General features: G+C 41.6%; 241 protein-coding genes and 4 pseudogenes (2 of these 245 cut by a window edge). 162 read left to right on the top strand and 83 right to left on the bottom strand.

The annotated features are described in order from the left end of the window. Together NSQ64_RS19445 and NSQ64_RS19440 are read right to left on the bottom strand one after the other, a co-directional pair. Positions 1 to 277 carry the start of a CidB/LrgB family autolysis modulator gene (locus tag NSQ64_RS19445; RefSeq protein WP_007497850.1) on the bottom strand. The gene continues 404 nt to the left of window position 1, outside the view, so the window shows 277 of its 681 coding nt (coding positions 1–277); its start codon is at positions 275 to 277; the stop codon falls past the left edge of the window. Further along, a complete protein-coding gene (locus NSQ64_RS19440) occupies positions 271 to 654 on the bottom strand; it encodes a CidA/LrgA family holin-like protein (protein ID WP_268381990.1) in 384 nt (127 codons plus the stop codon). Before NSQ64_RS19440 ends, NSQ64_RS19445 begins: the two co-directional genes overlap by 7 nt. A 165-nt stretch (positions 655 to 819) precedes the next feature. Between NSQ64_RS19440 and cidR the strand changes: the two genes are divergently transcribed. From cidR to NSQ64_RS19420, 4 genes are all read left to right on the top strand, one after another. Continuing rightward, a complete protein-coding gene (gene cidR / locus NSQ64_RS19435; protein ID WP_008345526.1) occupies positions 820 to 1,707 on the top strand; it encodes a cidABC operon transcriptional activator CidR in 888 nt (295 codons plus the stop codon). A gap of 17 nt (positions 1,708 to 1,724) precedes the next feature. Further along, positions 1,725 to 2,549: a hydroxyethylthiazole kinase gene (gene thiM / locus NSQ64_RS19430; protein WP_035702492.1), complete on the top strand. Its 825-nt coding sequence runs from the start codon at positions 1,725 to 1,727 to the stop codon at positions 2,547 to 2,549. After that, on the top strand, positions 2,536 to 3,225 hold the full coding sequence (thiE, locus tag NSQ64_RS19425; RefSeq protein ID WP_138279143.1) for a thiamine phosphate synthase: 690 nt from the start codon (positions 2,536 to 2,538) through the stop codon (positions 3,223 to 3,225). Before thiM ends, thiE begins: the two co-directional genes overlap by 14 nt. Before the next feature lie 113 nt (positions 3,226 to 3,338). After that, the gene (locus NSQ64_RS19420) at positions 3,339 to 3,713 is read left to right on the top strand and encodes a nuclear transport factor 2 family protein (protein WP_008345523.1); all 375 of its coding nucleotides are present in this window, start codon (positions 3,339 to 3,341) and stop codon (positions 3,711 to 3,713) included. A 744-nt stretch (positions 3,714 to 4,457) separates the two neighbouring features. On the opposite strand, the gene NSQ64_RS19415 is transcribed toward NSQ64_RS19420, so the two are convergent. The 6 genes from NSQ64_RS19415 to NSQ64_RS19390 form a co-directional block, all read right to left on the bottom strand. Continuing rightward, a complete protein-coding gene (locus tag NSQ64_RS19415; RefSeq protein ID WP_319078293.1) occupies positions 4,458 to 4,796 on the bottom strand; it encodes a DUF4288 domain-containing protein in 339 nt (112 codons plus the stop codon). A gap of 303 nt (positions 4,797 to 5,099) precedes the next feature. Next, positions 5,100 to 6,638 (bottom strand): solute symporter family protein, encoded by a 1,539-nt coding sequence (locus NSQ64_RS19410; RefSeq protein WP_268413365.1) that lies wholly within the window; start codon positions 6,636 to 6,638, stop codon positions 5,100 to 5,102. Beyond that, positions 6,635 to 6,949: a DUF485 domain-containing protein gene (locus NSQ64_RS19405; RefSeq protein ID WP_024719499.1), complete on the bottom strand. Its 315-nt coding sequence runs from the start codon at positions 6,947 to 6,949 to the stop codon at positions 6,635 to 6,637. Before NSQ64_RS19405 ends, NSQ64_RS19410 begins: the two co-directional genes overlap by 4 nt. Before the next feature lie 107 nt (positions 6,950 to 7,056). Beyond that, positions 7,057 to 7,725: a glycosyltransferase family protein gene (locus tag NSQ64_RS19400; RefSeq protein WP_326112179.1), complete on the bottom strand. Its 669-nt coding sequence runs from the start codon at positions 7,723 to 7,725 to the stop codon at positions 7,057 to 7,059. After that, positions 7,718 to 8,407 (bottom strand): class I SAM-dependent methyltransferase, encoded by a 690-nt coding sequence (locus NSQ64_RS19395; protein WP_024719497.1) that lies wholly within the window; start codon positions 8,405 to 8,407, stop codon positions 7,718 to 7,720. The genes NSQ64_RS19400 and NSQ64_RS19395 overlap by 8 nt, the downstream gene beginning before the upstream one ends. 297 nt (positions 8,408 to 8,704) lie before the next feature. Beyond that, positions 8,705 to 8,845 (bottom strand): anti-repressor SinI family protein, encoded by a 141-nt coding sequence (locus NSQ64_RS19390; RefSeq protein WP_008345506.1) that lies wholly within the window; start codon positions 8,843 to 8,845, stop codon positions 8,705 to 8,707. A 458-nt stretch (positions 8,846 to 9,303) separates the two neighbouring features. Here NSQ64_RS19390 and NSQ64_RS19385 point away from each other — a divergent pair, with 458 nt between their 5' ends. Further along, positions 9,304 to 9,687 (top strand): GtrA family protein, encoded by a 384-nt coding sequence (locus NSQ64_RS19385; RefSeq protein WP_024719496.1) that lies wholly within the window; start codon positions 9,304 to 9,306, stop codon positions 9,685 to 9,687. Between the two features lie 26 nt (positions 9,688 to 9,713). Continuing rightward, positions 9,714 to 9,971 carry a hypothetical protein gene (locus tag NSQ64_RS19380; RefSeq protein ID WP_008345502.1) on the top strand — a complete coding sequence of 86 codons (258 nt, stop codon included), beginning with the start codon at positions 9,714 to 9,716 and terminating at the stop codon, positions 9,969 to 9,971. A gap of 34 nt (positions 9,972 to 10,005) precedes the next feature. On the opposite strand, the gene NSQ64_RS19375 is transcribed toward NSQ64_RS19380, so the two are convergent. After that, positions 10,006 to 10,851 (bottom strand): AraC family transcriptional regulator, encoded by an 846-nt coding sequence (locus NSQ64_RS19375; RefSeq protein WP_041507958.1) that lies wholly within the window; start codon positions 10,849 to 10,851, stop codon positions 10,006 to 10,008. Between the two features lie 181 nt (positions 10,852 to 11,032). On the opposite strand from NSQ64_RS19375, the gene NSQ64_RS19370 reads away from it, so the two are divergent. The 8 genes from NSQ64_RS19370 (at position 11,033) to qoxD (ending at position 20,300) form a co-directional block, all read left to right on the top strand. Beyond that, positions 11,033 to 12,211 (top strand): galactokinase, encoded by a 1,179-nt coding sequence (locus tag NSQ64_RS19370; RefSeq protein WP_440180108.1) that lies wholly within the window; start codon positions 11,033 to 11,035, stop codon positions 12,209 to 12,211. Continuing rightward, positions 12,211 to 13,203: a UDP-glucose 4-epimerase GalE gene (gene galE, locus NSQ64_RS19365; RefSeq protein ID WP_142153121.1), complete on the top strand. Its 993-nt coding sequence runs from the start codon at positions 12,211 to 12,213 to the stop codon at positions 13,201 to 13,203. The genes NSQ64_RS19370 and galE overlap by 1 nt, the downstream gene beginning before the upstream one ends. A gap of 31 nt (positions 13,204 to 13,234) precedes the next feature. After that, on the top strand, positions 13,235 to 14,755 hold the full coding sequence (gene galT, locus NSQ64_RS19360) for a UDP-glucose--hexose-1-phosphate uridylyltransferase (RefSeq protein ID WP_341017887.1): 1,521 nt from the start codon (positions 13,235 to 13,237) through the stop codon (positions 14,753 to 14,755). Positions 14,756 to 14,762: 7 nt separating this feature from the next. Further along, positions 14,763 to 15,845 (top strand): M24 family metallopeptidase, encoded by a 1,083-nt coding sequence (locus NSQ64_RS19355; RefSeq protein WP_341017885.1) that lies wholly within the window; start codon positions 14,763 to 14,765, stop codon positions 15,843 to 15,845. A gap of 513 nt (positions 15,846 to 16,358) precedes the next feature. Further along, positions 16,359 to 17,315 carry a cytochrome aa3 quinol oxidase subunit II gene (gene qoxA / locus NSQ64_RS19350; RefSeq protein ID WP_108611116.1) on the top strand — a complete coding sequence of 319 codons (957 nt, stop codon included), beginning with the start codon at positions 16,359 to 16,361 and terminating at the stop codon, positions 17,313 to 17,315. 27 nt (positions 17,316 to 17,342) lie between these two features. Next, positions 17,343 to 19,301 carry a cytochrome aa3 quinol oxidase subunit I gene (qoxB, locus tag NSQ64_RS19345; RefSeq protein WP_007497822.1) on the top strand — a complete coding sequence of 653 codons (1,959 nt, stop codon included), beginning with the start codon at positions 17,343 to 17,345 and terminating at the stop codon, positions 19,299 to 19,301. Beyond that, positions 19,301 to 19,918, top strand: coding sequence for a cytochrome aa3 quinol oxidase subunit III (qoxC, locus tag NSQ64_RS19340; RefSeq protein ID WP_007497820.1), 618 nt, complete (start codon positions 19,301 to 19,303; stop codon positions 19,916 to 19,918). The genes qoxB and qoxC overlap by 1 nt, the downstream gene beginning before the upstream one ends. Position 19,919: 1 nt before the next feature. Next, positions 19,920 to 20,300, top strand: a complete 381-nt coding sequence (qoxD, locus tag NSQ64_RS19335) for a cytochrome aa3 quinol oxidase subunit IV (protein WP_007497818.1) — start codon at positions 19,920 to 19,922, stop codon at positions 20,298 to 20,300. 77 nt (positions 20,301 to 20,377) lie between these two features. On the opposite strand, the gene NSQ64_RS19330 is transcribed toward qoxD, so the two are convergent. Beyond that, on the bottom strand, positions 20,378 to 20,641 hold the full coding sequence (locus NSQ64_RS19330) for a spore morphogenesis/germination protein YwcE (RefSeq protein ID WP_008345491.1): 264 nt from the start codon (positions 20,639 to 20,641) through the stop codon (positions 20,378 to 20,380). 475 nt (positions 20,642 to 21,116) lie between these two features. Between NSQ64_RS19330 and NSQ64_RS19325 the strand changes: the two genes are divergently transcribed. From NSQ64_RS19325 to NSQ64_RS19315, 3 genes are all read left to right on the top strand, one after another. Next, on the top strand, positions 21,117 to 22,328 hold the full coding sequence (locus tag NSQ64_RS19325; protein ID WP_008345489.1) for an FtsW/RodA/SpoVE family cell cycle protein: 1,212 nt from the start codon (positions 21,117 to 21,119) through the stop codon (positions 22,326 to 22,328). 110 nt (positions 22,329 to 22,438) lie between these two features. Then, positions 22,439 to 23,188 (top strand): oxygen-insensitive NADPH nitroreductase, encoded by a 750-nt coding sequence (gene nfsA, locus NSQ64_RS19320; RefSeq protein ID WP_341017882.1) that lies wholly within the window; start codon positions 22,439 to 22,441, stop codon positions 23,186 to 23,188. A 54-nt stretch (positions 23,189 to 23,242) separates the two neighbouring features. Next, positions 23,243 to 24,247 (top strand): LLM class flavin-dependent oxidoreductase, encoded by a 1,005-nt coding sequence (locus NSQ64_RS19315; protein ID WP_341018374.1) that lies wholly within the window; start codon positions 23,243 to 23,245, stop codon positions 24,245 to 24,247. Between the two features lie 11 nt (positions 24,248 to 24,258). Here NSQ64_RS19315 and NSQ64_RS19310 read toward each other — a convergent pair whose 3' ends face one another. Continuing rightward, a complete protein-coding gene (locus NSQ64_RS19310; protein ID WP_024719490.1) occupies positions 24,259 to 24,486 on the bottom strand; it encodes a hypothetical protein in 228 nt (75 codons plus the stop codon). An 81-nt stretch (positions 24,487 to 24,567) separates the two neighbouring features. After that, positions 24,568 to 26,991 (bottom strand): S8 family peptidase, encoded by a 2,424-nt coding sequence (locus tag NSQ64_RS19305; RefSeq protein WP_268363140.1) that lies wholly within the window; start codon positions 26,989 to 26,991, stop codon positions 24,568 to 24,570. Between the two features lie 501 nt (positions 26,992 to 27,492). On the opposite strand from NSQ64_RS19305, the gene NSQ64_RS19300 reads away from it, so the two are divergent. The 5 genes from NSQ64_RS19300 to NSQ64_RS19280 all read left to right on the top strand — a co-directional run bounded on the left by NSQ64_RS19300 (position 27,493) and on the right by NSQ64_RS19280 (position 32,219). Beyond that, on the top strand, positions 27,493 to 27,771 hold the full coding sequence (locus NSQ64_RS19300; protein WP_341017878.1) for a hypothetical protein: 279 nt from the start codon (positions 27,493 to 27,495) through the stop codon (positions 27,769 to 27,771). Between the two features lie 51 nt (positions 27,772 to 27,822). After that, positions 27,823 to 28,656, top strand: a complete 834-nt coding sequence (locus NSQ64_RS19295) for a PRD domain-containing protein (RefSeq protein ID WP_026050173.1) — start codon at positions 27,823 to 27,825, stop codon at positions 28,654 to 28,656. Between the two features lie 255 nt (positions 28,657 to 28,911). Then, complete coding sequence (locus NSQ64_RS19290; protein ID WP_008345474.1) at positions 28,912 to 30,300, top strand: sucrose-specific PTS transporter subunit IIBC; 1,389 nt, start codon at positions 28,912 to 28,914, stop codon at positions 30,298 to 30,300. 19 nt (positions 30,301 to 30,319) lie between these two features. Further along, positions 30,320 to 31,777, top strand: a complete 1,458-nt coding sequence (locus NSQ64_RS19285; protein WP_341017875.1) for a sucrose-6-phosphate hydrolase — start codon at positions 30,320 to 30,322, stop codon at positions 31,775 to 31,777. Positions 31,778 to 31,964: 187 nt separating this feature from the next. Further along, positions 31,965 to 32,219: a hypothetical protein gene (locus NSQ64_RS19280; protein WP_008359596.1), complete on the top strand. Its 255-nt coding sequence runs from the start codon at positions 31,965 to 31,967 to the stop codon at positions 32,217 to 32,219. A gap of 379 nt (positions 32,220 to 32,598) precedes the next feature. Here the strand turns inward: NSQ64_RS19280 and NSQ64_RS19275 are convergent, their stop codons facing one another. From NSQ64_RS19275 to NSQ64_RS19265, 3 genes are all read right to left on the bottom strand, one after another. Next, complete coding sequence (locus NSQ64_RS19275; protein WP_268381960.1) at positions 32,599 to 33,453, bottom strand: helix-turn-helix domain-containing protein; 855 nt, start codon at positions 33,451 to 33,453, stop codon at positions 32,599 to 32,601. An 867-nt stretch (positions 33,454 to 34,320) separates the two neighbouring features. Beyond that, positions 34,321 to 35,130: a bifunctional hydroxymethylpyrimidine kinase/phosphomethylpyrimidine kinase gene (locus NSQ64_RS19270; protein WP_008343648.1), complete on the bottom strand. Its 810-nt coding sequence runs from the start codon at positions 35,128 to 35,130 to the stop codon at positions 34,321 to 34,323. 125 nt (positions 35,131 to 35,255) lie between these two features. Next, positions 35,256 to 35,561: a general stress protein gene (locus NSQ64_RS19265; protein WP_341017871.1), complete on the bottom strand. Its 306-nt coding sequence runs from the start codon at positions 35,559 to 35,561 to the stop codon at positions 35,256 to 35,258. Positions 35,562 to 35,688: 127 nt separating this feature from the next. Here NSQ64_RS19265 and NSQ64_RS19260 point away from each other — a divergent pair, with 127 nt between their 5' ends. Beyond that, on the top strand, positions 35,689 to 36,516 hold the full coding sequence (locus tag NSQ64_RS19260) for a glycosyltransferase family 2 protein (RefSeq protein ID WP_024719483.1): 828 nt from the start codon (positions 35,689 to 35,691) through the stop codon (positions 36,514 to 36,516). Continuing rightward, complete coding sequence (locus NSQ64_RS19255) at positions 36,513 to 37,199, top strand: uracil-DNA glycosylase (protein ID WP_017360124.1); 687 nt, start codon at positions 36,513 to 36,515, stop codon at positions 37,197 to 37,199. The genes NSQ64_RS19260 and NSQ64_RS19255 overlap by 4 nt, the downstream gene beginning before the upstream one ends. A gap of 26 nt (positions 37,200 to 37,225) precedes the next feature. Here NSQ64_RS19255 and NSQ64_RS19250 read toward each other — a convergent pair whose 3' ends face one another. Continuing rightward, entirely contained in the window at positions 37,226 to 38,584 is a 1,359-nt protein-coding gene (locus NSQ64_RS19250) for an aldehyde dehydrogenase (RefSeq protein ID WP_341017869.1), read from the bottom strand. 172 nt (positions 38,585 to 38,756) lie between these two features. Between NSQ64_RS19250 and NSQ64_RS19245 the strand changes: the two genes are divergently transcribed. The 3 genes from NSQ64_RS19245 (at position 38,757) to NSQ64_RS19235 (ending at position 40,872) form a co-directional block, all read left to right on the top strand. Beyond that, positions 38,757 to 39,089: a YwdI family protein gene (locus NSQ64_RS19245; protein WP_341017867.1), complete on the top strand. Its 333-nt coding sequence runs from the start codon at positions 38,757 to 38,759 to the stop codon at positions 39,087 to 39,089. Positions 39,090 to 39,122: 33 nt separating this feature from the next. Beyond that, the gene (locus tag NSQ64_RS19240; protein WP_341017864.1) at positions 39,123 to 40,433 is read left to right on the top strand and encodes a purine/pyrimidine permease; all 1,311 of its coding nucleotides are present in this window, start codon (positions 39,123 to 39,125) and stop codon (positions 40,431 to 40,433) included. Between the two features lie 67 nt (positions 40,434 to 40,500). Then, positions 40,501 to 40,872 (top strand): DUF423 domain-containing protein, encoded by a 372-nt coding sequence (locus NSQ64_RS19235; RefSeq protein WP_003215282.1) that lies wholly within the window; start codon positions 40,501 to 40,503, stop codon positions 40,870 to 40,872. A 42-nt stretch (positions 40,873 to 40,914) separates the two neighbouring features. On the opposite strand, the gene NSQ64_RS19230 is transcribed toward NSQ64_RS19235, so the two are convergent. The 3 genes from NSQ64_RS19230 to NSQ64_RS19220 form a co-directional block, all read right to left on the bottom strand. Then, positions 40,915 to 41,532 (bottom strand): cupin domain-containing protein, encoded by a 618-nt coding sequence (locus NSQ64_RS19230; protein ID WP_019743221.1) that lies wholly within the window; start codon positions 41,530 to 41,532, stop codon positions 40,915 to 40,917. A 131-nt stretch (positions 41,533 to 41,663) separates the two neighbouring features. Next, positions 41,664 to 42,206 (bottom strand): spore coat protein GerQ, encoded by a 543-nt coding sequence (gene gerQ, locus NSQ64_RS19225; protein WP_007497781.1) that lies wholly within the window; start codon positions 42,204 to 42,206, stop codon positions 41,664 to 41,666. Positions 42,207 to 42,487: 281 nt separating this feature from the next. Beyond that, a complete protein-coding gene (locus NSQ64_RS19220; RefSeq protein WP_341018371.1) occupies positions 42,488 to 43,153 on the bottom strand; it encodes a hypothetical protein in 666 nt (221 codons plus the stop codon). Between the two features lie 184 nt (positions 43,154 to 43,337). Between NSQ64_RS19220 and NSQ64_RS19215 the strand changes: the two genes are divergently transcribed. The 11 genes from NSQ64_RS19215 to NSQ64_RS19165 are packed head-to-tail and all read left to right on the top strand — an operon-like array spanning position 43,338 to position 53,491. Further along, positions 43,338 to 44,108, top strand: a complete 771-nt coding sequence (locus tag NSQ64_RS19215; RefSeq protein WP_268381952.1) for a glycosyltransferase family 2 protein — start codon at positions 43,338 to 43,340, stop codon at positions 44,106 to 44,108. Between the two features lie 6 nt (positions 44,109 to 44,114). Beyond that, entirely contained in the window at positions 44,115 to 45,527 is a 1,413-nt protein-coding gene (locus NSQ64_RS19210) for a capsular polysaccharide export protein, LipB/KpsS family (protein ID WP_341017861.1), read from the top strand. 21 nt (positions 45,528 to 45,548) lie between these two features. Then, positions 45,549 to 46,727, top strand: coding sequence for a DegT/DnrJ/EryC1/StrS family aminotransferase (locus tag NSQ64_RS19205; RefSeq protein WP_341017859.1), 1,179 nt, complete (start codon positions 45,549 to 45,551; stop codon positions 46,725 to 46,727). Beyond that, positions 46,724 to 47,599 (top strand): GNAT family N-acetyltransferase, encoded by an 876-nt coding sequence (locus tag NSQ64_RS19200; protein WP_341017857.1) that lies wholly within the window; start codon positions 46,724 to 46,726, stop codon positions 47,597 to 47,599. Before NSQ64_RS19205 ends, NSQ64_RS19200 begins: the two co-directional genes overlap by 4 nt. 1 nt (position 47,600) lies before the next feature. After that, entirely contained in the window at positions 47,601 to 48,725 is a 1,125-nt protein-coding gene (locus tag NSQ64_RS19195) for an N-acetylneuraminate synthase family protein (protein ID WP_341017855.1), read from the top strand. Beyond that, entirely contained in the window at positions 48,715 to 49,455 is a 741-nt protein-coding gene (locus NSQ64_RS19190; protein ID WP_341017853.1) for a glycosyltransferase family protein, read from the top strand. The genes NSQ64_RS19195 and NSQ64_RS19190 overlap by 11 nt, the downstream gene beginning before the upstream one ends. After that, positions 49,452 to 50,480, top strand: coding sequence for a glycosyltransferase (locus NSQ64_RS19185; protein ID WP_341017852.1), 1,029 nt, complete (start codon positions 49,452 to 49,454; stop codon positions 50,478 to 50,480). Before NSQ64_RS19190 ends, NSQ64_RS19185 begins: the two co-directional genes overlap by 4 nt. 2 nt (positions 50,481 to 50,482) lie before the next feature. Beyond that, on the top strand, positions 50,483 to 51,223 hold the full coding sequence (locus NSQ64_RS19180) for a sugar phosphate nucleotidyltransferase (RefSeq protein ID WP_039165193.1): 741 nt from the start codon (positions 50,483 to 50,485) through the stop codon (positions 51,221 to 51,223). Further along, complete coding sequence (gene rfbB, locus NSQ64_RS19175) at positions 51,220 to 52,185, top strand: dTDP-glucose 4,6-dehydratase (RefSeq protein WP_341017850.1); 966 nt, start codon at positions 51,220 to 51,222, stop codon at positions 52,183 to 52,185. The genes NSQ64_RS19180 and rfbB overlap by 4 nt, the downstream gene beginning before the upstream one ends. A gap of 3 nt (positions 52,186 to 52,188) precedes the next feature. Continuing rightward, positions 52,189 to 53,043 carry a dTDP-4-dehydrorhamnose reductase gene (gene rfbD, locus NSQ64_RS19170; protein WP_341017846.1) on the top strand — a complete coding sequence of 285 codons (855 nt, stop codon included), beginning with the start codon at positions 52,189 to 52,191 and terminating at the stop codon, positions 53,041 to 53,043. Then, positions 53,036 to 53,491, top strand: a complete 456-nt coding sequence (locus tag NSQ64_RS19165; protein WP_008343612.1) for a dTDP-4-dehydrorhamnose 3,5-epimerase family protein — start codon at positions 53,036 to 53,038, stop codon at positions 53,489 to 53,491. The genes rfbD and NSQ64_RS19165 overlap by 8 nt, the downstream gene beginning before the upstream one ends. 59 nt (positions 53,492 to 53,550) lie before the next feature. Here NSQ64_RS19165 and NSQ64_RS19160 read toward each other — a convergent pair whose 3' ends face one another. Then, on the bottom strand, positions 53,551 to 54,771 hold the full coding sequence (locus NSQ64_RS19160; protein WP_341017843.1) for an MFS transporter: 1,221 nt from the start codon (positions 54,769 to 54,771) through the stop codon (positions 53,551 to 53,553). A 145-nt stretch (positions 54,772 to 54,916) separates the two neighbouring features. Here NSQ64_RS19160 and NSQ64_RS19155 point away from each other — a divergent pair, with 145 nt between their 5' ends. Continuing rightward, a complete protein-coding gene (locus tag NSQ64_RS19155) occupies positions 54,917 to 55,396 on the top strand; it encodes an Lrp/AsnC family transcriptional regulator (RefSeq protein WP_008343601.1) in 480 nt (159 codons plus the stop codon). 15 nt (positions 55,397 to 55,411) lie between these two features. On the opposite strand, the gene NSQ64_RS19150 is transcribed toward NSQ64_RS19155, so the two are convergent. Continuing rightward, positions 55,412 to 56,572 carry an MFS transporter gene (locus tag NSQ64_RS19150; protein WP_138279124.1) on the bottom strand — a complete coding sequence of 387 codons (1,161 nt, stop codon included), beginning with the start codon at positions 56,570 to 56,572 and terminating at the stop codon, positions 55,412 to 55,414. A 67-nt stretch (positions 56,573 to 56,639) separates the two neighbouring features. Then, positions 56,640 to 57,410, bottom strand: coding sequence for a hydrogen peroxide-dependent heme synthase (hemQ, locus tag NSQ64_RS19145; protein WP_024719459.1), 771 nt, complete (start codon positions 57,408 to 57,410; stop codon positions 56,640 to 56,642). A 239-nt stretch (positions 57,411 to 57,649) separates the two neighbouring features. Between hemQ and pta the strand changes: the two genes are divergently transcribed. The 22 genes and pseudogenes from pta to NSQ64_RS19035 all read left to right on the top strand — a co-directional run bounded on the left by pta (position 57,650) and on the right by NSQ64_RS19035 (position 71,232). After that, entirely contained in the window at positions 57,650 to 58,627 is a 978-nt protein-coding gene (pta, locus tag NSQ64_RS19140; RefSeq protein ID WP_341017840.1) for a phosphate acetyltransferase, read from the top strand. A gap of 181 nt (positions 58,628 to 58,808) precedes the next feature. Then, positions 58,809 to 59,207 (top strand): YwqH-like family protein, encoded by a 399-nt coding sequence (locus NSQ64_RS19135; protein WP_008343584.1) that lies wholly within the window; start codon positions 58,809 to 58,811, stop codon positions 59,205 to 59,207. Between the two features lie 4 nt (positions 59,208 to 59,211). After that, positions 59,212 to 59,490, top strand: coding sequence for a YwqI/YxiC family protein (locus NSQ64_RS19130; protein ID WP_008343583.1), 279 nt, complete (start codon positions 59,212 to 59,214; stop codon positions 59,488 to 59,490). 68 nt (positions 59,491 to 59,558) lie between these two features. Beyond that, positions 59,559 to 59,795, top strand: a pseudogene (locus NSQ64_RS19125) (T7SS effector LXG polymorphic toxin); the annotation flags it as partial. A gap of 11 nt (positions 59,796 to 59,806) precedes the next feature. Then, positions 59,807 to 60,202: a CDI toxin immunity protein gene (locus NSQ64_RS19120; protein ID WP_268381938.1), complete on the top strand. Its 396-nt coding sequence runs from the start codon at positions 59,807 to 59,809 to the stop codon at positions 60,200 to 60,202. Positions 60,203 to 60,214: 12 nt separating this feature from the next. Continuing rightward, a complete protein-coding gene (locus tag NSQ64_RS19115; protein WP_268381937.1) occupies positions 60,215 to 60,553 on the top strand; it encodes a CdiA family toxin C-terminal domain-containing protein in 339 nt (112 codons plus the stop codon). 15 nt (positions 60,554 to 60,568) lie between these two features. After that, a complete protein-coding gene (gene cdiI, locus NSQ64_RS19110) occupies positions 60,569 to 60,937 on the top strand; it encodes a ribonuclease toxin immunity protein CdiI (protein WP_008362291.1) in 369 nt (122 codons plus the stop codon). A 203-nt stretch (positions 60,938 to 61,140) separates the two neighbouring features. Further along, a pseudogene (locus NSQ64_RS19105) lies at positions 61,141 to 61,809 on the top strand (pre-toxin TG domain-containing protein); the annotation flags it as partial. Between the two features lie 8 nt (positions 61,810 to 61,817). Continuing rightward, positions 61,818 to 62,240 (top strand): SMI1/KNR4 family protein, encoded by a 423-nt coding sequence (locus NSQ64_RS19100; RefSeq protein WP_341017834.1) that lies wholly within the window; start codon positions 61,818 to 61,820, stop codon positions 62,238 to 62,240. Positions 62,241 to 62,491: 251 nt separating this feature from the next. Continuing rightward, positions 62,492 to 62,935: an SMI1/KNR4 family protein gene (locus NSQ64_RS19095; protein ID WP_341017832.1), complete on the top strand. Its 444-nt coding sequence runs from the start codon at positions 62,492 to 62,494 to the stop codon at positions 62,933 to 62,935. A 519-nt stretch (positions 62,936 to 63,454) separates the two neighbouring features. Further along, on the top strand, positions 63,455 to 63,694 hold the full coding sequence (locus NSQ64_RS19090) for an Imm50 family immunity protein (RefSeq protein WP_319078295.1): 240 nt from the start codon (positions 63,455 to 63,457) through the stop codon (positions 63,692 to 63,694). Between the two features lie 228 nt (positions 63,695 to 63,922). Next, positions 63,923 to 64,288: a hypothetical protein gene (locus NSQ64_RS19085; RefSeq protein ID WP_341017828.1), complete on the top strand. Its 366-nt coding sequence runs from the start codon at positions 63,923 to 63,925 to the stop codon at positions 64,286 to 64,288. Positions 64,289 to 64,341: 53 nt separating this feature from the next. After that, positions 64,342 to 64,833: a DUF2247 family protein gene (locus tag NSQ64_RS19080; protein WP_268358348.1), complete on the top strand. Its 492-nt coding sequence runs from the start codon at positions 64,342 to 64,344 to the stop codon at positions 64,831 to 64,833. After that, positions 64,833 to 65,162: a hypothetical protein gene (locus NSQ64_RS19075; RefSeq protein ID WP_171465878.1), complete on the top strand. Its 330-nt coding sequence runs from the start codon at positions 64,833 to 64,835 to the stop codon at positions 65,160 to 65,162. Before NSQ64_RS19080 ends, NSQ64_RS19075 begins: the two co-directional genes overlap by 1 nt. A 208-nt stretch (positions 65,163 to 65,370) precedes the next feature. Next, positions 65,371 to 65,589, top strand: a complete 219-nt coding sequence (locus NSQ64_RS19070; RefSeq protein ID WP_341017824.1) for a hypothetical protein — start codon at positions 65,371 to 65,373, stop codon at positions 65,587 to 65,589. Positions 65,590 to 65,812: 223 nt separating this feature from the next. Next, positions 65,813 to 66,142, top strand: a pseudogene (locus NSQ64_RS19065) (hypothetical protein). A 216-nt stretch (positions 66,143 to 66,358) separates the two neighbouring features. After that, positions 66,359 to 66,630, top strand: a pseudogene (locus NSQ64_RS19060) (hypothetical protein). A 72-nt stretch (positions 66,631 to 66,702) separates the two neighbouring features. Next, positions 66,703 to 67,095, top strand: a complete 393-nt coding sequence (locus NSQ64_RS19055; protein ID WP_341017823.1) for an SMI1/KNR4 family protein — start codon at positions 66,703 to 66,705, stop codon at positions 67,093 to 67,095. A gap of 160 nt (positions 67,096 to 67,255) precedes the next feature. Next, positions 67,256 to 68,101, top strand: a complete 846-nt coding sequence (locus NSQ64_RS19050; RefSeq protein ID WP_341017821.1) for a lipoate--protein ligase family protein — start codon at positions 67,256 to 67,258, stop codon at positions 68,099 to 68,101. Between the two features lie 35 nt (positions 68,102 to 68,136). Further along, positions 68,137 to 68,622 carry a tetratricopeptide repeat protein gene (locus NSQ64_RS19045; RefSeq protein ID WP_268381926.1) on the top strand — a complete coding sequence of 162 codons (486 nt, stop codon included), beginning with the start codon at positions 68,137 to 68,139 and terminating at the stop codon, positions 68,620 to 68,622. A gap of 103 nt (positions 68,623 to 68,725) precedes the next feature. After that, positions 68,726 to 71,002 (top strand): glycosyltransferase, encoded by a 2,277-nt coding sequence (locus tag NSQ64_RS19040; RefSeq protein WP_341017819.1) that lies wholly within the window; start codon positions 68,726 to 68,728, stop codon positions 71,000 to 71,002. After that, positions 70,999 to 71,232 (top strand): DUF5970 family protein, encoded by a 234-nt coding sequence (locus tag NSQ64_RS19035; RefSeq protein WP_008343557.1) that lies wholly within the window; start codon positions 70,999 to 71,001, stop codon positions 71,230 to 71,232. Before NSQ64_RS19040 ends, NSQ64_RS19035 begins: the two co-directional genes overlap by 4 nt. Before the next feature lie 35 nt (positions 71,233 to 71,267). Here NSQ64_RS19035 and NSQ64_RS19030 read toward each other — a convergent pair whose 3' ends face one another. Continuing rightward, on the bottom strand, positions 71,268 to 72,068 hold the full coding sequence (locus NSQ64_RS19030) for an RsfA family transcriptional regulator (RefSeq protein ID WP_341017816.1): 801 nt from the start codon (positions 72,066 to 72,068) through the stop codon (positions 71,268 to 71,270). Between the two features lie 242 nt (positions 72,069 to 72,310). On the opposite strand from NSQ64_RS19030, the gene NSQ64_RS19025 reads away from it, so the two are divergent. The 3 genes from NSQ64_RS19025 to NSQ64_RS19015 all read left to right on the top strand — a co-directional run bounded on the left by NSQ64_RS19025 (position 72,311) and on the right by NSQ64_RS19015 (position 74,535). Then, a complete protein-coding gene (locus tag NSQ64_RS19025) occupies positions 72,311 to 72,532 on the top strand; it encodes a DUF1450 domain-containing protein (protein ID WP_003215259.1) in 222 nt (73 codons plus the stop codon). Between the two features lie 170 nt (positions 72,533 to 72,702). Next, on the top strand, positions 72,703 to 74,004 hold the full coding sequence (locus NSQ64_RS19020; RefSeq protein WP_007497716.1) for an HD domain-containing protein: 1,302 nt from the start codon (positions 72,703 to 72,705) through the stop codon (positions 74,002 to 74,004). A gap of 30 nt (positions 74,005 to 74,034) precedes the next feature. Then, entirely contained in the window at positions 74,035 to 74,535 is a 501-nt protein-coding gene (locus tag NSQ64_RS19015) for a YwgA family protein (RefSeq protein ID WP_024719448.1), read from the top strand. A 104-nt stretch (positions 74,536 to 74,639) separates the two neighbouring features. Here the strand turns inward: NSQ64_RS19015 and NSQ64_RS19010 are convergent, their stop codons facing one another. The 8 genes from NSQ64_RS19010 to ssuE are packed head-to-tail and all read right to left on the bottom strand — an operon-like array spanning position 74,640 to position 80,148. Further along, complete coding sequence (locus NSQ64_RS19010; protein ID WP_341017814.1) at positions 74,640 to 75,383, bottom strand: amino acid ABC transporter ATP-binding protein; 744 nt, start codon at positions 75,381 to 75,383, stop codon at positions 74,640 to 74,642. Further along, positions 75,380 to 76,090 carry an ABC transporter permease subunit gene (locus NSQ64_RS19005; RefSeq protein ID WP_135009577.1) on the bottom strand — a complete coding sequence of 237 codons (711 nt, stop codon included), beginning with the start codon at positions 76,088 to 76,090 and terminating at the stop codon, positions 75,380 to 75,382. Before NSQ64_RS19005 ends, NSQ64_RS19010 begins: the two co-directional genes overlap by 4 nt. Before the next feature lie 16 nt (positions 76,091 to 76,106). Continuing rightward, positions 76,107 to 76,943, bottom strand: coding sequence for a transporter substrate-binding domain-containing protein (locus tag NSQ64_RS19000; RefSeq protein ID WP_341017811.1), 837 nt, complete (start codon positions 76,941 to 76,943; stop codon positions 76,107 to 76,109). Between the two features lie 17 nt (positions 76,944 to 76,960). Continuing rightward, positions 76,961 to 77,722: an amino acid ABC transporter permease gene (locus NSQ64_RS18995; protein ID WP_008343545.1), complete on the bottom strand. Its 762-nt coding sequence runs from the start codon at positions 77,720 to 77,722 to the stop codon at positions 76,961 to 76,963. 13 nt (positions 77,723 to 77,735) lie between these two features. After that, positions 77,736 to 78,299 carry a GNAT family N-acetyltransferase gene (locus NSQ64_RS18990; protein WP_008343543.1) on the bottom strand — a complete coding sequence of 188 codons (564 nt, stop codon included), beginning with the start codon at positions 78,297 to 78,299 and terminating at the stop codon, positions 77,736 to 77,738. A gap of 34 nt (positions 78,300 to 78,333) precedes the next feature. Next, the gene (locus tag NSQ64_RS18985; protein ID WP_249476688.1) at positions 78,334 to 78,588 is read right to left on the bottom strand and encodes a glutaredoxin family protein; all 255 of its coding nucleotides are present in this window, start codon (positions 78,586 to 78,588) and stop codon (positions 78,334 to 78,336) included. Then, complete coding sequence (locus tag NSQ64_RS18980; protein ID WP_341017808.1) at positions 78,588 to 79,613, bottom strand: LLM class flavin-dependent oxidoreductase; 1,026 nt, start codon at positions 79,611 to 79,613, stop codon at positions 78,588 to 78,590. The genes NSQ64_RS18985 and NSQ64_RS18980 overlap by 1 nt, the downstream gene beginning before the upstream one ends. Then, positions 79,597 to 80,148 carry an NADPH-dependent FMN reductase gene (gene ssuE / locus NSQ64_RS18975; RefSeq protein ID WP_341017807.1) on the bottom strand — a complete coding sequence of 184 codons (552 nt, stop codon included), beginning with the start codon at positions 80,146 to 80,148 and terminating at the stop codon, positions 79,597 to 79,599. The genes NSQ64_RS18980 and ssuE overlap by 17 nt, the downstream gene beginning before the upstream one ends. Before the next feature lie 150 nt (positions 80,149 to 80,298). Between ssuE and NSQ64_RS18970 the strand changes: the two genes are divergently transcribed. After that, positions 80,299 to 81,183: a LysR family transcriptional regulator gene (locus NSQ64_RS18970; RefSeq protein WP_008343536.1), complete on the top strand. Its 885-nt coding sequence runs from the start codon at positions 80,299 to 80,301 to the stop codon at positions 81,181 to 81,183. A gap of 38 nt (positions 81,184 to 81,221) precedes the next feature. Here the strand turns inward: NSQ64_RS18970 and NSQ64_RS18965 are convergent, their stop codons facing one another. After that, positions 81,222 to 82,550 carry an LLM class flavin-dependent oxidoreductase gene (locus NSQ64_RS18965; RefSeq protein WP_024719440.1) on the bottom strand — a complete coding sequence of 443 codons (1,329 nt, stop codon included), beginning with the start codon at positions 82,548 to 82,550 and terminating at the stop codon, positions 81,222 to 81,224. A 373-nt stretch (positions 82,551 to 82,923) separates the two neighbouring features. Between NSQ64_RS18965 and NSQ64_RS18960 the strand changes: the two genes are divergently transcribed. Both NSQ64_RS18960 and NSQ64_RS18955 read left to right on the top strand, forming a co-directional pair. Further along, on the top strand, positions 82,924 to 83,736 hold the full coding sequence (locus tag NSQ64_RS18960; protein ID WP_039165240.1) for a zinc-dependent metalloprotease: 813 nt from the start codon (positions 82,924 to 82,926) through the stop codon (positions 83,734 to 83,736). A gap of 278 nt (positions 83,737 to 84,014) precedes the next feature. Next, the gene (locus tag NSQ64_RS18955) at positions 84,015 to 84,209 is read left to right on the top strand and encodes a hypothetical protein (protein WP_217967733.1); all 195 of its coding nucleotides are present in this window, start codon (positions 84,015 to 84,017) and stop codon (positions 84,207 to 84,209) included. Between the two features lie 182 nt (positions 84,210 to 84,391). On the opposite strand, the gene NSQ64_RS18950 is transcribed toward NSQ64_RS18955, so the two are convergent. Next, entirely contained in the window at positions 84,392 to 84,577 is a 186-nt protein-coding gene (locus NSQ64_RS18950) for a 2-hydroxymuconate tautomerase (protein ID WP_008355048.1), read from the bottom strand. A 107-nt stretch (positions 84,578 to 84,684) separates the two neighbouring features. Here NSQ64_RS18950 and NSQ64_RS18945 point away from each other — a divergent pair, with 107 nt between their 5' ends. Next, positions 84,685 to 85,347: a site-2 protease family protein gene (locus tag NSQ64_RS18945; protein ID WP_047945771.1), complete on the top strand. Its 663-nt coding sequence runs from the start codon at positions 84,685 to 84,687 to the stop codon at positions 85,345 to 85,347. 12 nt (positions 85,348 to 85,359) lie between these two features. Beyond that, on the top strand, positions 85,360 to 85,878 hold the full coding sequence (locus NSQ64_RS18940; protein ID WP_012011599.1) for a YwhD family protein: 519 nt from the start codon (positions 85,360 to 85,362) through the stop codon (positions 85,876 to 85,878). A 125-nt stretch (positions 85,879 to 86,003) separates the two neighbouring features. On the opposite strand, the gene NSQ64_RS18935 is transcribed toward NSQ64_RS18940, so the two are convergent. Then, complete coding sequence (locus NSQ64_RS18935) at positions 86,004 to 88,073, bottom strand: transglycosylase domain-containing protein (protein ID WP_058337042.1); 2,070 nt, start codon at positions 88,071 to 88,073, stop codon at positions 86,004 to 86,006. A gap of 225 nt (positions 88,074 to 88,298) precedes the next feature. On the opposite strand from NSQ64_RS18935, the gene speE reads away from it, so the two are divergent. The 5 genes from speE (at position 88,299) to argS (ending at position 92,711) form a co-directional block, all read left to right on the top strand. Continuing rightward, a complete protein-coding gene (gene speE / locus NSQ64_RS18930; RefSeq protein ID WP_058337041.1) occupies positions 88,299 to 89,129 on the top strand; it encodes a spermidine synthase in 831 nt (276 codons plus the stop codon). 69 nt (positions 89,130 to 89,198) lie between these two features. After that, the gene (gene speB / locus NSQ64_RS18925) at positions 89,199 to 90,071 is read left to right on the top strand and encodes an agmatinase (protein WP_017360073.1); all 873 of its coding nucleotides are present in this window, start codon (positions 89,199 to 89,201) and stop codon (positions 90,069 to 90,071) included. 75 nt (positions 90,072 to 90,146) lie between these two features. Further along, a complete protein-coding gene (locus tag NSQ64_RS18920) occupies positions 90,147 to 90,494 on the top strand; it encodes a hypothetical protein (protein ID WP_326112233.1) in 348 nt (115 codons plus the stop codon). Between the two features lie 124 nt (positions 90,495 to 90,618). Further along, entirely contained in the window at positions 90,619 to 91,041 is a 423-nt protein-coding gene (locus NSQ64_RS18915; RefSeq protein ID WP_008343509.1) for a DUF1934 domain-containing protein, read from the top strand. Further along, complete coding sequence (argS, locus tag NSQ64_RS18910) at positions 91,038 to 92,711, top strand: arginine--tRNA ligase (protein ID WP_008343507.1); 1,674 nt, start codon at positions 91,038 to 91,040, stop codon at positions 92,709 to 92,711. The genes NSQ64_RS18915 and argS overlap by 4 nt, the downstream gene beginning before the upstream one ends. A gap of 528 nt (positions 92,712 to 93,239) precedes the next feature. On the opposite strand, the gene NSQ64_RS18905 is transcribed toward argS, so the two are convergent. Then, a complete protein-coding gene (locus NSQ64_RS18905) occupies positions 93,240 to 94,208 on the bottom strand; it encodes a S66 family peptidase (protein ID WP_341017797.1) in 969 nt (322 codons plus the stop codon). Between the two features lie 150 nt (positions 94,209 to 94,358). Between NSQ64_RS18905 and cls (NSQ64_RS18900) the strand changes: the two genes are divergently transcribed. The 4 genes from cls (NSQ64_RS18900) to NSQ64_RS18885 all read left to right on the top strand — a co-directional run bounded on the left by cls (NSQ64_RS18900) (position 94,359) and on the right by NSQ64_RS18885 (position 99,120). After that, positions 94,359 to 95,861 carry a cardiolipin synthase gene (gene cls / locus NSQ64_RS18900; protein WP_025208143.1) on the top strand — a complete coding sequence of 501 codons (1,503 nt, stop codon included), beginning with the start codon at positions 94,359 to 94,361 and terminating at the stop codon, positions 95,859 to 95,861. A gap of 105 nt (positions 95,862 to 95,966) precedes the next feature. Then, positions 95,967 to 97,682, top strand: a complete 1,716-nt coding sequence (locus NSQ64_RS18895) for an ABC transporter ATP-binding protein (protein ID WP_341017795.1) — start codon at positions 95,967 to 95,969, stop codon at positions 97,680 to 97,682. A gap of 125 nt (positions 97,683 to 97,807) precedes the next feature. Beyond that, positions 97,808 to 98,050 (top strand): hypothetical protein, encoded by a 243-nt coding sequence (locus NSQ64_RS18890; RefSeq protein WP_341017793.1) that lies wholly within the window; start codon positions 97,808 to 97,810, stop codon positions 98,048 to 98,050. Between the two features lie 71 nt (positions 98,051 to 98,121). Beyond that, complete coding sequence (locus NSQ64_RS18885) at positions 98,122 to 99,120, top strand: S66 family peptidase (protein WP_341017791.1); 999 nt, start codon at positions 98,122 to 98,124, stop codon at positions 99,118 to 99,120. Positions 99,121 to 99,331: 211 nt separating this feature from the next. Here NSQ64_RS18885 and NSQ64_RS18880 read toward each other — a convergent pair whose 3' ends face one another. The 3 genes from NSQ64_RS18880 to cls (NSQ64_RS18870) form a co-directional block, all read right to left on the bottom strand. Further along, entirely contained in the window at positions 99,332 to 99,586 is a 255-nt protein-coding gene (locus NSQ64_RS18880) for a hypothetical protein (RefSeq protein WP_008343494.1), read from the bottom strand. Positions 99,587 to 99,659: 73 nt separating this feature from the next. Beyond that, complete coding sequence (gene uvsE, locus NSQ64_RS18875; protein WP_341017789.1) at positions 99,660 to 100,622, bottom strand: UV DNA damage repair endonuclease UvsE; 963 nt, start codon at positions 100,620 to 100,622, stop codon at positions 99,660 to 99,662. 12 nt (positions 100,623 to 100,634) lie between these two features. Continuing rightward, positions 100,635 to 101,831, bottom strand: coding sequence for a cardiolipin synthase (gene cls / locus NSQ64_RS18870; protein WP_341017787.1), 1,197 nt, complete (start codon positions 101,829 to 101,831; stop codon positions 100,635 to 100,637). Between the two features lie 143 nt (positions 101,832 to 101,974). Between cls (NSQ64_RS18870) and NSQ64_RS18865 the strand changes: the two genes are divergently transcribed. The 7 genes from NSQ64_RS18865 (at position 101,975) to pyrG (ending at position 112,298) form a co-directional block, all read left to right on the top strand. Beyond that, the gene (locus NSQ64_RS18865) at positions 101,975 to 104,086 is read left to right on the top strand and encodes a (Fe-S)-binding protein (RefSeq protein ID WP_341017785.1); all 2,112 of its coding nucleotides are present in this window, start codon (positions 101,975 to 101,977) and stop codon (positions 104,084 to 104,086) included. A gap of 103 nt (positions 104,087 to 104,189) precedes the next feature. Next, entirely contained in the window at positions 104,190 to 105,365 is a 1,176-nt protein-coding gene (locus tag NSQ64_RS18860; protein ID WP_144679095.1) for an acetyl-CoA C-acetyltransferase, read from the top strand. A gap of 19 nt (positions 105,366 to 105,384) precedes the next feature. Further along, positions 105,385 to 106,248 (top strand): 3-hydroxybutyryl-CoA dehydrogenase, encoded by an 864-nt coding sequence (locus NSQ64_RS18855; protein WP_041507905.1) that lies wholly within the window; start codon positions 105,385 to 105,387, stop codon positions 106,246 to 106,248. Positions 106,249 to 106,259: 11 nt separating this feature from the next. Continuing rightward, positions 106,260 to 107,372 carry an acyl-CoA dehydrogenase family protein gene (locus NSQ64_RS18850; protein ID WP_341017780.1) on the top strand — a complete coding sequence of 371 codons (1,113 nt, stop codon included), beginning with the start codon at positions 106,260 to 106,262 and terminating at the stop codon, positions 107,370 to 107,372. A gap of 16 nt (positions 107,373 to 107,388) precedes the next feature. Then, the gene (locus NSQ64_RS18845) at positions 107,389 to 108,531 is read left to right on the top strand and encodes an acyl-CoA dehydrogenase (protein WP_047945753.1); all 1,143 of its coding nucleotides are present in this window, start codon (positions 107,389 to 107,391) and stop codon (positions 108,529 to 108,531) included. A gap of 1,384 nt (positions 108,532 to 109,915) precedes the next feature. After that, a complete protein-coding gene (rpoE, locus tag NSQ64_RS18840; protein WP_017360054.1) occupies positions 109,916 to 110,452 on the top strand; it encodes a DNA-directed RNA polymerase subunit delta in 537 nt (178 codons plus the stop codon). A gap of 238 nt (positions 110,453 to 110,690) precedes the next feature. Beyond that, entirely contained in the window at positions 110,691 to 112,298 is a 1,608-nt protein-coding gene (gene pyrG / locus NSQ64_RS18835) for a glutamine hydrolyzing CTP synthase (RefSeq protein WP_341017776.1), read from the top strand. A 41-nt stretch (positions 112,299 to 112,339) separates the two neighbouring features. Here the strand turns inward: pyrG and NSQ64_RS18830 are convergent, their stop codons facing one another. Then, on the bottom strand, positions 112,340 to 112,870 hold the full coding sequence (locus NSQ64_RS18830; protein WP_008343445.1) for a DUF2529 domain-containing protein: 531 nt from the start codon (positions 112,868 to 112,870) through the stop codon (positions 112,340 to 112,342). A gap of 180 nt (positions 112,871 to 113,050) precedes the next feature. On the opposite strand from NSQ64_RS18830, the gene NSQ64_RS18825 reads away from it, so the two are divergent. The 10 genes from NSQ64_RS18825 (at position 113,051) to NSQ64_RS18780 (ending at position 123,442) form a co-directional block, all read left to right on the top strand. After that, the gene (locus tag NSQ64_RS18825; protein WP_003214681.1) at positions 113,051 to 113,425 is read left to right on the top strand and encodes a response regulator; all 375 of its coding nucleotides are present in this window, start codon (positions 113,051 to 113,053) and stop codon (positions 113,423 to 113,425) included. A gap of 178 nt (positions 113,426 to 113,603) precedes the next feature. Beyond that, positions 113,604 to 114,461: a class II fructose-bisphosphate aldolase gene (locus NSQ64_RS18820; RefSeq protein ID WP_142152999.1), complete on the top strand. Its 858-nt coding sequence runs from the start codon at positions 113,604 to 113,606 to the stop codon at positions 114,459 to 114,461. A 111-nt stretch (positions 114,462 to 114,572) separates the two neighbouring features. Then, positions 114,573 to 115,211, top strand: coding sequence for a fructose-6-phosphate aldolase (gene fsa / locus NSQ64_RS18815; protein WP_003215343.1), 639 nt, complete (start codon positions 114,573 to 114,575; stop codon positions 115,209 to 115,211). Positions 115,212 to 115,457: 246 nt separating this feature from the next. Further along, positions 115,458 to 116,747, top strand: coding sequence for a UDP-N-acetylglucosamine 1-carboxyvinyltransferase (locus NSQ64_RS18810; RefSeq protein ID WP_341017772.1), 1,290 nt, complete (start codon positions 115,458 to 115,460; stop codon positions 116,745 to 116,747). A 32-nt stretch (positions 116,748 to 116,779) separates the two neighbouring features. Continuing rightward, complete coding sequence (gene glpX / locus NSQ64_RS18805) at positions 116,780 to 117,745, top strand: class II fructose-bisphosphatase (protein WP_007497670.1); 966 nt, start codon at positions 116,780 to 116,782, stop codon at positions 117,743 to 117,745. 364 nt (positions 117,746 to 118,109) lie between these two features. Continuing rightward, entirely contained in the window at positions 118,110 to 119,393 is a 1,284-nt protein-coding gene (gene rho / locus NSQ64_RS18800) for a transcription termination factor Rho (protein ID WP_007497667.1), read from the top strand. A 130-nt stretch (positions 119,394 to 119,523) separates the two neighbouring features. Continuing rightward, positions 119,524 to 119,724: a 50S ribosomal protein L31 gene (rpmE, locus tag NSQ64_RS18795; protein ID WP_003215407.1), complete on the top strand. Its 201-nt coding sequence runs from the start codon at positions 119,524 to 119,526 to the stop codon at positions 119,722 to 119,724. Between the two features lie 87 nt (positions 119,725 to 119,811). Then, positions 119,812 to 120,414 carry a thymidine kinase gene (locus tag NSQ64_RS18790; protein WP_007497666.1) on the top strand — a complete coding sequence of 201 codons (603 nt, stop codon included), beginning with the start codon at positions 119,812 to 119,814 and terminating at the stop codon, positions 120,412 to 120,414. Positions 120,415 to 120,693: 279 nt separating this feature from the next. Continuing rightward, a complete protein-coding gene (malS, locus tag NSQ64_RS18785) occupies positions 120,694 to 122,394 on the top strand; it encodes an oxaloacetate-decarboxylating malate dehydrogenase (RefSeq protein ID WP_024718762.1) in 1,701 nt (566 codons plus the stop codon). A gap of 91 nt (positions 122,395 to 122,485) precedes the next feature. Beyond that, complete coding sequence (locus tag NSQ64_RS18780; protein ID WP_007497662.1) at positions 122,486 to 123,442, top strand: AEC family transporter; 957 nt, start codon at positions 122,486 to 122,488, stop codon at positions 123,440 to 123,442. A 35-nt stretch (positions 123,443 to 123,477) separates the two neighbouring features. Here NSQ64_RS18780 and racA read toward each other — a convergent pair whose 3' ends face one another. Beyond that, complete coding sequence (gene racA / locus NSQ64_RS18775) at positions 123,478 to 124,029, bottom strand: chromosome-anchoring protein RacA (RefSeq protein ID WP_056704212.1); 552 nt, start codon at positions 124,027 to 124,029, stop codon at positions 123,478 to 123,480. Between the two features lie 210 nt (positions 124,030 to 124,239). Between racA and prfA the strand changes: the two genes are divergently transcribed. From prfA to NSQ64_RS18670, 21 genes are all read left to right on the top strand, one after another. Beyond that, complete coding sequence (gene prfA / locus NSQ64_RS18770) at positions 124,240 to 125,307, top strand: peptide chain release factor 1 (RefSeq protein ID WP_008343422.1); 1,068 nt, start codon at positions 124,240 to 124,242, stop codon at positions 125,305 to 125,307. After that, the gene (gene prmC / locus NSQ64_RS18765) at positions 125,297 to 126,184 is read left to right on the top strand and encodes a peptide chain release factor N(5)-glutamine methyltransferase (RefSeq protein WP_024718760.1); all 888 of its coding nucleotides are present in this window, start codon (positions 125,297 to 125,299) and stop codon (positions 126,182 to 126,184) included. The genes prfA and prmC overlap by 11 nt, the downstream gene beginning before the upstream one ends. 137 nt (positions 126,185 to 126,321) lie before the next feature. Beyond that, positions 126,322 to 126,801 carry a hypothetical protein gene (locus NSQ64_RS18760; protein WP_019743247.1) on the top strand — a complete coding sequence of 160 codons (480 nt, stop codon included), beginning with the start codon at positions 126,322 to 126,324 and terminating at the stop codon, positions 126,799 to 126,801. A 163-nt stretch (positions 126,802 to 126,964) separates the two neighbouring features. Further along, on the top strand, positions 126,965 to 127,615 hold the full coding sequence (gene spoIIR / locus NSQ64_RS18755; RefSeq protein WP_017360045.1) for a stage II sporulation protein R: 651 nt from the start codon (positions 126,965 to 126,967) through the stop codon (positions 127,613 to 127,615). 63 nt (positions 127,616 to 127,678) lie between these two features. Then, on the top strand, positions 127,679 to 128,122 hold the full coding sequence (locus NSQ64_RS18750; protein WP_007497650.1) for a GNAT family N-acetyltransferase: 444 nt from the start codon (positions 127,679 to 127,681) through the stop codon (positions 128,120 to 128,122). Between the two features lie 161 nt (positions 128,123 to 128,283). Then, positions 128,284 to 129,336, top strand: a complete 1,053-nt coding sequence (locus NSQ64_RS18745; RefSeq protein WP_080964928.1) for an L-threonylcarbamoyladenylate synthase — start codon at positions 128,284 to 128,286, stop codon at positions 129,334 to 129,336. A 60-nt stretch (positions 129,337 to 129,396) separates the two neighbouring features. Beyond that, positions 129,397 to 129,951 carry a manganese efflux pump MntP gene (locus NSQ64_RS18740; RefSeq protein WP_025208133.1) on the top strand — a complete coding sequence of 185 codons (555 nt, stop codon included), beginning with the start codon at positions 129,397 to 129,399 and terminating at the stop codon, positions 129,949 to 129,951. 63 nt (positions 129,952 to 130,014) lie between these two features. After that, positions 130,015 to 130,473: a low molecular weight protein arginine phosphatase gene (locus tag NSQ64_RS18735; protein WP_341017765.1), complete on the top strand. Its 459-nt coding sequence runs from the start codon at positions 130,015 to 130,017 to the stop codon at positions 130,471 to 130,473. Between the two features lie 141 nt (positions 130,474 to 130,614). Further along, on the top strand, positions 130,615 to 131,064 hold the full coding sequence (gene rpiB / locus NSQ64_RS18730) for a ribose 5-phosphate isomerase B (protein ID WP_025208132.1): 450 nt from the start codon (positions 130,615 to 130,617) through the stop codon (positions 131,062 to 131,064). Positions 131,065 to 131,076: 12 nt separating this feature from the next. Then, positions 131,077 to 131,616, top strand: coding sequence for a TIGR01440 family protein (locus tag NSQ64_RS18725; RefSeq protein WP_135009591.1), 540 nt, complete (start codon positions 131,077 to 131,079; stop codon positions 131,614 to 131,616). A gap of 177 nt (positions 131,617 to 131,793) precedes the next feature. Then, a complete protein-coding gene (gene glyA / locus NSQ64_RS18720; RefSeq protein ID WP_024718755.1) occupies positions 131,794 to 133,041 on the top strand; it encodes a serine hydroxymethyltransferase in 1,248 nt (415 codons plus the stop codon). A gap of 147 nt (positions 133,042 to 133,188) precedes the next feature. Then, entirely contained in the window at positions 133,189 to 133,818 is a 630-nt protein-coding gene (upp, locus tag NSQ64_RS18715) for a uracil phosphoribosyltransferase (protein WP_003214553.1), read from the top strand. A gap of 498 nt (positions 133,819 to 134,316) precedes the next feature. After that, complete coding sequence (locus tag NSQ64_RS18710) at positions 134,317 to 134,700, top strand: ATP synthase subunit I (protein WP_007497639.1); 384 nt, start codon at positions 134,317 to 134,319, stop codon at positions 134,698 to 134,700. Between the two features lie 7 nt (positions 134,701 to 134,707). Then, the gene (gene atpB, locus NSQ64_RS18705) at positions 134,708 to 135,442 is read left to right on the top strand and encodes a F0F1 ATP synthase subunit A (RefSeq protein ID WP_007497637.1); all 735 of its coding nucleotides are present in this window, start codon (positions 134,708 to 134,710) and stop codon (positions 135,440 to 135,442) included. A 48-nt stretch (positions 135,443 to 135,490) separates the two neighbouring features. Continuing rightward, positions 135,491 to 135,703, top strand: coding sequence for a F0F1 ATP synthase subunit C (gene atpE, locus NSQ64_RS18700; protein ID WP_003214968.1), 213 nt, complete (start codon positions 135,491 to 135,493; stop codon positions 135,701 to 135,703). Positions 135,704 to 135,823: 120 nt separating this feature from the next. Beyond that, positions 135,824 to 136,336 carry a F0F1 ATP synthase subunit B gene (gene atpF, locus NSQ64_RS18695; RefSeq protein ID WP_142152975.1) on the top strand — a complete coding sequence of 171 codons (513 nt, stop codon included), beginning with the start codon at positions 135,824 to 135,826 and terminating at the stop codon, positions 136,334 to 136,336. Further along, complete coding sequence (locus NSQ64_RS18690) at positions 136,333 to 136,878, top strand: F0F1 ATP synthase subunit delta (RefSeq protein ID WP_007497632.1); 546 nt, start codon at positions 136,333 to 136,335, stop codon at positions 136,876 to 136,878. Before atpF ends, NSQ64_RS18690 begins: the two co-directional genes overlap by 4 nt. A 16-nt stretch (positions 136,879 to 136,894) precedes the next feature. Beyond that, positions 136,895 to 138,403 (top strand): F0F1 ATP synthase subunit alpha, encoded by a 1,509-nt coding sequence (gene atpA / locus NSQ64_RS18685; RefSeq protein WP_341017753.1) that lies wholly within the window; start codon positions 136,895 to 136,897, stop codon positions 138,401 to 138,403. 88 nt (positions 138,404 to 138,491) lie between these two features. Beyond that, positions 138,492 to 139,358 (top strand): F0F1 ATP synthase subunit gamma, encoded by an 867-nt coding sequence (locus NSQ64_RS18680; RefSeq protein ID WP_007497628.1) that lies wholly within the window; start codon positions 138,492 to 138,494, stop codon positions 139,356 to 139,358. Positions 139,359 to 139,382: 24 nt separating this feature from the next. After that, the gene (gene atpD / locus NSQ64_RS18675) at positions 139,383 to 140,804 is read left to right on the top strand and encodes a F0F1 ATP synthase subunit beta (protein WP_008343395.1); all 1,422 of its coding nucleotides are present in this window, start codon (positions 139,383 to 139,385) and stop codon (positions 140,802 to 140,804) included. Positions 140,805 to 140,828: 24 nt separating this feature from the next. After that, a complete protein-coding gene (locus NSQ64_RS18670) occupies positions 140,829 to 141,224 on the top strand; it encodes a F0F1 ATP synthase subunit epsilon (protein WP_008343393.1) in 396 nt (131 codons plus the stop codon). A gap of 42 nt (positions 141,225 to 141,266) precedes the next feature. On the opposite strand, the gene NSQ64_RS18665 is transcribed toward NSQ64_RS18670, so the two are convergent. After that, positions 141,267 to 141,743 carry a hypothetical protein gene (locus NSQ64_RS18665; protein ID WP_268381907.1) on the bottom strand — a complete coding sequence of 159 codons (477 nt, stop codon included), beginning with the start codon at positions 141,741 to 141,743 and terminating at the stop codon, positions 141,267 to 141,269. Between the two features lie 170 nt (positions 141,744 to 141,913). On the opposite strand from NSQ64_RS18665, the gene NSQ64_RS18660 reads away from it, so the two are divergent. The 6 genes from NSQ64_RS18660 (at position 141,914) to NSQ64_RS18635 (ending at position 147,405) form a co-directional block, all read left to right on the top strand. Beyond that, positions 141,914 to 142,144, top strand: a complete 231-nt coding sequence (locus NSQ64_RS18660; RefSeq protein WP_025208130.1) for a DUF1146 family protein — start codon at positions 141,914 to 141,916, stop codon at positions 142,142 to 142,144. 128 nt (positions 142,145 to 142,272) lie between these two features. Next, positions 142,273 to 143,007 (top strand): YwmB family TATA-box binding protein, encoded by a 735-nt coding sequence (locus tag NSQ64_RS18655; protein WP_008343385.1) that lies wholly within the window; start codon positions 142,273 to 142,275, stop codon positions 143,005 to 143,007. Positions 143,008 to 143,039: 32 nt separating this feature from the next. Continuing rightward, positions 143,040 to 144,347 carry a UDP-N-acetylglucosamine 1-carboxyvinyltransferase gene (gene murA / locus NSQ64_RS18650; RefSeq protein WP_007497616.1) on the top strand — a complete coding sequence of 436 codons (1,308 nt, stop codon included), beginning with the start codon at positions 143,040 to 143,042 and terminating at the stop codon, positions 144,345 to 144,347. 256 nt (positions 144,348 to 144,603) lie between these two features. Continuing rightward, positions 144,604 to 145,626 carry a stage II sporulation protein D gene (gene spoIID / locus NSQ64_RS18645; protein ID WP_341017748.1) on the top strand — a complete coding sequence of 341 codons (1,023 nt, stop codon included), beginning with the start codon at positions 144,604 to 144,606 and terminating at the stop codon, positions 145,624 to 145,626. A gap of 325 nt (positions 145,627 to 145,951) precedes the next feature. Then, positions 145,952 to 146,650 carry a VWA domain-containing protein gene (locus NSQ64_RS18640; RefSeq protein ID WP_008343379.1) on the top strand — a complete coding sequence of 233 codons (699 nt, stop codon included), beginning with the start codon at positions 145,952 to 145,954 and terminating at the stop codon, positions 146,648 to 146,650. 80 nt (positions 146,651 to 146,730) lie between these two features. Continuing rightward, positions 146,731 to 147,405 carry a VWA domain-containing protein gene (locus NSQ64_RS18635; protein WP_045034059.1) on the top strand — a complete coding sequence of 225 codons (675 nt, stop codon included), beginning with the start codon at positions 146,731 to 146,733 and terminating at the stop codon, positions 147,403 to 147,405. 51 nt (positions 147,406 to 147,456) lie between these two features. Here the strand turns inward: NSQ64_RS18635 and NSQ64_RS18630 are convergent, their stop codons facing one another. Together NSQ64_RS18630 and NSQ64_RS18625 are read right to left on the bottom strand one after the other, a co-directional pair. Continuing rightward, positions 147,457 to 149,805 carry an FdhF/YdeP family oxidoreductase gene (locus tag NSQ64_RS18630; protein ID WP_341017746.1) on the bottom strand — a complete coding sequence of 783 codons (2,349 nt, stop codon included), beginning with the start codon at positions 149,803 to 149,805 and terminating at the stop codon, positions 147,457 to 147,459. Between the two features lie 82 nt (positions 149,806 to 149,887). Further along, complete coding sequence (locus NSQ64_RS18625; protein ID WP_341017744.1) at positions 149,888 to 151,153, bottom strand: L-lactate MFS transporter; 1,266 nt, start codon at positions 151,151 to 151,153, stop codon at positions 149,888 to 149,890. A gap of 134 nt (positions 151,154 to 151,287) precedes the next feature. Here NSQ64_RS18625 and fdhD point away from each other — a divergent pair, with 134 nt between their 5' ends. Both fdhD and moaA read left to right on the top strand, forming a co-directional pair. After that, entirely contained in the window at positions 151,288 to 152,076 is a 789-nt protein-coding gene (fdhD, locus tag NSQ64_RS18620; protein ID WP_024718748.1) for a formate dehydrogenase accessory sulfurtransferase FdhD, read from the top strand. Positions 152,077 to 152,086: 10 nt separating this feature from the next. After that, positions 152,087 to 153,094, top strand: a complete 1,008-nt coding sequence (gene moaA / locus NSQ64_RS18615) for a GTP 3',8-cyclase MoaA (RefSeq protein ID WP_017360030.1) — start codon at positions 152,087 to 152,089, stop codon at positions 153,092 to 153,094. Positions 153,095 to 153,347: 253 nt separating this feature from the next. Here moaA and rpsN read toward each other — a convergent pair whose 3' ends face one another. The 4 genes from rpsN to NSQ64_RS18595 form a co-directional block, all read right to left on the bottom strand. Further along, a complete protein-coding gene (gene rpsN / locus NSQ64_RS18610; RefSeq protein WP_327861712.1) occupies positions 153,348 to 153,617 on the bottom strand; it encodes a 30S ribosomal protein S14 in 270 nt (89 codons plus the stop codon). Between the two features lie 16 nt (positions 153,618 to 153,633). Next, positions 153,634 to 154,830: a GTP-binding protein gene (locus tag NSQ64_RS18605; RefSeq protein WP_041507895.1), complete on the bottom strand. Its 1,197-nt coding sequence runs from the start codon at positions 154,828 to 154,830 to the stop codon at positions 153,634 to 153,636. Positions 154,831 to 154,910: 80 nt separating this feature from the next. Next, positions 154,911 to 155,060 (bottom strand): 50S ribosomal protein L33, encoded by a 150-nt coding sequence (gene rpmG / locus NSQ64_RS18600; protein WP_003214771.1) that lies wholly within the window; start codon positions 155,058 to 155,060, stop codon positions 154,911 to 154,913. Positions 155,061 to 155,200: 140 nt separating this feature from the next. Continuing rightward, positions 155,201 to 155,623, bottom strand: a complete 423-nt coding sequence (locus NSQ64_RS18595; protein WP_007497598.1) for a DUF5362 family protein — start codon at positions 155,621 to 155,623, stop codon at positions 155,201 to 155,203. Positions 155,624 to 155,911: 288 nt separating this feature from the next. On the opposite strand from NSQ64_RS18595, the gene NSQ64_RS18590 reads away from it, so the two are divergent. Both NSQ64_RS18590 and NSQ64_RS18585 read left to right on the top strand, forming a co-directional pair. Next, positions 155,912 to 156,106 carry a hypothetical protein gene (locus NSQ64_RS18590; protein WP_072367358.1) on the top strand — a complete coding sequence of 65 codons (195 nt, stop codon included), beginning with the start codon at positions 155,912 to 155,914 and terminating at the stop codon, positions 156,104 to 156,106. A 33-nt stretch (positions 156,107 to 156,139) separates the two neighbouring features. Beyond that, the gene (locus NSQ64_RS18585) at positions 156,140 to 156,538 is read left to right on the top strand and encodes a hypothetical protein (RefSeq protein ID WP_341017738.1); all 399 of its coding nucleotides are present in this window, start codon (positions 156,140 to 156,142) and stop codon (positions 156,536 to 156,538) included. A gap of 48 nt (positions 156,539 to 156,586) precedes the next feature. On the opposite strand, the gene NSQ64_RS18580 is transcribed toward NSQ64_RS18585, so the two are convergent. Further along, positions 156,587 to 157,096, bottom strand: coding sequence for a hypothetical protein (locus tag NSQ64_RS18580; protein ID WP_056704223.1), 510 nt, complete (start codon positions 157,094 to 157,096; stop codon positions 156,587 to 156,589). A gap of 98 nt (positions 157,097 to 157,194) precedes the next feature. On the opposite strand from NSQ64_RS18580, the gene NSQ64_RS18575 reads away from it, so the two are divergent. The 3 genes from NSQ64_RS18575 to NSQ64_RS18565 are packed head-to-tail and all read left to right on the top strand — an operon-like array spanning position 157,195 to position 160,092. Then, positions 157,195 to 158,994, top strand: coding sequence for an ABC transporter ATP-binding protein (locus NSQ64_RS18575; protein WP_341017735.1), 1,800 nt, complete (start codon positions 157,195 to 157,197; stop codon positions 158,992 to 158,994). Between the two features lies 1 nt (position 158,995). Next, complete coding sequence (locus NSQ64_RS18570; protein ID WP_217967755.1) at positions 158,996 to 159,565, top strand: MauE/DoxX family redox-associated membrane protein; 570 nt, start codon at positions 158,996 to 158,998, stop codon at positions 159,563 to 159,565. After that, positions 159,562 to 160,092: a TlpA family protein disulfide reductase gene (locus NSQ64_RS18565; RefSeq protein WP_007497592.1), complete on the top strand. Its 531-nt coding sequence runs from the start codon at positions 159,562 to 159,564 to the stop codon at positions 160,090 to 160,092. Before NSQ64_RS18570 ends, NSQ64_RS18565 begins: the two co-directional genes overlap by 4 nt. Positions 160,093 to 160,326: 234 nt before the next feature. Here NSQ64_RS18565 and NSQ64_RS18560 read toward each other — a convergent pair whose 3' ends face one another. Then, positions 160,327 to 160,824 carry a GNAT family N-acetyltransferase gene (locus tag NSQ64_RS18560; protein ID WP_341017730.1) on the bottom strand — a complete coding sequence of 166 codons (498 nt, stop codon included), beginning with the start codon at positions 160,822 to 160,824 and terminating at the stop codon, positions 160,327 to 160,329. Between the two features lie 127 nt (positions 160,825 to 160,951). On the opposite strand from NSQ64_RS18560, the gene NSQ64_RS18555 reads away from it, so the two are divergent. Next, positions 160,952 to 161,848 carry a peptidoglycan DD-metalloendopeptidase family protein gene (locus tag NSQ64_RS18555; protein ID WP_039165313.1) on the top strand — a complete coding sequence of 299 codons (897 nt, stop codon included), beginning with the start codon at positions 160,952 to 160,954 and terminating at the stop codon, positions 161,846 to 161,848. Between the two features lie 81 nt (positions 161,849 to 161,929). Here NSQ64_RS18555 and NSQ64_RS18550 read toward each other — a convergent pair whose 3' ends face one another. The 5 genes from NSQ64_RS18550 to NSQ64_RS18530 all read right to left on the bottom strand — a co-directional run bounded on the left by NSQ64_RS18550 (position 161,930) and on the right by NSQ64_RS18530 (position 166,013). After that, on the bottom strand, positions 161,930 to 162,277 hold the full coding sequence (locus NSQ64_RS18550) for a P-II family nitrogen regulator (protein WP_007497589.1): 348 nt from the start codon (positions 162,275 to 162,277) through the stop codon (positions 161,930 to 161,932). A gap of 18 nt (positions 162,278 to 162,295) precedes the next feature. Beyond that, positions 162,296 to 163,504, bottom strand: coding sequence for an ammonium transporter (locus NSQ64_RS18545; RefSeq protein WP_041091425.1), 1,209 nt, complete (start codon positions 163,502 to 163,504; stop codon positions 162,296 to 162,298). 193 nt (positions 163,505 to 163,697) lie between these two features. Further along, entirely contained in the window at positions 163,698 to 164,438 is a 741-nt protein-coding gene (locus NSQ64_RS18540) for an amino acid ABC transporter ATP-binding protein (protein ID WP_045033939.1), read from the bottom strand. A 10-nt stretch (positions 164,439 to 164,448) separates the two neighbouring features. Then, complete coding sequence (locus NSQ64_RS18535; RefSeq protein ID WP_007497584.1) at positions 164,449 to 165,126, bottom strand: amino acid ABC transporter permease; 678 nt, start codon at positions 165,124 to 165,126, stop codon at positions 164,449 to 164,451. A gap of 41 nt (positions 165,127 to 165,167) precedes the next feature. After that, on the bottom strand, positions 165,168 to 166,013 hold the full coding sequence (locus NSQ64_RS18530; RefSeq protein WP_341018369.1) for a transporter substrate-binding domain-containing protein: 846 nt from the start codon (positions 166,011 to 166,013) through the stop codon (positions 165,168 to 165,170). Positions 166,014 to 166,231: 218 nt separating this feature from the next. Between NSQ64_RS18530 and NSQ64_RS18525 the strand changes: the two genes are divergently transcribed. After that, entirely contained in the window at positions 166,232 to 167,623 is a 1,392-nt protein-coding gene (locus NSQ64_RS18525; protein ID WP_035389771.1) for an MFS transporter, read from the top strand. A 33-nt stretch (positions 167,624 to 167,656) separates the two neighbouring features. Here the strand turns inward: NSQ64_RS18525 and NSQ64_RS18520 are convergent, their stop codons facing one another. The 3 genes from NSQ64_RS18520 to NSQ64_RS18510 all read right to left on the bottom strand — a co-directional run bounded on the left by NSQ64_RS18520 (position 167,657) and on the right by NSQ64_RS18510 (position 169,982). Continuing rightward, entirely contained in the window at positions 167,657 to 168,256 is a 600-nt protein-coding gene (locus NSQ64_RS18520; RefSeq protein WP_008343330.1) for an undecaprenyl-diphosphatase, read from the bottom strand. Positions 168,257 to 168,365: 109 nt separating this feature from the next. Beyond that, positions 168,366 to 169,553, bottom strand: coding sequence for an MFS transporter (locus NSQ64_RS18515; protein WP_341017724.1), 1,188 nt, complete (start codon positions 169,551 to 169,553; stop codon positions 168,366 to 168,368). 15 nt (positions 169,554 to 169,568) lie between these two features. Then, positions 169,569 to 169,982: a MarR family winged helix-turn-helix transcriptional regulator gene (locus NSQ64_RS18510; RefSeq protein WP_026050165.1), complete on the bottom strand. Its 414-nt coding sequence runs from the start codon at positions 169,980 to 169,982 to the stop codon at positions 169,569 to 169,571. A gap of 347 nt (positions 169,983 to 170,329) precedes the next feature. On the opposite strand from NSQ64_RS18510, the gene spoIIID reads away from it, so the two are divergent. The 4 genes from spoIIID (at position 170,330) to NSQ64_RS18490 (ending at position 173,617) form a co-directional block, all read left to right on the top strand. Next, positions 170,330 to 170,608: a sporulation transcriptional regulator SpoIIID gene (spoIIID, locus tag NSQ64_RS18505; protein WP_008343327.1), complete on the top strand. Its 279-nt coding sequence runs from the start codon at positions 170,330 to 170,332 to the stop codon at positions 170,606 to 170,608. Between the two features lie 185 nt (positions 170,609 to 170,793). After that, entirely contained in the window at positions 170,794 to 171,795 is a 1,002-nt protein-coding gene (gene mbl, locus NSQ64_RS18500; RefSeq protein ID WP_012011515.1) for a cell shape-determining protein Mbl, read from the top strand. A 134-nt stretch (positions 171,796 to 171,929) separates the two neighbouring features. Continuing rightward, entirely contained in the window at positions 171,930 to 172,769 is an 840-nt protein-coding gene (locus NSQ64_RS18495; protein ID WP_017360018.1) for a flagellar hook-basal body protein, read from the top strand. 29 nt (positions 172,770 to 172,798) lie between these two features. Beyond that, positions 172,799 to 173,617 carry a flagellar hook-basal body protein gene (locus NSQ64_RS18490; RefSeq protein ID WP_024718733.1) on the top strand — a complete coding sequence of 273 codons (819 nt, stop codon included), beginning with the start codon at positions 172,799 to 172,801 and terminating at the stop codon, positions 173,615 to 173,617. Between the two features lie 14 nt (positions 173,618 to 173,631). Here the strand turns inward: NSQ64_RS18490 and NSQ64_RS18485 are convergent, their stop codons facing one another. Continuing rightward, positions 173,632 to 174,687 carry a tetratricopeptide repeat protein gene (locus tag NSQ64_RS18485; protein WP_268381901.1) on the bottom strand — a complete coding sequence of 352 codons (1,056 nt, stop codon included), beginning with the start codon at positions 174,685 to 174,687 and terminating at the stop codon, positions 173,632 to 173,634. A 219-nt stretch (positions 174,688 to 174,906) separates the two neighbouring features. On the opposite strand from NSQ64_RS18485, the gene fabZ reads away from it, so the two are divergent. Continuing rightward, positions 174,907 to 175,341 (top strand): 3-hydroxyacyl-ACP dehydratase FabZ, encoded by a 435-nt coding sequence (gene fabZ / locus NSQ64_RS18480; protein ID WP_024718731.1) that lies wholly within the window; start codon positions 174,907 to 174,909, stop codon positions 175,339 to 175,341. Between the two features lie 126 nt (positions 175,342 to 175,467). Continuing rightward, a complete protein-coding gene (mscL, locus tag NSQ64_RS18475; protein WP_008343317.1) occupies positions 175,468 to 175,863 on the top strand; it encodes a large conductance mechanosensitive channel protein MscL in 396 nt (131 codons plus the stop codon). A gap of 192 nt (positions 175,864 to 176,055) precedes the next feature. On the opposite strand, the gene NSQ64_RS18470 is transcribed toward mscL, so the two are convergent. Next, entirely contained in the window at positions 176,056 to 176,466 is a 411-nt protein-coding gene (locus NSQ64_RS18470; protein ID WP_003215215.1) for a YwpF-like family protein, read from the bottom strand. A gap of 117 nt (positions 176,467 to 176,583) precedes the next feature. Between NSQ64_RS18470 and NSQ64_RS18465 the strand changes: the two genes are divergently transcribed. The 3 genes from NSQ64_RS18465 to NSQ64_RS18455 all read left to right on the top strand — a co-directional run bounded on the left by NSQ64_RS18465 (position 176,584) and on the right by NSQ64_RS18455 (position 179,134). After that, positions 176,584 to 176,940: a hypothetical protein gene (locus tag NSQ64_RS18465; RefSeq protein WP_008343305.1), complete on the top strand. Its 357-nt coding sequence runs from the start codon at positions 176,584 to 176,586 to the stop codon at positions 176,938 to 176,940. Positions 176,941 to 177,331: 391 nt separating this feature from the next. After that, positions 177,332 to 178,192 (top strand): Cof-type HAD-IIB family hydrolase, encoded by an 861-nt coding sequence (locus tag NSQ64_RS18460; RefSeq protein WP_211256834.1) that lies wholly within the window; start codon positions 177,332 to 177,334, stop codon positions 178,190 to 178,192. Between the two features lie 153 nt (positions 178,193 to 178,345). Continuing rightward, on the top strand, positions 178,346 to 179,134 hold the full coding sequence (locus NSQ64_RS18455; protein ID WP_251210523.1) for an STAS domain-containing protein: 789 nt from the start codon (positions 178,346 to 178,348) through the stop codon (positions 179,132 to 179,134). Between the two features lie 72 nt (positions 179,135 to 179,206). Here NSQ64_RS18455 and NSQ64_RS18450 read toward each other — a convergent pair whose 3' ends face one another. Together NSQ64_RS18450 and NSQ64_RS18445 are read right to left on the bottom strand one after the other, a co-directional pair. Beyond that, the gene (locus NSQ64_RS18450; RefSeq protein ID WP_017360014.1) at positions 179,207 to 181,984 is read right to left on the bottom strand and encodes a DEAD/DEAH box helicase; all 2,778 of its coding nucleotides are present in this window, start codon (positions 181,982 to 181,984) and stop codon (positions 179,207 to 179,209) included. Continuing rightward, positions 181,971 to 183,578: an SWIM zinc finger family protein gene (locus NSQ64_RS18445; protein WP_341017719.1), complete on the bottom strand. Its 1,608-nt coding sequence runs from the start codon at positions 183,576 to 183,578 to the stop codon at positions 181,971 to 181,973. Before NSQ64_RS18445 ends, NSQ64_RS18450 begins: the two co-directional genes overlap by 14 nt. A gap of 186 nt (positions 183,579 to 183,764) precedes the next feature. Here NSQ64_RS18445 and NSQ64_RS18440 point away from each other — a divergent pair, with 186 nt between their 5' ends. Next, complete coding sequence (locus NSQ64_RS18440; RefSeq protein ID WP_003214884.1) at positions 183,765 to 183,908, top strand: hypothetical protein; 144 nt, start codon at positions 183,765 to 183,767, stop codon at positions 183,906 to 183,908. Positions 183,909 to 184,022: 114 nt separating this feature from the next. Then, positions 184,023 to 185,342 (top strand): UDP-glucose dehydrogenase family protein, encoded by a 1,320-nt coding sequence (locus NSQ64_RS18435; protein WP_341017716.1) that lies wholly within the window; start codon positions 184,023 to 184,025, stop codon positions 185,340 to 185,342. Positions 185,343 to 185,382: 40 nt separating this feature from the next. Here NSQ64_RS18435 and NSQ64_RS18430 read toward each other — a convergent pair whose 3' ends face one another. The 5 genes from NSQ64_RS18430 to alsS all read right to left on the bottom strand — a co-directional run bounded on the left by NSQ64_RS18430 (position 185,383) and on the right by alsS (position 189,650). After that, entirely contained in the window at positions 185,383 to 185,916 is a 534-nt protein-coding gene (locus NSQ64_RS18430; RefSeq protein ID WP_007497548.1) for a chromate transporter, read from the bottom strand. Continuing rightward, complete coding sequence (locus NSQ64_RS18425; RefSeq protein WP_039963093.1) at positions 185,916 to 186,476, bottom strand: chromate transporter; 561 nt, start codon at positions 186,474 to 186,476, stop codon at positions 185,916 to 185,918. Before NSQ64_RS18425 ends, NSQ64_RS18430 begins: the two co-directional genes overlap by 1 nt. 37 nt (positions 186,477 to 186,513) lie before the next feature. Next, positions 186,514 to 186,990 carry an Lrp/AsnC family transcriptional regulator gene (locus tag NSQ64_RS18420; protein ID WP_017360010.1) on the bottom strand — a complete coding sequence of 159 codons (477 nt, stop codon included), beginning with the start codon at positions 186,988 to 186,990 and terminating at the stop codon, positions 186,514 to 186,516. A gap of 153 nt (positions 186,991 to 187,143) precedes the next feature. After that, positions 187,144 to 187,905 (bottom strand): acetolactate decarboxylase, encoded by a 762-nt coding sequence (gene budA / locus NSQ64_RS18415; RefSeq protein ID WP_370529243.1) that lies wholly within the window; start codon positions 187,903 to 187,905, stop codon positions 187,144 to 187,146. Between the two features lie 44 nt (positions 187,906 to 187,949). After that, on the bottom strand, positions 187,950 to 189,650 hold the full coding sequence (gene alsS, locus NSQ64_RS18410) for an acetolactate synthase AlsS (RefSeq protein WP_039165330.1): 1,701 nt from the start codon (positions 189,648 to 189,650) through the stop codon (positions 187,950 to 187,952). A 150-nt stretch (positions 189,651 to 189,800) separates the two neighbouring features. Here alsS and alsR point away from each other — a divergent pair, with 150 nt between their 5' ends. Beyond that, complete coding sequence (gene alsR / locus NSQ64_RS18405; protein ID WP_024718718.1) at positions 189,801 to 190,688, top strand: acetoin biosynthesis transcriptional regulator AlsR; 888 nt, start codon at positions 189,801 to 189,803, stop codon at positions 190,686 to 190,688. A gap of 50 nt (positions 190,689 to 190,738) precedes the next feature. Next, entirely contained in the window at positions 190,739 to 191,365 is a 627-nt protein-coding gene (locus tag NSQ64_RS18400; RefSeq protein ID WP_445684649.1) for a flavin reductase family protein, read from the top strand. Positions 191,366 to 191,598: 233 nt separating this feature from the next. Here NSQ64_RS18400 and rbsB read toward each other — a convergent pair whose 3' ends face one another. The 9 genes from rbsB to NSQ64_RS18355 form a co-directional block, all read right to left on the bottom strand. Next, the gene (rbsB, locus tag NSQ64_RS18395; RefSeq protein WP_024718716.1) at positions 191,599 to 192,516 is read right to left on the bottom strand and encodes a ribose ABC transporter substrate-binding protein RbsB; all 918 of its coding nucleotides are present in this window, start codon (positions 192,514 to 192,516) and stop codon (positions 191,599 to 191,601) included. Between the two features lie 13 nt (positions 192,517 to 192,529). Beyond that, positions 192,530 to 193,483, bottom strand: a complete 954-nt coding sequence (gene rbsC / locus NSQ64_RS18390; protein ID WP_007497532.1) for a ribose ABC transporter permease RbsC — start codon at positions 193,481 to 193,483, stop codon at positions 192,530 to 192,532. Position 193,484: 1 nt separating this feature from the next. Beyond that, positions 193,485 to 194,966 carry a sugar ABC transporter ATP-binding protein gene (locus tag NSQ64_RS18385; protein WP_216942902.1) on the bottom strand — a complete coding sequence of 494 codons (1,482 nt, stop codon included), beginning with the start codon at positions 194,964 to 194,966 and terminating at the stop codon, positions 193,485 to 193,487. A 15-nt stretch (positions 194,967 to 194,981) separates the two neighbouring features. Next, positions 194,982 to 195,374, bottom strand: coding sequence for a D-ribose pyranase (gene rbsD / locus NSQ64_RS18380; protein WP_017360008.1), 393 nt, complete (start codon positions 195,372 to 195,374; stop codon positions 194,982 to 194,984). Continuing rightward, on the bottom strand, positions 195,371 to 196,249 hold the full coding sequence (gene rbsK, locus NSQ64_RS18375) for a ribokinase (RefSeq protein WP_341017709.1): 879 nt from the start codon (positions 196,247 to 196,249) through the stop codon (positions 195,371 to 195,373). Before rbsK ends, rbsD begins: the two co-directional genes overlap by 4 nt. Next, on the bottom strand, positions 196,246 to 197,232 hold the full coding sequence (locus tag NSQ64_RS18370; protein WP_243824618.1) for a LacI family DNA-binding transcriptional regulator: 987 nt from the start codon (positions 197,230 to 197,232) through the stop codon (positions 196,246 to 196,248). Before NSQ64_RS18370 ends, rbsK begins: the two co-directional genes overlap by 4 nt. Before the next feature lie 119 nt (positions 197,233 to 197,351). After that, a complete protein-coding gene (locus tag NSQ64_RS18365; RefSeq protein WP_039165342.1) occupies positions 197,352 to 198,494 on the bottom strand; it encodes a Ger(x)C family spore germination protein in 1,143 nt (380 codons plus the stop codon). Continuing rightward, positions 198,484 to 199,581, bottom strand: coding sequence for a GerAB/ArcD/ProY family transporter (locus NSQ64_RS18360; protein ID WP_216895262.1), 1,098 nt, complete (start codon positions 199,579 to 199,581; stop codon positions 198,484 to 198,486). The genes NSQ64_RS18365 and NSQ64_RS18360 overlap by 11 nt, the downstream gene beginning before the upstream one ends. Beyond that, complete coding sequence (locus NSQ64_RS18355; RefSeq protein ID WP_341017705.1) at positions 199,571 to 201,052, bottom strand: spore germination protein; 1,482 nt, start codon at positions 201,050 to 201,052, stop codon at positions 199,571 to 199,573. The genes NSQ64_RS18360 and NSQ64_RS18355 overlap by 11 nt, the downstream gene beginning before the upstream one ends. 747 nt (positions 201,053 to 201,799) lie before the next feature. Between NSQ64_RS18355 and pgsB the strand changes: the two genes are divergently transcribed. From pgsB to NSQ64_RS18330, 5 genes are all read left to right on the top strand, one after another. Then, the gene (gene pgsB / locus NSQ64_RS18350) at positions 201,800 to 202,981 is read left to right on the top strand and encodes a poly-gamma-glutamate synthase PgsB (RefSeq protein WP_007497522.1); all 1,182 of its coding nucleotides are present in this window, start codon (positions 201,800 to 201,802) and stop codon (positions 202,979 to 202,981) included. Positions 202,982 to 202,996: 15 nt separating this feature from the next. Next, positions 202,997 to 203,446 carry a poly-gamma-glutamate biosynthesis protein PgsC gene (pgsC, locus tag NSQ64_RS18345; RefSeq protein ID WP_007497520.1) on the top strand — a complete coding sequence of 150 codons (450 nt, stop codon included), beginning with the start codon at positions 202,997 to 202,999 and terminating at the stop codon, positions 203,444 to 203,446. A gap of 18 nt (positions 203,447 to 203,464) precedes the next feature. Further along, positions 203,465 to 204,631, top strand: coding sequence for a CapA family protein (locus NSQ64_RS18340; RefSeq protein ID WP_024718710.1), 1,167 nt, complete (start codon positions 203,465 to 203,467; stop codon positions 204,629 to 204,631). Then, positions 204,628 to 204,798, top strand: coding sequence for a hypothetical protein (locus NSQ64_RS18335; protein ID WP_008343253.1), 171 nt, complete (start codon positions 204,628 to 204,630; stop codon positions 204,796 to 204,798). Before NSQ64_RS18340 ends, NSQ64_RS18335 begins: the two co-directional genes overlap by 4 nt. 106 nt (positions 204,799 to 204,904) lie before the next feature. Further along, entirely contained in the window at positions 204,905 to 206,128 is a 1,224-nt protein-coding gene (locus NSQ64_RS18330; protein WP_039165348.1) for a C40 family peptidase, read from the top strand. A 56-nt stretch (positions 206,129 to 206,184) separates the two neighbouring features. On the opposite strand, the gene NSQ64_RS18325 is transcribed toward NSQ64_RS18330, so the two are convergent. Both NSQ64_RS18325 and NSQ64_RS18320 read right to left on the bottom strand, forming a co-directional pair. Continuing rightward, a complete protein-coding gene (locus NSQ64_RS18325) occupies positions 206,185 to 207,066 on the bottom strand; it encodes a Cof-type HAD-IIB family hydrolase (RefSeq protein ID WP_173408353.1) in 882 nt (293 codons plus the stop codon). A gap of 316 nt (positions 207,067 to 207,382) precedes the next feature. Beyond that, positions 207,383 to 208,348, bottom strand: a complete 966-nt coding sequence (locus NSQ64_RS18320; RefSeq protein ID WP_017360001.1) for an LCP family protein — start codon at positions 208,346 to 208,348, stop codon at positions 207,383 to 207,385. A gap of 270 nt (positions 208,349 to 208,618) precedes the next feature. Between NSQ64_RS18320 and NSQ64_RS18315 the strand changes: the two genes are divergently transcribed. Beyond that, the gene (locus NSQ64_RS18315) at positions 208,619 to 209,983 is read left to right on the top strand and encodes a sugar porter family MFS transporter (RefSeq protein WP_089374136.1); all 1,365 of its coding nucleotides are present in this window, start codon (positions 208,619 to 208,621) and stop codon (positions 209,981 to 209,983) included. A 136-nt stretch (positions 209,984 to 210,119) separates the two neighbouring features. Then, positions 210,120 to 211,517 carry a bifunctional glycosyltransferase family 2 protein/class I SAM-dependent methyltransferase gene (locus tag NSQ64_RS18310; RefSeq protein ID WP_326377370.1) on the top strand — a complete coding sequence of 466 codons (1,398 nt, stop codon included), beginning with the start codon at positions 210,120 to 210,122 and terminating at the stop codon, positions 211,515 to 211,517. 204 nt (positions 211,518 to 211,721) lie between these two features. On the opposite strand, the gene NSQ64_RS18305 is transcribed toward NSQ64_RS18310, so the two are convergent. From NSQ64_RS18305 to kduI, 5 genes are all read right to left on the bottom strand, one after another. After that, on the bottom strand, positions 211,722 to 212,867 hold the full coding sequence (locus NSQ64_RS18305; RefSeq protein ID WP_341017698.1) for a Ger(x)C family spore germination protein: 1,146 nt from the start codon (positions 212,865 to 212,867) through the stop codon (positions 211,722 to 211,724). Then, positions 212,864 to 213,964, bottom strand: a complete 1,101-nt coding sequence (locus NSQ64_RS18300) for a GerAB/ArcD/ProY family transporter (RefSeq protein ID WP_024719278.1) — start codon at positions 213,962 to 213,964, stop codon at positions 212,864 to 212,866. The genes NSQ64_RS18305 and NSQ64_RS18300 overlap by 4 nt, the downstream gene beginning before the upstream one ends. Positions 213,965 to 213,967: 3 nt before the next feature. Beyond that, positions 213,968 to 215,434 (bottom strand): spore germination protein, encoded by a 1,467-nt coding sequence (locus NSQ64_RS18295; protein ID WP_035702242.1) that lies wholly within the window; start codon positions 215,432 to 215,434, stop codon positions 213,968 to 213,970. Between the two features lie 104 nt (positions 215,435 to 215,538). After that, positions 215,539 to 216,312 carry a 2-dehydro-3-deoxy-D-gluconate 5-dehydrogenase KduD gene (gene kduD / locus NSQ64_RS18290; RefSeq protein WP_039165356.1) on the bottom strand — a complete coding sequence of 258 codons (774 nt, stop codon included), beginning with the start codon at positions 216,310 to 216,312 and terminating at the stop codon, positions 215,539 to 215,541. A gap of 4 nt (positions 216,313 to 216,316) precedes the next feature. Continuing rightward, positions 216,317 to 217,144, bottom strand: a complete 828-nt coding sequence (kduI, locus tag NSQ64_RS18285) for a 5-dehydro-4-deoxy-D-glucuronate isomerase (protein ID WP_017368169.1) — start codon at positions 217,142 to 217,144, stop codon at positions 216,317 to 216,319. 257 nt (positions 217,145 to 217,401) lie between these two features. Here kduI and NSQ64_RS18280 point away from each other — a divergent pair, with 257 nt between their 5' ends. The 11 genes from NSQ64_RS18280 (at position 217,402) to manA (ending at position 228,899) form a co-directional block, all read left to right on the top strand. Beyond that, positions 217,402 to 218,412 (top strand): LacI family DNA-binding transcriptional regulator, encoded by a 1,011-nt coding sequence (locus NSQ64_RS18280; RefSeq protein ID WP_045033960.1) that lies wholly within the window; start codon positions 217,402 to 217,404, stop codon positions 218,410 to 218,412. Between the two features lie 86 nt (positions 218,413 to 218,498). Beyond that, positions 218,499 to 219,515 (top strand): sugar kinase, encoded by a 1,017-nt coding sequence (locus tag NSQ64_RS18275; RefSeq protein ID WP_125589462.1) that lies wholly within the window; start codon positions 218,499 to 218,501, stop codon positions 219,513 to 219,515. Further along, positions 219,487 to 220,095: a bifunctional 4-hydroxy-2-oxoglutarate aldolase/2-dehydro-3-deoxy-phosphogluconate aldolase gene (locus NSQ64_RS18270; protein WP_096881944.1), complete on the top strand. Its 609-nt coding sequence runs from the start codon at positions 219,487 to 219,489 to the stop codon at positions 220,093 to 220,095. The genes NSQ64_RS18275 and NSQ64_RS18270 overlap by 29 nt, the downstream gene beginning before the upstream one ends. Positions 220,096 to 220,204: 109 nt before the next feature. After that, a complete protein-coding gene (locus tag NSQ64_RS18265; protein WP_282900723.1) occupies positions 220,205 to 220,660 on the top strand; it encodes a GNAT family N-acetyltransferase in 456 nt (151 codons plus the stop codon). 70 nt (positions 220,661 to 220,730) lie between these two features. Further along, positions 220,731 to 221,732: a sugar-binding protein gene (locus tag NSQ64_RS18260; RefSeq protein WP_341017691.1), complete on the top strand. Its 1,002-nt coding sequence runs from the start codon at positions 220,731 to 220,733 to the stop codon at positions 221,730 to 221,732. Then, positions 221,729 to 223,171 carry a sensor histidine kinase gene (locus NSQ64_RS18255; protein WP_341017689.1) on the top strand — a complete coding sequence of 481 codons (1,443 nt, stop codon included), beginning with the start codon at positions 221,729 to 221,731 and terminating at the stop codon, positions 223,169 to 223,171. Before NSQ64_RS18260 ends, NSQ64_RS18255 begins: the two co-directional genes overlap by 4 nt. After that, entirely contained in the window at positions 223,165 to 224,586 is a 1,422-nt protein-coding gene (locus tag NSQ64_RS18250; RefSeq protein ID WP_341017688.1) for a response regulator transcription factor, read from the top strand. The genes NSQ64_RS18255 and NSQ64_RS18250 overlap by 7 nt, the downstream gene beginning before the upstream one ends. Before the next feature lie 99 nt (positions 224,587 to 224,685). Beyond that, positions 224,686 to 225,954, top strand: coding sequence for an ABC transporter substrate-binding protein (locus tag NSQ64_RS18245; protein ID WP_035389707.1), 1,269 nt, complete (start codon positions 224,686 to 224,688; stop codon positions 225,952 to 225,954). 57 nt (positions 225,955 to 226,011) lie between these two features. Next, entirely contained in the window at positions 226,012 to 226,983 is a 972-nt protein-coding gene (locus tag NSQ64_RS18240) for a carbohydrate ABC transporter permease (protein WP_024719268.1), read from the top strand. Further along, positions 226,980 to 227,801: a carbohydrate ABC transporter permease gene (locus NSQ64_RS18235; RefSeq protein ID WP_341017685.1), complete on the top strand. Its 822-nt coding sequence runs from the start codon at positions 226,980 to 226,982 to the stop codon at positions 227,799 to 227,801. Before NSQ64_RS18240 ends, NSQ64_RS18235 begins: the two co-directional genes overlap by 4 nt. A gap of 147 nt (positions 227,802 to 227,948) precedes the next feature. Continuing rightward, positions 227,949 to 228,899 (top strand): mannose-6-phosphate isomerase, class I, encoded by a 951-nt coding sequence (gene manA, locus NSQ64_RS18230; protein WP_041507862.1) that lies wholly within the window; start codon positions 227,949 to 227,951, stop codon positions 228,897 to 228,899. 49 nt (positions 228,900 to 228,948) lie between these two features. Here manA and NSQ64_RS18225 read toward each other — a convergent pair whose 3' ends face one another. Then, on the bottom strand, positions 228,949 to 230,686 hold the final stretch of the coding sequence (locus tag NSQ64_RS18225) for a CDP-glycerol glycerophosphotransferase family protein (protein WP_268357998.1). Its footprint extends 1,877 nt past the window's final position; 1,738 of the gene's 3,615 nt are visible here — the last part of the coding sequence; its start codon lies beyond the right edge, outside the window — the gene reads right to left on this strand; the stop codon is at positions 228,949 to 228,951.

Below are 230,686 nucleotides of genomic sequence, written 5' to 3'. Positions count from 1 at the left end.
TCAAAATAATTTCTACTGCATGCTTCTTCAGAATGTGAAAATACTTATATAAAGGAATGGCAAATGCCACAGTCGCAGGTTGAAGCATATTTGTCAGCCATTTTCCGCCTTGATTGTAAGCATCGTAAGGAATGTTCACGATTAACAGCAAGACCACAAGAACAACCGGTGTCACAAGTAAAGGGGAGACATAGACTTTCGGATGACGTTTATAAACCGCTTTTGATCCGAGATAGATCAGAATGGTTAGGATCAAGAATAGTCCGCCAACTAACATAGCTTTTTTCGCTCCTTTCTTTTCGCAATCATCTGCGTCATCATGCCAGTCGAGAGCATGACCACAAAGGTACTAAGTAAAACCACAAGGACAATACTTGTGCCAGATTGAGAAAGTAATGTGCCGTAATCAATCACACCTACTGCTGAAGGGATAAAGAAGAGCAGCAGTTCTCCGAGCAACCATACGGCGCCAAGTTCAATCCATTTTAATTTAATGATGTTAAAATGAAGTAATAAGAAAATGACAAGAATGCCTAAGATCGTGCCCGGAATTCTTAAATGCAAAAAGGCCGCCAGCACATTCATCAATTTCGCAAAAGCAAATAAAGCCATAATCTGAAGGGTAGTAATCAGCGACGTTTTGAGCAATTGCACTTTCTGTTCACTCCTTTTTCTATATAAATTGTTCACTGTTTCACAAAAACAACACAACGTTCTAATCGGTGAGCTTACTTTAAAGTGTACAGCACGTTCTATTATAGGTAAAATACATATATCGAATAGTTAGTATTCCTTTTGTCTATAGAAAGGGTGAACCATGTGGACATCAGACATTTAACATATTTCTTAGAAGTGGCACGGTTAAAGAGTTTTACGAAAGCATCGCAATCGCTCTATGTGTCGCAGCCGACCATTTCCAAGATGGTCAAAAACCTAGAGGATGAGCTAGGTGTGCAGTTGTTTTACCGTAATGGCAGACAGGTTGAAATGACAGATGCTGGACAAACCATGTATACACAGGCGAGTGAAATCACACAATCCTTTCAGAATTTAACGAGTGAATTAAATGATTTAATGAATGTGAAAAAAGGACATATCCGAATAGGGCTGCCGCCCATGATTGGATCAAGCTTTTTCCCAAATGTGATGGGGGAATTCCGCCAGCAGTATCCAGATGTCACCTTTCAATTGGTGGAGCATGGCTCCATTAAAGTAGAGGAAGGGGTAGAGGATGGATCATTAGATATTGGTGTCATTGTTCTGCCTGCAAATGATAAAATTTTTCATACATACACCATCATTAAAGAGAATATGAAGCTTGTCACCCATCCATCACATCCGATGGCAGGACGTGATGAGGTTCATTTGGCTGATTTAAAGGAAGAGTCTTTTATTTTCTTTCGAGAAGATTTCGTTCTGCACAGCCGAATCTTAAATGAATGTATGAATGCGGGATTCAGGCCGAACGTTATTTATGAAACGTCACAATGGGATTTCATCAGTGAAATGGTTGCTGAGAACCTTGGAATCGGGCTTCTGCCTGAACGGATTTGCCGTGATCTAGATCCTGATAAAGTGAGGATCATTTCCTTAAATCCGTCTATTCCGTGGCATTTGGGTGTCATTTGGCGAAAGGACCGCTACTTGTCCTTTGCTGCAAGAGAATGGTTAAAGCATACAAAATCCTATGTGTGGGATGCAGAGTAAAAGGGAGGACGATACAGATGAAATTAAGCTGCGTGTCTCATCTTTTGGAAAAGGTTCGAGCGGAAAATCCGCTTGTCCATAATATCACCAACCAAGTTGTGACGAACTTTACAGCGAATGGACTGCTTGCTTTAGGTGCTTCTCCAGTCATGGCAAATGCCAAAGAAGAAGTGGCAGAAATGGCGCAATTAGCGGATGCACTTGTGCTGAATATCGGCACACTAACAAAGGATACGGTGGAGGCGATGGTCATTGCTGGACAAGCGGCCAATGAAAAAGGTGTACCGGTTCTATTAGATCCTGTTGGTGTTGGTGCGACAACGTTTCGGACGAGTGCGGCGAAACAGCTGTTACAGCAAGTGGGCATCACTGTTGTCAGAGGGAATGCTGCTGAAATAGCTCATTTAATTGGAGTGAAAGGCTGGCAGTCAAAAGGGGTTGATGCAAAAGGGGCAAATGGAGATGTATCGTCTTTAGCAAAGCAGGCGGCAAAAGCCCTTCAAACCGTTGTGGCGATTACGGGAAAAGTGGATGTCGTGTCAGATGGAGAAGAGGTTCTATCTATTCATAATGGACACGAATGGTTAACCAAGGTGACGGGGACTGGCTGTTTACTCACCTCTGTCATAGGGGCATTTTGTGCAACAGGGGAACGGCCCATTCATGCGTCGGCATCAGCTCTGCTGTTTTATGGTGTCGCTGCAGAAAAGGCAGCTCAGCAGACAGAAGAGAAAGGGCCAGGCACCTTTCAAATCGAATTGTTAAATGCGCTATCCAATACAAATGGTCAAGATGTGATCACGTTAGGGAAAATAGGGGGAGTTTTGCATGACGAAGGTTGATCAGCAGCTAATCAAACAGCAATTATCGGTTTATTTTATTATGGGAACAGCGAATACAAGCCGGCATCCGCTTGATGTGGTGAAAGAGGCCATTCAAGGCGGGATCACGATGTTTCAGTTTCGTGAAAAGGGTGAAGGTGCTCTGCAAGGTGAAGAAAAGAAAAAAATCGCTCAGCAGATTCAAGCACTTTGCCAAGAAGCGAATATCCCCTTTATCGTAAATGATGATGTACAGCTTGCAATAGATCTTGATGCAGATGGTGTCCATGTTGGGCAGGAAGATACACTTGCACAAGATGTACGGCAAAGAATCGGGAATAAAATATTAGGCGTGTCCACGCACAATCTAGATGAAGTGAGGCAAGCGATGAAGGACGGGGCAGACTACGTTGGGATGGGTCCAGTCTATCCTACAGAAACAAAAAAGGATACACGCAGTGTCCAAGGTGTTTCTTTAATCAACGAAGTACGTCAACACGGTCTTCACATTCCTATTGTGGGCATCGGCGGGATCACGTATGAAAATGCGGCACCAGTCATCCAAGCGGGAGCCGATGGCATTAGCATCATCAGCGCCATTAGCCAAAGCGCTGATCCGAAAAAAGCTGCGGAAGAACTAACATCTCTTGTCGAGTCAGAGAAAGTAGCTCTTTCATCTGTAAAAGACATGGATTGACTCATCCATGTCTTTTCTTATCTGCGTGAAAAATAGACAGTAGAGATACAATTGTGTACAATCTAATTGTTCGATTGTTTTCGAAATGACAGGTAAATAAAGGAGAATGAATGATGGAAGTGCTCGATACGTATTTTCGCCGATATGATGAAGCGGGAAAAGGGCAAGAGCAAATGAACGAATTGCTGGCATTGTTTTCAGATGATGTCATGATTGTCTTAAATGGTGCTGAAAAGCCTGGCATCCAAGCGTTCACACAGTTTTTGAACACATTTTTCCACGTACATGAAGACATTAAGCATATGTGGGATGGCTGGGTGAAACGTGAAGATGGAAAGTATGAAACAAACTGGGCTGTTTGCGGAAAGTTAACAGACGGTCGTGTATATACAGCAGAAGGCATTGATATTGCGGAGCTGGATGATCAAGGAAAGATCGTTTATTTAGAAAACGTCCCGAAAAACCCAGAGTTATTCCAGCGATATTAAGAAGCCGGCAGAGCAGATATTTTCCCCTCTAATTAGACAGTATGAGATAATAAGCAAGCATGAGGCTTGCTTATTATTAGATTTATTTATCCGTAAATAGCTTATCAATCAAACTTATAGCAACAAAACAAAATGGAAATGCAATGAAAATGTACAGAACATTTTTAGGTACAAACATATTGTAATAATAGAAAAATACACTCATAAATAAAATCATCACTGCATACTTGATCATACTCTTCACAACATTCCTCCTAGTATATATCTACCAACCATTATTAGCGCGCTTATCCCTCTTATCTAACTGTTTAGCAATTTGAGTTCCGATATCCAAATCATTTAATGAAATTGCGACAGCAACACCAATAGAGATCGCTAATTTTTTAGCTTCCGCTTTACTTTTTTAATAATAAATGATTGTATAACACCTACACCACCCCTACAGCAAAACCAATCACTGCATTGAAAACTGCACCTGCAAACTTAACAGGCACACCGACCTTTATCTCTAATGATAGCAGCTTGAATTTCTTTCACTTCAAAAGAAGAAACAAATACATCTTTAGCAAATACAAAATCATCATTCTCTTCTAGTGTTGGCATCATTTATTCCCTCCACTATCTCTTTTTGTGCTGCTGTCAATTAATCATTCCATTCAATTCTATAATCACGATCGATTCCAGAAAAAATTAAACCAGTGTGCTCCGTAGAATACCGTCACACACTGGTAGCTTAGACTTCTTTTATTTGTCTAACGAATAAGCGTCAATCGCTTCTTTAGCAGATGTTTCTTGATCAAAAAGAAGATATCGGCTGTACACTTCGCTTAAATGCAGGGGACCTTCGTCTAAGTTTTCAACTAGCTCAAAAATATCTAGTACGGCTACTAGTTTTGTGGTTGTTTGTCCATGATCTCCATTTTCAAATGTCTCATCTGGAAAATGGTCTTTGACGATTTGTTTCACTTTTCGATTGTTTTTTGCTCTCACTAAAATGATTCGTTCCTCAAAGATTTTATCCGGTCTCACCTTTGGTGAGGAGCGAGATTCAAATAATAATTTTGCTGAGTACAATTTATGCATATGTTTCACTTCTTCCTTGTGGGGTGACTTTCCCAGTATATGTTTAAAATGATAACATAAGAATAACAAGAGAATTGAAGTCTATGGGGGGTAATAGGGTTGAAAAGAATCATTGATAACAGAGGAGAAGTTCATGAAATTCTGCTGATCATCATCACATGCTGTTCGTTGATCACGTTGAGGAAATGTGACAAGTTAGAAAGATATAAAGAGAGATTAAAAGGCCAATTTATCCCATATTGAGTACAGTTTTGAAATAGCAAGAACACTGAAAAAGCCGGCAGAGCAGCCGGCTTTTTCTCATCAATCTGTATCCATATGCATACCTGTGTGTGCTTTTACTTGAATTTCTGTAAAGGTGTCTTCATCTGCTTTTTCAGAGGAGAAAATGGTGCCTAAGTAAGCCGCAAGGAATCCGAGCGGGATCGAGATAATCCCAGGGTTCGATAGTGGGATAAGCGGCTCTCCTGTGAAAATGGCTGCCCCTGATGGGTCCCAGACGCTTGGGCTGAGTGACACGATCAGGAGTGCGCTCAGAAGACCTGTTAAGCTTCCTGCGATAGCCCCTGTTGAGTTAAATCGTTTCCAAAAGACAGTGAAGATAATCAACGGTAAATTCGCACTTGCTGCCACTGCAAAGGCAAGTGACACAAGAAAAGCGACGTTTAAAGATTGTGCAAATAATGCAAGAATGATGGAAAGGATAGCCACGCCGATAGAAGCAAAGCGTGCCGCCTTCACCTGTTCACGTTCACTCGCTTTTCCTTTGCGGATAATCTGGCTATAAAAGTCATGAGCAAAGGCAGACGCGGCGGATAAAACGAGACCGGTGACCACTGCCAGTATAGTCGCAAAGGCAATAGCGGAAACAAAGGCAAATAATAAATCTCCCCCTAGGGCCTGTGCAAGCAGTGGTGCTGCCATGTTTCCTGCTGCATCGGCTGCCGTAATTGCATCTGTTCCGACAAAAGCAGCGGCACCGAAGCCGAGGAAAACCGTCATTAAATAAAAAATCCCGATGATCCACGTAGCGGATAGAACAGATTTACGCGCAGAAATGGCATCCTTTACCGTATAAAAACGGATCAAAATATGCGGCAAACCTGCTGTTCCAAGCACAAGTGCAAGGTTCAGAGACAGGGTCTCTAAAGGCACATCATATTTATTTCCCGGGTGAAGAAAAGCTTCACCAAGCGGGGTCGCTGTTTTCATCTGTTCAAACATCTTCAGCAGACTAAAATCAAATTTGGCAAACACAAGCAGCGAAATAATCAGCGTGCCCAGCATGAGAAGCACAGCTTTAGTGATCTGTACCCAGCTTGTTGCGATCATGCCGCCAAACACGACATAAATAGTCATCAAGACACCTACGATCAGCACCGCAATCCAGTAATCAATGCCAAGAAGCAGTTTGATTAATGCACCTGCCCCAACAAGCTGTGCAATCATATAAAAAGTTGAGACTGTGATTGTGTTAAATGCGGCTACCCCTCGAATGGCAGGACGCTTAAATCGTGCAGCAATCATATCAGCCATCGTATATTTTCCTAGATTTCGCAGTGGTTCAGCCACGACATAAAGGACGACAAGATACGCTACAAGAAAGCCAATACTATAGAAAAAGCCGTCAAATCCATTTAAGGCGATCATGCCGGCGATCCCTAAAAATGAAGCAGCAGACATATAGTCCCCGGCAATGGCAAGGCCGTTCTGAAACCCAGTCAGACCGCCGCCTGCTGTGTAAAAATCACTCGCACTGCTTGTTTTTTTCGCAGCAAAATACGTGATGACCAATGTGAGCCCTACGATCGCTATGAATAAAATAAAAGCGGTCATACTCATTCGTCATCACCTCTTGATTCAACTTTTAAAGCGCTTACATATTTGTCGAACTGAGCTGCTTTTTTTGCATAAAGTCCACATAAAACCCATGTCATCACAAATTGCGTGAGGGCAAATAACCAAGCCCACGTGATCGCTCCAATTGCTGGCGTGTTCAAAAAGGTGAAGTAGGATGTAGCAACCGGAAGTGAAAAGTAAAAGAGAAAAAAGAAAATCGTCATCGGTACGATAAATCTGCGTTTTTCCTCAAGAAGTTTTCGAAAATCCTTTGAAGCGGCAACCTTCTTATAATGAACGTTTTTGTCTGCCATTGTTTCCTCCTTTGTACGAATTAGGGACAAGGTACTCCAATGCATATGAGACGATCTGGTTGTTTATGACAGTATATCATAAAAAAGGCACCCGAAAAGGGTGCTTTCTACCGATAATGTGCAAGAAATGTTTGTCTTGCTTTTTCATATGCTTCTGCATCAAAATGATCTCCACATTTGTGTAAACACCAGGGCTCTTCTTGCCTTGCAATCCCAACCTCATATCCCTGCTGTGCAAACTCAAAAGATTGTGACACATCATAAAAATGAAACCCGTCTAAGAGGTCCTCGCGCCACTTGATATCATATTGTGTTGCCATAAAAAGCCCGTCAATAGCAGAAGCTTTGATATAACCTTGGGGCTCTGTCTGTGGATGACCAGATTCAAACGTTAGCAGCTGATAGGTGTCGTGCCGATATTCAATGACTTTCCCTCTGCAATCATGGCTCTCCCACCAGATTCCATTGTCTGGAACACTTTCTGCACCTATTACCCCAAGCATGCCAAGTGACGGATTTTGCAAGAAAAGTGGAATTAGCTCGAGAAGCATATGCTGTTTGACGATGAGTGTATCTTGATGAAGATAAATTTTAAACTGTGCAGGATGAGTGAGAGCTTCATTGTATGCAGAGGTCATACTTGATGCATGTCTAATGGGCAAAACCTCTACATGATACCCGTGCGGAGCAGGAAGTGAAGCGAGCTGCCGGAAGCAAGCTTGAAACATCGACTCATCATTTACACATAAAACAAATAAGATGGTGGGGCTACTCATTGAGTTGAACCGCCTCAACCACGTATTGATAGGCTGTCGCAGCCTCGTTAAAATCAAAACGGATGCCATGTTTTACGAGTAATTCATGTAGATCATTCATGACGCCCGTATAGGAAGGGTGTTGTACACGAATGGTTTCAAGCTCACGAACATGAAACCCGGCTGACTGAAAGAGGGCATGAATTTCGTGAAGGGTAAAGAAGCGTAAATGTGTTTGATCCATTAACCCTGCATCTGTATAAGTAAATCTCCCGGCTAGTAATTCTAAAACCGTTGAAATATGACCAATATTCGGAATGGAAGACAAGATGGCCCCTTCCCTTTTTAGAAAGGGTTTGACCTTTTTTAAAACGGCCCAAGGGTCCAATAAATGTTCAAGAACATCTCCGAAAATGATACAGTCAAATTGTTCATGCTGATAAGGCAGCGCCATCTGTTCAATATTGCCGCATAAAACATGATCCAGCGCTTTCTCAGCCTGCTTTGCCGCATCTTCAAAAGATTCAATTCCATATATGGTACGGTCTTGCTGTTTTAGGACTTTGCCAAGCTGGCCTGTGCCGCATCCGATATCCAAGATAGACGTCCATTCCTTGCGAATACGATGGACAATCACAGGGTTCACACCGTGATAATATTGATCCTTCTTTTGATGATAATAAGATAGGGAATCTGAACTCACGCGCCACCCACCTTTCTTCTTTTTGTGTCTTATGCTTAATATATGGGTGGGGAGCTTGGTTTTATAACGAAAATGGGCAATTTTCATGAATGACAGCTAAAAAGGGGTCATATAAAGAACAGGGAACGGACTGTCCTCCTAAAAATAGAAAGACAGAACCCCATTGAGTGGAAGGGATTGGTATGATGAGGTGTTCAATTATTGTAGCGTATCGTCATGAAAGGATGTTTAAAAGGTCAATTGACAGGTTAGAACTTTAGCCAAAGCAATCTGAAAGACAAAGGATAACGGCGTTGATTACGGTTTGTTTATCATCTTCTGATCACCGTTGGATGTTAAAAAAGCTTGTATTTCCTCGATGCCTAGTCCAATTTTTTTCGCTTCTTGAATCAAATAAACCCACTCTTCGTCAACTCTTCTTTTCACTTGCGTATCCATAATATCCTCCAGTTCAATAAGACATATTCATCTGCAACCAATGACTTGAACAAACCGTCTAGTAACTGTACGTGTATGTGAATGGAGTACAAAAATAGATTTTTGTCGAAAAATGATGACATTTAACCTATTTTGTAAAATCTATCACCTACCACGTCCCTAAAAAAATGACTAAAAAACCCATAAATATTGAATTCTTACTTCTCATAATAAACAATTGTAAAGTCAGTTAAAAGATTATAAATTAAAATAATGATAAAGACCTAAATCATTTGACTCATATAAACCAATAAGGTTGACATATGCCATCAGCGTGAACAAATTTCATCTTTACAGGACGCACATATTGTTCGTTTGGGAAGTTCTTCTTAAGATGGTATTCTAAAAGAAACAGAATTCACCAAGAAGGAATGAAGAAAGACATGTATAGCCTTTTTCAAAAGTATCAAGAAGTTGTCATGTATCTGATCATGGGTGTGTGTACAACCATTGTCAACATAGTCAGCTTCTATTTATTCGTTGAGATGTTTTCTATGGATTACAAAACAGCAACGGTTGTTTCATGGGTATTTGCTGTGCTCTTTGCTTATATCACCAATAAGAAGTATGTCTTCAAGCAAAAGGCTCGTGACACAAAAAGCCTGATGCGTGAGCTTTCTTCATTTTTTAGTGTCCGTCTCATGTCTCTAGGTGTAGATCTGGGGCTGATGATTTTATTTGTGAGCCAAATGGCGCTCAACGAAACCGTCGCAAAAATTCTTGTTAACTTTGTGATTGTCGTGGTCAATTATGTCGCCAGTAAATGGTTCGTCTTCAAGAAAACAAAAGAAGATGCGATTTAACACATGAAAAAGATAGGTGATGTGAAATGAGCAGCAGGCCAGACGAATTATATGATGCCATATATCAACAAACAGAAAAGCAGCATGAACAAGTGTTGAGGCTAGTCAAAGAAATGACCGCACATCCAGAAGCATTTTCTGAACAAGAAAAGGAAAAGATCAACCGGATGGACATTGCGCTTCAAACAGCAACGGACATTTTAGAAAATTTAATGACCCCTGATACGCAAATGACCATTGTTTTAAGACAAGGGAGAATTCGTGTTGACCTAACGAAAGCGTAAAAGAAGCAGCCAATTGAAAAGCGGCTGCTTTTTATTATGCATCGCTTGTTTCCCGGAGTTGCTTTGGAGACATGCCGATTTTCTTTCGAAAGACTTTATTCAAGTAATTCGCATTTCGGTAGCCGCACTGTGTGGCGATTTCTTCAATCGAGTATTTCGTTGTTTTCAGTAACGTTTCCGCCTTTTCTAAACGAATATTGGTTAAATAATGAATCGGTGTGAAGCCAGTTGCCTTTTTGAATTCCCTCGTAAAATGACTTTTGGATAAACGTGCCGCAGCTGCCATATCGTCAGGCCCAATCTCCTCGTGAAAATGGTGGCTTGCAAATAAGGCCGCTTGGACGATGGGCTCAGGCCATTTCTCCATTTGTCCCTCAAGCTTTGGCAAATATGAATACAGTTCCATGACAAATTGATAAGCAAGGCTAGACCCCTCAAATGGATTGGTAATCCGTCTTTCACTGGCTTCATCATAAATCTTCTTTAGCAGGCGGATCGGTTTGGAATTCGGATGAAAACGCATGACCTGCTTTCCTTGATCGATAAATTGATCAAAGCAAAGGTCACAGGCTTCCCCATAAAGTGTTAAATAGAGAAATTCCCAATGTTCACTGTCTTCTGGAAAATAGTATTGATAAGCACTGGGGCTTTTCACCAGAAAGGCCTGTCCAGGCAATACTTTGAATCGTTTCTGTCCGATTTCAATCATGCCGTGTCCAGACAGTGTGAGCTGAAAGATGCACTTGCCCTGATCCTTCCGCTCTACGCCATTCCAGCAGTATAACGAAGATGATTGAACTTCCCAGCCAACAGACCAGATTTGGGCCGGCAATGTCACATCAGAATGGTGAAAACGAAATGCAAATGCTTCTTTCTTCAAATTGGAAACCCTCCTTCACAGCAAAAAACAACCTTTTTCTATTTTGAATCATGTTACACCTCATATCACATCGTACCATTCACAGCAAAAAAAGGGTATTTTTTAACGATTTTTTTACCATTGAACTTCAGCTGACGGGGCAACTAAAATAAGATTATCAGAAGAGAAAAGGGGAATGGATATGATCGACACATTACGAGCAGCATTTCACCAGCAATTTGGAGATCAGGAAGAACTCCGCTATTTTTTCGCCCCAGGCAGAGTCAATCTGATTGGTGAACACACAGATTATAATGGGGGCCATGTCTTTCCATGTGCACTCACCCTTGGTACATATGCTGCGGGAGCAAGACGATCAGATGGACGCGTCAGAATGTATTCCTTGAATTTTGAAGAAGAAGGTGTGAAAGAGTTCGATCTTTTTGAAATCGCTTTCTCGGAATCGGACGGCTGGGCGAACTATCCGAAGGGAGTATTCCAACAGTTTATCGAAGCAGGCATGGATGTGAAAGATGGCTTTGATATTGTGTATGCCGGCAATATCCCAAATGGCGCAGGCCTGTCATCCTCTGCCTCTATTGAGCTCGTCACGGCTGTCTTGATCAATGAATGGTCGTCATTCGATGTAACGCAAATCGACCTAGCCCTTCTTGCGCAGCGTGCTGAAAATGAGTTTATTGGCGTGAACTGCGGCATTATGGATCAATTTTCAATTAGTCTTGGAAAAGAAGGTCACGCTATTTTGCTCAATTGTGACACGCTTTCCTTTGAATACAGCCCATTTCGGCAAGAGGGTCTGGCACTTGTCATTGCCAATACAAATAAAAAACGAACACTTGCAGATTCAAAATACAATGAACGCCGTTCAGAATGTCAATCTGCTTTAAGCGATCTTAGAAAAGAATTAGATATCGCGCATTTATGTGAGCTCACGGAGGATGAATTCGCTAAGCATGACCATTTGATACAAGATGAAACGTGTAGAAGACGTGCAAGACATGCCATCACGGAAAACGAGAGGACCATGAAAGCAGTAAATTTTCTAAAAGATGATAAAATGGAAGAACTAGGTGCTCTCATGAAGGCGTCTCACCTTTCTTTAAAGAATGATTATGAAGTCACTGGGCTTGAGCTAGATGCACTGGCCGAAGCCGCATGGCAGCATCCAGGGGCGATTGGTTCCCGTATGACAGGTGCTGGATTTGGGGGCTGTACCGTCAGCATTGTGAAAGAAGAGCTGCTAGACTCATTTATAGAAGAAACAGGTGCGATTTATCAAGAAAAAACAGGCATTCAAGCCTCTTTTTACACAGCTGGAATTGGAGGCGGCGCTAGAGAATTAACGAAGGAGGAAATTTGATGACAATTTTAGTATGTGGAGGAGCAGGTTTTATTGGCAGTCATGCGGTAGCGGCTCTTTTGGCTAAAGGAGAACAAGTGGTGATTGTGGATAATTTGCAGACAGGTCATAAAGAGGCAGTCGTAAAGGGGGCCGTATTAGAAGAGGGAGATTTAAGGGATCACGCTTTTTTAAGACGTGTTTTTCAAACGCATGACATTGAAGCAGTCATGCACTTTGCGGCAGATTCACTTGTTGGAGAAAGTGTAACAGACCCACTGAAGTACTATGACAACAACGTCGGAGGGGCAACAGCTTTACTTCAGGTGATGAATGAATTTGATGTGAAACGCATTGTATTCTCCTCAACTGCTGCGACATATGGTGAACCAAAGCGTGTACCGATCGTTGAAACGGATGAGACGAACCCAACGAATCCTTATGGGGAAACAAAGCTCGCGATTGAAAAAATGCTGAAGTGGTCTGAGCAGGCATATGGTATCGAATACGTTGTGCTTCGCTATTTTAATGTAGCCGGTGCTCATACAGAAGGGATTGTCGGTGAAGATCATCAGCCAGAAACGCATTTAATCCCAATTATTCTGCAAGTGGCATTAGGAAAACGTGATCAAATCATGATTTACGGTGAGGATTATGAAACAGAGGATGGCACATGCATTAGAGACTACATTCATGTCATGGATTTAGTAGAGGCGCACATTCTAGCGGTTGAGCGTCTGCGTGAAGGAAAAGGAAGCGCGACGTACAACTTAGGGAACGGCACAGGCTTCTCTGTGAAGCAGGTCGTAGAAGCCGCAAGAGAAGTGACGGGCCATGCCATTCCAGCACAGGTGGCAGAAAGACGTGCGGGTGATCCAGCTAAGCTGATTGCTTCATCAGAAAAAGCGCTGAAAGAACTAGGATGGAAGCCTCAATATGCAGATCTCCACACCATCATTCAAAGTGCATGGGATTGGTTTCAGAAACATCCAGATGGCTATCAAAGTGAATAACGTGTAGCAGGCAGGGGAGGAGACAAAGGGAATGGCGATTGATATTTTTGAAAAGCTAGAACAGCTGATTCAATATGGGGTTAATAAAGAGCTGATCTCACCACTGGATATGGATTATACAAGGAACCGGTTGCTAGAGGTGCTTGGTCTCGATGATGCTGAGCCAAGAACAGTCTCAGGAGACAGCGACCTTGAAGACATCTTAATGCCGATGCTCGATTGGGCAGTTGAAACAGGTCTTATTCCTGACGGGACAGATACGTATCGTGATTTATTAGATGCCAAAATCATGGGCTGCTTGGTGGCGCCTCCGAGTGTCATCTATGCAAAGTTTGAAGAGAAACGCAAGCATTGCGGACCAAAGGCAGCGACAAGCTGGTTTTATGAAATGCAGCAGCATGCCCACTATATTCATACAGGCAGAATCGCCAAAAATGTGCAGTGGTTTACACCGACAGAAGATGGTGAGCTTGAGATCACGATTAATCTATCGAAACCGGAAAAGGACCCAAAAGCGATCGCTGAAGCCAAAAAGCTGAGTCAAAAGCAATATCCTCTTTGTCTCCTTTGTAAAGAAAACGTTGGGTTTGGGGGACGCATCAATCACCCAGCAAGACAGAATCACCGGATTATTCCGGTGACACTTACAAATGAGTCGTGGTTTATGCAATTCTCGCCGTATGTGTATTACAACGAACATTGTATTGTGTTCAAGGGCGAGCATGAACCAATGCAGATATCTAAAAAGACCTTCGAGCGTCTGCTTTCCTTCATATCTATATATCCGCACTATTTCATAGGATCAAATGCGGATCTTCCCATTGTTGGAGGTAGCATATTAAGTCATGACCACTTTCAAGGTGGTGCTCATGAATTTCCGATGGCGAAAGCAAAGATGGAAGAAGTGTTTTCTCTCGAAAAGTTTCCGAGGGTGAAGGCGGGTATTGTGAAATGGCCGATGTCAGTGATCAGGCTTCAAAGCAGCGACCAGCAGACGCTTGCGGAGGCAGCGGATTTTATATTACATGAGTGGAAAATGTATTCAGATCCAGAAGCGGGGCTGTTCTCTCATACAGGAGAGACCCCGCACAATACCATTACACCAATTGCACGCCGTCATGGGGATGAGTACGAATTAGATCTCGTGCTACGAAATAACCGTACAGATAAGCAGCACCCCGACGGAATCTTCCACCCGCACAAAGAAGTTCATCATATTAAAAAAGAGAATATCGGTTTAATTGAGGTCATGGGTCTCGCCGTCCTTCCTGGAAGATTAGCAGAGGAATTAAGCCAGCTAAAAGCGGCGTTGCTATCCAAAAACCCTCTTGAAGAAATCAAAGCCTGCCCGTCTATCATGAAGCACGAGTCATGGGCAGAGCGTCTGATCGAAGAGAATACCTTTACGAAAGACAACGTAGAAGCCATTTTACAAAAAGAAATCGGCCTCATTTTTTCTCGTATACTCGCGCAGGCGGGTGTGTTTAAAAGAACAGAGCAAGGGAAAACAGCATTTAAACGTTTCATTCAAACACTCCATACAGGCAGGTGATGAGTTGATGATTGAACAGGTAAGAACTTTAATGGAAGAAAAACAACTCGACGGTGTTCTGATTCAAAAGCGTAATAACTTTTCTTGGCTTACAGGAGGAAGAAGAAACCACATTGTGTTAAATACGCCAGAGGGCGTTTGTCAGCTACTTGTGTTGAAAGACGATATTGTCCTAGTTGTGAATCAAATGGAAGAAAAACGAATCATTGAAGAAGAAATGGCGTATTTTGACCATCCCTTTCAAGTCGTCACAATGGATTGGTTTGAGGATGAGACTCCTTACATTCAAACACTCATAAAAGACAAACGAATCGGTGCGGACATTCAAATGGAAGGAGTGGAATGGATCGAACCTGATTTGTCTCGTGTTCGATCGATCCTTTCAGCGCCTCAGCTCAGCCAATACGAAACCCTTTGTCATGACACAGCTGTTATTGTAGAAAGTGTTTGTCAAGAAATCGTTCCAGGGCAGACGGAGCATGAAATTGCTTCGCTTGTTGCTCAAAGAGCGATCGGGCAGGGGATGACGATAGAAGTGCTGCTTGTGGCAACAGATGACCGGATTCATCAATATCGCCACCCGATCCCAACAGAAAAAGCACTTCAAAAGCATGCACTGGTTGTCCTTTGTGCTGAACGGCATGGACTCGTGGCAAATGTCACAAGATCCGTTTACTTTGGACAGCTACCAAAGGAGCTTGAAGAAAACAAGGAAAGGCTTGCGCGAATTGACACGGTCATGAATGCGGCTACTCGTCCAGGGAACACCATTGGAGATGTATTGAAGGCCGGCATTGCTCAATATGAAAAAGAAGGATTTCCTGATAGCTGGAAAAAGCTTCACCAAGGAGGCAAGACTGGATTTGTGTCTAGAGAGATCATTGCAGTTCCTACATCGGTGGAAGAGATCCAGCTTCATCAAGTATTCACTTGGAATCCTTCCTTACCAGGATTGAAATCAGAAGATACGATGGTCGTCGAGAAAGAAGGAAATCGCTTTTTAACCTATACAGGCAAGTGGGCGTATATAGACATAGAACATGAAGGAAGCATCTATAGACGACCAGACATTTTGGTGAGAGACGAATAATGAGAAGCCGGCGATGAGCCGGTTTTTTGCTGGAAGTCTTTAGTGAGTTTCCACTCATTTATCACCATTACCAATCATTACAGCGCATAGGCGGAGGATCGATACTTTCTTTTCTTGTCGACTTGCGTTAAAATGAGTAAGGTTTTTGTTAAATATGGGGATACCTATTTTAGAATTGTTTACCTAGATAAAATTTCATTAAGTTAAATTGAAATTTGACCAAACTTTTTTATTGTGGTAAACCTAAATTTGACAAAGTTCTTGATTGTTTGTCCTTTGCCTTCAACTCTCAACTTTTCAAATTCCTAGAAATTTATTGTGTGTGCAATAATATAAATTTATGGCGAATTTATGACATTTCAATAGAAATCTGTTGAAAAATAAATGAACTTTTGAAAAAAGGGGAGCTAACTCCAACAGATTTTGATAGCATTACAAAGGGAAGAAAAGTTTTCGAAGGCAGATGGCTTTTCACAATTATTCAGCAATTTATACATTATTTAAGGAAGGATGGTGATCTTCTTGTTCAGAGCCATTAAACCTATGCTTTTATTAGCGATGCTCGTGAGTGTTTTTGTATTAGGAGGTTGCAGCAATATCGCTGTTTTAGATCCTAAAGGACCAGTCGCAGCACAACAAAAAGACTTAATCCTATTATCTATTGGATTCATGCTCTTTATCGTTGGTGCGGTATTTGTACTGTTTACCATCATTTTGGTTAAATACCGTGAGCGTAAGGACGTTGGAAACGCCTCTTATAACCCAGAACTACACGGGAATACGCTTCTAGAAGTTGTCTGGACAGTGATCCCAATATTAATCGTTGCTGCCCTTTCAGTTCCAACTGTAAAAACCATTTACTCTTTGGAAGAGGCGCCTCAAGCAACAAGTCATAAAGATCCACTTGTCGTTTATGCTACAGCAGTTGATTGGAAATGGATCTTCAGCTATCCAGAGGAAAATATTGAAACAGTGAACTACTTAAACATTCCAAAAGATCAGCCGGTTTTATTCAAAATCACTTCCGCTGATACAATGGCATCACTATGGATTCCTCAGCTAGGCGGGGAGAAGTATGCGATGGCTGGAATGGAAATGGAACAATATCTTCAAGCTGATGAAGTAGGCACATATGAAGGAAGAAACGCCAACTTCACAGGCGAAGGCTTTGCTCAGCAAAAATTCAAAGTCAATGCGATGACGCAGTCTGACTATGATAAATGGGTAAGCAAAACGAAAAAAGAAGCACCGAAGTTAACGAAGAAAACGTATGACTACTTGATGCTTCCTGATGCTGCAGATGTGCAGACATTCTCATCAACACATTTATCTTTTGCGAAGCACGGAGAGGATTCTGAATATGCACTCCAAGCACGCAAACGTTTAGGTTACCAATCAGTTTCTCCGCATTCCAAGACAGATCCTTTCGAGAATGTGAAGAACTATAAAAGAAAACTAGAAAACGAATAAACTGACTAAGGAAAGGAGGAGGCCGTTATGCATTTAAAATGGGATGAGTTTTTTGTAACTGGAGACCCATTAATTCTTGGTGCGCAAATTTCTATCGCTCTTACTTCCATTGCTATTGTGTTTGTTTTAACCTACTTCAAAAAGTGGAAATGGCTCTGGAAAGAATGGCTGACATCAGTTGATCATAAAAAGCTTGGAATCATGTATATCCTTGCTGCTGTGATTATGTTCTTCCGCGGTGGGGTAGACGGACTGATGATGCGCGCGCAGCTGGCGCTTCCTAATAATACGTTTTTAGATTCAAACCACTATAATGAAATTTTCACAACGCATGGTACGATCATGATTTTATTCATGGCGATGCCATTCTTAATTGGTTTAATCAACGTCGTGGTTCCTCTTCAAATTGGTGCACGTGACGTTGCATTCCCGTATTTGAACAACTTGAGCTTCTGGACATTTATGGTCGGAGCAATGCTGTTCAACATTTCCTTCGTTATTGGAGGATCACCAAGTGCAGGCTGGACGAGTTACATGCCGCTCGCCGGAAATGATTTCTCACCAGGACCTGGACAGAACTACTACTTGCTCGGGCTCCAAATTGCAGGTATTGGTACACTAATGACAGGTATTAACTTCATGGTGACCATCTTAAAAATGCGTACAAAAGGTATGACGCTTATGCGTATGCCGATGTTTACATGGACAACATTGATCACGTCTGTCATTATCGTTTTCGCATTCCCTGTTTTAACAGTTGCTTTAGCACTTATGACATTCGATCGTTTATTCGGTTCAGCATTCTTTACACTCGAAGCGGGCGGTATGCCAATGCTTTGGGCGAACCTTTTCTGGATTTGGGGACATCCTGAGGTATATATCGTTATCCTGCCGGCTTTCGGTATTTTCTCAGAAATCTTTGCGACGTTCTCAAGAAAGCAGTTGTTTGGTTACAAAGCGATGGTTGTATCGATTGTGGCAATCTCTGTTCTTAGTTTCCTTGTGTGGGTTCACCACTTCTTTACAATGGGGAACAGTGCAGCGGTTAACTCATTCTTCTCGATCACAACAATGGCGATTTCTGTACCAACAGGTGTGAAAATCTTTAACTGGCTCTTTACAATGTATCGAGGCCGTATCAGTTTTACATCCCCAATGCTTTGGGCACTTGGTTTCATCCCGAACTTCGTAATCGGTGGTGTGACTGGGGTTATGCTTGCGATGGCAGCTGCGGATTACCAGTACCATAATACGTACTTCCTTGTATCCCACTTCCACTATGTATTAATCGCAGGTACTGTCTTTGCATGTTTTGCTGGTCTTGTTTTCTGGTATCCAAAAATGTTTGGTTACAAGTTAAACGAAAGAATCGGCAAATGGTTCTTCTGGGTATTCATGATCGGATTTAACATCTGTTTCTTCCCGCAGTACTTCTTAGGACTGCAAGGAATGCCAAGACGTATTTATACGTATGGACCAGAAGATGGCTGGACTGCACTAAACTTTATTTCAACAATTGGTGCATTCATGATGGGTATCGGATTCATCATCCTTTGCTATAACATTTACTACAGCTGGAGACACGCGAAACGTGAAGTGTCTGGAGACAGCTGGGGAGAAGGACGTACACTTGACTGGGCGACATCTTCTGCAATTCCGCCGCATTATAACTTTGCAGCACTTCCAGAAGTGACGACACCAGATGCATTCCATCATTGGAAGCAAAACAATGTTGACGTTCATCCTGAAAAAGAATTCAAGAAAATTCACATGCCGCACAATTCAGGCAGACCGCTAATCATGTCTGCATTCTTCGGACTTGGTGCATTCGGTCTTGTATTTGAATGGTACTGGATTGGCGTTATCGGCTTAATCGGTGTATTCGCAACAATGATTTTACGTTCATTTGAATATGACGATGGCTACTATATTCCTGTTGAAGAAGTGATTGAAACAGAGAAAAAGAATAAGGAGGCGCAGAAGTAATGGGACATAATGATAGCAGCTATGCAAATGCACCGCTTGAATATCAGTCTGAAACAGGACGTTTAAACATCCTTGGTTTCTGGATATTCCTTGGCGCGGAAATCGTGTTATTCTCAACACTTTTTGCGACCTACTTTGTTCTTCATGGCAGAACAGCTGGCGGCGTTTTGCCAGCTGAGCTATTTGATATGAAGCTTGTATTGATCATGACATTCCTGCTATTGGTGAGTTCATTTACATGTGGGATTGCCGTTCATGAAATGCGCCGTGGAAGTACAAAAGGGGTTGTCATTTGGACGATTCTGACACTGCTTCTAGGTGCAGGCTTCGTTGGTTTTGAGATTTTCGAATTCTTCCATTATGTACATGAGGGTGCGAGCATCCATACAAGTGCATACTGGTCTGCATTCTTTGTTCTTTTAGGAACTCACGGATTACACGTATCCATCGGTATCTTCTGGATTACAGGTGTCTTGTTCCAAATTAAAAAACGTGGATTAACACCACAAACAGCAGCGAAGATCTTTATCTCAAGTCTATACTGGCATTTCCTTGATGTTGTATGGATTTTCATCTTCACAGCTGTGTACTTGATCGGATTAGGGGGGCTTTTGTGATATGGCTGGAAAAACACATTCCTCAGCAGAGCACGAACACTTCCCTTGGAAACACGTAGTCGGCTTCATTCTCTCCATTGTGCTAACCATCTTAGCATTCTGGATTGCTATCGGAGCTGAAATTGGCAGTTCCGCAAAACTATGGATTATCTTTGGTTTTGCCTTCATTCAAGCATTCTTGCAGCTGTTCATGTTCATGCATATGACAGAGAGTGAGAACGGGACTGTTCAAGTCGGAAATACTTTGTTTGGTCTGTTCTGTGCGATCATTTTCGTCATCGGGTCTGTTTGGATCTTCGCGGCTCACTACAGCCACGGAGAGAACAGCAAAGACGGTTATTCACCATCTGCGCCAAAGCAGTCTGAGCATTCAGAGAAATAATAAAAAACCACTCGTCTTTCATAGATGAGTGGTTTTTATGCTGATTGTGATAACGCTTCCAATTAATGATGCAATATCTATCTGCTGCTGAATCTTTTGCGAATGAATGGAAGTCCATAGATGAGGAATGCTGCAATGTGAGCCAGAATCACGTTAATGGCAAAGAATGCGATCATGAAGGTATGTCCTGCTGGAGATAAACTGCTTGTCATGTAAAGACCGAAGAAAATCCACATAATCATGATGGGTGGAATAGATGCTAATGCAATCTTTCTGTTTTCCAACCATAAAAACAGGGGTGTAGCTGTTGCAATACATAGGTACGCAAAGAACATATCCATCGTATCCAACTCCTTTGTAAGTTGATGTTCAATTCAAATGAGAGGTCAGGATGCAATTGTGTCTGTTTTTAGGAGATATTGTGAACATTTTGTTACAAATATTATACCACAATTGACTTTGAAGTAAACTCAATAATTGGAAAATGGGCCTTATTCCGCAGAAATTGTTTTTTTCTTATACCTCAGTTAAGCTTATGCTGGCAAGATGTTAACCTTTCATATCGCCACATAAGTCATTGAATTTTCCCCTTAAAATCTGTAAAATAATCTTTTTAAAGGACTTATGATCGGTTGTCATGATAGAGTAGAAAGGGATTTTTTCCTATTATTAGGATGAAAAGTATTTCATTTTTTGAAATTAGAATGGAACCTTTCAGGTGTCACTTCCGTCATATTTAAGGTGAGTTGCTTTTGTGAAAATTTCAATCTAATATAAATAAGGGCTTTTATGTTTTGTAATAAGGGTGGTTAGTTCATGAACAAGCAGAATACATCTCCTTACTATCAAGGAGATTTGATTTTTATATTTTTAGCCTTCTTTGCCATCAGTGTCATCGCTATTTATGCTGCGGGACAGTTTGGGCAATATGGATCTAATGCATGGACCAGACAGATCATTTACTACATGGTCGGGGTCATCTGTATTGTGGCTATTAATTACTTCGATCTGGAACAATTAGAAAAGTTAAGTCTATATATTTTTATAGGCGGCATTATGCTCTTAATTCTTTTGAAAATTGCCCCTGCACAAATTGCAGGTCATGATTTTGCTCCAATTAAAAATGGTGCAAAAAGTTGGTTCGTGTTACCGGGAATTGGAACATTTCAGCCTTCAGAGTTCATGAAAATTGGTTTGATTATGATGCTCGCCTCTGTCATTGGGAAGGCAACCCCAAGAGGAAAACGAACATTAGAAGATGATATTTTCCTACTATTAAAAATTGCCGGCGTGGCTGCTGTACCAGTCGGACTCATCTTTTTGCAAGATGCAGGTACGGCTGCGGTATGTATGTTTATTGTCGTTGTCATGGTCTTTTTATCAGGGGTCAACTGGAAATTGATCTCTCTCATCGGTTCAGTGGTTGTGCTCTTAGTTGCCGCTGTGTTAGCCGTGATTATTCTATTCCCTGATTTCGCACAAAAGATCGGGATTCAGCAGTATCAGATCAACCGGATTACCGCTTGGCTGCCTGATAGTTCTTCGACAGCTAACCAAGCCCAGACACAGGATGCATCTGGATCGGATAAATATCAAGTCGAGCAAGCCATTATGGCAATTGGGGCAGGACAAATTTTCGGGAACGGTGTTAAGAACTTAAAAGTATATGTTCCAGAAGCTCAGACAGATATGATTTTCTCTATCATAGGGGAAGCTTTTGGTTTTGTCGGCTGCGCATTTGTGGTCATCATGTTCTTCTTCCTGATTTATCGGCTTGTTGTACTGATCGACCGTATCCATCCTTATAGCCGGTTTGCGTCATTTTTCTGTGTAGGATATACAGCATTGATTGTCATCCATACATTCCAGAACATTGGTATGAACATAGGCGTCATGCCTGTAACGGGGATACCGCTCTTATTCATCAGCTTCGGGGGAAGCTCTGTTTTATCTGTTCTTATTGGATTTGGTATCGCCTATAATGCAAGTGTTCAATTAACGAAATATCAAAGTTATTTATTTAAATAAAACGGGTAAAGGGCAGTCTAAGCGTAGGCTGCCTTTTTGGCGTGAGTTCTAACTTTTGAAAAGTAATATTCATTTGACTTATGATAGTAGGAGTGAAGGAGGTCTTCGAATTGAATAAAACGATAGAAACCATCTTAAATCATCGGTCCATCCGTTCGTTTACAGATGAGCGTCTGACAATGGAAGAGGTGCTGACACTTATTAAAAGTGCACAGGCTGCTTCGACATCAAGCTATGTACAGGCGTATAGTATCATTGGTGTAACAGATCAGGAGAAGAAGGCGAAGCTTGCTGAACTGGCTGGAAATCAGCCATACGTTGAGAAGAATGGGCATTTTTTTGTTTTCTGTGCAGACTTGAAACGCCACGACTATATCGCAAAAAAAGCAGGAAAGAACCATCAAGAAGCGCTTGAGAATACTGAAGCCTTTCTTATCAGTGTGATTGATGCGGCGCTCGCTGCGCAAAATGTCAGTGTCGCCGCAGAATCTATGGGACTTGGCATCTGCTATATCGGCGGACTGCGTAATCAGCTGAAGGAAGTATCCGAGTTACTTGAAACGCCTTCCTATGTGCTGCCGCTATTCGGTCTGGCCATAGGACATCCTGCCAATCCATCATCTCAAAAGGAACGGCTGCCCGTTGAGCTGATCTATCATGAAAACACATATCAGCAAGACGAAGCTCATGTGGATCGTTATTTAAAAGAATACGATGATCGTATTTCATCATATTATGAAGAACGAACAAACGGTGAGAGAAAAGATACATGGTCTGAGCAAATGCTTCGAGGCTTTAGCCAGCCAAAACGTGCTTTCCTCGGAGATTTTGTGAAAGAGAAGGGCTTTAATCGAAAATAAATCAGGAAATCCCCCTTTCGAGTGAGAGAGGGGGATTTGTGTAAGAGGTGCGACATCATGAAATTAAGTATACTGGATCAATCTCCTTTGATTGGAGATGCGACGCCTGCTGAGGCGCTGAAGCAAACAGTCGAGCTGGCGAAGCAGGCAGAGAAATGGGGCTATCATCGTTTTTGGGTATCAGAGCATCACTTTTCAAACCGGCTCGCAGGATCGAGTCCAGAGGTGCTTCTCGGTCATTTATCAGCTGTGACGTCACATATCCGTATTGGCTCAGGCGGTGTCATGCTTCCTCACTACAGTGCCTATAAAGTAGCAGAGAACTTCAGAGTGCTCGAAGCCTTGGCTCCGGGCAGAATTGATCTTGGCATTGGACGTGCTCCTGGAGGTATGCCGATCTCCTCCATTGCCCTTCATCATGGAGAACGGAAGCGACTTGGTGATCAATACCCTGAGCAGGTAGAAGAATTAAGGGTGTATTTACATGATTTAGCCGATGAATTTTATCCGCTGCCTCACCTGACTGCTTCTCCGAAGGTAGAAACTGCCCCAGAGGTATGGATGTTAGGTTCTTCTGGAGGAAGTGCACGGCTTGCCGCAAAAGTAGGTGCAGGCTATACGTTTGCTCTTTTCATTAATGGAGAAGGCGGAGAAGACTCTGTGTCGCAGTATATCAGCCGATTTGAACCTTCAGAATTTGGTGATGAGCCGCGTGTCAGTCTTGCGGTCTTCGTTTTATGTGCAGAAACAGAGGAACAGGCAGAAAAATTGGCTGTCAGCTTAGATTTATCATTATTAGCTAACGAACAAGGACAGAACCTTGGTGGCTTTCCTTCATTTGAACAGGCAAAGGCCTATTCCTACAGTCCATATGAACAAAAACGAGTAGCAGCCAATCGACAGAGAATGGTTGTTGGCACGCCGTCCTCTGTGAAGCAGCAGCTGACAGCACTCGCAAAGGCGTATCGTACAGATGAAGTGATCGCTGTGACCATCACACATCACATGCAAGACCGTCTCACATCGTATCGTTTATTAAAAGAAGCTTTTGATGTATAACGTATGTCATTTTACCATTTGCGCAGCCAATAAAAGGGATAGAGGAGCATCATGGTGAGAATAAAGGCAGCTGTCACCGCCAAGCTAAGCGGATAAATGCAGGTGGTATAGACAGTCAGTTCACATGCTTGATGAAAAGGACGAGGCTGTTTTGCATGTAAAAAGGTAAAAAAATAAACCAAGGTGATCGTGAGAAAAAAAGCTGTCATAAAAGAAACGATCCATAGCCATATCAACATGAATTTCTCTTTCCTCCATACATGATAGAAAAGCCTTGTTGAGCTGATGGGCTCATACAAGGCTTTTTATGTGATTCTTGTTTATTCAGGATAAATATCGAATGGTTCTTTCGTTTGAACCGTATCTGATTTACCTTTCAGGCTCGCATACGCAAGCATTGTATACTCACCTGCTTCTAACTTCTGTCCTTTATTGATCGTGCCATTCCATTTCACACGATGCTCTCCTTTATCAACATGTTGATAAACTCCTGCTTCACCTAAATACTCTCCATCTGTCGAGTAGACGAGGAATGCAAGGTTCTCAGCACCACCTGGGAGATAGCTGCTAATAACATAGCTTCCAGCACGGTTATCCGGCTCTACAGAAACCGAAGTGACGCGCGGGTAATCAGGCTCTTTTACAATCAATAAAGTAGGGATTTCAGTGACCTTTCTGCCATTTTCGCGAATGGTGATACTGCCTTGGTACGTTCCTTTTTTCGTTTTTCCATAATTCACTTGTACTGCGGAAGTAAAGGACCCTGTGGAATTCCCTTTCACTGTGATTTTTTTCGTGCCGTTTGTGCTAATGCCGTTGCCATCGAACTTGTAATCAATGGTATAGGTTTTCGGTGCTTTTGACAGGTTTTCTACTTTGAACTTCTTCGTTTTGATTTGAACGCCCTTTTCTTTTAAGAAAGTGCCGTACGAATAGCTTGCATCAGACACAATAGAAGACGCTTGAAGTGATTCGATGATTCGAACGCTGCCTGTGCCCTGCGTATTGTGAGGGAACGGGTTAGCATTTGGATCATACAATGTTTCTGCTGTATTCATCATTAACGCTTTAATTTGTTCTGTAGAATAGGATGGTTTTGCTTGTTTAATAATCGCTGCTACTCCGGCTACATGAGGAGATGCCATGCTTGTTCCTTGCTTCGATCCATAGCCGTATGGCTGAGAAGGATCGTGTGTCGGAATGGTGCTGACAATACTCACGCCAGGTGCTGAAAGATCTGGTTTGATCATCCACGTATCGACAACAGGTCCGCGAGATGAGAAGTCAGCGACTTGTTCACTTAACTCTTTCACAAATTGAATCGAGAAAGTTGTTGTATTGTTACCAGCCTCAATGGCTTTAACAAGTGCTGTTCCTTCCGCTTTTGACAGCTTAATCGTCGGAAGGGCTAGACCTGGTACATCCACAGGGATTTCTCCATCGGTATTGTTGTACATGACAACGCCGATCGCACCAGCAGCTTTCGCATTGTCCACTTTATCAACAAAGGCAATGGCTCCACGTTCAATCACTGCTACCTTTCCTTTGACATCGATGTTTTCAAAAGCTTTTTCGTCACCGATGCCTGCTTGGACGAGTGTGACTTGTTTTTGGTCAAGTGCTTTTAAATCATTTTCTTGATAGTAGCCCATCACTTTTGCTGTTGAATAGTTCGGGAATTTCACGTTGTATAGACTGTACGGAAGCTGAGTGGCTCCGACAGAAATAGCATCTCTTGATGTCCCAGGAGATCCAACGGTCCAGCTGTTTGGCCCGCTGTTTCCGTTTGATGTCACAGCGACAACCCCTTCAGACATGGCCCAATCCAGTGCGATGCTTGTTGCATAATCAGGGTTATTCACACTGTTTCCAAGAGAAAGGTTCATGACATCGGCTCCGTCAGTGACAGCCCGGTCGATGCCTGCAAGGACATTTTCAGTTGTTCCTGATCCGCCTGGTCCAAGGACACGATAGGCGAGAAGGGTAGCATCTTTTGCGACACCTTTAATTTGTCCATTTGCCGCAATTGTTCCTGCGACATGTGTACCATGATCTGTCGATTCGCCTCTAGGATCTCCTTTTGGTGTTTCTTGTGGAGAATAGTCATTATCAACAAAGTCATAGCCTTTGTATAATCCGAAGTTTCCTTTTAAATCAGGGTGGGTATAATCTACTCCAGTATCAATGACAGCGACTTTTACTCCTTTTCCAGAGTAGCCGGCATCCCAAGCTTTTGGGGCACCGATAAATGGAGCACTTTTATCCATGAGTGGAGAGACATCCTCATGAGGAAGCTGGACGCTTTTCTTTTTCACTTCATCTGTTTGATATGTAACATCCGGATAAACGGCTTTTACTCCGTCAACTGCGAGCAGTTTCGGGATTTCGTTTGCAGGAAGTTTCATAGAGAAACCAGAGAAGACTTTTTCATATTCTTGACGAACACTCGCTTTATCTAACTTTTTGAGTGCTGCATTCTTTACTTTAGTTCGAGATTTTTTGAGGGAGGCTTTTGTTTGTGCTTCGCCTTCTTGCTTGGCTTCAACTAAGGATTTTTCCTTTAATTCAACAATGACAGTGGTGTGTTTTCTAGACTTAACATTGATTTCGCCGAAGATTTCTGCTTTTTCCAGTTCCACCTGTTTGTTCGATGGAGCGGCAGCAGCCTGACCTGAAAAGAATGTGGATAAGGTAAAAATAGTGGAGAACAATAGAACAGAAGAACGAGAGATTACTTTTTTCAATTAATTTTCCCCTTTCTAGCTGTGTATTTAGGGAGATAGCCTTTCTTTTTGTGGATAAATAGGAAAGATTCACTGCCCGTTATTAAGTATTCCATACGATGAAACCAATTCCTTTACTGAAATGGTCTTATTTTACATAGTCATAAAGAACTATTTTGTTTATAAAGTCACACTTATGCACAATAATCTGTTGATAACTCAATTATTCAGATATATATATGGAAAATAAAAAAATCTCATACACAAAATCTAGTAAGAGGGTGTTGATATGTGGATAAACCCTGTTGATAAGATGTGCTTATCTTTGGGATAGTGTGTGTATAAAATTTTCATAGAAACATTGTGGAACATGATCATCTTCTGCACTTTTCAACAAAACTTCTGAAAACTAGTTCGTTTTTTCACCCAGATTGTGACAAACCTCTCTTTTTTCTCGGGATATGATAGGAACAGTTAATTTGCTAGAACTGCTAGATTCTAAGGAAATCGGAGGGATGTTCAGTGAAGAAATGGAAGAACTGGTTGAGTGTATGGTTTGGTTTTGTGATGAATGTGCTTGTGAATCCTGGTGAGCTGCTGAAGAAGCAAGGGGTTAAAGTGGCAGCAGTGGATGGAGGATTCTTTCTTGCGGTGAATGAGAGAAAGCTAGAGAAACTGGCAGATGAAAAGAAGAAGAAGCGCAGGATAGAAAAGCCGTTTCAAGAAAGTCTGATGATGCTTTATGAAAAAACAACGAGGGAGGCGCGTGCCGGTCCGCTCTTATCTTTACAGAAAAGTTGAAACAGGGTAAAATCCCACATAAGACACGTTATCTGTGGGAGAGGATGCCCCTTGAAGATATATAAAATATTGAATAACAATGCAGTGGTTGTAAAGGAGGGTGATCAGGAGAAAATTGTGATGGGGCCCGGAATTGCTTTTCAGAAGGGGAAAAATGACGTCGTTCCCGTTCAAAAAATAGAGAAGATTTTTGTTGTGCGTGAAGAAAATGAGAAGTTTAAACAAATTCTTGCGACATTGCCAGAAGCGCATATTGAGGTGGCAGAGCATATTATTAGTTATGCAGAGGGTGAACTCATGATGCCGCTCAGTGATCATATCCACATTTCACTGACAGATCATTTATCCTTTGCCATTGAACGCGTTCAAAAAGGCATTGTGCTATATAATAAATTGCTTGGTGAGATCAAAGTCTTATATAAGCAGGAATATGATATTGGAAAGTATGCCATTCGTTATGTAAAGGAGCGGCTTGGGGTTGACCTGCCGGACGATGAGGCAGGGTATGTGGCACTTCATATTCATACGGCCAAAATGAATACGGAGTCCATGAAGAAGACGGTCAAATACACAACGATGATCAAAGAAATGATCGAGCATATCGAAAGCGTTTTTGAGCGCTCGATTGATGAGGATAGTATTTCATATCAGCGGCTTGTGACACATTTGAGGTATGCATTGGGCAGGTTGGAATCGAATGAAGCATTTCAAATCATGGACGATGACATGCTGACTTTTATCCAAACAAAGTATGATTCGGCTTACCGGTGTGCACTTGGACTGGCTGATTTGCTGAAAAAAGAATATGGACTTCATCTCCCTGAATCGGAGATCGGCTACATCACGCTGCATGTCCAGCGTCTGCAGGATGCCGAATTGGTGTAAAGGTTGTGCCTGTCCGCAGGCTTTTTTTTATGCACACTACTCTAATTAGTGTATATGGGTCATTTGATTCGAAAAAATAGGTTGACGCAGGTCGCGCTCTTATACTATGATGAAAGCGTAATCAAAAATCAATATCGTGGGATTGTGACTGTCAGGCAGGCAAGACCTAAAATTTGCGTAACGAGGGGACGTGTATGTCCTTTAATCGTTAGTGAATTTTAGGTCTTTTTTGTTTTAAAAAAAGGGGGAGACAACATGGATTATCAAAAAACAGCCAAAGAATTAACAACATTATTAGGCGGCAAAGAAAATGTCATTAGCGCAACACATTGTGCCACACGACTCCGATTGGTGATGAAAGATGAGGCGTTGATTGACAAAGATGCCATTGAAGAACTTGAGGGTGTGAAGGGTGCCTTCTCAAGCTCGGGTCAATTCCAGATCATATTTGGAACAGGTTCTGTCAACAAAGTATATGAGCCTTTTGCTCGTGAGGCGGGTCTTGAGGCAGACGACGAGAATCAAAAACCTGCCAGCCATGATGAAGCCGTGAAGCAAAAAATGAATCCACTTGCACGTTTTGCCAAGACGCTATCGAATATTTTTGTACCAATCATTCCAGCGATTGTAGCAAGCGGTTTATTAATGGGCCTATTAGGTATGATGAAAGCCTTCAAATGGGCTGATCCAAGCTCTGCCATCTTCCAAATGCTAGATATGTTCTCAAGTGCTGCCTTTATCATTTTACCGATTTTAATTGGGGTTAGTGCAGCCAAAGAGTTTGGTGGAAATCCATATTTAGGAGCTGTCATTGGGGGCATTATGATTCACCCGAGCTTGCTGAATCCATGGGGACTGACAGACGCAAAACCAGAATATATGCATCTATTCAATTTTGATATTGCGCTTCTTGGTTACCAAGGAACGGTCATTCCCGTGTTATTGACTGTGTATATCATGTGCGTGATTGAAAAGAATTTAAGAAAAGTTGTGCCGAACAGTATTGATTTACTTGTGACGCCGTTTGTGACGGTGATTGTGACTGGATTTGTGACGTTTATTGCTGTAGGACCGCTAGGGAGAATGCTTGGTACAGGAATCTCAAATGCACTCACTTATGTTTATGACCATGCAGGATTCTTAGCTGGACTTATTTTTGGAGGCGCTTATTCTTTAATTGTACTGACAGGTGTTCATCACAGCTTCCATGCGATTGAGGCAGGACTTCTAAATGATATTGGACGGAATTATTTGCTGCCGATCTGGGCCATGTCTAACGTCGCTCAAGGCGGAGCAGGGCTAGCGGTCTTTTTCTTAGCAAAGCGTGCAAAAACGAAAGAAATTGCATTACCAGCAGCATTTTCTGCTTTCTTAGGTATTACTGAGCCGGTCATATTCGGTGTGAATCTTCGTTATCGTAAGCCATTTATTGCTGCAATGATCGGAGGTGCATTAGGCGGGGCGTTTGTCGTCTTCACAAAGGTAGCCGCCAACGCTTATGGTTTAACAGGGATTCCGATGATTGCAATTGCAGCCCCATTTGGTTTACAAAATGTGGTAAATTATGTTATTGGTATGTTAATAGCTGTTGCTGTTTCATTTATTCTTACCATCATCTTTAAAGTCAAAGAAGTCGAAAAATAATCAAGGAGTGGTCACAGTGATGACAACAACGGACGCAGCACTTCGTCAAAAGGTAACAGATCGTATTCGAAACTATGAGCATTTGGTGAAAAAAGATGTGTACCGTCAGAACTTCCATTTAATGCCGCCAGTCGGTCTTTTAAATGACCCGAATGGATTGATTCAGTGGAAGGGAGTCTACCATGTGTTTTATCAATGGCAGCCATTTAAAACAGGACATGGGGCAAAATTCTGGGGTCACTACACATCAACCGATCTAGTGAATTGGCAGCATGAAGAGGCTGCCCTCACGCCAAGTGATTGGTTTGATCAAAATGGCTGTTATTCTGGCAGTGCAGTCATTGACGATGGTCGTATGTACGTGATGTATACCGGAAATGTCCGTGACGAGCAAGGGAACCGTGAGACATATCAATGTTTAGCTGTGTCAGAGGATGGGGTTCATTTTGAGAAAAAAGGTGTCGTGGCGACTTTGCCAGCGGGATTCACTGCACATTTTCGTGACCCGAAGGTGTGGAAGCGGAATGGAAAGTGGTACATGGTCCTTGGAGCACAAAGTGAAGATCTCAAAGGACATCTTGTCTTATTTACATCTGATACATTAGACAATTGGACGTTTCAAGGCATTATTGCAGGCAGTGGAAAGAATGGATTAGACCATTTCGGATACATGTGGGAATGTCCAGATCTGTTTGAATTAGACGGTCAGGATGTATTGATCGTGTCACCACAGGGGCTGAAGCCTGATGGATTCAAATACAACAATACACATCAATCTGGTTATTTTGTTGGTACATTGGATGATCGTACCTACCAATATACGCATGGAGCGTTTGAGGAGCTGGATCGTGGCTTTGACTTTTATGCACAGCAGACTTTCCAAGATGAATCGGGCAGACGCATTTTAATGGGATGGATGGGTGTACCAGATCAAGGGGAAGAGCATCACCCAACTGTCTCTTATCAATGGATCCATTGTTTGACGATTCCGAGACAGCTTCGTTTAGATGATGAAGGGCGTCTTATTCAACAGCCGGTAAGTGAACTTCGATCTATGCGGACAAATGAGCAGGAGCATGTTTTTCACGTTAAACGATCTGTTCACTCCATTCCTGTTGAAGATTTGACGAGCGCAGAGGTATTCATTGATCAAATTGAAACACAAAAAGGATTTGAATGCTGTATCCGTGCTGCTGCTCGTATCATTTATGATAAAGATGAAGGCAAACTAACGTTAGAGCGAGATCGATTTGAAGATCGAACAAAGGAAGTTCGTGAAGTAGAAATTGATGAATTACAGGATTTGCATATCTTTATTGATGCATCATCGATTGAGATTTTTGTCAACGGAGGCCGGGAAGTATTTACTGCACGTTACTTTCCTTCCCCGGGAAATAAATCAATCTCCATCAGTGGTAGAAATGAAACGAAGCTTAAATTGAAGACGTGGCATTTGCAAAAAGAAGCAGATCATTGATCTGCTTTTTCTAGTGAGATCAGCCTGTATCTTAAAGCCTATATCATGTATATACAAGGTTGGCCTGAAGCGGTTTGATGACGTTTTACATATATGATAACAGGTTCAATTATGGTATCATTTTAAAATATATACAGCTGAGGCTGACGTTTATCCAAATGCGGTAGGACAAAAAGGGGTTGTTTACTTGAATTCAAAACAGCAGCCGACGACTAGAAAACGCTTGGAGACAATGGCAGATCATGTTGAAGATAAACGTGAAGAATATAAAGAATTGCTGATTCAAGTCCAATCTATTCTCGGTGAACCTTCTCTAGAGCAGGAAGAATTAAAAGAGAAGCTGTCAGATACGTATAAACAAATGAAAGAATATGCCTTATTTGTTGAATCCATTGAAGCCTTTATTCGAAAAATGGCGAAAGAATCTGATCAGCAAAAGTAGGTAAAAAAGTATGGTGAAAGAGTGTACCTGGGTGCGGGTATGCTTTTTTTATTTAAAGATTATCTATGTCAGTTTTATTCTAAATCTTAATGTATGAAGATAAATAGAAATTTGTAGATAGAATATTTAATGTATATGAGTTATAAAAGTGCAAGAAACATTACAATGCGGAAGGATAACCATTCTTCTCAAAACAGAGAACTGATATCCATATTTTATTTAATATATGAGTAGATAGTAAAAATAATCCTAAGGTCTGTCTTAGGATTATTTTTTGAGATTCTTTTATGTATTTCTTGAACCCACTTTCAATCCAGTAAAGTGAGATCAATTATTGTATTTTGTATCTTATTGAATTGTGGAATTTATTTTTATGGCTTTAATAATAGTTTTTGATCTCCGTATATAACATCTCTTCTAGTTTTTTTTCCTCTAGTATACTAAGGACTGTTACAGCTTTTTCAGTATACTCTTCAGGTGAAGCCATGTTTAAGTTTTTTAGACATATCCCTTTACGACCATAGCAGATGGCCATCTCCCTGTATGCACCATGTCTTTTACAGAGAGGGATTGCTTCTTCTAATACAACTAATGCCGACTTAAATTTATTGTATTTTATTAAAAGAAGCGAAAAATTAACTCGAATATTAATTTCAATTTTATAAGTATCTTGAAAATTCTTATATTTATTAAGTCTTTTCAATGCATTCTTTGCTATATGTATAGCCGTTTCTATAGGAAATATAAAAAGTATAGAGTTTATCAGTCTAATATCAATCAGGTACCAATTTTCATGCTTAGAAAGACGTTCCCAAACAGTATCTACGTGATTGCGTGCTTGTTCAATACTACCCGTTTCATGGAGCACTATTAAAGCTGTACAAATACATTGAATATCACTGACCAATTGGTCCTCCGAATCTGATAGCAACCTTTCAGATTCTGTTATCAATTGTCTTAATTTGTTTGGATGATTGAAAGTCGTACGAAAAAAATCGTTAATAAACTTTTGCCTTCGAGTATATTGAAAATCGTTCATAATATAGTGAAACTCATCTAAAGAAACGTCTACTTTTTCCAGTAAAGCCATAAAAGATGACGCAAGTATGTCGATTCGATGTAGTTCAAACTTTGAATAAGCACTTTGTGATAGTAAACCACTAGAAACATAATGCTGAGTATATCCTTTGTTCTTTCTAATTGATCGCATAGTCCGTCCTATATTGTTAAGCAATTTTAATGTCCCCTTTCAGTCTTATTTGACTAAAATGTTATGAATGGTTCACACCATAATATAATAAATCCTGGAAAATGAAAAAAGCGTAGAGAACTATTTATAAACAGCATTACAAATATAGAGGAGGGTTGACTAAATGATAATTTGGGCTTTAATCACTACAATAGTATCTTTTATTTTAATTTTTAATTTTTGGAATGAAGATAGAAAAACATCATATGTATTCATAATGGCGACAATTTTTCTTATTTTCCTTGACCTTGGTTTAATATTTATTTGAGTATTAAAATTGTGTTTATTTTGCGGGTTGAAATATGAATATTTGTCGTGATGATGATTTCTCGCCTAATATTAATAACTGCTTCTATAAACTTTAAAGAATACTTAGGTAATAGAGAAGTAATCGTCGATGTTGTTGTACCGAAATAAAAAATTTCTTTTGAGATGAAATCAGGAGAAGTTCGACTTAAAGAGTACCAAAAATTGTCGCTTTATGTGAACTCTATGTTCCACGGAAGATGTGGAAAGGTATCTTTGGAAAAGATAGTATCAAAACGAATTAAGATTGATTAAATCAAATGAATGGAACATTCGGAGTTTATAAAAATAGGTGAATTCAGGAAATATCTAAGTGGAAGAACTCTTATAATGACTGAGCGGAAGGCTTGTAATACTGATATAAGTTGAACCCCCAAAATTTACTTATTACATATAGAATGCAACAAATATAAAAAGGGAGTTCAACTATTGATGAATTGTGCAATATTAAAGGGCTGACTAGTTTACACATCAATACGCTCTGTAAGTTTTATAAATTACTTTGAAATTTATTTATACATATGGTTTATTGCGATAATTTCCCCCTTATTTGTCCAAACGATGTGCGGAATGTTTCGTTGGTCCGATGTATTCGTTTAGTTGGAACGAGCCTTTAATGGCAGCTGTGATGAATTCTTTTGCTGCATAAATGGCTTCTTTCACGTCTGAGCCGTTGGCTAGTTCAGCTGTGACTGCGGCTGAGAATGTGCAGCCTGCGCCGTGTGTGTATTCTGTGTCGATCTTATCTGTTTCAAGGCGTTCGAAGGTTTGTCCATCATAAAGCAAGTCAATCGCTTTATCTGGGCTTAGCTTACCGCCGCCAGTGATGACCACATATTTTGCACCAAGTTCATGGATGCGTTTTGCGGCTTCTTCCATTTGTTCCATCGTTTTGATCTCGCCAATGCCGCTTAATTGACCTGCTTCGAAAAGGTTAGGTGTGATAACTGTTGCCAGTGGTGTGAGCTTTTCGCGCAATGCTTCAGCGTGCTCTGGATAAAGGACTTCGTTCGCACCTTTACATACCATAACAGGATCAATGACGACATTTTTCAGCTCATATGTTTTGATCGTTTCAGCTGCGAGTTCAATGACGTCAACTGTTGGCAGCATACCTGTTTTTAACGCATCTACACCGATGCCTTCCACGATCGTCGAGAGCTGCGCGCGGATTGTTGATGTATCGATTGGAAACACTTGATGATCCCAGTTGTTATGAGGATCCATTGCAACGACAACGGTTAAAGCTGTCATCCCGTAGACGTTTTTTTCTTGAAACGTTTTTAAATCTGCTTGGATACCTGCACCGCCGCTTGAATCCGAACCTGCGATGGTGAGTGCTTTATTCATAGACATAGTTGCTGAACCTCCAATGTGATGTGTAACAGTTACTGTTCTATCCCTTATTATAATCAGCTTTTCCATTTATCACAATGAAACGGCATAAAAAAGCGTTCCACTCTTCATGGAACGCTCATTCTTTATCTTTTACAAATCACCAATTTCCCTTTTTTCAGCTCCTCTAAAAGCGTTAAGGCTAATTCTTGATCGGCGCCGGTCGACATCATTTTGGCCATCAGTTCATCATCCCTGGTGCGAATGACATTGGCGATCTGATCTAAAATCCCTTGATCGACAGCTGTCATGCTCTTTGATTCCGTATACTCAGTAACGTTATCAGAGCGTTCGGGGTCATACGCAAAAACAAACACATCGTCCTTTGCTGACTGTATCTGTTCGATCGTCTGTTTGGCTTCTTTACTATTCTCAACTGTGAAAAATTCCATTATCATCACTCCTTTTCATCAAAAATTCCCATTTTCTCGATCAATCAAACCGTCTTTTATATCATGAGAAGAAAGCCGATTTATGTTTTAATGAAAAAGACGAATCTATTAAAGGAGTTAGGCCGATATGAAGATTTCTTTATTAATTGTGACACATAACCGGCTGAGCGCATTGTGTGAACTGCTTGAATCCATCTCGAGACAAAGCGTACAGCCTTTTGAAATTGTGGTCGTAAATGATGCAGGAGAGCGAGTGGACGTGATTCAGGAACTCTATCCAGAGCTGCCAATCCGCTTGATTCATTTAGATGAGAATGTCCAGCATGTGAACGCAAGAAATGTTGGGGTGCGGGAGCTGACAGGTGACGTCATTATGCTGAGTGATGACGATGATTATTTTACGCCTTGTCATATTGAACGTATGAGCAAGGCGCTGGAAGACGCTGATTTTGTCTTTTCGGATGCGGAAATTGTTTCGTTTGAAGAACGAGGTGCGACTCGTTTTCCAGTATCAAGACGTTTGTTTGCTTATACAGCGGACATTGAGGACATGCGTGTTTTTTCTACATATGTTCCTTCTGGTAGTATGTACAAACGCCGCATACACGATGAGATCGGCTATTTTGATCCAGCGATGCATCACTACTGGGACTGGGACTTTTTCCTGCGTGTTACGCAGCATGCACGAGCCAAACGAGTGCCGACTGCCAGTGTGATCTATGCGTTCTTTGATGGTGGGGGCAATCAGTCGAGTGATCTTGGTGAAACAAGGAAGAACTATTTAGATGATCTGAGTGAAAAGCATGGGCTGGGTGATTTGCCGACAGCAAACTTTGCTGTCCTATTAGAAGAACCAGCGATGAAAAAACGAGAATCAGAGAGTGAGATTGTATGGGATGGAAAACCGATGATCTCAAGATTGGCACAGCAGACAGAAGGAGGACAACCGCAATGAAGCCATTTTTAAATGATAGCTGGTGGGCTGTGATGAAAAGTGAATTTGAACAGCCATATTATCAGGAATTACGTGAGTGGGTAAAGGAAGAATATCGTACGCAGATCGTGTTTCCAAAGCCAGATGACATTTATCGTGCCCTCCATTTGACGTCGTATGAAGATGTGAAAGTCGTGATTTTGGGACAAGACCCTTATCATGGTCCAGGACAGGCACACGGATTAAGCTTTTCTGTTCAGCCTGGTGTCAAACATCCGCCATCTTTGAGAAATATTTTTCAGGAGCTAAAGGATGACCTGGGCTGTCCGGTCCCTAACCATGGCTCGCTTGTCAGCTGGGCAGAGCAGGGTGTTTTGCTGTTAAACACCGTGCTCACTGTAAGAAAAGGAGAAGCGAACTCGCATAAAGGCAAAGGCTGGGAACGTGTGACAGACCGCGTCATCGACGTCCTGAATGACCGAGATCAGCCAGTCGTTTTTGTGCTTTGGGGCAGACATGCGCAAAATAAAAAAGAACGAATTGATCAAAGCAAGCATTACATCATTGAGTCACCTCATCCAAGTCCTTTTTCTGCAAGAAACGGCTTTTTTGGCAGCCGTCCGTTCTCAAAAGTAAACGCCTATTTAAAGCAAATGGGGATCGATGAAATCAACTGGTGTATCAAGGACATCGAATCAAAATAGGACGAGGGAAAATCCCTTCGTCCTGTTTATTTTAAAAATTTGCGGACAATGTCGAGTCCGTTTTTCGCATTTGGATATCGGAAAGAAAAATCAAAGCGATTGGTCTGGCGCAGGACACTTTTTTCATGTGTAAAGGTGAAAAAGCTTTCTTTTCCATGATATCGTCCGATACCGCTTTCACCAACGCCTCCAAATGGTAAATATGGAGTGGCGACATGCATCAGTGTATCATTGATGCAGCCCCCGCCAAATGAGAGGTTGTCTAGAATATAGGATTCTGTTTCTTTATTTGTTGTAAATAAGTAAAGAGCGAGCGGCTTCGGTCTTGCCTTAATCATGTCAGCTGCCTCTTGAAGAGAGTCAAATGTGATGACAGGCAAAAGAGGTCCGAAAATTTCCTCCTGCATCACAGGATCTTCCCATGTAATGTGATCTAGAATGGTCGGTGCGATTTTGAGCTCTTGTTCATTACGCTGTCCACCTGTCACAATCGTGCCATTTGAGAGAAATTGTGAAAGTCGATCAAAATGACGCTGGCTGACATTTTTTCCGAAATGCGGATTTGTTTCAGGCTGGTCCCCGTAAAAGTCACGGATACAGGTCGTCATTTCACGCAATAGGTCCTCTTTGATCGATTCATGAACAAGTAAATAGTCTGGTGCAATGCATGTTTGACCAGCATTCGTGAATTTACCAAAGGTGATTCGCTTCGCAGCGAGTTTGATGTCTGCATCAGGCATGACAATGCATGGACTTTTTCCGCCGAGCTCAAGTGTGACAGGTGTGAGATGCTTTGCAGCCGCTTCCATGACAACTTTGCCGACGGCTACACTTCCAGTAAAGAAAATATAATCAAAAGGCAGTTTCAGAAGCTCTGTGCTGACATCCACACCGCCTTCAACGACCGCTGCAAGATCTTCTTGAAACACGCTTTCCACAATCGTGCCAATCACGTTTGAGACATGCGGCGTTAATTCTGACGGTTTTAAAGTAACGGCATTTCCGGCAGAAATGGCTCCAACTAATGGCGAAAGGGCCAATTGGAAAGGATAGTTCCAAGGGGCAATAATCAGAACACTTCCGTACGGTTCCTTAATGATCATACTTTTCGATCCGATATGGGTCAGAGGTGTTTTCGCGCGAGATGGTTTGGCCCATTTGTGAAGATGTTTGACGGTATGATTGATCTCTTCATATACCATGCCAATTTCTGTTGTATAGGCTTCCTGTTCGGATTTATGTAAATCATGGGCTAAGGCTTGTAATATGTCCTTTTCATGATGTTTAATGGCTTTTTTCAAATCGTTAAGAAGGCGGATTCGTTCTTGAACAGCTGGTGTTTGCACGTTTTTTTGTTTGTGAATGAGTTCAGTGAGTTTGCTCATCTTTCAGTCCTTTCAAAGACGATATTGTTTCTTTTTTATTATGTGTGAATCTTGGGTAAGGGTCAAATAAGAGGATCAGAAGCACACAGCTTTGAAAAAATGAACCCATTCGGTTTGTTCATTTGGTAAAATAATGTTGGAAAACGAATTTTTTAGATTGGAGGGTCTACCCTTGAATATTCATATATCAAGTCTGCTTCAAAAAATGGAGGAAGCCATTCAAAAAGCAAAACAAAGTGGAAATGATGAAGAGGTGAAACGTCAAGCGGCGGTCATCTCTTCACTATGTGATGTCATTCTCGACACATCATCACAGGTGCAAATGCCGCAGTCTTCGGTCATTTCACCACCTCCATCTATACAGACACCATCTGCACCGGCTGTGTCTACGGATCAAGCCATGCTAGAGAAATTGATGGGCACTAGCGGTGCAAAGAAATTTCAGCATAAAGAAGAGGGTCAACAAGAGAAAGATGGCAACGGTGACTCTATTCTTGATTTTTAATGGTCTTGTCACGACAAAGGGAAGGTGATCGGGTTGAAACTATTTTTGGGCGCCATTCAGTGGATGGCATTTTTTATCGCAGCTTCTATTGCTGTGCCGATTGCGATTGCACAAGCATTTGAATTAAATCAAGTGCAGTCGGCGGAACTGATTCAGAGTACATTCTTTTCACTTGGACTTGTGGCGATGGTGCAGTGTTTATGCGGTCATATGTTGCCGATCAATGAAAGTCCAGCAGGGCTGTGGTGGGGGGTATATACCCTTTATGCAGGCATGACAGGGACGATTTTTGCCACATATCCTGAAACCTTGCAAGCATTACAAGGGGCTTTAATTTTTAGTGCTGCGTTCTTTTTTATTTTTAGTCTCTTTAAAATCATTAATTGGCTTGCGTCTTTATTTACGCCAGTTGTCACAGGTATTTATTTGCTGCTACTTGTTGTGCAGTTAAGTCAGCCAATCATGAAAGGGCTGATGGGGATCGGCTATCGGGGAAATCAGGTAGATGGGCTTGTCTTTTGTCTATCGATCTTGATTATTGTCATCACCTTCATGATCAGCCGCTCAAAATGGCATTATTTAAGACAGTTTTCTGTGTTATTCGCACTTGCAGGCGGCTGGCTGTTATTTGCTTTACTCGGACTAGCGAAGCCAGTTCGCATTCCTGAGCAGATCATTGAGTTTCCAAAACTGTTTCCGTTTGGCATGCCAGTCTTTGACAGTGGACTGCTTGTCACGTCCTTTTTTATTACGATCTTACTCATTGTGAATATGCTGGCAAGTATTCGAATTGTGGAAAGTTCCGTGAAGGCATTTGGTGAACTGCGTGAGCGAAAACGAGCCAGACCGGCTGGTTTTGTCGCCGCATTTGGTCATTTGCTAAGCGGACTGATTGGTGCGATTGCGCCTGTCCCTATTTCGGGGGCAGCGGGCTTTATACAAACAACCAAAATTCCATCGAGAAAGCCATTTTTTATTGGCAGTCTGCTCATTGTCCTCATTAGTTTATTTCCATTAATGATGAGCTTTTTCTCTGCATTGCCTTCTCCTGTGGGGCTGGCTGTGAACTTTGTGGTGTTCTCTTCTATGATTGGGATTGCTATGTCTGAATTCGATCAGTATGAAAAAGAAGACATCCCGCGCATTCGATTTGTGCTTGGCATCGCTGTTTTAGCAGGCGTGGGCGCAATGTTTGTGCCACAAGGGGCATTGAAAGGCATGCATCCTGTGCTGATTTCTTTATTGAGCAATGGTCTTGTTCTTGGCACGCTGATTGCAATTGTGGTCGATCAAGTGTTGCTGCGAAAGAAGAAGAAATCCGACAATCTCGTGTCAGCATCATAGGAAAGTTGAATGTTGGATAAGACCCGCGCTATGATAAACATAATTGATGAGATAAGGAGAATGACGAATGAAACTATTTTTCATATTAGGTGCCATTAACGCCATGCTTGCGGTTGGTCTTGGAGCCTTCGGTGCACATGGACTGGAAGGGAAAATTCCTGAAAAGTATATTGAGATATGGAATAAAGGGGTTCAATATCAGATGTTCCATGCCATTGGCCTATTTATTGTCGCTTTTCTGGCAGATAAGCTGTCAGGTGTTTCCCTAGTGCCGACCGCTGGCTGGGTGATGCTGGCAGGCATTCTTTTCTTCTCAGGAAGCCTTTATGTGCTTGCCTTGACTCAGGTGAAGATTCTAGGTGCCATTACACCAATTGGCGGAGTGGCATTTATCGCTTCTTGGATCATGCTAGTGATTGCAGCAGCAAAAAATTTATAAGATAAAAAAACCGATGCTCTCATAGGGGCATCGGTTTTTTTCTTAACTCCAATAAGGAGAATAGTTCGGAGGTGCTTGATAATAAGGTACATAGTGGGAAGGGGGGACAGGGTGCGTTTGTGTCTCTTCCTCCCGGTGGCAGAAAGGTCCGATAAACACACCAGGTTTCACAGGCTGCGTCGCCTGCTTCCACTGCGTTTCGTTCATGCAATAAGTATGTGCCATGATGTGTGAAGGCGTGAGGGTTAGAAGGTCTGAACCTAAGATGACTTCTGGCGTCGATGCGTTAAAAATGGCTAACAAATGGGTTTTGTCCTGCAAGGCGACTTCATAATGCCACCAGCCTTGTGGCACATTGGCTACCTGCCCAGGGGTAATGGTGTAGGTGGACAGCTTTTTTGTAAAAGGGTTCAACATGGATACAGCAGCAGAGCCGGCGATACAATAAACAAGCTCGGCAGCATTTTGATGATAATGAGGCTCTACTACTTTGCTTTTACTCAAATATATATCCAGCAGAGATACTTGATCGAGCGAATTTAATTGTTTTTTTCCTAAAACATTAATCAGGTTGTGTTGATCATATTTCACAAGGGGGCTTTGGTTCAGATCAAATGAATATTTGACATTCGGCGATGTATAATCCAGCTCAACAGTCATTGATGTCACCTCTAGGCGTTTAATAAAAACTACTAGGCATCTTATGAGCCTTCCCCCGAAGGTGTGTCAAAAACCTAGACAAAAGAAAAAAGCAAGGGCGTCTGCACCTTGCTGCTGATAGGACCTTGAGGTTATCTCGGAGAATACGTAGACATCGAGTATGGATAGTCATATTGAATTTCCCCATCAAACGTAATGTAATCAAGGTAGATTGTTAACAATAAGTATCGTGTCCCAGTTTTGTTATCACTAATGATAATGTGATCACGTCCTGCGGCCTCAATGACCCCTCTAAAAATCTTAGAGTTCCATTCTTTACTTGCCTCAAACGTCATATAGATCGTGGCTACTTTGCCGCGGTTTAATCGTAAAATATTTTCAATATAGGACTGCTCAAGCGGCAGCTGACCGGTGACGTTCTGCTGATAAATCGGTCCCGAAGGAATTTGATAGGGCTGCCCGCCACTTTGCCCACCTTGGCCTCCTTGTGAAGTACCAGTAGACGGCATTGGCGAATACCCCTGCTGCATTTGACCTTGCATTTGACCCTGCGTTTGGGGAGGGACTGAATAACCCATCTGCTGCGCAGGATACGGATTTGCTCCATATTGTTGCTGGCGAAAATCTTGACCTTCGAAACCCGAACCTTGCCCAAATTGATTTTTCAATTTCATAACGTTCCTCCTCTTTCCTCATGGTGTTCTAAACAGAAGGCAGAAAAGCGCCTGTTGTTTCCATAGCATTCTTTTTCTCTTTCACACTATGAGACAGGAAGAGAGAATATGTACATTGAACGAAAAAAAGGAACTGCCATGCAGTCCCGCAGATTGTTGACAAAGGGCTAAAATAGCCCTTTGTTTTCTTTTCAGCGTTATAGAAAACCCACCCGCGTTCTTCGTTAGGTCTGTGATTCAGTGCACAAGATACGAAATTCATTTCGATCAGGTGATCAATCTTACATTATCCAATTTATAGCTCGCTGGAGATCAGATGAAAGTGTCACGATGAGAAAAGATGCCGCAAGCGGTGTGATCACAACGAGAAAGGCTTGCCATAATTTTAGCTTCATCACAGCGGCAATGCTTAAAATAGCCATTCCTAATATCCACGTCTTTGCATAAGTGTCAATAACAGTAAAAAGATCAAGATAATACCAAATTTCATAATGCTGATCTAAATAGGGTGAGATTTTGACAAACGTATACGGACCGAGCATGCCAATCGTGAAAATCCAACTGAGTGCAAATAAAGCAGAAGGGAAAAAGATCGACAGCGAGCAGGCTTTCAGTACATCTCGATACGCGGTTTGACTGCCGAAAAAAAGGCGTCCTAACAACTTTAGGATGAGTACACCGAAAAATAGACCGAGATTGCCTGCTAAAATACCATATCCTGCACCTTGTAACAGAATAAAAGGAAATGGAATATGATTGCCCATATATTCGCTAAAATACCCTTCGTAGACCCAGCCCGTACCAGCGATACTTGCAAGGAGCATCATCAGCCAAATTGGAATAGAGGAATGTTGATATGAGCGAATAATTGTTTTAGTCGCGACGAAAATTTTTAAAAACCGAAAAAATCCTTTTGCTTCCTCTTCTTTGGGGAGATCATTCTTCATAACTTCCAATGTTCTTTACTCCTTTAATACACATAAATGATTACTAATATTACCAAAGTGTTCACGTTTTTCAAAGATAGATCGATAAAAAAATCCAATTTTATAAAAAATAGGTCACTCTACAGTCTCTTTAAGAGGAAACACATATGATAACCATAGTTTGAAAGAGACTGAGGTGAAAATTTTGACAAAAGTAACTGTCATTATGACGAGCTACAACAAGTCGGCTTACGTCGGTAGATCAATTGAAGCGATCCTGCAGCAGACGCTGTCAGACTTTGAGCTATTCATCATGGACGATGGTTCAAACGAAAAAACCCTTGCTGCTATTGAGCCTTTCCGTAAAGATTCACGCGTTCATTTTATCCAAAGCGGTGTCAAAACGCTGGAGGAGAGAACAGCGAAAACCCGATACGCCGTCCTGATTAATCAAGCGTTAGAACTGGCAAAGGGCGAGTATATTTCCTATGCCACAGATGACAATGTCTATGCTCTGGATCGTTTAGAGAAGCTCACTCGTTACCTAGATGCCCGCCCATGTGAAGATATTGTCTATTCTGGATCGAAAGTAATCTATTTAAATAGCAAAAAAGAGCCAATAAAGGAAACCATTCGACCTGCGCAAACAGTGCAATGGAATGCACCTTGCGCTATAGATCATTGTTCGGTTGTTCATCGTGCTTCTATTTTAACAAAAATTCATGCTGAATTTGGGTCTTACTGGGATGAGAGTCCACATTTTTATCGAATAGGGGACGCCCGGTTCTTTTTTCGATTGAATCATTTTTATCCGTTCTATCCCTTTGATGAAGTATTAGATATCAATTACATCACGGAACAGTCGATTCACTATCAGCTGGCAGAAGAAGAGAAAAGTGCCTTTATTCAAGCACTTCCTCCGCAGTCTACCTGCAGGGAGCTCCGCCATATATTAAAACAAAGACATGGGAGGTGACCTTAAGTGTCGCATTATATTCATCATTATTGGCAGGTGTACTTTGAGTATGTGAATCTGATGAAAGACTTATCCTATCGCCACATCCCCCTTGGATTAATCAGTAATTTTTATCAATACATCAGCCCTGAAGTGAGGGAACGTATGGAAGATGAGGCGTTTGGTGAAGAGCTGACAACGACTTGTCCGAAGCCGCAAGACATTCAGCCATTTTTTGATCAGCATAAACAGCAGATCAAGCGTACCCCTTATCATCCGAGTCATGGAAAGGTGTTGCTTCACTTTGAACACTTGCGTTTTACTGAACAAAATTACACGCGGTTCCATCCGAACCAAACAGTGGTGCTCGCACGCTGGAAGAAGGCTGATTATTTCGGATTACCGGTGATCAGCAAGCCGGAATTAGCCGGAGAGGTTAATAAAGAAGCCCATGTTGAATATATTGAAAAAGCAAATGCTCTATTGAAACCTTACGCCCAGCATCCTGTCTTTGGCAATGTCTTTTTTAGAGAAAAGCTTCGGAAGGACATTGTGCAATTTATTGATGTGATTGACCAAATAGAAATGCTATTTGAGATGCAGCCGATCACAGCTGTCGTGGTTGGTACGACGGAGGATGCATATAGCCGTGTGCTCGCCTTGCAAACCGTGAAGCGCCATCTCACAAGTATTTGTCTTCAGCACGGTGCGCTCATGGGAGACGAAGCCTTTTTGCCGATTTTCACCACCTGCCACGGGGTGTTTGGAAAATATGAAAAGGACTGGTATGTAGACAAAGGCTGTCAGCCTGAACAGGTGGAGATCACAGGTCACCCGAGATTTGATTTGGTGCAGGAGCGAACACCGCTTCAACAGGAAATGGTCTTTCGTAAATTGAACTTCAATCCTGACAAAAAGACTGTGCTCGTGGCAACACAGCCGTTTTCAGAAGCCTTTTACGGTGATGTTCTTAAAACAATTGCAAAACGGAAAGACATTCAGCTGATTATGAAGCCGCATCCGTGGGAGATCGCTCGAAATCGATTAAATGACTACACAGCGATTGAAAGTGCGGGGAACCATGTGAGATTAATTAAAAAAGAGATCGACTTGTATGACCTCCTGCCGTATATGGATATGGTCATTACGCTCACATCAACAGTTGGTCTGGAAGCAATGCTCTTTAAAAAGAGTGTACTGATTGGAAAAATGACAGAAGGCAGAAGATACCCTTATTACGAGTCGCTTGGCAGCTGCCACATGGAAAACCCTATTGAGTTGGCCGAGAAAGCGATCCGTATTTTATCGGATGAACAAGAAATGAAGCTGGCGAAACAGCAAGGAGCTCGTTTCATTCAAGAACATTATCCGCATGCACAATCGACCGATGTTCTGCTTTCTCTGCTCAAAACAAAAACAGGTGTGGATTTTCAGAGATGAAGATAGGGGTGTGCAAGCGATATGGGACAAAAGAGAGCACAATTTCTTCCTTATGCACTGCCTTTTATTGAACAGGAAGAAATTGATGAAGTCATTGGAACATTAAAGTCCGGCTGGTTGTCCACCGGACCAAAAGTTAGACAGTTTGAAGAAGAGTTTAGGCAGCTGACTGGAGCGAAGCACGCAATAGCAGTCAATTCATGTACAGCTGCTCTATTTTTAGCGTTAAAGGCGAGAGGCATTGGAGCTGGTGATGAGGTCATCACAACGCCTCTGACGTTCTGCGCAACAGCCAATACGATCATCCATACGGGGGCAGCCCCTATTTTCGTGGATATTGATCCGGCAACACTCAATCTAGATGCGAAAAAATTAGAATCGGCCATTACACCACATACGAAAGCGGTTGTCCCTGTACATTTTGCTGGTCAATCGTGTGATATGGACCAAATTTTAGCGATTGCCAAAAAATATGATTTGTTCGTGTTGGAGGATGCCGCTCATGCCCTCTATACGACCTATCATGATCAACCGATTGGATCAATTGGTGATGCGACCGCTTTTAGCTTCTATGCAACGAAAAACATAGCGACTGGTGAAGGCGGCATGCTGACGACAAATGATGATGCACTTGCGGCTAGAATCAGAAGGCTGGCGCTTCACGGGATGAGTAAGGGAGCGTGGAATCGTTATGGAGAAAAGGGAACATGGTATTACGAGGTCGAGGAACCGGGCTATAAAATGAACATGTTTGACGTGCAAGCATCGTTAGGGCTCGTTCAGCTAAGCCGATTGAAGGAGATGCAGACACGCAGAGAACAGATTGCGAAGACATACAATCAGGCATTTCAACATGAAGCTGGTCTCATCTTGCCGCCTGTACATGATGAGGGAAGACATGCGTGGCATTTATATGTGTTGCAAGTTGAGCCAAAAGAAGCAATGATCACACGCGATGACATGATTGATCAGCTGCAAAAGGAATATAAAATCGGCACGAGTGTTCATTTTATTCCCGTTCACTTGCATCCATATTATCAAGAGACCTACAACCATTCACCAGAGGATTTCCCTGAGGCACTCACTTATTACAAACGAACGCTTTCGCTCCCGCTCTATCCAAGTATGACAGATGAAGATGTGCAGGATGTCATCACCGCAGTCGTGTCAATTTTAAAAGACAAGAAGGCCTCTTCATGAAAGTCGTTCATGCAATAGACGATCAGGTGCTGGCAGCTTGGCTGGAAACATATGGTCATGAAGCGGAACGCATGACAGGATTCAAGCAGTTTGCTCTTGTCAGCGGCGCTAAGCTCAAAGCAGTGCTGTTATACGAATGGTCCAACTGGGAGAGCGGCATTTTTGATAAGCATATTTTTCATGTGAAGTTTGTGGAAGCTGAATCAGCGCTGCTCTTTAAAGAATTGATGGAGAGATTCATCAATTGGATGAGAACAGAAAAATGTGATTTTTTCTTTTTACGTCTTGAGGCGGCTGATCTTGAAAAAAACCGCATTGTTCAAAAACTATCTCATGTGTATTATGTCGGTGGTCTCACTAGGCTTGAGGCACCGCCTGCCCTGATGGAGATGCCATCATCAGATCAAGATGTGGTGATGGGTGTGCCAGATGAAAAGGATTACGATGAGGCGGTCTTACTAGGTGATCAGGCTTTTGTGAAAAGCCGTTATGCCCTTGATCCATATTTAGACCAGCGTGTTGTTCAGCATTTTTATCAGGAGTGGATGAGAAACAACTTACTCGGACGCGCAGATATCAACCTCGTTGCCAAGGTAAATGATGAAGTGGTTGGCTTGATTCAAGGTATGACAAAGGGGCATGAGATGGGGCTTGAGCTTTTTGCGATTAGACCGGATGTTCAAGGAAAAGGGATCGGAAAAAAGCTGTTTATTGAGATGATGAAAGTGTCTCATCACAGAGGGCATCACTTCATTTCTGCGGGGACACAGCTTCATAATACGACAGCCATCCAGCTGTACGAAAAGATGGGGTTTAGGACAATGAATACTTTTCTGTATTACCATGTGTGGCCGAAAAAAGGAGAGAGGTAAGATGGCGCATTTCTATATCGGAGATCGCAAAGTGGGAGATGGTTCGCCTGTCTTTATCATTGCAGAGGCAGGCATTAACCATGATGGAAAGCTGGATCAGGCACTTGCTTTAATTGATGTGGCAAAAGAAGCAGGGGCTGATGCGGTGAAGTTTCAAATGTTTCAAGCGGATCGGATGTATCAAAAGGAACCGGGGTTATACGAAACGGCCAAAGGAGAAGAAGTGTCTATTTTTTCTTTAGTGGAACAAATGGAGCTGCCGCCAGAATGGCTGCCTGTCTTATTGAGACGTTGTAAGGAAAAAGGACTGATGTTTTTAAGCACCGTGTGTGATGAAGAATCGGCTGATTTATTGAATCAAACGAATCCGCCTGCTTTTAAACTGGCATCCTATGAAATCAACCATTTGCCTCTTTTGCGTCATACGGCTTCTTTTCACAAGCCGATCATTTTTTCAACAGCTGGGGCCACCATTGCTGATGTTCATGAAGCATACGAAACGATTACGAGCCAGCAAAATAAACAAGTCGCCATCATGCATTGTGTGGCAAAGTATCCAGCGCCTAGAGCATATACGAACCTGCGGGTGATTCAAACCTTAAGATCCGCTTTCCCTGAAGCAGTCATTGGCTTTTCAGATCATAGTGAACACCCGACGGAAGCGCCAGTAGCCGCTGTGAAGCTCGGGGCAGCAATGATTGAAAAACATTTTACAATAGATAAAACATTACCCGGAGCGGATCATTCATTTGCTCTTAATCCTGAAGAATTAAAGGAAATGGTTCAGCACATTCGAGCAGCAGAAAAGCAGCGGAATCAAGCGGAAATAGACGTTCATTCATTACCAGAGGAGCTTCTTGGCAGTTCTTATAAAACGACAACAGCCATTGAAGGGCAGATTCGAGAATTTGCGTATCGAGGAATTTTTACGACCAAAGGCATTGCAAAGGGAGAGACCCTCACGTCAGAAAATGTAGCTGTGTTGCGCCCTGGACAAAAAAATCAGGGGTTGCATCCGCGATATATGCCGATTTTACTTGGCACAAAGGCTGTGAGAGACATCCCAGCTCATACAGGCGTTTCGTGGAAAGACGTACTCATGCAGGAGTCTCGAGATGATGCATGATGTACTTTTTGTCATTCAGGCTAGGATGGGATCAACAAGACTGCCCAAAAAAGTGATGAAACCGATCGGCGGCATGGCGCTGATTGATTTGATTGTGGAGCGGGTGAAGCAATCAGATGATTACTATCACAAAATGCAAAACCTTATGATTGCCACAACGGTCGAGCCAGAGGATGACTATTTGGCTCAATACTGTATGTCAAAGGGCTATAAGGTGTTTCGAGGCAGTGAGGCAGATGTGCTTGAGCGGTTTGCGCAGATTGTCCGCCAATTTGAACCTAAAACGGTTGTACGTTTAACGGGAGACAATCCATTTATAGATCCTTCGCTTTTGTCGAAAATGCTTGAAAAACATAGACAGGAAAAGGCTGATTACACATATACGAACGGAACACCACTCGGTATTTCCGGGGAAATGATTGAGGCATCTATTTTATGTGAAATCGACAAATTCCCCCTCACTTATTCAGAACGTGAGCATGTCACGCTGTATATCAGAAAGCATCCCGAGCAATTTCACCTTCAATTATTCACACCGCCCAAAGAACTTGCATATCCTGCTTATCGATTCACGATTGATACAGAAGAAGATTATGTGTTTGCTACCTGTTTATTAGAGAAAGCTGGTGGTTCTATTGCTGTGCCGACAGCTGAGCTCATTTCCATCTGTGAACAACATCCAGACATTGTTCGTTTGAATCAATCTGTGAGACAGAAGGATGCTGAATGAACAAAAAAATCATGATTGTTGTTTATGGGGGTTTTTTAAGAGGAATGGGTCATGTCGTCAGAATGAAACGTTTGGCAAAAGAACTGCTTCAGGAAGGGAACGACCTATATTTCTATACAAATGATCAGATTTGTGTAGAAATGCTTTCGCACCCAGAGTGGCACGTTCAGATGGTGCATGAGTCGAATGCGCTTCTCCAGGTCCAACAAGACATCAAAAAGCTAAAGCCTGACCTTTTAGTCATAGATGTCCTTGATTGTGATCTTCAGTTTCTTCAAATGATTAAAGACTCCTGTGGCAGTGCGAGGCTGGTCTTATTTGAGGAAAAAAGAGAGGAAGCCTGTCAGCTTGCAGACACGGTCATAAACGGCATTTATGGCGGTCTGGACGGGAAGCACGAGCAGGTTAATGGCACGGCTTATTATCATGGAACGCCCTATTTATTGTTAGATCACGAGATTAATCGATTCAAAGACACATATGAGGTTCGGAAAGAATGTAAAAAGGTGGTCATCAGCCTTGGCGGCAGTGATCCGTGCGGCCTGTTATCAAAGGCTATATCGGCGCTTCTTCAAACAAATCACCTAGACATTTTAGCGGTCGCAGGAAAAGCCTCTCACATCAAAGAGCAAGTAGAGGCGGAACATATCCAATTCATTCAACATACAGATCAACTACCGGTTCTTTTATCAGAAGCTGATGTGGCTATCGTAGCAGGCGGTATGACGTTATATGAGGTAATTTGTATCGGGGTGCCCAGCATTGTCCTATCGCAAGTAGACCACCAAGCAGTGACAGCGAGCATGTTTGCACAAAAGGGCGCTTGTTTTCACCTTGGATTAGGTGACCTTGTGGAAGAAAAAGACCTGGTGCAAGCTGTTCAAAAACTGTCTGACAGCTATTTTCTCCGCAGAAGCATTCATCTTAATGGACGTTCACTCATTGATGGAAAAGGAATCGAACGAGTGAAAAACATTCTTATACACCTCATGAAATCACACCAAAAAGAACATAAGGATGTGTAGATGTGAAGGGAGTTATTTTAGCAGGAGGAAAAGGATCACGGCTGGCACCATTAACGAAGATTTTCAACAAACACTTGCTGCCGGTTGGTCCATACCCGATGATTTATTGGTCATTATTCAAACTGAAAGAAGCAGGAATTGTAGATGTGATGCTGATTTCACAGGAAGAACAAATTCCGTTGTTTCAAAAGTTACTGGAAGATGATCGTGAACTTGGGATGAACATTGTGTATCAAGTACAGCCAGAAGCGTCTGGTATTTCCGATGGTTTATCCTATGCAAAGCCCTTTGTTAAAGGGGAAAAATTTGTGCTGATGCTTGGTGATAATGTATTTGAAGATTCATTACGCCCTTTTGTCGACGCCTTTAGGCAACAAGAAAGCGGAGCCAAGGTTTTATTGAAAGAGGTGGCAGATCCAAAACGGTTTGGCATTGCAGAAATTGATCCTGCTCATCACCGAATTTTATCAATAGAAGAAAAGCCAGAGCACCCGAGGTCATCTTACTGCGTCACGGGCATCTATTTTTATGATCAAGACGTCTTTCAATATATCGAGGAAATCTCGCCGTCAGATCGAGGTGAACTAGAGATTACTGATGTGAACAATCTCTACATCTCAAATAGCCAGCTGACCTATGATATGTTAAAAGGGTGGTGGATTGATGCAGGAACACATGAATCTCTCCACGAAGCATCTATAAAAATGTTTGAAACGATGAAGGAAAAAGAGGGATACGAATGACGAAGTCTTATTTAATTACAGGTGGAGCAGGGTTTATTGGACTGAATTTTGTGAAGCTGCTGCTTCAAGAATCCGATGTCCGGCTTACCGTATTTGATAAATTAACATATGCCAGTCATCCAGAGGAGATGGAATATTTATCAAAGCTACCTCATTTCCGTTTTGTTCAGGGAGATATTACGCTGCAAGACGAACTAGATCAAGTATTTGATGAAGCCTATGATGCCAGCATTCATTTCGCAGCAGAATCACATGTCGATCGCAGTATTCAGTCAGCAGAACCCTTTATCCAAACAAATGTCCTTGGTACCTATCGTATGCTTGAAGCTGTTTTAAAGGGAAAGGCGAAAAAACTTATTCATATTTCGACAGATGAAGTATATGGAGATTTAGAGCCGGATGATCCTGCTTTCACAGAACAAACACCACTTTCACCGAATAATCCTTATTCAGCAAGCAAGGCAAGTTCAGACTTGCTTGTGAAATCTTATATCCACACCCACCAATTACCCGCAATGATCACAAGATGCAGCAACAACTACGGACCTTATCAGCATGAAGAAAAATTAATCCCAACCATTATTAGAAAAGCGGTCAATGGTGAAAAGATTCCGATATACGGAGACGGCCAGCAGATCCGCGATTGGCTGTATGTAGAGGATCATGCGAGAGCCGTAAAACAAGTAGTAGAAAACGGAACAGCCGGTCAGGTGTACAATATTGGCGGTGGCAACGAGAAAACAAATCTTGATTTAACCAAAACCATTCTCACACATCTAGGCATCTCTCATGACCAAATCGCGTTTATTCAAGACCGGAAAGGGCATGACAGGCGGTATGCCATTGATGCCAGTAAGCTAAAAGAAGAGCTTGGCTGGGTGCAGGCAACTTCATTCGAAAAAGGTATCGAAAAAACGATCGATTGGTATCGTGCCAAATATGATCAAAGTGAAGAAGGGTGACCGATGAAAGTTTTAATCACCGGTGCAGGCGGCCAATTAGGGAAAGAATTGACGAAACAGCTGAAAGAAAAAGACATCACAGTCATTGCTTTAACAAGGAGTATGCTGAATATCACAGATCAACAGGCAGTCAGACATGCAATGAGACATTTCCGTCCGAATATTGTTGTCAGTGCGGCTGCTTATACGTCTGTGGATCAATGCGAAACAGAAACGGAAAAAGCCTATCTTGTGAATGGGATTGGCGCCTACTATACAGCGCTTGAGGCTAAGAACGTAGGGGCTGATGTATTACATGTCAGCACAGATTATGTGTTTGATGGGCAAGCGGATACCCCTTACCAAGTTGATGCACAAGCAGATCCGCAAACCATTTATGGAAAGAGTAAAAAACTTGGAGAAGAATTGATTCATCTTGTGTCAGATGAAGTGAAGATCATTCGGACATCGTGGCTTTATGGACATGAGGGACATAACTTTGTGAATACCATTCTTCGGCTGGCTGAAACGAAGGATCATTTGCGCATCGTCAATGATCAGTTAGGGTCTCCTACTTATACAAAGGATGCCGCAGAAGCTTTGATTCACTTGTTTGACCAGAAAGCAGGTATTTATCATGTCAGTAACCGAGCAAGCTGTTCATGGTTTGACTTTGCGGCAGAAATTGTGGCAGCAAGCGGTCTGTCTACGACAATTGAGCCCATTTCCACTGAAGAGTATGGCTTCCAAACACCTCGGCCCGCCTACTCTGTTTTAGACCTGCAAGCGATTGAAGCGACAGGCTGGAAGCCAAGACATTGGAAGGATGCACTTCACGAATACTTGCAGAAAGAAGGGAGATTCGAGCAGCATGATTGATGGTGTACAAACGAAAAAACTCATGAAACATTGTGATGATCGCGGCTTTTTCGCAGAGCTTATTCGAGATGACGAACCGATGCTAAAGCGATTTGGGCAGGCGTCGTGGTCGAAAAGTTTCCCAGGAGTGATCAAAGCCTTTCATTATCATGAAAAACAAGACGATGTTTGGTTTTTCCCAGCAGGTCATGCACAGGTCGTTTTATACGATTTGAGAGAAGATTCCCCGACAAAGGGTCAAACCGATGTGTATTATATGGGAGAAGATAATCCGATGCTGCTCCTCATCCCAAAGGGAGTTGCCCATGGCTACCGCGTATTAGGGGAGACGCCGCTGCAGATTGTGTATTTTACAACAGAATCGTACGACCCAAAAAACCCAGATGAGAAGAGAATTGCGTGGAATGATGAGGCGATCGGATTTAATTGGGAAACGACATTTAAATAGAGAAGAGAGGCCTTTCGCAGGAGAAAGGTCTTTTTTATTTTCATCCAGGGGAAATGGAACTAGACAGCCTTACATTTCTGAATAGAACGTTCTCGTTTATAGCTGCCGAAGCTGATGATAAAACCAACAAGCGTAATGAGTGCACAGACAAGACCTACCGTATGATATCCGAAATGGACATAAACGGGTCCCATCAGTGCGGAACCGAGCATAACAGCAAGGTTGGAGGCCAGGCTGTAAAAAGCCATCACTTTCCCGCGATGGGTTTGAGAGCAGTCGCTTAGAACGGTGCTTAGAAGCGTGACAGATAAGCTTTGCATAGCACCCCAAATAAATAGAGCGAAAATCAGCAACATCCACGAGAATGGCGCATAAGGAAGCAAGGCTAGAACAAGCGCAATTCCACCCAGCACAAAGACAAGGGAACGGGTTTTACCGAACCAGTCTGCTAATTTTCCAGTAAACATACTCATAGAAAAGCCGACGCCATAAGCCATAATAAGAAGTCCAGCTGTTGATTGTCCGCCATCAAACAGACTTTGCAGATAAGCACCTAAAAACGAGTACATGCCGTAAAATCCAAGCATATTGCAAAACGTCACAGTCAAATAGGCAGGCACACGATCAATTTTCAAAGCCCCCCATAAAGAGCCTGTTTTCTCTCTAGCTTGAGGTGCCTTCGAATCAGCTGCTCTGACTTGTTTTCTTGATTCAAGGATGACGAGCAGCAGGACAACGAGACTCATCATAGCGAAGATCCAAAACGTCCAGCGCCAGTTTAAACTCTGGCCGATAAAGGCGCCAATGGGCACACCAAGGACAAGAGAAAGAGACCAGCTCGATACAATGAGTCCCATCACTTTGCCGCGATATTCGTATGGAACCCGGTCGCCCACAAGAGCATAGGCTGTTGGCACAAATACACCAGTTGCCAGCCCAGAAATAGCACGGCCTGCAAAAAACACGGCCAAATTTGGAGCAGCAGCACACATCACTGTTCCAATCAAAAAGAAAGACAGCCCAATCATCAAACACAGCTCTCTTGAATATCGATCCCCTAAAGGAACGAGCAGCGGAGCTCCAACCAGCACAGCTAACCCATAAATACTGATGGAAAGAGCGAGAACATCAAGAGAGTGCTGAAAGGAATTTGATAAATCAGGCAGCAGTGGTGAAATCACCAGTTCCTCCGATCCCGCCGCAAAAACGCCAAGTGTGAGTGCAATGGCAAGTGTGATGGGAAATGTTTTAGAAGCCTGGCTGTCTAAAGATTCTTTCATCAAGTGATCCCTCCATACTTGCTTTTTCATTCAATTCCGTTAAAATAAATTCTACCATTATTTAGTTTTATTTTACATTTCGTATCATAAGTATCATCATAAAATACTTTTCAAATGGAACGATTTTGGGATAGGAGCGTAACGAATGAAAATCACCGATGTGGATGTGCATATTTTAAACGAATTGAGAGAAGATGCCCGCTTATCAATGAGGGAATTGTCCAAACGAGTGAATTTATCAGCACCTGCGGTAGCAGAAAGAGTGCGAAAACTAGAGGATGCAGGGATTATCGAAGGGTATTCTGTTCAAGTCAATTATAAAAAGCTGGGTCTGATGATAGACTGTTTACTGGAAGTCACCGTATTAAATGGGGAGTATCAGCGTTTTGTGACATTTATGAACCAGCATCCACGTGCGTTCTTTGCTTATCGAGTGGCAGGACAGTCCTGTTTTTTCATTAAGCTGTCTGTTTCTTCTCTTGAAGAAATTGAAGCGTTTATTCAAGATGTGTCTGGCTTTACAAAAACGGTCTCCCATATTGTCTTGTCAGAGCATTCCTTTACCCATCCCATTCAGGAACGTGTGAAACAAATAGAAGAGCCAGAAATGACCGTGGTGAAATAGAAAAAGGACCTGCCCTCAGGTCCTTTTGATTCGTTTATCTGACTGATAGCTCATGATCGTAATGATCAATCCAATGAATGTTACACTTGCCGCAAAGAGCGGGACAAGCTGTAAATGTGTGATTTCGATAGCAAGACCGCCAAGCGCTGCACCGCCTGCATTTCCAATATTAAAGGCAGAATGACTGAGCGTTGATGCGAGTGTCGGGGCTTCATGTGCCATGTTCATCGTGCGGTATTGCAAGGTAGGAACGAGAATAAATGAAATAATTCCCCAAACAAAAATCGTCAGCACGGCAGGCACTTTAAAGACAGATGTATATGTGAATAACAACAGAACAGCCATCAGCAAGATCAATGTGACGATAATACTCGGCATCAGCTTCCAGTCTGCAAGTTTTCCACCGACTAAATTCCCAATGGTGACCCCAAGCCCAAAGAGGACAAGAATGAGGGTGACCCCGTTTTCCTGAAAGCCAGTCACTTGCAGCAGGATCGGGCTGATATACGTAAAGGCGGTAAACACACCCGCAAAACCGAATATCGTCATCGCAAAGGAGACGAGGACCTGCGGCTTTTTCAACACCGATATTTCATTTCGAATATCTAATACTTCTTCTTTCGATTGATTGGGTACTAAACTGATAATACCGATTAAGGAAATGAGACCAATGACAGCAATAACGAGAAATGACATGCGCCAGCCGAATTGATTTCCGATAAAGGTGCCAAATGGCACACCCAGTACATTGGCTACTGTCAGTCCTGTAAACATGAAGCTGATCGCACTTGCGCTTCGCTCCTTAGGAACAAGCCGTGCAGCCATAATGGCGCCGACACCAAAGAAGGTACCATGGGCAAATGACGTTAAAATACGTGCAGCCATCAAGAGACCATAAGAAGACGATACAGCTGCGACAGCATTTCCTGCTACGAAAAGAATCATTAATAGAATGAGGAGACGTTTTCTCGACATTTTTCCAGTTGATAACGTTAAAATAGGGCCGCCAACTGCGACACCGAGTGCATATCCGGTAATCAGCTGACCTGAAGCAGAAATAGATACATGAAGATCATTTGCGACATTTGGCAAAAGTCCCATGATCACAAATTCAGTCATGCCAATCGAAAACGCACCGAGCGTTAACGCAAAAATAGCGATGGGGAAGTTTTTCATGATGAGATCACCTTTCTAAACAAATACATAAAAAGGCTTCGGAGAGATCCGAAGCCTTAAGAGTTTATCATACATGGAAATAAGACGCTAGTTGCTCGTTTGCTAATCGGTTTCCAACAAAGAAGGAACCAAATTCGCCGTAACGTGCACTCACTTCATCAAATCGCATTTCGTAAACCAATTTTTTAAATTGAAGCACATCATCAGAGAAAAGAGTGACGCCCCACTCATAATCATCAAAGCCAACAGAACCTGTAATGATCTGTTTTACTTTCCCAGCATAGCTTCTGCCAATTAAACCATGGCTTCTCATAAGGGATTTACGTTCATCCATTGAAAGCATGTACCAGTTGTCATTGCCAGAACGTCTTTTATCCATTGGATAGAAACAGACATATTGAGAAGAAGGAAGCTCTGGATAGAGGCGCGCACGTACATGCGGGTTCTCGTAAGGGTCTCCGCCATCTCCGCCTCCTGCCAAGTAGTTGCTGAGTTCAACAACTGACACGTAAGAATAAGCTGGAATCGTAAACTCTGCTAGTCGTGTCTTGTTGAATTCAAGTTCAATTTCACCCAGTTCTTCCATGGTCGGACGTAAAATCATGAGCATAATATCTGCTTTTTGGCCGACAATACTATAGATTGTTTGGCTTCCAGCCTGATTGTGCTCAGCTGTTTTCCATTTTTCTAATAGACCTGTGAACTCATGAATGATAGCTTGACGCTCATCGCTTGTCAGCAGCTTCCAAGCTGTCCAGTCGATCGTTCTAAAATCATGCAGTGCATACCAGCCATCTAGTGTTTGAGCTGCTTCATTTGTTGTATGTTGTTCGCTCATTTCTTTCACTCCTATTTACAGTTTTCCATCTGTTCCAACTATAACATAGTTTGTCCAAATGAAGATGTGATCAAAACTTGAACGACGAAAACGCTTTTCTAGAAATTGATTTAATTAGTTTGAAAAATAAGAATTTAAATTGTAAGCGCTATAATGTAAGTTGGTAGTTTGAATTTATGTAGAAGAAGAGTATGCTTAAAAGAGAACGCTTTTTTTGTAAAATCAAGGAGGGTATTGAAGTGGCAGATATTTTTTCAACAGTTCAGGAAAAGGTTGCAGGTAAAGGAGTTAAGATCGTTTTTCCTGAGGGAATGGACGAACGCATTCTAACAGCCGTTCAAAAACTAGCAGATGGCAAAGTATTGCAGCCAATTGTTGTAGGTAAGAAGGAAGAAGTAGAAGCAAAAGCAAAAGCAAAAGAATTAGGTCTTACACTTGATGGTGTTGACGTGTATGATCCTCATACATATGAAGGTTTTGAAGATCTTGTACAAGCTTTCGTCGAAAGACGTAAAGGCAAAGCGACAGAAGAGCAAGCGAGAAAAGCATTACTGGATGAAAACTACTTCGGTACAATGCTTGTGTATAAAGGTCTTGCAGACGGCCTTGTAAGCGGAGCAGCACACTCAACTGCTGACACAGTGCGCCCAGCACTTCAAATCATTAAAACAAAAGAAGGCGTAAAGAAAACTTCTGGCGTCTTCATTATGGCTCGCGGCGAAGAGCAATATGTGTTTGCTGATTGTGCGATCAACATCGCACCAGACAGCCAAGATCTTGCTGAAATTGCGATCGAAAGTGCAAACACAGCAAAAATGTTTGACATCGAACCACGTGTAGCAATGCTTAGCTTCTCTACAAAAGGTTCAGCAAAATCAGACGAAACAGATAAAGTATCTGAAGCGGTTCGCATTGCAAAAGAAAAAGCACCTGAGCTTGTTCTTGATGGAGAGTTCCAATTCGATGCAGCTTTCGTTCCTTCAGTGGCAGCGAAAAAAGCACCAGATTCCGTCATCAAAGGCGATGCTAGTGTATTTGTTTTCCCTAGCCTTGAAGCTGGAAACATTGGCTACAAAATTGCCCAGCGCTTAGGTAACTTTGAAGCTGTAGGTCCAATCCTACAAGGTCTAAATCAGCCAGTAAACGATCTTTCAAGAGGCTGTAATGCCGAAGACGTTTACAATCTTGCGCTTATCACAGCAGCTCAAGCACTATAATATAATCATCCAAGAAGCTAGCTTCGTGTCAAAACGAAGCTAGCTTTTTTTATGTGAATTAGGTATAAAAACCCAATACATACGATTCATTTTTAAGCGAATCCGTTTTCAATCATATGCCTCTTGTGCTAGTAAATGGTAACATAACGGAGGACTATTTGAGGAATAGAGGTGTTTGACGATGTCTGGAGCTATCATCGGTTATACAACAGCCTTGTATTCGTTAAAGGCAGACATATCCATAAAAAAAGAACAAATCATAGAACTGAACATGTGTCGAAAAGAAATCAAAGAAGCAAAGTCTGCTCTGGCAGATGCTAACAAGAAAATGACTCATCCAGATCTGACATCACATACATGGTTTGGCCATCTCGCAGATACATTTGATGACATTCGAGACGAGATGGCATCCGCCAGTCAAGAGATAAAAAGTGTACAGCTGACCAATCTAGTGAATCGAATTGATGAGAAAATCAGCGACTTAAAATCAGAGATCCATTCATTAGAACATGAAATTCATTCGGTTGAAAGAAAAATAGAGAAAGAAAAGCAGAAACAACTGGAAGAAAAAAGAGGGTAGTCACATGAGCAGAGAAATTAAAATAGATGCCAGTCAGGTCAAACGAGTATTACAGCATGCAAAACAATCAGGCGCTCAAATGAATGCAACACTTCCAACAACCATCAAAGGAAGAAATCAGCTCCTGACGGCAGACACATTAGAAAAAATCAATCAGCAGCTGAACGAATTAAGTACATCCTATATAGACATTCTTCAGAAACAACTTGTACAAACAGAACAAGCGGTGAACACCATGATCGAAACGGACAAGGCGCTTGCTTCCAGCAGTAAAAGAAAATAAAGGAGAAACGATCCATACCTGCGACTTTATCATCTGTTATTGGATCTCTTCCTGTAATAACCCGACCCAATGCACAACCATATACAGGTACGCTTAAGTCGAGTGCTGGGTATGGTAAAGTTGTTGGTAGGCAGTCTGCTGACGGAAAAGTAAGATGGAGATTAGATTATGATCCTAATAAGGGACCACATATAAATATTGAAGATTTTCGTAATGGTAAAGGAGCTAATGCAAAGAAAATCGCTATACCGTTTGAAGGTAACGAAGGTACTTTTAAATCTTTATTAAAACATCTGAATAGATAAGGAGATTTTATATGAGTTTATTTGAAGAATGTAGTGAGGCACTTGGTGAGAATGTACACGTTTTATATGATAATAGTAGGGATAAAATATTAAGCCATTTTGAAAGTTCATTTCCATTTTCTGATTGGGGGCAAATTGAATGGAAGAATTTATCTTCTTATGCTGAAGTGAATACGTTTGATGAGATACAATCCTTTTTAAATCAAAAAATGGATGAGTATAATGATGTTGTTTATGTAATTTGGGATGAAGGGACGTTACCAATTATTCAATCTACTTTAGATAAAGTTTTTGAAGCTATAGATGATGTTACTGCAGTCAGTTTTGATACATGGATTTTTTCACCATCTTCTGGTTATGTTATTGAAATATTTCATGATGGTGAAGTGAAAGTAGGATCAAAGTAGGGATGTAATAGAATGATGAATAATGATTGGATATCTGTTCTGGAAATTGAAGATGATACTCAAATTTGGAGCGGAACCGTAGTTAGAGTTTTTACGGAGGAATTAAATAAGGATAACCTAGAAGGTAATATTATCCCTGGTGAACTAAAAAAAGTTCGTACCCCAAAGACAGTTTATGATCCAAGGTTGATTTCAGATAAGAAAATGTTACAGTGGGGCGAAGAAGCGATGAAGAATGGAAAGATTGAAGGTAGGAAAATTACTGGAACTTCTAAGAACGGACTGAAGTTTGAAGGTTATATTGATGAAGCTACAGGAGAAATTACAAACTTCTTCCCAACATTGAGCTAATGGAGAGTGAAAACATTGAAAAATAAAAATAAAGAGCTTGTAAAATACTTCTTTCAAGTAATGGGGGACGAAAGGTTCCTAACAATTATGGATAAATTTTCAAAAAAAGAGGGGTATGGTATCGAACATGTATGGTGTGTTTTTGCAGACGATTATGAAGAATGGGAAGAAGATTATTTCGGTGAAGAAGGAATAGCTTTTTATTTCGATTATCCTGCCGTACAAGAAGACGAGGAAGTAATATTAGATTATGAAACTTTATATGAATATCTAGATGAAATTGTAGAATTCTATTTAGTTAGACATCCAGAAAATAAGTTAGAAATAGATAACTATATGAAGAAAATTAAACTGAAATATAATATAAAACAATCAAGAAAATGAATTGAATTCCCTAAAAAGCAAAAGAGCTACTCTATATAATCTTTGTTCATGAGAAATTAAAAGTAACATATTTTATTTTGAGGTACTTTGATGCTATTGAGTATCAAAGTACCTTTTATTATGTATTACGATTGAACAAAATAAAATGAGTTTATGTGCAGGTATTTGGAAGCGTGAAAACGTCAAACCCATAATTACACTGCGAAGTTGTCTCAACCGCCGAAAACATCATCCTAGAATACAGCGGAATCTACGACGGCTACCGAGCAGTTACTGGTAAAGACCCAGAAACCAGCAAAAATATTAGCAGCACCGACCAAGCCCTATCCGCAGCCTCTATTATCCCATTTATGAAAATCATTAAAGGCGGGAAATATGCCATTAAGATTGATCAAGGGAAGAATGTGGTGAAGAGAGTTGAGAAGACGGGTAAAGGTGCGGGTGAACTTAATATAGATTTAGCAAAAGCTTATCTTAGGGATATAGAGGCTAAAACTGGACGAAAGGTTAATAAAGATCAAATTCATCTGATTAAAGAGGCCTTAAGAAACAAAAACTATGAAAAATTGACACCAAAAGAGATTGCTAAGCATAGAAGCAAATTTACATCAAACTTGAAATATAAATTAATTGCAGAGTGGGAAGAAAAAACCAAACAAAAGTGGCCATGATTTACAGAAGAAGTACTTGATAAGAATGGAGAGGTTGCTCGGAGGGTTAGTCAACCGTATGATGCTCATCATATCATAGAGAATAACTTTGGTGGCGCTCATGAGTGGTGGAATAATCATCCGGCTAAATATCCTAACGAACATCAATCAGGGATACATGGAAAGGGAGCTCCATCAGGTAAACTATTTCCAAGGAGGTAAAATAGAATATGGCTAATTTTAAATTTATTAATGAACTAGAAAATAAAACTTATAAGGTATCTGAAGATGATATTTTAAAAGCTGAACAAAGAATGGATATAAGTTTTCCAAATGATTTAAGACAGTTATATTTAGAAATTGGCTATGGTTTTATTAAAGGTCAAAGTGCTAACTCAATAAATAGAATTATGGGACCAGGGACAGTAGCAGATATTAGATTAAGAGAAGGTGTTTTTGAATTTGATCCAGATTTAGACGAACTTTTTGATGATGAAAATAAACTTATTTTTTTTGAAGTAAACGAAGGTGTGTATATTTCATTAGATTTAAAATTAGTTAATAACCCAGTATATTATTTTGATACTCAAATAGCTGAATCGGTAGAGGATTTTTTCAAAAAGTTTCTCAATAATAATGAATATTATCTTTAATTGAAGATTAGGCACAATTAGGCGGGAGAATAAAAAAACTTTTTTGACTATGCAATGCTTTTCAAGTTTTTAAATCAACTACTTAAGAGAGGGAAATAACGAATTTACAAAACGATTCAGAAGAGGGTGTAAAATATAGGGTATTAAAAGATTTTTTAACAAGTGAGGGTATGATTTCCTTCTCTGAATAATAATAGTAGCAACTGAAATGAACAGGAGATTTAATACATCATGTAGAGGAGTTTAAAATATTGAGATATGAACAAATTAAGAGCAACAAAGAAAATAGCTTTTTCCCAGTAATTGAAAAAGAAATAATGAATGTAGAGAAAGAACTTGATTTAAAGTTACCTAAGGAATTAATTCATTTTTATCTAGAAGTAGGTTATGGATTTATATATGGTTCGGAATATAATATTAATCGTATGATGGACCCGTATTCTGTAAGAGACTTTCGGTTAAGAGTTAATGATTTTGAATTCTATCCTGATATTGAAATCTTTGATAAATATGAAAATAATAAGTTAATATTTTTTGAAGCAAATGAAACAGCTTTAATGTCAATTGAATTGAATGAGATCGATAGAAGCGCAGTTTTCTATTATGATGTCAAAATTGCTGATTCTTTGGAAGAATTTTTAATTAAAATCCAAGAGAATGATAAATATTATCTGAATTTGCTGATAGATGAATAAAAAACGTTAAAATATGATACCCTCTAACAATCAAAAAGGATGTAAGTGAATGGGTTATGACTCTCTAATAGGTACATTAATAAAATGTGAAAAAGATAATATGGAAATGGACTAAAAAATATTGCTAAGTTAGACACAGTCTTTGAGACAGATAATGGTCTAGAAATTCATGATATCAACTTTATAGAATATGTTGCAGCTATAGTTAAAGTTCAACTTATTATTAATCTTCCTAGCAAAAATGAATACGACAGTTTATATTATTGTATAGTTGAAGAAAAAACATTGTTCGAATTATCACTCTATGAATATACAACAAGTAAAATCTCAGTAGATGGTAAAATCATATGGATATTTGGCAATGAGTAGTAAACAAAGTGATAGTTTGTTTAGGTTATAGCTTTCTCCATATCTGTAGAAATGTAAACGATCCTATTGGTAACCCACATGAAGTAATCTTTACTAAACAAGGCGCAATATTTTACATGATTGATTCAAATTAATAGGAGTTGTTACGATGTGGTACGAAAACTTAGAAGGAAACTTTTAAAAAAAATTCTATATAAAGAATTGTCGAAATTGGAGAATATACGTATAGAGGGTATTTTTATTAAAGAAGAAGGTAGAAAGGCAACATTGAAATTTGATATGCCATTTTATGCGGATTCTCAACCTGTAAAATGGGCTGATTCAGGGTACAATTCAATTTCTCTTGAAATAGATATTTTTGATATCCATTATTTAGAAATAAAAACATAGTCAGATACATATAGAAGAAATATCGAAATAATAAAGATTAATCAAGAGTTAATTGAGATCGATATTATCGGAGAGATTACTGCAAAAATAAAAGCAGAAACTAGTCTCATTCAAACTATTAACGGTTATATGAATCGTTTATAAAAGATATGAAGAAAGAGTATGCGATTGGTTGAGTTAAAATAACGACAAGTTCACTTTTTACCTAATAAGGAAAAGGGGTATAGAATGAAAGTAAAAAGAGTCAATTGGATTTCACAAGAAGCTTTAGAAGCAGAAGTAGTTGTAACAGATGGAGAATTTGACATAAGTTGTTTTGCACAACCATTCAAGCAATTAGGAGAGGATGAGTTTATAGAAACAATATTTTGTTTAAATGTCCAAAATATTGTGAAAGTTGATCAACGAGATTATCATATTGAAAAGTCAGTTGGTCATTTTAGTTATCGTTTAGTTGGTGAATGTATTGATAAACACGACGGAAAAGTACAATTAGGTAACCTGTTATTTGAATTAGATAACAGGTTAATAGCTGGAGATATAATAGATGGTGATTTTATCAGTTTTTGTTGTGAAAGATTAGATATTTATTAGTATAGTGATTGTTAAGTATTTACTTTAGATCAAACCGGCGGGGAAAAGATAAAATGTATAAAACTGAAATGTTGAAAAGAAATCAGTTAGATTGTAACTGGAATACATTGTTAATAGGAAGACAATACAAATTAATTTCTCCCGAAGAAGTTACAAATTATGCCGTAGAATATTTGGAGTGTAATCCTCATCTAAACCATAAATTCATCCTTGATTTAGCATGGGATATAACAGAAGACGAAGTGGATGATTTACTTGAAAAAGTAGTGTCTGATCATTCTCCTGAAGCCTTAGCAAAAGAGTATCACAAGTGGTTATATAGTATTTTAAGAGAGGTCTATCATGGCACTCCTGATGAAAATGCCTTTCAAGAAATTGAAAATGTCTTTTTCATGTTTCATACACCTACCATCATGCAGGAAGTTTTTAGAAGGATATCAAATATATATTATTATCCCTCCCATTCAAAAAAAACGATAAAAGAACTTCTTAAAGAATTTTTAGAGGATGAGAAAAAACGGATTAATGGTGAGGGGGAAGTATAATGATGATCAAGTATGACGAATTTGACCTTTTAGAACTCTTTCAAAGTGAACCGGAGAGTATAACTGGTAATATCGATGATGGAGAGTTAATTTATATATATAAAGACAACACAAATTTTCAAGTGGTTTTCTGTTTGGATGTATATCAACAAACGATCACTCTAAGTCTAACCTGGAATGATTCAGTCGTGTTTACAGGTGATTTTTATCATGTAACAAATTTAAAAAAAGAAGATAATAGTTTGATTATCTATGTAGAAGGAGTAAAGAGACTGAAAGTGAATTTTTATAAACAACTAGGGGTGGAAATCCTTGATTCGTACTTATAATTGAGGAAGCCTTCAAAGGTAATGAATTCGCCTCAAAACCTTTGCATGGCGTTTAGTGACATAATATCCTCTCGAAAAAATCTGTGGTGAGCTAATCAAGACTATCAAGCAAATATTTTTTGCTGAGACATTCTAGTGAATTCTACATTTGACGATAAAGTATCTTGAAGATCTGAAAGTGGGATAATCTAAACTAGGAATCCATTAGGTGGAAGTGAGGGTATATTGTGATATACGAATGTCTTATAAAAAACTCAATCCTCTGATTGAGGAAGAAGCAACTATTGAGATAAACGGTGTAGAATTAACAGGTTTTATTTCTATTTGTCCGTATGAAATTAAAGTGGGGAAAAGTTATCAAGTAGCCATCGGGTTTACTATATTAGATGAATTGATAATCCATGAAATTCTAAAAAGAAAGAAATAGAACGCATTGGTTCAGCGTATGATTATTATTTAAGCGGTCTGTTACACGCAGGTAAAATTGACGCAGGTTTAGTTTTCACTGACGATGATGAGTGTTTTGCCAATTTTTTTAAATTGAAAGATAAACCGGTTGAAATAAAAGTTGATAGAATTAGTCTGGAATTTATAAGCACAAAATAGACGATGTTGTGGTGATTAATGTAAATGATGAAAGGGATAAATAAGTGTATGATTATTTAATTTGGACATTAATAAAGTATGAAAAAAGGGATGAGATATTGGAATGGAAAAGTGGATTAAAGATTCTAGGGAGACTAGATACAGTATTTGAAACAAACAATATGTAAGATGAAGATGATATTCATTTTACAGAATATATTGCTGCCGCTTTCCAAGTATATGATATACTATCTCAGCCCGATGAAAACAGTGGAAGTGTATACGATTGGTTAATCCAGGGGAAAAGCTCTTTAGTTGAGATATCTCTTTATGATGATCCACCAAATAAAATGTTGGTGGATGGTCAAATCGTATGGGAATTGACCGATGAGTAACAATTGACGAATTATAAATCCAAGCCCTCGTGTAAGAGGGTCTTTTTATTGATGAGTTAGTGAAATGCTCAAAGTTGACCGTTGGTAAAATAATTTCTGAAGGTTCGTAACTGGGTCAGTTTAAGCTGAAATATGGTAACGTATATGTATCAAAACGCCCTATTCATATGAATCAAAGTAAAGTACCATTGATCGATCTGAAAAGCAGGGGATTTTATGAACAAAAAAGCAGAGCTAAAAAATCAAATCCAAACTGTAATAAACATTCTAGAAAAAGATTATTCGCAAGAGATCAATCAAGGTATTCTCCAATTAATATACAAAAGATATGAGGAGGCACAACGGATCATTCAAAACAATGAAGATATCCAAAAATCATAATCACTGGCGGGGTAAGAGCCTATTTGGATAGTTACAATGACTATTTAAATCCCTTTCTAGATGAACTACATAAAGCGGAGAGTTTACTAAAAGAAATGCTGTATTAGTTTGGACTGCTTGTCTATAGTTCAAGATAATCGAATGTATAAAAGAACTATGAGTATAGGAGGCTCTCAAACATGATCAATTTCCCTCAAAACCCAAACAATCACCTGAACAAACCAGCAAGTGATCTGTACATCAAAGAGGCAGAATCCCAATTAAATATGGTGCTGCCTCATGCCTATAAGACCTTACTCAAACAGACAAATGGGTGTTCTATTGGCGGTGGGGTGCTTCTATACGGCACTGAGGACCTTGCAGAGCGCAATGCAACGAGGGAAGTCTATCAGTATGCAAGCGGCTATGTGGCGATCGGTGACGACGGCGGCGGACAAATATTTCTCATGCGTCTGGCTGAAGAGGAAGAAAAGGTGTGGATTGTGGATGCTGGTGTGATGGACCCTAAGTATGCAGAGTTGGTGACCGACAATTTGCTGAAGTGGGTGCGTAGGGGATGTATCGATGAATGATCACGCTGTCTTGAATGCAAGAATCACTGAAAAGTAAAAACTAAACTTCCAGTTAAAACTCTCTGTGACACCAAATGTCATGGGGCTTTTTTGATGATCTCTCTCATGCTCCCTCCATGTTATAATAAACACAGTTTATGAACGAGAGGATATGCAGGACATGAAAAATGAACCTATTGAGTTATTGACACAGCCGACATGGCGAATCATAGATCAATCGAGCCTTGGTCTCTATGTGGACCCGAAGCAATCTTTTGCGATGGATGATACGCTTTGTGCGTCGGTCGGGAAAGGACTCTCACCAGCGACAGCGCGTTCTTGGGTGCACCACCATACGATCGTTCTTGGGATTCAGGATACAAGACTTCCATTTCTCCAAGATGGTGTAAAGCTTCTTGAGGAAGAGGGATATCGCGTCATTGTGCGCAATTCAGGCGGTCTTGCTGTTGTGCTGGATGAAGGCGTACTAAATGTGTCTTTAATCTTTGCGGAACAAAAGAAGGGCATTGATATTGACCGTGGATATGATGCGATGGTGGAATTGATCCGCCGGATGCTGTCGATGTATGAGGTGGACATTGAAGCCTATGAAATTGTCGGCTCTTACTGTCCAGGTAGCTACGATTTGAGCATCAATGGAAAGAAATTTGCCGGCATTTCTCAGCGTAGATTACGCGGAGGAGTCGCTGTGCAAATCTATTTGTGTGCAGATGGAAGCGGTCGAAAACGAGCTGATTTGATTCGCCGTTTTTATGAGGCGGCCTTAAAGGATAGAAGGCATGAGGTGAAAGCGGTATTCCCTGATATACAGCCTGATACGATGGCATCCCTATCAGAATTAACTGGAGAATCCATTGATTGTGCGCTTCTCATGCGTCTTTTACTAGAAGAACTTCAAAATCTGAGCGAGCAACTGACTGCTTCAGGGTTGACCACCGAGGAACAACTGGAGTTTGAGAAAAACATGACGCGGATGATTGAGCGGAATGAGAAAGTGTTCTCGTAAACATATCGTCCCATCTTAAAAATAGGGGTGATGTAATGGAAACGAAACTTCTGAAAGCTATTGAACTTCGAGAAAGTGGACATCTTCAAGAATCCAATGACATGCTCATCCGTCTTGTAGAAGAGTATCCAGATCATGCCTCCATTCACTATCAATGTGCATGGAGCTATGATGTGTTAGGGAAGGAAAAACAAGCTGTCTTTTTTTATGAGAGGGCCCTTGAACTAGGTTTGTCTTCAGAAGAAAGAGAAGATGCTTTCTTAGGATTAGGAAGTACATACAGAACCTTAGGGGAATATGAAAAGTCAAAACAGATATTCCTCCATGCGATGGAAGCTTATCCGCATAATAAAGCCATTCAAACGTTTTATGCCATGACTTTGTATAATTTAAATGCACATAGCAAAGCCATGGAAATATTACTGAACTGTTTAACTGAGACGACAAATGATCCTGCTATTTTGGGTTATCGAAGGGCCATTGATTTTTATTCAAATCAGTTAGATCGATTGTGGAAATGATTTATATAGAAATGGAGGGGCAATCTAATGGAAGAATCCCCTCCTTTGTTATGACATTTTATATGTGATAGTCCTTTATGACATAAGAAAGAAGGAAAATGTATTGTCATTCATCACCACGTATTACCCGCTGTTTATGCTTTGTATTTTGTCTCTGTTGTATATGATATATCGTATCCAGCCAATGGCCTCTACTGTGAAAAAAGTCATCATTGTGCTATGTGTGTTAACAAATGCTGCCTATATTTGCTGGCGTCTCTTCTTTACATTGCCGCATGAAGGTACTTTTAATATTGTCATGGGTATTTTGCTTGTTGTCTGTGAATGCATTGGGTTTATCCAGTTGCTTGTGTTTTATACACTTGTTTGGAAGCCTTCAAATCGGAAACAAGTCATGATCAGTGATCTTGAAAGGCTGCCAACAGTTGATATTTTCATAGCTACATATAATGAACCAATTGAGGTGCTGAAACGCACTGTTGCAGGTTGTTTGAATCTCTCTTATCCGAAGGAAAGCGTTCAAATTTATTTATGTGATGATGGCAATAGGGAAGCAGTAGAGCAGCTTGCTTCTGCGTTTGGTGTTCATTATCTGACAAGAACAGATAACAGATTTGCTAAGGCAGGTAATTTAAATCATGCGATGTCTCAAACGGATGGAGAGCTGATTCTGACACTTGATGCAGATATGGTCCCTCTTCCTTCCTTTTTAGAAAAAACAGTGCCCTATTTTCATGATGGAGCAACTGCGTTTGTTCAAGTTCCACAGGCGTTTTATAACGAAGATCCTTTCCAATATAATATGTTCTCGAAAGATCGAATTCCAAATGAGCAGGACTTTTTCATGCAAACTCTCCAAGCTGGTAAGGATCGGTTTAATGCCGTCATGTATGTTGGGAGTAATACGGTATTTAGAAGAACGGCATTAGATGAAATTGGCGGATTTGCTACTGGAGTGATTACAGAAGACATGGCAACAGGAATGCTTCTCCAAGGGAAATTCAAATCTGTGTCTGTCGGAGAAGTATTAGCCGTCGGTCTGGCACCTGAAAGCTGGCTTGATCTGTTAAAGCAAAGAGATCGCTGGTCGAGAGGGAACATTCAGTGTGCCCGTAAGTTTAATCCTTTGAAGATGCGCGGCTTAACGCTTATGCAGCGTGTTCTTTATTTAGATGGCATTGTGTATTGGTTTAACGGTTTGTTTAAAATGATTTATATTCTCACACCGATTTTGTTTTTATTGTTTGGTATTCAAAGTTTCTGGGCAGATTTCCAGTCCGTTTTCATGTTTTGGCTACCGGCATTCTTTAGTTCCTATTTAGCATTTAAACTTGTGTCGAATCAAAAGAGAAGCATGTTCTGGAGTCACATTTATGAAAGCTCTATGGCGTTCCACCTAGCTGGTGTTGCTTTAAGTGAGCTGTTTTTCAAAAAGAGAGTTGAATTTCTTGTCACACCGAAGGGAATTCAAACGGACAAAAGACATTTTCATTTGAAAACGATGATTCCCCATCTGATCTTCTTGCTGCTCTCATTGCTTGCCCTTGTGAAAATAGGTTACGATGTGAAGGTAAATGGGACGATGAACGCTGATCTCATGTTGATTAATATTTTTTGGGTGCTTTATAACGGTGCAGGCTTATTCATGGCACTGCTTGTGGCATTTGATCGACCGCGTTATCGGAAATCAGAGCGGTTTGTCATTGAAAAAGAGGGGCATCTTCGTTCTGATCATCAAGATCAGTCTATTGCTTGTTTTCTACTAGATATGAGTGATTCAGGTGCACGTCTATCCATTCCATTGGACCAAGCGTCTTCTCTTTATCAAGGACAAACGCAATTGTTTTTTTCAGAGAATGAAAGCGTGTCGTGTGACGTGGTTTGGAGCTATCCAGAGGGAGACAAGCTGATGGTTGGTGTTGCTTTTACTGACACAAAAAAATCAGAGTATTTATCACTGATCCGTTTCTTATTCACACGAGAGCATGTAGCAATGACGGATCGTGAGAAAAAATCGTATGCCGTTCGGACGTTTCTCCGCTTTTTAAGAGAAACGGAGAAGGTACCAAAGGCTCTACGGCGCAAATGGATGAGAAGGCCATTGCAAGGTGTGACAGGCACGATCGCCTATGAGGACCGACTAGAAGAGAAGGTGCCGGTGATCATACATGATATCAGTTTATCTGGGTGCAAAATTGAGTTTGAAGATTCAATTGAATTAAATGGGAAAGTGCTGATCACCATTGACACAGAGTCTTTAACGGATCAGCCGGCGATTGCGGTTTGGACATCACAAAAACGCAGACGTACAATGGCCGGACTCAAGTTTGTTCAGCCTGAAATCAAGCAGATAGAAGAAAGAGAGGGAGTGGTTTCTTGAAATCTAAAAATGGCGGTTACCTCTATTTACTATGGCTTCCTGTCATCATAGGAGCCGGCTACGGCATTTCGCTTTTCGTGCCGTTCCTTCAGCCTGTACTGACGCTTGGTATCGCAGGGCTTTATATTTTTATATTTGGTGATTTTCAGGTGAGGCAAGTCAGGTACATTTTTATGTTCGTCTTCTTGATCAATGTCCTTTTTAGCGTGATGCTATTTTTGGATATTTAAAAAAGTGCTTCCCGCAGGTGGGGAGCACTTTTTGGTTATTCAGCCATTTTTTCAAGGTTGCCGTTACGATCCATTTTAAAGGTTGGTGCGGCACTGTCGTCCTCTTCAAACAAAACTAGTTTTCTTGCACGGTTCATGATTTTGACGAGTGTTTCATAATCTTCTTGAATCGTGTGCTGATCCTTTTCAAGCTTTTTCACTTCAGCTTCTAGCTGCGACACTTTATGTGAAAGTTCATTGTTTTCTTGTTTTAATCGGCTGTTTTCCATCCGTAAGGCAGATGATTGCTGTCCATCGCCTTCATAGCGGCGTAAGAAATCAATGATATCTTCAATGGTTAGCTCTTGGCGCTGCCCAAATGGATTGGCTTCTGGCTTTTTCTCTGTCACTTGAGAAGCCTGTGACAATAAATGTGATAAACTAGCTAACTCTTCATTGTAGCTTTGATCCACAAACTGAAGCTGTTCGGCTGTTTCGGCTGCAGGTGCAAACGTTTCTTCTTGCGCAGGTTCCAGTTCTTGAGAGAACTCTTCCTGTGTGATCGTTTCTTCAACTTGCGGCTGATAGAGCAAACGTTTTTTCGCAGGCTGCCCATTGCCGAGTGCACGCATACGTTGTTTACGCTGTTTTTTGGCAAGTGCCAATGCTTTTTCATATTGATGCCTCACGACAGCATTCCATCTAAATCCGCATGCCGCTGAGGTACGGTTTAGCTTGTCTCCCACTTCTTCAAATGCGTTCAGCTGTGTACTGCCTTCTCTGACGTGACGTAAGACGGTTTCTGCCAGAAGGAGATCATTTTCCTCTGACCAAGCATCTTGTCTTTGTTTTGACATGTGTTTAAACCCCCATAAGATTTGATGGTATTAGATTAGCCAAGTTGAAGAAGGTTTATACAAGTTTGCTAAAAGGATAGTGGAAAATACTAGCTTTTATGTGAATACGTCTCTGTGCTGACAAAGCTTCTTGCAACTCCAGTCGCTTCGATGTACAATGTTGGGTGGTATATTATTCACTCTTAGTTGTCCAACTGTTTCATATAGAATGAAGTTTCATCATTGAAAGGAAGCGTAAGAACATGGCTAATGAGTTTCGCGTATGTGACGATTGTGATGCGACGAACCTAAAAACGTTATTGCCTCGACTTAAATCGGTTGACCCTGATGCAAAAATTGAGATTGGCTGTCAATCGTATTGCGGTCCAGGACGAAAAAAGGCTTTTGCGTTTGTGAACAATCGCCCATTATCCGCACCAACAGAAGATGAGTTACTCGAAAAGGTTCAAAAAAAAGTCAAATAAATGTCACTGAATGTGTTCAGTCGACCTAAAAAGAGGTCCGTCCCTGTCAGGTCGGGCTTTTTACGTCCGTTCAATCTATGAGAACACATTCGCCAGCAAATTCAAGGATGTTTTCGGGAAAAGTTACCCGATATAATAGAAACACGTCTTAAAAAAAGAGGGACGAAACGATGGCGTATCCAAAAGGGAAATTATCCGAAGAAAAGGTATTTAAAGATCCTGTGCACCGCTATGTTCACGTACGGGATGCATTGATATGGGATTTAATCGGAACGAGAGAGTTCCAGCGCCTTAGACGAATTAAACAGCTAGGCACCACTTATTTAACGTTTCATGGGGCAGAACACAGCCGATTTAATCATTCACTCGGTGTATACGAGATTGTCAGACGAATTGTGGATGATGTGTTTAAAGGAAGACCCGAATGGGATGAAGGGGAGCGTGAGCTTGTACTGAGTGCTGCCCTGCTTCATGACCTTGGACATGGTCCGTTTTCTCATTCCTTTGAAAAGGTCTTTCATTTAGATCATGAATCGTTTACAAGAGATATCATTTTAGGGCAGACGGAAGTAAATGAAGTGCTGCGCCGGGTCAGTGACGATTTTCCAAAGCATGTAGCAGAAGTCATTGCCAAAACGTATCAAAACAAACAGGTGGTCAGTTTGATTTCAAGTCAAATTGATGCCGACCGAATGGATTACTTGCAGCGTGATGCTTACTATACAGGCGTCAGCTATGGTCACTTTGATATGGAACGTATTTTACGCGTAATGCGTCCAAGAGAAGATCAGATTGTGATGAAACAGAGCGGGATGCATGCCGTAGAGGATTATATTATGAGCCGCTATCAAATGTATTGGCAAGTCTATTTCCACCCAGTGACACGCAGTGCGGAAGTCATTTTAACGAAAATTCTCCATCGTGCAAAAGAGCTGCATGAAACGGGATATATTTTCACACATGCCCCTGTGCATTTTTATTCGATTTTTGAAGGGAATGTCACCACAGAGGACTATATTAAGCTGGATGAATCCATTGTCTTATTTTATTTTCAGGCGTGGGAAGATGAAGAAGATCACGTGTTGGCTGATTTGTGCCGCCGTTTTATGAACCGCCGTTTATTCCAATATACAGAGTTTAATCCAAACGAAGAAATGACGAAATATTTCAAGCTGACGGCTTTGTTCAAAGAAGCAGGAATTGATCCTGACTATTATTTAGTGGTCGACTCTTCCTCTGATTTGCCTTATGACTTCTATAGACCGGGCGAAGAAGAAGAACGGCTGCCGATCCATCTCTTGACGCAAAGTGGTCATATTAAAGAACTGTCGAGACAGTCAGATATTGTTGACGCCATTTCCGGTAAACGAAGAACCGATCATAAACTTTATTTCCCGATGGACTTAATTGTAGATATGTCGGAAAAAGCTGAAGAAAAGAAGGCGATCATGAAGCTGCTTGGATTGGGATAAGGAAGTACTGAAAAAGGAGATGTCGGGAATTTGTTGAAAGAGCATGCAAAGTTGATGAAGGTGTTCTCTGAATCTGGGGAAATCGTTGGACGGAAGAAGCTGCAAAAAATGATTTACATAGCAAAAAAGCTAGATTTGCCTTTTTACGAGAAATACGATTTTCATTTTTATGGCCCCTATTCAGAGGAGTTGACGCTCAGAATTGAAGAGCTGTGCAACCTTGGATTCTTGGACGAAATGAAGGAAAAAAAGGGCGGATACTTTCAATATCGCTATTCGCTGACGGACAATGGAAAAGAGTTTCTCGATCAGTGTGAAGTGGACATGCCTGACCTCAAAGTGCTGACGCAGCAGATGAATGAGCAATCGTCTCGTTTTCTAGAGCTTGTCTCAACGATTTTATACTTTGATGATCTGCCAAAAGATGAGGTAAAGGAAAAGGTCTTCACCATTAAAAGCAAGCAGCGCTATACGGACGAAGAATTTGAGGCAGCCCTTGCGTATATTGATCAGTTGAAGGAATTGAACTAACGATAAGAACCAGTATGTAATAGCCAATGGCTAGAACAGACTGGTTTTTATTTTGCACGCATATAGAAACAGAAACAAGTCGACCTCATGGATCGACTTGTTTTTTAGGAATGATGATAAGAAAATCTCGCTAAAAATTGTTTTGTCCGTTCTTCCTTCGTCTGTTCAAAGACTTCTACTGGGGTGCCTGATTCAACAATGACCCCATCCTCCATGAAAATGACCCTGTCGGCAATATCATAGGCAAAGCTCATCTCGTGGGTGACGATGATCATGGTGACCCCGGTTTGTGCCACTTGTTTAATGACGTCAAGTGTTTCACCTACAAGCTCGGGATCTAAAGCGGAGGTCGGCTCATCAAACAAAATGACTTCCGGATTCAATGCAAGTGCTCTTGCAATGCCTACTCGCTGCTGCTGTCCGCCAGATAATTGATGCGGATAGGCATCTTTTTTCTCTAGTAACCCTACTTTTGTGAGCAAATGGAGGGCTGTGTCATAGGCTTGGTCTTTCGGTTGTTTACGGGCAATGACTAAGCCTTCCATGACATTCTCAAGTGCTGTCTTATGAATAAACAGGTCGTATTGCTGAAAGACCATGGCTGTTTTTCGGCGAATTGCCAGAATGTCTTTCGGTTTTGCTTGATTGAATGTGACACTGGTGTGATCAATGCTGATCTCGCCTTGATCCGCACGCTCCAGAAAATTTAAGCATCTGAGAAATGTTGATTTTCCAGAGCCGCTCGGACCTAAAATGACAACGACTTCGCCTTTTTCTACCGTTAAATCAATTCCCTTTAGAATCTGGTTTTGACCGAATGCTTTATGCACTTGTTTGATGTGAATCATGCCAATCGTCTCCTTTTGTTTTTGTGCCCATATTTCTCATATCCGGCTGTAATGGCTTCAATAGAGGCACACAGCGCCCAGTAAATAAGGGCAACAGCAATGTATGCTTCAAGATAACGATAGTTCACATTGGCTTTGATTAAAGCGCCGTTTAAAATATCGACCACAGATACCATAGAGACGAGAGAAGAGGCTTTGATTAAACTGATGAGCATGTTGTTCAGTAAAGGAAGAGAGATGGGAAAGACTTGTGGAATGATCACTCTTCGCAACACCTGTCTACCTGTGAAACCAACGGATAGAGCGGCATCAAATTGGCCCTTTGGGATGGACGCAAGAGAGCTTCGAAATATCTCTGATAACCCGCTGACGGCATATAAAGAAAGGGCGAAAATGGCAATCCATCGTCTATCTAAATCGCTAAAACGGATTGGCAGCGAAAGAGATGCAGCCAATTGATCGAGCGAATCGGAAAAAATAAGATAAGATACGAGCAAGATTAATACAACAGGAATGGCTTTAAAAATCGCCACAAACCATTTGAACAAAGGAGACAATATAGGCACTTGATAAAAACGAATAAGGGCAATGCCAAAGCCAAAGATGGAGCCGAATAATAGCGGGAGAAAACCTAATAGCAGCGTCGTTGGCAAATAATGAAGTGCGGCTAGAAAGGCCTGAAACATAAAAGCAACGTCAAAATCCACTCAGATCGCTCCTTTCTTATGATGTAGTAAAGTCTCCGCCCAATATTTTTTTAGACAATTCAGCGAGCTTCCCGTTATCGATCAGTTTTTGCAGGGCTTGATCAATGTCTTTTTGAAGTTTTGTATTGTTTTTTTGATATAGATAATACGTTTTAGATACGTTTACAGGCTTTCCGGATGTCACAAGATTGGCATTGAACTGTTTGTTTAGCTTATTGACGTCATACTTTGTGAGTAAGGCAGCATCGACCGTGCCATTCTGCAGGTTTTTGACTAAAATTTCGTTCCCGCCATCTCCGTAGACAATGTCAATTTTCCGATCATGCTTTGCGTTATATTGCTCTAGAAGATAAGCGAAATTACTTCCTGTAGAGGTGTGCACTTTGTGTCCAGCTAAATCGTCCAGGCTTTGAAAGTCATGACCGGATGCTTTATTCACCACCACATAGCTTGTATAATCTGTGTAGCCAACTTTTCCAAATAGATATTTCTTCTGACGCTCGTCATTGATTTCATATTGGTGGGCAGCGAGATCAACTTTACCGGCATCTAAAGCAGGCAGAATATTTTTAAACTCAAAGGATTCATATTTAAACTTATATTGTGGAAGCAGCTGATCCACTTCATCTAATACAGCCTTCTCGTAGCCTGTTAATTTGCCGTTTTCATCTAAGTAAACGAAAGGCTGATAGGCGTTCCCTGTCCCAATGACGATTTCTTTTGCATCTGGGTCATTATTGTTTGCTTCTGCTTTGACTTCATCCGATTGATTTCCGCAGGCGGCAAGCAGCAATGAACCAAGTAGAAGCAGACCGATGATGTAATGATTTCTGAATATTCTGTTATTTTTCATGTAAATTCCTCCCCAGTTTATTTTGCACGTTTTTCTACAGTGAAGGCCGCTTCGGCTCTTTTTAAGGGAAGCAATGCCGTCTGTCGCTGTTTTTTTGTTTTCGGTGTATTGATCCGTTTTTCCAATAGGTCAAATGATTTTTCTAACACCATACTTAAAATGATAAATATAACGGCAGCAATAAAGTATCCTTCTAATACGCGATAGTATAAAGCCCCTAATGTTTGAACCTTTCCGATCATGTCCATCACACCTAATGTAAAGGCGAGGGAGGTATTTTGTAATAAGTTGACAATGGCCACGCCGATATTAGGAAGGGCGATTCTCCCTGCTTGAGGAATAAGCGTTCTTCTATAAATCTGCCATTTCGTCAGTCCAATCGAGGCGGCCGCTTCATATTGAGATGCTGGGACACTCGATAGGGCAGATCGGAATATTTCTGAAAAATACCCAGCTGTATTGAGTCCATATGTAATATACAGAAAGATCAATTTGTTCCACATGGAGATATCAAGCCCAATTGTTGCAAGCACACCAGGCAGGCCATAAAACACAATAAACATTTGCACAAGGATAGGTGTTCCACGAATAAATGAGACATAAATTGCACTGAGCTGATGCAGGATGGGAATACGCTCAATTCGGAAATAAGCAAGAATGAATCCAAGAAAACTGCCAATCAAAGTGGCAAATAAAACGATCAGTAAGGTTGTTGGAAGGGCTGACAATACTTTAGGGAAGAGTGTGACGACATACTCCCATTTGAAAAACTCCCCCATGTTGAATCACCTCCTATGTTGAAGTCGTTTGGACTTTTTCTTCTGAGGGCGGTGCGCCTAATATGGCGGCATCAAACCGTTCAGGGATGAGGACTTTATACATTAATACACCTAAGTCGCCATTATCGGCTTCACGTTCAATATATGCTGTATAGCCTTTTCGTTCGTACATCTCTAGAAGCCAGGGGTGCTTTCGGCCAGAAGTGCCCAGTGTGTATGCTGGTGCTTTAAATGTCTGCCGGAGCAAGGTGTTTTCTACATAATCGAGCAGCTTATTTCCGATCCCTTGACCGGCTAAATCAGGAGCTGTGGCAAACCACCAAACAAATGGATAGCCTGAGACCGGTTGAGTACTCTCCCACGGAAAACGTATGGTGATGGTTGATATGAGCCGCCCGTCTCGTTCTAACACAACAGCAACGGATTGTTTGATGTTTTCTGTGACCATTTCAAGTGTGGCGTTCGTGGATGGCCAATCAATGCCCATTTCTCCAAGCGGTTTAAATGCACTGGACAGCAATTCTAGAAAAGCCGGTGCATCTTCTTCGGTAGCGATGCGAAAAATATCTCGACTCATGACAAACCTCCAATCAAAAGGGTAGTGTGTAATGTCAGCTCAACGCTTTTCGTAAAGTATCGATATCTGGATTCAGCAATGCTTGATACACGTGGGTATCACGGCTGATTTCTACTACTGGCACATAACGGACGCCATATTTTTCTTCTAAAATATTTCTGTAATGATCATGCTCTGTTACATCAATGGTTGAATAAGTAATGTGCTGTTCGTTGAAATAGGACTGAATGTCCTGACAATAGCTGCATCCATTTTTGCTCCATAAAATGACTTTTTGATTATTTGACATTAGACGCTCACCTCTTGGTTTATTTGGTTTTTGGCTGTTAGTTCATGATCAAATGCTTCTTTTAATAATGTGATAGACGCTATTCTTGCCTCAATGTCTACAATCGGAGATAGCACAATGAACTCGTTGATATCATATGTCTCGGCTAGTTCAGTCAGCCGGCGATGAACGGTTTCTTTTGTGCCAGCGGTATAACCGGTTTTTTGAACGTGAATGTTGTAGTGTTCTTTTTTTGTTCCTTTCACCAGCTTTTCTGCATCTTCTAGTGACGTCACATTCAGCTTTCTTCCATCGGAAAAGGAGACCTTTACTGTTTCCTTTTGCTTGATGTACGAGAGGGCTTGTTTGTGGTCTTCCGCTACAGATACGGTGATGGCGAGAAGAAATTGCTGGTGCGTGTTCCCTGTCTGGAATTTTTGAAAAGTCTCTCTTGCTTCTTTTAATAATGCGTCATCGCCGTTAATAAAATAGGCAAACACAAAGGATATCCCAAGTTTTGCTGCAAATTCCGCGCTCTCAATACTGCCGCCTAGAAGGAACATGTCGGGTGATACGCTAGGAATTGGCTGAGCATTTAATTCATTTGCTTGTTCAGTTAGATACGTTTTGAGATCCACTAATTTTTGAGAAAAGTCTTTCCGTGACGCTTGATAATCTTCCTGAAGCGCTTGTGTCGAGAGGTTCAACCCTCCCGGTGCTTTCCCAACGCCTAAATCGACTCTGCCAGGCGCTAGAGATGCCAGTACATGAAATGTTTCAGCCACCTTAAACGGGCTGTAATGCTGAAGCATGACACCGCCAGACCCAATTCGCAAATGGTTTGTTTTTGCTAAAAGATAACCAGCGAGGGCTTCAGGGGATGATCCTGCCACTTGAGAATTATTGTGATGTTCAGACACCCAAAACCTGTGATAACCAAGCTGATCTGCTGCTTCAGCCAATCTGACAGTATGCTGAATACCCGTCTCTGCTTTCTCGTTTTCACTGACGAGGCTTTGATCAAGAATACTAAGGGTGAGCGACATTGGCTGTTCCTCCTATTAGACTTTGATATTGAGATAGTGCGAGGTTTAATCTGTCTGTGGCATCTGGATCAAGCACATAGCTATTTGAATCCTGCTTTGTGACCTGTTGATCCACAACATACACGCCAGATTGAACGACAGTTGCACCGAGTTGATGAATGATCGGTTTAAGTGCATATTCAATGACGAGCAAATGTCCGTAAGTTCCTCCTAAAACACAAGGAAGGACGGGTTTATCTTGTAATGCTTTCTGGGGAAGTAGATCTAAAAAAGTTTTTAAAATACCGGAAAAAGACGCTTTGTAGACAGGTGTTAACACAATGACACCGTCGCTCTCATTCACAAGCTCAATGGCTTTCACAATGTCCTCGTTTGAAAAATCTGCTCCTATTAAGGCGTCGCTAGGAAGCTGGTGGACTTGAATGACATGAACATCAATCCCATGGAACGCCAAACGATGATGGATCTGCTGCAGGACACCGGTTAACCGAGATTGGACAGAATGCCCGCCTGCTATAATCGTTACTTTTGCCAATTCGTCTCCTCCATTTCTGATAATTCCTTCTAAACAACTTGGAATAGTTGATAATATAAATTATAATAAGGCAAACCAATAGAAAAGTATAATTAGTAATCATAAATACACGATTCAGATATTTAAAATACAGGGAGAAGAGGGGTTTTCATGGAGATTCGAGCGATACGCACCTTTGCCACGATCGTGAAATACGGAAATTTTTTAAAAGCAGCAGAAGCGCTGAATTATTCTCAGCCAACCATCACTTTGCACATCAAACATTTAGAAGAGGAAATTGGAGAGAAGCTTCTAGAAAGAGGGAAGACCTTAAAGTTAACAGCATCAGGACAGCTTTTTTATGAAAGAGCCAATTCTTTACTCAATGAATATGAGAAATTGACGAAAACACTCCAAGATTTAGAAGTGGGCATTGCGGGGTTCATTCGCATCGGTGTTTCTGAGCCCACTGCCAGCTTAGAATTTCCTGCCCTTATTGCAGAATTCAAGGAAAGGTTTCCGAATGTAGAATTTTCTGTGCAAGTAGCGGATGCGAATACGTTGAGTTCCTTACTTTCACATGATGAGATTGATTTTGCGATTTGCGGAGCACCAGAAGCTTCGATGGAGAATAGCTATAAGCCTCTTTTTCAAGATGATATCGTGCTGCTCGTCCCGTCTTCCCATCGATTAGCGGAAAAAGGGGTAGTGGAGGTGACCGATTTAAAGGATGAGACCATTTTATTCACGCCACACAATTGCCCCATCCGTATTCAAATCGAACAACAAATCGTCGATGTCATTGGGACCAATTACAATAAGTTAGAGATTACGAGCAGCATGTCCCATAAACATTATGTTCAGGCTGGATTAGGTGTCTCTCTTTTTACACGAACTGCTCATTCCTTTACTCTTCCAGGCACCAAGGTATTAGAAATAAAGGGCATTCATGTTTCCCCGCCAGTTGGTCTATTGAGGAAAACAAATGATTCGCCAGGAAGAGCCGTACTTCAATTCATTGATCTCATCGAAAATCGACTGCATCAACCAACATGAAAAGAGGGGTAGCCTTTGAGCTAACCCCTCTTTCATGTTTATTTCACTGTTTGTTTAAGAAACTGATTCTTCTTGATAGGCAGACCCAAATTTTCACGAAGGGTATGAGCTGGATAATTCGGGTCGTAATATCCTCTTTCTACTAATATCGGGATGACATGCTCCGTCCATTCAGATAAACCGCTTGCTAGAATAGGCGCGCCAAAAATAAATCCATCTGCGGCATCTTCTTCGATCCATTGGATCAGCTGGTCTGCCACTTGTTCATAAGTTCCGAAAAAAGCACTTTTGGGAGTGGTTACTCGTAGAGCGACTTCTCTTAAGGTCAAGCTTTGTTCTTTCGCCATTTTTTTAATCGATTCAGTTGTGGATTGAAAGCTGTTTGAACCGGCATCACCGATATCAGGAAATGGCTCATCAAGTGGAAATTGACTGAAGTCCAAGTGATCAAAGAACCTGCCCAGGTAATGAAGGGCTTCTTCAATAGAGACCAGATGTTGAATGGCTTCATATTTTTCTTCTGCTTCTTCGACTGTTCTCCCTGTAATCGGGTGGATACCGGGGAAAATTTTGATGTCAGATGGATTTCTGCCCAGCGCTGCGGCTCTATTTTTCACGTCGCGGTAATATGCTTTCGCTTTCTCAAGTGAGTCTGCATTCGTAAATACTGCGTCCGCTTCTTTTGCGGCTAGATCCTTTCCTGCCTCTGACGCACCTGCCTGGAAAATCACCGGTTGCCCTTGTTCAGATCGTTCGATATTCAAAGGACCTTTGACAGAAAAGTGTTTGCCATGATGGTTTAATGTGTGCAGTTTATCCCGATCGAAGAAAACCCCTGTTGATCGATCCCTTAAAAAAGCATCTTCTTCCCATGAGCTCCAAAGGCCGTTCACTACTTTTAGGTATTCTTCTGCAATTTCATACCGAAGTGAATGGCTAGGATGCGGACGAATGATGTGGTTTTCAGCAGAGCCTTCAAGTGGAGAAGTCACAACATTCCATCCGGCCCGCCCTTTACTTAATTTATCTAGGGATGCAAATTGCCGGGCAATGGTAAAGGGCTCACTGTAGGAAGTGGATACAGTGCCCACAAGTCCAATCTGTTTGGTGACCGCAGCAAGAGCGGATAAGATGGTTAATGGTTCAAATCGGTTCAAGAAATGAGGAATTGAATGTTCATGAATATATAAGCCATCTGCGACAAAGACAAAACGGAAACCCGCTGCTTCAGCCTTTTTTGTCATTGCTTGATAATAATCAATGTTCACACTTGCATCTGCTGGAACGGATTCATCCTTCCATGCATTCATATGACCTCCTGGACCATGTAACATCAATCCAAATTGTATGTGCTTGTTTTCAGACATGTGGATCGTCCCTTCTGTTTTGAAATAGCATTGTTTTATGTTCTTCATCATAAGGGAGAATCGCAAAGAAGTATAATTCGTATCAGTAAAGTCTGAATTTATCTTTTCTAATATCAATTTTTGCTTCTTTATATGGTGTGGCTGGGTCTATAACAGCACTTTAGAAAAAGATGGATGTTTACTAAGCGAATGTCCCAGATCAAAAGTTCTGCTTTTTGATAAAATGTGTGCCAAAATATCCGAAAAATTAGTGAAAATGACATGTTTCGACTTTCTTCCTGTATATCCAATTCCCTGTTTTTGACTGAATAGAAGGAAAATGGTGAATTTTCAGTGAATATATAACCTTGTGAAAAACAAAGGAGGGATAGGAATGAAAAAGCGTTCAGTCTTTTTGTCATTTTTATTGGTAGGTAGTTTGTTACCGGGGGTAAGTTCAGCTTCAGCACCAGTTGCAAGTGCAGGTCATGGGCATGATCATGGTCATGCGCCGTTTGAAACACATATTAGTGAAGGGTTGCCAAAGGCAAACGATTTTAAAGATTTGACGAAGGCACCTCCTATTGAAAGAGATGTGACAACAAAGATTTTAGATGAGTCTGGTAAACAGGTAGGGTCTAGAACCTTTAAAGCAAATACAGGAGATTCGATTTCAACAAAAGCTAGTACAGGCAGTCAGAAAGTGACCGTCTATGCAGTAGCTGATGCGCAGTATCGTGCGAAATATAGTGATTGGCAGACGCGCATTGTCAGCATCATTGAGCAAGCGGATGTGACATTTAACCGTGATCATGATGTGGACTTTGTCGTACAAGCCGTAGGGTCTTGGACGTCTTCAGGATCAAATGCATCACAAATTTTGTCTAACCTTCAGCGCAGCTTTGATGGCAGAGGATACGATTTTGTCACAGGATTTACAGCAAATCCAAACTTTGATGCTGGCGGAATCGCTTATGTTTACAATAGTGCACCGAGCGGAAGTGCATTCAGTGTCAACCTTGATCAAGGAACAGCGAATACAGCAAAAGCGGCTACGCATGAATACGGCCATAACTTTGGTTTGCCGCATGATCCTCAAGGCAGCGGCATTGTCTGCCTAATGAATTATGATTATTCCTACACAGTCGATTTCTTCGATGCGGCTCATAAAAATCAGGTGAACCGTAATAAAGCGTGGTACAGATAAGGTAAGAAATAAAAAGAGTGACTCGCAGGAACCGATTGAAGAAAATAATTGTATTTTAAATTATTTGCAAAGGGCTAGAAAAGCGTTTATTCTGGCCCTTTGTTTTGTAGTTAATAGAAATTAAAAAATAAAGATGTCTTCTATCGATGTAAAATTTATACAAAAACGTGTGAATACTAACTGTATATAAAATAGTTAATTTTTTCTTGAAATTCCAAGTGAGCTATGATTAGATTTTATTATGTTTCAAAATACTAATAAAAGGAAGGAGTGAAGAAATGACAGCTAGAGTTAATGCAGGGGTAATAAAAATGAAGAAATTATTTATCATATTATTAATGATATCAATCGCTCTCATAATAGTTGTCGTATCTACAGGTAGTCATCAAATTGTTGTAGGCAAGTTAATTATTATTTTTTGTTCGACTTTGGCTACAACAAGTGTTTTGAAAATAATTGGCACAAGAAAATAATTTTTAGCCTCACAATCTTTACGTGAATACGAACGAATTTAATCATGATCTATTCTAAACAAAACAGATTGAGTTTATATAGAGAGGGCTAATAACTGGATACAACTCTAATTTTGTTTGAATTCATTTAGCAAGCAATATAAAAGACGTCCCTTTAGAAAAAGAGACGTCTTTTATATTGCTTACAGATCGCTGATGCGCTTTCCTGCTACGGCAAAATGTTCTTTTTTCATTTCTTCAATAATGATAGAGACTTTTTCTGCTTCTGCGCCTGTTGTTTCAATAACGGCGTCTGTGACTTTCTCTACAAGTGCTTTTTTCTGTTCGTCTGTTCTTCCTTCAAGCATTTGAACGGTGATAATCGGCATGATGGCAACCTCCTTTTTCCTGTAGTGCTACGCTTCCCTTTAGTTTAAGGGACTTCTTATAGTATACTGAATGAAGTAAATCATTGTATAGAAAGAAAGAGGGATTCATGCCTTTGGACCAATTTCTTGTTTATCCATTAGAACTGATTCCATATGTCGCCATTACGCTTGTTGTGGCTTTTACGATGCACGAGCTGGCGCATGCATATGTTGCGTATCGTTTTGGAGATCCGACAGCTAAAAATCAAGGCAGACTGACGCTCAATCCATTGAAGCACCTTGATATTTTCGGGACGATCTTGATCTTTGTAGCTGGGTTTGGCTGGGCGAGGCCTGTACCTGTGAATCGGTACCATTTTAAAAACCCACGTCTCGCAGGGATATGTGTGTCGATCGCAGGACCTTTAAGTAATTTGGTTTTGGCATTTTTGGGCTTTTGTGTGTATGCGCTTCTTCAGAAATTTGGCGGGGAGTCGCTCATGCGCTTTGAGCCGGGGATCGATTATTTCTTCCAAATCTTTATTAACTTGAACGTGATTTTGTTCCTATTTAACTTATTACCGATTCCGCCGCTGGACGGATATCGTATTATTGAGGATGTTGTCAGTCCCGGCATCCGTGCAAAGATGACGCAATTTGAACAGTATGGGATCATCATTTTCCTCATCTTCGTCATCACACCGCTAGGTCAGTTTGTTTTTGTTCCATTGATCGGAATGCGGGATCAAATCATATACTGGTTTAATCTTATTTTGAAGCCGCTGCTTTAGGAGGTCTAATGAATGGAAGGTAAAAAGAAGAAACCAATTGGTTTTAATATCATTAAAAAAACAGATGCAACGGATGGGCATGGAGGTTTTGGGGCAGGTGCCCTCAGCCTTGATAATATCTCGCCGGTGATCATTGATGTGGAGGAAAAGGAAGCCGTCATTGATATTGGTGCGATGCATGCAAGAAGTGCCGTCGAAAAAGGAATTAAATTTTTAAAAACCAAAGAAGAGGTACCTAACGGAAAACCGTATTGGCTCGTATGGGTGACGATTGACCGCAGAGAAGAGGGGCCATATTATGCAGGAGTCACAGCTTGTGAAATGACAGTTGACCGCTCGATCCGCAGAGGATATAAGTCACTTCCTGAGCATGTAAATTTAATGGATAAATCCATGAAGCGTAAAATCGTTGTCAGTCATATGGATGATGTATCGAAAAAGGTGCTCGCTGATTTCTTGAAGAGTCACAATGAAGCGTTATGGGAAGCATCCACAGATGAATTAAAAGAAGGATTGGCTGTTCCTGAGTAATTGTGAAATTTTTGTGAAGAATGATGAATGGATACCAATTCCAAGCGTTTTTTCAGTAAACTGGTGTTAAAGCTAGGACATGGAGAATCCCGAGATGCAGATCTCGGGGTTTTTCATGTCCATTTTTAACGTTTCAGCCACTTTTCCCACCATTTCTTAGGCTGTTGATCTTGAGCTTTGTCTTGCTCAGAAGCTTTGTTCTCGGCACCATAGCAGACACCGGTCGGCTCCGTTCCTTCTATAAAATAGGTAAATACCTTTGATTCGCATCCTGGGCCTGCGAGATCACCGGTTTTTGGATTGATATATACGCCTTTTACACCGTCTGGCGGCATGAAGGAGGAGGCTGGCTGGTTTGAGAGGGCTGATTCCATAAAGGAAGCCCATATTTTTTTCGCATAGGCGGTTTCTTTGACCGAGTCAATGGTGCGTCCTTTATCATAGCCGGTCCACACACCTGTGACGAGCTGGGGAGAGAAGCCGATCATCCAGCTGTCAGCACCTGTCGTCCCCGATTTCCCTCCATACGTTCTGGTAAGATCTTTTGAAATGGTACGACCTGTGACACTTGTATAGCCATTTAATTGATGATTGAACATCCCTGACATCATGTCAGTGGTGACAAATGCTGCTTTTTCATCTAGTACTTGCTCTCGTTTTTGTTTCTCCTCAAAGAGTACGTTGCCCTTTGCGTCCGTTACTTTCGTAATAAAGGTTGGCTTGACACGTTTTCCTCCATTGACCAGCATCGCGTAAGCATTGGTCATTTCAATTGGTTTGACAGGTGAAGTACCTAGCGCAAGTGAAGGCACTTGATCTAGTTTTTCGTGAATCCCAAACGTCTTGCCTGCACGTACAAGCTGTTCCATTCCTAAAAATAGATGGGTTTTGACCGCATAAATGTTATCAGATAGAGCCAAAGCCTGAAGCATCGTAATACCGTCATTGGCATAATAGCCGTGATAGTTGCTTGGTGAATAAGCGGCGCCGCTTCCTTGCTCATCGAGTTCAAAAACAGTTTCTTCACTGCGCATCACGGTTGCTGGTGTAAACCCATTTTGTAAGGCCATGTAATAGAGAAGCGGTTTCATTGTTGAACCCGGCTGTCTTTTCGCTTGTGTGACCCGATTGAATGGGCTTTTCTCGTAATCTCTTCCCCCGATGAGGGCAAGCACATGACCTGTCTGGGGATGAATGGCGGTAAAGCCAATTTGGATACCTGATTCAGAATCCATGATGTTGGTTAAAGTCTTTTCAGCGATTTTTTGTAATTCAGGTTGTAAGGTCGTTTCGATATGAAGACCATACGTTTCAATTTGTTCCTCGGTTAAGCCCAGCGTTTGTTTCAGTTCGCGAATCACATCATCATAAAAATACGGGGCCTGCTTTGCTTGCAGCTGCTTTTGTTTGAGCGGGCGATAGGACAGCTTTTCCTTGCTGGCATCAGCAGCCGCTTTTTTCGTAATCATGCCATCCTCTTGCATTTGCCTCAGAATCATATTCTTTCTTGCGCTGGCTTTCTCCTCATTCACATAAGGGGAGTAGAGAGAAGGACCCTTTGGAATACCGGCAAGCAAGGCAGATTCAGCTAAAGTTAAGTTCTTCGCTTTTTTCCCAAAGTAAAGGCGGGATGCCGCTTCCACACCGTATGCGCCGTGGCCATAATAAATGGTGTTCAAGTATCCTTCCAATATCTCATCTTTTGTATAGTTTTGTTCTAAGCGGATGGTGTAAAAGGCTTCATTCCACTTCCGCTTCCATGTTTTATCATGATCTAAATATAAATTTCGTGCGTATTGCTGGGTGATCGTGCTGGCGCCTTGTACCTTTGCCATTGCACGAATATCTGCCACCGCAGCACCCGCCATTCGTTTCACGTCAAAGCCGTGATGCTGATAAAAGGTTTTATCCTCAACCGCGACCACTGCCTGCTGTATATGAGGGGACATGTCCTTTAACGGAACCCAGTATCTCTTTTCTCCAAAGCTCGATTCGCCAAGTTTAGACCCATCGGCTGCATAAATGGTCGTGGATTGGGGAACTTGAACAGAGGGAGCGCCTTGCCACTTAGCTAGTAAAAGAATCGTCAAAAAGACTGTGCCAGCAAATAGAAAAGCGAGCAAGCCGATAAAAAAACAGGCCCGAATCGTTTTCACGGTCATGCGGATTTTTTTATTACTCATGATTGTGTCCATGCAAAGCCCCCATTTTGACGGTTTTTTATCAGTATGGGACAAAGAAAACCGTTTTAAACAGGCGACTGCAAGGGTGTGCTTTAAAAATGAAGTTATCTCATGCGGTTCTTTACAATTTGATATGAATCCACTATACTTTTTTCTTGGACAATCGATATAGTCATAGCCGATAAAAGGCGCTAACAATAGATGTTTGTTTATTATTGGATGAGAGGAAGATGAACGATGAGCGAACTTTGGTATACAGAGAAGCAAACGAAGAATTTTGGCATTACATTGAAGGTGAACAAAACCCTTCACACAGAACAAACAGATTTTCAGCATTTAGAAATGGTGGAAACAGAAGAGTTTGGTAATATGCTGTTTTTAGACGGTATGGTGATGACATCAGAGAAAGATGAGTTTGTATACCACGAAATGGTGGCACATGTTCCTCTTTTCACTCATCCAAACCCGGAAAATGTTCTTGTCGTAGGCGGAGGAGACGGTGGTGTCATTCGTGAAATCCTGAAGCATCCAAGTGTGAAAAAAGCGACACTTGTTGATATTGATGGCAAGGTCATTGAATACTCGAAAAAGTTCCTTCCTTCAATTGCTGGGAAACTAGACGATCCTCGTGTAGAGGTGAAAGTCGGAGACGGCTTTATGCACATTGCGGAAGCCGAAAACGAATATGACGTGATCATGGTTGACTCAACTGAGCCAGTTGGACCAGCTGTAAACCTGTTCTCTAAAGGTTTCTATGCAGGAATCTCAAAAGCACTCAAAGAAGACGGTATTTTCGTTGCACAAACGGACAACCCTTGGTTCACACCTGAGTTAATTACAAACGTACAGCGTGATGTAAAAGAAATTTTCCCGATTACCAAGCTATACACAGCGAATATCCCAACATATCCAAGCGGTCTTTGGACATTTACTATCGGTTCTAAGAAGTATGATCCACTTGCTGTAGAAGACAGCCGCTTCTTTGATATCGATACGAAATATTACACAAAAGAATTGCACAAAGCGGCATTCGTTCTGCCGAAATTTGTGAGCGACTTAATCAAATAAATCAAGCGAAGTGGAAATGCGCAAATGACCGTTTGCGCATTTTTTGAAGCGTAAAAGGAGGAATCTTGTATGAGATTCGACGAGGCTTACTCAGGAAAAGTGTTTATTGGAAGTCATCCGACATGGGAAGATGCGAAAGTCATTTTATACGGGATGCCGATGGATTGGACCGTCAGTTACCGTCCCGGCTCACGTTTTGGCCCGAACCGTATTCGTGAAGTATCCATTGGATTAGAGGAATACAGTCCTTATTTAGATCGTGAACTGCACGAGGTGCCATTCTTTGATGCTGGCGACATCCCGCTTCCATTTGGCAATGCACAGAAAAGCTTAGATTTAATTGAAGAGTATGTCGACAGCATTTTAGAAAAAGGGAAGTTTCCATTAGGAATGGGCGGCGAGCATCTTGTGTCTTGGCCGGTTTTCCGTGCGATGTATAAGAAATACCCTGATTTGGCAATCATCCATATGGACGCACATACCGATCTTCGTGAGGAATATGAGGGTGAGCCGCTTTCACATTCGACACCGATTCGTAAAGTTGCAGGACTTATTGGACCTGAAAATGTATACTCTTTCGGCATCCGTTCAGGGATGAAAGAAGAATTTGAATGGGCAAAAGAAGCAGGCATGCACATTTCTAAATTTGAAGTGCTGGAGCCATTGAAGCAAGTATTGCCAAAGCTGAAAGGCCGTCCAGTTTATGTGACAATTGACATCGATGTACTCGACCCAGCTCATGCACCTGGTACAGGAACGGTAGATGCTGGCGGTATTACGTCAAAAGAACTGCTGGCATCTATTCATGCCATTGCTGGTTCTGATGTGCATGTCGTTGGTGCAGACCTTGTAGAGGTAGCGCCTGTATATGATCATTCCGATCAAACGGCGAATACAGCAAGCAAACTTTTACGTGAAATGCTGCTTGGTTTTGTGAAATAACATTGATAGAGGAGCTTGTCATCTCATATGGGCAAGCTCTTTTTTACATTGGTGACATGATAAAGGAGGCAGGTCGTGTTTTCTTCTGTATTGATGGTATTACTCGCTTTATGTGTATTAGCGGCAGGCTTTCTTACGCTGAAAAGAGAGCTTGCAGCGAGTCCGCCCACGTTCACCTCGAAAAAAGAGGCAAAAGATGAGATGGTTCATCTGTTTCAGGATCGAGGCTTTTTCTATCTTACTGGCATAGCGCTGTTGATGAAGTTTGTTTATAAGCAAGGGCATCTTCTCCCATTTGATTTCTTTCAGGCATTTTTGGCAAGTTCAGGCATCCAAGCACTGTTTTATCTCATCAATCGAAAAAGCGCAGGGCTCAAGACTGGACTCGTGATAGGCGTGAGCTTCATTTTTCTTTTTTTCTAAAGAGACATGTGAAGATCAAAAAGGGGGTTTCATCCACACGAAGATGAGAAATGATGGGATGATAGGCAATCGGGATTATGGTATACTATTTTAGTTAAACGGGTCTTAGCAAAGGAAGTGCAAAATGACACAAAACCAAATTTCAATTCATGTAAAGTCAGTGATGAAACCAGAGACGGAACCGGCTGAAACGATCGAATTCCGAACAACTGGAACGTATCAAGAGAAGAATGACAAAACGTATCTCACTTACCATGAAGAACATGAAATGGGTCAAGTAAAAACTGTTGTCAAAATAAGTGAAAAAGAAATTTTTGTCATGAGATCAGGTGCGATTCAAATGAAGCAGCGCTTTCTCACTGGAGAAACGACCGTGACACATTACACGATGCCATTTGGCACACTTCAACTCGATGTGCACACACATGGTATTGATCTTGATGTAGACAATGGGCTTCTACACATTACGTACGATATGCTAACAGGTGAAGATCAAAAGCATTTACATACATTATCGATTTCATATAAGGAGGATTTACGTTCATGAATATCGCAGAACAGGTCAAAGATGCGTTAAAAGAAGAAATCATTGCGGCAGTCGTCAAAGCAGGACTTGCAGATGAAAGCCAGGTGCCGGATGTTCTTTTGGAAGTGCCAAAAGACAAAACTCACGGTGATTATTCCACCAATATGGCGATGCAGCTTGCCCGCATTGCGAAAAAAGCACCACGTCAAATCGCCGAGGACATTGTGAATGCATTTGATAAAGGCAAAGCGTCAATTGAAAAACTGGATATTGCAGGTCCAGGATTCATCAACTTTTATATGAACAATCAATATTTAACAAAACTGATTCCAGCTGTTCTTGAGGCAAAAGAGGCTTATGGCGAAACGAATACAGGCGGCGGTCAAAAAGTTCAGGTTGAGTTCGTATCGGCAAACCCAACAGGGGATCTACACCTTGGACATGCCCGCGGCGCAGCTGTAGGAGATTCTCTTTGCAACATCCTTGATAAAGCAGGCTTCGACGTGAGCCGTGAATACTATATCAACGATGCAGGCAATCAGATCAATAACCTTGCTCTATCTGTAGAAGTACGCTACTTTGAGGCGCTCGGTCTTGAAAAAGAAATGCCAGAGGACGGTTACAGAGGAGAAGACATCAAAGGCATCGGGCAGAAACTTGCGGATGAATTTGGTGACCGTTTCGTGCATGAATCAGAAGAAGAGCGTATGAAATTTTTCCGTGAGTACGGTTTAAAATATGAACTAGAAAAACTACGTGTCGACCTAGAGAATTTCCGTGTCCCATTTGATGTGTGGTATTCTGAAACGTCTTTATATGAAAACGGAAAAATCGAACCAGCGCTAGAAACACTTCGCGCTAAAGGCTATGTCTTTGAAGAAGACGGCGCAACATGGTTACGTTCAACTGATTTTGGTGATGACAAGGACCGTGTCCTGATTAAAAAAGACGGCAGCTTTACGTACTTGCTTCCAGATATCGCATATCACAAGGACAAATTGGATAGAGGTTTTGACCAGCTCATTAACATTTGGGGAGCGGATCATCACGGCTACATTCCTCGAATGAAAGCGGCAATCCAAGCACTCGGATATCCAGCGGACAAACTGGAAGTCGAAATCATTCAGCTCGTTCACCTTTACAAAAACGGTGAAAAGATGAAGATGAGTAAACGTACAGGTAAAGCCGTCACAATGCGTGACTTGATTGAAGAAGTAGGCTTAGACGCTACTCGTTATTTCTTTGCGATGAGAAGTGCGGCGACACATATGGACTTTGACCTAGACTTAGCGATTTCTACGTCTAACGAAAACCCTGTGTACTATGCACAATATGCACATGCGAGAATTTGCAGCATGCTCCGTCAAGGGGAAGAAAAAGGCTACGAGCCAAACCTTGAAAAAGCAGATTTCTCTCACATTCAGTCCGATAAAGAATACGATCTTCTGAAAATCATCGGTAGCTTCCCAGAGGTTGTAGCAGAAGCAGCAGAAAAACGTATTCCGCACCGCGTCACAAACTATATCTATGATCTAGCATCAGCCCTTCACAGCTTCTACAATGCCGAAAAGGTCATTGATGTTGAAAATGAAACAAAAACAACAGCACGTTTATCGCTCATGAAAGCAACACAAATCACGCTTGCGAATGCATTAAAACTTATCGGCGTATCTGCGCCAGAGAAGATGTAGTGGAATGAAGGAAAGCCCCGCTCTATTTTATGAGCGGGGCTTCTTTATATAAAAAACCCGCTATTCTCGAGAGATAGCGGGTTTTGAAAATTAACCAAGCGTATTAATAATGTTAGAAATAGAATCGAATAATTGGCTAAGTACATCAGAGAACATGAGCGTATCCTCCTTTCAGAAAGCATGTAGTATGTGCGTGTCATAGGAATTACCCAAGTGTGTTAATAATGTTAGAAATAGAATCAAATAATTGGCTAAGTACATCAGAAAACATAGTTTGTATCCTCCCTTCGGCAAGCATGTAGTATGTGTGCGTTAATGGGATTATCCAAGTGTATTAATAATGTTAGAGATAGAATCGAATAATTGGCTAAGTACATCAGAGAACATGTTTTTGCCTCCTCTCTTTTCTTTTTACATCTACTTAACGAAGGGGATGAAGGGTTGGATCACTTTTTTTAAAAAAATTTTAAAAAGAAATGATGGCATAGAAAAAGCACCCGCATATGAGGGTGCTTTTTAGGTTTTTATTTATGCATGAACACGCCATTGGATTTGTCCGCCGTCGCAGGAGAGCTCGGCACTCCCGCCAATCGGCAAGGTGAAGACCGGCTGTGTATGTCCGATATCGACATCGTAAATCACTGGAATGTGTTGAAGCATTGGGTGCTTATCTAGGATGAACCTCAAATGTTCCTCTGTCATTTTGGATTTCTTTTGAAAACGTCCGATGATTAACCCTTTAATGGATTCGGCATGCTGCAAGAGCGAGGCAAGGTCTCTGGCGAATGTTTCAGGAAAGACCAAGTCATCATCTTCTACAAATAAGATGGCATCCTTGATGCGAGGCATAAAGGGTGTCCCTTGCAGTAAGTTCAGTGTACAAAGATTTCCGCCATACAAGGTGCCTTCAGCTGTTCCTTCCTGATAAATCCCCCATGTTGTCGGATGAAACTGCCTATTTACTTGATCAAGATACCACGCATCATCACTCCACTTTGTAGAAGGGGTGAAATCAAATGGCTCGCTACTCATCACGCACGCTTGAAACATGGCTGTCTGCTCCTCTTGTCCTTGTTCCATTTGGAAACTGGAGAAATGAGGGCCTGAGTACGTCACCATGTCACATTTGGCGGTAATGGCGTTTGCAAGTGCGGTAATATCACTGTAGCCGCAAAGAACTTTTGGGTGCTGACGAATCAAATCATAATCTATATAAGGCAAAAGCTCATTGCAGTTAAAGCCGCCGATTGCTGTCAAAATGCCGTCGACTTCATCATTTGAGAATGCCTCATGTAGATCAGATAAACGGTGTTCAATAGAAGAAGAGGAATGCAGATCACATTCAAACACGTGTTGTCCAAAAGAAACAGTGAACCCTAATGCCTCTAAACGTTTTTTCGCCTGAGCCATTCCTTCTTTTGATAAAATGCTGGCACTTCGACTTGGAGCAATTACCCGAATGTGGCTTCCCTTTTTTAAAGCAGATGGTGTACGCATAAATCATTCATCCTTTCCTTCACATATTTTCCATTATATCGGATCAAAACGCTCCAGTCTGTAAAAGCTAAAAGAAAGCAGCAGACCGTGCGTTTCAGACGAGCTGTGCAAAGGGTATGGAAAAGAAAAAGACAGAATGAGGCGGAGAATGTGAAAAAGAGGAGACTGGAATTTCTATTTTTATATTTCATGATATTTGGGGCATATGTGGTGTTTTGGTGGCCAGTGCCGGCGTGGGGTTTTCAGCTTTACGCAGCTAGTTACATCGCCATCATTTTATTTAGTATTATTTCGCTTATGCTAGAGAACCGGACATCACAGCACACGCTGTTATGGATGTATGTACTGATCTTTTTCCCGATCATCGGCTATATGTTTTATTTGTTCTCGGGGCAGCTTTATGTCAAAGGACATTTGTTTAAATCAAAGAGAATGTATAACCGAGAAAAATTACGCAGAATATCAGAGCTTGAGAGTAAGCCGGATGAGACGCGTTTAACCGATAATCAGCGTGCTTTTTTTCATTACACAGAAAAAGCGACAGGGATGCATGTAAATACAAATAGTGATATGGAGATTTTAAAGAATGGAGAGGAAACCTTTCCACGTATTTTTGAAGAATTAAAAAAGGCAAAAACGTTCATCCATATAGAATATTACATGTTCAAATCTGATTTCCTCGGACACCGGATGATGGAGATCCTGATTGAAAAAGTGAAAGAAGGAGTAGAGGTTCGATTCATCTATGATGCGGCTGGCAGCATTCGCTTCTCACGAAAAGATATTAAACGATTGAAGCAGGCAGGGATAAAGGTCGCTCCTTTTCTACCATTAAAATACGGATTCTTTAATCAAAAATTCAATTTCCGAAATCACCGGAAAATCGTGATTATTGATGGAGAAACAGGATTTGTTGGCGGGCTCAATGTCGGGAAGGAATATGTAGGACGCGATGAAAACATCGGCTTTTGGCGTGACACGCATACAATGTTAAAGGGTGAAGCCGTTCAGACACTTCACTCCATATTTATGCTGGACTGGGAGTATGTATCAGATGAAGTGTTAATTGATGATCCGAAGTATCACACCCCGCATCCTGTGACAGGAGAAGATGTCATTCAGGTCGTGCCGACTGGACCTGATATGAAGGAAAGTATGAGTGATTTATACGATGCGCTCATTTCGAATGCACAGCAATTTGTTTGGATTGCGACGCCTTATTTTGTCCCAAATGAATCCATTCGCACAGCGTTAAAAATTGCGGCGACAAGAGGGGTGGATGTGCGTGTGATGGTGCCTGAGATTAATGATGGATTTCTCACGCAATACGCCACACGATCTTATTTTTCTGAGCTTTTGAAAGAGGGCATCAAGGTGTATCACTATCAAAAAGGGTTCATGCATCAAAAGGTCATGATTGCAGATGGAGAACTTGCCTCTGTCGGAACGGCCAATGTTGATATGAGAAGCTTCCAACTCAATTTTGAGGTCAATGTCTTTACAGCGGCAAAGAAACCGATCGAGCAATTGATGGCTCATTATGAGGAAGATATGAAAGAATGTGAGCAAATGGGGCCAGTTCATTTTTATAAAAGGGGCTTAAAGGAACGTTTAAAGGAATCGTTTGCGCGATTGTTTTCAGGTGTATTGTGAGGGTTTCCAGGGAAAGAAATCATTTCCTGATCTAGTATTTCGATAATGATTCCTCTATAATTGAAAATGATTATCAATTATAGAGGAAGTGAGGTTCTTTTACATATGCTAAAACGCTTTTTTGCCTATTACAGGCCCTATCGTGGTCTGTTCTTTTTTGATTTCTTTTGTGCTGTGGCCGTCGGACTCATGGAACTAGGTTTCCCGCTGATCGTGAACTACTTCATTGATACATTATTACCAACAGGGAACTGGACGGTCATTGTCTGGACCGCACTTGCGCTGTTTGTCATTTACGCACTCAGCTCAGTGATGCAATTTATCGTGTCGTATTGGGGACACATGCTTGGCATTAACATTGAGACCGATATGAGAAAAAAGCTATTTGATCATTTTCAGCGTCTCTCATTTAAGTTCTTTGATAACAACAAAACGGGTAAGCTTATGTCTCGAATGACCAATGACCTCATGTACATTGGTGAGGTGGCTCATCACGGACCTGAGGATTTGTTTATTGCGATTATGACCATTCTTGGCGCCTTTGCCGTCATGCTCATGATTAACTGGCAGCTTGCCATTTTAACCTTCTTGATTATGCCAGTCATCATCTGGTTAGCCCTTCATTTTAATAAAAAAATGACACAGGCGATTACACAACTCAACAATGACATTGGAGATTTTCATGCAAGGGTTGAAAACAATATTGGTGGTATTCGTCTTGTTCAAGCCTTTGCGAACGAACATTTCGAGAAAAAGCGCTTTGCTGAAAATAACAACCGCTTTCGAAAAGCGAAACTTCTTTCCTATAAAATTATGTCAGTTAACGGATCAATCAGCTATATTCTCACAAGGCTTGTGACGCTGTTTGTCCTTCTGGCAGGTACATGGTTTGTCCTTCAAGGTCAATTAACGGCAGGCGGATTTATCGCCTTTGTCTTGATCACAAATGTGTTATTCAGACCCATTGATAAGATCAACACGGTGATTGAAATGTATCCAAAAGGCATTGCCGGTTTTAAAAGCTATGTCGATTTGCTTGAAACAGAGCCAGATGTGAAGGATACAGAAGGAGCACGTGATCTTTACGGCTTGAAAGGTGAAATTGAGTATCGAAACGTGACATTTGGCTACGATGAGCACAGTCATGTATTGAAGGATATCAACTTGAAGATTAAACAAGGGGAAACTGTTGCGTTTGTCGGGCCATCAGGAGCGGGGAAATCGACCATTTGTAGTCTGCTGCCTCGTTTTTATGATGTGGACGAAGGAGACATCACCATTGATGGTGTGAGCACAAAATCGATGACCTTGTCCTCTTTAAGACAGCAGATTGGCATTGTGCAGCAGGATGTCTTTTTATTCTCAGGCACCATTCGTGAAAACATTGCGTACGGCAACCTGGAAGCGAGTGATGCAGACATTTGGGAGGCGGTGCGACGTGCCCATTTAGAGGAGCTCGTTCAGCGTTTCCCAGAAGGGTTGAATACGGTCATTGGTGAACGCGGCGTTAAGCTATCCGGCGGTCAAAAGCAACGCCTGTCAATTGCACGGATGTTTTTGAAAAACCCGTCTATTCTTATTTTGGATGAAGCGACGTCAGCACTTGATACAGAAACAGAAAAAGCAATCCAAGACGCACTAAGCGAACTGGCAGTCGGCCGGACGACACTCGTCATTGCTCACCGCCTTGCGACAATTAAACATGCAGACCGAATCATCGTCGTGACAGGGGAAGGCATTGAAGAACAAGGCCGTCACCAAGATTTAATTCGAATGGGCGGTGTTTATAGCAGACTGCATGAAGCGCAGTTTGGTCATTGAAGAGAAGTGATTGAATGAGTCCAGTTATTAAGCTGGGCTCTTTTTGATAGGATAAAATCTTCTTTTCCATTTAAATGGAATGTTGATATACTATAAGGCAATTGGATTCAAAAGGAGAGGATGGCTTGAGTGAAACGGCAAAAACAGTCATGATCAAAAGCATTCACTATGTGACGCTCGTTGCCTTATTTATCTTAATCATTCCCGCTGGACTCAATCCAGTCTTTTTTTATGTGGGAATGATTTTGTTTGGCATCAATACTGGAGTGAACATCATAGATAGTTCTCTGAGCAGAAAAAAGATATTTGTGATGCTTGCCATCAGTTTTGCTGTCATATTGTTTGGGCTGTTTAAGCTCTTATATTAAATCTGAGCCCTTTTGAAAAAGGGCTTTTTTTGCTAGGATAGTAAAAACTCGTGTAGGAAGGATCTGATGGAATGAAGGGGCTTCGGCATTTACAGAAAGGCGATAAAATTGGTATTTATTCTCCCTCAAGTCCAGCATCTTCCACCTCGCCTCTTAGGTATGAGCGGGCGAAGGAATGGCTTGAACAAAAAGGATTCATTGTGGTACCAGGATCATTAACAGGGAAAGGGGATCACTATCGTTCGGGAACGATTCAAGAACGAGCAGCTGAGCTGAATGAGCTGATGGCGAGAGAAGATTTGTCCTGTATCATGTCGATGATTGGGGGGACGAACTCGAATAGTTTGCTGCCTTATCTTGATTTTGAGCTGCTGAAGAAGCATCCGAAAATCATGATTGGTTATTCAGATGCGACGGCGATTCTTTTAGCGGCTTATGAAAAAACGAGTCTGCCTGTTTTTTACGGGCCTGCACTTGTGCCGTCTTTTGGAGAATTTGAACCATTTGTCAATCATACATATCAATCTTTCGAGGATATTCTCATTCATCCGCAGCCCATCCCATATCAGGTGAAAAAGCCGCCCTTCTGGACGGACGAACGGATCAACTGGGAAGAGAAAATACGAGAAAAAGAAAAACGTCCAAACGATTGGATGTGCGTTATTGAAGGGCAGGCAGAAGGCAGACTGATCGGCGGGAACCTAAATGCCATGTATGGCATATGGGGAAGTGAATTCATGCCTCAAATCCAAAAAGGCGATATCCTTCTCATTGAAGATTGTATGAAAACCGCCTCCATCGTCGAAAAGAACTTCTCTCTGTTAAAGATAAATGGTGTGTTTGAACGGGTATCTGGTATCCTCTTAGGGAAACATGAGCTGTTTGATGATGAAGGAACGGGCAAAAGGCCGCACGATCTTTTACTTGAAGTACTGGGAGATACAAAGAGGCCGCTCATCACGGAATTTGACAGTGCCCATACGCATCCGATGCTCACGATGCCAATCGGTACACAAGTAAAAATGAATGCAACGTCACGCGAGGTTTGGCTGACAGAAGCATGGATATAAGAAAAAGAGCAGCCCTAAGGCTGCCCCAGCGTGTAGACAAACCCTCGCATTCGGTGTCAGTCCTGCGTGCCGGTGCTCACGAATGTGACATTCGCTCCGCGCCGGTACTCGTCCTTCCTAGACTGCAAAGGTTTTCAACTACGCTGAAAAGAAGACAAAGGGATAAAATAAGGTTCATTTTATCCCTTTGTCAGCCTAAGGCTGCCTTTCTTTATGAAGCATTCTCTTTTTCAAATGGCTGAAGAAGGTCTTGTGCCTCTTTTCCTTCTACCACGATTAAATAGTCTGATTCTAAATGAGTAAGCCTAAAGGTTTCTAGCTCTACGATGTTCTTAATGTTGCACATTGTTTTTTTAGAATATACATATAAACGATGCTGAGCGTGTTGGCACTTTTCGTATAGAGAAATAAGCTTATGTAAATTCAATGCTTTCGCAGCAATTCGGATTGAATAGATTTGTGACATCTTCATATCCTCCTGTTAAATACTTTCTCACAATAGCTTTGTTACCCCCGTTGTGATAGAGGTAAACCTTTCTCTACGATTTCCACTCAATGGTGCCTCCGCTCGTCCGCCGATTGCCTCTGATCGCTGACAGCTCCTCAACAAGACGGAGCAAAGCCTGATCCTTTTTCTTTGCCTCAATCATAAAATCCACATCAAGACCATACGACTTTAAAGCTTGAAAAAGTGGCAATACAAAGGACCTCTCCACTCCATCCGCATGGCTTCGTATCGCCTTTTCTGATTTTGGTGAGGATAAGTGGATTTTAGGCGGTATGCCAGTGTTTGCCCACGTGTCAAACACTCTTGGCAAAATGTCATCAAGTGCCGCATCATCATCTTTGTTTGCAATGTGATGGTGGTAATCAAATACAAACGGGATGCCATGCTTTTCACAAACATCAAGCGTTTCCAATGACGTATAGGTTTTGTCATCATTTTCAAGCGTCATTCTCGCCTTGATATGTGCAGGAAGCTGCTTTATATTTTCATCAAAACGCTGTAAAGCAGATGCCTTGTCGCCATATGCACCTCCGACATGAATGTTCATATAGCCTTCCTTTTCAAGCTTCATGGCCTCAAGCATTTCATAATGATAGGTCATATCAATGACGGCGTTTTCTGTAATGGATGGCTTTGGACTTGTGAACAAAGTAAATTGATTGGGGTGAAAGCTCACTCGTAATCCGTGCCGCTTTACGAGTTGACCAATCTCTAGAAATTCTTTGCGAAAGGGTGTCACAAAGTCCCACCGCACCTCAGGATGGGTGGCGAGCGGGACAATCGAGCTTGAAAAACGGTAAAGCGGAATATCATGGGCAATCGCAAAATAAAGCGTTCTTAATGTATTGACGAGGTTGGCTTTCGTCGTTCGCAATAGAGCTTCTGTCCTCTCTTCCTTTGAGAGCTTACTGTATCTTGCAAAGGTCAGCGACTTGGCAGGTGAAGCTTCCCATAAAGTCACGGCGTTGGATACATAACCAAATCGATAACGCATAGGTCAACTCCTTTATAAAAAATACGAGAACAGGGCGCCTATCCACTCAATTGGACGCGTGAGAAGTGGGCGTTGTTTGTATTTTTCTTCAGTCATCAGTTCTGACACTTCCATGTGTTCACGAATCTTTTCCTCTACATGTGCGGTGAAGGCGGGATCATCAATGGCCACATCCACTTCTTCGTTGAAAAACAAACTTCGTTTATCAAAGTTCGCTGTACTGATCATACAACGGCTATGATCGATGAGAATGGCTTTCGCATGATAAAACCCTTTATAAAAACGATACACAAGACATCCAGCAGCAATCAGATCTTTCAAATAATGAAATCCAGCTTCTTTCACAAGCGGGTGATCTGCCTTCATTGGGATGATGATGTCGACAGTCACGCCTCGCTTCCGTGCGTCAAGAAGGGCGCTTAGAAGAGGAGCAGATGGAATAAAATAGGGCGTGCAGATGGTGATTTGCTTTTTCGCTTGTTGAATATCGTGAAGAAATAAGGCTTCTAAAGAAAAACCTGCCGTCGCACGTGTAGTGCACTGTAATGTTCCCGGTTCCAGTTTAGGAAAAACCTCGTATTGCAGCTGGTGAATACCAGATGACCGGTACAAATCATTCAGAAACACGTGCTGGAGGTCTGCGACAACCTGTCCTGTCATGCGCAGGTGATAGTCTTTCCAAATGCCAAACCTGCCGTTTTTCCCTACATATTCATCGCCGATATTAAACCCGCCAATGTAGCCGATCTTCCCATCGATCACCGTGATCTTGCGGTGATTTCTCATGTTCAAGCGATAAATGAAAAAAGGAAAACGTGGTTTGTTTAAAAAGTAAAATTGAATGCCACTTTTTTCGAGCATCTGAATGGATGTTTGATCAAATGGATAGGAGCCTAACCGATCAGTGAGCAAAAAAACCGAAACACCTTGCTCTGCTTTCGCTTTAAGTGCTTGCAGAATCCTTTGCCCAATCTTGTCGTTCTTTACAATAAAGAACATCATATGAATAGAAGAAGAGGCTTGCTGTATATCCGTAAGCAGCTGATCAAACAGTGGTTCGCCATCATGATAAAAAACTGCATCGCCGCTTGTTTGGTCAAAAGACCGTTCAAAAGCATGGGTAGAAAAATATTTTCTCCCTATATAAAGATCTAGCCTGACGAGTAGAACAATGACGAAGACGACGAGTAGAATGATCCATGCGATCATGAAGGTTCCTCCTTTTTTACATATGACGATAGTGTACCCAAATGGGCAAAAAATATTGACTGAATACTCATTCATTATTTATGATAGAGGTACAACATGGAAACGGAACAAAGTGGGTCTTGGGGAATGAAAGGGGGAGCAAGATGAATAGCCTTTTAATTGTTAACTTGATTGCATTTGCGGCAGTGACCGCTTACGCTGTGTATTTGTTTATTTATCTCATTCGAACACGAGCCGCGTATATTCGTCTTGGCAAAAAAGAAGAATTTCAGAAAGACATGAAAAAACGCTTAGAACGTGTTTGGGTGAATGTGTTTGGTCAAAAGAAACTGCTGAAGGACAAGAAGAGCGGCATCATTCATGTGCTGTTTTTCTATGGATTTATTTTAGTGCAGTTCGGAGCCCTTGATTTTATTATGAAGGGACTTGTTCCAGACAGCGGGCTACCATTAGGTCCGCTTTACGGTGTCTTTACGTTCTTCCAAGAGGTAGTCACACTTCTCATTTTAGTGGCGGTGGTTTGGGCGTTCCATAGAAGATATGTCGAGAAGTTAGTCCGTTTAAAAAGGGGCTTTAAGTCAGGGCTTGTCCTTTTGTTTATTGGCGGATTGATGCTGACCGTATTACTAGGTAACGGAATGAACATCATTTGGCATGGGCACTCACTATCAGCAACTGAGCCAATTGCTTCCGGCATTGCTTTCTTGCTGGGCTGGCTTTCACCACTTGCGGCAACAATTGTGTTCTATGTCGCATGGTGGGTGCATCTTCTTATTTTACTGACGTTCTTAGTGTACGTCCCGCAGTCTAAGCACGCCCATCTCATCGCTGGTCCGGTCAACGTATTTGTCAGCAGATTGGACCCGCCAGGCAAACTGAAAAAAATTGATTTTGAAGATGAGACACAAGAAACGTTCGGCGTTGGGAAAATTGAAGATTTTCGTCAATCTCAGCTGATTGATCTTTACGCTTGTGTGGAATGTGGGCGCTGTACGAATATGTGTCCGGCGACAGGGACGGGGAAAATGCTGTCTCCAATGGATTTGATTTTACGATTAAGAGATCATTTAACAAATAAAGGGGCTGCCATTACTTCAAAGACACCGTGGGTTCCGCAGCTTGCTTTCAAACAGACGACAGGAAATCAACTGGCATTACAGGCAAGGGGAGCTGGAGCGGAAGAATCTGCGGCGAGCGCAATGTATCATCCTTCTCTCATTGGTGAGGTCATTACAGAAGAAGAAATCTGGGCATGCACGACATGCCGAAACTGTGAAGATCAGTGTCCTGTCATGAACGAACACGTCGACAAAATCATTGATATGCGCAGATACTTAGTACTGACAGAAGGAAAAATGGATGCAGATGCACAGCGTGCGATGACAAGCATCGAGCGACAAGGGAACCCATGGGGATTGAATCGAAAAGAAAGAGAAAACTGGCGTGATCTAAGAGAAGATGTGCACGTACCGACAGTGAAAGAACTGAAAAAAGCAGATCAGACCTTCGACTATTTATTCTGGGTTGGATCGATGGGTGCATATGACAATAGAAGCCAAAAGATTGCTCTTGCCTTTGCAAAACTGCTCAATGAAGCAGGGGTTTCTTTTGCCATCCTAGGCAATAAAGAGAAAAACTCAGGTGATACACCGAGAAGACTTGGGAATGAATTTTTGTTCCAAGAGCTTGCTGCAAAAAACATCGAAGAATTCCAAAAAAATGACGTAACCAAAATCGTCACGATCGATCCGCATGCTTACAATTTATTTAAAAATGAATACCCAGACTTTGGACTTGAGGCAGAGGTGTATCATCATACAGAATTGCTGGCAGAGCTAGTAAAAGAGGGGAAATTAACGCCTATTCATGAAGTGAACGAAGTCATTACTTTCCACGATTCTTGCTACCTAGGCAGATATAACGAGGTCTATGATCCGCCAAGAGATATTTTAAAAGCCATTCCTGGTGTGACACTGAAAGAAATGGAACGGAATCGTGAATCGGGGATGTGCTGTGGTGCCGGCGGTGGCTTAATGTGGATGGAAGAAGAGACAGGTACTCGAATTAACACAGCGAGGACGGAGCAGGCCTTACAGGTACAGCCGTCCATCATCAGCTCAGGGTGCCCATATTGTTTAACCATGCTTGGGGATGGGACGAAAGCGAAGGAAGTAGAAGAGCAGGTCGGCACATTTGATGTCGCAGAACTTCTTGAAAAATCAGTGTTTGGCGAAACGAGAACGCAGGCTTCATAAAGGTGTCAGGCCGATGGATCGACTGTTCATCGGCCAGTGGACACCGATATTTTATGAACTGTCTAGCATTTATGTAAGCGGTAACAAATAGGAGGGGAAAGAAATGAGCACGACGGTCATTGTATCTGGGGCGAGAACACCATTTGGAAAACTAGGTGGAACTTTAAGTCGTTTGACTGCTGCAGAATTAGGCGGGATGACGATAAAAGCTGCGCTGGAAAGAGCCTCAAATGTTCATGAAGTGGATGAAGTCATCATGGGCAGTGTCCTTCAAGGAGGACAAGGTCAAATTCCTTCAAGACAGGCAGCTAGACATGCAGATCTCCCTTGGTCGGTTCCGACGCAAACCATCAACAAAGTCTGTGCTTCAGGAATGCGCAGTGTCACGACAGCCGATCAAATCATTCGAGCGGGAGATGCCAATGTGATCGTGGCAGGCGGCATGGAATCCATGTCTCATGCTCCTTATCTTCTGAAAAAAGCACGATGGGGTTACAAAATGGGAGATGGTGCTGTACAAGATGCCATGATTTTAGATGGATTAACCTGTTCGTTTACAGGTGTTCATATGGGTGAGTATGGAAGCATGGCGGCGAAAGAGCTTGGCATTACACGAGAAGAACAAGACCTTTGGGCGTTAAGAAGTCATGAACGAGCCATTGAGGCGCAAAAAAGCGGCTTTTTTAAAAATGAGATCATCCCCGTTACCGTCAAGAATAAAAAAGGAGATCAGCTGATTTCAGAAGATGAGGCCCCGCGGCGTGATACGTCATATGAACGTTTGTCAAAACTGATGCCCGTTTTCGATCAGGCAGGTACGATTACCGCTGGCAATGCACCGGGTGTCAATGATGGTGCAAGTGCGCTTCTATTAATGAAAGACACATACGCCATGCAGCAAGGTGAAAAACCTCTGGCAGTTGTGCTTGGGCATGCGCAAGTAGCAGTAGAGGCAAAGGATTTTCCGAAAACACCAGCCTATGCCATCGAAAAAGTGTTAAAGAAAACAGGGAAGCAAGTAGAGGATATCGATTTGTTTGAAATCAATGAGGCTTTTTCAGCGGTTGCATTGGCATGCGAAAAAATTCTTGGACTGGATCGGCGGAAAATGAATGTGAACGGAGGGGCAGTCGCGATTGGTCACCCGATTGGAGCAAGCGGAACACGTATTATATTGACCTTGATCCATGCACTCAGACAAAGAGGCGGCGGGATCGGCATTGCGGCGATTTGCAGCGGCGGGGGTCAAGGTGATGCGATCATGATCAAGGTGGATTAAAAGGGAGGCGTTCATTGTCATGAGTATAGAAGAAACCGTCATGGTCGTTGGGGCTGGTCAAATGGGCTCGGGTATTGCCCAAGTATTTGCACAGTCAGGTTATACCGTCCTGCTCCATGATACGGCAGAGGAGCAGATTCATCGAGCCATTTCCTCTATGACCAAACAACTGACGAAACGAGCAGAAAAAGGAAAGCTGGCACATCAGGCAGTCCGTGATATTACACAGCGATTGGCTGTTTCAACAGATTTAAAGGATGTACAGCAGACGCATTTAGTGATTGAAGCCGCATCTGAACAAATGAAGATCAAAAAACAAATCTTTGAAACCCTCGATCAATTTGCACCTGATGACACGATATTTGCGACAAATACGTCTTCCTTGTCGATTACAGAATTAGCAGCCGTGACGAAGCGGCCTGAGAAAGTGATCGGCATGCATTTTATGAATCCAGTTCCCGTGATGAAACTTGTGGAAGTAATCCGTGCGCTACAAACGGATGATGCCACGTACCAATTTGTTTTTGACACCGCGAAGACATTAGACAAAACCCCAATAGAAGTGGAAGACTTCCCTGGGTTTGTGTCAAACCGTATTTTGATGCCGATGATCAATGAAGCCATTTATACCCTTTATGAAGGCGTGGCAGATGTAGAAAGTATTGACGGCATCATGACGCTTGGAATGAACCATCCAATGGGCCCGCTTCGTCTCGCCGACCTCATCGGGCTCGATACTTGTTTATTTATTATGAATACCCTTCACGAGGGTCTTGGAGATAGCAAATATCGACCTTGTCCTCTTTTGAAAAAATACGTGAACGCAGGCTGGCTGGGCAAAAAGACAAAGAGAGGTTTTTACACTTACCACGACCACTCATAGGGGGAGTCAAGATGGATGTGTTGCTGACAGAAAAACAACGTCTTTGGAGAAAACGAGTAGCAGAATTTGCACGCCAGCATGTATTCCCTGAAATAGAAGCGATGGAACAGGGCGTGTTCCCGAAAACGCTTTTAGCTGAAATGGGTCGGCAAGGCTTTTTAGGCATTCCGATCCCAGATAAGTATCACGGATTAGGGGCAGATTTCACAACCTATATCATGGCGATTCATGAATTTTCCAAAGTAAGTGCAACCATCGGTGTCATTGTATCCGTTCATACATCCGTTGTGACGATGCCGATTTTGGCGTTTGGAACGACTGAACAAAAAGAATCCTACGTTCCCAAGCTTGCGTCCGGGCAGAAGCTGGGCGCCTTTTGTCTAACTGAACCGAAGGCAGGATCAGATGCCTCTAGTATTCAGTTGAAAGCAGAGCGGGCAGACGATCACTATGTGTTAAATGGAACGAAAATTTTTATCACAAGCGGCGGTGAAGCGGAAGTCTATCTTGTATTTGCCGTGACAGACCCTGCTTCTGCTAAGAAAAATATATCAGCGTTCATTGTGGAGAAGGGGACACCAGGATTTACGATCGGAAAAAATGAGAAGAAAATGGGCCTGCATGGATCAAAAACAGTCACACTTCATTTTGACGGTGTTCGAATTCCAAAAAAACAGCTGCTCGGCGCAGAAGGAGAAGGCTTTCGGATTGCCATGTCTAGCTTAAATGCGGGGAGAATTGGCATTGCGGCTCAAAGCCTTGGTATTGCAGAAGCCGCATTAGCTGAGGCGGTCACGTATTTAAAGCAGCATCCAGCTGGCCTTGAAACGACCATTCGGTTGGGCGATCTGGGCACCAAGCTGGAAGCGGCAAAACTTCTTGTCTATCAAGCGGCTTCTTATAAAGAGGCCAATCGCCCTGTCACGAAGGAAGCGTCGATGGCGAAGTTATTTGCATCTAAAACAGCGGTTGATATTAGTACAGAAGTCATCCATTTGCTTGGTCTAGTCGGTTACACGAAGCAATACCGAGCAGAGCAGTACTTTCGTGATGCGAAAATTTGTGAGATTTATGAAGGAACAAGTGAAATACAAAGGCTGGTTATTTGTAAACAGCTAATATGAAGTGAGGTGGCTCATGATGCAGTTCCAATTAAGTGACGAACACGAAATGATACAAAAAATGGTGAGAGACTTTGCGAAAAATGAAGTGGAGCCAACAGCAGCAGAGCGAGATGAAACAGAATCGTATGATCCCGCTATTTTTCGTCAAATGGCGGAGCTTGGTTTAACGGGAATCCCTTGGCCAGAAGAAAATGGGGGGATTGGTAGTGATTATTTGGCCTATGTCATAGCGGTTGAAGAGCTCTCACGAGTGTGCGCCTCAACAGGCGTCACCCTATCTGCTCACACATCACTCGCCTCATGGCCAATCTATACATTCGGAACAGATGAGCAAAAGGAGACGTATTTAAAGCCGCTTGCAGAAGGACAGAAGATCGGCGCATACGCACTGACCGAGAGCGGCTCGGGCTCAGATGCCGGCGGAATGAAAACAACAGCAGTAAAAGCAGGGAATGAATACGTCTTGAACGGGGCAAAGATTTTTATTACCAATGGAGGCATTGCGGATTATTATATTGTGTTTGCCGTTACCGACCAAGATCCTTCATCCCGTAATACAACCGCTTTTATAGTAGAAAAAGAGACGCAAGGCTTCTCAATCGGCAAAAAAGAAAGCAAACTGGGCATCCGCTCATCGCCAACGACAGAAATCATCTTTGAAGACTGTCGTATACCCGAAAGGAACCGGCTTGGTCAAGAAGGCGAAGGTTTTAAGATAGCGATGATGACACTTGACGGCGGCAGAAACGGTATTGCCGCACAAGCTGTTGGCATTGCTCAAGGTGCTCTGGATGCAGCAGTCAATTACGCAAAGGAGCGCAAACAATTCGGCAAACCAATCATTCAGCAGCAAGGCATTGCTTTTAAGTTAGCGGATATGGCAACGGCAATTGAGGCCTCAAGACTGCTCACCTATCAGGCAGCATGGCTTGAAACGAAAGGGCTTCCGTATGGGAAAGAATCAGCTATGTCCAAGCTCTTTGCCGGTGATACAGCCATGAAGGTGACGACAGAAGCCGTACAAATCTTCGGCGGATACGGCTATACAAAGGATTACCCAGTCGAACGATACATGCGTGATGCGAAAATCACTCAAATCTATGAAGGTACACAAGAAATCCAGCGGCTAGTCATCTCACGGAAACTGCTAGATATGTAGAAACCAAGTAAAGACCACCTGATATGAGGTGGTCTGTTTTGGTACGGTTCAATTAGTTTTAAAATTTTAAAACAGTAACAAAATCTAAAGGTTTTTTAGGGTGGAAAAGGATTGTATAGTAATATAACAGCTTTAACTTAAGAGTGATCTGTCACTGATGATGTAGAGAGTATTGATTCATATGAACTGGCAACAAACCTACTAAAGTATTAGACACTAAATAAAGGATTAACTAAATCTGCACAAAAGGTAATAGCTTTTTTTTCCTTAATTTAAGATAACTTCCAGTATCGACCCATTTTATCATGGGGTTATGTTAAAATTGAAGAAATATAAATATTTGGAGGTTATTATGACCACTACTACCATCTTAGGAATCGTAACAATGGTTATATGGATTCTGGTTTCGACAGAACTTTCTAAGAATTCAAAAAAAGACAGTGATCAAAAAGAAAACAGTCGTAGAAAATTAATTGTACTAATGTTTGCAGGAATTGTATTGACCATAGCTGTAGTAATTTCATTATTTCAAAAACTTTAGATTAAGATAAATAAAAGTGTATAGCTATAAAGTTTAACAACAATAAGCCTTTTAGTGCAGTATCTAATTGGTAAATTCTTATTGATGATCTTTGCTCCTGAAGTTAAGAGTAAGTTGTTTTATGCTCTGATTCCTAAGATTCTCATTATGTTTATCAATGTAATATGCATGGGGATTTTGCAGATAGATAACTTATTGTTGTACATGTTGACAGCGCTTATAGGGTCTGTTCTCATTTTGCTCTTTTTCCAGTACAAAAAAGAGAACTGGAAAGCATCAATTCTCTTTGCTGCACCGTTTATCATTGATGCATTAATCTCCTTAGGGAAAGAAATTGTCTCTATACTGTGATGTATGATAAGTAGAGCATGAACTTGCATTTATAGGTAGTTTATAAACAAGGTCTGTGAAAAAGGGGAACCATATTAATGCAAGTTAAGAAAAGATGCATTTAAAAAAATGTACAAGAAGTTTTATAAAAAGGTACACGTAGACTTAAACCCGTTTATGTGTACCTTTTTATAAAATGGATAATCGCTTCGTTCAATCGATAGCCGATCAGGTGCATTGTCTTTATTGTATTCATTCCTAACATTGCCTTTCATAGAAGGGACACTTGCGAAAAGTATATCACACACAGGAATCACGCCAATTTAACGCAAATGACTGGATTTTAACGCTCCTCATACGAAAAAATCAAAAATTAACATCAATAAAGGTGGCATAAACTCCCCTAATTTGTTTATAATGAGAGGTATGGTTTGTCGTAAGAATAAGGTATAAATACTTATTATTTCACTGATAAATGGATACATACATGTAATAGAAAGGGAGTGTCTGACCTTGAGTTTGAAAGAATACTCACAGGAACAGCTCAAACAAATGTCTTTAGTTGAACTTGCTTATGAAATTTTCAGAGACAGCAAAACGCCGATTACGTTTTCCGAGTTAATAGATGAAATGGTCCGTTTGCAAGGGATACAAAAATCTGATCTTGATGATCGACTTGCTCAATTTTATACAGACTTAAATATAGATGGCCGCTTTATTTCGTTAGGTGATCAGAGATGGGGACTTCGCAGCTGGTATCCAGTTGATCAAATCGAAGAAGAAGTTCAGCCAGCTGTGAAAACAAAAGCGAAAAAGAAAAAAACAAAAGCTGCTGTCGTTGAAGAAGACTTCGATGATATTGAAGAGGAAGAAGAAATCGACGAGCTTGAAGAAGATCTTGATCTTGTTGAAGACGACGAGGACCTTGACCTAGACGATGAAGAAATCGATGAAGAGATAGAAGAGTTCGACGAAGATGATGATGAAGATGATGACGGCTTAACGGAAATTGATGAAGACGATTTAGACGATGATGAGGAAGACAAATAACCCTCACAAACCGGTCCTGAAAACAGGACAAAACCGTCTTGACTTTCCAGAGCGAACTATGTAGTATGTATTTTGGGCTCTCTAAAAAAGAGTACGTAAAGATACGTTCATTTACGCTCCCTTTCATTTATTTGAAAGGGAGCTTTCTTATTTTTCAAGAGATTTAGGGATACACTCTAAAAGGATGAAGCTGTGCATGTCTAGTCATGCAAGGGTAAAAAAGAGAGGAGCATACGAAATGACAAAGTATATTTTTGTAACAGGAGGAGTTGTTTCCTCACTTGGAAAAGGGATCACGGCTGCATCGTTAGGCCGCCTTCTGAAAAATAGAGGGATGGATGTCACCATTCAAAAATTTGATCCATATATCAACGTAGACCCAGGGACAATGAGTCCATACCAGCACGGTGAGGTATTTGTCACAGATGACGGTGCTGAAACTGACCTTGACTTAGGTCACTACGAGCGCTTCATTGATATTAACTTGAATAAATACAGCAACGTCACAACTGGTAAAATCTATTCTACAGTCCTGAAAAAAGAGCGCCGCGGCGACTATTTAGGTGGAACCGTACAGGTCATTCCCCATATTACAAATGAAATCAAAGACCGTGTGTACCGTGCAGGGAAAGAAACGGGTGCAGATGTGGTCATTACAGAAATCGGTGGAACAGTTGGAGATATCGAATCCCTTCCATTCCTAGAAGCGATTCGTCAAATGAAGAGTGACATCGGCCGTGAAAACGTGATGTACATTCATTGTACCCTTGTTCCTTACATCCGTGCTGCAGGCGAACTGAAAACAAAACCAACACAGCATAGTGTAAAAGAACTTCGTAGTCTAGGTATTCAGCCAAACGTCATTGTGGTCAGAACTGAAATGCCATTGGCACAAGACATGAAGGACAAAATTGCGCTATTCTGTGATATTGATACGAAAGCAGTCATCGAATGTCAGGATGCGGATACCCTTTATTCGATTCCGCTTGATTTACAAAAACAAGGATTAGACAAGCTTGTATGTGAGCACATGAAGCTTGACTGTCAAGATGCGGACATGACGGAGTGGACGGCGCTTGTTGATAAAGTGCAAAACCTTTCAAAACAAGTCACAATTGGTCTTGTAGGGAAATATGTTGAGCTGCAAGATGCATACATTTCTGTCGTTGAATCACTTCGTCATGCGGGCTATGCATTTGATGCGGATGTTCAAATCAAATGGATCAACGCAGAAGAAGTCACAGCAGAAAATATGGCTGATTTCGCTCAAGATGTAGACGGAATTATTGTTCCTGGAGGCTTCGGAGACCGCGGAGTAGAAGGGAAAATCATTGCAACACAATATGCGCGCGAATACAAAGTGCCATTCTTCGGAATTTGTTTAGGTATGCAAGTCGCATCTATCGAATATGCGAGAAACGTACTAGGTTTAGAGGGAGCACATTCCGCTGAAATTGATCCAGAAACAGCATTCCCAATCATCGACCTTCTTCCAGAACAGAAGGATGTTGATGACTTAGGTGGAACACTTCGCCTCGGCCTATACCCTTGTAAATTAAACGAAGACTCAAAAGCATTTGCTGCATACAATGACGAAGTCGTGTACGAACGCCACCGTCATCGCTATGAGTTTAATAACGAATTCAGACAGCAAATGGAAGCAGCAGGTTTTGTCTTCTCTGGTACAAGCCCAGACGGACGCCTTGTTGAAATCATTGAACTGAAGGATCACCCATGGTTCCTTGCTTCTCAGTTCCATCCAGAATTCATTTCAAGACCGACAAGACCACAGCCGTTATTTAGAGATTTCGTTGGTGCTTCACTACAGGCATCTGAATCAAAATAAAACAAAAAACTGCCGAGAATATCATCTTCTCGGCAGTTTTTTTATTCATATTCCTCAACGATTTCTTTCACAGTAAACGATAGAGCATGGTAGACATATAAGCAGGTCATCAATGCAGGATAGCCGAACCTTGTTCCATCTTCAGCAGGCACAAGTGGTTTTTTGAGCTGAAAATCAATGTGGACATCACAATGCTCTTCAATGAATGATGTCTCCTTTTGTGCAGGACCGACCCCAACAATAGGTGTACCTTGTTCGTGAAGCTCTTTGACAAGGGATTGAATCTCTTGATCTTCTGGATCTGAATAAAATAAAAGCACCCTGTCACTTGGATGAAGTAAGCTGCGCTCCTTTTGATCCAGCGGCAGAACCTTCGCACCCGGAAACGGCTCCTTGCTCTCAGATGCCTCTAAGGCTACAGCCGCCAGTTCATTCTTGCCATGAAAATACACGGCATGTCCACTGACAACGGCCTGAGCAAGAAGGCGTGCACCGTCTTCGATCGCTTCGGCCTGCTTATCTCCAATACGTGAAAAAATACCTGATAATTGGGTAGTGAAAATTTTTAACAAGACTCATTTCCTCCTTCTGTCAGATCATTTTATAATAGAATATAAAGAGAATATTAGGAAAAATGCTCAGAAAATGTCGTAAAGTAAACTATTATAATTAAAGGAAATGTGAAAATCAAACAGAATTATTTAACAACAGCTCTTTTTATGGCGAAAAATGAAAGCAATGGGGTGTAACAGATGAATGAGAAAATTTTAATTGTCGATGATCAGTACGGTATTAGAATATTGCTGAATGAAGTGTTTCATAAAGAAGGCTATCAAACCTTTCAAGCCGCTAACGGACTACAGGCATTAGATATTGTGAAAAACCATAGACCAAACCTCGTCCTGCTTGATATGAAGATTCCCGGAATGGATGGCATTGAGATTTTAAAACGCATGAAATTAATTGATGAAGACATCCGCGTGATCATTATGACAGCTTATGGCGAACTAGATATGATTCAAGAGTCTAAAGAGCTCGGTGCATTAACGCATTTTGCTAAACCATTTGATATTGATGAAATCCGTGATGCGGTCAAAGAATACTTGCCGCTCGAAACAAATGGCTAGATGGAAATGATTGAATCAAGTCATTCTGTTGCCGATTTGTCGAATAATTGGTATTCTAGATAAGAAGAAGAAAGCGATCTGACTTTGAAAGTTTACATATGGCGAGAAATTCTGGTCATGCTAGGGTGGAGAGCTTTTTTTAGTAAGCAAATTAGCTACATAGGGAGGATTTTTCATCATGCCTTTAGTTTCAATGACAGAAATGTTGAAAGACGCAAAGGAAAAAGGTTACGCTGTTGGACAGTTTAACTTAAATAACTTAGAATTCACGCAAGCGATTTTACAAGCTGCTGAAGAAGAGAAATCTCCAGTTATTTTAGGAGTATCTGAAGGAGCAGGACGCTACATGGGCGGCTTCAAAACAGTTGTCGCAATGGTAAAAGCGTTAATCGAAGAATATAATGTAACAGTTCCTGTTGCGATTCATTTAGATCACGGTTCAAGCTTTGAATCTTGTGCAAAAGCCATTCATGCAGGATTTACTTCTGTGATGATTGATGCTTCTCACCATCCATTTGATGAGAACGTAGCGACAACTGCAAAAGTAGTTGAGCTTGCACATTTCCACGGTGTATCTGTAGAAGCTGAGCTTGGAACTGTTGGTGGACAAGAAGACGACGTCATCGCTGAGGGCGTTATTTATGCTGATCCAAAAGAGTGCCAAGAGCTTGTAGAACGTACTGGTATTGACTGCCTTGCGCCTGCACTAGGTTCAGTTCATGGTCCATACAAAGGTGAACCAAACCTTGGTTTCACTGAAATGGAAGAAATTGGTAAAACAACTGGACTTCCACTTGTTCTTCACGGCGGAACAGGTATCCCGACTGCTGACATCAAGCGTGCGATTTCACTTGGTACAGCAAAAATCAATGTAAACACTGAAAACCAAATTGCTTCTGCGAAAGCAGTTCGCGAAACACTTGCTGCAAAAACAGAAGAGTATGATCCACGTAAATATCTTGGACCAGCTCGTGACGCAATTAAAGCGACTGTTATCGGCAAAATGCGTGAATTTGGTTCTTCTAACCAAGCATAATTTGATGAGAACCGAAAGCCGCCTGAGTCACAGGCGGTTTTCTCCATATCTTGAGAAAGCGCAATCAAATTTACATTTCAGACAATTTATTGATAGGAGAGTGGCACAGTTATGTTATTTTTCGTAGACACAGCGAATATCGCAGACATCAAAGAGGCACACGAGCTTGGCATTTTAGCAGGCGTGACAACAAACCCTAGTTTAGTAGCGAAAGAAAAGGACGTATCGTTCCACGACCGCCTTCGTGAAATCACTGATGTGGTATCAGGTTCAGTTAGTGCGGAAGTCATTTCTCTCAAAGCAGAAGAAATGATCGAAGAAGGAAAAGAGCTGGCTGCTATTGCACCAAATATCACAGTGAAAATTCCAATGACAACAGACGGTCTTAAAGCGGTCAAAGCGTTAACTGACCTTGGAATTAAAACAAACGTCACGTTGATTTTTAGTGCAAACCAGGCACTTCTTGCAGCTAGAGCTGGTGCGACGTATGTCTCTCCATTCCTCGGCCGCTTAGATGACATTGGCCAAAATGGTCTTGATCTCATTAGTGAAGTGAAAACCATTTTTGATGTTCATGGATTAGATACACAAATCATTGCTGCATCCATTCGTCACCCGCAGCATGTGACAGAAGCTGCGCTTAGAGGTGCTCATATCGGCACAATGCCGCTGAAAGTCATCAAGCAGCTGACAAAACACCCATTAACGGATGCAGGCATTGAGCAATTTTTAGCAGACTGGAATAAATAAGTGATTGTGGCAGACGGATACGCATCCGTTTGCCGCAGTTTTCCTTAAATACGCTAAGAAATGTTTTGTGCAAAGAAGAGAACATCACAGCCTCGCAAAGCTTCGATTATTTTTCTTCCGACAAATTTCGTTTAACCTGTATTCTTTCTCTTGATATTGGCTAAATTTTGGACAAGACCTTTTAAAGCGCGACATCCACAAACAGTATAACTCCAACAGTGATCTTCTTTAAGAAGGGAGACAAATATGGAAAAGTTAAACATTGCCGGCGGTGACCCCTTGCGCGGGACCGTACATATTAGTGGTGCGAAAAATAGTGCTGTGGCACTGATTCCTGCCACGATTCTCGCTGATTCTCCAGTAACCATTGAAGGCCTTCCGCATATTTCAGATATTGACACATTACGAGATCTGTTAGAAGAGATTGGCGGAAAGGTCACGTTTGAAAAAGGTGAGATGGTTGTCAATCCTGCCTCCATGATCAGTATGCCGCTTCCTAATGGGAAAGTGAAGAAACTACGAGCATCCTATTATTTAATGGGTGCTATGCTCGGTAGATTCAAGCAGGCTGTCATTGGATTGCCAGGGGGATGTCACTTAGGACCTAGACCGATCGATCAGCATATCAAAGGCTTTGAAGCACTTGGAGCCGAGGTGACAAACGAACAGGGTGCGATTTATTTGCGCGCTGAAAAATTAGTCGGAGCCCGTATTTATCTTGATGTTGTCAGTGTAGGTGCGACCATCAACATCATGCTGGCAGCCGTGCTGGCTGAAGGGAAAACAGTGATAGAAAATGCCGCAAAAGAACCCGAAATTATTGATGTAGCGACACTGCTTGCAAGCATGGGAGCTAAAATCAAAGGTGCGGGGACGGATGTGATTCGGATCGAAGGTGTGGAATCTCTTCATGGCTGCAGGCATTCCATCATCCCTGACCGCATAGAAGCAGGTACATTTTTAATTGCAGGTGCAGCGATGGGTGATGAAGTTGTGCTTGATAATGTGATCCCAACTCATTTAGAATCAATTACGGCGAAACTTAGAGAGATGGGATTCACAATTGAAACAAGCAACGATCAAATGCTGATCGTTGGCAAGAATGAAGGACTCAAGCCTGTCGATATCAAAACCCTTGTGTATCCGGGCTTTCCGACCGATCTTCAACAGCCGATGACGGCTTTGTTAACAAAGGCGAAAGGCACGAGTGTCGTGACAGATACCATTTACTCTGCCCGCTTTAAACACATTGACGAATTGCGTCGAATGGGTGCTAATATGAAGGTGGAAGGAAGATCTGCCATTATTACAGGTCAAACGCAGCTTCAAGGTGCAAAGGTCAAAGCAAGTGATCTGCGAGCAGGTGCTTGTCTCGTTGTTGCAGGGTTAATGGCAGACGGTGTGACTGAAATCACAGGGCTTGAACATATAGACAGAGGATATAGTATGCTTGAGGAGAAGCTTGAAGGCTTGGGTGCAACCATCTGGCGTGAAAAGCTGAGTGACCAAGAAATAGAAGAACTTCAAAATTCATAAGGCTTTGACTGTGAGAGGAGATTTGGACAAAAATGGAAAGAAGTTTATCGATGGAACTAGTACGGGTGACAGAAGCAGCTGCATTAAAATCTGCTCGTTGGATGGGTAGAGGTTTAAAAGACGAAGCGGATGATGCTGCAACAAGTGCCATGCGTGATGTATTTGATACGATTCCGATGAAGGGAACTGTGGTCATCGGCGAGGGAGAAATGGACGAAGCGCCAATGCTTTATATTGGGGAAAAGCTTGGAAACGGATATGGACCTCGCGTGGATGTCGCTGTTGATCCATTGGAAGGAACAAATATTGTGGCAAGCGGCGGCTGGAATGCTTTAGCTGTTATTGCTGTTGCAGATCATGGCAACTTGCTGAATGCACCTGATATGTACATGGATAAGATCGCAGTAGGTCCAGAAGCGGTAGGCTGCATCGACATTGAAGCGCCTGTCATTGACAATCTTCGTGCTGTTGCAAAAGCGAAAAACAAAGATATTGAAGATGTTGTTGCGACAATTTTAAACAGAGAGCGACATGAAAAGATCATTGCTGAGCTGAGAGAAGCTGGAGCAAGAATCAAGCTGATCGATGATGGTGACGTTGCAGGAGCCATTAATACAGCATTTGATCACACAGGTGTTGATATTCTATTTGGTTCAGGTGGAGCGCCTGAAGGTGTCCTTTCTGCTGTTGCGTTAAAAGCACTTGGTGGAGAAATCCACGGTAAGCTTCTTCCACAAAGTGAAGAAGAGCTGAGACGCTGTGAGAAAATGGGACTGGATGTTGGAAAAGTCCTCAGAATGGAAGACCTCGTGAAAGGCGATGACGCCATTTTTGCAGCGACAGGTGTAACAGATGGCGAGTTATTAAAAGGTGTTCAATTTAAAGGCTCTGTTGGAACAACACATAGTGTTGTCATGCGTGCGAAATCAGGTACTGTTCGATTCGTCGATGGCAGACACAGTTTAAAGAAAAAACCGAATCTTGTCATTCGTCCGTAATCTGAAAGCGGGTATTCTTTACCCGCTTTTCATATAGGTGTCAAATATATATCATTTTCTTTTTAAAGTTGAATATTCCCTGCAAATGAGGTAAAACTAAAGAGTGCTGCGAAATTTTCTGCGAATTTACTTCTTTTAAGCTTCAACAAGTTTAAATACTGCCGCATCATGACGATATACTCATTATCCTTCTCTATGTTGACAAAGCTCAATTTCACATTGTTCCTATCTTTACGATAAAACGAGTGGGAGCGTTACCATGAGAGCGAGGTCATTCCAACAAAAACGGAATTAAAAGCTAATCAAATACAATGGTCATGCATTTGTAATGAAATACATTGACTAGAAAAGTGTGGTGTCCATATTGAAAGATGTTTCGATTTCATCTTTGGAAAATATGAAATTAAAAGAGCTGTATGAGTTAGCAAAAAAGTACAAAATCTCTTATTACAGCAAACTAACAAAAAAAGAATTAATTTTTGCCATCTTAAAGGCGAATGCTGAGCAAGAGGATCTCTTATTTATGGAAGGGGTTCTAGAAATTATTCAGTCAGAGGGATTTGGTTTCTTAAGACCAATTAACTACTCCCCAAGTTCTGAAGACATTTATATTTCAGCTTCACAAATCAGACGCTTTGATTTAAGAAATGGTGATAAGGTGTCTGGAAAGGTACGACCTCCAAAAGAGAATGAACGCTACTATGGCCTCCTTCATGTCGAAGCGGTAAATGGGGACGACCCAGAATCAGCTAAGGAACGTGTTCACTTTCCTGCACTCACGCCGCTATTCCCTGATCGTCAAATGATTCTTGAAACACAGCCTAATCACCTGTCTACTAGAATTATGGATATGATGGCGCCAGTTGGGTTTGGGCAACGTGGTTTAATTGTTGCACCGCCTAAGGCTGGGAAAACCATTTTGCTCAAAGAAATTGCCAACAGCATCTCTGAAAATCATCCAGAGGCAGAACTGATTGTTCTTCTTATTGACGAACGTCCAGAGGAAGTAACAGATATCGAACGTTCTGTTGCAGGGGATGTCGTTAGCTCAACCTTTGACGAAGTACCGGAAAACCACATTAAAGTAGCAGAGCTTGTATTAGAGCGTGCGATGCGTCTAGTTGAACATAAAAAAGATGTCATCATCTTAATGGACAGCATCACAAGGCTTGCTCGGGCATACAACCTTGTCATCCCGCCAAGCGGCCGAACGCTTTCCGGCGGTATTGATCCAGCGGCTTTCCACCGTCCAAAACGCTTCTTTGGTGCTGCGCGTAACATCGAAGAAGGTGGGAGCTTGACCATTTTAGCTACTGCACTTGTTGATACGGGGTCGCGTATGGATGATGTGATTTATGAAGAGTTTAAAGGAACAGGAAACATGGAGCTCCATTTAGATCGTTCTCTTGCAGAAAGAAGAATTTTCCCAGCCATCGACATTCGTCGTTCCGGTACAAGAAAAGAAGAACTGCTTGTGCCTAAAGAACATCTTGATCGTCTATGGGCGATGAGAAAATCAATGTCAGATACACCTGATTTCGCTGAGAAATTCATGCGCAAAATGAGAAAAACAAAGACAAACCAAGAATTTTTCGATATTTTAACGCAAGAGTGGAAACAAGCAAATATGTCTGCATCAAGAAGATAGCTTCCTGAAAAAATACATTTGCAATCATAGACTCACACTGTTATAATTTTATCATGTGCGTTTCAGAATTTATTCTGAGATATTAACTCTGTTTCCGAATTGGATTCAGGGCGGAAGGAGATGACAGTAGATGAAAACAGGAATTCATCCTAACTACAAAAAAGCTACAGTCAAATGCGCTTGTGGAAATGAGTTTGAAACTGGATCAGTAAAAGAAGAGGTACGCATCGAGATTTGCTCTGAGTGCCATCCTTTCTATACAGGCCGTCAAAAATTCGCTTCTGCTGATGGACGTGTTGACCGCTTTAACAAAAAATACGGTCTTAAGTAATAATAGATACAATAAACAGGCAGGAATCCGTTCTTGCCTGTTTTTTTACGTGGATTGATGGAACTTTAAAACGGGGGAGAAGACCTTATGTATGTGATGAAACAAAGCGGTTGGCTTGAAGTCATCTGCGGAAGTATGTTTTCTGGAAAGTCGGAAGAATTGATTCGGAGAGCCAAAAGAGCCACCTTTGCCAAACAAGAAGTAAAAATATTCAAACCAGCGATTGATAACCGGTATAGCACAAGCTCAGTTGTGTCACATAACGGTTCATCCGTCGATGGGATTGCAGTAACCTCACCAAAAGACATAATAACGCACATATCAGAACGAACCGATGTCATTGGCATTGATGAGGTGCAATTTTTTGATGAGACAATCATTGATATTGTCACTCAATTGGCTGATAAAGGCTACCGAGTCATTGTTGCAGGCCTTGATCAAGACTTCAGAGGAGAGCCATTTGGTGTTGTTCCACATTTAATGGCATGTGCAGAGCTTGTAACAAAACTTCAAGCAGTTTGTTCGGTATGCGGCTCCCCAGCGAGTAGAACACAACGCTTGATCGACGGTAAACCCGCATCCTATGATGATCCCATTATTTTAGTAGGTGCGCAGGAATCATACGAAGCACGATGCAGACATCACCATGAAGTACCAAAACTAGATGTTGGTACAACACTTGACAATTAAAAAAATAGCAAATGCCGCTGTGTTTCGTTTTTCGAGTTTTTGGCTGAACACCCATCATTTGTACTTAAATAAATTAAATAACGCTACGAAAAAATTATCTAATTTTCAACGCTTGCGTTTTGGTATAAGCAGGCATAAAATGACTAACTGTAGTGTAAAGCATTTAAACGAAAAGTTCGATTTCTTGTCATAATTTTTTTGATTAAGGATTTTTCTCCTTGATCGTTCTTTGTATTAATAGTTCACTTTATTTATATTTTAGAAAGAGGGTAGTTTTTGATGAACAACGTGAAGAAAACAAAAGAAGGGTACCTCGAAACCACTTTGACAGGTAAAGATGTATTATCGATTCCAACGTTGAACAAAGGCGTTGCTTTCTCTGAAGAAGAAAGACAAGAGCTTGGACTAGAAGGATTACTTCCTCCAACTGTTCTGACTTTAGAACAGCAAGCAGAGAGAGCATACAAGCAATTTCTAGCTCAGCCAGATCGTCTTCGTCAAAACGTATACTTAAGTGATTTGCAAAACCGTAACGAAGTATTATTCTATAAGCTTCTAACGGACAAGCTTCGTGAAATGCTTCCTGTTGTTTACACACCAACTGTTGGTGAAGCGATTCAAGAATACAGCCATGAATACAGAAGACCTCATGGTGTCTACCTTTCAATCGACAACATTGACGGCATTGAGAAAGCATTTGAAAACTTACATGCAACAGCAGGCGACATCGACCTCATCGTAGCAACTGACTCTGAGAGTATTCTTGGAATTGGTGACTGGGGTGTTGGTGGTATCAACATCGCAATCGGTAAACTAGCTGTTTACACGGCTGCAGCAGGGATTGATCCAAGCCGCGTGATTCCAGTTGTATTAGATGTTGGAACTAACAATGAGAAATTATTAAATGATCCATTGTACATCGGGAACCACCACAAACGTGTACAAGGTGAAAAATACGAAGAGTTCATTGATGCGTATGTAAAAGCAGCACTTAAATTCTTCCCGAAAGCATTGCTTCACTGGGAAGACCTTGGAAACAAAAATGCGCGTAACATCATGAAAAAATACAACGACAACATCTTAACATTTAATGATGATATCCAAGGTACTGGTGCCATTACTTTAGCGGGTGTTCTTGCAGCTGTCAAGAAAACTGGTACTCAATTGAAAGATCACCGTGTGATGATTTTCGGAGCTGGATCAGCTGGAATCGGAATCGCCGATCAAATGCGTGACACAATGGTTCTTGAAGGTCTAAGTGAAGAAGAAGCAAACAATGCATTCTGGACGTTAGACTACAGAGGGTTGCTAACAGATCAGTTTGAAGATGAAGTGCTTGATTTCCAAAAACCATACCTTCGTTCTTCTGATGAAGTAGAAGGCTGGGCTCGTGATGAAAAAGGACAAATCTCATTTGCTGAAGCTGTTCGCAAGGTGAAGCCAACCATTCTTATTGGTACATCAGGTCAAGGTGGCGCATTCACTGAAGAAATTATTAAAGAAATCGCAGCTCATACAGAGCGTCCAGTGATCATGCCGATGTCTAACCCAACTCCACTTGCTGAAGCAGTACCGGAAGATCTATTCAAATGGACAGACGGTCGTGCGCTTGTTGCAACTGGAAGCCCATTCGAAAATGTCGAGTATAACGGAATTGAACATGAAATCGGACAATCAAACAATGCGTTCGTTTTCCCTGGACTTGGTCTTGGTTCAATCGTAACGGAATCAAAAATTATCACAAAAGGCATGTTCGTTGCTTCTGCAAATGCGATCGCTGAAATGGTTGATCATGAAAAACCAGGAGCTGGACTGCTTCCAAGCATTGATAAATTGCAAGAAGTATCAATCAAGGTAGCTGTTGAAGTAGCAAAAGCAGCAATTAAAGATGGTGTCGCAAGAAGAACACCTGACAACATCGAACAAGCTGTGAAAGATGCTATGTGGATTCCTGAATATAAAAAAATTGTAAGAGCATAATAAAATGTGTAACGCGGCATTGTTTCGGGTAATGTAAGCAATGCCGCTATAAAATAAGAAACATGTAAAGGATTCAAGGAGGAATAGTAAGATGGACTTTTTAAATATTTTGATCCTCCTAGCACCGATTTTTTTCGTTATCGCGCTGGGTTGGTTCGCAGGGAACTTCGGCAGCTATGACGCTAAATCTGCAAAAGGTGTAAGTACACTTGTTACAAAGTATGCTTTGCCAGCGCACTTTATCGCCAGCATTCTGTCAACACCAAAAGATAAATTCTATAGTCAAATTCCATTTTTCGTTGCATTGATTCTCGGAATCGTAGGCTTTTATATCATTATCCTTTTAGTTACGAAATTTGCTTTTAAATATGATTTAACAGATTCATCTGTTTTCTCATTAAACTCAGCACAACCGACCTTTGCATTTATGGGGATTCCGGTCTTGGGCAGTTTATTTGGGGCTCAAGAAGTTGCAATTCCGATTGCTATTACCGGAATAGTTGTAAATGCATTGCTTGATCCAATTGCTATTATTGTGTCAACTGTCGGTGAAAAAACAAAAGGAAAAGCCAAAGACGGCGAAAGTTTCCTAAAAATGACGACGAAAGCGATTTTGCACGGTTTATCAGAGCCGCTTGCGCTTGCACCGTTAGCAAGTATCATTCTTGTTCTTTTAGGATTTAAACTTCCTGAAATCGGACATGAAATGCTAGAGGAAATTGGAAGTGTGACATCAGGGGTTGCGCTCTTTGCAGTCGGTGTCACAGTCGGTATCCGCAAAATTAAACTGAGCTTACCAGCTTTCAGTATCGCATTGCTCAAAGTAGCTGTACAACCGTTACTTATGTATTTTATCGCCATTCTTATGGGACTTTCGGCTGATGAAATTACAAAAGCTGTATTGCTTGTTGCCTTCCCAGGTTCAGCTGTTGCGGCCATGATCGCCACTCGATTTGAGAAACAGGAAGCAGAAACAGCATCGGCATTTGTGATCAGTGCAATCATGTCACTCATTACATTACCGATCATTATTGCACTTACCGTATAATATAGTAGAAAGGCTGCCTCGTTAGGCAGCCTTTCTTAGCGAAATGAATGAAACAGAGGGAAGAGCACACGCTTTTTTTTCATGTCGGGGTGTGCCTTTTCCTTTTCTTCTTCTTTTGATGGTTTTGGTTTTGTCAATGTGGCTGTGAGGCGTTCTAATTTTGCAGTTAATTCTTCAATTTCTCTTCTGTGCTGGAGGAGCTGGTAGGAAACGCCTTCATCTGCTTTCTTAGCGAGTTTCCGTTCTATTTCTTGGAAACGGGCTTCAATATGACTGACATGTGATTGCTCTTGAAGGAGCTGTTTCACTTGTTCTTCTAAGGCTTCTATCCGTTTTGATGAGTCAGAAGTTTCTACAGTAGGTGATAATTGCTGGGCGGTTTCTTCATGGATCGGCAGTCTAATGTCATGGAGAATCACACCTTCGTTCATTTGGTGTTGGACCTCTTTGAGCAGCTGGACAATGTCATCATGAAATTCGTAATGTCCAAGTTCATTCCGGGCGACAGGGATGTTGAGCTGTTTGACCCAGCGCTGAATGGTTTTTGAAGATACACCAATTTCCTTTGCAACCTCATTTGTATTCAAACCAAATGCCCTCCCTTTTTTCAATTACAAGTACCATTCTCTTTCGTGAGCATCCGTTCCTTCACGTTAGACAAAACAAGTAACCAATCGCCAAAGATCGTGTTTTCTAGTGAAAAATTGCAGAAAATCAATTGTTTTGGAAATTTTTTTGACTGTCATACCCCGCTATACTATAATTAGACTGTTACGCACAAAACAGAGGTGAAGACCATGTTAGACCGTTTAAAATCAATTGAAGAACGCTATGAAAAGCTAAATGAATATTTAAGTGACCCTGAAGTGGTGAACGACCCTAAGAAGCTTCGTGAATATTCGAAGGAACAATCTGATATTCAAGAAACTGTTGAGGTATATAGACAATATCGTGCGGCATATGATCAGCTAAGTGATGCGAAAGCCATGCTGGAAGATAAGCTCGATGCCGATATGCGCGACATGGTCAAAGAAGAAATTTCAGAGCTCACAGAGGAAACAGAACGTTTAGAAGACGAGCTGAAAATCTTGCTCATCCCGAAAGATCCGAATGACGATAAAAACGTTATTGTGGAGGTTCGTGGTGCAGCGGGCGGAGAAGAGGCTGCGCTGTTTGCAGGAAACCTGTACCGTATGTACAGCCGTTATGCTGAAATGCAAGGCTGGAAAACGGAAGTCATGGAAGCGAGTGTCACTGGAACTGGCGGTTATAAGGAGATCATCTTTATGATTAGCGGTAAAGGTGCATATTCTAAACTAAAGTTTGAAAACGGTGCACACCGCGTGCAGCGTGTTCCTGAAACTGAGTCAGGCGGCCGTATTCATACATCAACAGCGACAGTTGCTGTATTACCAGAGGCTGAGGAAGTTGAAATTGATATCCACGAAAAAGATATTCGTGTGGATACATTCGCATCAAGCGGACCAGGGGGACAAAGTGTTAATACCACAATGTCTGCTGTTCGTTTGACTCACCTTCCAACCGGTGTAGTGGTTTCCTGTCAGGATGAGAAATCACAAATCAAAAACAAAGAAAAAGCGATGAAAGTTTTGCGTGCGAGAATTTATGATAAATTCCAGCGTGAAGCACAAGCTGAATATGATCAAACCCGTAAATCTGCTGTTGGAACAGGGGATCGTTCAGAGCGTATCCGTACGTACAATTTCCCGCAAAACCGCGTGACGGACCACCGTATCGGATTGACGATTCAAAAGCTTGATCAAATTTTAGAAGGAAAACTTGACGAGGTCATTGATGCATTAATTATGGAAGACCAAGCAAGAAAACTTCAAAATGCAAAATAAAGAGCGAACGATCTTTGAAGCCCTTAAATGGGCTTCTTCTTTGTTAACGGAAGCGGGCAGAGACCAAAACGCAGCAGAGTTAATGTTGATGCATGTGCTTGGATGGAGCAGAAGTGAACTTCTTGCCCGTTTTCATGATCCACTGCCAGAGGAGCAAGATTCACAATTCAGCAAATTCGTCGCACAGCACAAGCGTGGAGTGCCTGTGCAGCATTTAACGGGTGTTGAATTTTTTTATGGGCGTCCTTTTGAGGTAAACAAACACGTTCTGATTCCTCGTCCTGAAACGGAGGAAGTGGTGCTGGCGGCATTAAACATGATGAATCGTGTGTTTCCTGATGATCAGCCGCTCAAAGCTGTTGATGTAGGAACAGGTAGCGGTGCAATTGCGATTACGTTAGCTCTTGAAAAAGAATCTCTCACTGTGACAGCGACGGATATTTCACATGAAGCACTTGAAGTAGCAAAGCGAAATCAAGAAGCGCTTGGTGCAGACGTTCATTTTGTCCAAGGGGATTTACTTGAACCGATTATGGCTCAAGGCATCAAAGTCGATGTGTTTATTTCCAATCCGCCTTATATTGCGGCAGAAGAAATGGATGGTTTATCAGAGGTTGTCACAAAGCATGAACCTGTCAATGCGCTGACAGATGGGCGTGATGGCCTGTGGTTTTATGAGCGTATCGCCTGTGATCTCCACAAAGTACTTCATCAGCAAGCAGTGGTTGTCCTTGAAATAGGACATACACAAGCACAAGATGTAAAAGCGCTTCTTTTGCAGGCGTTCCCTTCAGCTGATGTTCATATCATCAAGGACATCAATGGAAAGGATCGAGCGGTTTGCGCACACATTCAAAACGGAAGTCCGGCTGAATAAAGTCGGACTATTTTATTATGTAAAGATGAAACTTATGGTAAAAGGGAAACGTATATATAGAAGAATGAACATTCTGATCATGATTTTTTACATAAATTTGTTTTGAAGGAGCGAATGGTGTGAACAGAAGGTATGCGATGGTGTTGGTCATCGTCAGTGTACTATTGATTGTGAGTGCTTGCGGTAAACCGAGCTTTAAAAAAGAAGCAGCAGCATTTGGGGAAAACTATAAAAAAGCACAATACACAGTGAATCGGACGGATGACCTATCTGACATGAAGGAGAAGTTGAAGGATTATTTAACCGAGCATGAATATCAAGAATATACAGAAGACAGTATGTTTCCAAGTGTATTAGAAGCAGCAAAAGATCAAGATTGTCAAATTAAACTGAAAAAAATTACGTTTACACCTTCAGATGAAAGCGATGACAGGATTGAATTTGACTATGAAATGATCATTCAATTTATTGACCATAAAGGAAAGGTCAAAAAGGAAATTGAGAAAAAAGGTGCAATGACAGTTATCAAAACAGATTCGGGATTAAAAATCAGCCGAGATTGGGATGGAAGACTGTACCCTTCCGATTACCAATCCTCACTAAAAAGCCGTTCATAAGTTGTTGAATGGCTTTTTTGCATGCAGAAAAAACATTGATTCGCTCACCTCATGTAGTTGTTTTTTACTCATAATCTATTAAAAAAATCATTTTTGCTGTTTACGAGATGCGTTTCCTGGACACAATGTTTGTAGCGAAGAGAAAAAGTGGGGGGAACACATCATGTTCAAAAGTAAAATGATGATTTGTCTTTATATGTTTCTATTATTATGTGGTGCTTTTGCAAACCTTGGAAAAGAGGAGACGGCGGCTGCTTCTGCCAATCAGCCTGTTGTGATTCCAGATGAAGCCATTCGTTTACGCATTTTAGCCAACAGTGACCAGTCGGCAGATCAAGATGTGAAACGAAGTATTCGAGATGAGGTCAATGCCAATATAACGGAGTGGGTGAAAGACCTCACATCCATTGAAGAAGCTAGACGTGTGATTCGTTCAAAGCTTCCAGACATCAATCGTATTGCCAAAGCAAAATTAAAGGAACAACACATTGATCAATCCGTATCGGTCAGCTTTCAAAAAGCCTCATTTCCAACAAAGCTATATGGTAACTTTGTTTATCCTGCTGGGAAATATGAAGCCATTTTGATTACGTTAGGGGAAGGAGACGGAGCCAATTGGTGGTGTGTGTTATTCCCACCGCTCTGCTTTATCGATTTTTCAAACGGAGAAGCGATCGCCTCACCAGAAGGAGATGATAAAGAGCAGGTAGCTGCAGAGCCATCAAATGAATCTGTCAATGAAGTGGTAAAAGAAGAAGAGACGGGTGAAGTGAAATTCTTTCTGTTCGAATGGGTCTCTAGTCTTTTCTCTTAAAAAAGGTCTAAATCTGTTTTTGCCTCATAGAGTTGAAGTAAGAGAACAAAAAGAGGTGAAAGCATGTATTATCAATTAAGAATAGCGACAGAAGAAGATGCCCCGGCCATTAATGCTTTTCTTGAAAAAGGCCAAGCAAAAGGCGGGGTGACGATTGCAGAGCGTACGTCATTTGTAGTCATGGAAGATGCAGACGGTGAGCTTGCAGGCTGTTTAGGTCTTGAACGACTAAATGAACAAGAAGGATTGCTAAGATCACTTGTGATATCAGATAAACTTGGTCAGGGGCATATCGTTTCTCTGTTCCAAAGTGTTCAAACGCTAGGGGAAAAACAAGGTGTGGACACCTTTTATGTTGTAGCCAATCACTCCTCTTCGCATGATTTTTTAGCGCTGATGGGCTTTACGCCTATAGAGGAAATCCCAGAAAGTGTGTGGGTATCTGCGCATGCAAAAGAGTCGTTGGGAAAAGAGCAGGCGGTTGTGCTGCAAAAAACAGCGAGTTAATCACAAAACACCGGACTTATTCACATACTTATCCACTGTAAAACAAGCGTTATCCACAAATTGTGGACAACGCTTGTTTTATTTAGTAGCATCTTTTATACTTTCAAAAGGATAATTGAGATATATCAACAGTTTTATCTTTTTTAAAAGGAGTTTGTATGATGTTAAATACAAAAAGGTGGTCTGTGGATTTAAAAAAGGATTTATCCACATACTATCCACAAATTGAACAAGCAGCTCTGTTGTTGCGGCAGAATGAAGTGGTCGCTTTTCCGACAGAAACGGTTTATGGACTAGGGGCAAATGCAAAAGAGACAGAGGCTGTGAAGAAAATTTATGAAGCGAAAGGACGCCCAAGTGATAATCCGTTGATTGTTCACATTGCGGATGTTCAACAGCTTCATGAATTTGCGCAAATAGAAAATGAAAAAGTAACAGCGCTGATGGATGCCTTTTGGCCAGGCGCTCTCACCATTGTTCTACCTTGTAAGCCGGGAACATTATCAAAGCAGGTGACGGCAGGTTTAACGACAGTAGGCGTAAGAATGCCTGATCATCCTGTTGCGCTTGAACTCATCCGAGCAGCTGGTCTGCCAATTGCCGCGCCTAGTGCCAACCGTTCGGGAAAACCGTCGCCGACACTTGCGGATCATGTCGCGAGTGATCTTGATGGGAAAATTGCTGGCATTGTCGATGGTGGTTCAACAGGTATTGGCGTGGAGTCAACGGTTGTATCCTGTATAGAGGAGATTCCAGTGATCTTAAGGCCGGGCGGTATTACAAAAGAAGCGTTAGAAGAGGTCGTAGGAACGGTCAACATGGATCCAGGGTTGACGAAAAAGGATGAGGCGCCAGTATCGCCGGGAATGAAATACACACATTATGCACCTGAAGCACAAATGTATATATTTCATGGAAGTGATGAAGACATGCAGCTGCACATTCAGAAGTACCGAGCTGAAGGGCTAAAAGTAGGTGTGCTGACAACAGAAGAAAAGAAGGAATGGTTTGCGGCAGATGTTATCTTTAGCTGTGGATGGAGAGAAAAGCCTGAAACGGTTGCGGCAAACTTATATCGTGTGCTGAGACAATTTGATGAAACGGATGTAGACTTGATCATTTCAGAAGCCTTCTCAGAGCAGGGAGTTGGTTCTGCGATCATGAACCGTCTGCAAAAAGCGGCAGGAGGGCGCACTCTCTCTTCATTCAAATAGTTCTAACCTCTCTTGGACAAACATAGGTTAAAGGAGAATGCGTGTCCAAGGGGGATTTATATGAATGAACTAGCTGGCGAATTGCTGACACTCAGTATCATGGCTTTTGCACTTGGAATGGATGCCTTTTCGGTTGGACTCGGCATGGGGATGATTCAGCTGAGATTCCGCCAGATCCTATATATTGGACTTGTCATTGGTATATTTCATATGTTTATGCCGCTTTTTGGTATGCTAACAGGTCAGCTTCTATCAGGCTGGCTCGGTCTCCTTGCTACCTATATAGGCGGGGCGCTGCTTTTGGTGCTGGGTCTGCAAATGATCATCGCTTCTATCCGAAAAGAAGATAAGCCATTTATCGCACCTGTTGGGGCCGGTCTCGTTCTTTTTGCAACAAGTGTGAGTTTAGATAGTTTTTCCGTTGGCTTAAGCCTGGGGATTTACGGTTCTCGGGTGTTGATGACCATTTTATTGTTTGGCTTTTTTAGTATGATGCTCACATGGCTTGGATTATTACTCGGTAAACAGGTTCGGTCATGGGTAGGTTCATACAGCGGGGCGCTTGGCGGATTGATTTTACTAGCCTTTGGAATCAAATTATTATTTCCGCTCTAGCCAGTCTCCTTACATAACATGTAGAATGAAATGCTATATAATAGAAGAAAAGGAGGTCGAAAGATGAATATCTTATTTGTTTGTACGGGAAATACTTGCAGAAGTCCGATGGCTCAAGCCCTTTTTTCCTCCATTGCAGATGAAAAAGGCTTACAGGTCACTGTAAAATCAGCGGGCATCTTCGCCTCTGATGCAGGGAAGGCTTCTCCTCAAGCAGTCGAAGCATTATTTGAGAAAAGCATTCCACTGAATCACTCGTCGTCTAAACTAACAGAAGAACTTCTTCATGAAGCAGATTATGTCTTCACCATGACGATTCAGCATAAACAGTTGATTGTGGAGCAATATGCTCATGTGAAAGACAAGGTCTTCACTCTAAAAGAATTTGCGACAGGATCAGAAGGTGACGTGTCGGATCCATTTGGAGGGAGTCTCTCCATTTATCAGGAGACACGAGATGAACTAGAAACGCTATTGTATCAACTTGCTAAAAAGCTTAAACAGGGTCACAAATCCTCATAAATGGACAACCTGTAAAACCGTTGCGCAAACGGTTTTTCTGCTTTTGTTTGCAAATGACTAGGCAGAGGTTAAAATATAACTGTAAATAAAGAATGAATGTAAGACATGACAGATTAACTCACCCTTAGGAGGAATTGCCCGATGAAAGTAGCCATTGCATCCGATCACGGCGGAACGAATATTCGTGAAGAAATCAAACAACTAATGGATGAATTAAAGATTGAATACATTGATATGGGTTGTGAATGTGGATCAGGTTCTGTAGACTACCCTGACTATGCTTTTCCTGTAGCCAATATGGTGGCAAACGGGGAAGTCGATCGCGGCATTTTGATTTGCGGGACAGGTATCGGTATGAGCATTTCAGCAAACAAAGTGAAAGGCATCCGCTGTGCACTGGCGCATGATACATTCAGTGCAAAGGCGACGAGAGAACATAACGATACAAATGTTCTTGCGATGGGAGAACGAGTCATTGGACCAGGATTGGCAAGAGAGATTGCTCACATTTGGCTGACAACAGATTTTACTGCAGGACGTCATGCTGTGCGGATTGGTAAAATCGCTGATTACGAAGAAAAGCACCTGTAAGGAGCGCTTAACATGAACATTGGTCAAGATTGGCTTGAAATGTTAAAAGAGTTTCATCAAACAGTTGAACTGCGAGCCGGCCACATTTTAGTGATTGGCTGCAGTACGTCAGAAGTGGCTGGCGAGCACATTGGGACAGCGGGAAGTGAGCAAATTGCTGAAGCTATTTATCAAGAGCTCGATCAACTGAGACGCGAGACAGGAATTGAATTGGCCTTCCAATGCTGCGAGCATTTGAATCGTGCCCTCGTTGTGGAAGAAGAGGTGGCGTACCGGCTTAACTTAGAAATTGTAGCGGCAGTACCTGTCCGTAAGGCGGGTGGTTCTATGGCGGCGCATGCGTATCAGCAAATGGAACACCCTGTGCTGGTTGAATCCATTTCAGCGCATGCAGGGATTGATATCGGTGATACATTAATCGGCATGCACTTAAAGCGGGTAGCTGTACCGGTCCGTCTCAGCCGTCATCAATTAGGACAAGCACATGTGACGTTTGCAAAAACTCGTCCAAAGCTGATTGGCGGAGAACGAGCCGTTTATACAAGATCATAGTTCGGATATATTTCTAATATAATGTTGAATGATGAAGACGCTCCACCCCTTGAATATTCGGGTTTTCATAAAAAAGAAGTCGATTTTCCAAAAAAAACTTTTACATTTTACTCAAAAACCGTGTACAATGAGATGGTGAAAACATCGAATGGAAATAGATTGGAGAGGATTTCGCTGATGAAACATTTACCTGAGCAAGACGCACAAGTATTCAAAGCAATTCAACTAGAGCGGAAACGCCAGCAGGACAAAATCGAATTAATTGCATCAGAAAACTTCGTAAGCGAAGCAGTCATGGAAGCGCAGGGCTCTGTCTTAACAAACAAATATGCAGAAGGTTACCCTGGTAAACGCTACTATGGCGGCTGTGAACATGTAGACGTTGTAGAAGATATCGCACGTGACCGCGCAAAAGAAATTTTTGGCGCTGAGTATGTGAACGTACAGCCTCACTCAGGAGCTCAAGCGAATATGGCCGTATACTTTACAATCCTTGAGCATGGCGATACAGTGCTAGGCATGAACTTATCACATGGCGGGCATTTAACACATGGAAGCCCTGTAAACTTTAGCGGCGTACAGTACAACTTTGTAGAATACGGTGTAGATAAAGAAACACAACATATCGACTACCAAGATGTACTTGAAAAGGCACGTGAGCATAAGCCGAAACTCATCGTAGCGGGGGCAAGTGCTTACCCACGTCAAATTGATTTCAAAAAGTTCCGTGAAATTGCCGATGAAGTCGGTGCTTACTTTATGGTGGACATGGCTCACATCGCGGGTCTTGTTGCAGCAGGTCTTCATCCAAATCCAGTTCCTTACGCTGATTTTGTGACAACGACAACTCACAAAACATTGCGCGGACCTCGCGGCGGAATGATTCTATGCCGTGAAGAGTTTGGTAAAAAGATCGACAAATCGATCTTCCCTGGTATTCAAGGTGGACCACTCATGCATGTGATCTCTGCAAAAGCTGTTTCTTTCGGTGAAGTATTGAACGGAGATTTCAAAACATATGCACAAAACGTGATTGATAACGCAAAACAACTAGCTGAAACCCTTTTATCTGAGGATATTCAGCTTGTATCTGGTGGAACAGATAACCATCTTGTTCTCATCGACTTGCGCTCTCTTGGCATTACAGGAAAAATTGCAGAAAACGTTCTTGATGAAATTGGTATCACGGTGAACAAAAATGCAATTCCATATGATCCAGAGAAACCATTTGTTACAAGTGGTGTACGTGTAGGTACAGCAGCAGTGACAAGCCGTGGCTTCGATCAAGAAGCGATGAAAGAAGTCGGTTCCATTATTGCGCTTGCTCTGAAACATCATGAAGATGAAGCGAAATTAGAAGAGGCGAAAAAGCGTGTATCTGATCTGACAGCTCGTTTCCCTCTATATCAAGAATTAGATTATTAAGATGCAGACCCATTTGCCTATTTTTGGCATGTGGGTTTTTTTTGTAGGATTTGCGAATCATATTGAAAGATGATGTCTTTTTATGTAGAATTGTAGGAAGTGTGCAAAGTTCACCGGAAGATGACAGAAAAGGAGTTGTAGCAAGCAATGGCAAAGGTTTATGTATTTGATCACCCGCTTATTCAGCACAAACTTACATATATTCGTGACGTTCATACAGGAACAAAAGAATTTAGAGAGCTAGTGGATGAAGTCGCAACATTAATGGCATTTGAAATTACAAGAGACTTACCGCTTGAAGAGGTAGATGTAGAAACACCTGTACAAGTCGCTAAATCAAACGTGATCTCAGGTAAAAAACTCGGAGTTGTGCCGATTTTAAGAGCAGGTCTTGGAATGGTAGACGGGATTTTGAAGCTCATTCCAGCTGCCAAAGTGGGACATGTCGGTTTATACCGTGATCCGAAGACATTAAAGCCTGTTGAATATTATGTGAAGCTTCCATCTGATGTGGAAGAGCGTGAATTTATCGTAGTAGACCCAATGCTTGCAACGGGCGGATCAGCTGTAGAAGCATTAAACAGCTTGAAAAAACGCGGTGCGAAAAACATCCGCTTCATGTGTCTGATTGCTGCACCAGAAGGTGTAGAAGAAATGCAAAAACATCATCCAGATGTTGATATCTACATTGCGGCATTAGATGAGAAGTTAAACGAAAAAGGTTACATCATCCCAGGTCTTGGTGATGCTGGTGACCGTATGTATGGAACAAAATAAGAATGATTCATGAAAAGCCCACATGCAAACGTGCATGTGGGCTTTTTTGAAAAATATGACAAACGGTTGATATCGTTCTTAGAAAAATCAATGTATACTGAACATTAGCAGTTTTTTTGCATGAATGTCACAACTCTCCTAAAGTTTGATGAAATTGTGAACATTTTGTGTGCTCTCTCATTATAGAAAAGTTTTTTAACTTTCAACGGATTGACACATCATAGACGCTATTGTATGCTAAACGAGGGTATTATGGTAAGGTTTTCATAGCCTATAGCACTCTACTAATCCTCATTGTGAACCCTTTAATAATCAGGGTTTGTATCAGCGAATGAAGCAGAATCCCATAGATCTAAAGATTTCAAGTCTGATTGCACAATTAGACCGATGGGTGATTGATTTTTTTCAAATAGGACGGCTTATCATAAGCGTCTTCTACGCAGTTTTCATCACCATTTATCACCTTTTTTACAATATTTTTCATCGGGAGTCAGATGAATGAACGATCCAAACGTCATTTTCCGCAGACAGAGTAAATATATGTTCTATTTATTGGCAATTTTTGTGTTTGGCTATGCCATGCCTGGTTTTAAACCACTGTTTCTTGGTTTCATTATCGGCACAATTTTTGCTTTCTTTAATTTATTCCTGCTTATTCGGAGAATGCATGCTTTTGATCGAGCAGTTAAAAAAGGAAAATCTATTCGTTCAATGGGAAGTACAGCCAGGTGGGCCAACGCAATTCTCGCAGTAGCGATTGCTTGGCGTTACCCTAACGAAGTTCATCTGGCAGGTGTTGTTATAGGATTAATGACAATATATCCTGTCATTATGATAGATTCCTTCATTCAACTTAAACGTTCTACTATGGAAGAGAGGTGAATACTCTTTGGGTCACAGTTCAAAAACTACAGAATTTTTAGGGTTAACGTTCAACTTATCCAATGTTCTCATGATTACGATTGCTAGTATCATCGTTCTTCTCATAGCGGTGCTGACTACTCGTGTTCTGGCTATTCGTCCGACAAAGGCGCAGAACTTCATGGAATGGATTGTTGATTTTGTTCGAAATATCATAGGTAGTTCGATGGACATGAAAACAGGAGCCCCATTTCTAGCGCTTGGCGTTACATTACTCATGTACATATTTGTTTCAAACATGCTTGGACTGCCATTCTCGATTACGGTCGATCACAATTTATGGTGGAAATCACCAACTGCTGATCCTGCAATCACAATGACACTAGCGGTTATGGTCATGGGATTGACACACTACTATGGTGTTAAAGCAAAAGGAGTCAAGGAATATACAAAAGACTACTTTAGACCAATCCCACTTTTAGTACCGCTGAAAATTATTGAAGAATTTGCAAACACATTAACACTTGGTTTGCGTCTTTATGGAAATATTTTCGCTGGAGAGATTCTTCTTGGTTTACTTGCAGGACTTGCGACTAATTTCTATTCGCAAAACCTTGCACTAGGTATCATTGGTACATTAGGTGCCATCGTGCCGATGATTGTATGGCAGGCATTCAGTTTGTTTGTCGGAACCATCCAGGCATTTATCTTCACCATGCTGACAATGGTGTATATCTCCCATAAAGTCAGCGACGAACACTAAAAAATTGAGAGTCCAAAAAGGACGTTATTTTAAAGGAGGAGCTTTTTAATGAATTTAATAGCAGCAGCAATTGCAATCGGTTTAGGAGCACTAGGAGCAGGTATTGGTAACGGTCTAATCGTATCTAAAACAGTTGAAGGAATCGCTCGTCAGCCAGAAGCTGGTAGAGAACTAAGAACTCTTATGTTCATCGGGGTAGCTTTAGTTGAGGCACTTCCAATTATCGCTGTCGTTATCGCATTCTTGGCATTCTTTGGTTAATATGTGAGAAGCGTTCTAATATGAATTTTAATGGCGAAGATCAGATTAGTTCGAAACTTCGCCATTCCTTTATGTTTTGTTTCTTAACATATTATTTAAAGAAGGGAGTTGCCGTACTAAATGTCTCAGTTACCAGTAGTTTTAGGAGCAGGTCTAAACACCGGAGATATCATATTCCAGCTGATCGCTATGCTCATCCTGCTTGCACTTTTAAAGAAATTTGCGCTTAAGCCTTTATTAGGGATTATGAAACAGCGTGAAGATTATATAGGAAATGAAATTTCAAGTGCTGAAGAAAAGCACGTTCAAGCTGAAAAGCTTCTTGAAGAACAACGTGCCTTATTGAAAGAAGCACGCGAAGAATCACATACACTCATCGAAAATGCGAAAAAGATTGGTGAGAAACAAAAAGAAGACATCATTCAAGCAGCGCGTCAAGAATCAGAGCGCTTGAAAGAGTCTGCTAGAACTGAAATCGTGAAAGAAAAAGAACAAGCTGTGGCTGCACTGCGCGAGCAAGTTGCATCACTTTCTGTATTAATTGCTTCTAAAGTGATTGAAAAAGAACTTGATGAGCAAGCACAAGAGAAATTGATCCAAGAGTATCTTAAAGAGGCAGGCGAAAGCCGATGAGCGTGACTATTGTCTCTAAGCGTTACGCTTCTGCTCTTTTTGACATCGTTCTTGCTTCTTCGGCAGTAGACGAAACTGAAAAAGAGCTGAATGAGATCAAAAAAGTTCTCAAGGCTGACCAAGAATTAAATGACTTTCTTGTTCATCCGAAGATTACGGCAGACAAAAAGAAACATCTGATTGCAGAAGCTTTCAAAGGTGTTTCGACATATGTTTTGCACACAATGTATTTACTGATTGACCGTGGACGCACGAATATTTTTCCTGAAATGGCGTCTGAGTTTGTGAAACTTGCAAACCGTACGAAACAAATAGACGATGCGATCGTGTATTCAGTTAAACCGCTCAGCGGAGCTGAAATTCAATCTTTATCTGAAGTATTTGCCAAAAAAGCCGGAGTCACATCACTGCGTGTAGAAAACGTGATTGACAAGGATCTAATAGGCGGAGTGAAAATCCGTATCGGAAACCGCATTTATGACGGCAGTGTCAGCGGAAAGCTTTCCCGCATTGAACGTCAGCTTGCAGGCGAAAATCGTTAGAAGGGGTGAAACCTTAGTGAGTATCAAAGCTGAAGAGATTAGCGCGCTGATAAAGCAGCAAATCCAAAACTATCAATCTGAAATTGAAGTAAAAGATGTCGGTACAGTCATTCAAGTAGGGGACGGTATCGCGCGTGTACATGGCCTTGACAACATTATGGCAGGAGAGCTTGTTGAGTTCTCTAACGGTGTAATGGGTATGGCTCAAAACCTTGAGGAGTCTAACGTAGGTATCGTAATCTTAGGACCTTACAAAGATATCCGTGAAGGTGACGACGTAAAACGTACAGGTCGTATTATGGAGGTTCCAGTAGGAGAAGAGTTAATCGGACGTATTGTGAACCCACTTGGTCAGCCTGTTGATGGACTAGGTCCAATTTTAACAAGCAAAACACGTCCAATCGAAAGTGAAGCACCAGGCGTTATGGATCGTAAATCGGTACATGAGCCGCTACAAACGGGAATTAAAGCAATTGATGCCTTGATTCCAATTGGACGCGGACAGCGTGAATTGATCATTGGGGACCGTCAAACAGGTAAAACATCTGTTGCAATCGATACGATCCTGAACCAAAAAGATCAAGGCATGATCTGTATCTATGTAGCGATCGGACAAAAAGAATCAACTGTTCGTGGTGTTGTTGAAACACTTCGTAAGCATGGTGCGCTTGACTACACAATCGTTGTCACAGCTTCTGCATCACAGCCAGCTCCACTTCTTTACCTTGCTCCTTATGCAGGTGTAACGATGGGTGAGGAATTCATGTATAACGGCAAGCATGTGCTTGTTGTGTATGATGACCTTTCTAAACAAGCGGCAGCTTACCGTGAGCTTTCATTATTGCTTCGTCGTCCTCCAGGCCGTGAAGCATTCCCTGGTGATGTTTTCTACCTTCACTCTCGTTTATTAGAGCGTGCAGCGAAGCTTAGTGATGAAAAGGGTGGCGGTTCTATCACAGCATTGCCTTTCGTAGAAACGCAAGCTGGTGATATCTCTGCATATATCCCAACAAACGTTATCTCAATCACAGATGGACAGATCTTCTTACAATCTGACCTCTTCTTCTCAGGCGTACGTCCAGCGGTAAACGCAGGATTGTCTGTATCTCGTGTAGGTGGTTCTGCACAAATCAAAGCGATGAAAAAGGTAGCAGGTACACTTCGTCTGGATCTTGCTTCTTATCGTGAGCTTGAAGCATTCGCTCAGTTTGGATCTGATCTAGACCAAGCGACTCAAGCCAAATTAAACCGTGGTGCTAGAACAGTTGAAGTCTTAAAACAAGACTTGAACAAGCCGCTGAAAGTTGAAAAACAAGTAGCGATTCTTTATGCACTGACAAGAGGATACTTAGATGATGTAGCGATTGCTGATGTCAAACGCTTTGAAGCTGAGTTATTCATGTACATTGAAGAAAACCATAAAGACTTGTTTGACACAATCTCTCAAACAGGAAACATGCCTGCTGATGAAGAGTGGAAAGCAGCGATCGAAGGCTTTAAACGTACGTTTGCACCAAGCAACTAATTAGTAATCTTTCCGAGAGAAAAAGATTCTCTTTTTCTCTCTTTTCACGTAAATGAACACGGATTCCTGAAAAAAGGTGGTGAAATCTTTGGCCTCATTACGCGATATTAAGTCAAGGATCACGTCAACAAAAAAATCGAGTCAGATCACAAAAGCGATGCAAATGGTATCAGCTGCGAAACTGAATCGTGCTGAAAATAATGCGAAGTCCTTTGTTCCTTACATGGAGAAAATCCAAGAAGTCGTTGCGGCAATCGCAACTGGAACAAGTGCTAAGCACCCAATGCTTCTTTCAAGACCTGTTAAGAAAACAGGGTATCTCGTCATTACATCTGATCGAGGACTTGCAGGACCTTTTAACAGCTCGATTTTACGTGCCGCTTACCAAGCCATTCAATCTCGTCATCAATCTGCTGATGAATATGCGGTGATTGTGATTGGTAAAATCGGACGCGACTTCTTCAAAAAGCGTGGTATTCCAGTTATTTCTGAAGTCACAGGGCTTGGAGACGAAGTAGCGTTTGCTGATATTAAAGAATTAGCAAGCAGTACAGTACAAATGTTCTCTGATGAAGCGTTTGATGAGCTTTACATGTTCTATAACCATTTCGTCAGTGCCATTTCACAAGAAGTAACAGAGAAAAAATTATTGCCGCTAACGGACCTTTCGGCCGCAGCGACACCAAATAAACGTTCCGCATCTTATGAGTTTGAGCCTTCTGAAGAAGAAATTCTTGAAGTTCTCCTTCCTCAATATGCAGAGAGTTTGATTTTCGGTGCGCTTCTTGACAGCAAAGCAAGTGAACATGCTGCAAGGATGACAGCAATGAAGAGTGCAACAGACAACGCAAAAGAATTGATCGACAGCCTGACACTCTCTTACAACCGTGCTCGTCAAGCAGCGATTACACAAGAGATTACAGAAATTGTCGGCGGAGCAGCTGCCTTAGAATAGAAATAATTGTCAGGAGGGAATGCAATGAAAACAGGACGCATCAGTCAGATCATGGGACCAGTCGTAGACGTTCGTTTTGAAGACGGTCACTTGCCTGAGATTTATAATGCGATCAAAGTTTCGCATAAAGCGGAAAGCGAAAGTGAAGTTGATATCGACTTAACTTTAGAAGTAGCACTACATTTAGGTGATGATACAGTGAGAACCATCGCAATGGCATCAACAGACGGTGTGAAGCGCGGTATGGAAGCTGTAGACCTTGGAAAACCAATTTCAGTACCAGTTGGTAACGTAACACTTGGACGTGTATTCAACGTACTGGGAGATAACATTGACTTAGATGAGCCACTTGGTGTGGAAGCGCAAAGAGACCCAATCCACAGACAAGCGCCTTCTTTCGATCAACTTTCTACAGAAGTTGAAATTCTTGAAACAGGTATCAAAGTTGTTGACCTTCTTGCTCCTTACATCAAAGGTGGAAAGATCGGTCTATTCGGTGGAGCCGGTGTTGGTAAAACCGTTCTGATTCAAGAATTGATCAACAACATCGCACAAGAACACGGCGGTATTTCTGTATTCGCTGGTGTTGGAGAGCGTACACGTGAAGGAAATGACCTTTACTACGAAATGAAAGATTCTGGCGTTATCGAAAAAACAGCGATGGTCTTCGGCCAAATGAACGAGCCACCAGGTGCACGTATGCGTGTAGCTCTAACTGGTTTGACAATGGCAGAGCATTTCCGTGATGAACAAGGTCAAGACGTATTGTTCTTCATCGATAACATCTATCGTTTTACACAAGCAGGTTCTGAAGTATCAGCCCTTCTTGGACGTATGCCTTCAGCGGTAGGTTATCAGCCAACTCTTGCAACAGAAATGGGTCAGCTTCAAGAGCGTATCACGTCTACAAACGTAGGATCGGTTACATCGATTCAAGCGATCTATGTACCTGCGGATGACTATACAGATCCAGCTCCAGCTACAACGTTCGCTCACCTTGATGCAACGACAAACCTTGAGCGTAAGTTGACAGAGATGGGGATTTACCCAGCGGTAGATCCACTTGCTTCAACATCTCGTGCCCTTGCACCTGAGATTGTTGGCGAAGAGCATTATGCGATCGCGCGTGAAGTTCAGCAAACATTGCAACGTTATAAAGAATTGCAAGATATCATTGCCATTTTAGGTATGGATGAATTATCTGAGGACGATAAGCTTGTGGTACACAGAGCTCGTCGTGTTCAATTCTTCCTATCTCAAAACTTCCACGTAGCAGAACAGTTCACTGGCCAAAAAGGTTCTTATGTGCCATTACAAGAAACTGTTAAAGGCTTCAAGGAAATCTTATCTGGTAAATACGATCACCTTCCAGAAGATGCATTCCGCTTAGTCGGCCGCATTGAAGAAGTGGTTGAAAAAGCCAAAGAGATGGGTGTAGAGGCCTAATCTGGTCCTTAGGAGGGTAAAAGCATGAAGACCGTTCAAGTCAATATCGTTACTCCCGACGGCCCAGTGTATGAAGCGGATGTGGAAATGGTCAGTGTAAGAGCAGAAAGCGGTGAGCTTGGGATTTTAGCTGGCCACGTTCCAATGGTTGCTCCGCTAAAAATCGGTGCAGTTCGCTTAAAACATAGTGGATCAACTGAATTGGTTGCAGTAAGCGGTGGATTTGTTGAAGTTCGCCCCGAAAAAGTAACCATTCTTGCTCAGGCTGCTGAAACATCAGACAAAGTTGATGTAGATCGTGCAAAATCAGCGAAACAGCGTGCTGAAGAGCATTTGAACCACCCGAATGAAAGTGATGTACGCAGGGCGGAACTCGCATTAAAACGGGCATTAAACCGTTTAAATGTAGCAGGGAAATAAAACAGAAAATCCTTCTTATCATTGCGATAAGAAGGATTTTTTTTAGGATGACATGAGAGATTGATACATCGACACATAAGGATGAGATGCTTGCTTTTCTAGATATAACTGCTCGCAAAATTGCGTACTGCAATGCCATGTTTTATTATTTCTGCGTAAGCCAAGGGTATATTGGTGCGGAGAGTCCATATAAGGCCGCACGACCCAATCAGCATCTGAATGATGCTTGATGACAACCTCTCCCATGTACACACTCAACATCGCTTCCAATGCATCAATAGGCATTTTCCACTCAGCAAAAAGCTGCTGACGGAAGGCATCGAAGTATAATGACTCTAACTGATAAAGGCTTTCCTCTGAGTAATCCAAAGAAATGTTATGAAAATGACACAATTGTGCTAATTCTTCTAGCTGTGTCTGTCTATAATCAAAGTAGAAAGCAATGGCTTCCCATTCATGTTCAAATGAGGGAACCAGTTCTCCGTACAAATCAACAAAGTCAGGAAAAGAATCTTTCAAATATGATCAGCTCCTTCCACCGCAGTATATCATCTCCTTCGCATCAGAATAAGAGGGGATTCACTCTAAATGTAGCTCTTTTTTCCAAATGATTCATCTTTCCGATTTTGGAGGATATAATGAAAGGGAGTTTTCCTTTACAGAAATCAATAAAAGGAGGATTCAAGTGTATGGAAGACGTAGGACAACAAGCAATTGTCAGTATTGTGATCCACCTATTTTTTATTGCCATTACGTGGTGGGCATTGCTTGCGGTGAATATCGATCCACTGATTAAAAAAGGAAAAATTATTCAAGCTAGATTGCTCATGATGCTGATCACGATTGCTATTGCATCGGCAGTCAGCAATTTCTTCCTTGATTATTTAAATTTCTCCAGACAAATCCCTTATATGTTTTAACATAAAAGGTTTGGTCACTGCCTTCTGCGGGAACGTAAAAAGAAGTGTCAAAAATATGGCCTTTGATGACTTTTCCACGTATGCATTGATCTCCTTGCGGCAACACTTGTAGCAAGGGGGAATGACAAGTGAGAAAGTATTTAAAAGGTTGGCCATTATTTGCATTTATTCTTTTTTTTGTTCTGATGATTCAAGGTGTTCGGGCGGAAGAAACATCCACGCTCGCTCAAATAGCAGAAGGTATGAAAAACCAGCAAATCGAAGTAAGTGGATGGACGCTTCATGCCAAAACAAATATAGACATTTCATCCGAACAATTTTCAAAAAAAGTGAAACGTTTGAAAGACGAACTACGACAGTATGAGTGGACCGAAAAAAAAGAGAAACATGTCACCAAAGTCACAGGAATTTACAAAGATGAAAAAAATGATACATTATCGAAAATTTTACTCGTGAAGACCGACACAAAATCAAACCAAAAGTCGTATTTATTATATGAGCAAAAAGGTGCTCGCCCACTGAATACCTGGGAGCATACATATGATCAGTTCGTACGTCATGCAAAAAGCATATTACAAGAAAAATTTGTGATTTTTACTTGTCTCGATGGTCATGTAAATGGTATGATGGATGTTGTTTTGCAAAAAAAAGCTGAAATGATAGCAAATGAATTTCAAGCAAAACCTGTTGAGTATCTCGTTGAGTCTAATTTTGTGTCGCTTTCCGCTTACACAGAGAAGTGGGAACAGTTCATTATGACTTCAAATGATAAAATGAATGTTCAAATTGCCATCAGAAGTTCGGAAATGAACGAAAATCATACGATTACGGTTGGCACACCAATCGTAACGACTGAATATTAATATAGAGAATTTGGGACGCGGAGGGGAAGACCTTGGAAAAAATCATCGTCCGCGGCGGTCAAAAGTTAAACGGCACAGTTAAAGTAGAAGGCGCAAAAAATGCCGTTTTACCAGTTATCGCTGCATCTTTGTTAGCAAGTACAGAAAAAAGCGTAATTTGTGATGTACCTACGCTCTCCGATGTATATACAATCAATGAAGTGTTACGTCATTTAGGAGCAGAAGTACATTTTGAAAATAACGAAGTATCAGTAGATGCATCTCATGCACTAGAAACTGAGGCTCCGTTTGAGTACGTCCGTAAAATGAGAGCATCTGTGCTCGTCATGGGACCACTTTTAGCTAGAACAGGTCATGCAAGAGTTGCATTACCTGGTGGTTGTGCGATTGGTTCAAGACCAATTGATCAGCATTTAAAAGGCTTTGAAGCAATGGGAGCTAAAATTCAAGTAGGTAATGGTTTCATCGAGGCTGAAGTAAATGGCCGTTTAAAAGGTGCAAAAATCTATTTGGATTTCCCAAGTGTAGGGGCAACTGAAAACATCATCATGGCAGCAGCATTGGCTGAAGGAACGACGATTTTAGAAAACGTAGCAAAAGAACCTGAAATTGTTGATTTGGCAAACTACATCAATGCCATGGGCGGTAAGGTTCGCGGTGCTGGAACTGGTACAATTAAAATCGAAGGTGTAGAAACACTTCACGGTGCAAAACACAACATCATCCCTGACCGAATTGAAGCTGGTACGTTTATGGTGGCAGCAGCCATTACTGAAGGAAATGTTCTTGTAAAAGGCGCTGTGCCTGAGCACATGACTTCACTTGTGGCGAAAATGGAAGAAATGGGTATTCAGATCATTGAAGAAGAAGAAGGTTTAAGAGTCATTGGACCATCTGAGCTCAAGCCAATCGATCTAAAAACAATGCCGCATCCTGGTTTCCCAACGGATATGCAATCTCAGATGATGGCGCTATTGCTTCGTGCGAACGGAACAAGCATGATCACAGAAACTGTGTTTGAAAATCGTTTTATGCATGCTGAAGAATTCCGCCGCATGAATGGCGATATTAAAATTGAGGGTCGCTCTGTGATAATCAATGGACCTGTTCAACTTCAAGGTGCTGAAGTGGCAGCGACTGATTTAAGAGCAGGAGCAGCACTTGTACTTGCTGGATTAGTGGCAGAAGGTCATACACGTGTCACTGAATTGAAGCATATTGACCGTGGATATGTGAACTTCCACCAAAAACTAGCAGCAATCGGTGCAGACATTGAAAGAGTAAATGATGAATCAGCAGATGTGACACAAGAACAAGTTGTATCAGATCTAAACGCATAATCATAAAAGAAATCAGTGTGTCCATTTGGGCATGCTGATTTTTTTTAGAATCATAGACTGGTTGCATTTTCAAAAGCTTATCATTAGTGTATCCAATCATTTTAAATTTTATTCATAAAGACGAACAGTAAATCAAACGATGAAGAGCACAAACATATCAGCAAAAGACTTGTCCAATGAATGAAAGAAGCTGTCATATTAGCTTGTCCTTGCCCATAGGATAAAAGAGATTCAATGACAAATGGGGGCAGCCAATATGAAACCAATGATATGGACAATCGCAGGAATTTGCATCATCATTTTAATGATTCCAACCTTACTCGTGTTGCCGACGTTCCAAGGAAAACCAGCAGCCAGCCAACACGTAGCAGCAGAACCATCGGTTAAAAAAGAAGTGAAAGGTTCAGTCAAATTGAAACAATCACCCGTCTCCATTCCCGTCTACCGTTCAGCACATCAGCAGGTAGAAAACATCCCCTTAGAAGAGTATGTGATCGGTGTCGTCGCTTCTGAAATGCCAGCCGATTTTGAAATAGAGGCGCTCAAGGCACAGGCACTCGCCGCTAGAACGTATATCGTCAGACAAATGATCATTGATAAAACCGTCAAATCTCCACAGGGTTCTCTTGTAGATGACACCCAAATGTTCCAAGTGTACAAAAATAAACAGGAACTGAAGAAAATTTGGGGAAAAGCGTACAATTGGAAATTAAAAAAGGTCACAGAAGCGGTCGCCAGTACACAAGGGAAAGTACTGACGTATGACGAAAAACCAATTGATGCTTCCTTCTTTTCAACAAGTAATGGGAAAACCGAAAATGCAGAAGCTTATTGGAAAAATGAAATCCCTTATTTGAAAAGCGTCTCAAGCAAATGGGACGAAAAATCACCCAAATTCCAAAACAAGAAAACCATCACAGTGAGCGAATTTCAGCAAAAACTGGGTGTGACCCTTGGCCAGCAGCAGGTGGGAGAAATTGTAGAACGAACACCAGGCAATCAAGTAGCCAAAGCCGTCATTAACGGAAAAACATTGTCGGGCAGAGACATTCGCGAATCACTAGGATTGCACTCTGCAGACTTTACATGGGAACGAAGGGGTCAGCAAATCGTGATTACGACAAAAGGGTATGGCCATGGTGTGGGCATGAGTCAGTATGGTGCACATTATATGGCACAGTCAGGCAAAAAAGTAGAGGCGATCGTGAAACATTATTATCAAGGGATAAAAATTGAATCAGCTGATCGCTTTCTGAACACATATATGGCTAAGAAATAAAAGCAAAGGTGCCTCAAAATGGGGGCATCTTTTTTTTATGTGTGAAGAGGTTTGAACAGAATGTGACAAATTGCGACTTAAGGCGCACCTCAGGAAATCTTAAACATTTACATCCCGACAAGAACCGATGGCCGATACAAAGCCCCTCGAAAGAATGAGAAAACGAGGGTGACAAAAGAGTCGTTAGGTGAATATATCTAGACATCTGACAGAATTTTAGTGATTTTGATGAAAGAGAAAAAGGGATCGAGTCCTATACCATTCCAAGACAGAATATTTTACGATTAAGATGTTTCAATCAAATACATAAGGAGGAAGGAAAAGCATGTTGAAAAAAGTATTTACACTCGTAACCTTAGCTGTATTGACATTATCAATGTCAATCTCTTCACCAGTATTTGCAGAAGCAGCATCAGCCAAAAAACATAAGAAAGATGTAAGAGTGACGATCTTACTTGATGCAAGTGGAAGTATGGCAAGAAAAGTGGATGGAGAGCGCAAATTCGATTTAGCAAAACAAGAGGTATTTAAATTTGCTCAGTCTCTTCCGAAAGATGCTAAAATCCGTATGAGTTTGTTTGGGTCTGAAGGAAACAACAAAAACTCAGGTAAAGCCCAATCATGTGAAGTCATTAGAGGCGTTTATGGCGTTCAGCCTTATGAAAAGGATAGTTTCGAAAACTCTCTAAACGGTCTTGGACCAAATGGCTGGACACCGATTGCACGTGCTCTTGAAAGTGCAAAGCAAGCGGATAAGCAGCTTCATAAGGGAACAAAACACATTGTGTACTTAATTACTGATGGTGAAGAAACTTGTGGTGGAGATCCAGTAAAAGTAGCGAAAGAGCTTCATAACTCAAAGGGATCTACTGTAGTCAATGTGATTGGATTAGACTTTAACGATGGCTATGAAGGTCAATTGAAGCAAGTAGCTAAAGCTGGTAAAGGTCATTACTACCAAGCAAGCACTGGGAAAGAAATGGGTTCTATCCTTACAGCAGAATCATTAAAACTACACGAATAACTTGCTGAAGAAAAGGGAAACGATTGATTGATGCTTTCGTTTCTCTTTTTCTGTACAAATGAAAAAAGGGAGATTTTTTAATGAAAAGAAATATTATATTAACCATTTTAGCGAGTCTTGTTCTGCTTCTTTCTTCACCAGCTCATGCTGTAACGAAAAAGGAGCCTGCTCATGTGGTGATTTTACTTGATTTAAGCGGAAGCATGGCACAATCGGTTGAAGGCGAAAAGAAAATCGATATCGCAAAACGCTCGATCCAAAGTTTCGCAAGTATTTTATCAGAAGATACACAAGTCTTGCTTCGTGTTTTTGGTCATGAAGGAACGAATAAAAATGCAGGAAAAGCCGTTTCTTGTGCAAGTTCCGAAGCAGTTTATGGATTTGGAACATATGAGCAAGCAACCTTTCAACAAGCGCTAAATGTGTATGGTCCAACAGGCTGGACACCACTTGCCAAAGCATTAACTGATACGAAACAAGATTTTGAAGATCACCAAGCTAAAGGAAAAAATATTGTATATGTTGTCAGCGATGGTGAGGAAACATGTGGCGGAAGCCCATCACAAGCAGCAAAGCAATTACATGAAGAAGGTATTGACACAATCGTCAATATCATTGGCTTCGATGTAAATGAAAAAGAAGCAAAAAGTCTAAAATCTGTTGCCCAAGCTGGTGGTGGACAATATCAACCAGCAGCAAATGCAGAAGAATTGAATCATATTCTTCAAAAAGAAGCGAACTCTTTTGGTCAATAGGATGTGAATAGACAGCTGGGGAGAAACCCCCAGCTGTTTTTTCATAAAGGATCAATTTAAAGTCGTTTCCAATTCATCAATCCGTTTCTCCACGTAGTGCTGATCTTTTCTTGCATGAAAGGTTTCGGCTTTTTCTAATATCGCGGTGGTATTGTATTCTGGAATCTGGGAATAGCTTTCGTAAACTCCTTTTGGTATTAACACGTTTCCTTCAGGCCAATAAACTGCGATATTTCCACGTTTCAGCTCTCCGAATTGAGCAACTCCTTGGTAGGATCCATATTGATTAAAAAGGACAACGGGATCGCCTTCTTGGACGTAAAGCTCTTTCGCATCTTCTTCATTCATCAAGATAGAATGCCGCTTTCCACCATTAAAGGCATCCTTTTCACTGTAAATCATAGAGTTGAATTGCTTGCCTCGTCTTGTCGTGATATTGAAATGCCCCTCAGTTTTTCGGTATTGAGGCAGCTGTGCCGGGAGTAGGTGTCCTTTTCCATCCGGTGTTGGACACACCCCATCTTCGCAAAGCCATGCGCCACCCCATTGAAAGACATCCCCTTTATGACGCAAATGCTGGATCCCATCATAGTTCCGATTTGCGATGGCAATCTCACGACGAATGTCTTCAGCATGGTCAAAATGAATCAGCTTCGCGTCTTCTGGGCGAACTCTTTTTGCTAGGTCAATATAAATGTCCCATTCAGCTCTAGCTTCTTCAATGCGAGGTCCTTCAATTTCCGGACTGAAATACACCATGCGTTCCGTACTGGTTGATGTACCGCCGCCTGGCTGTTCATATCTTGTCATTGCAGGCAGAACAATCACAGTCTCTTCTGCTTCTACCAGTGTAGAGGTGTTCAAAATAATATCTTGATGGACACGGAGTTCAAGTTCGGATAGTGCTTTTTCAATCGCTTCTGGATTTGGCATCGTTTCTAAAAAGTTTCCACCGCTAGTAAACAGCATCTTCAGCTTTTGAGGGTGTTCTTTTGGAAGATCCATTTTTTCAAATGATTGCCCAATCGTGTCACCATGCCATTTTGGAATATCAAATCCCCATATCTTCTCGATTCTTTTAATATTCTCTTCATCAAAATCACTGCCGGGCAATACGAATGGATCAGCACCCATTTCGCCTGAACCTTGGACACCGCTATGGCCACGAATAGGCATAACGCCACAATGTTTTCTGCCAATAAATCCGCGTAACATGGCAAGGTTTGCGACTTGAGATATATTATCAGTTGCAAAGCGATGCTGAGTGAGACCCATACTCCAAATAAACACCCCTGAATTGGCATTGGCAAGCAGTACAGCGAATTCCTTCATTCTTTCTTTAGATAAGCCTGACGATGCTTCGAGATCCGACCATTTTAACTGAGTGACATGCTGCTTTACATCTTTTATGCCGGTTGTATGTGCTTGGATAAATTCATGGTCAAGAGCGGAATGGGGCGCTTGCTCCTCCATATCAAACCAATGTTTGATGACACCATTCATAAACGCAATATCGCCGCCTATATTGACTTGATAAAAATCATCCGCTATTTTTGTGCCGAATAAAGCACTTTCTGGGATAGAAGGGACCCAATATTTTTCCATTGCAGGCTCTTTATATGGATTGATGACAATGATCTTGGTTCCTTTCTTTTTAGCGGCGTACATATATTTAGTCGAAACCGGCTGGTTGTTTGCTGCAACAGAGCCCCAAAATATCAATACATCTGTTCCAATCCAATCACTGTAATTACAGCTGGATGCACCTATACCAAGGGAGCGTTTAAGAGCGGTTTTGCTTGGTGAATGGCAAATACGAGAAGCATTATCGATATGATTTGTTCCAATAAATCGCGCAGCTTTCGCCGCAGTATAGTACACTTCATTTGTAATCCCTCTAGCCGTTAAATAGAAAGCAAGCTGACGTTTATCAATTGATTTGATTTTAGCGGCGATTTGATCTAATGCATTATCCCAAGAAATGCGTGTAAAAGCATTCTCACCTTTTTTTCGAATCAGGGGATAAGGAATACGCCCAAGTTTTCGAAGAGACGTGCTATCCATTTGTTTGAGCCGCTCAATATCTTCGAACCATTTTGGATCAATAGCTGGCATTGTGTTAAGCCGTAGCACATTCAGTCTTGTAGTGCATATATGGGGTCCTGCTAGTGTTTGATCGTATAAACCTGATACACCAAGAGCACAGCCGTCACAAACGCCCTGAGTCAATATACGGTACGCATAAGGGAGATTATCTTTGTTCTCCCATGCCACTTTCATCGTGTCTCGAATGTGTTTCGGTTTTACTTTTCCGAGCCCCATAGGAGCAAAAGAGGCCCATAGCTTTGGTGAGGGTTTTTTGTTGAGTTTAATAGGCCCCTTGTGTTTTGTTTTTCCCATGATATCGTCACCCTCCTATCATTTTGTAAAGCGTTTTCATATCTAAAAATTACCTGTAGATTGTCATTCTGTCAAATTCATATTAAGAGCGGACCGTGACAGAAGAAGGAGCAGTAAGATTTGATTCACGAAGTTGTTTAATATCCTTCCGAATGAGAAGAGATATGATAAACGCAATGAAAAATAGGCCAGAGAAGACCATGAGACTTTGTGTGTAATTGCCTGTAATGTCACGAATAAAGGAGGAAAATAAAGGTCCTGCTAAACCAGCAGCGGCCCAAGCGGTGAGAATATAACCGTGTATGGCACCTAGCTGCTTCGTACCAAATAAATCTCCGATATAGGCTGGAATTGAAGCAAACCCTCCTCCGTAGCACGTATAAATGATCGCCATCACGATTGAAAAGATGGGCGGTTCTTTTAAGTAGGGAAGTAAGGGAAAAGCAATGAGCTGTATAGTAAAGAAAATCGTATACGTATTTGGCCTTCCGATATAATCAGAGAAGGATGCCCATCCGATCCGTCCTAGCCCATTAAAAGCACCTAAAATTCCAACAAGAGTAGCTGCTGCACCCGCCGTGAAACCAACACTTTCTTGAGCAAGCGGTGATGCTACAGAAATAATAGCAATTCCGCATGTGATATTAATAAAGAGCATGACCCACAAATAATAAAAACGCCGTGTTTTAATGGCTTCATTTGCGGTGAGCTGTGATAAATCTTGAGGAATTTTTCTTTGGCTTGTTTTTAGCACGTTAAATTGTTTGACATCATCAGGTGTTGGTGGTGATAAATAAAGAGATGAAACGACCATGATGATAAAATAAGAGATTCCGAGAATATAGAAGGTATTTGCAATATCAACTTTTTCAATGAGAAATTGAATAATGGGACTGCAAATCAGAGAAGCAAATCCAAAACCCATAATGGCTAAACCCGTTGCGAGTCCTCTTCGATCTGGAAACCATTTGACTAATGTTGATACTGGAGCAATATAGCCTACACCTAATCCGATTCCAGCGAGTACACCATAAAATAAATAGAGGAGAGGTAATGAAGACATGTGGACAGCAAACCCTGATCCAGTCATCCCAATGCCGAAGAAAATAGCTGAGAAGAGCCCTGATGCCCTCGGCCCATACTTTTCAACGAAATGCCCCATAAAGGCAGCTGATAAACCTAAAAATAAAATAGCGATGCTAAATGTCAGGCTTATTTCTGTTAATGACCATTGAAAGGTTTGATGTAAAGGATTCGTAAAAACACTCCATGCATAAACAGATCCGATAGATAAATGAATCCCCACAGCACTTGTAGCGATCAGCCAACGATTTTTTGTTTTATTCATTGTGTTCCCTCCATATAAAGCAAACAAAAAGTTTGATAAGATAGAAATATGTTACATTTTTATGACTTTTTAAAATAATATCACAATTCGTCTGGTTCATATAACTAAATTTGTGTTGAAAGGAAGATCAGATCATGAATCCTTCTGTTAAAACGAAACGGCGCATACACCAATATCGCAAAGGTCAAATGACATGTAAAACAGATGAAGTTGTAGAAGAATTCCCTTTAACCGTGCTGGTGAATGGTGAAGAGTTTGTCACACTCGTTTGTTCACCGGATCATTTGAAAGAATTGGTGATCGGTTTTTTAGCTTCAGAAGGAGTCATTCGATTTGAAAAAGAGATTAAAAGGTTTACAATAGATGAAAGTATGGGTTTTGCATATGTTGACTTACATCACACAACTCAGTTCCAATCCTCAGATTTTACAAAACGAGTGATCGGATCTTGCTGTGGGAAAGGAAGACATTTTTATTTTCTCCAAGATGTGAAGACGGCAAAAACAGCCATTGACCGAATCAGTATTTCTGCTGAAACTTGTATTCATTTAATGAAATGTTTACAGGAGGAAAGTCAGTTATTTCAACATACTGGTGGTGTCCATAATGCTGGACTGTGTGATACAGAAAAGCTATTCATCACTAGGACGGATATAGGACGGCATAATGCGTTGGATAAAATCTATGGATATTGTTTACTTCATAAAATCCCACTGAGAGATAAAATCCTTGTATTTAGCGGCCGGATATCATCTGAAGTTCTGTTGAAGGCAGCAAAATTAGGAGTATCAATCGTCATATCAAAATCAGCTCCTACTGAGTTAGCACTTAAAATGGCAGAAGAATTAAATATAACAACAGTTGGATTCGTAAGAGGAGAATCTTTTAATATCTATACTCATCATCAGCGTATTACAGAATAGGAGGCTAAGTATGGTCAGTATTTTGGATAAAAGACATCGACCATTGCGCGATTTAAGAATATCCGTAACAGATCGCTGTAATTTTAGATGTACGTACTGTATGCCTGCTGAAATCTTTGGACCAGATTATCCTTTTTTAGATAAAGAAGAGCTGCTTAGCTTCGAGGAAATTGAACGACTTGCTGCGCTTTTTGCAAAGGAATTAGGTGTGGTGAAATTACGTATTACAGGCGGTGAACCTTTAATGCGTAAAGATTTGCCCGTTTTGATAGAAAAACTCGCAAAAATTCCAGGTATTGAAGACATCGCGATGACAACCAATGGAACGCTGTTACCTTTGTACGCAGATAAGCTAAAGAAAGCAGGTTTGAATAGAGTCACCATTAGTTTAGATTCTTTAAATCCAGATCGTTTTAAGCAGATGAATGGAAGACACATCTCTATCCAAAAAGTATTTGATGGGATAGAGGCTGCAAAAAAAGCTGGACTTGCTATTAAGATCAATATGGTTGTCCAAAAAGGTGTGAATGATCAAGATATCTTACCAATGGCAGCCTATTTTAAAAAAGAAGGACACATTCTACGATTTATTGAATTCATGGATGTTGGCAATACGAATAAATGGAATCTCAAGCATGTATTGACGAAAAAAGAGATTATGGAGCTAATTCATTCAAAATACCCTATCAAACCAGAACCTCCTCGATATCAAGGGGAAGTAGCCAAGCGTTATTTTTATGAGGATGGGTCAGGAGAGATTGGCATTATTTCTTCCGTTTCAGATGCTTTTTGTGGATCGTGTAATAGAGCTAGACTATCTGCACGTGGCGAATTATTTACCTGTCTTTTTGCATCATCGGGTTTTGATCTGAGACGATTCATCCGTAATTCAGAAAATGATGAATACCTAGTGAACATATTGAAGGAACTTTGGTCAAACAGACAGGATCAATATTCAGCTGAGAGAGAGCAAAAGAAAGATCAGAAAAAAGTTGAGATGTCCTACATCGGTGGGTAATGACAACAAAGTATCATGATCATCGATTTTTGAAAAGAAGAGAAAATGCTATAATCACTGTTGAAAATCTTCTTTTAACATCAGGACAATCTTTCCTATAAGCTCGGTCCCATAAAAAAACAGCAGAGATTCTGCTGTTTTTTAAAATGCTATTTTGTACCTCAAAATTGACGGAGTAAGGATGAAAAAGAGATTTTTATTCATTTTGTCCTGCTTTACATTGACAGGAACTATGCTAAGATCAAATCAATCTTTACCAACTCGATTTTTTCACTCCTGGAATCTGTCCTTTATAGGCAAGCTCACGAAAAGCAATTCGAGACATTTTAAATTTTCTCAAGTAACCTCTAGGACGGCCAGTTAATTCACAGCGGTTTTTTAAGCGAGTGGGTGAAGAGTCTCTAGGTAGTTTCTGCAAAGCTTCATAGTCACCTTTTTCTTTTAGCTCTTTCCTTAATTGTGCATATTTCAAAACGAGCTGCTGCCGCTTTTTTTCTTTTGATATTTTTGATTTCTTTGCCATTTAAAACCCTCCTGGTTTAAGTGTGTATGTTCCATTGAAAGGGGTCTTCAAACGTTGTCCAATCTTGATCAAATTCTTCAGGTGTAAGTAAGCATTGATCTAGTGTACGAATAATATCTGCTTTAGGTAAATCTACACCGATAAAGACAAGTTTTGTATGTCGATCACCAAACTCTGCATCCCACTCATCTAGAATGTCTGGTTCCTGATTTAAGATCCGTGATCGTTCTTGCTCAGGCAAGGCAGCAATCCAGTATGCGATTGGTTCAATTGCCACAGATTTTCCGGCTTGTGAAATTAAAATGGTTAAATCATGATGTGTCGCTAGCCATGTAAATCCTTTCGCTCGAACGATTTGCTCTGGCATTTGATCTAACCATGCATTCAGTCTGCCAGTATGAAAAGGAAGCCTTCTTTCATAAACAAAAGATGAGATTTGGTATTCTTCTGTTTCAGGCGTATGCTGAGAGTGTCCAGCATTGATTTCTTTGATCCAGCCCGCAGAAGCACTAGATTTTTCAAAATCGAATAAACCAGTATTCAAAATATCACTAGGCTGTACGTTACCTTTAGAGGTTCTAATAATGGTTGCTTCTGGTTGAAGTTTAGTTAATACGTGCTCAAGCCGATCTAGTTCTGATGCTGATACAAGATCACATTTGTTGATAATGAGCACATCACAAAATTCAATTTGATCAATAAGTAAATCGGAAATCTCTCGTTCATCATCATCTGAAACTGCTTCTTTACGATCCAATAAACTTTCTCCTGACTGGAAATCTGTCCAGAAACGGTTTGCATCTACCACCGTTACCATCGTGTCTAATCTGCAAAAACGTGTCAAATCTATGCCCATTTCTTCATCAATGTAAGAGAAAGTTTGAGCGACAGGAATTGGTTCACTAATACCTGTAGATTCAATGACAATATAATCGATATTCCCAGCCTTACAAAGGCGTTCTACTTCAATTAATAAATCTTCTCTCAATGTGCAACAAATACAACCATTAGATAGTTCAACCAGTTTCTCATCTGATCGAGAGAGTTCGCCGCCTTGCTTAACTAATTCCGCATCAATGTTTATTTCACTCATGTCATTGACAATAACAGCTACTTTTAGGCCTTTACGATTCTGAAGAACATGATTTAATATCGTGGTTTTTCCAGCTCCTAAAAAGCCGCTTAAAACTGTGACAGGTATTCTTTTATCCATTTGTTTTAGTCCTTTTGAACATGCTCATTTTGTATGCCGCCTCACTTATATAGTAATGATTACGATTTAAATCTTAAAAATTATTTTGTTTCCCGATGAAGGGTGTATTTCTTTAATCGTGGAGAATATTTTTTTAACTCCAATCGGTCTGGATTCGTTCGTTTATTTTTTGTAGTGATATAGTTTCTGTCACCTGTTTCAGTACAGGCTAAGGTGATTTTCACGCGCATAATTGCTATAATCCTCCTTTATTTCGTAATGATTACGATTTGTATTTTAAAATGATAAAGGCTGATTGTCAAGTTTAGTATCAAGTCTATGCCAACTCAAATAAAAAAGGGGTATCGTATTTCATTGATACCCCTTTCTATTAATAAAAGTCACCAAGTTCTTCTTCGTAATAATCTTCGTACTGTTGGACATCGGTAGGGAGTTCTTGGAGGAAGGCTAGCCCGCCTAGTATAAACATCAAAACGATCGCGATGAATGAGAGAATAACGGCGGCAATACTTGAAATCGCAAACAGTGTTTGCATTTTCATCATCTTAGCATATTGTTCCAATAATTCTTCGTAAGAAGTATCAGGCGCTTGAATCAATTGTTCAGCTGCTTTCACGGATTTTTGGACATGTATTCCCATCATGATGAGAAAAACGCCAATGGCAGCAGGAAGAACAAGCCAAAACCCACTGAGGATGGATAGACCACCTGAAATATAGAGAAAGATGCTCCCAACCTTTCCCCACTTTGTTATTGAATGAAGAGATTGAATGATTTTCTCAGTTTGTTGCAATTGGGTTCACTCCTTTATGTATTCACTCTATATCATACTTGAGCAAGTAGTACTTTAGGAAGAGTGAATTGACCTTTTTTCTATCTTTCATTTACTTTTTATGGATAAATAAATTATTTTTGAATAAGAAAAAAGTAGCAATTACTACAATTCTAATCGATAAATTTTGTCATAAATAAGAAAAGTAGTTTGAAGTAATTAGAAAATTTATCAAAATATGTTGTTAGTTGTCTATTAATTGGTTATTATTGTATTGTATTACCATAAAAATTGGAAGGTGGAATTCATATGTTAGATCGAATTTTAAACAAAATGACCAATGTTCAACCTGCAGCTGCTAGATGTATTTTGCAAAGATTGGTAACTTCTTGCCAATCAGCACCAACTTGTTTCCTTCAAGGTGTTGGAACTTTCCGTTACTATGTGGATCGTGACACAGGTGAGATTTGTACTAGCCAAGAACGCGTTAAATGTGGCTGCTAAATCTAAGTATCTTATTTATTAGGGTGTGAACGCATGAGCATAACTCCAATTTCATTAGTAACAAATGCTATGCAGACGTCAAATAAGCGTCAAGCAGGCCATACATCAAATTCTTTTTTGACCCAAGCAGCGCAAATTGTTCAAGGCGACCATTCTCCAGAAGAGAGAAAGGCGTTATTTCAACAACTGACTTTAGTTCAGCAAGGAAAAGATTTAGAGCTTCATGTTTCTAAATTAAAGGAACTAGAGAAAGAGGTTCAAAAAGAGGGGTCTTCTTCTGTTACTGTGAATCAGCACGGTGATCAAGTTGACATTTCAAATGAAGCTCGCAGTGAGTTTGAACAAGCTGAGGAACAAACATCCGCTTCAAGCGAAGGTAATGAAATCGCTGCAGAGGAAAAAGGGAAGGATGTTCAGCCAAATTCACAATAATAAAAAATGAGGCATGTGTTTGATGCTCTTCACATGCCTCATTTATCTTTAGTTTGCAGCTAGTCTTGAATAAAGACCGTCTGGAAAAGGTGCTGCATATGAGATGGTATCATTTTCTTCTACCATGATGTAGAACGGAAACTCCTGAATTTGGAATGCGTTTATCAATTGTTCGTCTACCGGAATAATTCGCAAGTTTGTTTCGTGATCACGATATAATTCTTGGTCCTTTTTTTGCCCGTTTTTCAACAAAATACTCAATGAAACGTTTAGTTTACGCTGCTTTTTTGTTTCTAGGAATTGTTCGAGTGATGGAATGCAGTGCGGACATGCTGTGTCAGTGAAGATCAGTAATTGTTGTGTACGATTTGTTTGCAGCAGATCATTCATGTGAATGGGTGATGGCTGTTCGAGAAGTGGATGCGCAAGTTTCTGCCCCACGTGTTCTATAGGTAAGATGATAAGCTGCATCTGTTGTTTTAAATAGATGATAATTCCAGCCGTTAATAGAAGACTGCAAATCATAAGAGCGAGCTGTAAAAGAAAAATTGAATTCATCGTATATCGTCCTCTCAAAGTGAAGTTACGCAAAGCTATCATATTACAAATATCAAAAATATGTCAATTATACTAAATGGTGTAAGGTGGAGCATCTCATGAGTACAGTGAACCATTGTTTATATGCAATCTCCTATACTTGGAAAAAAAGTCGTTCTTATCTTCTTTTAACTTTGTTCATTCAAGTGATCGTTGGTTTTATGCCTTTGGCTAGTGTCTGGATTATTCAAACTTTGATTAATGAAATTATTTTATTTATGACGTCTTCAGGTGACATCCAAAAGGTTTTGTGGTTATTTGGACTGCAAATGGTCATTGTGATTTTAGGATATGGGCTTCAATTCATTCTTCAGCTTAGTCAACAGAAAGCTACAAATCTTATTGGTCTGCATTTGAAAGGTGAATTGCTTCAAAAAGCGATAAGACTGCCGTTTATTACGTTTGAGCACCCGTCCTTTTACAATGAAAGTCAACGTGTGATGAACAGTCATCAGCATGTTCTCAGTATGGTGAGAAGTATTTTTACAATGATGAGCGCGTTGATTACTGTTGTATCACTTCTTATCTATATGATCGGTATTCATTGGGGCTTAGCGGTCATATTGTTCTTGTTTACCTTGCCTGTATTATGGATTGAACTTTTCTTTGGAGGCGCACGTTATCGATTAAATCGTTTGTTAACGGCTAATGATCGAAGAGAAATGTATGTATCTGATCTCGTCGCGCAGCGAGATTCTTTAAAGGAAGTTCGTTTATATGGAATAGGGAATTATCTTCTTCAAAAGTGGAGAGGTCACTACGTTAAAAGTGCAGATGAAAAATATAATTTGCTGAAACGCCAAGTGCGCTGGGAGATGGCAGGCGGGTTGCTCATGACATTGGCCTATGTGTGCTGTGGTTTATTGATTGTCTTTCTTATTTTTCAAAAAAAATTAGCAGCGGGTACGTTTGTTGCAGTGCTGCAAGCTGTACAAAACATTCAAAGTGGGTTTCAAGATTTAACGAGGGAATGTTCTAGTTTATATGAAACAAGCCTATATATTGATGAAATGAGAGCTTTTCAAAAGAGAGAAGAGGAAATGCATGAACAGACAGAAGAGGCAGCGTCGCTTCAGGGAATTGAGCATATCCAGTCCATTACATTAGACAATCTCTCTTTTACTTATCCGAATATGAAAAAACCAGCGATTGAGCATATTCATTTTCATATGAATAAAGGTGAACGAATTGCATTAGTAGGTGATAATGGGTCCGGTAAAACCACTTTAATCAAATGTTTAACCGGCTTATATGATCCAGATCAACAGAATATGCACAAAGTCAATGGAGAGGATATTTCCACCATCCATAAAAAGACCTATCATGCGAGAATGGCTGTTCTTTTTCAAGATTTTATGAAGTACGAATTCACTGTGAGAGAAAACATAGGGTTTGGCCGTATTGATGATATAGAAGAGGAAGAGCGGTTGATTTCAGCCGCCCGTCAAGCAGGTATAGAGAAAAGAATTAATGCAATGGAAGACACATATGATGCGCAGCTAGGTCGTTTTTTTGAAGAGGGACATGAATTGTCTGGCGGACAATGGCAAAAGCTTGCGATGGCGAGAACCTTCTTTAGAGAAAGTGATTTTATTATTTTAGATGAACCGACCTCTGCTCTCGATCCATTGTCGGAGATCTCACTCATTCGAAAGTTGTTCGATCATACGCAGGATCAAGGTGTTTTGTTTATTACACATCGTATGGGAGCGGCCCGCTTAGCAGACCGTATCATCGTCATGAAAGATGGTGCTTTTATTGAAGAGGGTAACCATGATGAACTGATGGCATTACACGGAGAGTACAGAAGGCTATACGAGGCACAATCTCAACTATTTCAACAAAAGGAGATGGTGTAAGGTGAGTGTCTTTTATTTCATAGGCGTCTATTTACTAGGAATCATTTTTGCAGGTGCATCGCTGGATAAAGCAAGGAAACAGAAGGCACATGTTCAGCAGATCAATGCTTATCGGCTGCTGCCGCCTTCTTTCGCGGCACCCATGTTTTATGTGTTTTTGTTGATTGAGTTGGTTTGTACGATTCATTTGTTTATATGGAACATGTCTATCCTGCCTGCAATTGGCCTTACAGCCCTGTTATGTATTTATACTGGAGCGGTTACGTTCAATTTAATTAGGGGGCATCGTGATATTTCGTGCGGTTGTGGAGGGTTACTGGAAAACGATCGCCTGCATTGGGGGATTGTGATTCGTAATCTGCTGATGCTTACTCTTGTGGCTGGGTTATTTTATGTACATCCTAGTGTTGAAATGATTTCATTGCGGTTGAAAATGATTTGTTTTCTCATTGCAGCGGCTGTCTGTTTGATCATAGCGGTCAGCCAAGAAATTGTGCTATTAAAGCGAAAGTGGATCGACTCATTCCAGATTGCAGATGGATCAATTATAGAAGGAGATAAAATGAAATGACAGATATTTTATTAATCATTGTGTTATTAATTGTCATTGCCCAGCTGGCTGTCGTGTTTTTGCTTGCCCGTTTTATCGGGAGATTTATGAATAAAATAAAGTCCCTTGATGGAATTGAATTGAAGGAAGCGGATATTGGTGACCCGGCTCCGTTATTTCGCAGTTATTCGCATGTAGGTGAAAAGGTGATCTTGAAGGAGTATTTGCAAAATGGGCGAGCTGTGATGCTGTTATTTGTGAATTCTACTTGCATGACTTGTAAAAGTATTTTGTCTGATGTGCAGCCTCAAACTTCACATGATGATGCTCATGTGATTGTTATTAATGGAGATGAACAAGCCGATGATGCCTCGCTTCTTCAATTGCTGCCGGAGCAAGCTGTTTATATGCGCTCATCACAAATTATGGAGTTGTATGGAGTAACAGTTGTTCCGCAAGCGCTTCTGATTGATGAACATGGTATCATTCTGAAAAGAAAATCGCTTCAAAATGCGAAGCAATTTGAGCAGTTGGTGCATGCTTCATAAAAAAGCGTCTCTTTCTTCAAGAGACGCTCCAGCGTGTAGACAAACCCTCGCATTCTTTGTCAGTCCTGCGTGCTGGTGCTCACGAATGTCAAATTCGCTCCGCGCCAGTACTCGTCCTTCCTAGACTGCAAAGGTTTTCTATCACGCTGAAAAGAAGACAAAGGGCTAAAATCAAGTTCATTTTAGCCCTTTGTCAACAATCTAAAGCGTCTCTTTCTTCAAGAGACGCTCCGTTCATAATTCTTTTCCTAAAATATCTAAGTCGTACCGATTGCCGTCCATTTCCGCGATGCGTGGCAAATGTCCCCAAGTCTCAAAGCCGTGCTTCTTAAATAATTTGATGCTGGCTTCGTTGTGGCCGAAAATAAAGGCAAGTAACGTTCGGATGCCTAATGAGGGTGCCAATTCAAGCGCCTCTTGTAAGAACAATGACCCTAAACCTTTTCCTCGATAGTTTTGGTTCAAATAAATACTCATTTCAACAGTACCGTTGTATGCAGGTCTGCCGTAAAACGTTTCAAAACTGAGCCAGCCGTAGATATTTCCTTCCTCATCTGTTTTCACATAGAGAGGACGTTTCTCTGAATGATTCAAAAACCACTGACGGCGGTCTTCTACTGTAACAGGTTCTGTATCGGCCGTTACTTCTCTTGAAGCAATCGTAGAATTGTAGATATCGACGATCTCTTTGAGGTCATTTTCTGTTGCCATGCGGTTGAAAGTTTTCACCATATGTACCCCCATCTTTTTTCATTCATCATACATATTATTGATGCGATTGCGCAAAATAAAAAGAAAAATGATTTCGTGTGTATATATTTTTTGAAAAGTGTTCAGAATGTTGCTGAGGTGATGAAAAATGAGAGAGGAAGAAAAGAAACGTACTTCCAAAATCACAAAAGTTCAGCAATTTTTCCGTAAGCGCTGGGTATTCCCTGCTATTTACTTGGTCAGCGCAGCGGTCGTGTTAACAGCCGTTCTTTGGTATCAAGCTGTATCGAAAGATGTGAAAGACCAACTATCTGATGGAAATCAAACAGGACAAGAACAGCGTGATGATGCCGTTGAAGTTGGAAAGCCAATTGAAAATGTCGCTATGCCGGTCCAGAATTCTGAGAATGTTTCTGTCGTGAAAAAGTTCTATGAAGCAGATGCTGATCAAAAAGAAAAAGAAGCAGCACTTGTAAACTATAATAACACCTATACCTTAAGCAAAGGTATTGATCTTGCAGATAAAGATGGCAAAGTGTTTGATGTCACAGCTGCTCTTAGTGGAACAGTCGTTCAGGCGAAAAAAGATCCAGTTCTCGGTCACGTTGTTGAAATTGAACATGAAGATGGATTGTCTACTGTTTATCAATCGTTGTCTCAAGTGAGTGTAAAAGAAGGCGATGAAGTAAAGCAGAATGATGTCATCGGTGCTTCTGGTAAGAATCTATATGGTGCTGAAAGCGGCAACCATGTTCACTTTGAAATTCGTATGGAAGGTTTAGCGCTTAATCCACTTAGCTTCATTGATAAGCCTGTTTCTTCCATTGAAAAAGCAGCGCAAGAAGTGACGGAAGAAGCAAAAGAACCTGCTCAGCCAAAAGTTGATGAAAAAACGAAGGAACCTGCTGCTGACGATAAGGCAAAAGAGCCGGCTGAAGAAAAATCTGAAGATAAGTCTGATGAGAAGGGGAAATCCTCTGATCAAGAAAAGTCTTCTGATTCCTCTAAAGACCGCAGTCAGTCAGAAGAAACAAAACAATCTTAATACCTTGCAGCCTCTGTGTATATGAATATGCAGAGGTTTTTTTCTGTCTTAAAAAATCCCCCGCACTCGGCGGAGGATGGATTATAAGGCGGCAGGTCCTTCTTCACCTGTCCGAATGTTGATTGTATTTTCTATCTCATATATAAAAATCTTCCCATCCCCTGGTTCTCCTGTACGAAGTACCTTTTGAGCCGTTTCCACGACCTGTTCAACAGGTACTTTGCTTAAGACGATTTCAATCTTTAAACGTTCGTACACATTGCTTTCCTTTTTGACGCCACGGTATAGTTCCGTATGTCCCTTTTGTAGTCCGCAGCCGTGCACATTGGAAAAGGTAATCGAGGTGACACCAATCTTTCCAAGCTCCACCTTTAATGTTTCAAAATTAGCTGGACGTGTGACAATCTCCACTTTATACATTTTGCTCATAGAGACACCCCTTTTTCTTTAATCTTGATATGCTTTTTCGCCGTGCATCGTTAAATCAAGACCGACTGATTCTTCTTCTTCAGTTGCGCGAATCTTGAAGAAGATGTTGACGACTTTGATGATCACGTATGTGACAACTGCAACAAAGACGTATGTGGCCACGATGGCGACAACTTGTTTCCAAAGTAAGCTTGGATCCCCGTAAAATAAGCCGTTGGCTCCGCCATCATTGACAGATGTAGTGGCGAAAAGGCCTGTAGCAATGCCTCCCCACGTACCGCCGATTCCGTGCAGACCGAATGCATCCAGTGCATCATCATAGCCGAACTTGGCTTTAAGTGAATAGACGCCCCAGAAACAAACGATTCCGCCGATGATTCCGATGATAATCGAAGCAAATGGTGTGACAAAACCTGCGGCAGGTGTAATCGCTACTAGGCCTGCAATGGCTCCAGAGATTGCACCTAGCATCGTTGGTTTTTTGTTGATCATCCATTCGACTAACAGCCAGCCGATGATTCCTGCAGCAGCTGCTGTATTGGTGTTAATAAAGGCATACATGGCGACACTGTCTAATGTGAGGGCACTTCCTACGTTAAACCCAAACCAGCCAAACCAAATCACAGCTCCGCCAAGAAGTGTGTAGATCAAGTTATGCGGAGAAGAACTTGCCGCTTCTTTTCGCTTCCCGAGAACAATGGCTACGACTAGACCAGCCACACCGGATGAAATGTGGACGACGTTTCCACCGGCGAAGTCAAGTGCTCCCATTTCGCCAATCCAGCCGCCACCCCATACCCAGTGAGCGACTGGAGCGTATACAAATGTGACCCAAAGGAGTGTAAACACGACCACCGCTGAGTAACGAATACGTTCAGCGAAGGCACCAGAGATAATGGCTGTTGTGAGGACAGCAAAGGTCATTTGGAACATCATGAACAATGAATGTGGAATCGTATCACTATATGAACCAGGTTCAAAGCCAACGCCTTTTAGTCCAACCCAGTCAAAGCCTCCGATCCATGCATTGCCTGGCGCAAAGGCCAGTGAATAGCCAAATACGATCCAGACGATAGAGACAATGGCTAGTGAGGTTAAGCTGTGCATTGTCGTACTTAACACGTTTTTACTTCTCACAAGTCCTCCGTAGAATAAGGCTAAACCCGGTGTCATTAACCACACGAGTAGTGTGCAGAAGAACATAAATACTGTATCACCCATTTGCATGCTGCATTCCCCCGAATCATTCAGAATTAATAGATTTCTTAATTCTTCATTATAGAGAGAAAAGTCATATATAACATATTTATGTAAGTTTATCTAACATGGTTTTTTGGTCATTATCAATATAAATGGATGAAAAGTTCGTAAAAAATGAGAATAAACGTGTATGAACGACGAAAAATAAAGGGCGTTTGACCTATAAAATCGAACTGAGAAACAATTTGGTTCGCTCCTCTTGAGGAGAATCAAATAATTCTGATGGGGTACCTTGTTCGACGATTCGTCCTTCATGCATATAAACAACTCGGTCAGCTACTTCTTTTGCGAAGCCCATTTCATGAGTGACGATGACCATTGTCATGCCTTCTTTGGCAAGACTTTTCATGGTTTGCAGCACTTCGCCTACAAGCTCTGGGTCCAGCGCAGAAGTGGGCTCGTCAAATAACATGACATCGGGCTTCATGGCGAGAGCTCGTGCGATGGCAACGCGCTGTTTTTGACCTCCTGATAGCTTTGAAGGGTACACTTTTGCTTTATCCGCTAGTCCGACTTTCTCTAATAAGACATTGGCTTCAGTTATCGCTTGTGCTTTCTTTGTTTTTTTCACCATAACCGGTGCTTCGATGATGTTTTCAAGCACGGTTTTGTGCGGGAAGAGATTAAAATGCTGAAACACCATGCCTATTTTCTGCCTCATTTCGTTTAATTGATCTCGTTTTGGATGAACGGGACTGCCATCAATGATGATCTGACCGTCATTTTTTATTTCTAAAAAATTCATACAACGGAGCAAGGTGCTTTTCCCAGAGCCGCTTGCACCAATTAAGACGACGACATCATTTTCATATACAGTGAGGTCGATATCTTTTAAGACATGCAGTTCTCCAAAGTGTTTATTCAGTTTTTCAACACGAATGATCTCTTTTGATTCTGTCATGCTTCTCCTCCTAATGATCACTGACTGATAGTTTCTTCTCAACGGTTTGCACAGCGAATGTTAACAGCAGGACAAGAACTAAGTAATAGACAGCCACGACAAGTAAGTACGTCATGTTGTCAAAACTGTTGGAGCCTTGAGTGGTGGCTATGTTAAAGAGTTCATTGACGCTGATGAAGGCAGCAAGTGATGAATCTTTTAAGCCGATGATAAACTGATTGCCGAGAGGGGGAAGGGCGCGCCGCATCGCTTGCGGGAGAATGATACGTCTCATGGTTAGAAATCGCCCCATGCCAAGAGAACGTCCTGCTTCTTTTTGACCTTGATCGATTGATTGAATCGCCCCTCTGAATATTTCTGCTATATAGGCACCGTTATGGAAGGCAAGCGCAATAGAGGCTGCCCAAAAGTCGGGTATATTTAATTCTGTAAGCCCAAAATACAGGATGAAAATCTGCACAATGAGTGGTGTCCCGCGTACAAGGAAGATATAGGCATTTGCGATATAACCGAAAACGGCCACGCGGGATATTTTTAGTAAGGCAAAGAAAAGCCCGATGAACATGCCGATGAAAATACTGATGACAGTGAGTTGTAAGGTGAGCAGCATTCCTTCTAAGAAAACGCCTCTAGAATCAATCAGCGTTTGAAAAAAATGTGATAAGGTAGGCAAAACAATCATCTCCATTTGAAGAAAGTGCGCCTGGAGAAAGGCGCACAATCGTGGTTTTAATCCTGTTTGACGGTAATATCTTCGTCAAAATACTTTTCGCTAATTTGTCTTAATGTTCCTTCTTTTTTGAGTGCATCAATCGCATCGTTGATTTCTTTTATGAGCTCTTTATTGTCTTTAGAGACAGCAATTGCTTGCTCACTTTGCCCGAGTCTTTCTTGTGCTTCAATTTTTAGTTTTTTCTTCATGGCTTCTGCCCCTGTGGCAAAATCAGTGACGACCGCATCGTGTTTGCCATTGGCTAGTGCTTCTAAAGCGACAACATCACTGTCGTAATATTTCGGTTCCTTACCGCTATGTTCTTTGGCAATATCCGCATAAGACGAACCTTTAGAGACAGCGATTTCTTTGTTTTTTAAGTCATCTGCACTGTGAATGTCTGCGCCGGGTCTTGTGAAGATTTGCGGACCGGAGTAGTAATACGGTTGAGAAAAAAGGACGTGTTTTTTTCGTTCCTCGTTGATGGTATGACTTGCAATGGCGGCATCAAATTTACCTGCTTTGACGCCTTCGACGATGCCTGCGAATTTATATTTTTTCTGTACAGGCTCTAGGCCCATCTTGTCGCTAATCGCATTGCCGACATCAATATCAAAGCCAGACATCTGGTTTCCATCCATGTAACTGAATGGGTGGAATTCACCTGATGCTGCAAAAATAAATTTCCCATCCTCCAAAATCGGCGACCCTTTCGCTGTAGAATTACGTTTATCTCCGTTCCCATTTGTTTCATTTGAACCACACGAAGACAGAAGTAATACTGCAACCGAGAAAAGGGCTGGGACCCAAAACCGTCTTTTTTTAATAATAAGCTTCTCCTCCTTTTCAGCCGTTCTCCGTATAAGGAGAAAGTAGGCTTTTCAATATGTGTAGCATCTTACCATTTGTTCCTCATATTCTCAATTTTATATGCGCTTTTCCAACACTTGCCCTTTTTAAAATGTATGTCTTGCTTTTCGGAGAGAGAACTTGAATTGATCAGGGTAAAAAAGGGAAATGAATCTCATAATAACGAGGAGATAGACAAAGAACGTGTATGTCAAAAGAAGGGGGCGGGTGTATGATCAAATGGAAAAACAATCGAAAAGTCTTTTTAACGGCGATTGCTTTTGGAACGATGTTAAATCCATTGAATTCCTCAATGATTTCTTTAGCCTTGCATCAAATTCAGCATGAGTTCGGTTTGTCGTTTACGACGGTATCTTGGCTCATTTCAACCTTTTATTTGGCCAGTGCGGTCACGCAGCCGGTGAGTGGACGAATTGGAGATCATGTGATGAGCCGGAGAACCTTATTTTTATTTGGACTAGTTCTAGTGGCAGTCTCAGCCATTTGTGCGCCGTTTGCCCCGACTTTTGCGGTGCTGATTGTGATCCGGCTTCTACAGGCGATTGGAAGCAGTGCGATCTATCCTTCAGGTGTTGGACTGATTCGGGATCATGTGAAGGAACGACAAGCTTCTGCTTTAGCGGTATTGTCCATCTTTGCTTCAGCGATGACAGCACTCGGGCCGACACTTGGCGGGTTTTTGATGACGATCGGCAGCTGGCCGGCGATCTTTTTAGTGAATCTGCCATTCATATTGATCAGTTTTTTTCTAGGCCTTTCCTTGTTTCCTAAGGAGAAGAAGAAAAAATTGCGTATCGGAGACACTGTCCGAAAGCTTGATTTGCCAGGGATGTTTCTATTTACAGTTTGTATTGTCCTTTTGCTTTCTTTTTTATTATCACTATCTGATGGTATTCAGTATGTACAGGGCATTCTCTGTCTTGTGAGTGCGGGTGCTTTTATATGGTGGGAATATCAGGTGGATGAGCCATTTATCCAAATTCGGATGTTCAGGCAGGAGAAACGGCTTTCGCTTGTGTATGTGCAATTTATCATTTTGAATATTTTCTTCTATTGTCTCTTTTTTGGCTTGCCAAGTTATTTTCAGGATGAATTGGGCTGGCGTGTGGAGATGACAGGTCTCTTTATGCTTTGCATGTCTGGCGTGAGCATAATGGTATCGCCGCTGACTGGCAAGTGGGTAGATCGCGGCGATGAACGGCACCCTGTTTTGGCAAGTGCTGTGCTGATGCTGGCCGGCGCTTCCGCAATGACTTTCTTTTTTATTCCTGCGCCATTCTGGGGGAAAGGACTGGTTCTTGCTTTGCTTGGACTCAGTTACGGGATTGGAAATGTTGCGCTTCAAGCTGCGATGTTAAAAGCGAGCCCTCAACAAATGATTGGCACGACCTCTGGGCTTTTTCAAACATGCAGGTACCTTGGTTCCATTCTGTCATCTGCCGTGCTTGGCATGCTGTTTGGTGAGGAAATTGCAGGTTCTCATTTTGAACAATTAGGCTGGACATTGATCATGATTTCCCTTGTCGGCATTAGCGTCAGCCTTTATTTTTCGAGTATGGTCAGAGGAAAACAAACAATGAAAAAAGCGGCTGGGATAAAGTAGAAGAGAGGTCTTCCATACTTTATCGCAAGCCGCTTAAGAGTTGGACAGGTCTGATCCTTGGTCCTTTTGCTTCCTTCTGAAAATTTTGCCCACAATGTTCTCGTAAAATGTCACGATACGGTCAATTGGAGAGTCAAAGAACTTCCATAATTTATTCATGATAAAGACAACCACAATCGATACGATCAAGCTGCCTAATACATCAAATGGATAATGATGACCGACCCAGATGCGGGAGAACCCTGTCAGTAATCCAAAAACAAGCAAAATATTGCCGAGTTTTTTATTACGGGATCGAATGGCTAGTGAAAGAGCCAGTGCACCTGTTGTGTGGTCACTTGGGAAGGAAGCGTCTGCTGAGTGCGGGATGAGTGTGTCGACTTTGTGCGCCACAAACGGCCGCTCTTCATAATAAAACAGCGTAATGGCAAAATTGACGATGAGTGCCACGATGCCTGTTACACCAGAAAAGAAGACATGCTTCTTAAATTTGTGATTACCTAAAAACCAGCAAATCAATAAGACGAGGGCATATACGAGAATGGCCTTTTTCGTAATGAAAATCATGGCCTGATCTAAAAACTCAGAATGATGAGCCATCCCGTGTATGACTTTAAACAATTCGTAATTCAAAACATCACCTATACTTTCGCTTAACGCCAACTATTTTTCAAAAGACCTATCTGTTCATTTGAAATATCCTATATTTTAGCATGTTTTCAGTGAAGTTTAAAACAGTATCCTATTCTGATAGGGAAACCTTTTGTGCTTTTGCTTCTTGCGGTTTTCGTTCGCTCCAATAAAAAACACCCATGCTGAGTAACACGACAACGCCAGCAATGAGATATACATTTGAAAAATCTGTGAAGCTGACAAGCAGTCCGAAGACAAAGGATCCAGCGGCAATCCCCGTATCATAAAGGGTAAAGAAAGTTGCTGTGGCGTAGCCTGTACGGTTTGCTGGTGAGTGCTGTATCGCAAGTGTTTGTAGACATGGCACCAAAGAGCCGTAGCCAAGGCCGATGACAGCGCCGGATAAAAGAAGCATGGTGGCTGTTTGGGTAGCGGTCAGCATCCATAAACCAATCGCAAAGAGAGCAATCGATGGATAGATCACAATATGAGGCCCGACTCGGTCAAACAGTCTACCTGTAAATGGACGTGATCCAAGCATTGCAGCTGCAAATACAATGAAGAAATAACTGCTTGCACCCATTAGGTTCAGGGAATTGGCATAAACTGAAATAAATGAAATGATCGGCGAGTAACAGAAGGAGATAATGATTCCAACTGCTGCCGTTTTTAAAGCACCTTTTTCAAACAGGTGAGAAAAAGTGAATCGAAAGATGACACTTCCACCGTTTTCAGGCTCTGGCTGTCTAATCAGCATCGTGAAAGCTGCACCGATAGAGACGATGATCGAAAAGAGAAGAAATAAAGAATGGAATCCTACTTTTCCGACTTGATTCAGTGCGATAAACGGACCGATAACCACAGCGAGGTTCATTGACATCACAAAGTATCCAAGACCCTCTCCTCGTTTATGTTTCGGAATCATATCAGCTGCAATAGCACTTGCTACGGTTGTCAAAATGCTGAAGAAGATTCCTTGTACGAAACGCAGCATGAGAAGTGTTTGAAATTGATCAATTGGAATGTATAAATAAGTGAGCAGGGCAAAAGCTGTTGAAGAAAAAATCGCCATGCTTTTCTTGCCGAATTTCTCAATAATGGCCCCTGAAAATGGTCTTGTCACAATTGCTGATAATAAGAAGACCGTCACAAGGAGGCCGCCCTGTGATTCTGTTCCATTTAATTCATCCATTGTGTAAATGGGGAGTAGTGTCAAAAGGGCATAAAAAGAGGTGAATGTAAATAAATTCACCAGGACAATCATGATAAAGTCTTTTGTCCAAATGCGTTCGTTCATGGTGTATGTCACTTCCTATTCAGTTGATAATTTGTGTAAAAGTGTATGGAGGAGTTGTTTTTCTTCGTAGGTAAAATCTGAAAGACATTCTTCTTCAAATTGTTCCATCGTCTGTTTGATTTTTTTAAACTTTGCTTTTGCATCGTCTGTCATGACGATGAGATTCTCACGTTTGTCTTTTCCTTGGACTCGTTTCACCCAGCCGTTTGCTTCTAGACGCGTCACGGTTCTGGTAATCGTCGGTGCTTCGACGTTCAAATAGGTCCAAATGTCTTTTTGCGTTTTAGGACCGAATGTATCCAAACAAAAAAGTACAGTCCACTGGGACATGTACAAGTCATAAGCAGCAAGCGCTTCGTTCGCTTTTTTAGACAGCAGCCGCGCGCTTTGATGTATTTGATGTAAACACTCTCTGTTTAACGTATCCATAGGCTCACCTTTATTCATTATTTATCTAGGTAAATAAATTCACCTTTCCTATTTTACGTGTTACACCGATGCTTGTAAAGTGAAAATTTTCGCTACTCGAAATGATTTTTTGTTTTGTCTTTTCTGATAAATCCCTTGTCCCATCTTCATTTTTAGCATATTCCCTATGCAATGCTAATACACTGTTACAAACCTGACAAAGAGAGTGTTTGAGGTGAGGGATCGTGTTTGGCATTTACTACCTAATGGATGAGAAATTAAGACGAACAAGCGCCGCTGAAAATGGATAATATTGATACGGATCTCATTTCACACTTCTCACATCCATTTTAGGGAGGTCGAGTGGTGTGCACGATTACATCAAAGAGCGAACAATCAAGATAGGAAAGTATATCGTGGAGACAAAGAAAACCGTTCGTGTAATTGCGAAAGAATTTGGAGTCTCTAAAAGTACTGTACACAAGGATCTAACAGAAAGACTGCCAGAAATTAATCCAGATCTGGCTAACGAAGTGAAGGAGATACTGGATTATCATAAATCAATCCGCCACCTGCGAGGGGGAGAAGCCACAAAGTTAAAGTATAAAAAAGAAGAAATTTTAGAAGGTGAGCCTGTAAAACAGTAAGCTTTAGTTCTTTGTTCATAAACATGATATATATATCTTCCTCTTATCGGTAGTTTCTAACCACAAATTTTGTAAAGACTTTTGTAAAGAAATATCTTTTTTTCTGCAAATTATGATAGAATATATAATTAGGGCAGAATGTGGTATTTGCTATGGAAACAGATTTTCAAGGAGGATATATATAGATGTTTGCTAGGGATATTGGAATTGATCTTGGTACTGCAAATGTACTGATTCATGTCAAAGGAAAAGGAATTGTGTTAAATGAACCATCTGTTGTCGCTCTTGATAAAAACAGCGGGAAAGTATTAGCTGTTGGAGAAGAAGCGAGACGTATGGTTGGACGTACGCCTGGGAATATTGTTGCGATTCGTCCATTAAAAGATGGCGTAATTGCTGATTTTGAAGTAACTGAAGCGATGCTCAAGCATTTTATTAACTCATTAAATGTGAAAGGGCTATTCTCTAAGCCGCGTATGCTCATCTGCTGCCCAACAAACATTACATCTGTTGAGCAGAAGGCGATCAAAGAAGCTGCTGAAAAAAGCGGCGGGAAGCATGTATTTCTTGAAGAAGAGCCAAAAGTAGCAGCTATTGGTGCTGGTATGGATATTTTTCAGCCAAGTGGAAACATGGTCGTAGATATTGGAGGCGGAACGACAGATATCGCTGTCATCTCAATGGGTGACATTGTAACCGCCTCTTCTATTAAAATGGCTGGAGACAAATTTGACTTGGAAATTCTAAACTACATTAAAAAAGAGTACAAGCTGCTGATCGGTGAGCGAACTGCAGAGGACATTAAGATCCAAGTTGCAACGGTATTCCCAGACGCACGTCACGAAGAGATCTCGATTCGTGGACGAGACATGGTGACAGGATTACCAAGAACGATTACCGTCACAAGCAAAGAAGTAGAAGAAGCATTACGTGAATCTGTATCTGCCATTGTTCAGGCTGCGAAACAAGTTCTCGAAAGAACACCACCTGAATTATCAGCTGATATCATTGACCGCGGCGTCATCATTACTGGTGGCGGAGCGCTTCTAAACGGGCTTGATCAATTGCTTGCAGAAGAGCTGAAAGTACCAGTTTTCGTTGCAGAAAATCCAATGGATTGTGTAGCAGTTGGTACTGGCGTGATGCTTGATAATATGGACAAGCTGCCAAAGCGTAAACTCAGCTAATGATTTCCCTCATTCTTTTTAGAAAGAATGGGGGATTTTTATTAAAGAAGCCTGCCAATATGCCGATATATTTCATAGAAGATTGTGTACTGATGATTTTAGGTCATGTGAAAGAATTTGAATGAGGTGAGCACGTGTTAAAAGGACTATACACCGCAACATCTGCCATGATCGCTCAAGAGCGGCGGACAGAAATGCTTTCAAATAATATCGCAAATGCGAATACTCCAGGCTATAAAGCAGATGAAGGGGCCATGCGCGCATTTCCAGAAATGCTGCTAAGCCGAATGGAATCAGGACGTTTCCAAACATCTTCAGGCAAAGGCTTTAGTATCCCACAGCAAACGGCGATTGGCGGAATTAATACGGGAACATACATGCAGGAATTGATTCCTCAATTTACACAAGGAACATTAAAAACAACGGATCAAACAACGGATATCGCATTAGTAGAAAATAATGTACCCATCAACCCGGAGACAAATCAAAAGTCAGCGCTTTTTTATGCTGTGAATACACCAGAAGGCGTTCGTTATACGAAAAGCAGTTCCATTACATTGAATGATCAAAATCAGTTGACGATCAATGGACGTGCCCTTCTTTCCGTGACGGGCCAGCCGATTACCGTTCAAAGTGAGAATTTCAAAGTGAACGCAGATGGAACCGTGAGTGAAAACGGACAAAACCTTGGACAAATTGATGTACGTGTTGCAATGGATACAAGAAACCTTGCGCGTGAAGGAAATGATTTATACCGTACAGCTGATAACCAGCCTCTTCCAAGTGCGGTCAATAACGGTCAAATGTCCTATACATTAAGCCAAGGTGTATCAGAGCTCTCGAACGTTGATGTGACGAAATCATATACAGAAATGACAACAGCCTACCGCGCATTTGAAACAAACCAAAAAGTGGTTCAGGCATATGATAAGAGTTTAGAAAAAGCAGTAAATGAAATCGGAAGAGTGTATTAATGAAAAAATGAAGAGAGAGGAGGATTCTCATGCTTAGAACGATGATCAATGCAGCTGTGTCAATGAACGAGGTGCAAAAGCAGCTTGATATCATTAGTAATAACATCGCAAACAGTGAAACAACAGGGTATCGCGCAAAAAACACCCGTTTTTCAGAGCTGATCAGACAACAGTTTAATCAAGTAGATGAAAAAAATGAGCAGGTGGCAAACAGTCGTCTGACACCTGCTGGTTTAAGGCTTGGAACTGGAACGATGGTCAATGCATCCATTAACTCATTGCAAGGGTCTATTAAAGAAACAGGCCGTGACCTTGATGTTGCATTTGGTGCGCCATCTCAGTATTTGCAGGTCAATGCTGGCGGTAACATCCGGTATACAAGAGATGGCTCTCTTTATTTACAGCCAGGAAATAATCCGAATCAAGTCCAGCTGGTGACAAGCGAAGGCCATCCGATTCTTGACGAAAACGGGAATGAGATTGTCTTAAATGCGAATTTCCGTGATATTTCTATCGATAAAAATGGCCGGCTTACAGCTATTTCTCGAGGCAATCAACCGAATCAGCAGGTGAATCTTGGGGTTGTTCAAGTGAATAATTCTTCAGCACTCATCTCTGAAGGAGAAAATTTGTTCTCAGTCGACGGCAACTATCAAGGCGCTTTAACGGCACTGAATGGGGCAAACCGTCAGGCCATTCAACTTCAGCAAGGTGCACTTGAAACGTCGAATGTGGACATGTCTAAAGAATTAACAGACCTCATGACAACACAGCGTTCGTATCAGATGAACTCAAGAACCATTACGATGGGCGATCAAATGCTAGGACTCATTAATACCATTCGATAATGAGCAGGCGGATGTCAGCCTCTCATGATAAAAAAGGCGGCTCGCTCAAAGTCGCCCTTTTTTTTATAAAAATCTGAGACATCTGCAAGCAGATCTTCAAGATCAATCCAGGCTTCTTTTCGTTCAAGACATGTGACGAGTGTAGCAATCTGTTCATCTGCCTTGGGCGCTTGGCTGTAGAGAAGGAATAAAATTTGGAACTTGATTCTTAATAGATCAAATTGGGCATCAACGGCTTCTTTTAGCCCTTTTTGAATATACTTCATTCCTTCATCAGTTAAATTCTCTTTAAAGCAGGAACGCACAGTTTCATAGAGACACGATACATAGGAGTGGGCAGATTTCCGGTATGCTGGGAGCCGAAGCGCTTTTTTAAAGTATTCTAGTGCTTCCTTATGACGATTCTGTCTCGACTTGATAAAACCAGCGTCATAATACACGATACCAAGCAGTTCTTGGTCATCAATCATTTTCACGTATTCGATAATTTCAATAAAAATAGCTTCTGCTTCTTCATATTTTTTTTGATCACTAAAGTTAAGGGCGAGCACAATTTTGCACCGATAAATGCTGTGGATATCCCCGTGCTTTGCAAAGATATCCATGGCTTTTTCAACATGTCGAATGGATAACAGTGAATAGCGGTTGTTATAATAAACACCACTTGTACGGAAATGAAACTCCGCTTCCTCTAGCTCATCGTCTAGCAGGGGCAGTTTTTCTTCTGCTTTTTCTAGATAATGAATGGCATCATTTTGATCGCTCTTTAAAGATTCGTATAAACCGAGAAAAAAGTAAAAATAATATTGCAGTTGATCATTCATTTGATCTTTGTGGAGCATGAGTTCATGCTTCAGTTTTTCTAAGTCTTCTGTTTGGTTCATCCAGAGCTGGTGCCGAAAAAGCATAAGCTGATAATGTAAATGAAGCTCCTGTTTCTTTGACAATCTACGTTTATATTTGGTTAAGGACGTTTTGATCTCTTCAGCCTTCGAAAAATGTCGATGTTTTAGCATTGTATACCACGAATGGAGAAGTTTTTTAATGGATTTATCGCTTATAAAATTCATTTTTACCCTCTTATTCAATCAATGATGTAATATATATTACCATATTTGTGAAAAAACGATGAGTGTAGAGTGGATTATATTTCATGACAATAGGTAATGATAGATTCTATTTTTTACCATAAATGTTGGCTGAACATTGAAAAATGACTGCATTCATAATATACTTCAATAGGAATCAAATGAAGATTAGCGATATAGAAAAGAAGGAGAGATCAAGACATGCTTGATGCTCAGCAAATTCAAGACATTATTCCACACCGTTATCCATTTTTATTGGTTGACCGTATTTTAGAAGTTGATGGTGAGAAAAGAGCGGTTGGAATCAAAAATGTCACAGTAAATGAAGAATTTTTTAATGGCCATTTCCCAGGATACCCCGTCATGCCGGGTGTGCTTATTGTAGAAGCGCTTGCTCAAGTTTTTGGGGTCATCATGTTAGGTAAAGAAGAGAACAAAGGGAAAATTGGTTTGTTTGCAGGGATTGACAGCTGCCGATTCAAAAGACAGGTCAAGCCAGGCGATCAGCTACGTTTAGAGGTTGAAATCACACGTCTTCGCGGTCCAGTTGCCAAAGGAAAAGCAGTTGCAACAGTAGATGGCGAAGTGGCATGTGAAGCAGAACTGACATTTTCTATCGGTCCGAAAGTATCGTAATGTGTCTGACGGTTCATCTTGTATGAACCGTTTTTTATATGGAAACATTCATCCAGAGCGGATGAGGACTTGCTTTTTTGACAAAAAAACGTCATATTAGACAAAAAAAGATGAAGGTGATAAAGAATGCTGAAAGAATTTAGAGAGTTTGCCGTCAAGGGGAATGTGATTGACCTTGCTGTCGGTGTCATCATCGGGGGAGCATTTGGCAAAATTGTCACTTCTCTTGTGAATGATTTAATTATGCCGCTTGTTGGTATTATTGTTGGGGGGCATGATTTTAGTGGATTGTCTATTAAAATCGGTTCTGCTCAAATTTTGTATGGAAGTTTCATTCAAACAGTGGTCGACTTCTTGATTATCTCCTTTTCCATTTTTATCTTTATTCGTTATTTAAATAAATTAAAACGGAAAAAGGTAGAGGAAGAAGAAGTGGTTGAAACGCCAGATCAAACGGAAGTGTTGTTAACCGAAATTAGAGATTTATTGAAAAAACAAAGCCAATCGAAAGATGTGCAATAGAAAAAGAGCGGCTCATCCCGCTCTCAGCGTGTAGACAAACCCTCGCATTCTTTGTCAGGGCTGTGCTCCGGTGCTCGCCCTTCCTAGACTTCAAAGGTTTTCTATCACGCTGAAAAGGAAGACAAAGGGCTAAAATAAAGTTCATTTTAGCCCTTTGTCAACCATCTAAGAGCGGCTCATCCCGCTCTTTTTTTATGTGTTCTGTTTAAAAGCATCCAGCAGTTTTTCTCCTGATAGCCCCTCTTTGACGAGGTCTTTTAATACTTCTTCGGTTTCTGTTCTGTAACGATTTGTGATCATTTTACCGTCGAGTAATACAGATATGTTTTCTTCTAAGGCAACGATGTTTTTGACTTGGACCGATAGATGAACAGGGCGGTTGTTTTCTTTTGTAATCGTCACGAGAATCTTTACTTCTGTATGCTGCTGGAAGAGCACCTCAAACACTTGTCTATGCTTCTTTGGGATCAGTGCCTCGATCATCCAGTGATTTTCGCCATCTTCTTTATTAATGATTAAGCCGTCACGAAGGGGAATGCTGGACATTTTATCTTGCTTTGGATCAAGTTCGATTTTTAAATCAATCAGCCTAAAGGTTTTCATATTTATCACCTCACAAGCGTTCATTATTCGTAAGTATCATTATAGCATACAACATCTGTATAAATGAAACCGCTGCCTACTCAGAACTAGCTGCATATAAGTGAAAGGAGATGTTTTATGGAGTCCTATCAACTTCGAAACATACATATTGGTGAGGAAAAGGAAAGCAATGTGAGGGTCTATACATGGGGAGACATTCTCTCATTTTGTGACGTGTATATGGAAGAAGGGGAGTCCCTCACTTTTCAATATGTGACAGACGATCAAATGGACTGTTTTGAATTTCAATTGTCAATTCATGATGGAAGGCTTTGTTTTTATTGGTTTGCGTGGGACGGGTCTGACTATATTCACATGCCTTCTAGTAATTGGATTCATTCAGATGTTTTTTATCAATTTATGAAAAATAAGTATTTCGTCAAACAAAATAAGATGATGTTTTATACGCAAGCGGTAAAAAGTAAAAATGATTGAGGAAATTAAGAATTTGAAGAACGATTTTGTCATTTTCGTTTTTTGTCTCTTGTGCTATTTCTCAGTAGACTAGGGTTAGCTGAAAGGAAAGGAGGCAAAAGGCAAAGGTCTAGCATCTCGTGGCCCCCCTCTAGCTATAGCTGATAGACTTTGCCTTGTACACATATTCACTGCGTAATAGTAGAACCAAGGTTTCTTTGTATCAGTCATGTGTCCCCTGTGAATCCCCTTATGCGTATCCGGTCATGTAGCGTGACCGGGTACTCTTATATTCATTGATAAGCCGATCATCCCTTGCAAATAGTGGATACTCATTTCATAATGATGATGGATTTGATAAACGGAAGGTCAACTGAAAATGCAGGCAAAAAAGGAGAGACCGATGACAAACATTCAATTAATCGCAACGGATTTAGACGGAACTTTATTGAACAGTGAGCACAAAGTGAGTCAGGAAAACGAGCAGGCGTTAAAGGAAGCAGCGGCGAGTGGGATTGAGGTTGTCGTTTCAACAGGAAGAGCGTATTTTGATGTGAAATCTATTTTTGATCAGCTTGGGATGAATACGTGGGTCATCAGTGCAAATGGAGCTGTGATTCATGATCCAGAAGGTCAGGTATATCATTCGGCTGTTCTAGAAGAAGAAAAAGCAAAACACATCTTATCATGGCTAGAGGAGCGTGATTATTACTATGAAGTGTTTACGAATGAAGCCATTTACACACCAAACCGCGGCAGGGAGCTTCTGGCGATAGAAATGGACCGCTTAAAGAGTGCAAATCCAGAAACGGATCAGCGTGTTCTTGAGCAAGCGGCTGAAGTTCAATACAGCCAGTCAGGTTTTGCTTATATTGATACATATCAAGAATTGTTTCGTGAGGATCAGAATCTTTCGTTTTATAACATCTTAGGTTTCTCATTTTTTCAAGACAGATTGAAAGCCGGATGGGATGCGTTTGGACATGATTCTGAATTAACATTGGTTAGTTCGGCTGATCATAACTTTGAAATTGGAGCAAAGGAGGCGTCGAAAGGGCAGGCGTTAACCAGGCTGGCAGAAAAGCTCGGTATTCCATTAAGCCGAACAGCGGCTGTAGGAGACAGTTTAAATGATGAATCGATGATTCGGGCAGCTGGGGTTGGAATTGCAATGGGGAATGCGAGAAAGGATATAAAAGAATTAGCTGATCATGTCACGTTAACAAATGATGAACATGGTGTGGCACATATGATTCAACATCTTTTGAAATAATTGAATCGTATGTATTTGTATAAATGACATAGGATGAAGCGCATTCTACAAAAGAGGAATTCAGAACTACTTCTATTTACACCCGCTATGGAACATCATATAATTTAATTATGAATATAACCCGCTTGTAAGGAAGTTAAGGAGAGTAAACGAATGGCGCTGGAATCTTATAAGTCCGACAATCTGCATTTAATCAAGGAAGCCTTAGACTATACTCAGGTTGGCCTGACGGTGACGGACCCGTCTTTACCTGATAATCCTTTAATATATGTGAACAAGGGCTTTTTAGATATGACAGGCTATCAAGAAACCGAAGTATTAGGAAAGAACTGTCGTTTCCTTCAAGGAGATGAAACTGAACAGATTGCTCTCAAACAAATTAGGGCAGCCATTGAAAACAAAGAGGCTGTCACTGTACAGTTGAAAAACTATAAAAAATCTGGTCAAATGTTTTGGAACGAGTTAAGTGTGGCGCCTCTATGGATTGATGAAAATGAAGGGAAACGCCTTTATTTCGTTGGTCTGCAAAAGGATGTTACGAAAGAGATGGAACAGCAAGAGCTTCTTGAGCAATCCATTGATGAAGTATTGAATATTTCTGTCCCGATTGTTCCGGTGAAGGATGGTATTTCTGTCCTGCCGATCATTGGTACGTTAACAGCGCCAAGGTTTGATAAAATCATCTCAACAGTCTCCACTTATATCTCTCAATCCAAAGACGATTACTTTATTGTGGATCTGTCTGGTTTATTAGAGGTGGATTCATTTGTGGCAGATGCGATCTTTAAGCTGAATGATTTGATTTTAATGACTGGCACAGAACTGATCGTGACAGGTATTAAACCAAATCTTGCGATGAAAATGGGAGAAATGAGAGAGGACTTCCGTGAGTTGAACACGTATATGAATGTGAAATCTGCATTGAAAAAGCTGCAAATTTAAGCATTCCTTTAGATGAGATTAAAAAAAGAGGACTTTTCATCAAGTTTGAGAAAAGTCCTCTTTTTGCTGTCATTACGATGATTGAGCGGCTGCACTTAACGTGAATAAATCTTCTAGTTCGTTCGTTGACAGCTCTGTAATCCAGCTTTCACTTTGGATAATTTGATCATTTAACGTTTGTTTTGTTTCGAGCATTTGATCAATTTTTTCCTCTATCGTGCCGGTTGTGATCATCTTATGGACGTGAACAAACCGCTTTTGCCCGATGCGGTAAGCACGGTCTGTTGCTTGGTTTTCTACAGCAGGATTCCACCATCTATCGTAGTGAATGACATGATTGGCAGCGGTTAAGTTTAGTCCGGTTCCTCCTGCTTTTAAAGAAAGAATTAAGATGTTGAACTCTTTTTTCTGGAAGCGTTCCACCATTTTGTCCCGATCATGTTTTGATAAGCTCCCATTTAAAAATTGAACTGGTTCTCCAAACATCTTTTCGGCGAGCTGTTTGATCATGTTGCCCATTTCAATATACTGCGTAAAAATGAGACAGCTTTCTCCTTGTTCGTGTATGGCTTTTAACAGCTCTGCTAATTTATCCATTTTTAATGAACGCTTCAACAATTTCACATCTGTTCCGCTCTCTTTTAAATAAAGAGCAGGGTGATCGCAAATTTGTTTGAGTCTGCCAAGCATACTTAAAATGATGGCTTTCCGCTGCATCCCTGTTAATGAGGCCATATGTTCGAATGTATCTTTGACCAGCTGTTCATATAAAGATGCCTGCTCTGCAGATAACGGGATGAATTCTTTTTCTTCTAGTTTCTCTGGAAGATTGAGTGCGACTTCTTCATCTTGTTTTGTTCGTCTTAATAAGAATGGCTTGATCAGCTGCTGCAGCTGTTGGATTCTTTTTTCTTCACGGTCTTTTTCAATCGGAAGGACGAACTTTTTATGAAAACTGGTCAGGCTGCCGAGATATCCTTTGTTCACGAAGTCGAAAATAGACCAAAGCTCTGTCAAGCGGTTCTCCATCGGTGTCCCGCTGAGGGCAATGTGGTGCTGTCCTTTTAATTGCCTAATGGCTCTCGATTGTTTCGTATGGGCATTTTTAATGTTCTGGGCTTCGTCTAAGCAAATGGTATTCCATTTGGCTGCTGTTAATTCATCACGGTCAGAATGTGAGAGACCATACGAAGTGAGGACGATATCTGTTGATTCGTACGCTTTTGTAAAGTTCTCACCTTGTGGACGTGACGGTCCATAATGCAGAGCGACATTCAAATGTGGTGCGAATGTTTCAAGCTCTCTTTGCCAGTTCCCTAATACGGAAGTCGGTGCAATGATGAGAGATGGAGCGGCGTCTTGTTGATGCTCCTTCAAATAAGTGAAATAAGCGATCATTTGAATCGTTTTTCCAAGTCCCATATCATCTGCTAAACAAGCCCCGAATCCATGAGACCTTAAGAACAGAAGCCAGTTGACACCGTGCTGCTGATACGGGCGTAGTGTGCCCTTAAAGGACTCACTCATCTCATAGGATGGCAGCTCTTGTGTATCATTTAACTGATGAACAAGCCCTCGTAATTGAGACGAAAGTTCAAATTGAATATGGGCAAAGGCCGAACTGTCTAGCAACTCAGGAATCGACTCAGAGGAGGCCTCTTGGTCTGCGAGTTCACGTGATAAAATATCCGACATATGAAGTCCTTCGTTCTCAGCGCGCTCCATCCATTTCTTCATTTGCTGGATAAAGGTCGGATCGATTTTAATCCACTGTCCACGAATGTTGACAAGACGACGTTTACTTTGAACAAGCTCGTTGAACTCATCTTCTGTCAGCTCAATACCGTTTGTGGCAAAGCGCCAATTAAAGTCCATAAGGGCATCCATTCCAACGTGCGATTCGCCTCGTGGTGTGGAGGAAATCCGTGCTTTTAGCATCATGGTGCTTTCTTTGACGATCTGCCACCATGATGGGAGCAGGATCTCAATCCCCATGTTCACAAGTGTTTCACTCGCTTCAGATAGGAAGAGCCACGCTTCTTCTTCTGACATGAGGGTGGTACCAGATGTAAATGAGAGCCAAGGGACAATCTGACCGAACCGCTCCAGCTCTCTGGTGATTTTTTCTTGAAACGGACGCCATGATTTTTTTAAAGAACGGATGCCTTCAAAGAAATGCAGATCACTGTTTTTCTTATCACGCAAAAACAATTCAATTTTCCAATCATCCCCGTCGAAATCAGGCTCATTTAAACGCAAGCCGACAGTGAAAGGCGTCTCATCATCAATCCAGCCGATCGTTTCCAAGAAATCCTGTTCATCTAAAAAATGTCCCTGGAAGGAGGAAAGAGCAGGCGATTGTGCAGTCATTCGGTTCCATTTGTGCTGCAAGGCATCATCATATTGAATGTAATCCTGTACGGCAAAGGAGAACCAATCAGCTGTGTAGCCATCTAATAGGCCTTCTTTGTCTTTAAAGCGAAGCATGCCTTTTGTCCATGCCTCGAAATCTGGGACAAAATCTTCATCCTCGATGAATTCGTAAATGGTTGAGGCTGTTTTCATAAGCGGCTCTGTTTCATCCGTTAACGTCACATGGCTGAAAGTATTGAATGAATTTTTCCCTAGCAATTCAACGGTCATCCAAGGACTTAACAGGAAGGCAGGTGTGCCAATAAAGCTCACATCTTCTAAGAATGTTCCGTAAAAAGATGATTCGTGCCATTGGAAAAGCTGCCTCTTCATTTCATTTAGCGGTACAGGCTGTCCGTCCTCTGCTTGCGCTGAAATGGTGAAAGAGAAATCTTCGGTTTGTTCTGCATGAATGACAATTTGTTTATGGCGTGTCATCAATTAATTTTCCTTTCTTCATTTCCTCTTGGAACGCACGCAGCCGTTTTGTTGAATCTTGCAGCTGCTGTACATATCTTTCCCACACCGCGGTTTTTTTCGTTTTATGATAAAGCGTACGCAGTTTTTTGAGCATTTTCACAGATTCCCGGTAAGCACTTCGATTCTTTTGATCGAGAAGCAGTGAGATTTCCCGGTGGTACGAAGGAATGAGTGCTTCAGGCTCTTCCTTTGCAATCTGTTTGATCAGTTCTTTCTCCAATTCACTGATGGAGAAACCAACGAGGCTGTGTATTTCAATCCATTCTGCATAGCGTTCTTGTGCATATAAGAGCTGACTATATTCAGTAAATGCATAAGGCATACAGATTTGGAGATAGCGTTCATACAAGAAATGATCTTTCGTCTGTTTAAAGTACGCGTCTAAATAAAAGAAGAAATCGCTGACGGCTCCACGCAGTTCTCTATAAGATAGGTCAAGCTGACAATATTCTTCTAATACATATGTGATCTCTTGATACCAAAGTTTGAGACGCTTCCAGTCCTTGCGATTTGTGAGATCCTTTAGCCAATTGAGCACATTCGGCAGCATATCTGCATTGAGCAATTTTAATTGCTGGAAGAGTCTTTCGTCTTCTTTTAGCAAATAATCCATATGCATGAGCCCAATGGTTCGCTCAACCGTTTGTTCCTGCTGTTGGGCGCTCTTGAGTAATTCTGTTTCTTTTTTGACCCATTTCCCTCTATTTAATATAGTTCCCCACATTTCCATAAAGACCGCAACTCGTTCATGTTGGAAAGGTCCGCTGATTTGAAGAAGTGTCCGAACGGCAGTTGGTGTGTTTTCAAGAAACGGATCGAGGGAAAAGGAAAGGGCGTATGTCCTCAAATGATCCACTGAATCAAAAATGGTGTTCATGAGCTGTTCTACATATGGATTCATCGAATAAAAGTCTTTTTCGGCATCAAGACGGCCGAGATCGATTAGCTCATAGAGCCTTAACCACACATCGATGGACGTATGAATCGCATACAAACTCTTGAATTCAGGTGAAGTGGGTGCGTGTTTTTTCAGGATCGATAAATAGCCGTAATACAAATGCTGTGGCGTTTGCTGGTGCTTCGGTGTCCGTTTCAGCCAGAGGTGAAATTCCTCCTGGAAAAAATTCAGCCAGCTCTGAAGTGATTGTTCATCTGGGCGCTTCACTTGGAAGTGCTGACGAATGAGTTCTTTGCTGCGCTGTAATTCATCCTTCTCTGACCAATTTTCTGTAAAGCCGGTCACACTCTCTACTTGAGCGTATAGCGAAAAGAAGACAGCGAGGATGTGTTTACATAGTCCATCAGCTGGACATGAGCAGCTGCTTCTCACTGGAAACAGCACATGAAGGTGGACTCTTGCTGCCACGACATCATGTACATAAGCTGACCATTCGGTATCAGACTCTTGCTTGAGCCGATATACGCTGTCCTGTCTATAAGTAATCAATGCTTTTTTGATGAGTTGCTTGTTTTCATCTGTTGCAGGAAGAAGTTCTTTGATCTGTTCGGCTGTTTGTTTGATTTCTTCTTCGTTGATGTTGTGCTGAAGCATTTGACCCGCTCCTAACCAAGTAAAAGATTCCAATTCTTTTATTATAGCTCAATGATGATTTATAAAAAAGTTTTTCATGAAAATGGTCATAAATTTCAAAAGCTGTCGAATGATGTATTAGAGTATTGCATAAACCAACCATACAGCATATAATAATGAAATTAGTGGAATCGAAAGGATACAGACATGGATAATAAGGGTTTAAATCAAGAAGAGTTTTTAAAGATTTTGATGTACGCTCATGATATTGGTGAAAATTCCAATGATGTCACAACAAAAGAAATGCTTGAAAATCTGATTGCTCATATTCGAAATGGCCTTGTTTCATAAAAGTAGCCCCCTGCTCTCTCAGCAGGGGGTTTTTGTATGCTTTTATGAATGGATCGAAAATCCCCGGCATACGATGACATTACAAGCATAAGGAGTATGGGGAGCTGATGTGTCATGAAGATTGCGATTGCAGGCTGTGGGTATGTGGGGCTTGTCACAGGGGTGTGTTTAGCAGAGGCGGGACATGATGTGACATGTATGGATATTGACCGGCGGAAGGTCATGCAGCTGAAGCAAGGGAATCCTCCGATGTACGAGCCGGGATTAAAAGAACTGCTCAAACGGAATATGGAGCAAGGACGCATTCGTTTTCACATCAATGGAGTGTCAGCCTATTCGCAGGCTGACGTGTTAATGATTGCTGTCGGTACCCCGCAGCAGGCAGACGGTCAAGCTGATTTGCAGTATGTCTTTCAAGCGGCAAAGGAGATGGGCTTACAAGCAAAGCCAGGCGCAGTGCTTGTCGTGAAAAGTACAGTGCCTGTCGGAACGGGCGATCAAATTGATCATTTGATTCATCACGTGTTAGGTCGTAAGGAGCCATTATCTATTGCATCGAATCCAGAATTTTTACGAGAAGGGTCTGCCATCTCAGATACGCTGCGAGCGGATCGGCTGGTGATTGGAGCGGAAACGAAGAACGGATTAGATCAGCTAGAGTCTATGTATGCGGATTTCCACATTCCATTCGTGAGAACAGATCGGAAAAGCGCAGAGATGATCAAATACGCATCAAATGCATTTCTTGCCACAAAAATCAGCTTCATGAATGAAATTGCTTCGATTTGTGGAAAAACGGGAGCTGATGTTGAGAGAGTTGCAGAGGGGATGGGACTCGATCAGCGGATTGGTGCTTCGTTTCTTAGGGCAGGCATTGGTTACGGAGGTTCCTGTTTTCCAAAGGATACTAATGCCCTTGTCCAAATTGCAGGGCATGTGTCCCATGATTTTGAGCTATTGAAGGCTGTCATCAAAGTCAACAATGAGCAGCGAGCAAGTTTTATTCGAAGTGTGAAGGAGCGGATGGGAGAAAACTTGGAAGGGAAGAGAATGGCTCTTCTTGGCCTTTCCTTTAAGCCGAATACAGATGATATGAGAGAGGCGCCGTCAATCCCAATCGCTCATCAGCTCCATCAATTAGGAGCGGAGATCGTAGCCTATGATCCTGCTGCCGCTCGCAATGCAGCTCAAGAACTGCCTGATCAAGTCCTTTTTGCTCAAACGATTGAAGAGGCGATCAAGGATGCTGATGCTGTCTGTATATTAACTGAGTGGGCGGATATTCAGTCCTTTCCACTTTCAGCTTATAAAAATTTCATGAGGCAGCCGATCATTTTTGATGGACGGAATTGTCATACGCTTGAAGCGGCAGAAGTAGCTGGTGTCGAGTATCATTCTATTGGGCGCAGGTCTGTCTCTCCTATTTATATGTAATGAGAAAAACCGATAACTTCGCGTGTTATCGGTTTTTGCATTAATGCGGAAGAATGAATCCGCCATATAAAAATGCAGCCACAATCAGAAAGGCAGGGTGCAATTTGAATTTGGTCATAAAGAAAAATGAAATGGCGGCAATGGCAAGTGATTGTGTCCAGCCAATGGCTTTCACGGCATCTCCGCCAATTTCCCATGTTAATAAAAGCATCATCATGGCAATGACAGGCTGTACAGATAGGGTCATGCCTTTGACGACAGAAGATTGGCGAAAACGGTCAATGAGTTTTAGCAGTAAGATCAATCCGATCGCAGACGGCAGGACCGTCGCAAGCAGTGCAACGATAAAGCCTGGCCATCCCATGACATCATAGCCTACATAAGCCGCAATTTTCGTAGCGATTGGACCTGGAAGTGCGTTGGCTAATGCGAGCATATTGGAGAACCCTTCGTTCGTCATCCAATGAAAATGATTGACGATTTCTTCATAATTGAGCGGAATGGAGGCAGGTCCTCCGCCATACCCTAACAGATTGGATAAGAAGAATGCCCAGAATAAAAAGAGAATCAGCATCACGAAGACACTCCTTTCTCTTTATTTGTTCGAGTCCAGCGATCTTTCAGTTTGAAATGAAAGGCACCATAACATAAAAAGATGATGACAATGATTCCTGGATGAATCGAGAGTACTTGAAGACCGACAAATGCCAAAAGGAATAGGGCGATTCCGAAGATCATGCCGAAGCCCTTCAACGCTTTTTGTCCAAATTCATATGCCATCATTCCTAACAGAACGGCAATTACTGGTGTCACAGCACCGATCATATTTTGAATGATGACTGAAGAGCTTAAGACGCTGACAAGTGTAACAAGTGCCACCATAGCGAGACATGTCGGTAAAATATGTGCAGCTGTTGCAACAATGGCGCCAGATACACCTTTTAATCGATAGCCGAGGTATGCCGACATTTTCGTAGCAATCGGTCCGGGCAATGCGTTGGCGATGGCGAGTGTTTCTCCAAATTCGTCATCATTGATCCATTTGTATTTGACGACCGCTTCATGGCGAATGAGCGGGATCACAGATGGTCCTCCGCCAAATCCCAGAATACCGGTTCGCACCATGGCGATCATGAGTTCAAGATATGATTGCAAGTGGTTCAACTCCTATCTACAATTTCATGCCCATTCGGCTTTTGTATCGTTTAATGAGCATTTGACAGTCAACACTGACGACGCCTTCAAGCGGGTACAGCTTCTTTGTCAGGAACGTCTCCATTTCCTGTTCATTTTGAAAAATGCCATGCATATGCAGCTTGCTTGGTCCTGTCATATGATAAAGGCTTGTGACGGCTGTTTCCTGTTCAAGCTGAAGGGCGACTGTTTCTAAACATTTCGGCTCAACCTCTACGTTAAAAAAGACAGAGACATGAATGCCGATCTTTGCTGGATTAATGACAGCGGTGAATCGTTCAATGACACCTGCTTCAATGAGCTGCTGAATACGGGCTTGTACAGCAACACGGGAAAGGCCGACTTGTTTCCCTAGATCCGTGTAGGACATACGCCCGTCCTCGTGTAATAAGGAAAGAATTTGTTTATCTCTTTCATCTAATGTTAAGTTTGGAATGCGATATTCATGTGCCACCGTATAACCACCTTTCTTCTGTTGATATTCTATCATATTTTATTACGAATAGAATGTTTGATTTTTAATTGAGTAACGAAATGAAATAATAAAAGAAGATAACATATCTTTTTGCATAAAAAAACACCCCGGTATCACCGAGGTGTGTTCATTTTATTTTTCTGGGCTGCTTTCCGCACTGGCAATTTGCTGTGCAAGGTCAGCACGATCAATGTCTGCTTGGAAGAACTCCTGCGTATTTGGAAGGTGTAAATTCATGTGACGTTTTTGGGAAATTCGGATGGTCACTTGATCCACAGTGTAATCAAATACATGCCCGCCTACGCTTCGATCATCATCAATAAAGTGGAGATGATATCCGCTTACCGCAATGCCATGTGCGTACTGTGGTGTACGGAAGCCTGCGATCGTCCCGCGAATATTTTCAAAATCGAAAATAGGCTGTGACTTGACTGCCTCTACCATCGGAACGTAAGGTTTTTCCTGTTTTTCAACCGTACGGGTTTGAACCTTTTTGAATGACCCATCGATGCGGATCGCATAAAAGACATTCTTGCTCGGTAAGATTCGGTCGATTTCTTCCTCTAGCTCTTTGGACGTCATCGGTGCATCAATTCGATGAACGATGTCCGTTTCAAAGAATGCTAGAGAGCAGAATGGTGAATAATCTTGATCGGTTACTGGTGTGGCTGTTCCATCAGAGCGCAGTCGATAAAAAGCGCCGTCAAAGCCGATTAGTTCCCCATCTAATTGATTGAATGTACCAATGCCAAAATCACCATGCTCGGGAATATGTGATAGGGAGAAATCTCCATCGTATACGGCTTCCAGCAAGGAGGTCATGGTTGATACTTGATAGACCTCTTGCTTTTTGTCCTGCGGTATTGTGTTGTTTTGTTGATTCATTGGGTGCATCATACCCATATCCGCTCACTCCTTTAACGTAATGTATCGAAGTCTTATCTGACGTTCGTTGTGTGTTTTTCACGAAAGACTTCTGGCCATTTTTGACTGGCGAGGTCTGGGTTGTCTTGATAGTCTATCGGAATATCAATAATAACGGGTCCTTCTATGTTTATACCCTTTTGAAGGACAGTTGAAAGCTCTTCAGGTGAGTTGACACGTAATCCAGTTGCTCCAAAGCTTTCTGCATATTTCACTAAGTCGATCTGACCGAACTCAACACAAGACGTACGGTCATACTTCATTTCCTGCTGGAATGCCACCATATCGTATGTGCTGTCGTTCCAAACGAGATGAACGAGATTTGTTTTCATGCGCACGGCTGTTTCTAATTCCATGGCGGAGAAGAGAAAACCGCCATCACCTGAGACTGAAATGATCTTTTCATCTGGATTTAATATGGAGGCTGCAATCGCCCACGGTAATGCCACGCCAAGTGTTTGCATTCCGTTACTCACTAGGAACGTGTTCGGTTCATAAACACGGAAGTGGCGAGACATCCAAATGGCGTGCGATCCGATATCACATGTCACTTTCGTGTCATCTGGGATGATACGTCTCAACGTATGAATGACATCCAGCGGGTGTGATAAATGACTTTCTCTTTCTGGTGTTTTTTCGATATCACTTAACAGCTCTTGTAATTCTGTGACGAGATCTACGTTCTTTTTGCATAATGAAAGTGGAACGCTGTCATGAGCTAGATGTTGCACCGTTTCAGATATATTGCCCACAAGCTCAAGCGTCGGTTCATAGAAATGGTCAATATCTGCCTGCATGTCATCCACATGGATGATTTGACGCTGCTGCGGTTTCAAATTCCAATGCTTCGGATCGTATTCGATTGGATCAAAGCCAATAGTTAAAATCACATCCGCTTTCTCAATGAGAAGGTCGCCTGGCTGATTACGGAATAAGCCGATTCTGCCCACATATTGAGCCTCAAGCTCTCTTGAGAGAACACCGGCTCCTTGGTACGTTTCGACAAATGGGATACCAAGTGTTTTTAATAATGTTCTTGTCGCATTTGCCGCAGCTGGACGGCTAGCTTTCATTCCCACAATTGCAACAGGTAAGTGCGCATTTTGAATTTTGGCGATGGCCGAACTGATGAGAGCATCCGGTGCAGGACCTAGTTCTGGAGAAGGGTGAGCAGACACTGGTGTTTGTGTGGTGTGTTCGGTCACGACATCTTGTGGAAAGCTGATAAATGCTGCCCCAGCTTGACCTCTTTGTGCCGCGCGAAAAGCATTTGTTAAGGCTTCTGGTATATTGTTTACGTCTTGTACTTCAACGCTATATTTTGTCACTGGTTTGAATAATGCCGCATTGTCGAGTGATTGATGTGTTCGTTTGAGCCGATCCGCACGGATGACATTTCCAGCGATTGCAACAACAGGGTCACCTTCTGTATTGGCTGTTAATAGACCTGTCGCTAAATTGGATGCGCCTGGACCTGAAGTAACTAGACAAACGCCTGGTTTGCCAGTTAAACGACCGACAGCTGCTGCCATGAATGCCGCATTTTGTTCGTGCCTGCATAGCACAAGCTCTGGACCTCTGTCTTTTAATACATCAAATACTGCATCAATTTTTGCACCTGGAATCGCAAAAACATGGGTCACACCTTGGGCAATGAGCGTATCGACAATCAACTCTGCTCCTCGTTTTGTTAGGGGTTGTGTTTGAGAATTCATTTACCCCGCACTCCTTTCGGCAAGTAAAATTTTTTATGAAAATATATTTTCATGATATGATTTACTATACATTTCACAAAATAAATTTTCCAATATATGTTTAACGTAGTTTTAATATGTTTCACGAATAAGTGTTTGAGGAGTGAAAGGATGGAACTGAGACATTTGCAGTATTTTGTCACAGTCGCGGAGGAGCTGCATTTCGGCAGAGCGGCCGCACGATTGAACATGACACAGCCTCCACTTAGTCAGCAAATTAAGCAGTTTGAGGAAGAATTGGGATTTCCTTTGTTTCACCGGTCTAAAAGGGTGGTGGAGTTAACAGCTGCTGGAAAGGTTTTTTTACATGAGGTCCGGGGGGTGCTGCATCAGCTTGATAAAGCCGTTGATCATGCCCGGCATACGGCAAGAGGGGAGCTTGGGAAGATTATCATCGGTTTCGTTGGTACAGCGACATATGATATTCTGCCGCCAGTTGTCCGTGAATTCAGAGAGCGGTACCCTTCTGTCAGTATTGAGCTGCAACAGCTCTCTGTCCCGCAGCAGCTTGAGGCGCTTTTGAATGGTGAGATTGATATTGGTTTTTTGCATCCTACATCACCGCAAGAAGAATTGGTCAGTCGTTTAATGAAGCAAAGTGAATGTATTTTTGCGATTCCGAAAAACCATCCGCTGGCGGAAAAAGAAGCGGTCACGATTGAAGATATTCGTGATGAGCCGATTATTTCTTTATCAAAGGAATCATGGCCGTCCCTTTATCAGCATTTTGTCCTACTTTGTGAAAAGTACGGATTTTCACCCAATATCGTGCAGGAAGCAGCAGAATATCAAATGGTCATTGGGCTTGTCACAGCGGGAATCGGAATTGCTATCATTCCAACATCGGCCCGGCGTTTATTTAATTTAGATGTGGTGTATCGGTCAATTGAAGGTGAGCAGCTACTCGCGGAATGGACCATTTCTTATAGACGAGAAAATCATAATCCGGCATTGTTTCATCTTGTCCATCATATTCTCCATCGCGGTGAGCCGGAGTAAGGGAAGAGAGAACTGGGTATGGTATGATGTCGTTACATACAAGAGGAGGCATGTCTGAAGTGATTACATTACAAATGGATCAGCTGTCACGAAAAGAAGCATATAAAGTATTATCTGGTTCCGTCGTTCCAAGACCCATTGCATTTATTACAAGCCTTTCTAAAGAAGAAGTCGTCAATGCTGCACCATTTAGTTTCTTTAATGTCATCAGCGGCCATCCTCCGCTGATCGCTGTTTCTATTGGACGTCGTCAAGGAGAGATGAAAGATACAGCAAGACATATCATCGACAGGGAAGAATTTGTTGTCCATGTGAGTGATGAAGCGATGATTGAGGATATTAATGAAACAGCTGCTACTTTGCCAGAGGAAGAGAGTGAGCTGACTCGTACCGGTCTTCATCAAGTGAAGAGCAGCGTGGTGTCAGTGCCAGGAATCAAGGAAGCACGCATTCGCTTTGAATGTCAGCTGGAAAAACATCTGACCTTTCAAAATGATGAAGGGGAGATCACAGTCGATCATATCATTGGCCGGGTGGTGTGTGCGCATTTAGATGAATCCGTCTATGATGCGGAAAAAGGATATATTTTTACGAATGAATTAAAGCCAGTCGCGCGCCTAGCAGGTAATGATTATGCCCATTTAGGCACGCCATTTGTACTGAAGAGACCGGAATAACATCTAAAACCCCCGAGGCTATCGGGGGTCCAGCGTGTAGACAAACTCTCGCATTCTTTGTCAGTCCTGCGCTTCGGTGCTCACGAATGTCAATTCGCTCTGCTCCGGTGCTCGTCCTTCCTAGACTGCAAAGGTTTTCTATCACGCTGAAAAGAAGACAAAGGGCTAAAATCAAGTTCATTTCAGCCTTTGTCTATAATCTAAAACCCCCGAGGCTATCGGGGGTTTAGTGTTTATTTCTTTTGTTCTAGTTTCAATGGAGCGGCGATATTTTTTTCTACCTTTTTTCCTTTTAATACATCGTCAGCAGCGCCGACTGCCAGTTGACCGATCAGCTCTGGCTGCTGCGCGACTGTTGCAGATAGTTTTCCTGCTTTGATCGAGTTGAGTGCATCTTCATTACCGTCGAAACCGACGACAAGAATGTCTTTTCCAGAGCTTTGGATGGCCTCTAGTGCGCCAAGTGCCATTTCATCATTGTGGGCAAAAACGGCTTTGATGTCAGGGTTTCCTTGAAGAAGGTTTTCCATCACGTTGAGCCCTTTTGTCCGGTCGAAGTCAGCGGCTTGTTTTGCTGTGACATCTAACTTTTTGTCTGCAATTTGATGAAAACCTTTTCCTCGTTCGCGTGTCGCAGAAGCACCTGGTACACCTTCTAGTTCAGCCACTTTTGCTCCTTTACCGACTTTGTCGATAATAAAGTTAGCTGCCATTTCGCCGCCTTTGATGTTATCAGAAGCAACAAGCGCTTCAACCTTTCCGCTTTCTGCCGAGCGGTCTAATGTGATGACCGGTATGTCTGAAGCATTCGCAGATTCGACAGCCGTTGATATGGCAGAGGAATCGGCTGGGTTAATGAGTAATGCATCGACCCCTTGTTGAATTAAATCTTCTACATCACTTGTTTGTTTGGCTGAATCATTTTGTGCATCGGCAATGACAACTTCAATGCCAAGCTTTTTCGCTTCTTTTGTCACACCGTTTTTAAGAGAAACGAAGAATGGGTTATTTAAAGTCGAGATCGACAGTCCGATTTTCATGTCTTTTTTCTTGCCATCCTTTGTTGATTTGGCCCACTCTGGCGGTTCAAGCGAGCAGGCAGAAAGCATGAATAGTGAGAGAGTCACGATCAGGATTACATATTTTTTCATAGCAGCTGCCTCCTTAAGCAGATTTCTTTCTGTCGAGTAGGACTGCAATCAAGATGACAATCCCTTTCACAACAGACTGATAGAATGATGAAACACCAAGTAAGTTCATACCATTGTTCAAGACCCCAATAATGAGTACACCGATGAGTGTGCCGACAATTCGCCCTCTTCCGCCGGACAGGCTTGTCCCGCCAAGTACAACGGCAGCAATTGCATCAAGTTCATACGACGTACCAGCTGTTGGCTGGGCTGAGTTGAGACGAGATGTTAAGATCGCACCTGCTAAAGCAGACATAAAGCCGGCTAATGAGTAAATCATGATTTTGACGCGTGGTACTTTAATACCTGAGATGAGGGCTGCTTTTTCATTTCCGCCAATGGCATACGTTCTTCTGCCAAAAGGTGTTTTATGAAGCAAGACCCAAAGAACGATAAAGGTGAGAAGCATGGTGATCGCTGGAACAGGAATGCCTAAGAAGTATCCACGACCAAATAGCTGAAATGCATAGTTAGAGCCAAGCCCTGTAATTGGGTTTCCGTCTGTATAAACAAGCGTCAATCCTCTGAAAATCGTCATCGTCGCAAGTGTTGCGATAAAAGGAGCCATTTTTCCTTTTGTGATTAAAAGACCGTTGATCATTCCAAGGATGGCACCGATGATACATCCAACGATGATGGCAAGAATCGGGTCCAAACCAGATACAATAAAGCCGGCAGTCAGAGCACTAGACAGCGCTAGAATGGCACCGACAGACAAATCAATTCCTCCGGTTAAAATAACAAACGTCATGCCAAAGGCAATGAGGGCGTTAATGGAGATTTGTCTGAGTAAGTTTAAAATGTTTAATGGTTCTAAAAAGGCCGGATTTAAAATAGAAACAATGGCAACAAGGATGATGAGTCCTAAGAATGGCCCAAGCTTTTGCATGATGTTGTCAAATCGTCCATTTGAAGTAAGTGGTTTCATGTTACTTCCCTCCTGTAGCTAGTGTCATAATTCGTTCTTGTGTAGCTTCTGTTTTACTTAATTCTCCGCTGATGGTTCCTTCATGAATGACAAGCACTCGATCGCTCATCCCAAGAACTTCTGGGAGCTCAGAGGAGACCATCAAAATGGCAACGCCTCGATCCGTCAGCTCGTTCATGAGCTGATAAATTTCTCGTTTCGCCCCGACGTCGACACCTCTAGTCGGTTCATCTAAAATCAGCACCTTCGGCTGAATGCCGATCCATTTGGCGATGACGACCTTTTGCTGATTTCCACCGGACAGGCTGCGTGCAGAAATTTCAGATGAAGCGGTTTTGATCGTGAGTCGTTTGATAAGCAGATCAACAAAGTCCTGCTCGTTTTTCTTATCGATCAGCCCCTTTGGAGAGAAGCTGTCTAAGTTAGGCAAGCCGATGTTTTCCCGAATGGATGCATCCAGCATCAGTCCTTCATCTTTACGATCCTCCGTGATAAAACCGATGCCAAGTTTGACTGCATCACTTGGTTTTTTAATGACAGCCTTTTTCCCATGAACCCAAATTTCTCCTTGATCCAGGGGATCGAGTCCAAAGAGCGACCGCATCATTTCCGTCCGGCCAGCACCCATTAAGCCTGCAACACCGACAATTTCTCCAGCTTTGACGGAAAAACTGACATCTTGAAAGCGGCCTTTCCTCGTTGCTTGCTTCACTTCTAGGACGGTATCACCAGTAGAAGGTGTGCGCTCAGGGTAACGATCGGTTAATTCGCGGCCGACCATTTTTTTGACGACTTCATGGAAATTCGTGTCCGGTATCGCTTTCGTATCGACCGTTTTTCCGTCACGCATGATCGTAATCCGGTCACAAATCGCGAAGATTTCTTCCATACGGTGAGAAATGTAGACGATGGAAACGCCTTCTTTTTTGAGTGATTCAATGACCTGAAATAGCTTTTCAATCTCACGATCTGTGAGAGCAGCTGTTGGTTCATCCATAATGATGACCTTTGCATCGGTCATTAACGCTTTCGCAATCTCAATCATCTGCTTTTGTCCGACAGAACAGCTTCCTGCCTCTTGATCGAGCGATAGGTTGACAGACAATCGGTCGAGCTGCGCTTGGGCGAGGGTTTTCATTTTCTTGGTGTCTAGGAGACCAAGTGTTGTATAGATTTCTTTCCCGATAAATAAATTCTCGAGTACCGTCATATCAGGCCATATATTCAGCTCCTGATGAATGAAGGCAATCCCGTTCTGCTCGGCTTCTTTCGGGTTCTTGAAAGCGGTTTCTTTTCCGTCGATTTGAATCGTTCCTTGATCCAGTGAATAGAGTCCTGTCAGCAGATTCATTAACGTTGATTTTCCTGCCCCGTTTTCACCCATTAGTGCATGGACTTCACCTGTGACGAGGTCAAAGGAGACCCCGGCGAGAACGGTGTTTTTTCCAAAGGCCTTATGGATGTTATGCATTTCAATGTTCATAAGTGGCTCCTCCTTTTAAAAGATGACACCGGCATGAAGAATGCAGTTTGCGTATGGGGTGGCTTCACCCGTTCGAATCACTGCTTTTGCCTGTTTGGTCATGTCTTTAAATGTCTCGTGATCGACTTCATCTAACGGATGTGAGAACGCTTTCTTTAGAAATAAATGATCTCTCTCATTGGCTTCTTTGATTTCACTGGCGATCGTGATGTGTTCAACGGCCATTTCCTCAAGAAGAAGGGAAGTAACCTCCTGAAAGGATGGTGTGCCGATGGATAATGCAAGGTCGATCTTGACCGGGCCTTCTGGAATGGGCAGGCCGCAGTCTGCGATGACAATCGTATCTGTATGACCAAGATCAGCAAGCACCTTGGCGATATGACTATTTAAAATACCATTTTTCTTCATTTCTTATTCTCCAATTCTTCTCTTACTGGCATGCCGCCTTGAGCACCAAATTTTGTGACTGAGATAGATGCAGCTAAGTTGGCAAAGGCAAGTGCGTCGTATAGGGATTTTCCTTCTGTTAGTGCTACAGCTAAAGCGCCGTTAAAAGTATCGCCAGCGCCTGTAGTGTCGACGGCTTTCACAGGATAGCCCGGTACCAACACTTCTTTTGATCCGTCAAAGTATCGAACGCCATTTTTTCCTTCTGTAATGAGTAATTTGTTTGGATATTGTCGCAAAGCCTCTGCTATGGTGAGTCCATCAAACATAAGAGCTGCTTCGTGTTCGTTTGGCGTGATGTAGGCAGCTTGATCTAATATTTGCTGAGAGACTTTGCGAGCTGGTGCGGGATTTAAGATGACTGGAATCCCTTTTTCGCTGCAAATGGCGCAGACGGCTTCGACTGTTTCTTCAGGAATTTCCTGCTGGATGAGGACGATTCCGATATTTTCAATAGAAGAAAGCGCATCTTTTACATAATGAGGTGTTACCTCATTGTTTGCTCCTTTGACGACAACAATGCTGTTATCCCCTTCAGCTAAAATGATATGAGCTGTTCCGCTTTCCATTTCGGTAACCGGTTTCATATAGGTGGTGCGAACACCTTGTGCTTGCAAATTGCTCATAATGTCCTGACCATATGCGTCATCACCAACTCGGCCGATCATATATACATCTGCACCGAGCCTTGCGCTTGCCACTGCTTGATTGGCTCCTTTTCCCCCAGGAACCGTTTTAAATGATTCGCCTAGGACGGTTTCTCCTGCATTGGGACGCTTACTCGATGTGACAACTAGATCCATGGAACAACTTCCTACGACAACTATTTGACTCATTGTGAATCCACCTTTCTCGTGGTCTCTCGTTCAATAAAAGAGACGGGCATTTGAATAACTGCTTGATCTATTGGCTGTTTTTGAATGGCTTTAATGATCAGCTTTGCGGCTTCTTTCCCCATATCATAGGCAGGCTGCCGGATCGTTGATAAAGAAGGGAAGAGCAGTTCACTTTGCGGAATATCATCAAATCCAATGATTTGGACGTCTTCTGGAATGACTTTTCCAATACGAAGCGCTTCGTGTACGACGGCTGCTGCGACGATGTCATTGCTGGCAATGATGCCATCTGTTTCAGGGTACAGCTTGAAAAGAGCCTTGGCGCTTTTTCGGGCTTCCTGAAAAGAAAAAGAAGCGTTAGACATCACATGAAAGTTAGCACCTTCTTCAGTCAGAACATCAAGTGCGCCTTTGAATCTTTGCCGCGCCGTTTGAAGATGAGCGGGCCCTTTTAGCAATGTGATTTGCTGACTGCCGCGTTTGATTAATTCCATTGCAGCCATTTTCCCACCTGCCGTAGCATCTGCAAACACAGAAGGTGCATTTGGAACGGTACGATCTAAGAAGACAACAGGCAGTTCATCATCATTGTACAAATCCGATTCAGGTTCGTTTGTGACAGCGATGACACCGACCACCTGGTTTTGCTTAAAGGTTTGTAAATAGGCCATTTCCTTCTCCCGATCTTCATCACTGTTTCCGAATAATAAGCGAAAACCGTTTGCATGAATCTCATCCTCAACGCCTCTAGCCAGCTGAGGGAAGAAGGGGTTTGTGATATCAGGTAAGATGAGACCAACTAATCTTGATTCTCTTTTAAAAAGGGATCGTGCCACTTCATTGGGGAAGTAGTTTAGCTCCTGCATCGCTTGTGTCACACGGGTTTTCGTATCAATATGGACGTATCCAGTATCATTGAGCACGCGTGAAACAGTTGCAACAGACACTTGAGCAGCTTTTGCAACATCTTTAATTGTAGCCAATGGAGTGCCTCCCTTCTTTGATGTGTAACCGTTTACACACAGATAGATTATCACGAAAGCATTGAAAAAACAATCTTAAAAAAATAAAAAAAGAAAAGAAAGAGGACGTCTTCCTTTTCTTAACTAATAATGCCTGTTTGAGTAATGTTCACTTTGATTTTTGGAATGATCTTCACTTTTGGATAATCGGTGACCCAATTCATTTTCATATACTCATCATAATGTCTGACTCTGTATTTTCTGCCGAGGCTTAGCACATCGGAATTCGCATCTTGCAGGGCAGCGATAATTTTTTCTGCTTCTTTTGTCAAAATGACTGATAGCTTTTTGTTGAGCATTTCAATTTTTTTGTCAGTATCAAGGTTATCTTTTGGGTACTCAATGACAGAAGTATTAAATTCAAATTTGAGTGAGTATGTTAAGTTTCGATGATCAGGATTTAGAATCTCGATGTCTCTCTTTACATCAGTGACTTGAATCGTAATGTAATTGTTTTCTTTTGACTTCATGTCGCTTCTCACTTTTTTTGTGAAGTTGGCATACTTGCCCATTTTTCCGTCCATGACGGTGAGCAAGATCGCGTCTTGACCGTACAACTCGCCTTTCTTTTTCTCATTATCAAATAGGGCAACACCTTTTACACTGATTAATTTCTTCGATTGATCAAAATGGATTAAGGGCAATGTGAAGTCCTCTCCAGTTTGGAGCATTTTAGATCGAATACTTTGAATGTTTTTAGGTGCTACTTGGGAGGAGCGTGATGCGGTTGTGATCAAGTTATTTAAATAGTCACTCACGATGAGTTTTTCCTTCAGTAGCGAGTTAATCACTTCTTCACAAGTTCCCCCTTGAACAACGGCAAGATTTGCGAGGAGGGGGCTTTTTGGATCACGATAAAACATATCTAAGTAGGGCAGAAGACGATTTTGGGCAAATTCATCACCGATCAGCATCACCCGCATTTTCGACATGTCTATTTTTTGATCCACTATCCGGCTGAAGTTGGTTCTTGCTTTTCTTAAAGTAGGTGCTTCCGTTGTGAGAAGAGTGGTTAAAAAGCTGCCAGTATTTCCTTGCTCCATACTTTGAGACTGCTGCACTTTTCGATAAGTGATTGAGTATTTCGCATTGTCATCCTCTCCTTGATCAACAGCGGAGGTTAACACAAGAGAGATGTTCTTTAATAAATTTTGATCCCAGCAGCCAGGCATGAATATGAGAGAAACACACATGAGCAACGTCAGTATGTACTTATGACGCATGTGATTTCACCTTCCCTTTGCGATGTTTGATAAAGATGATAATGGCCATAAAGATTGGGAGTGTGTAAATAAATGAATATTGAGCGATGGTGGTAAAATCATTAAAACGCTGAATTCTAAAATTATCGGTTGCAAGGTAACAGCTAGCCGCATAAATCAAAATGGCAAAATAAAAGACGTATTTTTTGTGGTCTTTTTTCTTGAGAATACTTGCTACGCCATTTGCACAGAAGTAAAGGTAATTGCTGAGTGTGGCAAGAATAATAAATACCCAGAAACTGAGAAAGATCAAGTCTGTTCGCTCAATCACACCGAACGAAATGGTTTTTAACAGATAAAGAACAGGATTTGGAATGATTTTAAGCTCAATCGGGCTGAAAAACATAAAACAAATCACTGTGATAAATAGGTAGTAAAGAGTCGTGCATATATTGGCAATGGTCATGACCTTGTATCGCGCTTTAATGGTGCCTTTCATCAGTGGAGAGATGATCAGAATCATCTCAAATCCATTCATAGATAATACAACATCCTTCAATCCAAGCTGAAATTGAGAGAAGTCCGTTTGGAAAAAGGGCATAAGGTAGTCGATATTGGTTCCTTTTAATGAATACAGCATGATGAGAGACAACAAGAGTAAAAAAGGAGTCAGAATAAAGTTGAATCTGACAATCGCTGTAATTTGTTCCTTGGCGATGTAAAGGATGGATATCATGAGTAGTAGGTTGATGACCCAATTGGGTGTAAGTGGTAAAACCCATATACCCAGAATTCTCGTGAAAATAGATAGAACGACAATACAGACTGAGGCGAAATAAATTGTATAAAGAGCCACTAAGATTCGCCCAACCCATTTTCCAAAAACCTCAATTAACGCCTCGAAAAATGATGTCTCAGGATATTTGTGAATGATATATATAAAAATGGTATTGATGATTTGGATAAAAAAACAGGCCAAAATGATAGCCATCCAGCCATCATGCCCCATATCCTTCATGAGCAAATGAGGCAGGGCTAAAATACCGACACCAATTTGAGATTGAATGATAAAAAAGACAGCTTGAGATGGAGATATTTTATTTTTCATCTTGATTTTTCCATCCTCTCAAATTTTCAATTTGCTCTTTCTTTTTTGGGTTTAAGTAAACAGGGCGCTTTTTATACATCCACATTGGTAATCGAATCACAGTGTCTTTTAAATCCTGCCAGTTAAATGGAGCTACTGGAGATAAATACGGGACACCTAGTGATTCAAGGCGGCATAAATTCATCAGGACGATCGACAGGCCGAATGAAATGCCAATAAACCCAAACATCGATGCCATGAACATGAGGGGAAAACGCAGCATCCTGATGGTAGACGTCATTTCAAACGAAGGAAGAACAAAGGAAGCAACAGCGGTCACGGCGACCACAACGATAAGAACATTCGAAATGAGTCCAGCTTTTACAACAGCGTCCCCAATAACCAAACCGCCTACAATTCCAATCGTCTGACCAATTGGCTTTGGCAGTCGCACCCCTGCTTCTCGTATGAGCTCAATCGTAATCTCCATCAGCATTGCTTCTATTAAAGGCGGAAAAGGAATGCCGATAATGGAATTTTTCATCGTAATCGCTAATTCATCCGGGACTACCTCATAATGAAAGCCGATGACTGCAATATAAAAAGAAGGCAAAATCACAGCGATGATACAGGCAATATAACGAAGAATACGAATAAACGTAGCTGGAATCCAGCGACTATTGTAGTCATCTGGTGATTGAAAGAAGCTAAAGAACGTAATAGGCAGAATGATAGCCATTGGACTGCCATCCATCAGCACAACAATTCTTCCTTCAAGAATGGCAGATCTTACTTTGTCAGGTCGTTCTGTGTCAATAAGCTGCGGGAAGATGGAATACGAATCATCCTCAATCGCTTCTACAATAGAACCGGGGCTAAGCAGCGTGTCTACTTTAATAGAAGAAATTCGTTTGTTAACCTCATCTATCTTTTCTTGATTGGCAATATCAGAAATATAAACCGTCGCAACCTTTGTTTCAGATTTTGTACCGACCTTATGATACTGGATTGCAAGTTTTCGATCATTTAAGTGTGAACGCAGCAAATATAAATTGGTATCTAAACTCTCAACAAACCCATCATGTGCGCCTGCAATAATACTTTCAGAAGAAGGTTCAGAAATGGAACGCAGCGGCGGCTGTCCAACGGCAAATATTTTGATCTGTGAGGATTTTTCATCAAGGAAAGCAATGCTTCCTGCAATAATGCTGTCGACAATCAGCGTCAAGTCTCCTGTTTCGAGTGTACTAAGTGATTTTGTATAATTCTGCTCTCCAGGAGGACCGAGCAAGTTGCCGATAATGAAGTCGTTTAATTTGCTTTCTTCAACTCTTGTTTTAATATAAAACAGCACTGATTTCGTTTCATTCACCATTAATTCCCGGTATTCAAAATCAGCGCTTTGCTGAAATGCTTTTTTCAGAATCCGAATCTTTTCCTCAAAACCGCCTGATAAAAAGTGTAAGCGTGTTTGCTCATTCGTGTTTGGCATCTTTAGCCTCCTCTCACAGATTTTTTAACCATAGTGTAAGCCGAGAAGATGATTTTATGCGTCATCTTTGGGGAAAGCATGACACGCTCCGACAACTTTCAACTAAAATCACATTAAAAATGTTAAGAAATGATGAATCTTGATAAAAAGAAATGAATAATGTTTCATTGTTTAGGTCATAAGGAGTGAATATCGTAAAAAGAGGCTATAACAAAATGATTAATCTTTGACATCTTATCCCAATTTTTTGTGACCTGAAAATAAGCAGATGACTTGATTTTTTGAGAGGTGACCTTTGTCATAGGTCAACACATAGCGTTCTGACCAATGAGGATGACTTTCTAACCTGTTCATTTAAAAATATAAAATATTCTAAAACACGCACTATTCATTTAAAGCGCTGATATGACTGATTTCGTAGAGATGAGAGGGCTTTAAAACATTGATTCAAAATACATCTTAATAATTGTCGAAAAATTTAGGGAGAAAAGGACAAAAGATTTTTCACTGTTTGATGGTAACGCTTTCTCTTGTTTGAAGCAGAAATTCAGTCGTCATTTTGTCCGTCTTTTGGCCTTTTCATTTGAGCGTGAGATAGGCAAATACGCCTTCTGATTAGAGGAATTTGGCATACGAGGAAGTGAAAGATTATGTTACATAATACCGATTGTGATTTTATGCTGAACCTATATACTGTTGATTGAATTTACATATCACACTCATAAAAAAAGGAGATGTAGATAAGCGATGTGGTTAATCGTTATAGCCTGTGTCATCATGTTAGGGATTGGCTTTATTGAAAAGAAGCGTCATCAGAAAAATATCGATGCCCTGCCGGTACGCGTCAATATTAATGGTATACGCGGAAAGTCTACCGTTACAAGATTGACAACCGGTATCTTAATGGAGGCAGGTTATAAAACTGTCGGCAAAACAACAGGAACGGATGCAAGAATGATTTATTGGGATACGCCAGAAGAGAAACCGATTAAAAGGAAACCGCAAGGACCGAATATCGGAGAGCAGAAAGAAGTTATGAGAGAAACCGTTGAAAGAGGAGCAAATGCCATCGTCAGTGAATGTATGGCGGTGAATCCAGATTACCAAATTATCTTTCAGGAAGAGCTGCTTCAAGCGAATATTGGCGTGATCGTAAACGTTCTTGAAGATCATATGGATGTGATGGGGCCAACTCTTGATGAAATAGCTGAAGCCTTTACAGCGACAATTCCTTACAATGGGCACTTGGTTATTACGGATAGTGAATATACAGATTTCTTTAAAGAGATTGCGAAAAAACGCAATACTGAAGTGATTGTTGCAGATAATTCCAAGATTACCGATGAGTATTTACGGAAATTTGAGTACATGGTGTTCCCGGATAATGCTTCACTTGCACTTGGTGTCGCACAAGCATTGGGAATTGATGAAGATACGGCATTCAGAGGCATGTTAAATGCGCCGCCTGATCCAGGAGCGATGAGAATTCTTCCATTAATGGACGCAAAAACACCTGGACATTTTGTAAATGGATTTGCGGCTAATGACGCAGCATCTACATTGAACATTTGGAAGCGTGTGAAGGAAATTGGGTATCCAACAGATGAACCGATTATTATCATGAACTGTCGTGCGGATCGCGTAGATAGAACGATCCAGTTTGCGGAGGATGTACTTCCTTATATTGAAGCAAGTGATCTTGTCTTAATTGGTGAAACGACAGATCCAATTGTGAAGGCATTTGAGGATGGAAAAATTCCGGCTGACCACTTACACAACCTTGAATATCAATCTACAGAACAAATTATGAACATGCTTGAGAAAAAGCTTCATAATCGAGTGGTTTATGGAGTCGGCAATATTCACGGCGCCGCTGAACCTTTAATCGAAAAAATTCAAGAATACAAAATTAAGCAGCTTGTCAGCTAGGAGGAAATATAGAAAATGTTCGGATCAGATCTTTATATCTCGTTAATTTTAGGTGTTCTACTCAGTTTAATCTTTGCAGAAAAAACAGGAATCGTACCAGCTGGGTTGGTTGTTCCAGGTTATCTGGCGCTCGTCTTTAACCAGCCAGTCTTCATTTTAGTTGTTTTATCTGTCAGCTTGCTGACATATGTGATCGTTCGTTTTGGTCTATCGAAATTTATGATTTTGTACGGACGCAGAAAGTTTGCGGCGATGCTGATTACAGGAATTGCCCTAAAGCTCATATTTGATTTCTTCTATCCAGTGGTTCCGTTTGAAATAGCAGAATTCCGTGGAATTGGAATCATCGTGCCTGGATTGATTGCGAATACGATTCAAAAGCAAGGTCTTACGATTACCCTTGGAAGCACATTACTTCTAAGTGGTGCAACATTTGCCATCATGTATGTTTACTATCTATTTTAAGATAAGGTGTGTCCAATGATGAATAAAAAATTGAGCTTTCAGGAAAAGCTGCTGAAAATCACAAAGAACCAAAAGAAAAAGACGAATAAACACGTACTGATTGCTTTACCGATTGTCATTGCTTGTACATTTCTATTTACATTTATCGGAAAAGCACAAGTACCAACTGTAGAAAAGAATCCAGAAAACATCCTGACCGCTTCGTTTGTCGGAGATATTATGTTTGGAAGAAATGTAGAGAAAGTCACAGACCGCTATGGAAAGCAGCACCTGTTCCGCTATGCGAAGCCGTATTTTGATGTATCAGATTATGTAACTGGGAATTTTGAGCATCCAGTGGCTTCAGATAAGGAACAGGCAGCACAAAAGAATATTCATTTGAAAACAGATGAAGATTCTGTACAAGCGTTAAAGGATTTGAATTTCTCTGTACTAAACTTTGCGAATAACCATGCAGCAGACTACGGTGAAAAAGGCTTAAATAACACGATTGATGCCTTTGAAAAAGCTGACATGGATTATACAGGGGCAGGGCGCAACGTCAAAGATGCGAAGCAGAACATTTCATACAAAGAAGTGAATGGCGTTAAAATCGCTACCCTTGGTTTTACAGATGTATATGGAAAAGATTTTAAAGCAACAAATCGCAAGGCAGGTATTCTGCCAGCTGATCCATCTATCTTTATTCCGATGATTTCACAAGCTGCTGAAAAGGCAGATATCGTTGTTGTTCATGCGCACTGGGGACAGGAATATAACAATGAAGTAAACGACAGACAAAGAGAGCTGGCAAGAGCGATGTCAAAGGCTGGTGCTGATATCATTATCGGTGCACACCCGCACGTTCTTGAGCCGATGGAAGTCTATAACGGAACAGCGATTTTCTATAGCTTGGGGAACTTTATTTTTGACCAAGGCTGGTCAAGAACACGTGATTCTGCCATTGTTCAGTATCATCTGAATGAAGATGGAAAAGCGACATTTGAAGTGGTTCCAATGTACATCAAAGAAGCGACACCTGCTCCAGTCAAAGCAGGATCTCTTGAATCAAAATCGATTATCCGTATGCTGACAAATGGCACGAATGCGGATTGGAAAGAAAAAGACGGACATATTTTCTTTGAAGTCGATCATTCTGATAAAGTTCAAACATTAAAAGAAAACGAGGGGAAGGATAAAAAATGAAATTCCTTAAAGCAAGCTGGCCGTTTGTTGCGTTAATTTTAGTCTTTGTCTTTATGTCTGCTTTTAAATTTAGTGACAGCCTCACAGATCATGAGAAACAAAAGATCTCGGTTGAAATGCAGAAAATTGAACAGCAAAAGCAGTCAAAAGCGGAAGCGAGTAAATAAAGAAATGATGATGAAAAGAGCACGCGAGGCGTGCTCTTTTTTGACGGAAAAAGGTGTAAAATGAAAGGGGTCATGTCGAAACTATAAAAGAAAGGAGGAAGAGAGGATGAAATGGAAAGGAATACTGCTTGGAGGATGTGCCATTGTAGGACTTATATTTATGTCTCAAACAGAGGTGTCTGCTCAAACAACATCTCCTTTAAAACAAGCGGAAACGCTGATAGGTACGCCTTATCATAAAGGAGGAATCGATCCGAAAACGGGCTTTGATGCTTCTGGCTTTATACAATATGTATACAAAACAACAGGTGCATTTGATTTGCCGCGAAAGGTGATCGATCAATACCAAATCGGTGAAAACGTATCATGGGGAAAAGCGAAGCCCGGAGACCTTGTCTATTTTCGCAGTCTTGAAGAAACAAAAGACATCCCGACACATGTTGCTTTGTACGCTGGAAATGATCAAGTGATCCACATCACACTAAGTCAAGGGGTGGTGAAAACAGATGTCAGCAAAAGTAAATATTGGACCGATCGGTTCTATGCGGTCAAACGGCTGCCTGTCTCCCAAGAGATGTCGGATGATCAACTGGTGAAAGATGCGATGAAATATTTAGGAATCCCTTATGTATTCGGGGCATCAGATCCAAAAGTAGGATTCGATTGTTCAGGTTTTTTACAATATTTGTTTGAAAAATCACTTGGGATTTATTTACCAAGAAGTGCTGAGCAGCAATGGATGGTTGGAGAGAAAGTAGCACGAGACGATATTCGGCCTGGAGACTTTGTTTTTTTTAGCAACACGTATAAAAAAGGAATTTCACATGTAGGAATGTACATCGGAGGAGACCGCTTTATTCATGCGAGCCGTTCGGAAAGTGTGACGATTTCTTATTTGTCTGAATCGTATTGGCGTGAGAAATGGACAGGTGCGAAACGATTAACTGAGCTGAAACTAGCGAAAGAAGACCCAGTCGTATCAAAAGCCGCTACGTATATTGGAGAAGTACCTTATGTAAAAGGTGGTGCGAGCCCAAAGCAAGGCTTTGATACAGCAGGATTCACGCAGTATATCTATCAAGAAGTGCTTGGAATTGAGATGCCTCGCTATGCGCCGGGACAAGTTAAAGCAGGCACACCTGTGAAACGATCGGAACTAAAGCCAGGAGATCTTGTCTTTTTTAAAGGGACTTCGTTGATGCCAGCCATTTATGCTGGTTCAAATCAAGTCATTCATGTGACGGTTTCAAATGGCGTTGTCATTACCAATATGAAAACAAGTACGTATTGGAAGGATAAATATGAGACGGCCGTTAGAATCAAAAAATAAAGAAAAAGCCCGATCAATGCTCGGATCGGACTTCTCGACTTCTCACTAGGCGCTGATCAGACAAGCGTCTTTTTTTCTTGAAATTGATTCTGCAAAAGCAGATCAATAAAATAGGCGACGCCATCTTCATGGTTGCCTTTTGTGATATAGGTGCTTTTTTCTTTAATGACATCCACCGCATTCCCCATCGCTATCCTGTGTCCTGCTTCATCGAACATGGATAGATCATTGGGGCTGTCACCGATCGCATAAATATCGGATCGGTCTACGCCATAATGGGCTGCAAGTTTCTTGAGGGCATGTCCTTTGCCTGACTCTTTTGGCAGTACCTCAATGATATGTTCTCCAGATGAGGTCAAGGAGAGCTCAGGCATCTTAGAAAGAAGATCTCGTGCTTCTTGCAGCTTATTCATATCAAATGAGAAGCATAGTAATTTATAAGTTGGTTCATTCGACTCGAAAATTTGACGGATGTCATCGACAGGTTTGATGCCAAACTGTTTAAATTGAGTCATCGCCCCTTCCCATAAATCAGCTACATCCTCATGAGGATTGGCGCTTTTGATCATATCAAATTCAGCTTTGAGCTTTTCTTTTCCATCAAATGGGGAAAGGAGGGCATCGTCTGTATAGACCTCGAAATAAATGTTCCGTTCCACTAATTCCTTTGCAGCACGTCTTCCAGCTTCTTGATCAAGGGTGATTCTGCTGAAAAGCTTGTACCCTTCTGTATGGACAGTTCCTCCGTTTGCCGCAATAATGGGAATGTCCAAATCCCCAAGAAGCTCTTTTACATCAAAAGTCGCGCGCCCTGTACAAATGGTCACAATATATCCAGCTTCCTTCGCACGAATCAATGCTTGCCGGTTTTGAGCGGATATTTCACTTTTCGTATTTAAGAGTGTACCGTCTAAATCAATCGCAATCATTTTTTTCATTGCTGTTATATCCTCCTTCATTCATGCAATAGCCTCTTCAAAGTATGTACGATTTCCTTCATTCTCATGAAAGAGTCGGATCGTGGATTCCTCTCTTTAAGGCTAAACAAAAATGGTCAATTGATCAAGGATATAAGAAAAAGCGCCCAAAAGGACGCTTTTAGCGTGTAGACAAACCCTCGCATTCTTTGTCAGTCCTGCGCTCCGGTGCTCGTCCTTCCTAGACTGCAAAGGTTTTCTATCACGCTTAAAAGAAGAAAAAGGGCAAACACCTTTTTCAACACATAAAAAGCGCCCAAAAGGGCGCTTTCTGTTTTTATGATAATTCAAGCTGTTTCTTCAATTCCGTTTTGACTTCGTTCAGTTGGTTTTGATCCAATTGGTAATAATAAACGCCATTTGGCTGGTAATCAGATCCTTTTAGTTGAATCGTATCAACAGATTTCAATGAAGTGAGTAGTGGGAAAAGACCGACTAGTTCTTTCATTGACAGGTTAGTTGAGACGTTATCACCTAGAGTATCTATGATATTGTCATAAGACGGAATAGACGTTACTGATTTTGATTTATCGAAAATGGCTTTTAAAACTTCCATTTGACGCTGTCCGCGCATGAGATCACTGTCTGCTTTTCTTGTTCTCACATAAGCGAGAGCTTGATTACCATCTAGTGTGTGAGTACCCGTTTGCAGCTGAACTTTGCCCTTTGTATCTTTAAGAATCTGTTTCACAACATATTCATCTTTAATGTTAACGGAAACACCATTCAATTCATTCACAATTTCCTTAAATGCTTTGAAATTACTTTCAATCACAAAGTCGACAGGAATATCTAGTAAATTCTCAACTGTACTCACCGTGAGGTCTGCATCACCAAATGCGTGTGCATGTGTGATTTTGTCATAACCATGACCTGGAATATTAACATATGAGTCCCTTGGAATACTTAATAATTTCACGGTTTTATTCGTACGATTTACTGTTGCTAATACCATTGCATCGCTTCGTGCTTGTTTGACGGTTTCGCCTGGTCTGCTGTCAATGCCAAGCAGCAAGACAGAAAAGCTGTCTTTCCCAGGATCAAATGCTTCAATCCGTTTGACAGATTGTGCACCGCGGTCTAGAGAGACTTGTGCTTTTTTCGCAGCCGATGTCACTTTATAGTAGGCATAGCCGGTGACAGAAGCGGTTGTCAGTAAAAGAATACCAAAAATAAAAAGAGTGACTTTCACCCATGGTTTTAAACGCTTTTTGCCTTTGCGTTTACTTCTTGTTTGATCCATATATTTAAACCCTCGCTATGATTTTATAGTAAAGATGTCCTTCTTCCTGCTTACAAACTAAAACAAATATACCTTAAAACGGGATATAGTGCGACATTTTTTTCACTAACGCTTAATTGACGTTTCCTTATCTAAAAAAGTTTCAATGATACGCAAATGAAATATATTTGTCATAAAACATCGAAATGTTTGAAATGACAGGAAGTGAGGAAAATGATTTTTCATAGAGAAACATCTAGTCATTACATAGATAAAAGAGGGGTTATGATCATGAAAAATCGGAATGGGTGGCTTTATTTCTTCGGCGCACTTGGCGGCGCCTTATATGGTTACGATACAGGTGTCATTTCTGGCGCTATCTTATTTATGAAAGAGGATTTAGGTTTAAATGCATTTACAGAGGGGCTTGTGGTCAGCTCGATTTTAATTGGGGCGATGCTCGGGTCTTCTCTTTCTGGAAAACTGACAGATCAATTCGGACGGAAAAAAGCGATAATCGCCGCAGCCATTTTATTTATTATCGGCGGATTTGGAACAGCCCTTGCACCGAATACGGAGGTCATGGTTTTATTCCGAATCGTGCTAGGACTTGCTGTCGGATGCTCGACGACGATTGTTCCATTATATTTATCTGAACTTGCGCCAAAGGAATCAAGAGGGGCACTTTCCTCATTAAACCAACTCATGATCACATTTGGTATTCTTCTTGCCTATATTGTGAACTACGTTTTAGCAGATGCAGAGGCATGGCGTCTGATGCTTGGAATTGCCGTTGTTCCTTCTGTGCTCTTGTTATGTGGTATTTTGTTTATGCCAGAAAGTCCTCGCTGGCTGTTTGTCCAAGGACAGGCGGACCGGGCGAAAGAAATATTGTCAAAACTTAGACAAAGTAAGCAAGAAGTTGAAGACGAGATTGCCGATATTCAAAAAGCAGAAAGTGAAGAAAAAGGCGGTCTTAAGGAATTACTCGAGCCATGGGTGCGCCCCGCTTTAATTGCTGGTGTCGGCTTAGCCTTTTTACAGCAGTTTATTGGGACAAATACGATCATTTATTATGCACCAAAAACATTCACAAGTGTCGGCTTTGGCGATTCAGCAGCCATTTTAGGAACTGTAGGAATCGGTGCAGTCAATGTTGTCATGACGTTTGTTGCGATTAAAATCATTGATCGTGTCGGGCGGAAAGCGTTACTCTTATTTGGAAATGTAGGGATGGTTCTTAGTTTGATTGTTCTAGCAGTGGTCAATCGTTTTTTCGAGGGATCAACAGCTGCAGGGTGGACGACGATTATATGTTTAGGACTTTTCATCGTCATTTTTGCTGTCAGCTGGGGCCCGGTCGTATGGGTGATGCTGCCGGAGCTGTTCCCAGTACATGTCCGGGGAATTGGTACGGGGGTATCGACCTTCCTACTGCATACAGGGAATTTGATCATCTCGCTCACATTCCCAACCTTGTTAAGTGCAATTGGCATCAGTAACCTTTTCCTTATTTATGCAGCCATCGGCATAGGTGCCTTCTTATTTGTGAAATATTTGGTCACAGAAACGAAAGGGAAAAGTCTTGAAGAGATTGAAGAAGATTTAAAAAAGAGAAACCGTGCCGTCGTGAATGACGAAGGGGAAACGGTATGAAAAAAGACCAGCTGCATGAGGTAGCTGGTCTTCCTTTGTTAAACAAACGTTTAATCAAGAAAGGACAATCACTCATCTTCTGAACGTGCTGCCTATGACATACATATGGAACAGGCGGGCGAAAGGTGGAAATGAGATGAAAGGAAAAACGAGCATTGTGATGCTGACGTACAATGAATTGCACCTAACGAAAAAATGTATCGACAGTATCAAGAAGCATACTCGGCGTGATGAATATGAACTCATTATCGTGGATAATGCTTCATCAGACGGAACAAAGGAATATGTGAGACAACTGGAAGATGTCGTGTTGATTGACAACGAGAAGAATCAAGGCTTTGCCAAGGGCTGTAACCAAGGGGCGAAAAAAGCAACAGGAGATAGTCTTCTTTTTTTAAATAACGACACGATTGTGACCGAAAACTGGCTTTTGCCTTTAAGAGAAGCCCTTTTTGCATCAGATCGTATTGGCATGGTAGGCCCTGTCTCCAATTATGTGAGTGGTCCTCAGCTCGTTCAGCCATCTTACACAGATGTGAAGGAGCTTCCTGCCTTTGCGAAGGCATATACGGCTTCGAGAAAAGGTCAAAGAACATATGTGCACAGACTTGTTGGTTTTTGTCTGCTGGTCAAAAGAGAGCTGATCGAGGATGTAGGGTTATTTGATGAGCGGTTTGTATATGGATCATTTGAGGATGATGACCTTTGTCTGCGTTCGTTGCTGAAGGGATACCAGCTGCAAATCGTCCATGATTCTTTTGTGCATCATCACGGTCATGCTACCTTCAATGCCAATGAAGAAACGAACATCTCTACATTGTTTGCGGAAAACAGGCTTCGTTTTTTAGATAAATGGGGCATTGATTTAAATCTGATAACGCCCCATCCATATTTTGCAACACTGCTCCCTGAGGATGCCGGATGTGTGCTGGATGTTGGCTGTGGTGCTGGGGCGACAGGACTTGAACTGATCAACCGGCAGTCCGTTGACATGTACGGAGTAGAGGCGGATGCATTAAAAGCAGAGATGGCAAAGGCGTATTACAAAGAAGTGATTGAGACAAAAGCGGAGGCGTATCCTTGGTCAGAGAAAGAAGCTTTTTTTGATGCTGTGATCTTTTCTGATGTGTTAGAGCATGTGTCAGACCCATGGCAGATGATTGCTCAAGCGCATGCGTCTTTAAAACCAGGTGGCGTGATCATTTGCTGTTTACCTAATATGATGCATGCGGAAGTACTGCTGCCTTTATTGGCAGGTGATTTTACGTATCAAGATGTGGGGATTTTAGATCGAACACATATGAGATTTTTCACACCAAACACAATGCGGGCGCTCTTTCCAGACCATTTGTTTCATCGCGTGATTGAACAGCCGATCAATGTGCCAATTGATCAAAACGTTCAATTGTTTTTTGACGAAGTGGCGAGAGTAGGAGAGTCACTTGGCTTTCAAACAAAAGCATTATCTGATCAAGTGACGCTCTATCAGCTTTTGATCGTTGCACGTAAAAAAGGCGGTTCCCCCTCCGGGTAATCCGCCTCAGCGTGTAGGCAAACCCTCGCATTCTTTGTCAGTCCTGCGCGCCGGTGCTCGCGAATCCTTCATTCGCTCCGCTCCGGTACTCGTCCTTCCTAGACTGCAAAGGTTTTCTATCACGCTGAAAAGAAGACAAAGGGCTAAAACAAAGTTCATTTTAGCCCTTTGTCAACCATCTAAGGCGGATGACCGCCTTTTGTGCTACCATTTAAAGCTTTTCGTTGCGCCTTCTGCACCAAAGTTCAAAATGCTCACTTTGACGTCATATGCAATGTCTACTTCTTGAAATAGTGTATCCCATTCATTGCGGTGCTGATCCCAAAAGTCTGGATACTTGATGCGCACCTGCCGATTTAAAAGGATCGGGTCAACACCAACTTCTTTTTGCATGTGGTGGACAGCTTTTTGAATGCGTTCTTTGATTTTGCGTTCAAAAATGCGCTCAAATCGTTGGATGTATTGCTCATCGTATGAGTTTTCAGGGGGATATTGATCTTCTGATAGTTTCCCGTTTGTTTGTACACTAATTTTAAAGGAAATCTTTCCGTTCTTCAGATAGGGTTCAATCTTGGACTTTGCTTTCTTGATTTCATACGTAATCGGAAAGCCTTTGTAGGTGGCGGGTACGACTCCGCCTGAGATGCGATTCATGACCCAGTTTAAAGATTGGACATCTTTTGCTGGTATGAATCCTATCAGCTTTCGTGTTTTTCCATGGATAATGCCTGCACCATCATAGGTGAGTTCTCCATTTACGACATCCACACTCTGGACAAGAAAGCTTGTACCCATCTGAAAGTAATCCGACGCTCGGCCAATACGTGTTGGCAGTAAAATCTTCCCGTTAAAGCTCCGGTTTTTTGATGTTTCAAAAATATGCTCGACTGGAACCCTTTGTTGTGATTTTAATTTTTGATTGATGACTTTTGATGCCTCATGGCGTGACACTAAGAGGTAACTGCTTCTTCGAACCTCATCATCTCGTATAAAGTGGTTGAGTGTCCCTTGAATATCATGATGCTCGGCTTGATCTTTGCCAAACAAAAAGATTTTGAGGTGATCACTGTAAATCGGCGGGTCCTTCAAAGCGACATTGCTGACTGCTTCCAGTACATTTTTCCCCTTTGAGACGACATTCACATAGCCAGGGGAATCTGCTTCTTGTGTTCCGCCCATTTTAGGGACAAGGTTTTGATAGGTAAGTTTGACTCCGTTATCATCTTCCTCGTCAATGCCAACACCGCGCACAAACGATAATTTCTCAATATCCTTTAAGTCCCAGCAGCCTGTCGATAAAAGCAAAAGACAGCAAGACAGAAAGGTGAGCCATAAACGCCGTCCTTTCATGCAGATCGACCTCCCCATTTTTTACGTATCATGAGCAGAACAGCTGTTAAAAAAGGAATCGCTAACACAGCGAATAATGCATAGCCGAGTAAAGTCGAGTAGTAAAAGACTTCATTGATATTTCTCGGAAAAAGAGAGAGAGCTGAGGTCAGCAAAAACAGCAACCATAGCAGTCTCGTTAAATTGGTTGTCTTAAAAACCGTTTGACAGCCTTTAATAGCAAATTGGAAAAAGCCAAGCATACAAATAAACTGCTGGCACGTCCAGATCGTCAGTAAGAAAATATCAAAGCGTTCAATGAAGACCCCTTCTAGTTCTAGCGCTTGAATGAGTGAGACAGTGGGCCAGGTGAGTGATTTCGTTTCTCCAACCGTCATGGAACCAATCACAATAAAGAGCGTGAGGGAGTAAATAAGTGTGGTGATCCCTACACCGATCGCTGCGGCCCATTTCGCTTTTGACCATTTGTCTTTATAGATAAGCGGTACGACAAACAAAATGACTTCAAAGCCTGTAAATTGAATAAATGTTTGAGAGAACAAATTACTAAAATCTTTAAACCCGTGCGCCATCACTGGGCGTAGGTAATCAAAATCAAATATTTTCAAACTAAACAGCATGAGCCCAATGTAAATGATCATGGTCATCGGATAAATATATGTCACCATTTTCACTACCGGAAAAATTCCGCTTTTTAAATGATAGGTGGCCACAAGTAAAAAAATCATCACAATCACCGTCATAGGGGTCGATTGCAGCAGGAAAAACTGAACCACTTCCCCCAGTACACGCGCCTCAAAGCCCACAATGGCTAGTAAATAACCGATCAGCATTAGGTTAAAGATCGTGCCAAAGAATGCACCGGCTCCTTTTGTATTCGATTCAAAAATGGTATCCGGTGCATTCTTCTCCGCAATCCAACCTAGCAAAAAAGCAACGAAAGCAAAGATGACTCCCTGTATTAATACAATGATCCAGCCATCAGGGAATCCTGAATTGGCAGAACTGCGAGGAATGGTTAAAATTCCAGCGCCTATCATTGTAGAACTGCACAGAATGGTGACTTGTAACAATGATAGCTTCTCAGCTCTGTACATCGTTTACTCTCCTTGTCTTTTGAGATTTTTTGTCTTGGCTGTTTTCGGTCTTGATTTAAATAGCCCTATTGGTAAACGAACGTACGTATCTTTTAAATCTGAAAACGGTGAAGACAAAACAGGTGTGAAATAGTCAAAACCAAAGGTCTTTAGCTGCATCAAGTGACAAAGTACAAATAAATAACACATGATGAGGCCGTATAATCCAAACATGGCTGAACTGAAGATCGCCATAAACCGCAGAATGCGTAAGGGGAAGCTGAAATCATATGATGGAGCAGTGAAATCGGCTAGTGCCGTCAGAGACACAATAATGACCATTAAGGCACTGACGATATTGGCTTGGACAGCCGCCTGTCCAATAATGACGCCGCCAATCAGTCCAATCGTCTGACCGATCGCCCTAGGAAGACGAAGTCCAGCTTCCCGCAGCAGTTCAATCGTAAACGACATCAAAATGGCTTCCACTACAGGAGGAAAGGGCACATTTTGCCGGCTACCTGCGATGGTAAGTGCCATTCGTGTTGGTAATAAACCAGGATGATAGGAAACAAGGGCGATATAGAGTCCCGGTAAAAAGATCGTCAAAAGCACGGCAATATAACGGAGCAAACGCAAAAGAGTCGCACTTGTCCATCTTTGATAATAATCCTCCGGTGATTGCATTAAGGCAGTGAGTGTCATCGGCATAATGAGGGCAAATGGCGTCCCGTCGAGCAGAATAGATACCTTTCCTTCTAGCACAGAGGCAATCACCCGATCAGGACGTTCTGTATTTTGAATCTGCGGGAAAATAGAGATATGACTGTCTTCAATCAGCTGTTCTATGTAGCCGCTCTCAGGAATATCATCCATTTTGATTTGCTTCATACGAGAGAATACATCATCTACTAGTTTGGGGTCTGCGATATCACGAACATACACAAGAGCAGCAGATTTCTTGTTACGAGTACCTATGTTCACCTTTTGAATGACAAGGTTCGGATCGTTTGCCCGTTCACGAAGCAATGCCGTGTTTTTTTCAAGATTTTCAATAAATCCAATCCTTGGTCCTCTTACAAGGACTTCTGATTGCGGCTCCTCTACTTCTCTAAATTGAAAAAGATTCGTATGGAGCGCAAGCGCTTGAGTGGCCCTATCCACAAATAAAATAGCCCTGCCGCTGTATAACTGCTCGATGGCAAGGTTCATATCTTCCAGCACATCATTTTGAATACCAAAGAACGTTTTAGAAAGGGAAGAAAGTGTGGTGTGGTCGACCTCAGTGATGGTCAGTTCCTTTTGCATAGGTGAAATGATTTGTTTGGAAAGCATCTCAAATTCTGTGAGTCCTTCAACGTACACGAGACATGCAGAGACAGCGGAAGGACCAAATGAAAAAGAGTGGAACACGATATCATCACTTTTGCCGGCAAAGCTTTTGACACGCTGAATGACGGACTCTATATCTTGTTCAATACGACTTTTCATAATACCTCACCCTCATGTCTTTTTTTATAGAGTGACTCGGAAGGAGAAGAATTATGCAAATAGAAAAAAGAGAATCCCCTAAAATAGGAATTCCCTTCACATGTTTATCTCGCCAGCCAGCCGCCATCTACGGCTAAAATATGACCGTTCATATAATCGGAGGCAGGGGAGCTGAGAAAGACGGCGGCACCTGCTAGATCTTCAGGCCGTCCCCAGCGTCCAGCGGGGATTCGTTTCAGAATCTCTTCATTCCGGTTCGCATCGTCACGAATGGCTTGCGTGTTATTGGTTGCAATATAACCAGGCGCGATCGCATTGACCTGAATATGCTGACTTGCCCATTCATTTGCAAAAGCTTTCGTCAAACCTGCGACAGCATGCTTACTTGCTGTATAAGCGGGAACAAAGACACCGCCTTGAAATGATAGAAGGGAAGCGATATTGACAATTTTCCCTTGCCCTTTATTCAGCATCTGCTGTCCGACCTTTTGCGTGAGGAAAAAGAGACTGTTGATATTCACATCCATGACAGTATGCCAGTTTTCCTCTGAATATTGAGCGGCCTCTTCTCTTTTAATGGTCCCAGCATTATTGATCAAAATATCAATTGAATGCTGTTTTAAAAGAGCATCAACATCCCGCTTTGCGGACTTAGGATCTGCAAAGTCTACTTGAATCGCATGAAATGATCTGCCGGTCTGTTCGACAAGTTCTTTTGTTTCATCAAGCGGCGTATGGTGGTAGGTGCCGATGATATCTGCACCTGAACGGGCAAGCGCTACGGCAATACCTTGCCCAATACCAGTTCCAGGACCTGTGACAAGAGCTGTTTTGCCTTCGAGGGAAAAGAGGGACGCTACATATGATGTCGTCGTCATTTCATTACCTCAGCTGGTCCATCGGGACAAAGTCCATATCTTTAAACGTATAGTTTTCTCCCGCCATTGCCCAAATAAATGAATAATTTGCGGTACCTGAGCCTGAATGAATGGACCAGGCAGGTGAGATGACGGCTTCTTCATTTGCCACAACGAGATGTCTCGTTTCAGATGGCTCCCCCATAAAATGAAAGACACGTGCGTCTTCCTCTATATCAAGATATAAGTACACTTCCATCCGCCGGTCATGTATATGAGCAGGCATCGTGTTCCATGTGTTATTGGTTTCAAGCTGAGTGATGCCCATCATAAGCTGGCAGCTTTGGATGCCGTCTGCATGAATGACCTGATACAGATTCCGTACGTTTGAGGCGGATGCTTCCCCTAAATGATTCGGTGTTAATTCAGCAATCGCAGCCTTTTGTGTCGGATACGCTCTATGAGCTGTGGCTGACACAAGATAAAATTTGGCCTGCTCACCTGATGAACTAGCAAACTGTACATGTTCGTGTCCAAGTCCAATATATAAGAAATCTTTATGCTCCAGCACAAATGACTCACCATCGACTGTAACCGTACCTTGGCCGCCGACATTCACAATGCCAATTTCCCGTCTTTCAAGGAAATATTCTGTACGTAAAAAGTCGCCGGCATCTAGCTTGATCGGTTCTGATGTCGGCATAACACCGCCAATCACCACACGGTCCTCATGCGAATAATATAGCTTCAATTCACCACTGACAAAGAGTGTCGGAATATGAAAATGACGACGAAGTTCCTCTGTTGTAAAACGCTTGACCTGCTCAGGATGTACAGCATAACGATTTTCCATTTGAGATAAGCCTCCCTTTCCATCTGAAACATATGATTGTTTTATTTGGTATCGGTTTCAAGGAAAATTCTAGAGGAAAAAGAGAGCGGCGTCAACCGTTAATTTGAAATCGCTTTCTTTAATTATATAAAAGCTTTTTTTCTTCATGTTCATGAAAAAAATCTTCTGATACAGTTCAACTTGTGGTATGCTTTTTTTAAGTTTATTTGAAATCGGTTTCGAAACAAATGAGAAGATCGATCTTGGGAGTTTTTTGTATGAAAGAGAAAAAGCAAACGAAAGTCACCATTAACGAAGTTGCAGCATATGCAGGTGTCTCAAAATCAACGGTATCCAGATACATCAATGGCAGAACAAATGAAATTTCTCCTGAAAAGGTAAAAAAGATTAAAAAAGCCATTGAGGAGCTCCATTACCGTCCGAGTCAGCTTGCCCAAGGATTGAAAGTAAGAAAGAGCAAGGTCATTGGTTTTATTGTGGCTGATATTACGAATCCATTCTCTGTTGCGACACTTCGTGGTGTGGAAGAGATTTGTGATGAATATGGATACAGCATTATGGTGTGCAACACAGATAATCGTCCAGAAAAAGAACGAGAAATGCTTCTGAAGCTGAATGCGCATTATATTGAAGGGCTGATCATTAATACGACCGGTCAAAACAATGACATTTTGCAAGACTTTAAGCAAAACGGTGTACCGATTGTTCTTGTTGACCGTAAGTTACCTGAACTCAAGGTCGATACCGTCACAACGAATAACCGTGACATCACGGCTCGTCTACTTCACCAAATGTATGAAAAAGGCTACGAACACATCGCTTTCTTTACTGAGCCGGTCGATGGGATTAGTCCTCGTGAAGAACGAAAAGAAGCCTATGAACAGACGGCCATGAGTCAACATAAGAAACCTATGATTGCAGAAATCAATTTGAAGCAAAAGGAACAAATGCGAGATGAGATTTGTCGTTTTTTACAATCAAACCATCAGAAAAAAGCGATTTTAGCAGGCAATGGATTACTCATGCTGAAGCTCATCAGTGAACTCGTCGATCTTGGGGTGAAGATTCCTGAGGAGATAGGCATTGCCGGATTTGATGATACAGAATGGTATAAGCTGATCGGGCCAGGCATCACTACGGTGGCGCAGCCATCTCATGAGATGGGGAAAGCGGCGATGCAAAAAATCAAGACGCGTCTTGAAGGGGATAAGAGTGCACCCCAGACCATTCAACTTGATGGAGAAATCATTGTGAGAAAATCTTTATAAACGTCAGACAGAGAAGAGTATACATACGTGCATGCTCTCTCTTTTTCAACTGTTTTGAAACCGGTACCAAGAAAGGGGAGAAATCAGTGAAAGCATTGGATGTGATCACATTTGGGGAATCAATGGCGATGTTTTATGCAAAAGAAATTGGCGAGCTTCACCAAGTGCATACGTTTCAAAAAGCACTTGCTGGTGCAGAGAGTAATGTTGCGGTCGGCTTGGCAAGATTAGGCTTTAGCGTAGGCTGGATGAGCAAGGTCGGGGCGGACTCACTTGGTACATTTATTTTAGAAGAGCTTCAAAAAGAAGGGGTCGATACGAAGGCAGTGCTCCGTTCAAATGATGGGGCCAAAACAGGGATATTGCTTAAATCAAAAGTCATCGATGGAGACCCTGATGTGACGTACTACCGAAAAGGCTCTGCTGCGAGCACATTGAACCCAAGCGATTTCCCGTCCACTTATTTTCAGAAGGCAGGACATCTTCATATGACCGGAATCCCGCCTGCTGTGTCTAGTGAAATGAGAGCGTTTTCTTTTCATGCCCTTAAAGAAATGAAAGAAGCAGGAAAAACCATTTCCTTTGACCCGAACCTTAGACTTCAACTATGGGAAGAGGAAGAAGACATGATTCATACGGTGAACCAGATGGCTGCTCAAGTAGATTGGTTTTTTCCAGGGCTTGCAGAAGGTCAAAGACTCACAGGATGTCATGAGCCGGAAGCGATTGCGGATGTTTATTTACAAAAAGGTGTCAAGCTTGTGGTCATTAAACTGGGAGCGGAAGGAGCCTATTTCAAAAGTGCATCTGGCCAAGGTGTAGTGGATGGTTTCCATGTGTCTCATGTCGTGGATACAGTCGGAGCTGGTGATGGATTTGCAGTGGGAGTGATGAGCGGTCTGCTGGACGGATTATCATATGAAAAATCGGTTGCAAGAGGCAATGCCATTGGAGCACTTGCAGTCATGTCCCCAGGAGATCACGAGGGCCTGCCGACTCGGAAAGAGCTTCAGGCATTTATAAAAGAAGCCAAACGATATCAAAGGCGACACGATATGAAGGGAGATGAGAGGTATGGGAAAGTCAGCAAGTATGAGCGTTAAAGAGAAGCTCGCAGCTTGTAAACTCATTGCGGTGGTCAGAGCAGGTAGTGAAGCAGACGGGATAGAGATGATTGGTCGTTTAAAGAAAAAAGGGGTGCGCGCCATCGAAGTGACATATACCACGCCCAATGCAGAGCGAATCATTGCATCTTACCAGCATGACCACGACTTGATTGTCGGAGCCGGAACGATTACAACGCTTGAGCAGGCACAATCAGCCATTGAAGCCGGCTCTCAATTCATCGTTAGCCCTGGATATCTTCCTACTATCGGAGAGCACCTATCTTTTCACGATACACTCTACGTGCCAGGTGTTTTGACCCCGAGTGAAATTATGCAGGCAAAAGCAAATGGATACAGCGTGTTAAAGCTTTTTCCGAGCGGCTCCTTCGGTTTGTCCTATATGAAAAATTTGCAAGGTCCGTTTCCAGAGATTGAGTTCATCCCAACAGGAGGCATTCATCCAGTCGATGTGCCAAAGTGGCTTGAAGCAGGAGCCGTGGCAGTAGGTGTCGGCAGCCAGCTTGAAAGCAGTACAGCAGAAGAATTACAGGCTGTACTTTCTTCCACCATCATGTAGTTCACATAAACAACCGGCTGATGACTGCCGGTTGTTTGTTCGTTTATCTAACATAAAAGATGGGAAGGCGCTTCTTTTCACATAAAATGAGCATAAAGGAGAGGTCGATATGTACATTCAAGAAGATGAACTAAAAGATGGTCAAATTGAACAATTGATTAAAGCTCATTTAGAAGAGATGAAAAAACATTCACCGCCAGAAAGCATTCATGCCCTTCCGTTAGACGATCTGAAAAAACATGATGTCACAGTATGGAGTGCAAGGGATGGAGAGGTGCTTCTTGGCTGCGGAGCCATCAAGGAGCTATCAAGTGAACATGGTGAACTCAAATCGATGAGGACGGCAGCAGCCCATATGCGAAAAGGCGTGGCGAAGCATCTGTTGACCCACCTTCTCCAAGAGGCGAAGCGGCGGGGGTATAAAAGAGTGAGCCTTGAAACAGGTGCGATTGCTTTCTTTGAACCGGCAAGAAAATTATATGAAAGCTTTGGATTTCAATATTGTCCGCCTTTTGGTTCATACCAAGAAGATCCAAACAGTTTATTTATGACAAAGGAATTATAGAGGTCGAGAGAGTATGCTTTTATAAGCAGCTCTTTTTTTATGCGGCAACAATGGAAGGAGGAGAATGTGAATGAAATGGTCGAAGTTGTTCGGAATGGGCGCATTTCTCACATTTTGTGTCGTATCTGTTCTTTTTTTATCTGTATTAGGTCAAGATTTAGTTAAAATTGAAAGCGTTTCCAATGAGACGGTATCAACTTATCAATATCACTTTGTTCTTGTACCAGAGGAACTTGATAATGAATATTGGCAATTGGTGCAAAAGGGAGCTGCTGATGCGGCGGAAGTTCATCGGGTGTATCTTGAATACCTAGGTCCAAAGCAGGCTGATTTGGATGATCACCTGAAAACCATTGATATGGCGATTGCTGGTCATGTGGATGGCATTATGACGCAAGGGCTTGATGCAAAGAGATACAAACCGCTCTTTCAAAAAGCAAGAGAGAAAGGTATAGATGTCGTCACAGTCGATACCGATGCAGAGGGGAGCAAGCGTCAAGTGTATGTCGGAACAGATAACTATTATTCCGGCTTTATCGCCGGACAGGCACTCATCGCCGATACAAAAGGCGAACAGTATGTGGGCATTGTGACGGGACGTCTTGATGCGATTCACCAGAAGCTTCGCGTGAAGGGGTTTCGAGATGCCGTTTCTGGTGAGAAACGCATTCATATTGCTGGAATAGAAGAGTCGGCGATTACGAAATCAGGTGCTTCCGGTGCTGCGTATAAATTGTTAAATGATCATACGCAGCTCACCGCATTTTATGGAACAAGTGCATTAGACGGTGTCGGCATTATTCAAGCAACAGAGCAATATCATTCGTCTAAAGATGTTTATGTGCTCGCATTTGATACTCTGCCTGATACGATTCAAGCGCTGGATGATGGGAAAATTGATGCAGTGGTTGTACAGCACCCTTATGAAATGGGCTATCAAGCGGTTGAATCTCTTGTTCGTTTGCAGCAAGGGGATAAACAAGAACCGCTTCAGTACACAGGGACGAGTGTGATTCGGCGAGGAGACCTGCCCCTTCATCAAACGGAAAGACCACAGGGGGTTCAGCCATGAGAAAAATACGAAGTAAATTATTATTGGCATTTTTAATTCTTGTGCTCCTTGGTAATGTGGCCGCTTTTTTTGTGTATTGGAGCAGTTCAAAAATCACATCAGAATATAGCAAGAGCTTTCGTTCCTTTCTCCTGCTGAATGATATTTCGACAGAGGCAAAAACGATGTATGAAAAGGTCAACGCCTTTGCCATCGAAAAGGATCAGGCGTTTGCCAAGGGGTATGCTGAATCAAAACAGAAAATGACATCATATGATCAAGCATTGCTCAAAGATGCAGAGCTTCATGCCGCCATCCCCTCCATTGAAAAATATCAATATATGATGCGGACGCTCATAAACGAAAGTGATGCGACAATGAATCATGTAAAAAAAGGGAAAATCAAAGAATATGCTGCAAGTGTGAAAGAAGTAAGAACCGTGTCCTCTTATATCCAAGAGCAGACAATGACTCTTTTGGATGATGAATTATCTGAGTATCAAGTACTCTACCAATCCCTTCAAAAAAGACATCAAACGTATGCGCTTTTTACTCTATGTCTGTTTACATTATCGATAGGCATCGCATTATGGATGGCCTATATCATTGCGGGCGGAATTTCAAGACCGATCGTTCATCTGTCTCGAAGTGCCAAAGAAGTATCAGAAGGAAATTTTGATGGTCCGAATTTGCATGTGTCATCGAAGGACGAAATCTCTGTGTTAAATCATGCCTTTGAGCGAATGCGGCGAGAGATGAAGGTCATGATTGAAGAGATGAAACAAAAGGCCGCTTTAGATCAGAAAATTAAAGACATGAAGCTGAAAACACTACAAAACCAAATGAATCCACATTTTTTATTTAATACATTAAACATCGTTTCACGTATGGCGTACTTAGAATCAGCTGATGCGACATCGAGATTGATACAATCCGTTTCTACGCTGATGCGGTATTCGCTATCTCCTCTCAGCACATCTGTTACGTTAGAACAAGAAGTGAAAGTGGTAAAAGAATATTTTCATATACAAGAAACAAGATTTTCCGATCGTATTACATGCAAAACGACCATAGATGAGTCGTGTCTATCTGTTCACATTCCGAGCCTTACATTGCAGCCGCTTGTCGAAAATGCCTTTATTCATGGGGTAGAACCAAAAGAGGAGGGGGGGCTTGTAGAGCTCTCTATTGATCGAGATGGTGGCTTTGTCATGATTCGGATTCGGGATAATGGACTTGGCATCAGTGATCAAGAGAAAAAGAGATTGCTATCGCAAGAGGAAGAAGATCATCCAGACACACGTAGTAAAGGTCACTCGACAGGAATTGGTCTTCGAAATGTGATGTCGAGGCTGCGTTTGTTTTACGGAGTGCAGGATGCTCTTCAAATTGATTCAAAGCCAAACGAAGGGACTACCATTCAATTGACAATACCAATCAAGGAGGAACGAGCATGCTGAACGTGCTGATTGTGGATGATGAAAAAATTGAACGAATGGCGATGCGTAAGTTCATGACCGAATGGCTGCCAGACTGTCATATTGCAGGGGAAGCTGCGAATGGAAAAAAGGCGGTGGAATTGGCGCGGTCTAAGCCAATAGACCTTGTGCTCATGGATATTCAGATGCCAGGCATGGATGGACTCACAGCGATCAAACAGATCAAAGTAAGCTGTCCTCATACTAAATTTATTATGCTGACAGCCTACGATACATTTGATTATGCCAAACAAGCCATGCAGGAAGGGGTCAAACAATACCTTGTCAAACCAGCTGATAAAGACGAAACCATTACAGCGATTCGTTCTGTTGCGGCAGAAATTCAGCAGGAGGTCTCCCTGCGGCAGGCGGAGAAAGTCAATCAGCAATCAAAATGGCTGGAAGCTCATGTGTTGAACGGTCAATCTTATTCCTCCACAGCGTTTGAGCGGCTGTTTCAGGATTTTCAAACAGGTCTAGTGATCGCTGTTCAGCGGACAGGCGGGGATCAACTCCTGAATCATTTGCAGGAGTCTGCTCTTTTTCAAGCAGTGCCTATCAAAGTGAGCGGTGAGCTGTTTACATGCTTGATTTACAGCCGTCAATCACCTGGTCATCTAAAGGCGAATGTACTGCAAGCCATTCGCGCTGCTATGACAAGCGAGCAGGATTCCCCTGTTATTGTTGGCATGGGTCATCCTGTCTCAAATCCACTTCAACTTCAGAAAAGTGCGGCAGAAGCGAAGCTTTCCTATTATCAGCGAAAAAAAGATGACGGTGCGGTTCGTTATGGCTTTTACTATACAGATAGACAACCTTACGTATTGATCAACTTGCCTGAGCTTGCCGATGACATGATGCTGGCACTAGAAGAAGGGAGAAGAGATGATGCTCTTGCTTACTATGATGCCTTCCAATTAGAAGGGGCAACCATTTCTCATGTGAAAGAGCTGCTCATTTTACTCAAATCACGACTTCGTGCAGATGTGCCGATTCTAGCTATCACTACAGAAACAGAATGCCGCCAATGCTGTGAACATTTATTTGATCTGTATGAAGCAAGAACCCAGACGGTGAATGATATAGAACGGGCGAAACGATACATTCAAACACATTTTTGCGAACATATCACGCTGGAGCAAACGGCCGCCTATGTTGATTTAAGCCCGACGTATTTCACCAAACGCTTTAAGGATGAGACAGGTCTGACGTTTAAAGAATATGTGACGACCTGTAGGATGGATAAAATGAAGAAGCTACTGAAAGAGAGTTCGCTTAGTTTAAAAGAAATCACCTATCAAGCAGGATATACTGATCCGAATTACGTCAGTCGTGTGTTTAAAAAAATGGTTGGCTGTTCACCGAAGGAATATCGAAAACAGGTCGTAAAAAAATGAAGAATTTCATAAAAAAGTGAAGAAGTTTGCCTGAAAAAAGGCAAGGATCTGCCAGTATACTTATTTTGATAACGCTTACAAAATAGGGATGGGGGATCCATGATGAAGTTTAAATTAGGCTTTACTTTATTGGCACTCTGTATGCTGGTCGTCTCTGCTTGCAGTTCATCGACGAACTCAGATGCAAAAAAAGAGGGCGGAGCGGAGAAACTAGAAATTTTCTCTTGGTGGACTGGTGCAGGTGAGGAAGACGGACTGAAGGCACTCATTCAATTGTTTGAAGAGAAAAATAAAGACATTCCAATTGAAAATGCAGCTGTCGCTGGTGGCGCTGGTACGAATGCAAAGGCTGTTCTAACAAGCCGGATGCAAGGAGATGATCCGCCAGCTACTTTCCAAGTACACGGGGGAGCAGAGCTGAATGAGAGCTGGGTAGCCGCAGGTAAAATGGAGCCGCTGGATGACCTTTATGAGAAAGAAGGCTGGAAGGATAAATTTCCAGAATCACTGATTGACCTTGTGAGCAAAGACGGGAAAATCTATTCCGTTCCAGTGAATATTCACAGAGGCAATGTGCTTTGGTATAACAAAAAAGTATTTGAAGATCAGGGCTTAGAACCGCCAACGACGTTTGATGAATTTTTCAAAACAGCCGATGCCTTAAAGAAAAAAGGGATTACTCCACTTGCGCTTGGGGATAAAGAACCTTGGGCAGCGACTCATTTGTTTGAAAGCGTTCTTCTAGGTGTACTAGGTGCAGATGACTATCAAAAACTTTGGGCGGGCGACTTAAAAATGGATGATGCAAAAGTGAAGGAAGCGGCAGACATCTTTGGACGTATGCTCGAATACGTCAACGACGATCATAGCTCGCGTAACTGGCAGGATGCCTCACAGCTCGTGGCAAAAGGGGAAGCTGCAATGAATGTCATGGGCGATTGGGCAAAAGGATACTTTGTGAATGATCTAGATTTGAAGGTGAATAAAGACTTTGGATACGTGGCAACTCCTGGTACGGAGGGCAGCTTTATGGTCATCACGGATACATTCGGATTGCCGAAGGGTGTCAAACAGCCAGAAAACGTGAAAAAATTCTTATCTGTCTTAGGATCTGTGGAAGGACAGGATGCGTTTAATCCGCTGAAAGGGTCAATACCGGCACGTGTGGATGCAGACGTATCAAAATATGATGAATATGGAAAATCGGCAATGAAGGCGTTTAAAGAGTCAAAGCTGGCACCGTCTCTTGCGCATGGCTCAGCTGCTGAAGAAGGTTTTGTCACGAAGGCGAACCAAGCCGTCAATATTTTCGTGACACAAAAAGATAGCAGTCAGTTCGTTTCTTCTTTAAAAGATTCAATGAAATAAAGATGAAAGAGGCGGCCGTTAGGCACCGCCTCTTTTTTAAAAAAGGAGTGTAGCTTCATGCGCATGGACACATCGCCGATCACAAAAACACCAGCAGCAAAAGTGAAACGTGTTCGGAAAAAATGGAATGGAGACCAGCTGCTTGCCCTGCTATTTTTAGCACCGTCAGCTGTTTTATTATTCATTTTTGTTTACGGATTTATTGGCTGGACAGGATATGTTTCATTATCGAACTGGACCTCGCTTGTTCCTGATTTTTCTTTCGCAGGTATGAAAAATTATGTCATGCTGTTTCAAGATTTTCGCTTTCAGTCAGATCTTCGAAACACGGTCTTTTTTACATTATTCTTTATTGGAGCAGTCATTGCTTCTGGGCTTGTACTGGCCATTTTACTAGACCAGAAGATCAAGGGAGAATCACTTTTTCGGAATCTCTTTTTCTTTCCGATGGCCCTTTCCTTTGTTGTCACAGGTGTTGTGTGGCAATGGATCCTAAATCCATCAACTGGGGTGAATCTATTTTTAAAAACACTCGGCATCCAGCCCAAGTGGTACACGGATACGAACATTTTAGCTGGATTTGTCTGGGGGAAAATTGAGTTTGGTGTACCGGCAGCAATGATTGCAGTTGTCATCGCTGCTGTGTGGCAGATGACAGGGTTCTCACTTGCGATGTATTTGGCTGGTCTTAGAGGCATTCCAGAGGAAGTGAGAGAGGCTGCTAGAATGGATGGCGCAACCGAGTGGCAAATCTACTGGAAAATCATTTTTCCGCTGTTAAAACCAATCACAGCGAGCGTCGTCATTATCATGGCACATATTTCTTTAAAGATCTTCGATTTGATTTACTCGATGACAGGACCAGGTGCAAACTTTGTCACCGATGTGCCAGGTGTTTATATGTTTGAAATGACCTTTAGAGGAAACCATTATGCAGGTGGTGCCGCCATTGCGATCGTCATGTTGATTTCTGTTGCGGTCTTTATCGTGCCGTATCTCCTGTCTAGCCGGAAGGGGGCTTCATCATGATCGCAAGAGGGTTTGTCCGTCCAGTTCTTTATGCTTTATTAATACTGTGCAGTTTGTTTTTTCTCATGCCTGTTTATGTCATGCTCGTCACAAGCTTAAAGCCATTAGGTGAAGTTACCCTTGAGCGAATGTGGGCGCTTCCATCTACACTTGATTTCTCAAGCTACAAAATCGCTTTTGAAAAGTTATCACCCAATTTAATGAATTCTCTTTATCTAGTCATTCCTGCAACCTTATTGTCAGCTGTATTAGGTGCGATGAATGGCTATGTGCTGTCTAAATGGCGCTTTAAAGGATCAGAAGTGGTGTTTACCTTCATGTTGTTCGGTATGTTTATACCATACCAAAGTATCCTCATTCCACTTATTCAATTTTTACGTGAAATCGGCTTGTATAACTCCATTCCGGGACTTGTACTTGTCCATGTCGTATATGGCCTGCCAATCACAACACTCATGTTCCGCAATTTTTATGTGAGCATTCCTGATGAAATGATTGAATCAGCGAAGCTGGATGGGGCCGGATTTATCGGGATCTTCAGACATATGATTTTGCCGCTTTCCATCACAGGGTTTGTCGTAGTTGCCATTTGGCAGTTCACAAATGTGTGGAATGAGTTTCTATTTGCGGTCACTATGACCACAGCAGAGAATCAGCCGGTCATGGTTGCACTGCAAAATTTATCAGGCAGTCAAATTGTGCAATGGAATGTTCAAATGGCAGGTGCCATCTTGGCTGCGCTGCCGACACTTTTGGTCTATATTCTACTCGGAAAATACTTTGTGAAAGGGCTTCTTGCAGGCTCTGTCAAAGGGTGAATTGATTTTCTTGTTATCGTTTCCATTCGGTGTACTGAAAGGATTGACTTCTCTTTAGATAGCGTCATAATAAAAGTTGAGACTTGCTAGTTTTCATCATGCTAGGCAAGGATTATCAAAGGGTAGCAAAGGGAGGAGTCATCCTGAATGAAGCAGTCACCAATTTTTTTACTGCCTGAATTGAAGGAGAGAATATGGGGAGGTACAGCCTTAAGGGATCAATTTGGCTATGATATTCCTTCTGATCAAACGGGAGAATGCTGGGCAATTTCTGCTCATCCAAACGGACCAAGTGTCGTGCAAGACGGTCCATATAAAGGGAAAACGCTGATCGAACTATGGAACAATCACAGAGAATTGTTTGGGGGAATAGAAGGCGATCGCTTCCCGCTCTTAACCAAAATTTTAGATGCAAACCAAGACTTATCCGTTCAAGTTCATCCAGATGATGATTATGCGGAAAGACATGAAAATGGTGAGCTTGGGAAAACAGAGTGCTGGTATATCATTGACTGCAAAGAAGGCGCAGAAATGATCTATGGTCATAATGCACGGACGAGAACTGAGCTTGTGACCATGATGAACAGCGGAGATTGGGAAGGCCTTTTGCGGCGAGTGAAAATTAAGCCGGGCGATTTTTATTATGTGCCAAGCGGTACCATTCATGCGCTATGTGAAGGCACACTGGTTCTTGAAACGCAGCAAAGTTCAGATACGACCTATCGGGTGTATGATTATGAACGAAAAGACCAAAATGGCCATGAACGTGAACTTCACTTCACGCAGGCCATTGATGTCACAACGGTTCCACATGTAGACGGTTATGCAGATGAATCAGTAGAAACTCGTCCAGGGGTGACCATTAGAACATTTGTAGAAGCAGAATATTTTTCTGTGTATAAATGGGAAATTGATCAAAAAGTAGAGCTATCGCAAGATTATCCGTTTTTGCTGTGCAGCGTTATTAATGGGGAAGGGTCCTTAGAGCATAATGGACATACATATCCGCTGCCAAAAGGAGCCCATTTTATCCTGCCTGCTGAAACAGGGAACTTCACCATTGAAGGATCTTGTGAACTGATTGTGTCACATATATAAATAGAAAAAGACTTTCAAGCATGGAATAGAGCTTGAAAGTCTTTTTTAGTTAATTTAACACTTTATAAAAAGTATCCATTGCTTTTTTATTGTACTCTTTATAATTGAATGGAGCATAAGCAGGATTTGTATGATTACTAAATTTATTTAGCCCTCCTACAAGTCCATCGACACTGTTATTGACTAAAGCACCATATTTGCCATTCTCTAAAACTGTTCGATTTGCAATAATATCTGTTGCCAAGATATCCATTCCTAACGTCATGGCTTCTAAAAGTACCATTGGCTGGCCTTCATAGTGTGATGATAAAACAAAGCAGTCACACATTTTTAGGACGGTAAATGGATTTTCAACTTGGCCAACTAAAAACACATAGTTTTGCAATTCTAATTCGTCTATTAACTTTAGAAGGTCATTTTTAAGAGGACCATCGCCGAGAATATATAGTCTGCTGTTTGCATGTGTTTCTAAATGTTGTTTAAAAGCAGTAATTAAATTATCTTGCCCTTTTTCTGGAGACAGACGTCCCATATTAACAAAATTATAGTGTTTTTTGGAAGGGTAAGGAACAAATTCATTTCCTATTTCAAACCCTCGAACTTCAAGAATTTCAATCGCTTTTTTATCTACCCAGCCTACTTTTTCGTTATTAAACACTATGGAACAGTAAGTTGATATAGGTGTGGTAATTTCTTCTGTAATATCAACTTCTTTTTGATTGTAAAGATAAAAATCTTTCAAGACTTTAAACCTAGTATCTTCGTTCGTTTTGCTATAAATTTTAAATTCGTTCAAATGAAGAGAAGCAGAGTAGCTCACTTCTTTACGATTTAAAATAGTTTGATGATCTAATGTTTTAAACGCTTTTACATGTAACCATCCAATCACTTTTTTATCTAAAGAGAATTGGTAATATGTCGCTTCTTTTGTTTTATGGCTCTTGTGTACAGTTACAATAGCACCTTTATATAACTCAGCGCTGCAAACTTCTTCATATCCGAAATTTGGATATGCTTTTGTCCATATTGTATGATTCTCTGTATGGACAATTTTCATTTTTTTATTTATATTTCTTTCTAAAAGTGTTCTATTAGGCAATGAGCGAATAAACTCTGCATGTTCGTGGTAATTTTTGTTCAATAATGTTTGTATTTCTTTTTCCATCATGACTTGCTTTTCCTCAGATTGAACACTATTTACTTCATAATTCTTCAGTATTTTTAGTGCAGATGAGTCTATCCAGCCTATTAGTTGTTTGTTGATATAGAATCTGCAGTAGAGTGAACGTTCAGTTCTAGCTTCTCGGTCTATCTCTACCATAATATTCTTATAGGGGTGACTCGAAGAAACCTTTTTAATTCCCCTCGTTTTAAAGGGTTTCGTCCAAATATCATTATGTTTAGGATTGGTGATTAATGCTAATTTATGAACTTCTTCTTCACATATAATACTATCTGGAAGAAGTTTAAAAGCATCTTTATTTAGCCATCCCACAACATGATCTTCATAAGAGAACTTATATAAAACTTCGTTTTGTTTTGTTACAGCTTTTCTTGTAATCATCACTACATTGTTTTCAAACTCTTTGCTTGAAAAAGTGGACAGGTTATCTTCTACTAACGTAGTGAAGATTTTATCATGTTTGCTGCTTAGAATTTTTGCTCTTGATTTAAAAGGTTTATTCGATTGGATAAGGCTTGATGTGTTTTGGTCACCAGATTGTAATTCTATTCCTAATATTTTGTCTGGATTGATTGAGTTCATCACATAATCAAACTTACTTTCA

It is taken from the genome of Bacillus sp. FSL W8-0183, assembly GCF_038006825.1.
GTDB classification, from domain to species: Bacteria; Bacillota; Bacilli; order Bacillales; family Bacillaceae; genus Bacillus; species Bacillus altitudinis.
Note: the sequence above shows the minus strand (reverse complement) of the source record. Positions and strands in the feature narration are given on the sequence as shown.

Bases quoted from the DNA above. Each gene is read 5' to 3' on its own strand.
- NSQ64_RS19270 (WP_008343648.1), bottom strand. From the start codon at position 35,130: ATGTCTATGAATAAAGCACTCACCATCGCAGGTTCGGATTCAAGCGGC.
- NSQ64_RS19390 (WP_008345506.1), bottom strand. From the start codon at position 8,845: ATGGATACGCAAGTGAAAAGAAGAGTTGACGAAGAGTGGGTTTATTTG.
- NSQ64_RS18320 (WP_017360001.1), bottom strand. From the start codon at position 208,348: ATGGATCAAACAAGAAGTAAACGCAAAGGCAAAAAGCGTTTAAAACCA.
- NSQ64_RS18880 (WP_008343494.1), bottom strand. From the start codon at position 99,586: ATGTCACAAATCTATTCAATCCGAATTGCTGCGAAAGCATTGAATTTA.
- NSQ64_RS18335 (WP_008343253.1), top strand. From the start codon at position 204,628: ATGAAATTCCTTAAAGCAAGCTGGCCGTTTGTTGCGTTAATTTTAGTC.
- NSQ64_RS18915 (WP_008343509.1), top strand. From the start codon at position 90,619: ATGACACAAAACCAAATTTCAATTCATGTAAAGTCAGTGATGAAACCA.
- NSQ64_RS18845 (WP_047945753.1), top strand. From the start codon at position 107,389: ATGCAGTTCCAATTAAGTGACGAACACGAAATGATACAAAAAATGGTG.
- manA (WP_041507862.1), top strand. From the start codon at position 227,949: ATGAAGCAGTCACCAATTTTTTTACTGCCTGAATTGAAGGAGAGAATA.
- NSQ64_RS18605 (WP_041507895.1), bottom strand. From the start codon at position 154,830: ATGGATAAAAGAATACCTGTCACAGTTTTAAGCGGCTTTTTAGGAGCT.
- NSQ64_RS18905 (WP_341017797.1), bottom strand. From the start codon at position 94,208: ATGCGTACACCATCTGCTTTAAAAAAGGGAAGCCACATTCGGGTAATT.
- NSQ64_RS18240 (WP_024719268.1), top strand. From the start codon at position 226,012: ATGCGCATGGACACATCGCCGATCACAAAAACACCAGCAGCAAAAGTG.
- NSQ64_RS18250 (WP_341017688.1), top strand. From the start codon at position 223,165: ATGCTGAACGTGCTGATTGTGGATGATGAAAAAATTGAACGAATGGCG.
- NSQ64_RS18630 (WP_341017746.1), bottom strand. From the start codon at position 149,805: ATGGGAAAAACAAAACACAAGGGGCCTATTAAACTCAACAAAAAACCC.
- NSQ64_RS18740 (WP_025208133.1), top strand. From the start codon at position 129,397: ATGAATGAACTAGCTGGCGAATTGCTGACACTCAGTATCATGGCTTTT.
- NSQ64_RS18625 (WP_341017744.1), bottom strand. From the start codon at position 151,153: ATGAATAAAACAAAAAATCGTTGGCTGATCGCTACAAGTGCTGTGGGG.
- NSQ64_RS18430 (WP_007497548.1), bottom strand. From the start codon at position 185,916: ATGCTGATTCTCTTTTTATTCTGGGCATTCTTCTTATCCAATCTGTTA.
- NSQ64_RS18945 (WP_047945771.1), top strand. From the start codon at position 84,685: ATGCCTTTGGACCAATTTCTTGTTTATCCATTAGAACTGATTCCATAT.
- NSQ64_RS18280 (WP_045033960.1), top strand. From the start codon at position 217,402: ATGAAAGAGAAAAAGCAAACGAAAGTCACCATTAACGAAGTTGCAGCA.
- NSQ64_RS18780 (WP_007497662.1), top strand. From the start codon at position 122,486: ATGGACTTTTTAAATATTTTGATCCTCCTAGCACCGATTTTTTTCGTT.
- prfA (WP_008343422.1), top strand. From the start codon at position 124,240: ATGTTAGACCGTTTAAAATCAATTGAAGAACGCTATGAAAAGCTAAAT.
- NSQ64_RS18485 (WP_268381901.1), bottom strand. From the start codon at position 174,687: ATGAATTTTATAAGCGATAAATCCATTAAAAAACTTCTCCATTCGTGG.
- NSQ64_RS18270 (WP_096881944.1), top strand. From the start codon at position 219,487: ATGGGAAAGTCAGCAAGTATGAGCGTTAAAGAGAAGCTCGCAGCTTGT.
- NSQ64_RS19120 (WP_268381938.1), top strand. From the start codon at position 59,807: ATGAGTTTATTTGAAGAATGTAGTGAGGCACTTGGTGAGAATGTACAC.
- NSQ64_RS18385 (WP_216942902.1), bottom strand. From the start codon at position 194,966: ATGAACATTGAAATGCATAACATCCATAAGGCCTTTGGAAAAAACACC.
- NSQ64_RS18425 (WP_039963093.1), bottom strand. From the start codon at position 186,476: ATGATCGCCATGGTGCGAACCGGTATTCTGGGATTTGGCGGAGGACCA.
- NSQ64_RS19020 (WP_007497716.1), top strand. From the start codon at position 72,703: ATGGCGTATCCAAAAGGGAAATTATCCGAAGAAAAGGTATTTAAAGAT.
- alsR (WP_024718718.1), top strand. From the start codon at position 189,801: ATGGAACTGAGACATTTGCAGTATTTTGTCACAGTCGCGGAGGAGCTG.
- NSQ64_RS18970 (WP_008343536.1), top strand. From the start codon at position 80,299: ATGGAGATTCGAGCGATACGCACCTTTGCCACGATCGTGAAATACGGA.
- NSQ64_RS18585 (WP_341017738.1), top strand. From the start codon at position 156,140: ATGAGCATAACTCCAATTTCATTAGTAACAAATGCTATGCAGACGTCA.
- NSQ64_RS18260 (WP_341017691.1), top strand. From the start codon at position 220,731: ATGAAATGGTCGAAGTTGTTCGGAATGGGCGCATTTCTCACATTTTGT.
- NSQ64_RS18750 (WP_007497650.1), top strand. From the start codon at position 127,679: ATGTATTATCAATTAAGAATAGCGACAGAAGAAGATGCCCCGGCCATT.
- qoxC (WP_007497820.1), top strand. From the start codon at position 19,301: ATGGGACATAATGATAGCAGCTATGCAAATGCACCGCTTGAATATCAG.
- qoxD (WP_007497818.1), top strand. From the start codon at position 19,920: ATGGCTGGAAAAACACATTCCTCAGCAGAGCACGAACACTTCCCTTGG.
- NSQ64_RS19050 (WP_341017821.1), top strand. From the start codon at position 67,256: ATGAAAAATGAACCTATTGAGTTATTGACACAGCCGACATGGCGAATC.
- NSQ64_RS19080 (WP_268358348.1), top strand. From the start codon at position 64,342: ATGTATAAAACTGAAATGTTGAAAAGAAATCAGTTAGATTGTAACTGG.
- NSQ64_RS18245 (WP_035389707.1), top strand. From the start codon at position 224,686: ATGATGAAGTTTAAATTAGGCTTTACTTTATTGGCACTCTGTATGCTG.
- NSQ64_RS18735 (WP_341017765.1), top strand. From the start codon at position 130,015: ATGAATATCTTATTTGTTTGTACGGGAAATACTTGCAGAAGTCCGATG.
- NSQ64_RS18445 (WP_341017719.1), bottom strand. From the start codon at position 183,578: ATGCTTCAGCACAACATCAACGAAGAAGAAATCAAACAAACAGCCGAA.
- NSQ64_RS19045 (WP_268381926.1), top strand. From the start codon at position 68,137: ATGGAAACGAAACTTCTGAAAGCTATTGAACTTCGAGAAAGTGGACAT.
- budA (WP_370529243.1), bottom strand. From the start codon at position 187,905: ATGCACCCAATGAATCAACAAAACAACACAATACCGCAGGACAAAAAG.
- pgsB (WP_007497522.1), top strand. From the start codon at position 201,800: ATGTGGTTAATCGTTATAGCCTGTGTCATCATGTTAGGGATTGGCTTT.
- NSQ64_RS18455 (WP_251210523.1), top strand. From the start codon at position 178,346: ATGGCGCTGGAATCTTATAAGTCCGACAATCTGCATTTAATCAAGGAA.
- NSQ64_RS18565 (WP_007497592.1), top strand. From the start codon at position 159,562: ATGACAGATATTTTATTAATCATTGTGTTATTAATTGTCATTGCCCAG.
- NSQ64_RS19185 (WP_341017852.1), top strand. From the start codon at position 49,452: ATGAACAAAAAAATCATGATTGTTGTTTATGGGGGTTTTTTAAGAGGA.
- NSQ64_RS19130 (WP_008343583.1), top strand. From the start codon at position 59,212: ATGAGCAGAGAAATTAAAATAGATGCCAGTCAGGTCAAACGAGTATTA.
- rbsB (WP_024718716.1), bottom strand. From the start codon at position 192,516: ATGAAAAAATATGTAATCCTGATCGTGACTCTCTCACTATTCATGCTT.
- prmC (WP_024718760.1), top strand. From the start codon at position 125,297: ATGCAAAATAAAGAGCGAACGATCTTTGAAGCCCTTAAATGGGCTTCT.
- NSQ64_RS18670 (WP_008343393.1), top strand. From the start codon at position 140,829: ATGAAGACCGTTCAAGTCAATATCGTTACTCCCGACGGCCCAGTGTAT.
- galT (WP_341017887.1), top strand. From the start codon at position 13,235: ATGGCGATTGATATTTTTGAAAAGCTAGAACAGCTGATTCAATATGGG.
- NSQ64_RS18305 (WP_341017698.1), bottom strand. From the start codon at position 212,867: ATGAAAGGACGGCGTTTATGGCTCACCTTTCTGTCTTGCTGTCTTTTG.
- rbsD (WP_017360008.1), bottom strand. From the start codon at position 195,374: ATGAAGAAAAATGGTATTTTAAATAGTCATATCGCCAAGGTGCTTGCT.
- NSQ64_RS19420 (WP_008345523.1), top strand. From the start codon at position 3,339: ATGGAAGTGCTCGATACGTATTTTCGCCGATATGATGAAGCGGGAAAA.
- NSQ64_RS19255 (WP_017360124.1), top strand. From the start codon at position 36,513: ATGAAGCCATTTTTAAATGATAGCTGGTGGGCTGTGATGAAAAGTGAA.
- NSQ64_RS19100 (WP_341017834.1), top strand. From the start codon at position 61,818: ATGGCTAATTTTAAATTTATTAATGAACTAGAAAATAAAACTTATAAG.
- NSQ64_RS18865 (WP_341017785.1), top strand. From the start codon at position 101,975: ATGAATAGCCTTTTAATTGTTAACTTGATTGCATTTGCGGCAGTGACC.
- NSQ64_RS19000 (WP_341017811.1), bottom strand. From the start codon at position 76,943: ATGAAAAATAACAGAATATTCAGAAATCATTACATCATCGGTCTGCTT.
- NSQ64_RS18590 (WP_072367358.1), top strand. From the start codon at position 155,912: ATGTTAGATCGAATTTTAAACAAAATGACCAATGTTCAACCTGCAGCT.
- cls (WP_341017787.1), bottom strand. From the start codon at position 101,831: ATGATCGCATGGATCATTCTACTCGTCGTCTTCGTCATTGTTCTACTC.
- NSQ64_RS18990 (WP_008343543.1), bottom strand. From the start codon at position 78,299: ATGAGTCGAGATATTTTTCGCATCGCTACCGAAGAAGATGCACCGGCT.
- NSQ64_RS19025 (WP_003215259.1), top strand. From the start codon at position 72,311: ATGGCTAATGAGTTTCGCGTATGTGACGATTGTGATGCGACGAACCTA.
- NSQ64_RS18895 (WP_341017795.1), top strand. From the start codon at position 95,967: ATGCTAAAACGCTTTTTTGCCTATTACAGGCCCTATCGTGGTCTGTTC.
- malS (WP_024718762.1), top strand. From the start codon at position 120,694: ATGAACAACGTGAAGAAAACAAAAGAAGGGTACCTCGAAACCACTTTG.
- NSQ64_RS18760 (WP_019743247.1), top strand. From the start codon at position 126,322: ATGGTGTTGGTCATCGTCAGTGTACTATTGATTGTGAGTGCTTGCGGT.
- NSQ64_RS19055 (WP_341017823.1), top strand. From the start codon at position 66,703: ATGATCAATTTCCCTCAAAACCCAAACAATCACCTGAACAAACCAGCA.
- NSQ64_RS19230 (WP_019743221.1), bottom strand. From the start codon at position 41,532: ATGACTGTTGAGCTGGATTATACATCGCCGAATGTCAAATATTCATTT.
- NSQ64_RS18450 (WP_017360014.1), bottom strand. From the start codon at position 181,984: ATGACACGCCATAAACAAATTGTCATTCATGCAGAACAAACCGAAGAT.
- NSQ64_RS19380 (WP_008345502.1), top strand. From the start codon at position 9,714: ATGAGCAGCAGGCCAGACGAATTATATGATGCCATATATCAACAAACA.
- NSQ64_RS19400 (WP_326112179.1), bottom strand. From the start codon at position 7,725: ATGAGTAGCCCCACCATCTTATTTGTTTTATGTGTAAATGATGAGTCG.
- NSQ64_RS18940 (WP_012011599.1), top strand. From the start codon at position 85,360: ATGGAAGGTAAAAAGAAGAAACCAATTGGTTTTAATATCATTAAAAAA.
- NSQ64_RS18535 (WP_007497584.1), bottom strand. From the start codon at position 165,126: ATGGAGATGATTGTTTTGCCTACCTTATCACATTTTTTTCAAACGCTG.
- NSQ64_RS18265 (WP_282900723.1), top strand. From the start codon at position 220,205: ATGTACATTCAAGAAGATGAACTAAAAGATGGTCAAATTGAACAATTG.
- NSQ64_RS18635 (WP_045034059.1), top strand. From the start codon at position 146,731: ATGAAAAGAAATATTATATTAACCATTTTAGCGAGTCTTGTTCTGCTT.
- NSQ64_RS18955 (WP_217967733.1), top strand. From the start codon at position 84,015: ATGACAGCTAGAGTTAATGCAGGGGTAATAAAAATGAAGAAATTATTT.
- NSQ64_RS19160 (WP_341017843.1), bottom strand. From the start codon at position 54,771: ATGAAAGAATCTTTAGACAGCCAGGCTTCTAAAACATTTCCCATCACA.
- NSQ64_RS19030 (WP_341017816.1), bottom strand. From the start codon at position 72,068: ATGTCAAAACAAAGACAAGATGCTTGGTCAGAGGAAAATGATCTCCTT.
- mscL (WP_008343317.1), top strand. From the start codon at position 175,468: ATGCTGAAAGAATTTAGAGAGTTTGCCGTCAAGGGGAATGTGATTGAC.
- upp (WP_003214553.1), top strand. From the start codon at position 133,189: ATGGCAAAGGTTTATGTATTTGATCACCCGCTTATTCAGCACAAACTT.
- pgsC (WP_007497520.1), top strand. From the start codon at position 202,997: ATGTTCGGATCAGATCTTTATATCTCGTTAATTTTAGGTGTTCTACTC.
- NSQ64_RS18540 (WP_045033939.1), bottom strand. From the start codon at position 164,438: ATGACAGAATCAAAAGAGATCATTCGTGTTGAAAAACTGAATAAACAC.
- NSQ64_RS18575 (WP_341017735.1), top strand. From the start codon at position 157,195: ATGAGTACAGTGAACCATTGTTTATATGCAATCTCCTATACTTGGAAA.
- glpX (WP_007497670.1), top strand. From the start codon at position 116,780: ATGGAAAGAAGTTTATCGATGGAACTAGTACGGGTGACAGAAGCAGCT.
- NSQ64_RS18690 (WP_007497632.1), top strand. From the start codon at position 136,333: ATGAGCGTGACTATTGTCTCTAAGCGTTACGCTTCTGCTCTTTTTGAC.
- uvsE (WP_341017789.1), bottom strand. From the start codon at position 100,622: ATGCGTTATCGATTTGGTTATGTATCCAACGCCGTGACTTTATGGGAA.
- NSQ64_RS19415 (WP_319078293.1), bottom strand. From the start codon at position 4,796: ATGCATAAATTGTACTCAGCAAAATTATTATTTGAATCTCGCTCCTCA.
- NSQ64_RS19250 (WP_341017869.1), bottom strand. From the start codon at position 38,584: ATGAGCAAACTCACTGAACTCATTCACAAACAAAAAAACGTGCAAACA.
- NSQ64_RS18300 (WP_024719278.1), bottom strand. From the start codon at position 213,964: ATGTACAGAGCTGAGAAGCTATCATTGTTACAAGTCACCATTCTGTGC.
- NSQ64_RS18365 (WP_039165342.1), bottom strand. From the start codon at position 198,494: ATGCGTCATAAGTACATACTGACGTTGCTCATGTGTGTTTCTCTCATA.
- kduI (WP_017368169.1), bottom strand. From the start codon at position 217,144: ATGGAAAATCGTTATGCTGTACATCCTGAGCAGGTCAAGCGTTTTACA.
- NSQ64_RS19155 (WP_008343601.1), top strand. From the start codon at position 54,917: ATGAAAATCACCGATGTGGATGTGCATATTTTAAACGAATTGAGAGAA.
- rpmE (WP_003215407.1), top strand. From the start codon at position 119,524: ATGAAAACAGGAATTCATCCTAACTACAAAAAAGCTACAGTCAAATGC.
- NSQ64_RS19085 (WP_341017828.1), top strand. From the start codon at position 63,923: ATGAAAGTAAAAAGAGTCAATTGGATTTCACAAGAAGCTTTAGAAGCA.
- NSQ64_RS18660 (WP_025208130.1), top strand. From the start codon at position 141,914: ATGGAAGACGTAGGACAACAAGCAATTGTCAGTATTGTGATCCACCTA.
- NSQ64_RS18745 (WP_080964928.1), top strand. From the start codon at position 128,284: ATGTTAAATACAAAAAGGTGGTCTGTGGATTTAAAAAAGGATTTATCC.
- NSQ64_RS19260 (WP_024719483.1), top strand. From the start codon at position 35,689: ATGAAGATTTCTTTATTAATTGTGACACATAACCGGCTGAGCGCATTG.
- NSQ64_RS18820 (WP_142152999.1), top strand. From the start codon at position 113,604: ATGCCTTTAGTTTCAATGACAGAAATGTTGAAAGACGCAAAGGAAAAA.
- NSQ64_RS18725 (WP_135009591.1), top strand. From the start codon at position 131,077: ATGAACATTGGTCAAGATTGGCTTGAAATGTTAAAAGAGTTTCATCAA.
- NSQ64_RS18525 (WP_035389771.1), top strand. From the start codon at position 166,232: ATGATCAAATGGAAAAACAATCGAAAAGTCTTTTTAACGGCGATTGCT.
- hemQ (WP_024719459.1), bottom strand. From the start codon at position 57,410: ATGAGCGAACAACATACAACAAATGAAGCAGCTCAAACACTAGATGGC.
- NSQ64_RS18400 (WP_445684649.1), top strand. From the start codon at position 190,739: ATGTCTGAAGTGATTACATTACAAATGGATCAGCTGTCACGAAAAGAA.
- NSQ64_RS18790 (WP_007497666.1), top strand. From the start codon at position 119,812: ATGTATGTGATGAAACAAAGCGGTTGGCTTGAAGTCATCTGCGGAAGT.
- fdhD (WP_024718748.1), top strand. From the start codon at position 151,288: ATGAATCCTTCTGTTAAAACGAAACGGCGCATACACCAATATCGCAAA.
- fsa (WP_003215343.1), top strand. From the start codon at position 114,573: ATGTTATTTTTCGTAGACACAGCGAATATCGCAGACATCAAAGAGGCA.
- NSQ64_RS19115 (WP_268381937.1), top strand. From the start codon at position 60,215: ATGATGAATAATGATTGGATATCTGTTCTGGAAATTGAAGATGATACT.
- NSQ64_RS18340 (WP_024718710.1), top strand. From the start codon at position 203,465: ATGAATAAAAAATTGAGCTTTCAGGAAAAGCTGCTGAAAATCACAAAG.
- NSQ64_RS19200 (WP_341017857.1), top strand. From the start codon at position 46,724: ATGAAAGTCGTTCATGCAATAGACGATCAGGTGCTGGCAGCTTGGCTG.
- argS (WP_008343507.1), top strand. From the start codon at position 91,038: ATGAATATCGCAGAACAGGTCAAAGATGCGTTAAAAGAAGAAATCATT.
- NSQ64_RS19310 (WP_024719490.1), bottom strand. From the start codon at position 24,486: ATGTTGATATGGCTATGGATCGTTTCTTTTATGACAGCTTTTTTTCTC.
- NSQ64_RS18885 (WP_341017791.1), top strand. From the start codon at position 98,122: ATGAAGGGGCTTCGGCATTTACAGAAAGGCGATAAAATTGGTATTTAT.
- NSQ64_RS19370 (WP_440180108.1), top strand. From the start codon at position 11,033: ATGATCGACACATTACGAGCAGCATTTCACCAGCAATTTGGAGATCAG.
- NSQ64_RS18355 (WP_341017705.1), bottom strand. From the start codon at position 201,052: ATGCCAAACACGAATGAGCAAACACGCTTACACTTTTTATCAGGCGGT.
- spoIIR (WP_017360045.1), top strand. From the start codon at position 126,965: ATGTTCAAAAGTAAAATGATGATTTGTCTTTATATGTTTCTATTATTA.
- kduD (WP_039165356.1), bottom strand. From the start codon at position 216,312: ATGACGACGACATCATATGTAGCGTCCCTCTTTTCCCTCGAAGGCAAA.
- rpiB (WP_025208132.1), top strand. From the start codon at position 130,615: ATGAAAGTAGCCATTGCATCCGATCACGGCGGAACGAATATTCGTGAA.
- qoxB (WP_007497822.1), top strand. From the start codon at position 17,343: ATGCATTTAAAATGGGATGAGTTTTTTGTAACTGGAGACCCATTAATT.
- rpsN (WP_327861712.1), bottom strand. From the start codon at position 153,617: ATGGCAAAGAAATCAAAAATATCAAAAGAAAAAAAGCGGCAGCAGCTC.
- NSQ64_RS18435 (WP_341017716.1), top strand. From the start codon at position 184,023: ATGAAGATTGCGATTGCAGGCTGTGGGTATGTGGGGCTTGTCACAGGG.
- NSQ64_RS19135 (WP_008343584.1), top strand. From the start codon at position 58,809: ATGTCTGGAGCTATCATCGGTTATACAACAGCCTTGTATTCGTTAAAG.
- NSQ64_RS19010 (WP_341017814.1), bottom strand. From the start codon at position 75,383: ATGATTCACATCAAACAAGTGCATAAAGCATTCGGTCAAAACCAGATT.
- NSQ64_RS18810 (WP_341017772.1), top strand. From the start codon at position 115,458: ATGGAAAAGTTAAACATTGCCGGCGGTGACCCCTTGCGCGGGACCGTA.
- NSQ64_RS18515 (WP_341017724.1), bottom strand. From the start codon at position 169,553: ATGAACGAACGCATTTGGACAAAAGACTTTATCATGATTGTCCTGGTG.
- NSQ64_RS18850 (WP_341017780.1), top strand. From the start codon at position 106,260: ATGGATGTGTTGCTGACAGAAAAACAACGTCTTTGGAGAAAACGAGTA.
- NSQ64_RS18580 (WP_056704223.1), bottom strand. From the start codon at position 157,096: ATGAATTCAATTTTTCTTTTACAGCTCGCTCTTATGATTTGCAGTCTT.
- rbsK (WP_341017709.1), bottom strand. From the start codon at position 196,249: ATGAGTCAAATAGTTGTCGTAGGAAGTTGTTCCATGGATCTAGTTGTC.
- alsS (WP_039165330.1), bottom strand. From the start codon at position 189,650: ATGAATTCTCAAACACAACCCCTAACAAAACGAGGAGCAGAGTTGATT.
- NSQ64_RS18825 (WP_003214681.1), top strand. From the start codon at position 113,051: ATGAATGAGAAAATTTTAATTGTCGATGATCAGTACGGTATTAGAATA.
- NSQ64_RS19220 (WP_341018371.1), bottom strand. From the start codon at position 43,153: ATGAAGAATGATCTCCCCAAAGAAGAGGAAGCAAAAGGATTTTTTCGG.
- NSQ64_RS19075 (WP_171465878.1), top strand. From the start codon at position 64,833: ATGATGATCAAGTATGACGAATTTGACCTTTTAGAACTCTTTCAAAGT.
- speB (WP_017360073.1), top strand. From the start codon at position 89,199: ATGAGATTCGACGAGGCTTACTCAGGAAAAGTGTTTATTGGAAGTCAT.
- NSQ64_RS18360 (WP_216895262.1), bottom strand. From the start codon at position 199,581: ATGAAAAATAAAATATCTCCATCTCAAGCTGTCTTTTTTATCATTCAA.
- NSQ64_RS18490 (WP_024718733.1), top strand. From the start codon at position 172,799: ATGCTTAGAACGATGATCAATGCAGCTGTGTCAATGAACGAGGTGCAA.
- NSQ64_RS18980 (WP_341017808.1), bottom strand. From the start codon at position 79,613: ATGTCGCTCACCCTTAGTATTCTTGATCAAAGCCTCGTCAGTGAAAAC.
- NSQ64_RS18235 (WP_341017685.1), top strand. From the start codon at position 226,980: ATGATCGCAAGAGGGTTTGTCCGTCCAGTTCTTTATGCTTTATTAATA.
- NSQ64_RS18325 (WP_173408353.1), bottom strand. From the start codon at position 207,066: ATGAAAAAAATGATTGCGATTGATTTAGACGGTACACTCTTAAATACG.
- NSQ64_RS18985 (WP_249476688.1), bottom strand. From the start codon at position 78,588: ATGTCAAATAATCAAAAAGTCATTTTATGGAGCAAAAATGGATGCAGC.
- NSQ64_RS18440 (WP_003214884.1), top strand. From the start codon at position 183,765: ATGGATAATAAGGGTTTAAATCAAGAAGAGTTTTTAAAGATTTTGATG.
- moaA (WP_017360030.1), top strand. From the start codon at position 152,087: ATGGTCAGTATTTTGGATAAAAGACATCGACCATTGCGCGATTTAAGA.
- NSQ64_RS18950 (WP_008355048.1), bottom strand. From the start codon at position 84,577: ATGCCGATTATCACCGTTCAAATGCTTGAAGGAAGAACAGACGAACAG.
- NSQ64_RS18965 (WP_024719440.1), bottom strand. From the start codon at position 82,550: ATGTCTGAAAACAAGCACATACAATTTGGATTGATGTTACATGGTCCA.
- NSQ64_RS18510 (WP_026050165.1), bottom strand. From the start codon at position 169,982: ATGGATACGTTAAACAGAGAGTGTTTACATCAAATACATCAAAGCGCG.
- galE (WP_142153121.1), top strand. From the start codon at position 12,211: ATGACAATTTTAGTATGTGGAGGAGCAGGTTTTATTGGCAGTCATGCG.
- NSQ64_RS18640 (WP_008343379.1), top strand. From the start codon at position 145,952: ATGTTGAAAAAAGTATTTACACTCGTAACCTTAGCTGTATTGACATTA.
- NSQ64_RS18560 (WP_341017730.1), bottom strand. From the start codon at position 160,824: ATGGTGAAAACTTTCAACCGCATGGCAACAGAAAATGACCTCAAAGAG.
- NSQ64_RS19150 (WP_138279124.1), bottom strand. From the start codon at position 56,572: ATGAAAAACTTCCCCATCGCTATTTTTGCGTTAACGCTCGGTGCGTTT.
- NSQ64_RS18330 (WP_039165348.1), top strand. From the start codon at position 204,905: ATGAAATGGAAAGGAATACTGCTTGGAGGATGTGCCATTGTAGGACTT.
- NSQ64_RS19265 (WP_341017871.1), bottom strand. From the start codon at position 35,561: ATGGAATTTTTCACAGTTGAGAATAGTAAAGAAGCCAAACAGACGATC.
- thiE (WP_138279143.1), top strand. From the start codon at position 2,536: ATGACGAAGGTTGATCAGCAGCTAATCAAACAGCAATTATCGGTTTAT.
- pyrG (WP_341017776.1), top strand. From the start codon at position 110,691: ATGACAAAGTATATTTTTGTAACAGGAGGAGTTGTTTCCTCACTTGGA.
- NSQ64_RS19195 (WP_341017855.1), top strand. From the start codon at position 47,601: ATGGCGCATTTCTATATCGGAGATCGCAAAGTGGGAGATGGTTCGCCT.
- glyA (WP_024718755.1), top strand. From the start codon at position 131,794: ATGAAACATTTACCTGAGCAAGACGCACAAGTATTCAAAGCAATTCAA.
- NSQ64_RS18550 (WP_007497589.1), bottom strand. From the start codon at position 162,277: ATGAGCAAAATGTATAAAGTGGAGATTGTCACACGTCCAGCTAATTTT.
- NSQ64_RS19190 (WP_341017853.1), top strand. From the start codon at position 48,715: ATGATGCATGATGTACTTTTTGTCATTCAGGCTAGGATGGGATCAACA.
- atpF (WP_142152975.1), top strand. From the start codon at position 135,824: ATGTCTCAGTTACCAGTAGTTTTAGGAGCAGGTCTAAACACCGGAGAT.
- NSQ64_RS19290 (WP_008345474.1), top strand. From the start codon at position 28,912: ATGGATTATCAAAAAACAGCCAAAGAATTAACAACATTATTAGGCGGC.
- rbsC (WP_007497532.1), bottom strand. From the start codon at position 193,483: ATGAAACCACTTACTTCAAATGGACGATTTGACAACATCATGCAAAAG.
- rfbB (WP_341017850.1), top strand. From the start codon at position 51,220: ATGACGAAGTCTTATTTAATTACAGGTGGAGCAGGGTTTATTGGACTG.
- NSQ64_RS19410 (WP_268413365.1), bottom strand. From the start codon at position 6,638: ATGAGTATGACCGCTTTTATTTTATTCATAGCGATCGTAGGGCTCACA.
- rfbD (WP_341017846.1), top strand. From the start codon at position 52,189: ATGAAAGTTTTAATCACCGGTGCAGGCGGCCAATTAGGGAAAGAATTG.
- atpE (WP_003214968.1), top strand. From the start codon at position 135,491: ATGAATTTAATAGCAGCAGCAATTGCAATCGGTTTAGGAGCACTAGGA.
- NSQ64_RS18465 (WP_008343305.1), top strand. From the start codon at position 176,584: ATGGAGTCCTATCAACTTCGAAACATACATATTGGTGAGGAAAAGGAA.
- mbl (WP_012011515.1), top strand. From the start codon at position 170,794: ATGTTTGCTAGGGATATTGGAATTGATCTTGGTACTGCAAATGTACTG.
- NSQ64_RS18960 (WP_039165240.1), top strand. From the start codon at position 82,924: ATGAAAAAGCGTTCAGTCTTTTTGTCATTTTTATTGGTAGGTAGTTTG.
- NSQ64_RS19285 (WP_341017875.1), top strand. From the start codon at position 30,320: ATGACAACAACGGACGCAGCACTTCGTCAAAAGGTAACAGATCGTATT.
- NSQ64_RS18935 (WP_058337042.1), bottom strand. From the start codon at position 88,073: ATGGACACAATCATGAGTAATAAAAAAATCCGCATGACCGTGAAAACG.
- gerQ (WP_007497781.1), bottom strand. From the start codon at position 42,206: ATGAAATTGAAAAATCAATTTGGGCAAGGTTCGGGTTTCGAAGGTCAA.
- NSQ64_RS19165 (WP_008343612.1), top strand. From the start codon at position 53,036: ATGATTGATGGTGTACAAACGAAAAAACTCATGAAACATTGTGATGAT.
- fabZ (WP_024718731.1), top strand. From the start codon at position 174,907: ATGCTTGATGCTCAGCAAATTCAAGACATTATTCCACACCGTTATCCA.
- NSQ64_RS18255 (WP_341017689.1), top strand. From the start codon at position 221,729: ATGAGAAAAATACGAAGTAAATTATTATTGGCATTTTTAATTCTTGTG.
- NSQ64_RS18555 (WP_039165313.1), top strand. From the start codon at position 160,952: ATGAGAGAGGAAGAAAAGAAACGTACTTCCAAAATCACAAAAGTTCAG.
- NSQ64_RS18710 (WP_007497639.1), top strand. From the start codon at position 134,317: ATGAACGATCCAAACGTCATTTTCCGCAGACAGAGTAAATATATGTTC.
- NSQ64_RS18310 (WP_326377370.1), top strand. From the start codon at position 210,120: ATGAAAGGAAAAACGAGCATTGTGATGCTGACGTACAATGAATTGCAC.
- NSQ64_RS18545 (WP_041091425.1), bottom strand. From the start codon at position 163,504: ATGCAAATGGGTGATACAGTATTTATGTTCTTCTGCACACTACTCGTG.
- NSQ64_RS18315 (WP_089374136.1), top strand. From the start codon at position 208,619: ATGAAAAATCGGAATGGGTGGCTTTATTTCTTCGGCGCACTTGGCGGC.
- NSQ64_RS19385 (WP_024719496.1), top strand. From the start codon at position 9,304: ATGTATCTGATCATGGGTGTGTGTACAACCATTGTCAACATAGTCAGC.
- NSQ64_RS19330 (WP_008345491.1), bottom strand. From the start codon at position 20,641: ATGGATATGTTCTTTGCGTACCTATGTATTGCAACAGCTACACCCCTG.
- NSQ64_RS18855 (WP_041507905.1), top strand. From the start codon at position 105,385: ATGAGTATAGAAGAAACCGTCATGGTCGTTGGGGCTGGTCAAATGGGC.
- NSQ64_RS18470 (WP_003215215.1), bottom strand. From the start codon at position 176,466: ATGAAAACCTTTAGGCTGATTGATTTAAAAATCGAACTTGATCCAAAG.
- NSQ64_RS19405 (WP_024719499.1), bottom strand. From the start codon at position 6,949: ATGGCAGACAAAAACGTTCATTATAAGAAGGTTGCCGCTTCAAAGGAT.
- NSQ64_RS18295 (WP_035702242.1), bottom strand. From the start codon at position 215,434: ATGAAAAGTCGTATTGAACAAGATATAGAGTCCGTCATTCAGCGTGTC.
- NSQ64_RS19235 (WP_003215282.1), top strand. From the start codon at position 40,501: ATGAAACTATTTTTCATATTAGGTGCCATTAACGCCATGCTTGCGGTT.
- rpmG (WP_003214771.1), bottom strand. From the start codon at position 155,060: ATGCGCGTGAAAATCACCTTAGCCTGTACTGAAACAGGTGACAGAAAC.
- NSQ64_RS18860 (WP_144679095.1), top strand. From the start codon at position 104,190: ATGAGCACGACGGTCATTGTATCTGGGGCGAGAACACCATTTGGAAAA.
- atpD (WP_008343395.1), top strand. From the start codon at position 139,383: ATGAAAACAGGACGCATCAGTCAGATCATGGGACCAGTCGTAGACGTT.
- speE (WP_058337041.1), top strand. From the start codon at position 88,299: ATGAGCGAACTTTGGTATACAGAGAAGCAAACGAAGAATTTTGGCATT.
- NSQ64_RS18995 (WP_008343545.1), bottom strand. From the start codon at position 77,722: ATGGGGGAGTTTTTCAAATGGGAGTATGTCGTCACACTCTTCCCTAAA.
- NSQ64_RS19325 (WP_008345489.1), top strand. From the start codon at position 21,117: ATGAACAAGCAGAATACATCTCCTTACTATCAAGGAGATTTGATTTTT.
- spoIID (WP_341017748.1), top strand. From the start codon at position 144,604: ATGAAACCAATGATATGGACAATCGCAGGAATTTGCATCATCATTTTA.
- thiM (WP_035702492.1), top strand. From the start codon at position 1,725: ATGAAATTAAGCTGCGTGTCTCATCTTTTGGAAAAGGTTCGAGCGGAA.
- NSQ64_RS19355 (WP_341017885.1), top strand. From the start codon at position 14,763: ATGATTGAACAGGTAAGAACTTTAATGGAAGAAAAACAACTCGACGGT.
- NSQ64_RS19205 (WP_341017859.1), top strand. From the start codon at position 45,549: ATGGGACAAAAGAGAGCACAATTTCTTCCTTATGCACTGCCTTTTATT.